We start from the raw sequence: 224,893 nt of genomic DNA on the forward strand, positions 1-224,893 counted from the left end.
TGCTTGCTCGGCCTGCCGCAGTCGCGGCTGGCGGTCAGCGACGTCCTCGACCTGCTCGAAGTTCCGGCGCTGCGCGCGCGCTTCGGGCTCGCCGCGGATGACGTGGCGGTGCTCCACCGCTGGATCCGCGGGGCCAACATCCGCTGGGCGCTGCACGGCGAACAGCGCACCCAGCTGGCGCTGCCCGACGCCGGCGAGGCGGCGCCGAACAGCTGGCTGTTCGGCCTGCGCCGGATGCTGCTGGGGTACGCGGCGGGGATTGAGGCGGCGCCGTGGCAGGACATCGAGCCCTATGGCGAGATCGGCGGCCTCGATGCCGCGCTGCTCGGCCCCCTCGCCATGCTCCTCGCCCGCCTCGACGACGCCTGGCGCATGCTGCGCACGCCGGCCACGCCGCGCGCCTGGGGCGAGCGCCTGCGCGCCCTGCTCGCGCACTTCTTCGCGCCGGCGACGGCGGCCGACGCCTACACCCTGTCGCGCCTCGAGGCCGCGCTCCAGCGCTGGCTCGACGCCTGCGACGAGGCGGCGCTGGACGAGCCCCTGCCGCTGGCGGTGGTGGCCGGACACTGGCTCGACAGTGTCGACGACGGCGGCCTCGGCCAGCGGTTTTTCGCCGGCGCGGTGACCTTCGCCACGCTGATGCCGATGCGCGCGATCCCGTTCCGCCACATCTGTCTGCTGGGGATGAACGACGGTGATTATCCGCGCACCCGCGAGCCGCTCGACTTCGACCTGATGGGGCGCGACTATCGCCCCGGCGACCGCTCGCGGCGCGAGGACGACCGCTACCTGTTCCTCGAGGCGCTGTTGTCGGCGCGCGAACGCCTGTACGTGTCGTGGGTGGGGCGCAGCATCAACGACAACACCGAGCGCCCGCCTTCGGTGCTGGTCGGCCAGCTGCGCGACCACCTCGGCGCCGGCTGGCGCCTGGCGGGCGATAAGGTGTCCAGCGCGGCGGAGGCGGCGCGGGCGCTGCTTGCGGCGCTCACCGTCGGGCACCCGCTCCAGCCTTTCAGCATGCGCTACTTCGCCCCCGATCCGGCCCCGTCGGCGCTGTTTACCTATGCCCACGAATGGCGTCGCGGCGCGCCTCCGGCGTCCGCCGCCGGGGCCGCCGCGCTGCCGCCGATGCCGCGCGAAGAGCCGCTCAGCGTGGGCGAGCTGGCCGATTTCCTGCACGATCCGGTGAAGGCCTTCTTCCGCCGCCGCCTCGGGGTCGCGTTCGAGCACGAGGATCCGGCGAGCACGGATGTCGAGCCGTTCGTTCTCGACGGCCTGCAGAAGTGGCAGCTGCAGGACGAACTGATCACCGCCCAGGCCGATGCCCTGGACCGGGGCGAGGCCCCGGCAGCAGCGCGCGAAGCCTGCCTGGGGGCGATCCGCCGTCGCGGCGAGCTGGCCGCGGGGGCCTTCGGCGAGCGCCTCGCGACCGAGTTGGCCGAGCCGATGGAGGCCTTGTTCGACGCCTACGCCCAGGCCCTCGCACGCTGGCCGCGGAAGGTGGAGGGCGAATTCGAGCTGCGCTTCGAGGCGGTATGCGACGGCGTCCGCCTCGAACTCGCCGACTGGCTCGGCGGCCTGCGCTGCAGCGACGGTGACGGGGGCGGCGAGGCCAAGATCGCAGAGGGAGCGGGCGCGGGAGGAGCCGCCGCGGGCGCCGTCCCGGGCGCCTCATCCGCCGTCATCGTGCTCGAACGCAGCGACCTGGTGAAGGAGCGCCACTACCGCGGCGAAAAACTGATCCGCCACTGGGTCCGGCACCTGGCCTGGCAGTGCGCCCGGGGCGCGGTGACCACGGTGGTGGTGAGCAAGAAAGGGGTGGTCGTGCTCGCGCCGCTCGAGGCCGCCGCTGCCGCCGAGCGCCTGCGCGACCTGCTCGCCGCCTGGCAGGCCGGAATGGGCCGCCCCCTGCCGCTGCCTCCCCGGACCGCATTCGCCTGGCTGCGCGCGCGGCCCGGCTCCGCGCACGGCGGGGAGGTGGAGCGGGGGGACGGGGAGCGGGAGGAAGGGAGCGTAGCCGGCAAGGCGCTGGCGGCGGCGCGGACGGTCTACGAAGGCGGCTACGGCAATGACGGCGAACTGGGTGCCAGTCCCTATCTGCGCCGCGCCTTTCCCGACTTCGATGCCCTCGTCGGCGGCGGCGAGTTCCAGGCGCTGGCCGAGCACCTGCTGCGCCCGCTGCAGGACGCCATCCACCAGCGGGCGGAGGGGGCGGAGGGGGAACGGCGAGGGCGGAGGAACGGTGGGGCAGGGGATGCAGGAAGCGGGAGGAGCCGGAAGTGAACGTCGAACAGGTGAAGGCATTCGGGGGCGCGGCGCAAGGGGGCGAGCTGCCGGGTGGCAGTGGCGGGCGGGTGGGTGTCGGCCCCGCGGGTGCGGGAGGTGGCCGATGAGCGCGCCGCACTCCATGACGCCGGCGGCCGGTGGCGGCGCTCCCCTCGATCCACTGCGCTTCCCGCTCCACGGCCAGCGCCTGATCGAGGCCAGCGCCGGCACCGGCAAAACCTTCACCATCGCCGCGCTGTACGTCCGCCTGGTGCTGGGCCACGGCGGCGCGGATGCGTTCGCGCGTGCCCTCGCGCCGCCCGAGATCCTCGTCGTCACGTTCACCGAAGCGGCGACCAAGGAGCTGCGCGAGCGCATCCGCGCCCGCCTCGCCGAAGCCGCCGCAGCCTTCCTCCCCGCGCCGCAGGGGGAGGGGGCGCAGGGGGAGGGGCCGACGGCGGTGGATGATGACTTCCTCGCCCGCCTGCGCGCCGACCATGCTCCCGAGCACTGGCCGGCCTGCGCGCGCAAGCTGCAGCTCGCCGCGGAGTGGATGGACGAGGCCGCGGTATCGACGATCCACGGCTGGTGCAAGCGCATGCTGCGCGAGCACGCGTTCGCCAGCGGCAGCCTGTTCACCCAGACCCTGGAGGCGGACCAGGGCGAACTGCTGGCCGAAGCCGTGCGCGATTACTGGCGCACCTTCATCGTCCCCCTCGATGCCGCGCAGGCCGCCGAAGTCGCGCACTGGTGGAGCGGGCCGCAGGCCCTGCAGCAGGCCCTCGAGCGCCTCGTCGGGCACGCCGCGGCGCTCGAAGCGTCGGCTCCGCGCAGCGCGCCCGCGGCGCTGCTCGGCCAGGCGGCGGCCGAACGGGAGCGCCGCCTGGCTGCGCTGAAAGCGCCCTGGCCGGGCTGGGCGGACGAACTGCAGGCCCTGCTCGAGCGGGCGGTGGCCGGCGCCTGCGTCAATGGACAGAAGCTCCGGGCGCAGTATTACCTGCCCTGGCTCGACAAGCTGCGCGCCTGGGCGGGCGACCCGGGGGCGGTCCACCTCGAGCTGGGCACGGGGTGGACGCGGCTGACGCCGGCCGGACTGGCCGATGCCTGGAAGGCGGACAAGGGCGCGCCGCCGTCGCACCCTGCGCTGGAGGCGGTCGCCGCGCTGCCGGCGGCGCTGGCGGCCTTGCCCGACGCCTTTGGCGACCTGCTGCGCCATGCCGCGTGCTGGGTCGCCGCGCGCTTCGCCGCCGAGCAGCAGCGCCGTGCGCAAATGGGCTTCGACGATCTGCTGACGCGGCTCGATCGTGCGCTGCAGGGCGACAACGGTGCGGGCCTCGCCGAGCGCATCCGCAGCACGTTCCCGGTGGCGCTGATCGACGAGTTCCAGGACACCGACCCGGTGCAGTTCCGCATCTTCGACGCGGTGTACGGGGTGACCCGGGCGGGCGCGGACCCGCACTCCAGAGCCGGGATGCCGTCCGCGCTGGTATTGATCGGCGACCCCAAGCAGGCGATTTACGCTTTCCGCGGCGCCGACATCTTCACCTACCTCGCCGCCCGGCGTGCCTGCGCCGGCCGCCGGTACACGCTCGGCCGCAACTTCCGCTCGACGGCGCCGATGGTGGCGGCGGTCAACCGCTGCTTCGGTTTCGCCGAGGCGCGCTCCGCCGGGGCTGGTGCCTTCCTGTTCCGTCCCCCGGGCGCAAGCCCGGACGACAACCCGCTGCCCTTCATTCCCGCCGCAGCGCAGGGGCGGAAGGAGACGCTGGAGATCGACGGCCGGCCGGTCGCGGCGCTCACCGCATGGTGGCTGGCGGCGCGGGAGGACGGCAAGAGCCTGCCCAAGGGTGCCTACCGCGAACAGATGGCCGCCGCCTGTGCCAGCGCGATGGTGCGCCTGTTGAACCGCGGCCGCGCGGGAGCGGCGGGTTTCGTCGCCGGGACCGGGTTCGCTGCGCTGCGCCCGCGCGACCTCGCCGTGCTGGTCCATACCCGGGACGAGGCCGATGCGATCCGCGCCGCGCTTGCCGTGCGCGGCGTGCGCAGCGTGTACCTGTCCGATCGCGACTCGGTGTTCGACAGCGCCCGCGCCGAGGAACTGCAGCACTGGCTCGCGGCGTGCGCCGAGCCCGACGACGCGCGCCTGCTGCGCGCTGCGCTGGCGACCGCGACCCTGGGGCTGGACTGGGCCGCGCTCGATGGCCTGGACCGCGACGAGCGCGCGTGGGAGGCCCGCGTGCTGCAGTTTCGCGGCTATCGCGAGCTGTGGCGCCGCCAGGGAGTGTTGCCGATGCTGCGCCGGCTGCTGCACGACTTCGACGTCCCCGCGCGCCTGCTCGGCGCCGCCGCGGTGAACGGCGGCGAGCGGGCGCTGACCGACCTCCTGCACCTCGCCGAACTGCTCCAGCAGGCTTCTGCCGTGCTCGACGGCGAGCATGCCCTGATCCGCCATCTGGCCCGCCAGCGCCAGCCCGGCGCGCGCACCGGGAGCGGCGACGAGGGGCGCCAGATCCGCCTCGAAAGCGACGCCGACCTGGTCCAGGTTGTCACCGTGCATAAGTCGAAAGGCCTCGAATATCCCCTCGTCTTTCTGCCGTTCGCCTGCTCCTGGCGCCGGGTCGGGGCCGCCGACCGCCCGCTCACCGTGCATGACGCCGGCGGCCGGGCGCAGCTGCTGCTGTGCGCCGACGAGGACACGCTCGCCCGCGCCGACCGCGAGCGCCTGGGCGAGGATCTGCGCAAGCTCTACGTCGCCCTCACCCGCGCCCGCCATGCGACCTGGGTTGGGCTGGCGCCGCTCGACGAGCTCGAGCACAGCGCCTTCGGCTACCTCCTCGCGGGGGGCGCGCCGATCGCTCCCGCCGCCCTCGAAGCCCACTTGCGGGCGCTCAAGGGCGAGGCCGACTGCATCGCGGTGGCGCCGGCCCCCGAGCCCACCGCCGAGCGCTACGCGGCGCCCGGCGCCGATGCCGTGCCCGGCCCGGCGCGCCGGCCGCGGCGCAGCGTGCGCGAGCACTGGTGGATCGCGAGCTATTCGGCGCTGAAAACCGGCGGGCACGGCGACGGCCTCCCGCCCGCCGTTGCGGATACAGTCGCCGATGCGATCGCCGATGCGGTTGCCGAGGCCGAGGCGCGCGGGGTGCGTCCGCCCGCGGCGCCGGACAGCGCCGCCGAAGCCACTTTCCACGAAACCCTGCACGCCACGCCGCTCCTCGCCGCGCCGCCGCACAGCGTGCCGGCGCAGGGCGCCGGCCTGCACGCCTTCCCGCGCGGCGCCGAGGCCGGTACCTTTCTCCACGAGCTGCTCGAATGGGCCGCCGAGCGCGGTTTCGCGTCCCTGGCGGCTGACCCCGGTGGGCTGCGTGACACGGTCGCGCGCCGCTGCCGGATGCGCGGCTGGGAGGCCTGGATCGGGCCATTGACGGCGTGGCTGGAGCACTTCCTCGCCGCCGAACTGGCGCTGCCGGCCGCGCCCGGGCGGGCGGCGACCCGCTTGCGCCTGGCCGGCCTCGGCGCCGTGGTGGCGGAGATGGAGTTCTGGCTTACCGTCGATACGCTCGATACCCGCGTCCTCGACCGCCTCGTGTGCGCCCACACGCTGGACGCCGCGGCCCGCCCGGCACTGCTCCCCGACACCCTCGGCGGCATGCTCAAGGGCTTCATCGACCTGCTGTTCGAGCACGAGGGGCGCTTCTACGTCGCCGACTACAAGTCGAACTGGCTGGGGGCCGATGACGGCGCCTACACCGCCGCGGCGATGCGGGCGGCGGTCCTCGCCCAGCGCTACGAGCTCCAATACACCCTCTATCTGCTGGCGCTGCACCGCCTGCTGCAGGCGCGGCTGCCCGGATACGACTACGACCGCCACGTCGGCGGCGCGCTCTACCTGTTCCTGCGCGGCAGCCGTGCGCCCGGCGCCGGCGTGCACTTCGAGCGCCCGCCGAAGGCCTTGATCGAGACCCTCGACCGGCTCTTCGCCGGCACCGGCGCGGTGGGCGGAGGGGGGGCGGTGGCTGCCCGGCTTGCGGAGGGGAGCGAATGATTCCCGCCCTGCCGACGCCTTTCCCGGCGCTCCTTCCGCTCCCCGGCGCTCCGGCGCCGGCGGATTCCGCCCGCCAGGCGGCCGGCGACCCTGCCGGCGACGCCCGCGGCCGGATGCAGGCACTGATCGCGCGCTGGGCGCAGCGCGGCTGGCTGCGCCCGCTCGACGCCGCCTTTGCCGGCTTCCTGTGGCGCGAAGTGCCCGATGCCGATCCGCTGCTGGTGCTCGCCGCGGCGCTGGCCAGCCACCAGCTCGGCCGCGGCCATGTCTGCCTCGATCTCGCCGCCACCCTCGCCGATCCCGCGCTCGCCCTCTCCCTGCCGCCTGAAGCGGCGGACGGCGAGGACGAGGGGGCGGACGACCTGCCCGCGCGTGTGCTTGCCGGGCTCGAGCTGGCGCGCTGGCAGCGCGCGCTCGACGATCCGCGCCTGGTCGGTTGCGGCGCCGGGGCGACGCCGCTGGTGGTGCGCGGCACGCGGCTGTACCTGCGGCGCTACTGGCAGTACGAGCAGGCGGTGGGCGCGGCCCTCGACGCGCGCCTCGCCCGCTCTGCGGCGCTCGCCGCTACGCTGCCGTGCGCGGCGTTGCGTGCGGCGCTCGATGCGCTCTTTCCCGCTGCCGCCGGGCCTGTGCCCATGCCCGCGCCCGACTGGCAGAAACTCGCCTGTGCGCTCGCCGCGCGCAGTGCGTTCGCGATCGTCACCGGCGGTCCCGGCACCGGCAAGACCACCACCGTGGTGAAGCTGCTCGCCCTGCTCCAGGCGCTGGCCCTGTCCGCCCCCGCCTCCGGCGGCGCGCCGGCCCGGGCACTGCGCATCCGCCTCGCCGCGCCCACCGGCAAGGCCGCCGCCCGTCTCAACGAAGCCATTGCCGGCGCCGTTGCCCGCCTTGCGCTGGACGGCCTGGCGCAGGGCGAGGCGGTGCGCGCGGCGATTCCGACCACCGTCGGTACCCTCCATCGCCTGCTCGGCAGCCGCCCGGACAGCCGCCGTTTTCGCCATGGCGCCCGCAATCCGCTGGCGCTCGATGTGCTGGTGATCGACGAGGCGTCGATGATCGACCTCGAGATGATGACCGCGGTGCTCGCGGCCTTGCCCCCGCGCAGCCGCCTGATCCTGCTCGGCGACAAGGACCAGCTCGCCTCGGTGGAAGCCGGCGCCGTGCTCGGCGAGCTGTGCGCGCAGGCGCACCGGGGGCGCTACACCCCGGCCACGGCCGCGTGGCTGCGGGCGGTGAGCGGGCAGGACGTAGCCGCGGCGCTGGTCGATCCCACCGGCAGTGCGCTCGACCAGGCGGTGGCCATGCTCCGCCACAGCTTCCGCTTCGCCGCCGGCAGCGGCATCGGCCGGCTCGCCGCGGCGGTCAATGCCGGCGCCGCGGAAGAGGTCGTGCAGGTGCTGGCGGCATCTGCCGGAACGCAGGAGGCACTGCAATGGATCGCCCTCGACGGCGAGGACGACGCCGTGCTCCGGCGCCTCGTGATCGAGGGCGGCACGGCCGACCGGGGGCCGTCCGCAGGGGCGGCGCCGGGCGATCGGGGCGGCGCTCGACGCCGTGGCTACCGCCACTACCTGGAGGAGATGCGCCGCCGGCGGCCGCCGCACACGGCAGGCGCCGCCGCGATCGACGCCTGGGCGCGCGCGGTGCTGCAGGCGCACGGCGAATTCCAGCTCCTGTGCGCACTGCGCCGCGGCCCCTGGGGGGTGGAAGGGCTCAATGCGCGCGTTGCCCGGATGCTGCACGCGGCCGGGCTGATTCCCGCGGTCGACGGCTGGTATGCCGGGCGGCCGGTGCTGGTCACCCGCAACGACTATGCGCTGGGGCTGATGAACGGTGACATCGGGATCACCCTGGCGGTACCCGAGCCGGCCGCGGAGGGCGGGATGGAGGGCGGGATGGAGGGGGCGGTGCGCTTGCGCGTCGCCTTCGCCGCGGGCGACGGCAGCGGCGGTATCCGCTGGGTGCTGCCGAGCCGCCTGCAGGCGGTGGAGACGGTCTATGCGCTGACGGTGCATAAATCGCAGGGCTCGGAGTTCACCCACACCGCCCTGGTGCTGCCGGAGCGCCTCGCGCCGATCCTGACCCGCGAGCTGCTGTACACCGGCATCACCCGCGCCCGCGGCTTCCTGACCCTGGCCACGGCGGGCGGGGACGCGCTCGTCGCCCAGGCCGTGCACCGCCGGGTGGTGCGCGCGAGCGGGCTGCGCGGGGAGGGTGCGATGCGGTGAGCGGAGTCGGGAGGAAATTCCACGGGTGTGTTGCATTTATCCATCGGAGTACGGGATACTGTATACAAAGAAGGCGAGCGCTGCGCCAGCAGCGCCGAACGACACACCAGAGGAGATCCGTACATGGCCAGCAGCTTCGCCAATCCCTTGCTCGCCGCACCGACGCGGCCCTTGCCCCGCACGGTGGCGATCATCGGCGCCGGCACGATCGGGCCGGACATCGGCTACTACCTGAAGAGCGCGCTGCCCGGGCTCAAGCTCTATCTCGTCGATATTTCGCGGGAAGCGGTCGATCGTGCGATCGAGCGCTTCCGGGCGTATGCGGCGAAGGCGCTGGCGAAGGGCAAGATGACCGAATCGCAGGCTGCCGCAGTGACCGAGAACCTGATCGGCACCCTCGATTACCGCGACCTCGCCGACGCCGACTGGGTGCTTGAGGCGGCGACCGAGAACATCGAGCTGAAGAAGCGGATCTTCGCCGAAGTCGAAGCGATCGTGCGCCCCGATGCGCTGATCACTTCCAACACCAGCTCGCTCCCGGCGGCGCAGATCTTCGCCGCGCTGCGCCATCCGGAGCGCGCCATGGTGACCCATTTCTTCGCCCCGGCGTGGCGCAATCCGGTGGTCGAGGTGGTGCGCTGGGAGAAGACCGCGCCGGAAGTGGTCGAGCACCTGCGCCAGGTGTTCTGCCTGACCGGCAAGGTGCCGCTGGTGACTGCCGACGTCGCCTGCTTCATGCTCGACCGGGTGTTCGACAACTGGTGCAACGAGGCTGCGCTGCTCCTCGACGATGCCACCGCGGCCGAGATCGACAGCGTCGCCGGCGAGTTCGTCCATGCCGGGCCGTTCTTCGTGCTGAACCTGGCCAACGGCAACCCGATCATCACCGAGACCAACACCCTGCAGGCCGAGATGGAAGGCCGGCACTACCGCCCGGCGCCGATCTTCCGCGCCGTCGAGCGCTGGCTGACGGTGGCGCCGGGGCGGCCGGTGGAGGTCGCGCCCGCGCTGGCGGCGGCGATCCGCGCGCGCCTGCTCGGCATCCTGTTCTCGCAGACCGTCGATATTCTCGACCGCGGCATCGGCGAAGCGGCCGATCTCGACTTCGGCTGCCGCCAGGCGCTCGCCTTCCGCGCCGGGCCGCTCGACCTGATGAAGGCGCTCGGCGGTGGCGAGGCCGGCGCGCTGCTGCAGCGCTTCTGCATCGAACGCCCGGGGATGCCGGGGGCGCGGCGCCCGCTGGACGACTACCAGGACTTCCTGCGCCACATCCTCGTCGACGAGCTCGACGGCGTGAAGGTGATCACCTTGCGCCGGCCGGAGGCGATGAACGCGCTCCACGACGAGATGACCGACGAGATCCTCGCGGTGATCCGGCGCTACGAGCACGACCCCGCGGTGGCCGGCTTCGTCATCGTCGGCTACGGCAACCGCGCCTTCTGCGCCGGCGCCGACATCGGCCGCTTCCCGCGCCTGCTCGGCGACGCCGAGGGCGCGGCGCAGTACGCACGCGATTGCTCGCGCCTGCTCGTTCACCTCGACCGGATGAAGAAGCCGGTGGTCGCCGCCCTCAACGGCATGGTGCTCGGCGGCGGCTTCGAGCTCGCCACCCGCTGCCACGGCATCGTCGCCCAGCGCCAGGCCTGGATGCAGATGCCCGAAGTCACCCTGGGCATCGTCCACGGCATCGGCGCGATGGTCGTGCCCTACCGGCGCTGGCCGCAGGCGGCGGCCGAATTCCACGCCATGCTGCGCCGCGCCGAACGCCTGCAGGCGACGCGCGCGCTCGAGCTGGGGGTGGTCGATGCGCTCGCCGACGACTACCGCAGCCTGGTACTGGCCGCGGTCGAACGGGTGAAGGCGCTCCAGGGCCAGGTCGCGGGCATTCCCGCTGGTGCCGTCGAGCTCGGCGCGCTCGCCCCGATCGAACCGAAGGCGGCCAGCGGCCAGCCGCTGAGCGCGGAAGTGATCGCGATCATGGAACAGGCGATCCGCGCCGCGGCCGCGGCACCGACGCTGGAGGCCGCACTCGAAGTCGGCTACCGCGCGTTCGGCGACAGCGCATGCACCGCAGCGGCACGCGAGGGCATTTCCGCCTTCCAGGAAAAGCGCAAGCCGGACTTCACCCAGACCCCCTGAGTCCCAGCCCCCCTGAATCCCCGCTCCCTCCGCCGGAGGGGGCGTTGCACCGCCTTTCCGCTCATGGCCCGGCTTTCGCTCCGGCTGGCGCTGCCCGCTGGCGGGCAGCGTGTGCGGTCCCTGCACAACGATTCGATGAGGAGATGTCGATGGCCCTGCCCGGCGAGCTCAAGCTGCCCCACCTGTTCAAGCCCGGCCGCATCGGCCGTTACGCGACCAAGAACATGGTCAAGTACGGCGCCTGCTGCGTATCCAACTACAACACCCGCGACGGCTTCATCACGCCGCGCGAGCTGGCGCGCACGCGGGTGATCGCCGGCACCGGGGCGGGCATCATCACCAACCAGGGCGCCTACCCCGACCCGCTCGGCGAAGGCAAGGCCTACTTCCGCCAGGTGGCGCTGTTCGACGACAAGTTCCTGCCCCAGTTCGAGACCATCGCGCAGTACATCCACGACAACGGCGCGGTCGCGATCCAGCAGATCCTGCACGCCGGGCGCTACGGCGGCATCGACCTCGGCTACTGCATCCAGCCCTCGGTGGTGCCGCAGACCCTGCCGCACTTCCGCCCGCCGCGCGAACTCACCAAGGAGCAGATCCGCGCCATCGTCGTGCAGCACGCCGAGGCGGCGAAGCGCGCGATCCGCGCCGGCTTCGACGGCACCGAAGTGACGAGCTTCATGGGCTACCTGCTGGCCAACTTCAACTCGCGCTTCACCAACCAGCGCAGCGACGAATACGGCGGCTCGATCGAGAACCGCGGCCGCTTCATGCGTGAGCTGATCGACGCGATCAAGCAGGCCACCCCCGAGCACCCCCTGGTGGTGCGCCTCAACGGCGCCGAGCTGATGGACAAGTGGGGCGGCAACAGCGAGGACGAATGTTTCGAGCTGATGCAGCAGGCGGTCGATTGCGGCGTCGACATGATCTCGGTGACGGTGGGCTGGCAGGAAGCGCCCGAGTCCTCGATCGGCCGCGACGTCGCTCCCGGGCACTGGAACTACCTCGCGGCGAAGGCGAAGAAGCTCTTCCCGAACACCCTGATCACCTTCGGCAACCGCCTGCCCGACCCGGTGATGGCCAACCAGTGCATCGCCGAGGGCGTGTTCGACTACTGGGAAGTGTGCCGGCCGATGCTGGCCGACCCCGAGCTGCTGCACAAGGCCGCCGAAGACCGGCTCGACGAGGTGCGCCGCTGCATCGGCTCGCTCAACTGCCTGTCGCGCCTGTTCCGCGACCTGCCCTACACCTGCGCGATGAACCCCGCGCTCGGCCACGAAGTCGAGCCCGAGTACCACGTCACCCCGGCGGCGGTGAAGAAGAAGATCATGATCATCGGCGCCGGCCCGGCGGGCATGGAAGCGGCGATCACCGCCAAGCGCCGCGGCCACGACGTCACCGTGTTCGAAAAAGGCGAGCGCATCGGCGGCAGCCTCGTCGGCTATGCGTCGAACGACCTCGCCCGCCCCGACGACCTGCTCTCGGTGGTGCGCTACTACGAAACGATGGCGAGGAAGATGGAAATCGACGTCCGCTTCAACACCGAGGCCAACGCCAAGTTCATGCGCAGCATCCTGCACCAGTTCGACGTCTGCATCGTCGCCGCCGGATCGCGCACCGACTTCAAGGCCTACCGCCACCTCGACGGCCGCGAGCGCCTCGTCGATGCGCTCGACGTCGCCGCCGGCAAGATCGTGCCGGGCCGGCGCGTGGTGGTGGTGGGGGCGGGCAAGATCGGGCTCACGCTGGCCGAATCGCTGTGCAAGCAGGGCCACGAGGTGGTGATCGTCGAAGAGGAAAAACGCATCGCCGGCGACGTCATGCCGTCGTTCAAGTGGCGCCATTCGGCGTGGATCGAGGAACTCGAGATCCGCACCCTGACCTCTTCCCAGCTCGCCCGCGTGAGCGCGGAGGGGGCGACGATCCGCAACGCCCAGGGCGAGGAGATCTTCGTCGCCGCCGACAGCGTGATCGTATCCGGGCCGCGCCAGGCCAACCACGACCTGTTCCACGAGTTCCAGTGGATGATCGACGAGCTGCACGGTGCCGGCGACGCGGTGATCGCCCGCGGGCTCGATGCGGCGATCCACGAGGGCTACCGCCTCGGCGTGCGGATCTAGATACTGCAGGGGGGCGTGCGCGCTGCGCACGTTCCGTACACAGACACCACAACCACGAGGAGTGCATATGCAGGTACTGCAACCGCCGGGATGGAAACGTCCCAAGGGCTATTCGAACGGAATCATCGCCAGCGGGCGCACGGTGTTCGTCGCCGGCCAGGTCGGCTGGGACGAGCAGGAAGTGTTCCGCACCGATGACCTGGTCGGCCAGATCCGCCAGGCGCTGACCAACATCGTCGCCATCCTTGCCGCCGGCGGCGCCCGCCCCGAGCACATCGTGCGGATGAACTGGTTCCTCGCCGACGCCGCGGAATACAACACCCGCCTGGCCGAGATCGGCGAAGTGTACCGCGAGCTGATCGGGCGCCACTTCCCGGTGATGATGGCGCTGCAGGTGGCCGGCTTCGTCGAGCACGGGGCGAAGGTCGAGATCGAAGTCACCGCGATGCTGCCCGAGTAAGGGCGGAGCGTGCGGCAAGGCGCCGCCGGCTTCGTCCGGCGGCGCGGGGAGGACAGGCGATGGATGTTGAGCTCGAAGCGGCGCCCGCCGCCACCAGCGGCGGGTTCGGGGCGCTGGCGCGCTGGCAGGCGATGCTGGACCGCCATGCCGAACTGTTCACCGACATGCTGCCCGGCTCGGCGGTCGGTTTCGTGGCGCGCGCCGGTTCCGGGATCCAGCCCGGCAAGCACGTCGCCGGTGTGGTCGAGCACTGCCGCGGCCTCGACATGATGAAGTGGTGCGCCAGCGGCCGCGGCATGGTCGCAAGCACGCTGCGCTTTCCGGGCTTCGAGGCGGCCGCGGTCGATCTGCTGTTCGTCGCCGACGAGGCCGCGCTCGCCGCGCTCGAAGCCAGCCTCGACGGCGATGCGCTGTCGACGATCAAGCGCCGGATCCGCCAGGGCGGCATCCTGTTCTTCGTCCTGCGCACGAAGTACGAGCTGCAGGACGCGGGCTACGAGGACTTTCTCGACACCCTCGGTCTGGCCTTTCTGGGCGCCTGCCGATGATCTTCCACAATCCCGCCGGCGCCCCCGAGCTGGCCTGCGACCAGTGCGGCTGCCGCTGGTTCGACCGCATCAGCGGTGCATGCTACGAGTGCGGCACGAGCGTGCCGGCCGCGGCGGTGGCCGAGTTCGAGCGTGCGCTCGAAGCGTTTGCGGCGACCCGGGCGGCCGTTCGGCAACACACGGCGCACGACTGATCCGGCGGCGCCGCTCCGGATTCATCACCCAGCACTCGGAGGAGACTCATCATGCATATCGTCTGCATCGGCGGCGGGCCGGCGGGCCTGTACTTCGCGATCCTGATGAAGAAGCTCAACCCGGCGCACCGGGTCCGCGTCATCGAGCGCAACAAGCCTTACGACACCTTCGGCTGGGGCGTGGTGTTCTCCGATGCGACCATGGACAACATGCGCGCATGGGACGGCGAGACCGCCGACGCGATCCAGCTCGCGTTCAACCACTGGGGCGACGTCGAGCTGCGCTTCAAGGACAAGGTGATCCGCAGCGGCGGCCACGGCTTCGTCGGCATCGGCCGCAAGCAGATGCTCAACATCCTGCAGGTGCGCTGCGAGGCGCTCGGCGTCGAGCTCGAGTTCGAGCGCGAAGTCGACACCGACGCCGAATTCCCCGATGCCGACCTGATCATCGCCGCCGACGGGATCAATTCGCGGATTCGCAGCAAGTACGCCGCAATCTTCCAGCCCGACATCGTCACCCGTCCGAACCGCTACATCTGGCTGGGCACGAACAAGCTGTTCGATGCGTTCACCTTCCTGTTCGAAAGGACCGAGCACGGCTGGTTCCAGGCCCACGTCTACAAGTTCGACGGGCAGACCACGACCTTCATCGTCGAATGTCCCGAAGCGGTGTGGAAGGCCCACGGCCTCGATGGCGCCGGCCAGGCGGAGTCGATCGCGTTCTGCGAGCGCCTGTTCGCGAAGCACCTCGACGGCCACCGCCTGATGAGCAACGCCCGCCACCTGCGCGGCTCGGCGTGGCTCAATTTCCAGCGCGTCAAGTGCGAGCGCTGGTACCACTTCAACGGTTCGAGCCATGTCGTCCTGATGGGCGATGCGGTGCATACGGCGCATTTCGCGATCGGCTCCGGCACCAAGCTCGCGCTCGAGGATGCGATCGAGCTCACCCGCCGCTTCCGCGACCACGGCGATGCGCCGGAGGGGATCGCGCAGGTCCTGGCGCAGTACCAGGATGCCCGCCGGATCGACGTCCTGCGCCTGCAGAACGCGGCCTGGAACGCGATGGAGTGGTTCGAAGTCTGCGGCGCGCGCTACTGCGAGCGCTTCGAGCCGGAGCAGCTGATGTACTCGATGCTGACCCGCTCGCAGCGGATTTCACACGAAAACCTGCGCCTGCGCGATGCCGCCTGGCTGGAAGGCTACGAGCGCTGGTTCACTGCCCGCAGCGAAGGGGCGGCGGGGCCGGAGGGCAAGGCGCCGCCGCCGATGTTCACCCCGTTCCGCCTGCGCACGCTGGCGCTGGCGAATCGCGTCGTGGTGTCGCCGATGGCGATGTATTCGGCTGAGGACGGCACCGTGGGCGACTTCCACCTGGTGCATTTCGGCGCGCGCGCGCTCGGCGGCGCGGGCCTGCTCTATACCGAGATGACCTGCGTGGCGCCCGACGCGCGCATCACCCCGGGCTGCGCCGGCCTGTACAAGGCGGAACATGTCGCGGCGTGGAAGCGCATCGTCGATTTCGTCCACGCCCAGTCGCCGGCGAAGATCGGCATCCAGCTCGGCCATGCCGGGCGCAAGGGGGCGACGAAGCGCGCCTGGGAGGGCATCGACGAGCCGCTCGAGGACGGCGGCTGGGCGCTGCTCTCGGCGTCGCCGCTGCCCTATCTGGCGCACTCGCAGACGCCGCGGGCGATGACCCGGGAGGACATGGAGCGGGTCGGCGCGGACTTCGTCCGCGCCGCGCGGATGGCCGATGCGGCCGGCTTCGACATCCTCGAACTGCACTGTGCGCACGGCTACCTGCTGTCGAGCTTCCTCTCCCCACTGACCAACCGGCGCGACGACGACTATGGCGGCAGCGTGGAAAACCGCGCGCGCTACCCGCTCGAAGTGTTCGCCGCGATCCGCGCGGTGTGGCCCGCCGGCAAGCCGATGGCGGTGCGCCTGTCGTGCCACGACTGGGCGCCCGGCGGCAACACCGCCGACGAGGCGGTCGCCATTGCGCGCTTGTTCAAGGCCGCCGGGGCGGATCTCATCGACTGCTCGTCGGGCCAGGTGGTGCCCGATGCGTCGCCCGTCTACGGCCGCATGTACCAGACGCCGTTCGCCGACCGCATCCGCAACGAGCTCGAGATGCCGACGATGGCGGTCGGTGCGATCTACGACGCCGACCATGTCAACAGCATCGTCGCCGCCGGCCGCGCCGACCTGTGCGCGATCGCGCGCCCGCACCTCGCCGACCCGGCGTGGACCCTGCACGCGGCGGCGCAGATCGGCCATGCCGGCATCGCCTGGCCGAAGCCCTACCAGTCCGCGCGCAGCCAGTACGAAACCAACCTGCGGCGCGAGCGCCCGCCGGGCTGAGGCTCAGTGGCGCGGGAAGGCCAGCCCCAGGTCTTCGACGAACTCGTCGAGCCCGGCGGCTTCGAGCGCATCCCGGGTTTTCAGGACGTAGGCGTGGAGCTCGCCGCGGCGCACGAGCCGCGGCAGCAGGGCGAGGCCTTCGCCGCGCAGGGCGTGCAGCACCGCTTCGTCGGCGACCAGCAGCACGGCCATCTCGGCGGGCGCCTCCCCGTCCCAGTCCGCTACGCTCGCCTGCGGCCCCGTGGCCGGGAAGCACCAGCTGAGGAGGCGGCCGCGGCGGGCCTTGAACGCCGCGCGGGTGAGCACGCCGATGCTCGCCTGTGCCGGCGGCCATGCCGCGGCGGCGAGCATGCGGGTCCAGCAGGCCGGATCGTACAGTTCGGGAGGAGTGCTCATGGCAGAGGGCTTTCCGGGCGTGGCGGGGCTCAGGTGTATTACTCTTCCATCCTTCCGGTCGCGGCATCTTTTCGATGGCGTTGACAGTATTTTGTATACGGTATCATGGATACCCGAACAGGGAGGTCGTCCGCGCATGCGCTCCAGCATTCCCGATTTATCCGCGTTGCGGGCAGGGTCGCGTACCGTGCTCGCGCGCTTGCTGACCCAGGTCGAAAACGCCGACGAGGCGCTCGTCCCGCTGCTCGAGCAGCTGGCGCCCTGGCTCGGCCGGGCCCAGGTGCTCGGCATCACCGGGGCGCCCGGGGCGGGCAAATCCACCCTGATCAATGCGCTGCTGGCCGAACTGCGCCGGCGCGGGCAGCGGATGGCGGTGCTCGCGATCGATCCCTCGAGCCCGGTCAGCGGCGGTGCGCTGCTCGGCGACCGGGTGCGGATGGGCGAGCATGGCGAGGACGAGCAGGTGTTCATCCGCTCGCTCGCCTCCAGGGGAGCGCTCGGTGGGCTGGCGCGTGCCGCCGAGCGGATGGTCGATGTCCTCGATGCGGCCGGTTTCGACGTGGTCATCGTCGAGACCGTGGGGGTGGGCCAGTCCGAAGTCGATATCCGCCACCTGGCCGACTGCCGGGTGGTGGTCTGTGCCCCCAGCCTCGGTGACGAGGTGCAGGCGGCCAAGGCCGGCATCCTCGAGATCGCCGACATCCTCGTGGTGAACAAGGCCGATCTGCCCCAGGCCGCGCGCACCGTGCACGACCTGCAGGCGAGCGGCGTGCTGCGCAGCGTCGATGGGTGGACGGTGGAACTCGTGCCGACGGTGGCGAGCGCGGGGCAGGGTGTGGCGGCGCTGGCCGACCTGGTCGAGCGCCACGCCCGCAGCGCCGGAGTCGGGCGGCGGCGGGCCGCCCCGGCGGCGACCGCGGATGCCGACGGCGGCGGATCGCGGCCCGCCCCGCCGGCCAGCGACGAAGCCTTGTTCGCCCAGATCGCGGACTGGCGCGCGCAGGGCCGGGGCGTGGCGCTGGCGACGGTGGTGCGCACCTGGGGGTCGTCGCCGCGCCCGGAAGGCAGCCATCTGGCCGCCGACGAGCGCTGCGAGTTCATCGGTTCGGTGTCGGGCGGCTGCATCGAGGCCGCCGTCATCGACGAAGCGCAGCGCGTGATCGCCAGCGGCGAGCCGCGCCTGCTCGAATTCGGCGTCAGCGACGAGCAGGCGTGGGAAGTCGGCCTGGCCTGCGGCGGGCGGATTCAGGTTTATGTGGAGCGGATCGGATGAAGACGAAGCTGTTCGAAGCGCTGCTGGTCGAGCGCCGGGCCCAGCGCCCGGTCGCCGTGGTGACGCGGATCGCCGATGGTGCGCAGGCCCTGGTCGGCAGCATGGGGGTGGTCGGTGAGCTGGCGCTCGCCGGCCCCCTGCTCGATGAGGTCGGGCAGCTGCTGCGCGCGGGGCGCAGCGCCATGCTGCGCCACGGCGAGGACGACGTGTTCGTGCGCAGCCACGTGTCGCAGCCACGGCTGGTGATCGTCGGTGCGGTGCACATCGCCCAGGCGCTGGCGCCGATGGCCGCGACCGCCGGCTTCGAGGTCGTGGTGGTGGATCCGCGGCGGGCGTTCGCCACCGAAAAGCGCGTGCCCGGGGTGCGCATGGTTCACGACTGGCCGGACGAGGCGCTGCGCGCCCTCGGCCTCGATGCCCGGACCGCGGTCGTGACCCTGTCGCACGACGCCAAGCTCGACGATCCGGCGCTGATCGCCGCGCTCGCCAGCGACGCCTTCTACCTCGGCGCGCTGGGCAGCACCCGCACCCACGCCAAGCGCGTCGAGCGCCTCACCGCGGCCGGCCTCGGCGACCGCCTGGGACGCATCCACGCCCCGATCGGTCTCGATCTGGGCGGGCGGGCGCCGGCGGAGATCGCCGTCTCCATCCTCGCCCAGATCCTGCTGTGCCGCTATCGCGGCGAGGCTGCGAGCGATCCGACCCGGCCACCGCGGCAGGCGGCGCAGAAGGCATCGGCGCCATGATCTTCGACGAATTCCCCCTCGCCGAGGCCGAGGGCGTGCTGCTCGCCCACTCGCTGAGAACGCCGGCAACGCGTTTCAAGAAGGGGCGCCGGCTCGATGCCGCGGATCTCGCCGTCCTTGCCGCCGCGGGCGTGGCGAAGGTCAGCGGTGCCCGCCTCGACGCGGACGAGGTCGATGAGGTCCGCGCCGCGGCCGAGATCGCCGCCCTGTTCGCCGCCGCCGATCCCTTGCTCGAGGCCCGCTCGACGCCGACCGGACGCTGCAACCTGCATGCTTCGGGGCGCGGCCTGGTGGTGGTCGAGCCGGCCCTCGTGGACCGCCTCAACAGCGTCGACGAAGGCATCACCGTGGCCACCTTGCCGCAGCACACGGCGGTGCGCCCCGGGCAGGTGGTGGCGACGGTCAAGATCATTCCCTTCGGCGTGCAGCGCGCGTCGATCGAGGCCTGCCGGCAGATCGCCGCCGCGGCGGGCCCGCTGGGTGCGGCTGCAGCGAGTCCGCTGAGCGCGGCAGCAGCGATTCCGCTGAAGCTCGCGCCCTTCCGCTCCTGCCGGGCGGCGCTGATCATGAGCGCGCACCCGGGCATGAGCGACAACATCCTGGAGACCACGCTTGCCGCCACCCGCCACCGGCTCGCGGTGATCGGCGCCCGGCTGGCGCTGGTGCTGCGCTGCGCGCACGAACACGGCGCGATCGAGGCGATGCTGCGCCAGGCGCGTGCCGCGGGATGCGACCTGGTGCTGGTGTCGGGGGCGACGATCGCCAAGGACCGGCGCGACATCGCGCCCGCGGCGCTGGTCGCGGCCGGCGGCACGGTCGAGCATTTCGGCATGCCGACCGAGCCGGGCAACATGCTCGTGCTCGGTCGCATCGAAGACGTGCCGGTGATCCTGCTCCCGGGCTGCGGGCGCTCCCGGCGCCTGAACGGCCTCGACTGGGTGTTGCAGCGCCTGCTCGCCGGGCTGCCGGTGGGGCGCGAGCAGATCGTGCGGATGGGGGTCGGCGGCTTGATCCGTAATCCGATCCTGGCCGCCGGGGCGCCGCTGGATGAAACCGATGCCGCTGCGGCCGGTGACGAGCACGACGCCGATGAGCCGGCGGGCGCTCCGGCGGCGGAGCGTTCCGCCGCGGAAGGCCCCCGGGTGGCGGCGCTGGTGCTCGCCGCCGGGCGGTCGACGCGGATGGGGGCGGAGAACAAGCTGCTGCTGGCGGTCGATGGTGTGCCGATGGCGCTGCGCGCGGTGATGGCGGCGCGCGCTTCGCGGGCCACTTCGGTCACCGTGGTGCTCGGCCACGAGGCCGGGGCGGTCGAAGCGGCGCTTGCCGGCAGTGGCGCCGGGTTCGCCCGCAACCCCGATCCCGCGCAGGGCATGTCGAGCTCGCTACGGGTCGGCATCACGGCCCTCGCCGACGACATCGACGCCGTGGTCGTGCTCCTCGGCGACATGCCGCGGATCAGCGCCGCGCACGTCGATCGCCTGATCGAGGCGTTCGATCCGGCGCAGCCGGCCATCATCGTTCCCGAACACCAGGGCCGGCGCGGCAACCCGGTGCTGTGGCCGCGCGCCTTCTTCGCCGAGATGTGCGCGCTGGCGGGCGACCAGGGCGCGCGCGGGCTGATCGAACGCTACCCGGAGCGGGTCGTCCGCATCGACGTCGACGACGAGGCGATCTTCATCGACGTCGACCGTCCGGCCGACCTGGCGGCGGTGCAGGGCGTCTAGCCTCCGGAGGGCGGGCGCGCCGCCGTCGCGTCGGCGCGCGCTGCCGCCCGCGGCAGGCTGGGGCGCAGCAACAGCGGCCCGAAACGGCACAAGGGCACGAGGATGGCGGCCCCCCACAGCACTGCGGCGAGGGTGAGCGGGCGCAGACCGAGGCCGGCCACCTCGACCGCCTGGCGCAGCAGCGCGGCCGCCAGCATCAGCAGCGCGGCGGCCCGCAGGCTGGCGGGCAGGGCCAGCGGACGGCCGGTGTGGCGCAGCCCGACGCGGGTCATCAGGCTCAGCATCATCATCCCCAGCGCGCCGACGGTAAATGCATGGATCCAGGTGTTGGCGGGGACGAGCCCGCCGAGATCGGCCGCCGCCTTCAGCGCGAAGGCGAGGATCAGCCACAGGAAGCCGAACTGCATCAGCAGCACCAGCGGCTCGTCGATCACCCGCCAGCCTTGCCAGCGCGCCGTGCGCCAGGCGTGGACGAGGGCGCAGAAGAGCGCCAGTCCGCCGCTGAGCGCGCGCGGGGCACCGCCGAGGTCGGCGATCGCGAGGGCGACGACGGCAGCGGTGGCGACCGTTTCCAGCCCGCGCCGGAAGCTTGCCTGGGTGCCGCGGCCGCGGGCGCGCAGCGCGTTGCCGGTGAACACCTGGGTCAGGACCCCGCCCTTGAGGACGAAGAGCACGATGATCGCGTAGAGCGCGGCGTGCAGCGCGCTCGCCGCGCGCGCGGGGTCGGCGCCGGAGTGGGCGGCGTAGAAGGCGATGTTGGCCGCGCCCAGCGCTGCGAGGATGGGCAGCAGGAGCAGGTACAGAGGCTTCGCCGCGCGCAGCAGCTGGGGGGCGAGGAAGGCGATCAGCACCGGCAGCAGCAGGTTGTCGATGACCGCCGGGAGGTGTGCCGGGAGGTGCGGGGCAAGGTGGAAGGCGGCGCGCCCGGCGAGCCAGAGGACGACCAGTACGGCCAGCCGGCGGCCGTGGATCTCGGGCGTTCCGGCCCAGCCCGGCAGGGCGGTGAGGGCGATGCCGACGATCACCGCCATCGCGAAGCCGAAGATCATCTCGTGGCCGTGCCACAGCCCGGCCGGCAGCGCGGTGGGCGGCCACAGGCCGTGCAGGGTGGCGAGCCACGCGGCGATCAGCAGCGGGCCGTAGGCGAGGGCGAGGAGGAAGAAGGGGCGGAAGGGGCTCGCCCACAGGGCGGCGGCGAAAAAGGGAGTCTGGTGTCGTGGCATCGTCGAGGGGCACGGTCGATCGAGGCAGGGCGGCAGGCGCTGCCGGGGGCGGGCGGCGTCGGGCGGACCGGCGCGGGCGTCAATGTACCGTGAATCGGAGCGATGTGCGGCGAGTCGAGTGACGTGCGGAGCGGCGTGCGGGGGAGGGCCTGCTGCGCTCGTGGCCCGCAATCGGGCAAGCGGGAGGGGCGGTCGCCGGATGTGGCGACCGGATGCGCGGATCGGGCATCCGGTCGCGGTGGCTTAGTCGCGCACGAGGACGAAGCGCTTGTCGCGCACCGTCATCAGCACCTGGCCGCGGTCGTCGAAGCCGGAGTGGTCGGCCGCGTTCATGTCGATCACCCCTTGCGAGGCGCGCAGCCCCGAGGTGCGTTCGAGGGCGTCGCGCAGCGCGCTGCGGAACTCCCGGGTGCCCGGCTGCGCGCGTTCGAGCGCCTGCGGCAGGGCGTTCGCCAGCAGCAGGCCCGCATCATAGACGCCGGCGCCGAAGATCGGCGGGCGCTGCTGATGCATCTTCTCGTAGCGGCTGACGTACTCGTGGGCGAGCGCGCGCGTCGGCACATCGTCGGCGATCTCGTCGATGACGAGCAGCATCGGGCCGACGATCAGCGCGCCTTCGACCGCCTTGCCGCCGATCTGGATGAAGGCGCCCGAAGCCGAGCCGTGGGTGTGGTAGATGTCGCCCTTGAAGCCGGCCTCGACCAACTGAAGGTGGGGCAGCGCCGCCGCGGCGGCGATCCCGGCCACGAGCACGACTTCGGGGCGGGCGGCCACGAGCTTGGCAACCTGGCCGGTGACGCTGGTGTCCTGGCGGCCGTAGCGCTCGTTGGCGACGATGCGGATGCCGGCCGCCTGCGCCTGTTCGGCGAAGGTCTGGTACCAGTTCTCGCCGTAGGGGTCGTTGAGGCCGATGAAGCCCACCGTGCCGACCTTGCGCGCCTGCATCGCGCTGATCAGCTGGCGTGCGATCACACCGTCGTTGGGGTGGGTCTTGAACACCCAGCGCTTCTTGTCGTCCATCGGCAGCACCACTGCGGCGGTGCCCACCGGGGCCAGCATCGGCGTTTCCGCTTCGGCCATGAACGACAGCACGCCCATCGCATTGGGCGAACCGGAAGGCCCGATCAGGGCGTCGATGCGTTTCTCGCTGATCAGCTGCTGGGCGGCCTTGACGCTGGCGGTCGGGTCGCTGCCGTCGTCGAGGAAGATGTATTCGATGCGGGTGTCGCCGACCTTGTCGGGGAGCAGCGGGATGGTGTTGCGCTGTGGAATGCCGACGAAGGCGGTCGGGCCGGTCGCAGAACCGACCACGCCGATCTTCACCTGCGCCTGCACCGGGATTGCGGCGAACAGCGCCGCCCCCGCGAGCGCGAGCAGAAACTTGCCTGTTTTCATCGTTGTGCTCCTCCTTTGGTCGGAATGCTGATGGTGCTGCTGTGGTGCTCGGTGGCCGCGCCGGCTCAGGCGATCACGCCCTGGGCGCGCAAGGTTTCGAACGCCGCCTGATCCACCCCGGCCTCGCGCAGCACGCGCAGCGTGTCCTGGCCGTAGCGCGGCGGCAGCCCCAGCGCGGTGTGCGCCTCGGGCAGGTCCACCGCCATCGGCTGCATGTGGATCGTCCGCCCGTCGGGCATCGCGGTGGTGGTCAGGCGGCGGTGCACCGCTTCCATGTCGCGTACCGCCGGGATGTCGTGGATCGGGGCGTGGGGGATGGTGGCGGTGCGGAAGTCGGCGGTCAGTTCGGTGGTGGGGTAGCGCTGGGTCACCGCCGCGAGGTCGCGGTGGATGGCCTCACGCTCGCGGTGGCGGCCTTCGTTGGTGGCGCGCGTCGGGTTGGCGATCGAGGCGAAGCGGGATAGTTCGGTGAGCCGCTTCCACTGCACGTCGCTGCCGATCGCGACGTAGATGAAGCCGTCGGCGGTGGGATAGACGTTGGTCGGAATGAACTTGCGGTGCTCGTTGCCGCAGCGGGTGATTTCCCCCGGGTCGCAGTCGAAGTCGAGCAGGGGCAGGGTGGTGATCAGCCAGGACGTCGCGGCCTGCAGCATCGACACGTCGATGCGCCGGCCCTGTCCGCTCTCGGCACGCTCGAGCAGCGCCAGCAGGACGTTGGCGTAGACCTCGTCGCCCGCCTTGAGGTCGATCAGCGGCACGCCGGCCAGCGTCGGCGGCCCGGCGGCGTCACCGGTCAGTTCCATGTAGCCGGCCATCGCCTGCAGCACCGGGTCGTAGCCGGGGGCGTCCGGGTAGTCCGGCCCCAGCGCCGAGATCCCGGCCCAGATCAGATCGGGCTTGGCCGCGCGCAGGGTGTCGTAGTCGATGCCCAGCTGGGCGTAGCGCCGCGGCACGGTGTTGCAGCAGAACACGTCCACGTCGAGGGCCTGGATGATCCGGCGCAGCAGGGCCTGGCCCTGCGGGTCCTTGAGGTTGAGGGCGATCGCTTCCTTGCCGACGTTGGGTGCGAAGAAATAGCTGCGGCGGTCGTCGTCGAGCACCCTGGCGCCGATGTAGCGGTTCGGGTCGCCCGGCAGGCCGTCGCCGGCCGGGGTCGATTCGATGCGGATCACCCGCCAGCCGAGCTGGGCGAAGCGCAGCGTGGCGTAGGGCATCGACAGCGCCTGCTCCATGGAGAGGATGGTGCGTTTCTTCATTCCGGCTTCCACGGTTTCCAGTACGGTTTCTCGGTGCGGCCGTGGAGCGCGGCATACACCGCCTCGGGCGTGAACGGCAGGGCGAAGAGGCGGGTGCCGGTGGCGTTGTAGATCGCGTTGGCGGCGGCCGCGGCGATGCAGATCGAGGGCGCCTCGCCGACCCCCTTCGCACCCTGCGGGCCTTCGCCGTCCATCGACTCGATGAAGGAAATGTCCATCTCGGGAATTTCCGGCGCGGTCACCAGCTTGTAGTCGCGGAAGTTCGGGTTGCGCATGACGCCGTTTTCGATCATCAGGTTCTCGGTGAGCGCGTAGCCCTGGCCCATCACCACGCCGCCCTCGATCTGGCCCTCGATGCCGAGCCGGTTCAGCACCCGGCCGACGTCGTGCGCGCCGGTGACCTTGGTCATCCTGACGATGCCGGTGTCGGTGTCGACCTCGACCTCGACGACCTGGGTCGCCCACGCGTAGGCGGCGGAGACATCGCCCTTGTAGCCCTTGTCCTGGTGCACGCTGGGGGGCTCGTAGTAGTGGGTGGTCATGATCAGCTCGGCGCGCTCGGAAAAGTGCAGGCCGCGGATGAAGCGGGCGAGCTCGACCACGGCCTCGCCGCTGTCGCTGCGCACGATGTGGCCGCCGTAGAGGTCGAGCTCCTCGGCCGCGCAGCCGAACTTCTGCGCCGCGGCGGCGAGGATCTTGGCCTTCGCCTTGCGGGCGGCGCCGATCGCCGAGTTGCCGGCGATGAAGGTGGTGCGGCTGGCGTGGACGCCGACGTCCCAGGGCGTGATTGCGGTGTCGTTGTTGACCACGGTGACCGCGGCGATGGGCAGGCCGAGTTCCTCGCAGACGAGCTGGGAGAGCACCGTTTCCGAGCCCTGGCCGATCTCGGAGGCGCCGGTGATGAGGGTGACGTTGGCGAAATCGTCGAGCTTGAGGATGGTGCCGCAGCCGTCCGAGGGGTAGATCTTGGCGCCGCCGCCGACGTGCAGCATCGAGGCGATGCCGATGCCGCGCTTGAGCGGGCCGGGGGCGTCGCGCGCGGCGAGGTTGTCGCGGTGCTTGTGCAGGTAGTCGCTGCGCGCGGCGGCGGTGGTGAGGCAGTCCTTGAAGCCGCAGCTCTTGAACACCATGCCCTGGCCGCTGACCTCGCCCGCCTCCTGGGCGTTCTGCAGCCGGAATGCGAGCGGGTCCATGCCGATCGCCTCGGCGAGCATGTCCATGTGCTGCTCGATGGCGAAGGTCGCCTGCAGGTTGCCGTAGCCGCGGAACGACCCGGCGTAGGGGTTGTTGGTGTACACCGCGGTGGTGTGGTAGTCGCAGTGCGGTACCCGGTACAGCGAGGAGAAGGTCTGCATCATGACGAACGGCGTGGTCGCCCCCCACGAGGTGTAGGCGCCGTTGTCGTGCAGGGTGTGGACCTGGCGGAAGGTCAGGGTGCCGTCCTTTTTGCAGCCCGAGCGCAGGGTGAGCAGCACCGGCTGGCGGGTGGGCGAGGCGAGAAACTCTTCCTCGCGGCTGAACACCAGCTTCACCGGGCGCCCGGCGGCGCGGGCGAGGAACACGCAGATGACTTCGAACGGATAGACGTCGAGCTTGGAGCCGAAGCCGCCGCCGATCGGCGGCTGGATGATGCGGATGCGCGCCGGGTCCATGTTGAGGTACTCGGCGAACTCGCGCTTGTGCAGGAAGGGCACCTGCGTGTTGGAGTACATCAGCAGGTTACCCGAGGCGTCGAACTCGGCGATGATCCCCGACACCCCCAGGCAGCAGTGGGTGACGTAGTGCAGGCTGAAGGTGTCCTCGAGGATCACGTCCGATTCGGCCTCGCCCTCGGCGATGTCGCCGTGGCCGTAGTCGAAGCGCATCGCGACGTTGCCCGCGCGCCCGGGCTCGAGGACGCTGCCGTCGGCGGCGAGCCGCGGCGGGTGGATCTGCACTGCGCCGGGGGCGACCGCGGCGGCGGGGTCGGCGATCACCGGCAGGTCTTCGTATTCGACCCGGATCAGGCGCAGCGCCTGCTCGGCGATCTCCTCGCTGTCGGCGGCGACCGCGGCGATCTCGTCGCGCTGGCTGCGCACCCGGTCGCCCTTCAGCGGCAGATGGTCGCGGGCGACGCCGATCGGGCGCTGGTCGGGAACGTCGGCGGCGGTGATCACCGCGTGCACCCCGGGCAGGGCGCGCGCCGCGGAGGTGTCGATGCTCAGGATGCGGGCATGGACGCGGGCCGAGCGCAGGATCCTGGCGTAGAGCTGGCCGGGCAGGTTGAGGTCGTGGAGGTAGCGCGTCTTGCCGCTCGCCTTCTCGGGCGCGTCCTTCTTCTGGATGCGCTTGCCGATCAGGGTGTCGCGCTCGATCTGCTGCGGATGTGCTGCGATGTTCATCGTTCGCCCCTCCTCAGTGGCCGCCACAGCACGACGTGGTCGTGGCTGAGATCGCGTCGACGATCTTGCGGTAGCCGGTGCAGCGGCACAGGTTGCCCTCGATGCCGCGCTTGATCGTGGCCTCGTCGGCGTCCGGGTGGGCGTCGAGGACGTGGCTGGCCTGCATCACCATCCCCGGCGTGCAGAAGCCGCACTGCACCGCACCGTGCTCGACGAAGGCGGCGCGCAAGGCCTCGCTGCGCTGCTCGCCGGCGAGCCCTTCGATGGTCACCAGCTCGCGCCCGTCGCAGTCGGCGGCGAACATCAGGCAGGCGTTCATCGTCGTGCCGTCGACCCGGATCGTGCACGCGCCGCACTCGCCTTCGCCGCAGCCGTACTTGGTGCCGGTGAGGCCGAGGACGTTGCGCAGCATCTCCAGCGCGCTCATGTCGACCGGCACGGTGACCCGCCGCCGGACGCCGTTCAGGGTGAATTCGATGTCATGCTTGAGCGACATGGTCGAGCATCCTCTTGGTCATGTTGTGGATCAGTTCCTTGCGGTACCAGGCGCTGGCGCGGACGTCGTCGATCGGGTCGACTTCGTCGCGCGCCACGGCGGCGGCGCCCTCGATCGTCGCCGGGGTCAGGGGGCGGCCTTCGAGCACGGCCTCGGTGCGGCGGGCGCGGACCGGAGTGGGGGCGACCGCGCCGAAGGCGACGCGCACGTCGCCGAGGGCGCCATCGACGAGGGTGCCGGCGATCGCGATCGAGATCGTCGAGATGTCGAGCGCGGGGCGGGTGCCGAACTTGAAGAAGTGCGCTACCCGGCCCGGCGCGGGGAGCGGGATGCGCACCCCGGCGAGCAGTTCGTGGGGCTCGCGCCGGGTCCGGCCGGGGCCGGTGAAGTAGTTGGCGATCGGCAGCCGGCGGCGGGCGATGTGGCCGTTGGGCTTGGCTGCGAGCTCGACTTCGGCGTCGAGGGCGAGCAGCGGCACGAGGGTGTCGCCGGCCGGCGAAGCGTTGCTGATGTTGCCGCCGATCGTGGCCGTGTTGCGGATCTGGTCGCTGGCGAAGCGGTTGCAGGCCTCGGCCAGCGCCGGCAGGCGGGTGCGCACCAGCTCGCTGGCGAGCAGCTCGGTGATGGTGGTGAGCGCGCCGATGCGGAGCGCGCCGTCCTCGAGGGTGATGCCCTGCAGTTCGGGAATGCGGCGGATGTTGAGCAGGGTGGGCTGGATGCGGATGCGTCCGGCCCGGCTCTGCGGCATCAGGTCGGTGCCGCCGGCGAGGATGGTGACGCCGTCGTGCCGGTGGAGGCAGTCGAGCGCCTCTTCCAGACAGGTCGGCGCAAGATAGCGTTCGATGGTGTTCATGCGGTTTCCTCAGAAGCGGATCGGTTCCTGGTAGCGGCCGAAGACCTTCACCAGCTCGCGGGTGATCTCGCCGACGCTGGCATAGGCCTTGACCGCGTCGACGATCGCCGGCATCACGTTGGCGCCGTCGCGGGCATCGGCGCCGACGCGGGCGAGCGCGCGCGCCACCGCGTCGGCGTCGCGCTCGGCGCGGACCTGGGCCAGGCTGGCGATCTGGGCGCGGGCGTCGTCTTCGTTGTAGGGGTGGAATTCGACCGGGTGCTCGTCCTCGTGCTCGTTGCGGTAGCAGTTGACGCCGACCTTGGGGAAGGCGCCCGACTCGATGTTCTGCTGCATCCGGTAGGCCTGGGCGGAGACCTTGGCCTGGATCGCCCCTTCCGAGATCAGCTTGACGATGCCGCCTTCGGCATCGGTCTCGGCGATGATTTCCTCCATCTTCGCGCGCATCTGGTTGGTCATCGTCTCGACGTACCAGGAGCCGCCGAGCGGGTCGACGGTCTCGGTCAGCCCCATCTCCTCGATCAGGATCTGCATGGTGCGCAGCGAGATCCGTGCCGAATACTCGGTAGGAATGGTGTAGGCCTCGTCGTAGGAGCACAGCGCCATCGTCTGGGTGCCCGACAGGGCGCTGATCAGGGCGTAGTAGGCGCCGCGCACGATGTTCAGCTCGGGCTGCTCGAAGGTCAGCCCGCCGCCGCCGCCGGCGGCGATCATGCGCAGCCACATCGAGCCCGGGCTCTCCGCCTTGTATTCCTCCTTCATGATCTTGGCCCACAGGCTGCGCCCGGCGCGGAACTTCGCCACCTGCTCGAAGAGGTTGCCGAAGATGTTGAAGTTGTAGGACAGGCGGCCGGCGAACTCGTCGACGTGGAGGCCGCGCCGGATCGCCTCGTCGGCGTAGGCGCGGGCGATGCAGAACGCGTAGGCCATCTCCTGCGCCGGGGTCGCCCCCGATTCGCGGATGTGATAGCCGCAGACCGACACCGGGCTGTACTTGGGGGCGTGGCGGGCACAGTACTCGATGGTGTCGCCGACCAGCCGGATCGAGGGCTCGACCGGGAAGATCCAGGTGCCGCGGCCGATGAATTCCTTGAGGATGTCGTTCTGCGCGGTGCCGCGCAGTTTGGTGACGTCATAGCCGCGCTTTTCCGCCATCGCCAGGTACATCGCGATCGCGATCGCCGCGGCGCCGTTGATCGTCATCGACACGGTGATCTTGTCGAGGTCGATGCCGTCGAAGGCGAGCTCGAAGTCGCGCAAGGTGTCGATCGACATGCCGACGCGGCCGATCTCGCCTTCGGCGAGCGGATCGTCCGAGTCGAGGCCGATCTGGGTGGGCAGGTCGAAGGCGACGTTGAGCCCGGTCTGGCCGTTGGCGATCAGGTACTTGAAGCGCTGGTTGGTGTCGCGCGGATTGCCGAAGCCGGCGTACTGGCGCATCGTCCATGGCTGCTTGCGGTACATCAGGCGGTGGATGCCGCGGGTGAAGGGGTATTCGCCGGGGGCGCCGATCATCGCCTCGCCGCCGCTGGCGTCGACGTCGGCCCGGGTGTACAGCGGCTTCACTTCGAGGCCGGACTCGTTGATCACGGCTTTCGGTTCGACTGGGGCGCGGTCGTTCATGGGGCGTTCTCCCGGATGTAGGACACCACCGCCTCGAGCCGCGAACCGGTGGGAAAGATGCCCGCGAAGCCCAGTTCGCGCAGGGCGCCGTGGTCCTGGGCGGGCAGGTTGCCGCCGATCATCCACAGCTTGTCGGTGAGGCCGCCGGCTTCGAGCAGGGGCTTGAGCTTGCGGCAGAAGGGCAGGTGCGAGCCGGCCATGCTCGAGAGCGCGACGACGTCGACGTCCTCGTCGAGGGCGATGCGGGCGACCGCCTCCGGGGTCTGGCGCAGGCCGGTGTAGATGACCTCGAAGCCGGCGTCCATCATCGCGCGGGCGACGATCTTGGCGCCCTGGTCGTGGCCGTCGAGGCCGGGCTTGGCGAGCAGGACGCGGATCCGGCGTGCCGGCATCGCCGGGGTCGGTGAGCTCATGCGCTGACCTCCTTTGCAATGATGAGCTTGAGAATTTCGCTGGTGCCGCCACCGATCAGGGTGAAGCGGATGTCGCGCAGGTAACGCTGCACCGGGTACTCCATCGCGTAGCCGTAGGAGGCGAACACGCGCGCGGCCTGGTCGCACACGGTGGCCGCGGTCTCGGTGGCGAACAGCTTCGCCATCGCCGCCTCCTTGTGGTGGGGGCGGCCGGCGCCGTGCAGCCAGGCGGCATAGTGGACGAGGTGGGTGGCGGCCTCGAGGCTGGTCGCCATCTCGGCGAGCTTGAGCTGGATCGCCTGGAAGCGGTCGATCGGCTTGCCGAACTGGACGCGCTCGCCGGCGTAGCGCACCGCCTCGGCGAGTGCGGCGCGCGCGCCGCCGAGCGCCATCGCGCCGGTGAGGATGCGGATCTCGGCGAGAGTCTTCCTGAGGTGGGCTTCGCCGTCGCCTTCCTCCTTCGACAGGCGGTGGCTGTCGGGCACGAAGCAGTCGTCGAAGGCGAGCTCGGAAGTCGGCAGCGCCCACACGCCCATCTTGTGGATCGCGCGCCCGATGACGAGGCCGGGGAAGTCCTTCTCGACGAGGAAGATCGTCAGCTTTTTCTCCTCGCCGGCGCGCGCGAACACGGTGAAGAAATCGGCCACCGGGGCAGCGGTGATCCAGGTCTTGCGCCCGTTGAGGACGTAGCCGCCGTCGACCTTGCGGGCCTGGGTGGCGATGCCCGCGAGGTCGGAGCCGGCGCCCGGTTCGGTCATGCAGATCGCGCCGATCTTGTCGCCGGCGAGGGCGGGCTTGAACAGGCGCTCGATGATGTCGGGGCTGCCGAGTATGTGGAGGAACTTCGTGCCCATCAGCGACTGCATCGCCGCCGCCCCGGCGAGCGACATCGAGCCGCGCGCGATCTCGGCGAGGGCGAGGCAGTACTCGGTGAGGCCGAGTCCGCTGCCGCCGGCCTCCTCCGGGTAGCGCATGCCGACAAAGCCGAGCGCGGCCAGTTCGCGCATCAGCGCGCGGGGATAGGCGCGGGCCTCGTCGAGGGCGGCGGCCTGGGGGGCGATGCGCGTGTCGCAAAAGCGCGCGAAGGTGTCGCGGATGGCCTGCTGTTCTTCGTTCAGATCGAAGTCCATGGTCAGGCCGCCTGCTCCGGTTCATAGCCGTACAGGGTGCGCGCCGCCGCGGCCGAGATCACGCCGTTGCGGACCTCCTCGGCGAGCGCCTTGCGGCTGCGTCGCTTCGGGTCGCCGTAGCCGCCGCCGCCGCTGGCGACCTGGTGGTAGATCGTGCCCTTGGGCACGCCGGTGATCAGGTCCTTGTTCTTCGGCACCACGACGGTGCCATCGGGGTAGTGCAGGCGGATGAAGTTGAGCCCGCCCTCACCGCCGCCGAAGAGGCCGAACGCGGGCTCGAAATCGCCGTCGCCGAAGGTCACCAGCTGGGTGTCGTCGGAGCCGATCTCGAAGATCGTCTCCACCCCGAGCCCGCCGCGCCACTGGCCGGCGCCGGCCGAGTCGGTCAGCAGTTCGTGGCGGATCAGGCGGTGCGGGGTCTGCTGCTCGAACATCTCGTAGTCCTGGTCGAGCACCCCGCCGGAGGCGTCGATCATGCCGATGTGGTCGTAGCCGTCGGTGCCGCGCATCGCCCCCGAGCCGCCCTTCAGGCCCATGAAGCCGATGTCGACGTAGGCCTCGTTGTTCTTCGGGTCGATGCCGGTGGTGAGCGAGCACAGCAGGTTGTTCCAGCCCGCGGTGACGCGGTCGGGCATCACCGGCGCGAGTGCGCGCTGGATGGCGTCGGCGTTGGGCGGGCAGAGGTGGTTGCCGAAGGTGGTGGCTTTCGGATAGGAGGCGTTGAGCAGGGTGCCTTCGGGGATCACGATCTCGATCGGCTGGACCATGCCCTCGTTGTGCGGGATGTCGGGATTGACCATCTGCAGCAAGGTGAGGATGGTGGCCGAGGCGCTGGAGGTGAAGGTGCCGTTGACGAAGCCGTTGGTCTGCGGGTCGGTGCGCGAATAGTCGAAGCGGATCGAGCGGTCGGCGACCTCGATGTCGACGCGGATGGTGAACTTGCTGCCTTCATGGCGGCCGTCGTAGTAGACGTAGCCCTCTCCCGAATAGCGGCCGTTGGGAATCTTGGCGATCTCCGCTTCCATCATCCGCCGGGTGGCATCGAACAGCGCGCTCTTGTGCGCTTCGTAGCTCGCCACCCCGTACTTGCCGAGCAGCTCGAGCAGGCGGCGCTCGCCGACCGTGCACGCGCCCATCTCGGCCTTCATGTCGTGCTGCACGATGTCGAGGCGGATGTTGGCGAAGATCAGGTTCCACACGTCCTTGCGCAGCTTGCCCTTCTCCACCACCTTGACCGGCGGGATGCGCAGCGCCTCCTGCCACACTTCGACCGCGTTCGGGTTGTAGCCGCCGCGCACGTTGCCGCCGATGTCGGCCTGGTGGCCCTTGACCGCGGTCCACGCGACCAGCCGGCCTTCGAAGAAGATCGGCTTGAACACCGCGACGTCGTTGTTCTGGTTGCCCAGGCTGAAGACGTCGTTGTGGAAGATGACGTCGCCCGGGTGGAGGTCGTCGCCGAAGTAGTCCTTGATGTACTTGCACACCGGCGCCAGCGAGAACGCGAGGATGGGCAGGTTCTCGGTCTGCTCGAGCATGTTGCCGTCGCCGTCGTAGAGGCCGGTGACGTAGTCCTTGGCCTCGCACAGGATCGGCGAGCGGGTGGTCTGCTCCATCGAGATGCTCATCTCGTCGGTGATCGACTTGAAGGTCCGCGCATAGACCGAGAGCAGGATCGGATCGATTGCGGCGCGCTGTTCGGGGGTGCTCATGCCACGGCCTCCTTCTGTTCGCGGATGCAGGACTGGACGAGATCTTCGCGGCCTTTGCGGTAGAGCGAGAAGGAGCCGAGCGCGTCGATGACGCAGTCGTAGGCGGCGCTGACGAAGATCGCCGTCGTCTCCTGCTCGATCATCGCCGGGCCGGTGATGCGGTTGCCGAAACGCAGGCGGTGGCCGTCGTAGACCGGCACAGTGTCGAAGCCGCGGCTCTCCGGGATGTACACCGGGCGTTCGCCCTTGCGCGCGTGGCCGGCGTCTTCGCCGCCCCAGGCCTTCTCGTGCGCCTGCGGCTTGTCGGTGAGGCCGATCGCCTGCACGCGCACGTTGATGATTTCCACCGGAGTGTGCTCCTGGGCGAGCTCGTAGCCGTAGAGCCGGTTGTGCTCGGCGTGGAAGGCGGCGGCGATGGCGGCGAGGTCGTGGCGCTCGAGGTGCTCGCGCGCGACCGCGAACGAGACTTCGTGGTACTGCTTGACGTAGCGGCAGTCGAACTTGATCTCGAAGCGGCGGCGCGCCGGCGGGATGCGTTCGGCGTCGAGCTGGGCGGCGCCCTCGGCGGCCATGTCGTCGATCGCGGCGTCGAGGCGGGCCCAGTCGACGGCGTCGAGGCGGGAGACGAAGGTGCGCACGAAGTCGTGCTTGAGCTCGCTCATCAGCATGCCGAAGGCGCACAGCACGGATGACTCGCGCGGCACGATCTGGAGCGGGATCTCGAGCTCGTCGCAGATCAGGCAGGAGTGGATCGGGCCGGCGCCGCCGGCGGGAATGAGCGGGAACTCGCGCGGATCGAAGCCGCGCTTGATGGTGACCTCGCGCACCCCCTGCGCCATGCTGTTGCACGCCACCCGGTACATGCCGGCGGCGGCGTCCTCGATGGACAGTCCGAGCGGGCGGGCGATGTGCTCCTCGATCGCGCGGCGCGCGGCGTCGAGGTCGAGCTTCATCTTGCCGCCGGCGAAGAACTCGGGGTCGAGGTAGCCGAGCACGACGTTGGCGTCGGTGGTCGCGGGCAGGGTGCCGCCGCGGCCGTAGCAGGCCGGCCCCGGATCGGCGCCGGCGCTTTGCGGCCCCATGCGCAGCAGGCCGCCTTCGTCGATCCAGCCGATCGAGCCGCCGCCGGCGCCGATGGTGTGGATGTCGAGCATCGGCAGCGCGATCTTGTAGCGGGCGATCTCGCCGTCGTTCTTGAGCATCGGCGTGCCGACCGCGATCGAGGTCTCGAAGCTGGTCCCGCCCATGTCGGTGACGATGCACTTGTCCTGGCCATGGGGGCGCACGTAGAACAGCCCGGCGCCGGGGCCGCCGGCCGGCCCGGAGAGCAGGGTGAGGGCGGCGCGCTCGCGGGCGAGCTGGGGCGAGATCACGCCGCCGTTGGACTGCATGATCAGCAGCAGGCCGCCGAAGCCGATGCCTTTCAGGCGGCCGACGAGCTGGTCGAGGTAGTGGTTGAGCTTGGGGCCGACGTAGGCGTTGAGCGCGGTGGTGCTCAGGCGCTCGTAGAAGCGGATCGAAGGCAGCAGATCGGTCGACACCGACAGGTGGGCGCCGGGCAGGGCACGGCGCACGCGCTCGGCGGCGGCACGTTCGTGGGCCGGATTGGCGAACGAGTTCATGAAGCAGATCGCCACCGCGTCGACCTTCTCGTCGCCCAGCAGCGCGATCGCCGCGTCCAGTTCGGCCTCGTCGAGGGGGGCGATTTCGTTGCCGTCGCGGTCGAGGCGGCCGCCGATGCCCTGGCGCAGGTAGCGCGGCACCAGCGGTTTGACGTTGGTGTAGCGGTTGTTGTACTGCTCCTCGCGGATGCCGCGGCGCATCTCGAGGGCGTCGCGCACGCCGGCGGTGGTCAGCAGGCCGCATTTCGCCCCGGTGCCGGTGAGGGTGGCGTTGGTCGTCACCGTGGTGCCGTGCACGATGGTGTCGATGCGCGCGGCCAGCGCCTCCAGCGTCAGTGGCGGGTCCATGCTCGCGGCGATTTCGGCGAGGCCGTTCACGACGGCGATCGACGGATCCGCAGGTGTCGACAAGGTCTTGAATATCGCCGGCTCGGCCGTGCCGTGGATCACGACAAAGTCCGTGAACGTGCCGCCGACGTCGATCCCGATCTTCAGCGTCATTGGATGTGCTCCAGGTGGGACGGCCGTGCGACCAGCCGGCGCACGTCGTCTTTGCGGATCTTGCCCAGGGCGGTGCGCGGCAGCTGGTCGGTAAACACCACCTCCTTGGGAAGCTTGTAGCGGGCGATGCGTCCTTCGAGAATCTGCAGGACCTGCGCCGCGTTCAGTTCGTGGCCTTCGGCGACGACCACGACGGCGACGACGATCTCGCCCCAGCGCGGATGGGGGCGGCCAACGACGGTGACTTCGGCGATCTGCGGGGCTTCGGCGAGCACCGCTTCGATTTCGGCGGGATAGATGTTCTCGCCGCCGGAAATGATCAGGTCCTTCTTGCGGCCGTCGATGTAGAGATAGCCTTCGTCGTCCTGGTGGCCCATGTCGCCGCTGCGGAACCAGCCGTCGACAAAGGCGGCGGCGGTGCCGTGCGGGTCGTTCCAGTAGCCGCTCATCACGTTCGGGCCCTGGACCAGGATCTCGCCGGTCACGCCCGCGGGGACGTCGTGCCCGGCGCCGTCGATGAGGCGGATGCGGGTGTAGCGCGCGGCGCGGCCGGTGGAGGCAGGCTTGCGGGCGACGTCCTCGGGGCGCAGGCAGGCGGCGATCGGACAGGTTTCGGTGGCGCCGTAGATCGACACCAGCGGGATGCCGCGCTCGAGCAGGGCGTGGACCAGGCGCTCGGGGACGATCGTCGAGCCGGTGGAGATCATGCGCAGGCTGGAGAGGTCGGCGTCGGCCCAGCGCGGATGGGCGAGCATCATCTCGATCTGGGTGGGGACGAGCACGGTGAGGGTGATGCGCTCGCGCTCGATCGCATCGAACGTGGCATCGGCGTCGAACTTGGGCTGCAGCACCACGGTGGCGCCGACCGACAGCGCCGGGGTGGTCTGGTTGTTGAGGCCGCCGACGTGGAACAGGGGCAGGTTGACGAGGACGCGGTCGCTGGCGGTCAGACCGTGCAGGTCGATGCTGTTGGCCGCGTTCCAGATCAGGGCGTCCTGGCTCAGCAGCACGCCGCGGGGCTTGCCCGTCGACCCCGAGGTGTAGCAGATCAGCAGCGGCGTCGCGGTGTCATCGCCGGCCGGGGGCGTGGTGCGGCCTTCGGCGCGGGCGAGGAAGGCTTCGAGCCCGATCCAGCCCGCGGGCAGCGGGCCCAGCGCCACCAGGGTGGCGTCGGGGAGCGTTCGCCGGAGGTCGTCGATCGCGTCGGCGAACGGACTTTCCGCGATCAGCACCGCCGGTGGGCAGTCCTCGAGCAGGCGGCGGTGCTCGGCGCCGGCCAGGCGCCAGTTCATCGGCATGAACAGGGCGCCCAGGCGGGCGCAGGCGAACAGCGCGACGAGCGTCTCCGGACGGTTGTGACCGAGATAGGCGACGCACTTGCCGTGCCCGCTGCCGGTGGCGTCGAGCGCCGCGGCGAAGCGCTCGATCCGTGCGGCGAACTGTGCATAGTTCAGGTCCTGCCCGCCGAAGCGGAGCGCGACCTTGCCGGGCGTCGCTGCGGCGTGACGCGCAATCCACTGCCAGAGCCCCATGCTCCTCCTCCTTTGTCGTCAGCTGCGTCCGGCGTCTGTCGCGCCGTGTACGCTTCAAGCGGTTGTCGATCTTCGGGGCGTTCCCCCGCGGTGGGCGTTGCACACGCCTCTTCCGGCCAGCGGTCGCGGGGTGAGGGACTGCAGTTCAGGCGTGGGCATCTCCCACTTCGAGGACGACGGCCATCGCCGTGTCGCCGGCGGCGCAGCCGGAAAACAGGCCGAAACCGCCGCCGCGCAGCGCGAGTTCCTCGATCAGCTCGATGATCGCGCGCGTCCCCATCGGCGCCTGCGGATGGCCCCAGACCAGGGAACAGCCGTAGTTGTTCATGCGCATCAGGTCGGCGCCGGTTTCACGGGCGAACACCAGGTCGTTGACCGCGAACGGGTTGTGGGTCTTCACCGCGTCGATGTCGGCGATCCCACGGCCGGCCTGGGCGAGGGCGTTGCGGGCCGCCGGGATGGTCGCCTCGGGCATGTAGGCGAGCTCCGCCCGGGCGAGGCCGAAGCCGTGCAGGCGCACCGCGATCGCCGGGTCGCGGGACAGCTCGCGTGCGCGCTCGGGGGTCGTGACGAGGATCGCGGCGTTGCCGTCGGCCGGGTGGGTCTGGCCGCCGTAGGTGATCGTTCCGCCGGCCGCGACCGGTTTCAGCCGGGCCAGGCTTTCGGCGCTCGAGCGCACCACCCCTTCGTCGCCGTCGAGGGTGGCGACGGTCTTGCGGAAATCGGCGCTCGGTACGTCGAACGGCAGGCTCATGAAGCGCTTCAGGAAGGCCGCGTCGTTTTCCAGCGCCTGCGCGTACTGTTGTTCGCGGCGAAGCACGATTTCGTGCTGCTGCGCGGTCGTCACGCCGTGCCGGGCGGCGACGTTTTCGGCGGTCTGCAGCATCGAATGGCCGCCGAGGGGGTCGCAGCCGAAGTTGTCCATGACCCAGTTTTCGGCGCTGCCGGTGCCGCCGGGCGCGCGCGGGTTCGGGTAGTACAGGTGGGGGCCGTTGGAGGTGCGGTCGCAGTTGATCGCGAGCGCGACGCTGGCCAGGCCGGCGTCGACTTCCTGGACCGCGGCGAGCAGGGTGCGCACCCCGGTGGCGCAGGCCTGCATCATCGTCGGCCCGCCCGCGCGGGGTGCGCCGATCAGCCCGGTGAGCCAGGGCAGGCCGTAGAAGGCGTGCTTTTGCGGCACCGAGAAACCGAGCACGCCGTAGTCCAGGATCGCCGGGTCGATGTTCCGGCGGCCGAGCTCGTGGCGCGCCACGTGGGCGGCAAACTCGATGCTGTGCAGGTTGGAAAAGCTGCCTTGCCAGCGCGCGAAGGGGGTGCTCCAGTAGGCGCCGTAGGGAATTTCTGCGCTGTACTTCATGGGGAAACTCCGGGATCCGTTCTGGTGGTGAGCACGGCGGGCCAGCTGTCGTCCAGGCCTACGGCGTGGATGAATGCGACCCGGGCCTGGCCGAGGTGTTCGAGCATCGCCGCTGCGGCGAGCTCGCCGTCCCCGGTCCCCAGCGCGGCAGCGAGCCGCCCCAGGCCATGCAGCACGATCTTGCGGGTGGCGTAGTCGTCGAGCGTCAGGCGGCGGATCCGCTGCATGTGATCCGCATACTGCTCGATGATGTGGACGAGGCGGGGGTTGGGCACCAGCGCCAGCCAGGCGGCGCGGAAGCGGATGTTGGCGCCGCGGAAGGCATCGGCGTCGCCCTGTTCGTGGGCGCGCGTCGCGGCCTGCAACGCCTCGTCGAGCGGGCGGCGCACTTCGGCCGAAGTGGTGAAGCGGGCGACGTGGCGGATCGCCGCAGGCTCGACCAGGGAACGGATCTCATAGATGTCGTTGACGTCGTCCAGGGTCAGCTCGGGGACGATGAAGCTGCGCCCGTCGGAAGCGAGCAGGCCTTCGCTCGACAGGCGGCGCAACGCTTCGCGTACCGGCGTGCGGGACACGCCGAGCTGCTCGGCGAGCTGCACTTCCTGCAGGGGCTGGCCGCCGGCGATCAAGCCGTCGCGGATGGAGGCGCGCAGCTTGTGATAGACCTGCTCGCCGAGGGCGAGCGGCCGTTCTATGGGCTTGAGAGGGGAGAGCGTCGAAGCCATCGGGGAAGCCTTGTGGAGCCGGATCAGGTGAGCGGAAATCGTTGATGAATACTGTATACAGTATTTTTTGCGATGTAAACCGTTCGATCGGCACTCCGCAGTGCGCTGGGCGGGCCGTGCACGGCCGCCGGACCTGCGCTGTGCAGGACAGGACGCAGCGCTGGTCTCAGCGCCGGCGGAGCCTGGCGTTCATGTGCCTGCGCCGGGCGGGGGGGCGGGTTCTTCTTTCCAGCGCTTCATCAACGGGTGTTCGATGTCGAACAGATCGAGCGCCTTGCCTACGCTGTGATCGACGATGTCGCCGAGGCTTTGCGGCTTGCTGTAGAACGCAGGCACCGGGGGCAGGATCACGGCCCCGTAGCGGGCCGCCCGGGCCATCATTTCGAGGTGTCCGAGGTGCAGGGGCGTCTCCCGCACCATCAGCACCAGGGGGCGGCGCTCTTTGAGGCAGACATCGGCGGCGCGTGTCAGGAGGTTGTCGTTGTAGGAATGGACGATGCCCGACAGGGTCTTGATCGAGCACGGCGCAACCAGCATTCCCGCGGTGCGGAACGAGCCGCTGGCGATCGAGGCGCCGATGTCGCCGTGGGGGTGGAGCACATCGGCCAGGGCCTCGACCTGCGCCACCGTCCACTCGGTCTCCTCGACGACGGTCCGCTTCGCCGAAGGGGAGAAGATCAGATGGGTTTCGATGTCCGCCATCGCCTTCAAGGCCTGCAGCGCCCGGATGCCGTAGATGACGCCCGACGCGCCGGAAATGCCGATGATGATCCGCTTCATGTGTGTTCTCCGGCCATGGCCCATTCTAATATGGGCAATGCGCGTTGCGCGGTGGTGGGCGGGGCATTCCCGGGTTGACTGGTCATCGTCGCGGCGTATGCTTTCCAGGCTGTTGATGCGGCCTGCGGGGCGGCCCAATCCTGCGTTCCGGCCTCGCGCCGCGTCGTGCCCCGCACGTTGTCGAGCCACCAACGACCAGGAGACGATCGATGTGGAAAGCGCTGCACATTGATCCCGCCAAGTGCACCGGCTGTCTGCAATGCGAGATGGCCTGTTCCTACGAGCACACCGGGGTCATCAATCCCAGCAAGTCGCGCATCAAGGTGTTCAACTTCGAGCACGAAGGCCGCAAGGTGCCGTACACCTGCACCCAATGCACCGAGGCCTGGTGCCTGAATTCCTGTCCGGTCGATGCGATCCGGATCGACCTCGCGACCGGTGCGAAGATGGTGTTCGAGGACAGCTGCGTCGGCTGCAAGGTGTGCACGATCGCCTGTCCGTTCGGCACGATCAACTACAACCAGGACACCGGCAAGGTGCAGAAGTGCGACCTGTGCGAAGGCGATCCGGCCTGTGCGAAAGCCTGTCCGACCGCGGCGATCACCTATGTGGACGCCGACTGGACCGGTATCGAGCGCATGCGCGCCTGGGCCGCGAAGGCCAACACGCCGGCTTCGGCCGCTTCCTGAAGGAGGACGCGTCATGGGATGGAATCGCAAGATCCTGCGGGTGAACCTCACCGCCGGCAGCTGTACCGAAGAGCCGCTGAACATGCAGTGGGTGCAGGACTACCTCGGCTCGCGCGGCCTGGCCACCAAGTACCTGGTGTCCGAGATCGACCCTTGCGTCGATCCGCTGTCGCCCGCCAACAAGATGATCATGGCCACCGGCCCGCTGACCGGCACCATGGCCTCCACCGGCGGGCGCTACACCGTCGTCACCAAGGGGCCCCTGACCGGGGCGATCGCCTGTTCGAACTCGGGCGGTTTCTTCGGTGCCGAAATGAAGTTCGCCGGTTGGGACATGGTGATCTTTGAGGGCCGCTCGCCGAAGCCGGTCTGGCTCTACATCGAGAATGACCGGGCCGAGCTGCGCGATGCCGCCGGCCTGTGGGGCAAGAGCTGCTGGGAAACCGAAGAGCAGATCCGGCACGTGCTGCAGGACCCGCTGGTGCGTGTGTCCTCGATTGGCGTCGCCGGCGAGAACCAGGTGCTGTTCGCCTGCATCGTCAATGACCTGCACCGCGCTGCCGGACGCTCGGGGGTGGGCGCGGTGATGGGCTCGAAGAACCTGAAGGCGGTGGCGATCCGCGGCACCAAGGGGGTGGCGGGCATCCGGGACTTCGGCGCCTTCCTGCAGGCCACCACGGCGGCAAAGAAGGTCCTCGCCGACAACGCGGTCACCGGCCAGGGCCTGCCCAGGTACGGCACCCAGGTGCTGATGAACGTGATCAACGAGATCGGTGCGTTGCCCACGCGCAACCACCGTGACGTGCAGTTCGAGGACGCCTCGAAGATCTCCGCCGAGGCGATGCACGAGAAGCGCGAGTCCGACGGCAAGACCCACCTCGTCACCAACGCCGCCTGCTTCGGCTGCACGATCGCCTGCGGCCGCATCTCCGAGATCGACAAGGGCCACTTCACGGTCAAGAACAGCCCGAAGTACTGGGGGGCGTCGGGCGGCCTCGAGTACGAGGCGGCGTGGGCGCTCGGTGCGGCCAACGGCGTTGGCGACCTCGAGGCGCTGCAGTACGCCAACCTGATCTGCAACGAGCAGGGCATGGACCCGATCTCCTTCGGCGCCACCGTCGGCGCGGCGATGGAGCTCTACGAGATGGGCGTGCTCGACGACGCCCGGATCGGCCTGCCGGCCCCCTTCGGTTCCGCCGAAGCGTTGGCGAAGCTGGTTGAGATGACCGCGCTCGGCGAGGGCTTCGGCAAGGAGCTGGGGCTGGGCAGCAAGCGCCTGTGCGAGAAGTACGGCCACCCCGAGCTGTCGATGAGCGTGAAGGGGCAGGAATTCCCCGCCTACGACGCGCGCGGCATCCAGGGCATGGGCCTCGCCTACGCCACCTCGAACCGCGGCGCCTGCCACCTGCGCGGTTATACCGTGGCCTCCGAAGTGATGGGCATTCCGCTCAAGACCGACCCCCACGTCACCGAAGGCAAGGCCGAGCTGGTGAAGGCCTTCCAGGATGCGACCGCGGTGTTCGACTCGGCCGGCATCTGCGTGTTCACCAGCTTCGCGTGGACCCTGGCCGACGTGCAGCCGCAGATCGCGGCGGCGTGCGAGGGCGACTGGAGCATGGACAAGCTCAACGCGGTCGGCGAGCGCATCTGGAACCTGGAGCGCCAGTTCAACAACGCCGCCGGTCTCACCGCCAAGGATGACACCCTGCCGCCGCGCCTGACCCGGGAGCCGGCCAGGACCGGGCCGGCGAAGGGGATGGTGAACCAGCTCGACAAGATGCTGCCACAGTACTACCAGGTGCGCGGGTGGACGCCGGACGGCGTGCCCACCGCGCAGACCCTGCAGCGCCTCGGCCTGTAGGCCGGCGATCAGCGGCGTGCGGCTCGCCCCCGTCCGTGCGGACGGGCGTGCGCGCCTTTCGAGGATTCGCGCATGAAACACCTGATTCTGGGCAACGGCCCCGCCGGGGTGGTCGCCGCCGAGACCCTGCGCCGCGCCGCGCCGCAAGACGACATCGTGCTCGTCGGCAAGGAGGACGCGCCGCCGTACTCGCGCATGGCGATTCCCTACCTGCTCGAAGGCAACATCGACGAGTCGGGTACCTGGCTGCGCAAGGACGCCGGTCATTTCGAGCGCCTGCGCATCGGCGAGCTGCGCGGCCGTGCGGTGGCGCTCGACACCGACAAGCGCCGCGTGCTGTTCGACGACGGCCGCATCGAGCCCTACGACCGTCTCCTGATCGCCACCGGCTCGTACCCGCTGCGCCCGCCGGTCCCCGGCGTGGACCTGGCCGAGGTGCACACCTGCTGGACGCTCGCCGATGCGCGTGCGATCGCCGCGCTGGCCCGGCCCGGCGCACGTGTGCTGCAACTGGGCGCCGGCTTTATCGGCTGCATCATCATGGAGGCGCTCGCCAGGCGCGGCGTCGAGCTCACCGTGGTTGAAATGGGCGACCGCATGGTGCCGCGGATGATGACGCCCACGGCCGGGGCCATGATCAAGCGCTGGGTCGAGGACAAGGGCATCCGCGTCGTCACCTCCGCCGGCGTGCAGCGCATCGAGCGCGGCGGGGAGGCGGGCAGCGAGGCGCCGCTGGTGGTGACGCTGTCGACCGGCGAGCACCTCGACTGTGACCTCGTCATCGTCGCCGCCGGCGTGGCGCCCAACATCGGCTTTCTCGACGGCACGGCGGTGCAGGTCGCCAAGGGCGTGCTGGTGGACGCGCGCATGCAGACGAGCGTGCCCGGGATCTTCGCCGCCGGCGACGTCGCCGAGGCGCCCGACCTCTTCACCGGCGCCTATCTGGTGGCGGCGATCCAGCCCAACGCCGCCGACCAGGCGCGCATCGCGGCGCTCAACATGGCGCGTGGCGAGGCCGGCGAGACGCGCCTGAGCGGGGTGCTGGCGATCAACGTGCTCGACACCCTGGGCCTGATCTCCTCGTCCTTCGGCCAGTGGTGGGGGGAGAAGCCGGAAGAGGGCGGCGCGGGTGTCGAGCTGGTCGATGAGGCGCGCTACCGTTATCTGAGCCTCCAGTTCAAGGACGACGTGCTGATCGGCGCGACCTCGATCGGGCTCACCGAGCACGTCGGCGCGCTGCGCGGCCTGATCCACGGCAAGGTCCGGCTCGGTGCGTGGAAGGAGAGGCTGCTGGGCGCACCGCTGGCATTCGTCGACGCCTACGTGGCCTGCAGCCAGCAGCCGATGGCGCTGGCGCGCTGAACATGGGGACGGGCATGAAAGGTGCCAGCGCGGGCGGAACGCGGTGCGCGCGGACCGTCCGCGGCCGGCCGGTGAGCGGGAGGGCGGGATGACGATCCGGGTCGCATTGAAACTGTTCGCCTCGCTCGCCGACTACCTGCCTGCCGGCCACCGCGGCAACCGCCTCGAACTCGACGTCGATCAGGGCACCACCGTGGCGGACATGCTGCAGCGCTATCGCGTGCCCGAGCGCAGCGCCCACCTGGTGCTCGTCAATGGGCTCTACGTGGCCCCTGCCGCGCGCGCCGCGCGGCGCCTGGAGGACGGCGACGAGCTGGCCGCCTGGCCGCCGATCGCGGGTGGCTGAGGCGGTGGTCTTTCCCGCCGGCCTGGTGCCGGAATCCTTCGAGCGCCTGGTGAGCGCCACCGCCGCCGGCTTCGAGCGCGACCTGCGCATGGCCTGGCCGGCGCTCGAGGGCGGTGCGGCGCAGGGCCGCTTCCGCCTGCGGGAGGGAGAACTGGTGCTGGAGATCGAGGTGGAGGCGGCGGGCGTGCGCCGACTGGGGCAGCTTGAGCTGCCCCAACTGCACGTTCGCTATCACTTTGCTGCTCCGGGTGCCGAACCGGCGCGGCGTGCCCTGCTGGCCCGTCTCGATGGTGCGATGCGCAAAGGCGGTGGCTAGCCCGCTTTGACAGAGTAGATTTCCGTGGATGGTGTAATTGTTGCGTAACGCGCGCTGCATAGGATGGACGGAATTTCACTGCATGAAATTCCGCCCTTATGCGCATCCTCGAGCCCGTCGTACAAGTCGTTGGCCGGCTGTCCTTTCGTAGCAAGCTCCGTATCACCGCGCTGATTTTCGGCCTGCCCCTGCTGGTAGCCGCCGGCGTTCTCGTGTTTGCCCTCAATGCCCGCGTCACGGCGCTCGAGGCGGAGCGCTCCGCATTGGCCATGCAGGTTCCGGTGCACCAGGTTTTTGCCCGGCTTTATCAATTGCTGGCGACGCACCAGGCGATTCAGAACGACCAGGATGGATCTCCCGCGCTGCAGGAGCAGATCGCCACGCGCCAGGCCAGTGCGCGCGAGGCACTTGGAAACCTGCAGCGGGCGTTTGCGGCGCAGGGCTTTGCCGAGCCGCTGTCCGCAACCGGCTTCGGGCCGGTTTCCTGGGCGACGATGGCCAGGAGCATCGATGCGTTCGATGCGGACGGGCTGTCCGCCACCATTGCCGGGATGCGCGCCGGGCTCGAGCAGCTGAACGATGAGGCCGGTTTGCTGATCGATGGTGATGCGGCAAGCAGCCGCTTGCTGGGCGTGCTCACCGCTTACTACGGTTCGCTCGTCCATGCGACCGGCGTTACCGCGGAAACAGGGGCGCTGACGCTGAGCAAGAAAAGTCTGCGCGGCAGTCGTCGCAGCGAGCTGACGATGCAGCGCGGCAACTTCAATGTGCTGGTGCAGTGGAGCATGGAGGCCTTGCAGAAGGTCGGACAGGAGCATCCCGCGCAGGCGGCGATCCTCGAAAAGGCCGGTAGCCGCCTGAATACCGCGTACCTGGCAGTCCAGGAAGCGCTGACGACGAAAATGCTCGATACGACCGATTTCGGCATGGAACCGGCCACCTTCCTGGCGCTGACCGAGGCGGCCTTCGATGAAACCCTGGGCATCGGCAGCGAGATCGTCACCGCGACCGACCGTCTGCTCGCCGATCGCCTCGCCGCCAGGCAGCTGCAGCGCAATGGCGTCATTCTCGCCATGCTCGCCATCTTCACGCTGGTCGTGGCGGGCTTTGTCGCCGCCTACATCTCGATCATGCGGGCGGTGAACGGCCTGTCCGATGCGGTCAACACCATGGCGGCCGGCGATCTCGGCGCGCGTGTCGAGGTCACGACGCGGGACGAGCTCGGCAATGTCGGCGAGCAGTTCAATGCCATGGCCAAGAGTCTCGCCGAGCGCAGCGTGCAGCTGCGCGAGAAGACCAGCGATATCCACACCATGCTGCAGAACATGCCGCAGGGCATCTTGACCGTGGTCGATGGCGGCCTGATTCACTCTGAATATTCGGTCTATCTCGAAACGATTTTCGAGACCGACGAGGTGGCGGGGCAAGCGGCGATGAGCTTCCTGTTCGGTCACGATGGCATCGGCTCCGACGCGTTGTCGCAGATCGAAGCAACGCTGGCGGCCTGCATCGGCGAAGAGCGGATGAACTTCGAGTTCAACGCTCACCTGCTCGTCGGCGAAATCACGCGGACGCTGCCGAACGGGGGGGTAAAAACGCTTGAACTGGGCTGGTCGCCTATCTGCGACGAGCAGGATGTAGTCGAGAAAGTCATGGTCTGCGTGCGTGACGTGACCGAATTGCGCCAGCTTGAAGCGGAGGCCGAGCAGCAGAAGCGCGAGCTCGAAATGATTGGCCAGATTCTCGGGGTCCAGCAGGAGAAGTTCACCGCGTTCGTCGATAGCGCGCGGAATTTCGTCGGTGAAAACGAAGCCCTGCTGCTTTCGGCCGATGACTCCCATCCGGAACTGGTGACGCAGCTCTTCCGCAACATGCATACGATCAAGGGTAACGCCCGCACCTACGGCCTGTTGCACCTGGCCAACATCGTCCATGAGGCCGAGCAGGCCTACGACGAGTTGCGCAGGAATCCGGCCACGAGCTTCGACAAGGAGGGGTTGCTCGAGCAGTTGCAGGCGGTGATGGACAGTATCGAGCAGTACGCGTCGTTGAACGACGTCAAGCTCGGTCGTCGCGGGCCGGCACGCCAGGACAGTGAAGAGAAATGCCTGGTGGTGCCACGTGTCCAGATCGAGCGGCTCGGCGCCGGCCTGGAAGGGCTCGATCTGCCATCGCTCCCGCAGCAAACGCTGGTGGCCATCCTGCAGGGAATCCGTCACGACTTGCGCCTGATCGGCACCGAACCGATGCGCGAGGTGCTCGCCGGGGTCTTCGCCTCGCTGCCGTCGCTGGCGGCGGAACTCGGCAAGGAAGCGCCGACGCTGGTCTTGAACGACCACGGAATTCACATCCGCAATCAGGTCTGCGATCTGCTGCGCAACGTGTTCATGCACCTGTACCGGAATTCGCTCGATCACGGCATCGAGCCGATGGCCGAGCGCCTGGCCAATGGCAAGTCGGCCGCGGGCCGGATCGTGCTCGACATGGCGCTTGCCGGTGGTCGTCTGTCGATGCGCCTGCGCGATGACGGCAAGGGGCTGGCGCTCGCCCATATTCGCCGGAAGGGGCTGGAAAAAGGGCTGATTCCGGAGGGCGCATCGGCTTCCGACGAGGACATCGCCAGGCTCGTTTTTGCCCCCGGTTTCTCCACCGCCAGTGCCGTGACCGAGGTGTCGGGGCGCGGCGTCGGGATGGATGCGGTGCGCGATTTCGTCAAGCGCGAAGGAGGCGAGATCGAGTTGTGCTTTACCGACGGCAAGGTCGGTGCCGGCTTCCGCGCCTTCGAGACGCTCGTCACGCTGCCGGGAACATTGGCGGTGCAGGTGAGCGCTGCCCGCATCCCGGTGCAGGCCAGGCTTTCGCCTGGCAGCGAATCGACGCCGGCCCCTTGCGGAATCATGGGGACGCTGCTCAATCTCGAAGGCAAACTTTCGGCGACCTGATCGATGATGTCTATCAAATTTCTGCTGGTGGCCGGAGTGCTGTCGATGGCTGTCTGGCTGGCCGTATATTTCCGCGCGGGGCGTGTTTCGCACCGGGCCCTGGCGACAATCAAGGCTGCGCATCGGGAAGAGTTGCATCTGTTGCGCTCCGACCATCACCTGGCGGTGGGCGAAAAGGCGGTGCTGGAAGGCTCGCTGGCCCGGCTCGCCGCTGAAAACGCCGGCCTGGAGGCGGAGCGCGAGGCCCTGGCGCAGCGCCTGGAAAGCCTCGAGCAGGAACTTCGCCAGATACGGGGCGTGGCCAGTGGTGGAGAGGACGCGTCGCGGCGGGAGAGCCGCAGCTTGAAAGCCGATTTGTCGGAGCAGGTCGAACAGCTGGCCGGTGAGGCGGCGCAGCTGCGGAAGCTGGCCGTGACCTTCGAGCACTGGCACGATCAGATGAACTCGCTGATGGCGCAGAACCGGGAGATGCACCGGCAGAACGACGAATTTTCGTCGATCGTCAGGCAGGTGGTCATCCTCTCCCTGAATGCGGCGATCGAAGCGGCGCGGGCGGGCGAATCCGGGCGCGGCTTCGCCGTCGTCGCCAACGAAGTGCGGGCGCTGGCGATACGCTCCGAGGCGCTTTCGAAGGACTACAGCCTGAGCCTGTACAAGAATGATCTGACGACGACGGCGACCTTTCAGGAAATCCAGGCCGACGGCAAGATGATCATGTCCGCGATCAGCAGCCTGGATGCACTGATCGGCCGGCTGCAGAAGCGCCTCGGGGAGATCGCATGATCAGCGAGCAGGCCCGGCAGGGGGTCGATCTGCTATTTACCCGGGCGGTGTGCGCCAATCTCGTCATGAATCCGTCCGATACGATCGATATTGCGACGCTGCCGCCCTCGCATCGATTCGATCCGCCGGAAAGCCGGATCGTCGTGTTCACCATCGCTTCCTACCTTTTTCGCCTGCTGACGATCTTTCATGTCGATGCCGGCAAGGCGAACGTGGATTACTTCGCGCGGGGCGGTTCGGGCCGCCCGTTTTTCGAGGTCTTCGGTGAAATCGGCAACATGTGCTGCGGCGCGATGAATCGCGAGCTTGGCCGGTTTTTCCCTCACATGGGCATGTCCACCCCTTCCGTCCTCGACCGGAAATGCCTGCCGTTCATTGGGACACTCGACCCAGCCTACCTGGCGCACTATCGGATCGAAATCAACCGCACCGCCTCACTGCACGCCACGTTGTGCCTGTGCGCGTATGGCGATATCGATTTCCGCGTCGATCCGGCGCTCGCCGAGGAAGAGAGCGGGGCGCTCGAATTGTTCTGAGCAAACTTATCAAGGACATCCATATGGCGAAAATTCTGGTGGTGGACGATTCGAGCACCGTGCGCGAGGACGTGGCGGGTTTCCTCAAAGGCAACGGGCTCGACGTGGCGACGGCGGTCGATGGCAAGGACGGGCTGGCCAGGATGAAGTCCGACCCCGGCATCCGGCTGGTCCTGAGCGACGTCAACATGCCGAACATGGACGGGCTGACAATGGTCGAAAAGATCCGCGGCGAGCTGGGCAACACGTCGGTCAACGTCATCATGCTGACGACCGAAAGCAGCCCGGGGATGAAGGAGCGCGGCAAGGCGGCCGGGATCAAGGGCTGGATCGTCAAACCGTTCAACGGTGCGGCGGTGCTCGAAACCTTGAAGAAGCTGGTGGCTTGAGGCCACCCCGATAGGCACTGGCGCCGTATCCGGCGGTGCCGGCGCCCCTCGGGGGGCACCGATGCGGCGCGTCCTGCCCGGCCCGCGGGCGGTGCCGGGAGGCGTGCCCTGCCGCGCCCTTCTCGGGTATGCTCGCGGCAATGTCGGCGTTCACCTCCACGTTTTCCGACGCGCTGTCGCTGCTGTCCGGCTTCGATGCCGCAGTGGCGGAGATCGTCTTGCTGTCGCTGCAGGTCAGCGGCGGCGCGGTCGCGCTCGGCACCCTGATCGGACTGCCGCTGGGCGCGTGCATCGCGGTCGGGCGCTTTCCCGGCAAGAACCTGCTGTCGGTGCTGGTCAATGCGCTGATGGGGCTGCCTTCGGTGGTGGTGGGGGTGGTCGTGTATCTGCTGCTGTCGCGCTCCGGGCCCTTCGGCAGCGCCGGCCTGCTGTACACGCCGGCGGCGATGGTCGTCGCCCAGACCCTGCTGGTGGTGCCGCTGATGGCGGCGATCACCCGCCAGGTGGTCGAGGACAGCTGGCTGCGCTATGCCGAGGAACTGGAGGTACTGGGCTTTTCATGGTGGGACAGCGTCACCACCTTGCTTCACGACTGCCGCCATTCCCTGGTGGTGGCCCTGCTCGCCGGCCTGGGGCGGGCGATGAGCGAGGTCGGGGCGGTGATGATCGTGGGCGGCAACATCGACCGCTCCACCCGGGTCATGACCACGGCGATCGCCCTCGAAACCAGCAAGGGCGACCTGCCGCTGGCGATCGCGCTTGGCATCGTGCTGATCGTGATCATCCTTCTGCTCAACGTCTTCGCCTCGGCGCTGCGCCACTGGGCGATGCGCCGTTTCGGCTAGCGGAGCGGCGATGCCGACCACGGTGGACGACATCCTCCCGTTGCGCATCCGTGATCTGCGCTATGCGCCCAGTGGCCGTGAGGTCCTGGCCGGCGTCGATCTGGAACTCGGCGCGGAAGGCATCACCCTGGTGCTGGGGCCGAACGGCGCCGGCAAGTCGGTGCTGCTGCGCACGATCTGCGGCCTGATCCGGCCCGGTGGTGGGCACATCGAGTGGGGTGGCACAGGACAAGGCGGGGGGGGGCTGCCCGGCCACCGGGTGAAGATGGTCTTCCAGCACCCGATGGTGCTGCGTGCCAGCGTGCTCGATAACGTCGCCCTCGGCCTGAAGCCGCTCGGGGTGGCGCGGGGCGAACGCCGGCGGCGGGCGCAGGCGGTGCTGGCGCGGGTGGGGCTGGCGCACCGCGCCGAAGACAGCGCGCGCCAGCTCTCCGGCGGCGAGCAGCAGCGCCTGGCGCTGGCGCGCGCGTGGCTGACCCGGCCCCGGCTGCTGCTGCTCGACGAACCCACCGCCAGCCTCGACCCCTCGGCCAGCGCCGAGGTCGAGCGCATCATCCGCGAGATCCGTACCGATGGCACGCGTATCCTGATGGTCACCCACAACCTCGGCCAGGCCACCCGCCTCGGCGACGACATCGTCTTCATGGCGGCCGGCCGGGTGTGCGAGCAGACGCCGGTGCAGCGCTTTTTCGCCCGCCCGCAGTCGGAGGCGGCACGGCTTTTCATCCAGGGAGAGTTGCCATGGAAGCTGGCGTTCTGATCCGGTCGGGGTGGGGGAAGGCGTGGCGCCGGGTGGCGCTGCTGGTGCTGCTGCTCCCGGCGTTGGCGGTGGCCGACCACAGCCTGCGGGTCGGGGTCTATCAGAACAGCCCGAAAGTGGGCCTGAGCGCCGGCGGCAAGGCCGAGGGCATTTTCGTCGATGTGCTCGAGGCGATCGCCCGTGCCGAGGGCTGGCGCATCGAATACGTCCCCGGTTCGTGGAACGAAGGGCTGGAGCGGCTGGCCGCGGGCGAGATCGACCTGATGCCCGACGTCGCCCGCAGTGCCGAGCGCGAACGGCTGTTCGACTTTCACCGCGAACCGGTGCTGTCGAGCTGGAGCCAGGTCTATGCGCGGCCGGACAGCGGCATCCGCACGCCGCTCGATCTCGACCGTCGGCGCGTCGCCGTGCTCGAAGGCTCGGTCCAGGAGGCCGGCTTTCGCCAGATGATGTCCGGTTTCAGCATCGAGGTCGAACTGACCCCCGCTGCCGATTTTTTCGCTGCCTTCACCGCCGTGGCCGAAGGCCGTGCCGACGCGGTGGTAAGCAATCGTTACTTCGGCCTGCGCCATGCCCCGGGGTTCGGGCTGGAGGATACGGCGGTCATGTTCAGCCCGGTGCAGCTGTATTTCGCCCTGCACAAGGGGGGCGATCCAGCCCTGCTCGCGGCCATCGACCGCCATCTGGCGGTCCTCAAGAAGGATCATGATTCGGCCTTTTTCCGCTCGCTGCGGCGCTGGTCGGTGGACGCGCCCCGTTCGGCGCTGCCGCCCTGGCTGCCCGGGGCGGCGGCACTTGCCGCCGGGCTGCTGCTCGCGGCGGCGGCATGGGTGTTGCTGCTGCGCCGCCAGGTGGCGCTGAAGACCGCGGAAATCGTCCGCCGCAGCGACGAAGCGAATGCGTTGGCAAGGCGCCACACCCAGGAACTCGAGCAGCGCGTCGCCGCGCGCACCGACGAGCTGGCCCGGGCCAACGGCGAACTGCTGGCGGCGAAGCAGGCGGCGGAGTCGGCGGACCGGCTGAAGTCGGCCTTCCTCGCCACCATGAGCCACGAGTTGCGCACGCCGCTCAATTCCATTCTCGGGTTTACCGGCATCCTGCTGCAGGGCCTGGCCGGGACGCTGAACCCGGAGCAGGCGAAACAGCTCGGCATGGTGCGCGACAGCGCCCGCCACCTGCTTGCACTGATCAACGACGTGCTCGACATCTCGCGCATCGAGGCCGGTGAGCTGCGCATGGCCTACGATGCGTTCGACCCGGCCGTGGCGGTAGACAAGGTGATCGGCATCGTTCGCCCGCTGGCGGACAAGAAGGCGCTGGCGCTCGAAGTGGAGGTGGCGGCCGGAATCGGGCCGATGATGGGCGACGCACGCCGGGTCGAGCAGATCCTGCTGAACCTGCTGAGCAATGCGGTCAAGTTCACCGAAACGGGCACGGTGCGCCTGCAGGTCGACTCCCTTGGCGGTGCCGCCCTGGCCGATGGCGGCACGGGGCCGCCGATGCTGCGGATGGCCGTCAGCGACACCGGGATCGGCCTCCGCCCCGAAGACATGGTGTTACTGTTTCAGCCCTTCCGCCAGGTTGATACGGCGCTATCGCGCAAGCATGATGGAACCGGCCTCGGCCTGGCGATCTGCCGCCGCCTGGCGGAAATGATGGGGGGCGACATCACGGTGAGCAGCCGCTGGCGACAGGGCAGCACGTTCACCGTCACCCTGCCGCTACGGCCGGGCGCTCCGGAAGAGGAGGCATCCGCATGAATCGACGCATCCTGCTGATCGAAGACAACGAACAGAACCGCTACCTGGCTGGTTTCCTACTTCAGGCACGGGGCTGGGAAGTCCTCCATGCCGAAGACGGCCCCGCCGGTCTGATCATGGCTGCGGAGTCCGATCCGGCACTGATCCTGCTCGACATCCAGCTGCCGGGGATGGACGGCTATGCGGTGGCGCACCGCCTGCGCGCCAATCCGGCGCTGGCCGGCGTGCCGGTGGTGGCGGTGACCTCCTACGCGATGCCGGGTGACCGCGAGCAATGTCTGGCGGCGGGCTGCGACGGCTACCTCGAAAAGCCGATCGATCCGGAAAGCTTCGTGTTCGAGGTGGAGCGCTTCCTGGGGGCAGGTGCATGAAACACATCCTGGTCGTCGATGACAGGGAAGAAAACCGCTACGTGCTGCGGGCGCTGATGCAGGGCTACGGCTTCAGCGTCGGTGAGGCCGGGAACGGCGCGGACGCGCTGGTGCAGGCCCGCGCCCGGAAGCCGGATCTGGTGCTCAGCGACTTGCTGATGCCGGTGATGGACGGCTACGCCCTGCTGCGCGAATGGAAGGCTGACCCGGTGCTGCGTGCCGTGCCCTTCATCGTGTACACCGCGACCTACACCGGACCGCAGGACGAGAAGCTGGCGCACGAGATGGGGGCCGACGGCTTCATCGTCAAGCCGGCCGAGCCCGAGGCGCTGATGCGGGAGGTGCAGTCGGTGCTGGCGGTGATCGGCAGGCAGCCGGCGCGCCAGTCGCAGACCGCGGAAACGGTGATGCTGAAGGACTACAACGCGGTGCTCGTCGCCAAGCTCGAGCAGCGCACCGCCGAGCTCGAGTCCCATGTCGCCGAGCTCGACCGCGCCCGCCACCAGATCCTGCGCCTGAACCGGCTCTATCGGGCGCTCAGCGAAACCAACCAGGCGATCATCCACACCGCCGACCCCGCTACGCTGTACGAGACGCTGTGCCGGATCGCCGTCGACCGCGGCGGGCTGGCGATGGCCTGGATCGGCCTCCTCGATGGCGACAGCGGGGCGCTGACGCCGGTGGGCCGCTACGGCGCGCTCCCGCCCTGGGTGGAGCGCCTGGCGCCGCTGTCCGGGCGCGGCGAGTTGCGCATTCCGGCGGAAATCGCGGTGGGCGAAGGGCGCGCCTACCTGTGCAACGACCTGCTCGCCGATCCCGCCCTGGCCGCCATCCACGGCGAATTGAGGGCGAAAGGATTGGCCGCGGCAGCGGCCTTCCCGCTCGTGGTCGATGGGAGGGTGCTCGGCTGCATGGCGCTGTTTTCGGAAGAAAAGGGGTTTTTCGACCTGGAGCTGACCGAGCTCGTGCGGGAAATGGCCGATGATGTCGCCTTCGCGGTCGATCACTTCGGGCGCGAGGCGCGGCGACGGCGGGCCGAGGAGGTCTCGCGCCTGATGGGACGCGCGGTGGAGGCTTCGGTCAACGGCATCGCGCTCACCGACCCGCTGCAGCCGGGCAACCCGCTGGTCTATGTCAACCCGGCGTTCGAGCGCATCACTGGCTATGCCGCGGGCGAAGTGGTGGGACGCGATCCGTGCTTCCTGATCGGGGCCGACCACGATCAGCTCGGGGTGGGCGAGCTCGAGGCCGCGATCGCGGGGGGCACAGAGGGGTCCGCGGTGCTGCGTGCGCACCGCAAGGATGGCAGCCTGTTCTGGAGCGAACTGAGCGTCGCGCCGGTGCGTGATGCCGATGGCCGGCTGACCCATTTCGTCTGCGTCATCAACGACGTCACCGAGCGCAAGACCTATGAAGAAGCCCTCGAGCGCCAGTACAACGAGGACGCGCTGACCGGGCTCGCCAGCCGCAACCTGCTGCGCGACCGCAGCGGGCAGGCGATCGCGTTTTCGCGCCAGGGCCGGCGCATGCTGGCGCTGATGATGATCGACCTCGATCACTTCAAGCGGATCAACGACAGCCTGGGGCACGAGGCCGGTGATGTCTTGCTGCGGACGGTGGCGCAGCGCATCGCCGCGGTGCTGCGCGAGCGCGATACGGTAGCCCGGCTGGGGGGCGACGAGTTCGTCGTGCTGCTCGTCGGTCTGCTGGGCGCCGGCGACATTTCGCTGATCGCCGACAAGATCCTGCGCGTCTTCGATGCGCCGGTGGTGGTGGGCGAGCGCGAGATCGAGGTCACTGCGAGCCTTGGGGTCAGCGTCTATCCGCAGGACGGCGAGGACTACGACACCTTGCTACGCAATGCCGAGACGGCGATGTACCGCGCCAAGCAGGCGGGGCGGAACGCCTTTCGCTTCTATACCGCGGACATGAACGCGGAAGCGCTGAAAAAGCTCGAGCTCGAAGCGCAACTGCGGCGGGCGCTGGCCCGCGGTGATCTGCTGCTGCACTACCAGCCGATCTGCGAAGCGGCCAGCGGGCGTGTGACCGGCGTCGAGGCGCTGCTGCGCTGCCGCGACGATGGCGGGCGGCTGATGCCGCCGGGCGAGTTCATCCCGCTTGCCGAGGAGACCGGGCTGATCATGGTGCTCGGCGAATGGGCGCTGCTCACCGCCTGCCGCCAGGCGCGCTGCTGGCAGCAGGCCGGGTGGACGCTGCGCGTGGCGGTGAATCTGTCTACGCGCCAGTTCCGTGATGCGCAGCTGGCCGAACGGGTGCGCGAATGCCTCACCGGCAGCGGCCTGCCGGCGGCGCTGCTGAAGCTCGAGATTACCGAGAGCGCGGTGATGGAGGACGCCGAGCGTGCGGCGCAGACCCTGGGCGAGCTGAAGGCGCTGGGGGTGGCGATCTCGGTCGATGACTTCGGTACCGGTTATTCCTCGCTCGCCTATTTGCGGCGCTTCCCGATCGATCAGCTCAAGATCGACCGTTCCTTCGTCAGCGAGGTGATCCGCCATCCGGACAGCGCCTCCATTGTGCGCGGGATCATCGACCTTGCCCACAGCCTGCGCCTGCAGACGGTGGCCGAAGGCGTCGAAACCGAGGAGGAGCAGGCGTTCCTGCGCGAGGCCGGGTGCGACCTGGTGCAGGGCTACCTCCACGCCCGGCCGATGGAAGCCGAAGCGCTCGAGCGCTGGCTCGCCACCCGCGAGGCGGGCGGTGAGGGCGGCGCCGGCAGCCGGCGCGGCACCCTGTAGGGCTTCGCGCGGGGCCCTGAGGTGTATCGGTTGGCGCCGGCCGCCGCGCCTCTATCCGCTCGGCCGGCCGCCTATGCTTTCCAGTGCCCGGACTTGCCCCCCAGTTTTTCCAGCAACTGGATGCCGTCCATGCGCATGCCGCGGTCCACCGCCTTGCACATGTCGTAGATCCAGTCACAAACCCCAGTAATGGCGAGGGTTCTAGCTGATGATCCGTTGTTCTGTCCATCGTGAGTTGGACACAAATTGGACAGGCGTTGGACAAGATCCGAACGCCTGCACCGATCTTGAACCCCTCAAGATCGCATTCCATTGTCCGGGTCCGTAGTCCAGATGCAACTATATGACTCGCTCATACGATAGCCAAAAGCTATACATGTGCCAGATAAGATAGTCGTACAGTATCGTTAGCTGCGTAACAATAGCGTACAGCTATGATGCGGTAGCTTATTGCGCTGCGGGAGACTATGGGTAACGCCACCACGCTTGAACGTGCCGGCCAGGTTTTCAAACTTTCGGTTTCTGGCAATGGGGGGTCAAACGGATTTGACCAACACCATCACACTTGCAAGCCAGCCCCGTAAAGCCCTCACGCCTTGCGAGTTGCCGACCCACTCCCGCGAAGGGCGGGCAAGTTGGTTCGGAGGCAGGTCGGGATATTTCCGCAGCAGGTCGGCGCGAAGCTTGTCCGCCTCCAGCCGCTTGCGCACCTTGAACCGGCGCCGGTTCTCACTCCAGGTCCGGCAAGGCTTCGGCATCGCGTGCGTCCTCGTTCGTGCGGTGAAGCGCCATCAAGGTTGTGGTCAGCGCCTGCGAAGCGCGGATCGCCACCCCTTGCAGCTGGCGCGCCCGGTCCGTGTTGCGGGTTTCGGCCGCCTTGATGGTGTAGGCCGATACCACGCCTTCGAGCACGGCAATTTGATCGGCCAGCGCCTCCCGGATCGCCGCAGCGCTTCCGGCATCGCCGCCGGCAAGTTCTCGGTTGCGCCGGGCAAGGTGATCGAACGCTTGCCGGCCACAGACCAGCGGATCGCCGCCGGCCAGGACCGCAAGGGCGCGCGCTTTCGCTTGGCGGTGATCGATGGCGGGCGCCGCCTCAAGGTGTCCGCCAGGGTTGAGCAAGGCGCTCATGGCTGCGCCTCCCCGTCACCACCTAACCGGTAGGCTTCGAAGGCTTCGTCGCTCAGCCCCGCCGCCGCTTGTCGGTCAGCGGCCAGGATCAGCCGTTCAAGAGTTTCGCGCCGGGTCATCCCCCGGTGCGCGGCCAGGCGGCTCAGGGCAAGGTGCGCGCCGCTTGCAAGCCAGGTGTTCAGCCGGTGCGCGCCTTCGCCCTCGGCTTTCTGGCGCGCGCGGTAGTCGCGCTGGCGTTCGGCGTTCGTTTTCGGTGCCATCGGTCGGAGTCCGTTACAAGGTAACAGGGCGATTGTAGCACGGGTTACGGCGTAACGGTTTCTGGTTTCCCCCGATGGCGGTGGAAGTCGAAGGCACGGCGGTTTTCATGTATCAGTGCAAGGGTTTCAGCTACGGTAGCGCCGTGATACTGGTCAACAAGTATGTCGTTCGAGATATTTCGGATGGATGTAAGATGAGTATTTTAATGAAAATGTTCTATGTACTGGTCAAGGGCTGGTCATTTAAAGTGATCAGTCTCGGGGCATGGGTACGTTATGTATTTCTTGAGGATGGTCGGCCGCGGCTTCCGCTCAATCTCTTCATAAGCCACTGTCCAGATGAACGTACGGTCACCGGTGTACCCGCCGAATTTATTCTTAGCGTTAACCTGCCCAATAAACCTGTACCCCATACGACCATCACTCAAGGGCCCGTTGTCAAACGTCACACAAGTGAACACGGCGCTTCCCGGGTCGAGTAGCTGGTCAGCCACCCCCTTTCGGATTTCAAGCCAGAGCTTCTTCTCCTGCGGTGTCGGGATGGAGCTATTGAACAAGTCGGGGCGCGCTACGTATGTAGCCGCTGCGGCTACGAGTGATATGGCGGCCAGTGAGAGAGGGATGAGGATTTTCTTTTTCATGGGGGGCATTTTGTTGCCAGATTGGCGGAGTGGGTTTAAGTGTGGGTTAATCAAGCTTGCCTATGCAAGCATCTTCCAAGGTGACGGATTGTAGTTGGGGTTACGCCGTAATGCAGATATGAGCCGTTGGATCATGGCCGGGCAATATGAGCGGAAGCCTTCGTTCACCCGGTATCGTTCGAAGGGGCGCAACTCACGGGACGGCCCAAAGGACATGGCATCTTGCGACCGACCCTGCGCAAGGTACCCCTGAACATGCCGATGTTCAGGAGCATGTTCAGCCAAGTTCAGGGGCATGTTCAGGGTGGGCAAACAGGCTGAAACCCGCGCCGTTACAGGGTTTTTAATATTCCAAGTGCATAATCCTGAACATCTGAACTTAGATGCGGGGGGGAGGGGCAAAAAAAAGCATATACAAGTGCGGTGCCGTAGTGCCGTACAGCCGATATTCGTTTTCTTCAGCCATACCCCGCAAACAAGTTCAGATGTTCAGGGGTTTGGCTGAAACCCTTGCCAGCACTGGGTTTCAGCCCCTGAACATATGCCTGAACATCGTTTTTGGATGTTCAGATGTTCAGGGGGCATGTTCAGGGTATGGCACCTTGCGGGTGCCACCCTTGCGGCCGGTCAGCGATGGGCCGGGACCACGGCCCATGTCGTGCCCTTGTATGAGGTGCCGACCTTGAGCAGCTTCAAGCCCTCGACCACGCGCCCAGCGTTACTGCGCAGCCAGCAGCCGAGCGCGTACCCGTCAATGTCCTCGCCCCTGCCGGCGAGCTCACCGAGCAGATGGCGCAGCGGATCGCTTGTCCCGCGCACGGTCGTCCAAATATCCTTGACCGTCACCGGCTCCAGGCCGAACTTGCCGTGCCACGCATGCAGCAATAGGCCCAGGACGATGCGCTCGTCGTCGTCCTCGACCGCCGCCGCCACCCTGCCGACCGGATCAGGCAGCCCGGCGCCGACCACGACCGAGAGCACGGCCGATGACCACGGCCCGAACGAGGCGAACGGCCCGACCTCAGCGCGCACGCCTTGCAGAGCGCAGAGCGCAACCCCGACCCATCGGCCGCGCTCGCGCCGGACACGCTCGACGGGATCGTCCTTGAAGACGCGCCGGACCGTGCCGCCCGGTGAAACCAGTTCGCAGACCAGCGAGCGCCGGATCATGTCACCTTGCGGGGCCACGTTATTGCCGTTCCCTACGACCAGAACCCGGGCCGATGCGTTTTGCATGGTCGAACTGCCGAGCACGCGACCGCTCACCTTGCCTTCGGAAATCGCAGTACAGAGCACTTCGTCATCCAGGCCGCTGCCCGTCTTCAAGTTGTCGAGGAACAACACTTGCCGACCGTCGAGCAATGCCGCGTGCAGCGTCTTCATGCGCTCTTCCCGCCTCGAAGGCCAGGGGATCGGCTCCACCTCCGGGCAAGCGAATAGAGAAACCAGTTCGCACAGATAGCCCTTGCCCGTTCCCGCCTCGTTAGCAGTAACGATGAAGGCGGGAGCCGCCTTGTAGTTCGGCCTCGACACTGCGGTGAGGATCGCGCACAACGCCACCGCCCGGTCAGCTTCGGAGTTGAACGAAAACTCCGTAAGCAGCGACCGAAGTTCGGTCATCGCTTCGGCGGGCGTACCCTCGAATGCTGGGAAGGCTACAGGAAGGAAGCTTCCTTCGTACCCTTCAGGGATGCCGATAGATCCGTCAGGCAACAACGTCGGCTGGGTCGCCACTCCAACAAGCTCGGGAACTCCGGGCCACTCGCCGAACGTCAATACCGCGTTCAGGATCTGAACATCCGGCCTCGTGTTGCCTTCGCCCGTCCTCCACCGCGCAACGCTGGAGAGCAGATAACCCAGCTTCGGCAGATCCACGGGCCAGATCCTGCCGCCTCGAAGCTCGACCAACTTGCCGCACCGCTGTTGAAGCGTCGGGATATGCGCTAGGTAACCGGTAACTGAGCGGCGTCCTTCTCGCGGCGTAGCGATCGTTGAATAATTCTCGCCATGTTCAACGACGACGGGATTGGCAGTGATGGCATCGACGGTGAGGAGCAAATGGCGGCGACGCGGCCACGAGGAATGGCGGGCGGTGTTCGATCGCTTTGCGGCAAGCGGTCTGAGCATCCGGCAGTTCTGCGACAGCGAGGGCTTGAGCAAGTCGAGTTTCGAGCGCTGGCGCGGCCTGCTGGCCGGTGAGGCGTCGAGCGTCGCCGATCGCGGCGATGCGTGCGCTCGTGCGGGCTTTGTCGATGCGGGCCTGGTCGACGTTGGCGGCGGTGCAGGCCGGCTCGAGCTCAAGCTCGATCTGGGTGGCGGTGTCGTGCTGCATCTGGTGCGCGGCTGATGTTCTTCCCCGAAGGGGCGGTGCGGGTGCATGTCTATGGCCGCCCGGTTGACATGCGCAAGTCCTTCGATGGGCTGTACGCGCTCACCCGCCACGCACTTGGGTGCGATCCGCTGTCGGGCGAGCTGTTCGTGTTCATCAACCGGCGCGGCACGCAGATGAAGGTGCTGTACTGGGATCGCAGCGGCTTTTGCGTGTGGGCCAAGCGCCTCGAGCAGGGACGGTTCGTGTCCGACTGGTCGCGGGTGCTCACTCGCCAGATGGACTGGACCGGGCTGAAGCTGTTGCTCGAAGGCATCGAGCCGGCGCGCTTCAAGCGCCGTTTCAAGCTCCCGGAAGTGGCCGCCAAGCCCGCATGAATGCTGGGTTTTACGGTAAAATTCCGGCCATGACGACGCCCGTTTCGCTGACCGTTCCGACGCCCGCCGAGGCCGCCCGCTGGGCGCCCGAGCAAATCGTCGCACTGGCCCAGGCGAACGCGGCCGCCGCCCGCCAACTCGATGCCCTGCAGCTCGAGTTCCAGGCGATGAAGCATCAGATCGAGTGGTTCCGGCGCCAGCTCTTCGGGGCGAAGAGCGAGAAGCGCATCGTCGATGCGAGCCCGCATCAGATGAACCTGGGCGAGTTGCCGGTGCCCGAATCCTCGCCGCCGCCCCCTGCCAAGGACATCGCCGCCCACACCCGCCGGGCCCGCACCACCGATTACGCGGCGGGCGACGCATCGGCGCTGTTCTTCGACGAAGCCCGCGTGCCGGTCGAGACCATCGCCGTGGCGAACCCGGAAATCGACGGGCTCACCGCCGACCAGTTCGAGGTGATCGGCGAGAAGGTCAGTCACCGCCTGGCACAGCGCCCGGGCAGCTACGTGATCCTCAAGTATGTGCGTCCGGTGATCAAGCGCCTCGACACCCAGGCGATTTCCTGCCCGGCGGCACCCGAGGGGGTGATTCGCGGCAGCCGCGCCGATGTGAGCTTCGTCGCCGGGCTCATCACCGACAAGTTCTGCTACCACCAGCCGCTGTACCGCCAGCACCAGCGGCTCGGGGACAACGGCATCAAGGTTTCGCGCCCGTGGCTCACGCAGCTCACTCACGGGGCGCTGTCGCTGCTCGAACCCATCTTTACGGCCCAACTCGACTCGATCCGCGCGAGCCGCATCAAGGCGATGGACGAGACCCCGATCAAGGCCGGCCGGGCCGGCCCGGGCAAGATGAAGGGCGGCTACTTCTGGCCGGTCTATGGCGAGCGTGACGAAATCTGCTTCGCCTATCACGAGGGGCGCAGTGGCAAGCACATTGCGCAGACCCTGGGCACCGACCCGCCGCCCGAGGGGGCGGTGCTGCTTACCGATGGCTATGCGGCCTACGAACGCTACGCGGAAAAATGCGGGCTCACGCACGCGCAATGCTGGGCGCACTCGAGGAGGAAGTTCTTCGATGCGCAGGCGCTCGAGCCCGAGCGTGCGGGCCAGGCGCTGGAGATGATCGGAAAACTGTACGCGGTGGAGAAGCACATCCGCGAGGCCAGGCTCGTCGGTGAGGCACGCCGCGCGCATCGGCTCGCGCAGGCCAAGCCCGTGCTCCAGCAGTTCTTCGCCTGGGTCGACGCCCAGTTCGAATCCCAGGGCCTGTTGCCCAGCTCACCGCTCACCACCGCCATGGCGTACGTGCGCGAGCGCCGGGCCGCCCTCGAGGTGTACCTCTCCGATCCCGAGGTGCCGATCGACACCAACCATCTGGAGCGGGCGCTACGCGTGGTGCCGATGGGCCGTCGCAACTGGCTCTTCTGCTGGACCGAGGTCGGGGCAAAGTACGTGGGCATCGCGCAGAGTCTGATCGCCACCTGCCGCCTGCACGACATCGACCCCTATACGTACCTGGTCGATGTGCTCCAGCGCATCGGCCAGCATCCGGCCGCCAACGTGGCGCAGCTCACCCCAAGGCTGTGGAAGCAACACTTCGCGGCCAATCCGCTGCGATCCGATCTCTTCGAAATCTCGAAGTAGGCAAGGACGCCGGGCAGTTACCGCTTACTGCGCTAGAGCGCGCATCGCGGAATCCACGCTGCCGCTGAAATCACCGGCCGACACGGAAATCACAAGCCCGGTTCCGGGATCATACAGATCAGCCTTCAGTGCCCTGACGCCCACGCCCGCAGCACGGGCGCAGCGTTTCAGGAGCGCCTCCGCCTCAGTTTTGCTCAGCGACTCATCGCGCTGGATCTGGCGCGCGATCGTTACCACGTCGCGCGGTCCTTCCACAGCGTCGAGCAGTTCCACGTAGTCCGGCGCCTCGTCGTCAGGATCGGCCTCCAGCCCTTGAAGATCCGGCTTGACGCCAGCCGGCAGGATCGAGCACAGGCCGCCGACCGAAAACGTGTAGTCCGGGTTCGACTCGCAGTAGTGGAACTTCTGAACAAGCTCGCGCTCGCGCTTCTTCGGCGAGTTGTACCGCTGGCCGTCGCTTTCGTGGCGCTCGATCAGGCCGCGCGCCTCATGAATCAGGCGGTCATCCGACCAGCCCAGGATATGCGCGAGCAGGGCCAGTTGGATGGCGATCTGGTTCCATCCGGCATCGGGCAGGAACTCGCCTTGCAACAATGCCTGCACCGATGGCGGGGCCGCACCCTCGAACCGCCTGCGGATCTCGGCTTCGGCCGCCGAAAACGTTTTCGGCCGCTTCGCATCGACCTCCACCTTGTCCCGCGCGGCTCTGAACATCGCCGCCAGCTTCGGAGCGAGCACAGGGGTACGGAGTTCGGGCCACGCTCGGGGGGCGCTGCACAGATCCTCGAACCGTTCGGGCGTCATCGACCGCGCTTCGGCCACGGTCAGCGGCACCTTGAACAAGCCGTTCGAGCGCTGGACGTGGGGCACTCGCCACATGCGACCACGACCCGAGCTATAGACCCGCATGTCCAGCGTATCGACGTACAGACCCAGGGCCATCGCCTTATAGATTTTCGGCAACTCGATATGGTCGCAGCCGCCGAACACAGCCGCAGGCACCTCGACATGGAACCCACGGCCACCCGTTGCGAAGATGCGCACGGATTCCAGATCCACATCAGCCGCTTCCAACTTGTCGAGGAACTCTCGGACCTTGTGACACACCTCGTCAAGGTCGCCGTCGAAGTCCGCATAGAAGGGTCCGCTATATAGATCCCCGGTTTTTCCAAGGATCGTGCGGAAAGCCGGGGGCGCTTCGCCTTCCAGAAGTTCGGCCAGTTCTTCACGGCTTACGGACTGCCACGTCGATTCCCCGGCCGCCCACTCATAGGTTTCGGCCGTCAGTTCTAGGTGCGGATCAATTCTCATGATGGGCACCTTCCAACGCATACACACCTTGCCGGTGAAGCACGCCTTCGGCGTCAGCGACGTAGCGCCAGACCGTTTTGATGGCGTAGCCCATGCGTCGAAGTTCGGCCACGCGGCCGGCGGGGTGCATGATTCCAAGGCGCTCGCGCGCCTCCGAAGTGGCGATCGGTCCTTCGCAGGCCATGGCGGTCATGATGCGTTGACGCTGCAACGCCTTCGATTCGGCGGGCCTCATTTCGAACCCCGCTCGGCGAGTTCGAGGATCGCTTGCGCCAGCCCGGCCAGGTGATCGGCCGCAAGCGCCGCGGAGACATCAACCCCTTGCCGCTCCGCGCGCAGCAACCAATGCTCAGTCAGATCCACGAGCAGCCAAAGTTCGCGCGTCGGTTCGACCATGAACCGCTTGTGGTCGGTCAGCTTCGCCACGGCATCGAAGACGGCAGGCTCGGCTTGAACCCCGATCGAGCCTAGAGCCGCAAGGGCCAGGCGCCCGCTATCGGAGAGCGCACGCATCGGCACAGGCTGCACACCTTCAGGCGCCGCGTCGGGGTGAAGCACTGCGCCGCTCTCGTCGCGCGGCAGCTGCAACCTGCGCAGGGTCTCATCGAGGTGGCCCAGGTCGAGCAGGACTCCGTGATAATTCGGGTGCCCCTTGCCGTGCCGCAGGATGTTCAGGACCCGTTCGCTGTCGTCGTCCAAGATGCAGGCCAGCGCGCCCAGCCAGTCGGCAAGCTGTGCGTCGCTCGTTGCGGGTTTCCAGGGGTTTACTTTTGTTTTCATGACGGCAGTTCCTTCTTTGGGAGGGTTCGCCGTTGATCGTAAAGCCGTCATGAAAACCGATCATCCGATCACCCGATGGATCGTCGGGCCGATGATTTTGTCATAGGTAACGCCGCCTCAGATCCGCCTTGAGATAGCCGCGCCACCCCCTCAATCGTGCGCCTTGCACGCGCCTCCAGGCCAGCGCGCAGGACGGTTTCGAGCGCGGCCACCTTGTCGGCACGGGCGCCGGTTTTCTTATCCGCAAATGTGATCGCCTCGTCGTGGCTGTTCTTCAGGTGCGCGGCCCATTCGTCCCGTGCTCGGTGCATGGGCAGAAGCGATGGATCGACCTTGACCGGGCCGTCTGCGGTTTGAAGTTCTTCGGCCCCCTCGAAGTCGTCACCAACGGTTGCCGCGAGCAGCAGGGCATCGACAAGCATTTGCGCGCTGCATTCCGTGAGCGCGACCGTCTGCTTGTCGTCGCGCCATCCGAGGTCGGCGGCGTAGGGGCCGCCGCTCAGGGCCTCGAAGCCGCCCCGCAGGGTCTGCACCAGGTTCAGGCGCTTCTCCCACGCCGCGTCCTGCGTCGCGTACCGTGGAGCCGTGCCATAGCGCTTGCGTGCTGGCGTCGGCTCGGTCACAGGGTCCGCTTGATCGCCCGGAGGCGCAGCCGCCGCGCCAGACCTCACGGCATCGGCCAACACTTGCGCGTTCGCGCGGTGTCGCGCTTCGGCCTCGATGGCTTCGGCCATCCGGCGAAACGGTGCTGGATCAACAAGGATGGCGCCTTCAGGCGCCGCACCGCCTGAATGCCGAGCCGCACTTGCCTGTGCAGCATCAAGCATCGCTTGCCGGTCGGGTTGTGCCGCCAGGATCTCGCGCGCCACCGCTTGACGGTCGGTAGCTCCCGCTTTTTTTGTGGTGTCGGAATCGGTGCCGGCCTGCGCAGGCCGCAAAGGAAGATTTGCCATGATGCCCTCGTCATCGGCGCCCCCACGGAAGGTGTGGTGTGCCGGGCAGGGCGGGGGCGCACCCTTTTCGCTCCGTCGAGCTAGCCCGGCACGTTGAGCATAAGCGTTCTTTATAGCTCAGCGCAAGAACAAGTTACGCAGTAACAGCCATCAAGCGGCCATGCGTGCCACCGGCCGCACCCCGGTAGCTTCACCCGAGCGCGCCAGCCCGGCCACGAGCACGAACACGTCAGCAGCCGATGCCGCGTCCTCGTGCTCAGTCTGCAATCCGGCCTGATCGAGCACGTCCTCGCGGATCTGGTTGCGCCAGGCCGCGAGCACGCACAGCGCCAGCCGGCCGACCGCTTGCAACACCTCGTCAGCGTCCAGTCCGGCCAGACTTACCCCATGACAAGCGAAACGCGAGTCCAGCCCGGTGATGCGCTCGAACTCGTCATCGTCCAAGGACTCGCCGCGCCCCTCATCGATTACCCACGCCTGCATCGCAGCCAGCGGGTTCGCCTGCGATCCGGCCAGCCAGGAACCGGCCACGGCAGGCCGCCAGGCTTCCAGGCGCGCGGCTGTTTCGTCGTCGAACGTGCGGCCGTTCGCGTTCAGGTCCAGGGCGGAAACGAGGGCGTCAAAGTTTTTCATTTTGCATAATCTCCAGAAAAGAGCCGGGCCGGTGCCCGGCTGAAAGAAAACGGGGTTCAGGCGACAGCAGCGGCCAGACGGTCGGCCAGCCTTTCGGCGTTCGGGTGGTAATACCGCTTGAGCATTTGAAGGGACTTGTGCCCGGTCACGGCTGACAGTTCGGCCAAGTTGGGCAGCTTCTCAGACAATCGCGTTGTGGCGGTATGTCGCAGGTCGTGGAGTCGCAGCTCGTCGATTCCTGCCCGCTTGCACGCAAGCTTGAACCGCAAATGCAGGGCTGGCGCAGAGATCGGAAACACGCTTCCGTCAATTGATCGCGGCAGATGGCGCAAGGTGTCGATTGCACGTGGCGACAGCGGCACAAGGCGCCGTGTGCCGTTCTTGGTGTCGGGTAGTAGGGCCGTGCGCTTGTCGAGACTGACATGCTCCCACCGCAGCGCAAGCAGTTCGCCGCGCCGCATGGCGGTTTCCAGTGCAAGGATGATGATCGGTTGCAGCCAGGGACTACGGCGTCCGACAGGGGCCGATGCGGTCAACAGCCGCGCTTCCTCGTCATCGGATAGCACGCGCTCGCGCCCTTGAGGCTGCCGCGGCTTGCGGATCGACTGGACGGCGTTTTCAACCGGAAAGCCCCACTCCCGGCGTGCGTGGTTCAGAACCGACGAGAGCAGCGCCAGATCCCGCAGCACGGTTGCCGCCGATACAGCCCGCAAGCGTTCGTCGCGGAACTTCGCCACTGCGGCAGCACTGAGGTTCGCTAGTGCGTATTTCCCCAGCTTGTTGGCGCGAAGGGCGTTTAGCCGGATGGCTTCGTCCTTAGCCCCCTTCTTGCCGGGGCTTACCTCTTCGGCATATCTCGCCAGGATGTCGGCCAGGCTTGTCCGCTCGACTGATGCACGGTTCTGATGCGTGCCGCGGTCCATCGCCACTTCGATGGACCGCGCCCATGTTTCCGCTTCCGCCTTCGTTGCGAAGGACTTGGTTTCTGGCGGGAAACCGTGCCGTGTTACACGGCACTGCCACCGATCCCCACGCCGCCGAATTGATGCCATCGTAGCCCCCAGTTGGACATACGATGGACAGAACCAACACTTGGGCCTATCAGAGCCGTGAAGGGGTTCTAGCCCCTTCGTGGGCAAAGTCTAGAAGCGAGAACCCGACCCTGTTTAAACTCAATGGGTTAGGCCTATGCTTTCCAGTGCCCGGACTTGCCCCCCAGTTTTTCCAGCAACTGGATGCCGTCCATGCGCATGCCGCGGTCCACCGCCTTGCACATGTCGTAGATCGTGAGCAGGCCGACGTTGACCGCGGTGAGCGCTTCCATTTCCACCCCGGTGCGGCCGACGGTCTCGGCAGTGACGGTGCAGCGCACGGCGGATTCGGCTTCGTCGAGGGCGAACTCGACCGCGACCCGGGTGAGCGGGATCGGATGGCATAGCGGGATCAGTTCGCTGGTGCGCTTGGAGGCCTGGATCGCGGCGATGCGGGCGATGCCGATGACGTCGCCTTTCTTCGCCGTGCCGGACTCGATCATCGCGAAGGTGTCGGGGCGCATCAGGATGCGGCCGCTGGCGACGGCGACGCGGCGGGTCTCGGCCTTGGCGCCGACGTCGACCATGTGGGCCTGGCCGTCGGCATCGAAATGGGTCAGCGGGTTCGGAGTGCTTGCGGTCATGTTGGGCTGGGGTGAAGAGCGTGGGCGTGGGTTGCATCCGGTGCCGGTGCGGCGGCCGGCTACAGATGGATACAGGCGCATGGGAACGTGCGCAGGCGGGCGGGTATCATAGCACTCCATGATGCGCCGACCTCTTGCCCTGCTGCTCAGCCTCGTGCTGGCCTTCCCCGTCCACGCCCTCGATCTGCCCGATCTTGGCGACGTTGCTGCCTCCGAGCTGTCGCCCGCTGCCGAGCGCAGCATCGGCGAGCAGATCATCCGCGAGATCCGGCGGGACGCGGCCTATCTGGACGATCCCGAGATCGAGGAGTATGTCGGTCGGCTCGGCCACCGCCTGGCGGCGGCCAGCGGCAGTCCGGCGCAGGGTGTCGACTTCTTCGTCGTGCGTGACGCCACGCTCAACGCCTTCGCCCTGCCCGGGGGTTACATCGGCATCCATACCGGCCTGCTGCTGGCGGCGCAGAGCGAATCGGAGCTGGCCTCGGTGCTTGGCCACGAGATCGCCCACGTCACCCAGCGCCACATCGCCCAGATCGTCGGCAAGCAGAGCCAGTCGGCGATGCTGATGGTGGCTTCGCTGCTGGTGGCGGTGCTCGCCGCGCGCAGCAACTCCCAGGTCAGCGAGGCGGCGATCGCCGCCGGCCAGGCCGGGGCGATCCAGTCCCAGCTCGGCTACACCCGCGCCTTCGAGCGCGAAGCCGACCGCGTCGGTCTGGAAACGCTGGAGGCCGCCGGTTTCGACGTGCGTGGCATGCCGGGCTTTTTCGAGCGCCTGCAGCGGGCGATCCGGGTGTACGAGAACAACGCGCCGGCCTATCTGCGTACCCACCCGCTCACCACCGAGCGCATCGCCGACATGGAGAACCGCGTCGCCTCGATGCGTTACCGGCAGGTGCCCGACTCGCCCGGCTTCGCCTACGCGCGCGCCAAGCTGCGCGCCGGCAACGGCTCCGCCACGGATGCGGTGCGCGAACTCGAAGACCAGGTCGCGCGCCATGCGCAGGACCCCGCGCTCACCTACGGACTGGCGCGCGCGCTGTTGCGCGCGGGGCGGGCGGAAGAGGCGGCGCAGCGCCTGGAGGCGGCGCGCACCCTCGCTGAGCCCTCGCCCTGGCTGGAAACGCTCGCGGGCGAAATCCGCCTCGCGCGTGGGGAGGGCGCCGCCGCGATCCGCGGGTTGGAGGCCGCGCGCGAGCGCTTTCCCGATAGCCGCAGCCTGATCTATGCGCTCGCCGAAGCGCGTATCGTGGGGGGCGAGCCGGCGCAGGCCGAGCGCGAACTGCGTCAAACGGTGGCCCGCCGCAGCGACGATGCGCGGCTGTGGCGCTTGCTGTCGCGTGCCAATGCGGCGCTGGGTCAGCGCACCGCGCAGCATCGGGCGCAGGCCGAGCTGTATCTGCTGCAAGGCAGCCTGCCGGCGGCGATCGAGCAGCTCGAGATCGCCCGCCGCGCCGGCGACGGCGATTTTTACGCGCAGTCGGCGGTCGATGCGCGCCTGCGCGAACTGCAGCAGCGCCTGCGCGAGGAGCGCCGCGAGCGCCTGCACTGAGCCGGCGCGCGGCTTTCGGTCGCGGTCGGCATCCATTAGAATTCCGCCCTCGAAGACTGTGCCGAGCAAGGACCAAGGATGAATTTCGACAAGGATGTGGACGCCCGCGGCCTGAACTGTCCGTTGCCGATCCTGCGTGCAAAGAAGGCGCTGGCCGAGCTCAAGGCCGGGCAGATCCTGCGCGTGGTGGCGACCGATCCCGGTTCGGTGAAGGATTTCCAGGCCTTTGCCCGGCAGACCGGCAACGAGCTGGTCGGGCAGGGCGAGACCGAGGACGCTGCGTTCGAGTTCTTCCTCAAGCGCAAGTAAGGCGCAAATAAGGCACCACCGTCCGGGAGGGGGCGCTTTGCCGAGGGCGCCGCGGCCCGGGTCCGGCTCGGACGCTCCCGGCGCCGACCGGCCGGAACTCTGGCCGGCCTGTTTCTTCCCTTCCGCTTTCAGCCGCCGAGCTTCGCCAGCTGGGGGCGTAGCTTGTCCAGCGTCGCCCTGAAGCCGGCCAGGCGCTCGCGCTCCTGCGCCACCACCGCCGCCGGGGCGCGGTCGACGAAGCTGGCGTTGGCGAGCTTGGCTTCGGCTTTGGCGGCCTCGCCCTCGAGGCGGGCGATTTCCTTCCCCAGGCGCTCGCGCTCGGCGGCGACGTCGATCTCCACCTTCAGCATCAGGCGGGTCTCGCCGGCCACCGCGACCGGGGCGATTTCTTCGCTGCCGATCTCGTCGACGATGTGCACTTCGGCGAGCTTGGCCAGGCCGGCGAGGTAGGGCGCATAGGCTTTCAGCGTGTCGGCGTCGCCGGCGGCGAGCAGCGGCAGGCGCTGGGCGGGAGAGATGTTCATCTCGCCGCGCAGGTTGCGGCAGGCGTAGATCATCGCCTTCAGTTCGGCCACTTTCGCTTCGGCGGCTTCGTCGATGCGCTTCAGGTCGGCCTGCGGGTAGCGCGCCAGCATGATGCTGGCGCCGTCCTTGCGCGCGGCGAGCGGCGCCACGGTCTGCCACAGCTCCTCGGTGATGAAGGGAATCAGCGGGTGGGCCAGGCGCAGCACGGCCTCGAGCACGCGCAGCAGGGTGCGGCGGGTGGCGCGCTGCTGCGCCGGGGTGCCGCCCTGGATTTGCACCTTGGCCAGTTCCAGATACCAGTCGCAGTACTCGTCCCAGACGAACTCGTAGACGGCGCGGGCGACGAGGTCGAAGCGGTAGGCGGCGAACTGGGTGGCGACCTCCATCTCGGTGCGCTGCAGGCGGGAAGCGATCCAGCGATCAGCGAAGGAAAAGTCGAGCGTCTCCGCCGAGCACGCCGCCGGCGCGTCCGCGCCCAGGCCGCAGTCCTGGCCTTCGCAGTTCATCAGCACGAAGCGGGTGGCGTTCCACAGCTTGTTGCAGAAGTTGCGGTAGCCCTCGCAGCGCGCGAGGTCGAACTTGATGTCGCGCCCCGGGCTGGCGAGGCTGGCGAAGGTGAAACGCAGGGCGTCGGTGCCGAAGGCGGGGATGCCCTCGGGGAATTCCTTGCGCGTCTTCTTCTCGATGCTCTGCGCCTGCTTGGGGTTCATCAGGCCGAAGGTGCGTTTCTTGACCAGCTCGTCGAGTGCGATGCCGTCGATGAGGTCGATCGGGTCGAGCACGTTGCCTTTCGACTTGCTCATCTTCTGCCCTTCGGCATCGCGGATCAGGCCGTGCACGTACACATGCTTGAACGGGATCCTGCCGGTGATGTGTTTGGTCATCATCACCATCCGCGCGACCCAGAAGAAGATGATGTCGAAGCCGGTGACGAGCACGGTGGAAGGCAGGTAGAGGTCGAGTGCGTCGTTGCTCTTGCCCGGCCACTCGGCGGTCCAGTCCAGCGTCGAGAACGGCCATAGCGCGGAGGAGTACCAGGTGTCGAGGACGTCTTCTTCCTGGCGCAGGCGGCCTTCCTCGTAGCGGGCGTGCAGCAGCGACAGGCGCTCGGCGAGTTCGGGATAATCGACAGCGGTCTGGCCCTGGCTCTGGCGCGCGGCGACTTCGGCCTGTAGCGTGCCGATCTCGGCTTCGAGCCCGGCCTTCCAGGCACGGATCGCCTCTTCCTCGCAGCTGGCGACGTAGATCTTGCCTTCCTCGTCGTACCACGCCGGGATGCGGTGGCCCCACCACAGCTGGCGCGAGATGCACCAGTCCTGGATGTTGTTGAGCCACTGGTTGTAGGTGTTGACCCAGTTCTCGGGGTAGAAGCGGATCTCGCCCGAAGCGACCACCTCGAGCGCCTTCTGGGTGATCGACTTGCCGTCTGAGTTCGGCCCCTGAGCCGGCCTGGACATGGCGACGAACCACTGGTCGGTGAGCATCGGTTCGATGACGACGTTGGTGCGGTCGCCGCGCGGCACCTGCAGCTTGTGGGCCTTGATCCCGACCATCAGGCCGAGCGCCTCGAGCTCGGCGACCACCTTGTCGCGCGCCGGCACGCGGTCCAGGCCGGCGATGGTCGCGGGCATCGCCACGCCTTCGAGCGCCCGGCCGTCGGTGGTGTAGCGCTCGGCCACGGGCGGCACGCGGCCGTCGAGGGTCAGCACCACGATCATGTCGAGGCGGTGGCGCTGGCCCACCGCGTAGTCGTTGAAGTCGTGCGCCGGGGTGACCTTGACGCAGCCGGTGCCGAACTCGCGGTCGACGTAGTCGTCGGCGATGATCGGGATGTGGCGGCCGGTGAGCGGCAGCTCGACGGTGTTGCCGATCAGGTGGGCGTAGCGTTCGTCTTCGGGATGCACCATCACCGCGACGTCGCCGAGCAGGGTCTCGGGGCGGGTGGTGGCTACCGTCAGGCCGCGCAGCTCGCCGATCGGGCCGTCGGAGAAGGGGTAGAGGATGTGGTAGAGCTTGCCGTCCTCTTCCTCGGACACCACTTCGAGGTCGGACACCGCGGTGCCGAGCTTCGGGTCCCAGTTCACCAGGCGCTTGCCGCGGTAGATGAGGCCTTCGTTGTAGAGGCGGACGAAGGTCTCGGTGACCGTCTTCGACAGGCCCTCGTCCATCGTGAAGCGCTCGCGCTTCCAGTCCGGGCTGGTGCCCAGGCGGCGCATCTGGCGGGTGATGGTGCCGCCGGAGTATTCCTTCCACTCCCACACCTTTTCCAGAAACTTCTCCCGCCCGAGGTCGTGGCGGCTGATGCCCTGGGCGTCGAGCTGGCGTTCGACGACGATCTGGGTGGCGATGCCGGCGTGGTCGGTGCCCGGCTGCCACAGCGTGTTGTGGCCGCGCATGCGGTGGTAGCGGGTGAGCGCGTCCATGATCGTCTGGTTGAAGCCGTGCCCCATGTGCAGCGTGCCGGTGACGTTGGGCGGCGGCAGCAGGATGCAGAAGGCGTCGGGGTTCGACGTGTCGAGGCCGGCGTCGAAGTACGCGCGGGATTCCCATTCCGGGTACCAGCGACGTTCGATGTCCGCCGGTTCGAAGCTCTTGGCCAGTTCCATGGTGTTTTTAGCGTCTGCGCGTGAAGGCAAAGCGCGGATTATAGCGGATGGCCGCGCCGTGCCCGGCGCGGCGTGCCCGGCACTGCGCCGCCGCTGGAAACGTGGCTGCGATGAGCTGCAGTCGTTGGCCGGGGACGGCCGGAGAGGGAAGGGCGCGGTCGCCTTCAGCCGGTGTCGCCGCCGGCCCGGCGTGCGAGCCGGGCAGACAGCGCGGGCAGCAGGGTGGTGCGCATCCGGGCGTGGGTTTCGGCACGGATGCGGGCGGCGAGGGTGTCCAGCTCGGCGGCGACGATCTGCGGCAGTTCGCGCTCGAGCCAGGCGTCGACGCTGCGGGCGAGCTCGTCGGCGAGCGCGGCGGCGGCGTCGGGTACGGGCGCGCCGCTTGCCGTGTCGGGCGGCGGCGGCGGTGCACCGGGGCGCCGGGGGATGCCGAGGCGATCGAGTTCGGCCGCTTCGAGCGCGTCGGTCAGGAGCGGGAGATCGTCCCCCGCGAGGGACAGGGACAGGGACGGAGGCTGGAGGGCACCGAGCAGCAGGGGGTCATCGCCCGCATCGGCGTCGTGGGGTCGCAAAGGCAGTCCGTTCGTCATAAGGCGGTCCGTGATGCGGCGTCGAAGGCCTTCAGTTCGAGTCCGCGGCGGCGGTACTCGGTCCACCGCGCACGCGCCGGCAGGGCATGCGCTTCGCCCTGGCCGACGATTTCGACCACGGTGCGGAAGCGCTCGTGGCCGGGTGGAAGATCGTCGGCGAGATTGAACAGCAGGTCGGCGTGCGGCCAGCCCGCGTCCTCGCCCGCCGCCGCCAGCACTACCGGCGTTTCGCCCGCGAGCGCGGAGGCGAGGGCGACATGGGGGACGAAGGCGAGCGGTTCGGACGTCCACAGCGCCTGATCGAAACGGCGCAGCTCTTCGGCGTCGACCAGGCGCACCGCGACCTTGCGCCCGCTGGCGTAGGCACGTCCGACCAGCTCGAGCGCGAGGACGAGGCGGTCGGGGGCGTTGTGATAGAAACGGACGCGCGGCGGCATGACGGCCCGAGCGGCGCTCAGACGGCCTTCGCCCGGCTGCGGCCGATCAGGAACTCGGCCAGCAGCGGTACCGGTCGCCCGGTGGCGCCCTTGGCCTCGCCCGACACCCAGGCGGTACCGGCAATGTCCAGGTGCGCCCACTTGTAGGCCTTGGTGAAGCGCGACAGGAAGCAGGCGGCGGTGATGGTGCCGGCGTAGCGCCCGCCGATGTTGCCCATGTCGGCGAAGTTGCTCTTGAGCAGCTCCTGGTATTCGTCCCACAGCGGCAGCTGCCAGGCGCGGTCGCCGGATTCGGTGCCGCGGCGCAGCAACTCGGCGGCGAGTTCGTCGTCGTTGGCGAGCAGGCCGCTGGGGATCTTGCCCAGGGCGACGACGCAGGCGCCGGTCAGGGTGGCGATGTCGATCACGCAGTCGGGCTTGAAGCGCTCGGCGTAGGTCAGTGCGTCGCACAGGATCAGGCGGCCCTCGGCGTCGGTGTTGAGCACCTCGATGGTCTGCCCCGACATCGCGGTGACCACGTCGCCGGGCTTGGTGGCGCCGCCGCCGGGCATGTTCTCGGTGGCCGGCACGAGGCCGACGAGGTTGATCGGCAGCCCCATCTGTGCCACTGCCTTGAAGGTGCCGAGCACGCTCGCCGCGCCGCACATGTCGAACTTCATCTCGTCCATCTCGGCGGCGGGCTTGAGCGAGATGCCGCCGGTGTCGAAGGTGATGCCCTTGCCGACCAGCACAATCGGCTTCGCCTTCGCCCTGGCGCCCTTGTATTCCATGACGATGAACTTGGGTGGCTGGTGCGAGCCGTGCGCCACCGACAGCAGCGCGCCCATGCCGAGCTTTTCCATGTCGGCGCGCTCGAGCACTTCGACGCCGAACTTGTACTGCTTGCCGAGCGCCGCGGCGGTGTCGGCGAGGTGGGTGGGGGTGCAGAGGTTGCCGGGCAGGTTGCCCAGATCCTTCGCCAGCGCCATGCCGGCGGCTACCGCATGCCCTTGCTGTACGGCACGGTCGAGTTCGGCGCTGACCTTGTCGCCAACGAGCAGGCACAGCTTCTTCGCGCCGCGCGCCTTCCCGCCTTTCTTGTCCTTGTCCGACTTCAGCGCGTCGAAGCGGTAGGCGCCGTCGGCGAGGATGCGGGCGGCCTGCTGCAGCCGCCAGGGGAGGGCGCGGCCGTCGAGCTCGACGTCGGCCAGGGCGACGACGGCATCCCGGCCCGGGCTGCCGGCGAGGGCCTTGGCGGCGGCGGCGAGGGCGTCGCGGTAGGCTTTGTCGGTGAACTCTTCGGCCTTCCCCAGGCCGACCAGCAGCACGCGTTCGGCGTGGATGCCGGGCAACTCGTGCAGGAGCAGGGTGGCGCCGGCCTTGCCTTCGAGGTCGCCGTGCTTGAGCAGGCGGGTGATGCGGCCTTCGCTGGCGGCGTCGACGATCGCGCTCGGCGCCGGCAGGCGGCCGTCGGCAAAGGCGCCCAGCACCAGGGTGGCGGCCTTGAGCTTCGCCGGGTCGGCGGTCTTTATGGTAAATTCCATCAGCTTTTTCCTTGCATCAAGCCATCGTCCGAAGTGCCGAAGATTATGGCCCGTTCGCGACGAGGGCGTCAAAAACCCTTCCCTCCGACTTCTTCTCCAGGCTTTTCGATTCGCGCGATGATCTTCCGGCGCGCCCTGCAACGGGAATTCGCCCAGACGGCTGCTGCGGTGTTCGTGGCGCTGTTCGCGATCCTGATCTCCTCGGTGCTGATCCGCCTCCTCGGCCAGGCGGCGGGGGGGCGCGTGCCGGCCGATGCGGTGCTCGCGCTGATCGGTTTCGGTGCGCTCGCGCAGCTGCCCACGGTGCTGACGCTGACCCTGTTCATCGCGATCCTGATGTCGCTGTCGCGCAGCTACCGGGACTCGGAAATGGTGGTGTGGTTCGCCTCCGGCGTGCCGCTGACGGCGTGGATCGCGCCGGTGCTGCTGTTTACCCTGCCGTTGGTGGTCGTGGTCGGCGCCGGTTCGTTGTTCCTGGCGCCGTGGTCGCAGCAAAAGAGCGCCGAGTACCGTGAGCTGCTCGACAGTCGCGACGACACCCAGCGGGTGGCGCCTGGGGTGTTCCGCGAGTCGGCGGGGGCGCAGCGCGTGTTCTTCGTCGAACTCGGTGCCGGCGAAGACGGGCGGGTGGGCAACGTCTTCGTCAGCGAGGACACCGCCGATGGCCAGCTCGTGGTCATCGCCTCGGCCGCAGGCTACCTGCGCAGCGACGACGAAGGGCGGCGTTTCGTGGTGCTGGAAAAGGGGCGCCGTTACGACGGCCGTGCGGGCACGCCGCAGTACCGGGTGATGGAGTTCGAGCGCTACGAAGTCCAGATCGAGCAGAAGGCGGCGGCCAGCCCGCCTTCGCGTGCCCGCGCCCAGCCGACTGCGGTGCTGATGGCGCAGGCGGACGCGCGCAGCCTGGGCGAATTGCTCGGGCGTGTCGGCGCACCGATCACGGCGCTGCTGCTGGGGCTGATGGCGATTCCGCTGTCGTTCGTCAATCCGCGTGCGGGACGGGCGAGCAACCTGCTGGTGGCGGTGCTGGTGTATCTGCTCTACAGCAATGCGATTTCGGTCTTCCAGTCCTGGGTGTCACAGGGCAAGGTGGGTTTCGTCGCCGGCCTGCTGCTGCCGCACCTGGCGGTGCTCGGGGCGCTCGCGCTGATGTTCCACAAGCGGCTGGCGGTGTCGCCATTCTGGCGGAGGCGGGTATGAGCGCGGTGCTGCTGCGTTACCTCGCGCGCGAGATCCTGGCGGCGACGGCGTTGGTGCTGTTCGCTGTCCTGGGACTGTTCGCGTTCTTCGATTTCATCAACGAGATCGAGGATGTGGGCAAGGGCGGGTACTCCCTCTACCAGGCATTCGTGTATGTGCTGCTGACGCTGCCGGCGCGAGTCTATGAGCTGCTGCCGGTGGCGGTGCTGGTCGGTACGCTGTACGCCCTGGCGACGCTGGCGCGACATTCCGAAATCACCGTGATGCGGGCCGCGGGCATGTCCACGCTCGCGCTGGCGCGCTCGCTCGGGTTGATCGGGCTGGTCCTCGTCGCCGCGACCTTCGTCGTCGGGGAATACATCGCGCCGCCTGCCGAGAGTGCCGCGCAGGAATGGAAGCTGACCGCGACCAAGGCCACGGTCTCGCAGCAGCTGCGCTCCGGGTTGTGGGTCAAGGACGGCCGGCTGGTGATCAACGTGCGCACCCTGATGCCCGACCGCACGATGCGCACGGCCCGCGTGTACGCCTTCAGCGACGATTATCAGCTGCTCTCGATCAGCGAGGCCGAGCGCGGCGTCCATGACGGCGGGAGCGAGTGGAAGCTGCTCGACGTGGTGCGCACGAATTTCCGCGGAACGCATACCGAAGTCGAGCATCTGGCCGAGATCGGCTGGCGCTCGGAGCTGACGCCGGAGGTGCTGGGGGTGCTGATGGTGTCGCCCGAGCACATGCCTTTCGCCAAGTTGTGGACCTACATCCGCCACCTGCGCGACAACAACCAGAACGCCGACCGCTTCGAGATCGCGCTGTGGAAAAAGCTGATCTATCCGTTCGCGGTGCTGGTGATGATCGCGCTCGCCCTGCCGTTCGGCTTCACCCACGACCGCATGGGCGGTGCGAGTGCGCGTATCTTCATGGGCGTGATGCTGGGGGTGGGGTTTCACCTGCTCAACGGCCTGTTTTCCAACCTCGGCATGATCAACGCCTGGCCCCCGGTCCTCGCGGCACTGACGCCGAGTCTGATCTTCCTTGCCGCCGCCGCCGCCTTGCTGCGCTACGTTGAGCGGCGCTGAAGGCGGGCGTATCCCGGCGAAATGAACGGGGCGAAAAAAACAGGGCAAAAAAAACGGGCCCGCAGGCCCGTTTCAGCGTCAAGCGGGGCGCCGGAACGGCGCTCAGCCCTGCTGCTGTTGCTGCGCAGCGGCCTTCTTGGCGGCGGCGGCCTTGTAGTCGAGCTTTTCCTTGATGCGTGCGGACTTGCCCGAGCGCTGGCGCAGGTAGTACAGCTTGGCGCGACGGACATCACCGCGGCGCTTGACTTCGATCCCGGCCACCAGCGGCGAGTAGGTCTGGAAAGTCCGTTCCACGCCTTCGCCCGAAGAGATCTTGCGGACGATGAAGGACGAGTTGAGGCCGCGGTTGCGCTTGGCGATGACCACGCCTTCGTAGGCCTGCAGACGTTCGCGGTTGCCTTCCTTCACCTTGACCTGGACGATCACCGTGTCGCCCGGGGCGAACGCGGGGAGGGTCTTGCCCTGGGTGAGGCGGGCGATTTCTTCCTGTTCGAGTTGCTGAATCAGGTTCATTGCGAATGCTCCATCAATGTTGTCGGCCTTTGTCGTTCGCATCGGCCTGGCCGCAGAGCAGGTCGCCACCTGGTGCGTGCCGTTTGTAATCGGGCGTTCGGGCGCTACCGCCGCCTTCGGCCCCGGCTTGCTCCTGCCTGAATTCCTCAAGCAGTTTCAATTCGGTCTTGCTCAGCTGCCGCGCCGCCAGCAGGTCCGGCCGGCGCAGCCAGGTGCGGCCGAGGGACTGCTTCAGCCGCCAGCGGCGGATCGCCGCGTGGTTGCCCGACAGCAGCACTTCGGGCACCCGTTCATTGTCGTACAACTCCGGCCGCGTGTAGTGCGGACAATCGAGCAGGCCGTCGGCGAAGGAGTCTTCCTGCGCCGAGTCGGCGGTGTTCAGCGCCCCGGGCAGCTGGCGCACGATCGCGTCGAGCAGCACCATCGCCGGTAGTTCGCCGCCCGACAGGACGAAGTCGCCGAGCGACACTTCCTCATCCACTGCGCGCTCGATCAGGCGCTGGTCGATACCCTCGTAGCGCCCGCACAGCAGCACCAGGGCGGGCTCCGCGGCCAGCTCCAGCACCGCCGCCTGGTCCAGTCGGCGGCCCTGCGGCGACAGGTAGATGACCTTGCCGCAGCGCCCGGTCGCTGCGTGCTGCGCGCTGCGCGCGGCCGCAATCGACTGCATCAGCGGCTCGGCCAGCATCACCATCCCCGGCCCGCCGCCGTACGGGCGGTCATCCACCGTGCGGTGCGGATCGTGAGTGAAGTCGCGCGGGTTGTGGAACTCCAGTTCGTAGAGCCCGCGTTCCTTCGCCCGCCGGGTGATGCCGCTGCCGGTGAGGGCGGCGAACATTTCCGGGAACAGGGTGATCACGTCGTAACGACGCGCTCCTCCGGCAACCGGGTGCTTGCTTCCTCCGTCTTCGTCCTGGCAGGCCGCCTGCGGCTTCACCGGTGGCTTACCAGTCCTTTTCCCAGCTCACCCGGATACGCCGGGCGGCGAGGTCTACGTCCAGAACATAGGCGGCGACGAAGGGAATCAGCCGTTCGATGGCGTCCTTGTCCGCGCCGTCCTGAACCTGCAATACGTCGTGGGCACCGGTCGACAGCAGCCCGCTGACCGTGCCAAGCGCTTCGCCCGCTTCGTTTTCGACCGCTAGGCCGACGAGATCGCCCCAGTAGTATTCGTTTTCGGCGGGTTGGGGCAGGGCCTCCCGCGGCGCAGCGATGTAGGCGCCGTCGAGGCCTTCGGCTGCGTTGCGATCGGCAATTTCTGCAAAGCTGGCAACCAGCCCCTTGCCATGGATGCGGCAGGCTTTGAGGGTGAACCGCTTCCACTGCTCTTCCGGGGCGTGGTCGTCGGCGCACAGCCACCAGTGCGGCATCGTGCGCCACGCCAGCGGGTCGTCGCCGAAAGGATGGATCTTCACCCAGCCCTGAACACCAAAAGGGGCGACGATGCGCCCCAGTACGATCATGCGCTGTTCCGCCGAAGCAGGCAGGCGCCGATCAGGCAGCAGCCTTGGCGGCTTGCTTGACCAGGCGGGCGACGGTCGGCGACAGCTGAGCGCCGTTCTGTTCCCAGTAGGCGAGGCGCTCGGTGTTGACTACCAGGCTTTTTTCGGCACCGGAGGCGATCGGGTTGTAATAGCCGACGCGCTCGATGAAGCGGCCGTCGCGGCGATTGCGGGAATCGGCGGCAACGATGTTGAAGAACGGGCGCTTCTTGGCGCCACCACGGGCAAGGCGAATGACGACCATGTGATTTTCCTGATCGGTGAGTGCGAAAAACGGCGGATTATAAGGGAAGGCCCCGGTTAGGGCAAGGCGAGTTTGTGCCGGCGGGGGCGTGGTGAGGTGCAGGAGCGGTCTTCGCCCCCATGGTCCGGGAGGGCGAACGCTATAATCGGAACCCGACCGATTGCGCTTTTCCCCGGGAACTCCGTCCATGCAGGAAATCCTCGTCCTTTACTACAGCCGCCGCGGCTCGGTGCGGGCGCTGGCCGAGCAGATCGCCGCCGGCATCCACGAAGTACCGGGGGCGGCGGCGCGCGTGCGCACGGTGCCGAAGGTCTCGGCCGTGTGCGAGGCGACGGAGGACGACATCCCTGCCGATGGGCCGCCCTACGTCGAACTGCGGGACCTGGAAGAGTGCATCGGCCTGGCACTCGGAAGTCCGACCCGGTTCGGCAACATGGCGGCGCCGCTGAAGTACTTTGTCGATGGTCTGGCCGGGGCCTGGGTCAATGGCGTGCTCGAAGGCAAGCCGGCGTGCGTGTTCACCTCCAGCGGCAGCATGCACGGCGGCCAGGAAAGCACTTTGCTGAGCATGATGCTGCCCTTGTTGCACCACGGCATGCTGTTGCTCGGCATCCCGTACAGCGAAAATGCGCTCGATGCGACGCGCAGCGGAGGCACGCCTTACGGTGCGACCCATGTCGCCGGCCGCGATGGTCAGCCCGTGCTCAGCGCCGAGGAACTGCTGCTTGCGCGGGCGCAGGGCCGGCGCCTGGCAGACGCGGCGCTGCGTCTGGCGAGGCGGCGATGAGCCCACGGCTGCTGGCCGCAGTCTCGAGCGCAAGCCTGCTCGCACTGATCGCGCTATGCGTGCTGTGGGAGGGCTGGCTGGCGCCGCTGCGCCCGGGGGGGTCGTGGCTGATCCTGAAGGCGCTGCCCCTGCTGGCGGCGGTGTTCGGCATCCTCCGCGGCCGGCGCTACACCTCGCAATGGACGTCGATGCTGGCCCTGCTGTATCTCACCGAAGGGGTGTTGCGGGTCGGCGACCCGGGGCTGACGGGCGCGCTCGCCGCCTTCGAGGTCGTGCTCGCGACCATGCTGTTCGCGAGCACGACCTTGCATGCACGCAACACCGCGCCGTCCCGCCTGAAGCGGGACTGAGTGCGTGGCGCATCCTGCGGCTGGCGCCGGGTCTCTCGGGACTCATGCCCGGAGGCGCCTGCGATGAGGCGGTGATCGTTGTGATACGGCCGCCTTGCGTTGCGCCCGGATCTGCCGCAGCCGGCGCGGCTCAGACCTGAGGGTTGAGCCGTTCCATGCCGGTGTGTAGCTTGTTGAGCGCGTTCAGGTAGGCCTTGGCCGAGGCGACGATGATGTCGGTGTCGGCGCCCTGGCCGTCCATCACGCGGCTGTTGCGCGACAGGCGCACGGTGACTTCGCCTTGGGCGTCGGTACCGGTGGTGATCGCATTGACCGAGTAGAGCAGCAGTTCGCTGCCGCTGGCGGCGACCGCCTCGATGGCCTTGAACGCGGCATCGACCGGGCCCGAGCCTTCGGCCTGGGTGCGGTGCTCGACGCCGTCGATCGCCAGGGTGATCTCGGCACGCGGCTTCTCGCCGGTTTCGGAATGGAAGCGGCTCGACACCAGCCGGTAGCGCTCGGTTTCGGGCGTGACTTCCTCGTCGCTGATCAGGGCGTGGAGGTCCTCGTCGAAGATCTCGAGCTTCTTGTCGGCGAGTTCCTTGAAGCGGGCGAAGGCATGGTTGAGGTGCTCTTCGCTGCCGATGTCGATGCCCAGTTCCTGCAGCCGCGCGCGGAACGCGTTGCGCCCGGAGTGTTTGCCGAGGACGAGCTTGTTGGCGCCCCAGCCGACGTCCTCGGCGCGCATGATCTCGTAGGTCTCGCGGTGCTTGAGCACGCCGTCCTGGTGGATGCCGGACTCGTGGGCGAAGGCGTTGGCGCCGACGATGGCCTTGTTCGGCTGTACCGGGTAGCCGGTGATCTGCGACACCAGCTTGGAGGCCGGCACGATCTGGGTGGTGTCGATGCGGGTCTCGACCGGGAAGACGTCGGCGCGGGTGCGCACCGCCATCACGATTTCCTCGAGCGAGGCGTTGCCCGCGCGCTCGCCGAGGCCGTTGATTGTGCACTCGACCTGGCGCGCGCCGGCGCGCACCGCGGCGAGCGAGTTGGCCACGGCGAGGCCGAGATCGTTGTGGCAGTGCACCGACCACACCACCTGGTCGGCATTGGAAACGCGCTCGATCAGGGTGCGGATGGTCGCCGCATACTGCTCGGGGACGTTGTAGCCGACGGTGTCGGGAACGTTGATCGTCTTCGCCCCGGCCCGGATCACCGCCTCGAAGATGCGTACGAGGAAATCGATTTCGGAGCGGCCGGCGTCCTCGGCCGAGAACTCGACGTCGTCGGTGTATTCGCGCGCCCAGCCGATCGCCTTCACCGCCTGCTCGACGACCTGGTCGGGCGTCATGCGCAGCTTCTTTTCCATGTGGATCGGGCTGGTGGCGATGAAGGTGTGGATGCGGCCGCGGACGGCGGGGCGGATCGCCTCGCCCGAGCGCCGGATGTCGTTCTCGTTGGCGCGCGCGAGCGAGCACACGGTGGAGTCCTTGACCGCCTCGGCGATGGTGCGCACGGCTTCGAAGTCGCCGTTGGAAGCGGCGGCGAAGCCGGCCTCGATGACGTCGACGCGCATGCGCTCGAGCTGGCGGGCGATGCGCAGCTTCTCTTCGCGCGTCATCGATGCGCCCGGGCTTTGTTCGCCGTCGCGCAGGGTGGTGTCGAAAATGATCAGCGGGTCTTTCATGGCTTGCTCCCGGGGTCGGATGCTGCGCCCGCGTCGGGTTCGGCGGACGCTTCGTTGTTCTGGGGGGGAAGCGGGCTGTCGGTGAAGGCCGCGGCTTCTTGGCGGTGGAGGCGGCGCTTGCGCCAGCGCAGCGCCCACAGCACGTAGCCCGAACCGGCGTAGATCAGGAACAGCCCGAACAGCACGCCCGGCGGGTAGCTGGAGACCAGCGCGAACGCCAGCACCAGGGCAATCAGCACGATGAAGGGCACGCTCCTGCGCAGATTGATGTCCTTGCCGCTCCAGAACAGCACGTTGCTGACCATCGAGATGCCGGCGAAGATCGTCAGCGCGCAGGCGTACCAACGCAGCTCGTCGCCACTGAAGCCGTTGTCCAGGCCGACCCAGACCATGCCGGCGATCAGCGCGGCGGCGGCCGGGCTGGGCAGGCCCTGGAAGTAGCGCCGGTCGACGATGTCGATGTTGGTGTTGAAGCGTGCCAGGCGCAGCGCGGCGCCGGCGCAGTAGATGAAGGCGGCGATCCAGCCGAGCTTGCCCAGGCCCTGCAGCGCCCACTCGTACATCACCAGCGCGGGCGCGGCACCGAACGACACCATGTCGGAGAGCGAGTCGTATTCGGCGCCGAATTCGCTCTGGGTGTGGGTGAGGCGGGCGATGCGCCCGTCGAGGCCGTCGAGCACCATGGCGATGAAGATCGCCACCGCGGCGGCCTCGAAGCGGTTGTTCATCGCCTGAACGATGGCGTAGAACCCGGCGAAGAGCGCAGCCGTGGTGAATAGGTTGGGCAGGATGTAGATGCCGCGGCGGCGCTTGTCGAGCATCGGCAGCGGGTGACGGTCGGGGTGGGTCACGTTCGGTGTCGCTTCCTTGGATTCCGGAAGATCAATTTTAGCCCCGATCGCCCGGGCATTCGTGCATTGCTGCGGGTGAACGGGGCGCGCCCAGCAAAAAGGCCGGTGCCGCAGTGGGCGGCACCGGCCTGTCGCGCGGGGTGAGGCGGGCGGAAGATCAGTTCTTCGACTTGTCCACCAGGGCCTTGGCCTTGATCCACGGCATCATCTCGCGCAGCTGGCCGCCGACCTGTTCGATCGGGTGCTCGGCGTTGAGGCGACGGCGTGCGGTCATGCTCGGGTAGTTGGTCTTGCCTTCCTGGATGAACATCTTGGCGTACTCGCCGCTCTGGATGCGCTTCAGGGCGTTGCGCATCGCTTCGCGCGACTGGGCGTTGATGACTTCCGGCCCGGTCACGTACTCGCCGTACTCGGCATTGTTCGAGATCGAGTAGTTCATGTTGGCGATGCCGCCTTCGTACATCAGGTCGACGATCAGCTTGAGCTCGTGCAGGCACTCGAAGTAGGCCATTTCGGGCGCGTAGCCGGCTTCGGTGAGGGTCTCGAAGCCCATCTTCACGAGTTCCACGGCGCCGCCGCAGAGCACGGCCTGCTCGCCGAAGAGGTCGGTCTCGGTCTCTTCCTTGAAGTTGGTCTCGATGACGCCGCCCTTGGTGCCGCCGTTGGCTGCGGCGTAGGAGAGCGCGATGTCCTTGGCCTTGCCCGACTTGTCCTGGTAGACCGCGATCAGGCTGGGTACGCCGCCCCCGCGCAGGTACTCGGAGCGCACGGTGTGACCGGGGCCCTTGGGCGCGACCATGATGACGTCGAGGTCGTCGCGCGGCACGACCTGGTTGTAATGGACGTTGAAGCCGTGGGCGAAGGCCAGCACCGCGCCCTTCTTGATGTTGGGTTCGACTTCGTCCTTGTACACCTGCGGGATGTTCTCGTCCGGCAGCAGGATCATGACGACGTCGGCGGTCTTCACCGCCTTGGCGATTTCCTCGACCTTCAGGCCGGCATTCTTGGCCTTGTCCCAGGACGCACCGCCCTTGCGCAGGGCGACGGTGACCTTGACGCCGGAGTCGGACAGGTTCTGGGCGTGGGCGTGGCCCTGCGAGCCGTAGCCGACGATGGTGACCTTCTTGCCCTTGATCAGGGAGAGGTCGGCGTCCTTGTCGTAGTAAACCTTCATGTCTTTCCTTTTTGCTTTGCGGTTCGGGGTGGGGAGCAGCGGTTTCAGACCTTGAGCACGCGGTCGCCGCGGCCGATGCCGCAGACGCCGGAGCGCACGGTTTCGAGGATCAGGGCCGGGTCGATGGCGCCGAGGAAAGCATCGAGCTTGCCCTGGTTACCGGTCAGCTCGACGACGTAGGAGGCATCGGTAACGTCGACGATGCGGGCGCGGAAGATGTCGGCGGTGCGCTTCACTTCTTCGCGGTCCTTGCCGGTGGCGCGGATCTTGACCAGCATCAGTTCGCGTTCGATGTGGGCGGCTTCGGAGATGTCGACGACCTTGACGATCTCGACGAGCTTGTTCAGCTGCTTGGTGATCTGCTCGATGATGTCGTCCGAGCCGCTGGTGACGATGGTCATCCGCGACATCGAGAAGTCTTCGGTCGGGGCCACGGTGAGCGACTCGATGTTGTAGCCGCGCGCGGAGAACAGCCCGGAGACGCGCGACAGCGCGCCGGATTCGTTTTCGATCAGGAGGGAAATGACGTGACGCATGATGGTATTCGGTCCCGGATGCGGAGAAGGGGCGCTCAGAGGTCTTCGGCGGAGAGGATCATTTCGGTCAGACCCTTGCCGCCCTGCACCATCGGATAGACGTTCTCGGTGGCGTCGATCTGGAAATCGAGGAACACGAGCTCGTTCTTGTGCGTGGTGAAGGCCTCGCGCAGCGCGCCCTCGACATCGGCCGGGCGCTCGATGCGCAAGCCGACGTGGCCGTAGGCCGCGGCGAGCTTGGCGAAGTCGGGCAGGGAATCCATGTAGGACTCGGAGTAGCGGCCGCCGTGGAACAGCTGCTGCCACTGGCGCACCATGCCGAGGTAGCGGTTGTTGAGGTTGCAGATCTTGATCGGCAGGCGGAACTGCTTGCAGGTGGACAGTTCCTGGATGTTCATCTGGATCGAGGCCTCGCCGGTCACGCACGCCACCGGCATGTGCGGGTTGGCGAGCTGGGCGCCCATCGCGTAGGGCATGCCCACCCCCATCGTGCCCAGGCCGCCCGAGTTGAGCCAGCGCCGGGGTTTGTCGAAGCCGTAGTACTGCGCCGCCCACATCTGGTGCTGGCCGACGTCGGAGGTGACGATCGCCTCGCCACCGGTGACTTCCCACAGCTTCTGGATCACGAACTGGGGCTTGATGATCTCGTCCGAGTTCTTGAACGCCATGCACTTGCGGCTGCGCCACTCCTCGACCTGCTTCCACCACGCGGCGAGCGCGTCGGGATTGGGGCGAGCCTCGCCGGCTTCGAGCTGGCGGATCATCTCGTCGAGCACGTCCCCGACGTCGCCGACGATCGGCACGTCCACCCGGACGCGCTTGGAGATCGACGACGGGTCGATGTCGACGTGGATGATCTTGCGCGGCTCTTCGGCGAAGTGCTCGGGGCTGCCGATGACGCGATCGTCGAAGCGGGCGCCGACCGCGAGCAGTACGTCGGAGTAGTGCATCGCCATGTTGGCTTCGAACGTGCCGTGCATGCCGGGCATGCCGAGGTACTGGCGGTCGCTGAAGGGATAGCCGCCAAGGCCCATCAGGGTGTTGGTGATCGGGTAGCCGAGCAGGCGGGTGAGCCGGGTGAGCTGTTCCGCGGCGTTCGACAGCACCACCCCGCCGCCGCTGTAGATCATCGGCCGTTTGGCTTCGAGCAGGAGCTGCACCGCTTTCTTGATCTGGCCGGAATGGCCCTTCAGCACCGGATTGTACGAGCGCATCGAGATCTCCTGCGGATACTCGAACTCGCACTTCTGCATCGACACGTCCTTGGGGATGTCGACCAGCACCGGGCCGGGACGGCCGGTTTTCGCCAGGTAGAAGGCCTTCTTCATCGTCACGGCGATGTCGCGCACGTCCTTGACGAGGAAGTTGTGCTTCACGCACGGGCGGGTGATGCCGACGGTGTCGACTTCCTGGAACGCGTCCTGGCCGATCGCGGCAGTGGGCACCTGGCCGGAGATGATCACCATCGGGATCGAATCGCAGTAGGCGGTGGCGATGCCGGTGACGGCGTTGGTCGCGCCCGGGCCGGAGGTCACCAGCGCGACGCCGACCTTTTCGGTGCTGCGCGCGAAGCCGTCGGCGGCGTGCACCGCAGCCTGCTCATGGCGCACCAGCACGTGACGCACCTGATCCTGCTGGAACAGCGCATCGTAAATGAACAGGACCGAGCCGCCGGGGTATCCGAAGACGTATTCGACCTTTTCTTCCTGCAGGCACCTGATTAGAATTTCGGCTCCGGACAGCACCATCGCAAACTCGCTCGACTATAGGGGTTTGAATAAACGCAGAACGTTACCGGCCGCTTGCGGTTTGGTCAAGGCTGCATCCTTCCCGTCCCGGTCCCAACCTTCCACCGCGGCGTCCTTCCGGCGCACGCTTTTGCGGATGATTCGATGACGCACGACACAGGCAGGGATCCGGCAGCACCCCGGCACCGCCCCGCACCCGGCACGCGCGCCCTGGTCGAACTCGCCGGCCTGCGCCGCCGTCTCGCCTCGATGCTCTACGAATCGATGCTGATGCTCGGCGTGCTCGCCCTCGTTTTTCTCGTTCCCTACCTGATTCTCGGCATCGGCTTCGGCATCGCGCCACCGGGCGGGCTCGCCTGGCTGCACATCTTCGTCGTGCTCGGAATGTATTTCGTGTGGTACTGGCACCGCCACGGGCAGACGCTGGCGATGCAGACCTGGCGGCTGAAGATCGTCGGTGCCGAAGACGGGCGCGTTGCCGGGGTGGGGCGGAGCTGGGCACGTTACGCCCTTGCCTGGCCGTCGGTGCTGCTCGGCGGGGTCGGCCTGCTGTGGGCGCTCGTCGATCGCGATCGCCAGTTCCTGCACGACCGTCTGGCCGGAACCCGGGTCGTGCTGCTGCCTCCGCAGCGGCCGTCCTGAGCGCAGCGACCGGCGCGGAGGTGATTGCAGGGCAGCGATGTTAGCATCGCATTCATCATCATCCCGACGAAGGGGCGGACGCATCGCCTGCACCGCGACCGCACTTCGGCCAAGGCCATGACCACCTGCATCGATGCCGCTGCGGCGGACGAGGACCATCAGCGCATTTCCCATCACGCGCTGTCGATCGACGACAGTCTGATCCGGCTCGAGGCGCGCCGCCATGAGGGCCTGAGCGCGGCCCAGGTACAGGCGCGCCTGGTCGAGCACGGGCGCAACGCCCTGCCGCCGCCACCCCGGCGCGGGGCGCTGCTGCGCTTCCTGCTGCAGTTCCACAACGTGCTGATCCACGTCCTGCTGGTCGCCGGCGCGATCACGCTGCTGCTCGGCCACCTGATCGATGCCTTCGTCATTTTCGGCGTCATCGTCATCAATGCGTTCATCGGCTTCATTCAGGAGGGCAAGGCCGAACGTGCGCTCGATGCCATCCGTGACATGCTGTCGCTGCGCGCCCAGGTGCTGCGCGATGGCCACCGCCAGGAGATCGACGCCGAGGCGCTGGTGCCGGGCGACATCGTGTTCCTCGCTTCCGGCGACAAGGTGCCGGCGGATCTGCGCCTGATCGAGGTTCGCAGCCTGCGTATCGAGGAGGCGGTGCTCACCGGCGAATCGCTCGCGGTGGAGAAGGCGACGGCCGCGGTCGGCGCCGGGGTCGCGCTTGGCGATCGCCGTTCGATGGCGTACTCGGGGACGCTGGTGGCCTATGGCCAGGGCGTCGGCGTGGTCGTGGCCACCGGCACGCGAACCGAAATCGGCCGCATCAGCGCAATGCTCGGTGCGGTCCAGACCCTGAGCACACCGCTGTTGCGCCAGATGGAAGGCTTCAGCCGGGTGCTGACCTGGATCATCCTCGGCGTCGCCGCGGCGGCCTTCGCCTTCGGCATCGTGTTGCGCGGCTACGGCGCGGCGGAAATGTTCCTCGCCGCGGTCGGCCTCGCGGTGGCAGCGATCCCCGAGGGGCTGCCGGCGATCATGACGATCACGCTGGCGATCGGCGTGCAGCGCATGGCGCGGCGGCAAGCGATCATCCGCCGCCTGCCCGCGGTCGAGGCGCTCGGCTCGGTCACCGTGATCTGCTCCGACAAGACCGGCACGCTGACCCGTAACGAAATGACCGTGCAGCGGGTGCTCACGGTCGATGGCCGGATCGACGTCTCGGGGGCGGGCTATGCGCCGCATGGCGGCTTCGAGCGCGGCGGCCACGACCTCGAACCGGCCGAGGCGCCCCTGCTCACCGACATCGGCCGCGTTGCGTTGTTGTGCAACGATGCCGGACTGCGCCTGGACGAGGGGGAGTGGCGCGTGGTCGGCGACCCCACCGAAGGCGCATTGCTGACGCTCGCGCTGAAGGCCGGCCTCGACCCGAAGCTGTGCCGGGAAGAATCGCCCCGCGACGACGTCATCCCCTTCGAATCCGCGCACCGCTTCATGGCGACGCTGCACCACGACCATGGCGGCCGAGCCCAGGTATTGGTCAAGGGGGCGCCGGAGCGCGTGCTGTCGCTGTGCGTCAACGCCCGCGCGCTCGACGGCGAGGCGCAGCCGCTCGACGCCGATGCCTGGGGACAGGCGATGGCCGAGGCGGCCGGAGAGGGCATGCGCCTGCTCGCGCTGGCCGTGCGCGCCTCCAGCGGGCGGCTCGCGGCGCTGAGCTTTGACGACATCGAGGACGGCGGCTTCACCTTGCTCGCGGTGCTCGGCATCACCGATCCACCCCGCGCGGAGGCCGTGCAGGCGGTAGCGAACTGCCTCGCGGCCGGCATCCGGGTGAAGATGATTACCGGCGACCATGCCGCAACGGCGCAAGCGATCGGCGAGCAACTCGGCCTCGGGCGGGACATCCAGGCGATCACCGGGGCCGAGATCGAGGCCATGGACGACGTCCGCCTCACCGAGGTCGTGTGCGACACCGAAATCTTCGCCCGCGCCAGCCCCGAGCACAAGCTGCGCCTGGTCGAGGCGCTGCAGGCGCGCGGCGAGGTGGTGGCGATGACCGGCGACGGCGTCAACGACGCGCCGGCGTTGAAGCGCGCCGACGTCGGCGTGGCGATGGGGCGCAAGGGAACCGAGGCGGCCAAGGAAGCGGCCGAGATGGTGCTCGCCGACGACAATTTCGCCTCGGTCGCGGCCGCGGTCGAGGAGGGCCGCATCGTCTACGACAACCTGAAGAAGACGGTGGCCTACATCCTGCCGACCAACATCGGTCAGGCCGGCATCGTCTTCTTTGCCGTGCTGTTCGGCGTGACGATGCCGATCACGCCGCCGCAGATCCTCTGGGTCAACATGATCACCGCGGTGACGCTGGCGCTGGCGCTGGCGTTCGAGGACGGCGAGCGCGACCTCATGCGCCGCCCGCCGCGGGACCCGCGCGAGCCCCTGCTGACCCGCTTCCTGCTCTGGCGCATCGTTTTTGTCGGTCTGCTGCTGGTCGCCGGCGGGATGGGTGCGTTCCTGTGGGAACAGGCGCACGGCGCGAGCGTCGCAGCGGCGCGCACCGCGGCGGTGAATGCGGTCCTCGCCGGTGAGGTGTTCTACCTGTTCAACATGCGCAGCTTCACCGCCCCGGTGCTGAACCGGGACGGTTTCTGCGGCAACCGCTACGTGCTCGGTGCGATCGCCCTGCTGGTGCTGTGTCAGATCCTGTTCACCCATCTGCCGGCGATGCAGCGCCTGTTCGGCACCGAGGCGCTGGAGCTGGGTGCGTGGCTGCGCATCCTCGCCTTCGGCGTGGCGGTGCTGCTTGCCGTCGAGGCCGAGAAGGCCTTGCTGCGCGTTCGCGCCCGGTCTGCGGGCAGGGGCGATCATTGATGGAACAGCTGCTCAGCCACGGGCCGTATGCCGAATTCGCGCTGCTGTTGCTGATCTCGGCGGTGGCCGGGGCGATCGCGGTGCGCCTGCGCCAGCCGGTACTGATCGCCTACATCGTCGTCGGCATCCTGGTCGGACCGGCGGGGTTCGGCCTGGTGAGGGCGCATGAGCAGATCGCGCTGCTGGCCGAGATCGGCGTCACCGTGCTGCTGTTCGTGGTCGGCCTCAAGCTCGACCTGCACCATATCCGCCATATCGGCCCGGTGGCGCTGGCGACCGGACTGGGCCAGCTCGGCTTCACCATCGTCTTCGGCTTCGTCCTGATCGTGGCGATGGGCAAGGAGCTGATGGAGGCGCTCTACGTCGCCGTGGCGCTGACCTTCTCGAGCACGATCATCGTCGTCAAGCTGCTGTCGGACAAGCGCGAACTCGACGCCCTGCACGGGCGCATCGCGGTCGGCTTCCTGATCGTGCAGGATGTCGCCGTGGTGCTGGCGATGATGGCGATGAGCACGCTGCGCGGCGCCGGTGAGGCCGCGATCGTCGAAGTCGCCGCCTCGCTGGCCCTGCGCCTGGGCGCGGCGGCGGCGCTGATGTACGTGCTGATGCGTTCGGTGTTGCCCCGGCTGGTGGAAGCGATGGCGCGTTCGCAGGAACTGCTGCTGATCTTCGCCGTGGCCTGGGGAACCGGGCTCGCCGCACTGGGGGAATGGGCCGGGTTCAGCAAGGAGGCCGGCGCCTTCCTCGCCGGGTTCTCGCTGGCGTCCACGAGCTATCGCGAAGCGATGAATGCGCGCCTCACCGGGATCCGCGACTTCATGCTGCTGTTCTTCTTCATCGATCTTGGCGCGAAGCTCGATTTTTCCACCCTGGGCGGCGAGCTGTGGCCGGCGGTGGTGCTGTCCTTGTTCGTGCTGATCGGCAACCCCTTGATCGTGATGGCGATCATGGGCTACATGGGCTACCGCAAACGCACCGGCTTTCTCGCTGGGCTGACCGTGGCCCAGATCAGCGAGTTCTCGATCGTGTTCGTCGCGATGGGAATCAGCCTCGGCCACGTCGGTGTCGAGGCGCTCGGCCTGACCACCCTGGTGGGGCTGGTGACGATCATGATGTCCACCTACATGATCCTGCTCTCGCATCCGCTCTACGAGCGGCTTGCCCCGTGGCTGGGGGTTTTCGAGCGCAAACGCCCGTTCCGCGAGCTCGCGGTCGAGCGCCCGGGCCGTCCTGCCGGCCAGCCCGACATCATCGTGTTCGGCCTCGGGCGCTACGGTGCGCGCCTGATGCAGCAGCTGCGCGGCGCAGGGATCGAAGTCCTCGGCGTCGATTTCGACCCCGAAACCGTCCGCAGCCTGCGCAAGCGGCGCCTGCCGGTGCGCTTCGGCGACGGCGAGGATCCGGGTTTCCTCGAGACCCTGCCGCTGCGCCATGCGCGCTGGGCGGTCACCACCTTCCCGCAATGGGACTCGAACCGCGCCTTCCTCCACGCCCTCAAGGAAGCGGGGTTCGGCGGGCGGGTGGCCGGGGTGGTGCGGGACGACATCCACGGCGAGGCGCTCGGCGCCGCGGGCGTCGAGCGCGTGTTGAACCCCTTCAACGACGCCGCGGACTATGCCGCGCGCAGCTTTGCCGCCGAGATCGCGTTCGCCAAGGTGCATGGCGAAGGCCCGGCGCCCGATCCCGACCAGGAGACAGAACGATGAACCCGTTGCGGACTTTGCTCGCCGCCACCGACCTTTCCGCCCTCGCCCGCCATGCGGTGATGCGCGCCGCGCTGATCGCTGCCGAATCGGGGGGGCAGCTGTCGCTGCAGCATGTGGTCAGCGTCGGCGCGCTTGATGCGCTGCGCCATCTGCTCGATGCCGGGACGGCCGGGATGCAGCAGCAACTGCTCGAGGAGGTGCGTGGAGAAGTGCAGGCGCTTGCCGCCGAAGTGGCCGCGCACCATGGCGTCGCCGCGGCGGTTCGGGTCGATGTGGGGGCGGTGCTGGCGGAAATCGCCAGCCATGCCGATGCGATCGATGCCGATCTGCTCGTGCTTGGCGCCCGTGGCGCCGGCTTCATGCGCGAACTGCTGATCGGCTCCACCACCGAACGTGCGCTGCGCAAGATCAGCCGGCCGCTGCTGGTGGTCAAGCAGATGGCGCACGAGTCCTATCGGAGGATGCTGGTGCCGGTGGACTTTTCGGCGCGCTCGCTCGATGCGCTGAGGGTGGCGCAGCGCGTCGCGCCCGCGGCCGAGATCGTGCTGCTGCACGCCTTCGAGGTGCCTTTCGAAGGCAAGCTGCGCTTTGCCGGTGTCGACGAGCAAGCCCTGTCCGCGCTGCGGGTCAATGCCCGGCGCGAGGCGGGCGCACAGATGAACGAGCTGGTCGAGCAGGCCGCGCTCGACCCCGCCCGGGTGCGCCGGATCGTGCTCCACGGCGAAGCCAGCACCCAGATTCTGGAACAGGAGCAGGCGCAGGATTGCGACCTGATCGTGATCGGCAAGCGCGGCCAGGGCGTGTTCGAGGAAATGCTGCTGGGCAGCGTCACCCGGCATGTCCTCGCCCGCTCCGCGGCCGACGTTCTGGTGGCCGACCGCCGGGCGGGCTGAGCGCTCCTGCCCGCCCGCCGCGGGACGGCTGGCGCGCCGCTGCGGCTGCGGTGCTGCCGGCGCCGGCTGGGTCGGACTGGGCGGCAGCGGCCGTGCGGCGTACACTTCCGTTTTGACCGCGCCTGCGCGCGGCCGACGGAGAGAAGATGAAAACCGAACATGCCCCAACGATCCGGCGCGCCGACTATCGGCCGCTGCCCTGGACGGTCGAGACCGTCGACCTGCATTTCAGCCTCGACGCCGAGGCGACCGTCGTCACCAACCGCATGTCGTGCGTGCGCAATCCGGACGTCGAAGACGGCCCGATCCGGCTGTGGGGTGAGGCGCTCGAGCGCCTGGCGCTGACCGTCGACGGCCAGCCTCCGGCGAGCTTGCGCGAGGACGGCTCGCTGCTCGAGATCGGCGCCAGCGGCGAGCGTGTCGTCGTCGAAGTGCGCACCCGCATCGACCCGCGTGCCAACACCACGCTGTCCGGACTTTACCTGTCGAACGGCGGCTTCTTCACCCAGTGCGAGGCGGAAGGTTTTCGTCGCATCACCTGTTTTCCCGACCGCCCCGACGTGATGGCGCGGTTCACCGTGACGCTCGAAGCCGATCGCGCCGCCTGCCCGGTACTGCTGTCCAACGGCAACCTGGTCGAAGAGGGGGCGCTGCCCGGTGATCGCCATTACGCGAAGTGGGTGGATCCCTTTCCCAAGCCGTCCTATCTCTTCGCCCTGGTCGCGGCGAGGCTGGTCGCACTCGAGCGCCGGGTGACGACGAAGTCGGGGCGCGAGGTGCTGCTCCAGGTGTGGGTGGAAGAAGGCAATCTCGACCGCTGCGGGCATGCGATGGATTCCCTGGTGCACGCGCTGCGCTGGGACGAGGAGACCTTCGGCCTCGAGCTCGACCTCGACCGCTTCATGATCGTCGCCGTCGCCGACTTCAACATGGGGGCGATGGAGAACAAGGGGCTGAACATCTTCAACACCAAGTTCGTGCTCGCCAAGCCGGACACCGCCACCGACCTCGATTACGAAAACATCGAGAGCGTGGTCGCGCACGAATACTTCCACAACTGGACCGGCAACCGCGTCACCTGCCGCGACTGGTTCCAGCTCACGCTGAAGGAAGGGCTCACCGTCTTTCGCGACCAGCAGTTCTCCGCCGACATGCTGGCGAGGGCAGCCAGCGCGGGCGCCGGCCCCGAAGGCGCGGCCTCCGCGCGTGCGGTCAAGCGCATCGACGACGTGCGCGTGCTGCGCGCGGCGCAGTTCCCCGAGGACGCGGGGCCGATGGCGCACCCGATCCGCCCCGACTGCTACCAGGAGATCAACAATTTCTACACCGCCACGGTGTACGAGAAGGGCGCCGAAGTCATCCGCATGCTCCATACCCTGCTCGGGCAGGAAGGCTTCCGCAACGGCATGGATCTGTACTTCAGCTACCACGACGGCCAGGCGGTGACCTGCGACGACTTCGTCGAAGCGATGTCGGAAGCCAACAACGGCGTCGATCTCGACCCCTTCATGCGTTGGTACGCTCAGGCCGGGACGCCGCGGGTGAAGGCCAGTGGGGTCTGGGATGGTGCAACCGGCAGCTACACTCTGAGCCTCGCGCAGCACACCCCGCCGACGCCGGGCCAGGCGCTCAAGCTGCCGCTGGTGATCCCGGTCGCGCTCGGCCTGATCGGGCCGGATGGCCGTGACCGGGCACTGCGGCTGGAGGGCGAGAGCCAGGCCGGAGCGACGACGCGCGTGCTGCGCCTGACCGAAGCGGAGCAGACGTTCCGCTTCGTCGGCCTCGATGCCGAGCCGGTGCCTTCGCTGCTGCGCGGCTTTTCCGCGCCGGTGATCCTCGAACTGGACGAGGACGATGCCCGGCTTGCGTTCCGCATGGCCCACGACGCCGACCCCTGCAACCGCTGGGACGCCGCCCAGCGCTACGCCGAGCGCGTGGTGCTGGCGCTGGCCGCAGGCTCCGCCGGGGAGGTGGCGCCGGCCTTCGTCGAGGCGTTCCGCCGCCTGCTCGAAGACGCCCGTCTCGATCCTGCTTTCCGCGCCCAGGCCCTCGCCCTGCCGGGCGAAGCCTATCTGCTCGAACGCATGGCGGCGGCCGACCCCGCGGCGCTGCGCGGCGCGCTGATGAAGGTGATGCGCACCCTCGGCGGCGTCCTGGCCGCGTCCTGGCTGGGCGTGCTCGAGGCGACCGAGCCGGCGCCGGTTTACCGCTACCACCCGGGCGACGCCGGCGCTCGCGCGCTCGCCAATCTCGCCCTGCGCTACCTCGCCGCCGCCGGTGACGAGCGCGGGCTGGCATGCGCGCAGGCCCGCTTCGAGGCCGCCACCAACATGGCCGAGCGTTTCGGCGCCCTTGCCGCGCTGGTCCAGAGCGCGAGCCCGGCGCGCGAGGTGGCGCTGGCCGCGTTCCATGCGCGTTACCGTGACGATGCCCTGGTGCTGGACAAGTGGTTCGCGCTGCAGGCCGGTGCCTGGCGCTGGGATGCAGCGGTGGCGCCGACCCTGGCGCGGGTGCGCGGCCTGCTGGACGACCCCGCGTTTAGCCTGGCGAACCCGAACAAGGTGTATGCCCTGCTCGGTACCTTCTTCCGCGCCAACCCCGGCGAGTTCCATGCCGCCGACGGTAGTGGCCATGCCTTCTGGGCCGAGCAGGTGATGGCGCTGGACGCGAAGAATCCCCAGGTCGCCGCACGCATGGCCCGCACCCTGGAAAACTGGCGCCATCTCACTGCGGCGCTGCAGGCGAGCATCCGCCCGCAGCTCGAACGGGTGCTGGCGAGTGAGGGGTGCTCGCCGGACGTCGCGGAGGTCGTCGGCAAGGCCCTCGAACAGGTGGGCTGAGCGCGGCGCGCGCCTGCTGGGCGATCCGCTGCGTGAACACAAAAACGCCGGGAAAACCCGGCGTTTTCATCGGTGTGCGGCCCGCTCGGGCCGCTTCGGAACCTGCCCGCTCACTCCGCGGCGAGATCGCCGGCGATGTAGCTTTCCAGGTGCTTGATCGTCTTCTCCTGCTGGCTGACGATGGATTTCACCATGTCACCGATGGTGACGATGCCGAGCACCTTGTTGTTTTCCACCACCGGGATGTGGCGGAAGCGCTTTTCCGTCATTGTTTCCATGACTTCGTCCACGGTGTGTGCCCGCGTCACGGTAAACGGGGCAGGGGTCATCAGGTCGCCGACCTTGACGTTGCGCGACATCAGCCCCTTGAGCACCACTTTGCGGGCATAGTCGCGCTCGGTAAAGATGCCGACCAGACGGTCGCCGTCGGTCACGAGGACGCAGCCGATATCGAACTGGGCCATCACCGACAGTGCATCGAACACCGAATCGGTCGGGCGCACGGCGTGGAAGGCATGGCCTTTCTGGTCGAGAATTTGTTTTACGCTGGTCGTCATCGTCTTGATCCCCCACGGTTGTTGACGCTCGGGCTGCATATCGCGGCCGGTTTTTGTTACAGATTGGCTTCAAGCCTTTCGGGACGCAAGCGGGGAACAACCCTTATTCCGTCGTGCGGCCCCTATTTTTTCCCGCCTCGTCGACCTGCTGGAGGGCTCAGATTTCGAGGTTGTCGATCAGCCGGGTACGCCCCAGCCTGGCCGCGGCCAGCACCACCAGCGCGTCGTCTTCGTCGGCCGGCGGCTGCAGGTCGGCGCGGCGGCGCACGGCGACGTAGTCGGGCTGCCAGCCGGCCCCCTCCAGTTGCGCCATCGCCTCGGCTTCGAGCTTCGCCAAGTCGCGCTCGCCGCTGGCCACGGCGCTGCGGATGTGGCACAGCAGGCGGTACAGCAGGGGAGCGCGGACGCGCTCTTCCGCGCTCAGGTAGCCGTTGCGCGAGGACAGCGCGAGGCCGTCTCCGGCGCGCACCGTCTCGCCTGCTAGGACTTCCACCGGGAGCGCGAGTTCGCGCACCATGTTGCGCAGCACCATCAGCTGCTGGTAGTCCTTCTTGCCGAACAGCGCGAGCTCGGGCTGGACGATGTTGAGCAGCTTCAGCACCACGGTGGCGACGCCGCGGAAATGGCCGGGGCGGCACTCGCCTTCGAGGACGGAGACGTGGGTCGGTGCCGGATCGACGTGATAGGACTGCGGCTGCGGGTACATCACGGCCTCGTCGGGGGCGAACAGGTGCGCGACACCGGCAGCGGCGAGTCTTTCGCAATCGGCGGCGAAGGTGCGCGGATAGTGCTCGAAGTCTTCGCCCTGGCCGAACTGCAGGCGGTTCACGAAGATGCTCGCGACCACGCTGTCGGCATGGCCGGCGGCCTGGCGCATCAGCGCGATGTGGCCGTCGTGGAGATTGCCCATGGTGGGGACGAAGGCCGTCCTGCCGGCGCCGGCGCGCGCGCTGCGCAGGCTTTCGATGGTGCGGTGGATCTGCATGCGGGATCGCTTCCGGGGCTGTGGTAGGGGCTCAGTAGCAGTGCTCGGCGGCGGGGAAGCTGCCGTCCTTCACCGCGGCGACGTAACGCGCGACGGCATCTTCGATGCTGGCGGCGCCGTCCATGAAGTTGCGCACGAAGCGTGCGGTCTTGCCCGGGAAAATGCCGAGCATGTCGTGCAGGACCAGGACCTGGCCGTCGCAGCCGGGGCCGGCGCCGATGCCGATCGTGGCCATCGTGCGCAGGCTGGCGGTGATTCCGGCAGCGAGTGCGGCGGGCACCATTTCCATCACCATCAGCGCGGCGCCGGCCTGTTCCAGCGCCAGGGCGTCGGCTTTCAGCCGCGCCGCGCCTTCGTCGCTGCGGCCCTGCACCCGGTAGCCGCCGAGTTGATGCACCGACTGCGGGGTGAGGCCGATGTGGGCGCACACCGGGACCCCGCGCTCGACCAGGAAATGCACGGTGTCGGCGATGAATTCGCCGCCTTCAAGCTTCACCATCTGCGCCCCCGCCGCCATCAGGCGTGCGGCATTGCGCATCGCCTGCTCGCGGCTTTCGTGGTAGCTGCCGAACGGCATGTCGGTGAGGACGAAGGCGCGGCTTTCGGCGCGGGCCACGCATTCGGTATGGTAGGCCATCTGTTCGAGGGTCACCGGCAGGGTCGATTTCTGACCCTGGAGCACGTTGCCCAGCGAATCGCCAACCAGCGCGACGTCCACGCTGCTGCGGCCGAGCACCGCGGCGAAGCTCGCGTCATAACAGGTGAGCATCGCGATCTTCTCGCCCGCGGCGCGCATCCTGCTCAGTTCGAACAGGGTTACGGGCTTCTGGTCCTGGAGGTAACTCATACATCGCTCCTGATGGGAGGACGGAGTTTTCACCAAACGGATGCGATGCACAAGTGCATTGCCATCCTCGGTCAGCTGCGGAAAATGAAATAGACCGCGCCGAGCATGCACAGGCCGGCCCACAGATAGTCGAGCTTGAGCGGTTGTTTCATGTAGATCACGACGAAGGGAACGAACACCAGCAGGGTGATCACTTCCTGCAGGATCTTCAGCTGCGCCAGGCTCAGCGCGGTGGCGCCGATGCGGTTGGCCGGGACCTGGAGCAGGTATTCGAACAGGGCGATGCCCCAGCTCACGATCGCCGCGACGTACCAGGCCTTGCCCTGCATCGTCCTGAGGTGGCCGTACCAGGCGAAGGTCATGAACACGTTGGATGCGGCAAGCAGCAATGCAGTCTGCAGCCAGACCGGGCTGGCGCTGGTGGCGGTGGTGGCGGACTGGAGCCAGGCGGGCATGGTGGCGGGAGGCGCGGAGTGGCGGATCTTATCCGAGGCGGGTGATGGCCTGGTCGCCGACGGCGGCGAGCAGCCCGGCGAGGCTGCCGTGGCCGGGAATGACGGTCTCCGGCGCGATCTCGGCGAGTGGCAGCAAGGCGAAGGCGCGCAGGTGCATGCGCGGGTGCGGCACCTGCAGCGCCGGCGTATCGATGACCGCATCGCCGTAGAGCAGCAGGTCGAGGTCGATCGTGCGCGGCGCCATCGGATAGTCGCGGCTGCGGCCGCTGTCGTGCTCGATGCCGTGCAGGGCCTCGAGCAGGGCGTGGGCGTCGAGTGCGGTGTCGAGCGCGATGACGGCGTTGATGTAGTCGGGCTGGCCGTCCACCCCGACCGGTGCGCTGCGGTAGAGCGCCGAGTGCGCTGCGACCGCGCTCACGGGCAGGGCGCCGAGGCGCTGCAGGGAGAGGGCGAACGCTGCCGCCGGGTCGCCGAGGTTGGCGCCGAAGGCGATGTAGGCGCGCACGCGCGCCACCGCGCTCATGCGCTGTCCGCGGAAGCGACGGCCTCGCCGTCGGCCGGTTTGCGCCGCCGCCGCCGGCGCTTTTTCGCCGCCGGCGCCGCTTCGGCCGGGGCCTCGCGGAGCAGCGCGTCGCGCTCGTCGTGACCGGCATGGGCGAAGCGGTCCCACCAGTCGACGAGCTCCATCGATATCTCGCCCGCCTGTGCGCGCAGGCGCAGGAAGTCCCAGCCGGCGCGGTAGCGCGGCTGCTCGATGAGGCGATAAGGGGTCTTCCCCGAGCGCTTGTCGAAGCGCGGCTGCAGCGCCCAGATGTCCTTGATGTCGCCGACGATGCGGCGGGTGATCGCGAGCTTGCCGGCCTGGGCGTCGAGGACCTCGTCCATCGCTTCGAACAGCGCCGGCTGGGCGTGCTCGCCGGCGGCCTTCTTCCTTTCCCACGCCGACAGCACTTCGTGCCACAGCAGGGTGGCGAACAGGAAACCGGGCGACACCGACTTGTCCTGGCGCACGCGCTCGTCGGTGTTTTCCAGCGACAGCCAGACGAAGCGCTCGCCCAGCGGCTGGCCGAGGATGACGTCGAGCAGCGGCAGCAGGCCGTGGTGCAGGCCTTCTTCGCGCAGCTGCTGCAGGCACTTCACCGCGTAGCCCGAGAACAGCAGCTTGAGCATCTCGTCGAACAGGCGCGCGGCCGGCACGTTTTCCAGCAGGGCGGCCATGTCGCGGATCGGATGGCGCGCGGCGGGATCGATGCTGAGGCCCAGCTTTGCCGCCAGGCGCACCGCGCGCAGCATGCGTACCGGGTCTTCGCGGTAGCGCGTGCGCGGGTCGCCGATCATGCGCAGGGTTTTCTGCTGGATGTCGGCCACGCCGTGGTGATAATCGACGATGGTTTCGGCGCCCGGGTCGTAGTACAGCGCATTGACGGTGAAGTCGCGCCGGGTGGCGTCTTCTTCCTGGTTGCCGTACACGTTGTCGCGCAGCACGCGGCCGTGCGCGTCGGTTTCCGTCGATTCGGCGTCCTGGTTGGCGCGGAACGTGGAGACCTCGATGGTTTCCGGCCCGCTCATCACGTGCACGATCTTGAAGCGGCGGCCGATGATGCGTGAGCGGCGGAACAGCGCGCGCACTTCTTCCGGCGTGGCGCTGGTGGCGACGTCGTAGTCCTTCGGCGGATGGCCGATCAGCAGGTCGCGCACGGCGCCGCCGACGACGAAGGCCTTGAAGCCGGCTTCCTGCAGCACCGTGCAGGTCTTGCGCGCAGCCGGCGACAGCTGCTCGCGGCGGATGCCGTGGCGTTCGACGGGGATGAGGGCGGGTTCGCGGTGTGCGGATTGCGTCGGGCGCTTGAAGACCTTGCGCAGCAGCTTGCGGATCATCGGGAAAGGCGTAGTCCTTGCATAAGCGCGCAATCATAACCGATCGCATTGCCGGTTCGGCGAACGTGTGTGCGACGCTGTGGTCCGCGAGGGCGGACAGATGTGCCGCGCCGGGGGCGGAGCCGGGCGCGGGGCGCTCTCAGCGCAGCGAGATCACCGGCCAGCCTTGCGCTTGGGCGTGAGTGCGCAGGGTGTCGTCGGGGTCGACCGCCACCGGGTTGGATACCCGCTGCATCAGCGGCAGATCGTTGTGCGAGTCGCTGTAGAACCAGCTCCGGTCGAAGCTCCCCAGGTGCAGACCGAGCGATTCGAGCCAGGCATCGACGCGTTCGATCTTGCCTGCCTTGAAGGCGGGCAGGCCGCGCGGCTTGCCGGTGAACGCGCCGCCTTCCTGCGCCGGGATGGTGGCGACCAGGTGGGGGATGCCGAACTCGCGCACGATCGGGCCGGTGACGAAGGCGTTGGTCGCCGTCACCACCGCGATCAGCGCGTCGCTGTCCAGGTGCTCCTGGACCAGCGCGCGCGCCTTGGCGGTGATCATCGGCCGTACCGACCGCTCCATGAACTCGCGGTGCCAGGCGTCGAGCTCGGCGCGCGGATGGCGGGCGAGCGGGGCGAGCTGGAAGTCGAGGAACTCGAAGATGTCGAGGGTGCCGGCCTTGTATTGCTCGTAGAAGAGGATGTTCTTCGCCTCCTGCACTTCGCGGTCGAGCACGCCCTTGCCGATCAGGAATTGTGCCCAGGCGAAGTCGGAGTCGCCGGCGAGCAGGGTGTTGTCGAGGTCGAAAAGAACGAGATTCACGCTTGGGCTCCGTCGGGAGAAATGGAAACAGGAGGGCCGGGGGCCAGAAGTCTAACCCCGGAAGGCCGCAAGCAGCGCCCGGGGAGAGGGAGGGGCGTCGGGGACGTTCAGATTTCCAGGCCCTGTCGGATCATCTCGCGCAACAGCGGCAGCGTGATCGGACGTTTGCGTTCGAGCGAGGCGGCGTCGAGCGCGTCGAGCACCCGGCGCAGGCTGGCGAGGTCGCGGCGGCCGTGGCGCAGCAGGAAATCGACCACCTCGTCGGCCAGGCGCAGGCCGCGGCGCTCGGCGAGGGTGGTAAGGATGGTGGCGCGGGCGTCGTCGTCGAGAGGCTGCACCTCGAAGACCAGGCTCTGCCCGATGCGGGTGCGCAGATCCTCGCGCAGCACCAGCCCGAGCGGCGCCGACGGCCCGGACAGGAGCAGCGACTGGCGGTTGCCGCGGGCGCGATTGAAGGCGTTGAACAGGGCGATCTGGGCGTCGGCGGACAGCTGCTCGACATCGTCTACCGCGAGCAGGGCGCCGTCCGTTTCCGGGAGGCTATCGTCCACGTCGGTGGCGGCGAACAGGTGGGTGGGACGGCCGGCCGCGCGCGCCATGCCCAGGGTGGCGCGCAACAGGTGGCTGCGGCCGCTGCCCGGGCCGCCCCACAGGTAGATGTGGCGCGCCGGGAGCTGGGCTGCAGTGGCGGGCGAGGCCTGCAGCGACAGCGCCGCCACCAGCTCGGCGTTGGCGCCGGCGACGAAGTTTTCCAGTGTCGGCGGCGTATCGGGGCGGATGTCGAGGACGAGCTGCTTCATCGCGAGGAGGCGTCCTTCGTTGCGCCCGGCGCTTCGCTCCCCAGGTAAACCGGGCTGGCGAACCAGGCGTGGCGCACTTCGCGCAAGCCCACGAGCAGTGCCGCGCTCACCGGCAGCGCCACCAGCACGCCGACGAAGCCGAACAGCTGGCCGAAGGCCATCAGCGCGAAGATGACTGCCAGCGGATGCAGGCCGATCCGTTCGCCGACCAGGTAGGGCGTGAGGAGGAAGCTCTCCAGTAGCTGACCGAGGCCGTACACCGCGGCGACGCCGATCAGCGGCGGCCAGCCTTCGCCTTGCAGCAGCGCGGCCATGATCGCCAGCAGCAGGCCGCCGCCGAAGCCGACATAGGGAATGAACACCAGCAGGCCGGTGAGTACCCCCACCGGCAAGGCGAACTTCAGCCCGGCGAGCCACAGCCCGAGGCTGTAGAACAGGGCCAGCAACAGCATCACCGACAGCTGGCCGCGGAGGAATTCGGACATCACCGAGTCGATGTCGCCGAGGATGCGCACCGTGCGTGCGAGCCAGGGGCGGGGGACGATGCGCTCCAGTTCGGCGAGGATGCGCGGCCATTCCTGCAGCAGGTAGAACATCACCAGCGGGATCAGGAACAGGTTGACGACGAAGCCGACCAGCGCCATCCCGCCCGTCTTGAGATGGCCGATCAGCACCGGCAGGATGTCCTGGGCGCTGCTCCAGTTGTCGGCGAGCAGCTGGCGGAACTGGGCGGCGTCGAGCTGCAGCTCGATTCCCAGCCGCGCCTGCAGCAGTGGCGACACCTGGGCGTTGAACATTTCGATCAGGTCGGGCAGGCGGTTCACCAGCAGCACGCCCTCGCGATACACCATCGGCAGCAGGATCAGCGCCAGCGTCACCAGCGCGAGACCGGCCGCGATGATCACCAGCAGCACGGCGAACGCACGCGGCACGCGCCGGGCCACCATCCAGTTCACCGCCGGGTCGCAGATGTAGGCGAACACCGCGGCGATCACGAACGGGGCGAGGATCGGCCCCAGGGCCCAGAACAGTCCGATCAGCGCGAGGCCCGCCGCGGTCCAGGCCAGGGTTTGCAGACGATCGGCGCGGGGATGGCTCATTTCTAGTAAAATCGCGGACTTGGTGCGGGGCATCCTACCCGCAAAACCCGTAAATGTAGCCACTTGGCGTCGCGGTCTCAAGTTCGATCCGCCGCCGGGCGGCGCCAGCCCAGCATCCTGCAAGCCCAAAGGAACGATCTTGAGCGCACACCATCCCGCCCCTCCCGCCGAGCCCCAGGCCTCCCTTTCCTACCGCGACGCCGGCGTGGACATCGATGCCGGCGACGCCCTGGTCGATCGCATCAAGCCGCTCGCCAAGCGCACCCTGCGTCCCGAAGTGCTCGGCGGCATCGGCGGCTTCGGCGCGTTGTTCGAGCTGTCCAAGAAGTACAAGGAACCGGTGCTGGTGTCCGGCACCGACGGCGTCGGCACCAAGCTCAAGCTCGCCTTCCAGTTGAACAAGCATGACACCGTCGGCCAGGACCTGGTGGCGATGAGCGTCAACGACATCCTCGTGCAGGGTGCCGAGCCGCTGTTCTTTCTCGACTACTTCGCCTGCGGCAAGCTCGACGTCGACACCGCCGCCGACGTCGTCAAGGGCATCGCCCACGGCTGCGAGCTGGCCGGCTGCGCGCTGATCGGTGGCGAGACCGCGGAGATGCCCGGCATGTACCCGGCGGGCGAATACGATCTCGCCGGCTTCGCCGTCGGCGCGGTGGAGAAGGCCGACATCATCGACGGCAGCCGCATCGTGCCGGGTGACGTGGTGCTGGGGCTGGCCTCCAGCGGCGCGCACTCGAACGGCTACTCGCTGATCCGCAAGATCGCCGAGCGCGCCAAGGTCGATTTCGACGCCCCGTTCCATGGCCGCGCCTTCCGCGACGTGGTGATGGCGCCGACCCGGATCTACGTCAAGCCGCTGCTGGCACTGATGCAGGCGATGCCGGGCACGATCAAGGGCATGGCCCACATCACCGGCGGCGGCATCACCGAAAACGTGCCGCGCATCCTGCGCGACGAACTCGTCGCCCGCATCGACGGCGGCGCATGGACGCTGCCGCCGCTGTTCCAGTGGCTGCAGATGGCGGGCAACGTCGACGGCGACGAGATGCTGCGTGTGTTCAACTGCGGCATCGGCATGGTGGTGGTGGTCTCGGCCGAAGATGTCGATACCGCGGCCGAAAAACTCACTGCAGCGGGCGAGACGGTGTACCGCATCGGCCGCATCGACAGCCGCCGGGAAGGCGAGGCGCAGACCATCGTCGAGTGACGGATGGTGCGCCCGCTGGCGCTTGACCGCCGGTCGCAGCGGCAATGATTTTCCGTCTGGCCGCCGATCTCGTTCTGCTGCTGCACCTGGCGTTCATCGTCTTCGTGCTCACCGGCGGGCTGCTTGCCCTGCGCTGGCGGTGGGCGCCGTTGCTGCATCTTCCCGCGGCCGCCTGGGGGGTGTTCATCGAGCTCAGTGGGCGGATCTGCCCGCTCACTCCACTGGAAAACCTGCTGCGCGCCCAGGCGGGCCAGGCCGGTTATGCAGGGGGCTTCATCGAGCACTACCTGCTGAGGCTGATCTATCCAGATGACATGACTCAGGGCGTCCAGGCCGTACTCGCCGGGGTCGTGTTGGGTGTCAATGCCGGCGTGTATGCGTGGGTGTGGCGGCGGCGGAGCAGATGAAACCGGCGAGTTTCCGGCTGTTTGTATTGCCCCTGCATGGCCGTGGATGACTTGCGGCGGGGTTTGCATGTGCGGGCGCGTTCGCCCGTGTCGAGGACACGAGAAAAAGCCCGGCACCAGTGAAGGTGGCCGGGCTTTTTTGCTGGTGGGCCCCTGGGAGTCGAACCCAGCACCAACGGATTATGAGTCCCAGAAAATGCGATCTACTGGCCCATAGACACAGATAGAAAAATAGGCTTAGAAGGCAGAAATAACAAGGGTTTCAGCCAGTTTTAAGGCGGACGTGATCGGGTTGCGGAATAGACAAAAATGGACGAATATCAGCTTTATTCGTTCCCCAGTCGTTCCCCGAGGATCCAGTCATGCCCCGCCAGCGTCTCACCCTCCCGCGCATCGCTGCCTTCAAGCCTGAGAAGGAGAGCTTCCTTTGGGACGAGGACATGCCGCGCCTCGCGGTGCGTGCGCGTCCGTCGGGCTCGAGGGCGTTCGTCTTCAAAGGGACGCTGCACTACAAGGACATCCGCGTCACCATCGGTAGCACTGACACCTGGACCATCGAGGCTGCGCGCGACGAGGCCCGGCGCTATCAGCGGTGGATCGACGAGGGGAAAGACCCTCGTGATGAGCTCAAGGCCGCGGTGGACGCACGAACCGCTGAGGAGGCTAGCCGCGTAGCTGCCGTCGAGGAAGCTGCGCGCGAGGCGGAGCAGAGGAGTAGGCCCGCCATCGAAGCATGGGGCCACTACCTCGAAGCGCGCCGCGCGAAGTGGAGCGCCTCGCACCTGCGCGACCACGAGCGCTTGGCCCAGCCCGGCGGCGACCCGATCACCCGCGGCAAGAAGACCACCGAGGACGGCACCACCCAGCCGGGACTGTTGCGCCCGTTGCTGATGCGCCCGCTGGTTGAGATCGACGCGGCGCTTGTGCAGTCTTGGCTCAAGGATCAGACCGCCAAGCGCCCGACGCAGGCCGCGCTCGCGTTCCGCCTGCTGCGTGCCTTCCTTAACTGGGCCGCCGAGGATGAGCGTTACCAGGCCATCGCCAGCCCGCAGGCCCACGCCACCAAGAAGGTGCGCGAGGAGCTCCCCAAGCGCACGGCGAAGGACGACTGTCTGCAGCGCGAGCAGCTTCGGCCTTGGTTCGAGAAGGTGCGCGCGATCAAGAACCCCGTCATCGCCGCATATCTGCAGGGTGCGCTCTTGACTGGCGCCCGTCGCGAGGAGCTCGCCGCGCTGCGCTGGGAGGATGTCGACTTTCAATGGAACACGCTGCGCATCCGCGACAAGGTCGAAGGCGAGCGGGTCATTCCGCTGACGCCCTACGTCGCCCAGCTGCTGCGCGACCTCAAGCGCAGGAACGACACCCCGCCGGCCGAGTGGCGGATCTTGCACGGCAAGCGCATCAAGAACGACCTCGAGGGGTGGGCGCCGGGTCCGTGGGTGTTCGCCAGTCCGCGCGCCGAGGTGGGGTATCTGCAAGAGCCACGCATCCAGCACCAGGCCGCATGCCGGGAGGCGGGTATCGATGGGCTGACGATCCACGGTCTGCGCCGATCGTTTGGTAGCCTGGCCGAGTGGGTGGAGGTGCCCACAGGAGTGGTGGCGCAGATCATGGGCCACAAGCCGAGCGCGACCGCGGAGAAGCACTATCGCCGGCGCCCGCTCGACCTGCTGCGCAAGTGGCACACGGCCATCGAAGTGTGGATCCTGGAGGAGGCGGGTATTGAGGTTGGCGGTGCGGTTGAAGCGCCGGCCCTCGTGGCTGTCGGTGTAGGAAAGTGAGCCGAACTCACTTTGCATTCAATAGGTTGCGTGGTCTATGTCAAACGTTATAGACTGAGGTCACTGGGGGCCATCGACAGCGCCCAGCCGTCGGGCCGGGACACATGCGAAGGACGCGCAGTTCCGACTACCGGCTCGAGTAAGCACGTAGGTTTGCGGCGGCCGTCCTGGCGCCTACGTCACGACTTTCCTGTCAGCCTCTGCGCACCGTTCGCCGCGCAGGTAGCAGGTAGAGCGTAGAGCGTGCACGCCCGGCTCATCATCGGTAGCCGCGGCACCGGCGGACTCCTCTTGGAGTCCCTACCATGTCCCAAGCAGTTCAATCCGCCCCGACCGAGAAGCGTCGCGAGGGCACCGCGTTGCCGCATCGTTGCTACACGACCGGGCAGCTTGCCGATATTCGTAACGTCCTGCCGGCGTCGATTCGCACCTCCGTTTGGCGGCGCGGCCACTTCATGAACATCGTCCCGATCAAGACCGGATCCGGGAAAAGCGCGCGGCTGCTCTGGCCAGCGGCGCAGGTCGATGCACTCCTTCCGCCGGAGCTCGCGGGCGAGGTGGCCGCATGAGCCCGCACCTCAACCCGGCCCCCACAAAAGAAAACGCCCGGACGGTTGGGGGACCGATCCGGGCAGCACAGGTGAGAGCCACTCACTACGATGGAAGTTTAGCACGTTCGCAGCAGAACGGCGCACGTTGGCTGCCCAATCCAGTAAGTTGCGCGGGGCAGCTGCTGCTCGAGCTGATCGAGCGTGCCGCCGCCGCCGACGATCGGGGCGTGACGCCGCGCGATTTCTACCGATCGGCTTGGTCGCAACGCGAGGCCGCGTATGTCCACCGGCTGCGCCGCGGCGGCTGGACCATCGAGACCGAGCTGCGCGAGGCATCGAACCGCTTCGAGAAGGTCAAGCACGCCGCCTATTTTCTGGTGCTCGACGTGGACCCCGATGGGGTCGAGTTGCAGCAGTGGATCGCGATGGCGCGCGAGGTTCGGTCATGAAGCGCCCAACGTTGAACTTCCCGAAGGGCGCTGGCCTGGGACGCGATTCCGACCCGATGAAGCGCTTTCTCGACCTTGATGTCGCAATGGCGACGGCAAGTCGTCCGCAGCGTCGCGAGATCCTCCGCATGCTCAAGCTCGATGTGAAGGCGGGGAAGCCTGGCGCGGCTGAGGCGCTGGCTGATGCGCAGCAGATGGCCGAGCTGCGGCGTCTTGTTGCCCAGTTCAGACGCGAGGTGCTGTCATGAACGCGATGACGAGCCCCGAGCGGCTGGTGCCCGAGGGCGGCACGATGGCGTTGTGTCCGATCTGCGACCATCCGGAGCCCTGCGGCTGCGCGGTCGAGCAAGCCCCAAGGAACCCACTCCCCACCATCGTGCCTCGCCGCGGCCTGCAGCGCCCGCGGTCCTCTGCACCGTGGGCTACGATCAACTACTCGCAGTTCTACTGCAAGAGCGAGAAGGCGGCCGCGTTGGTCCGCAAGCGTGTCACGCTCGACGAAAACGGTGACCTCAAGAGCCTGGATGTCATAGGTTACCCTGGCGGAACCGCCGTGCACCGCCGCAAGACGCTCGCCGATTTCGGGCGGGAGATTGAACGCGCTGCGCCGCCGAGTCCATTGCATGCGTTCTACGTCGCAGGCGTGTCGCCCGAGTGCGAGATCGGCAAGGCGCTGCCGATGGGTGGTGGGGGTGCCCGCTCCAGGGAAGGCAGCGGCCGGACCAAGGAAGGCTATCCGTTCCCGGATCAGGATGCGCTGCTGACGGTCGACTCGGATTCGCTGGCATCTTGGCCGATCCTCGAAACGATCGAAGACGTCGTCGACGTGCTCGCCCAGTTGGGACTTGATGTCGACTGCGTCGCCGCTACGAGCGGTTCGTCAGGCCTGAAGTGGCCAAAAGGTGAGCGCGGGCTGCGAGGCCTGCACACCTTCTACTCCATCGACAAGGGCGCCGAGATCCCGCGCGTGCTTGAGACCTTGCACGTCCGCGCCTGGCTGGCCGGGTACGGGCGCATCCTCGTCTGCAAAAACGGGGTGCTACTCCCCCGCTCGATCGTCGATCCCACGCTGAAGACTCAGAACCAACCGATCTTCGAGTTCGGCGCGATCCTGCTCGACAACCGCATCGCGCAGACGCGGGAGGTGCGAGGGTTTCGCAGTCTGTCGGGTGTGCTCCAGGTCAAGGCTGACAGCATCGCGCCACTGACTGACGAAGAGCGGGCCGAATACGCCCGCCGCGTCGATGAGGAAAAGGCCAAGCTGAAACCCGAGGCTGATGCGGTCGCTGCGGCATGGGCGGAGGAGATGACCAAGCACCTGCCAGAGGCTGAACGCCCGGCGGAAAGAGAGCGGAGACTCGCGCAACGCGAGAAGCAGCACCGCGACCTGCGCCCCCACTCCATCGTGCACCTCAACGACAACAGCGAAGTGACTGTTGCGGAGATTCTCGCCGACCGGGACAAGTGGCACGGGAAGGCTATACGCGACCCGGACGAACCCGAATATGGCACCAGCAAGGCGACGATCGTCACGAAGGGGCAGAAGGACGGGCGGGCGAAGATTCTGTCCAGGGCCCACGGCATCGACGTTACCTATTACCTCGAGGCGCGGCCGGGCGGGCTCGACCTGGACCTCTTCGATGCCGATCTGTTCGACGACGAAGGCAACGCGTGCAAACTTGAGCCTTTTCCGAGTCCGACTGAGTCTGAGCGCCCATGCTACATCACGCTCGACGACTGGACCGAAACGCCGGGGTTGCCACCGAGTGAATTTTTGCCCGAAGGAGCTCCACCGCAGAAGCGGCGGCCGGGGCTTTGGCTGTTCCGTAACCACCGCACACGCGACGCCATCGTACCGGTCGATGACTGGATCTGTGACCCGCTGCACATCGACGCCCAGACCTACGACGGCGCTGGCAACAATTTCGGCCGCCTTCTGCGCTTCAGGACGACCGCCGGGAAGTGGCGCACCTGGGCGCTGCCGATGGAGTTGGTGGGTGGTGATCCTGCTGCGCTCATGAGCGCGCTTCTTGGCATGGGCCTGGGTACGGATGGCACGCGGAACGGGAAACAGCGGATCGTCGAATATCTGACGAGCGCTAGACCGACTCGGCACGTTCGATGCGTTCCGCAAACCGGCTGGACGGGTGACACGTTCGTGCTACCTGACCGGAACATCGGGCCAAAGGCGGATGACACGGTTCTCCAGTCCGAGTACATCCACGGCCTGACCGAGATGCATGGCACTGCCGGGAGTTTCGACGGCTGGCGTGAGGGTATTTCGTTGGCGGCAGTGGGCAACCCGCTGTTGGTGCTCGCGCTGTCGGTGGCCTTCGCGGGTCCGCTGCTTTCGCGCACGTACAGTGATAGCGGCGGCATCCATTTCATGGGTGAATCAAGCACTGGAAAAACGACGATCCTGCAGGCTGCTTGTTCCGTCTGGGGCGGGAAGCAGTTCAAGCGCACATGGCTTGCCACGGCGAACGGGTTGGAAGGCGTCGCTGCGATGTCGAACGACTGCTTGCTCGCGCTCGATGAGATTTCGCAGTGTGAGCCACACCATATCGGCGCCGTGATCTACATGATCGGCAACGAGACCGGCAAGCAGCGTGCGAACAAGAGCGGTGCAGCTCGCACGCCCACGCGCCACAAGATCGCTGTTATCTCGACCGGAGAGCGCACGATCACGGATGCAATGCTTGAGGGCGGGAAGCGTTCCAAGGCGGGGCAGGGCGTCCGGCTGATCGACGTTCTGGTGGGCGCCCGTTTTGGATGCTTCGATGAGCTTCACGGCCACGGCTCGAGTAAGGAACTCGTCGACGCCATCGCGGTGACAGCTTCGCAGCACTACGGGCATGCCGGCCGCAGGTTCCTCGAGTCACTCGTGAGCGAAGAGCGAGACCTCGTGGAGCGGCTCGCCGAGATTCGAGCACTACCGGAGTTCAACCCAGACAACGCCGATGGTCAGTGTTCGCGTGTTGCGTCGCGCTTTGCGCTGTTCGCCCTCGCTGGCGAACTCGCGACCGAGTACGGAGTTACGGGTTGGGCGACGGGCACCGCCACACAGGCGGCCGTCCAAGCGTTCAAGGCTTGGCACGCGCCCCGCGGCAAGGGTAGTGCAGAAAAGCAGCAAGCATTCCGCGCGATCCTGGCGTTTCTCGAGCGACACGGTGACGCTCGATTCTCTGACGTCACCAAAACCGAAGGACGGGGGCCTGTGGTACGCGACCGTGCCGGCTGGTTCCGGAATGTCGAAGTCGGCGGCGCGCAAGAACTCGAGCGTGAGCACCTTTTCAACGGGGAGGGTATTCGCGAGGCGCTCGCGGGCCTGGACTTCAACAGCTCTATCCGCGCATTGAGCGACGCCGGCGTGCTGCCGCCTGCCGACAAGGACGGGAAGCACACCAAGGTGGTGAAGATCGGGGGAGAGCCCAAGCGTGTGTATCCGGTGCTGCAGCGCAAGCTCGAGGCCGCACTCGAAGGTATGAGGGATGGTGCTGAGGTGCGGGAGTACGACCCTTTTGCCGATGGCTGATGTGCGGTGCTTCTCCCACCCCGGGCCGGCCGCGTGCCCGGCTTTTGTTGCTCTCGCCCGCCGGTTACCCCGGAGTTCTGCAGGGGTAACCGGCGGGGTAACCGGAGAACCCCAGCAACGGCGCGGGTTCCAGGGTCGAGTTACCCCGCTTACCCCGGTTACCCCGGTTACCCGAGAAAACGAGAATGTTGGAGAGAAAAGCACGAAAGGGCAGGACGAAAAAATAGTGAGGCTTTTTGCTCGATGGTCGGGGGGGCTCTCGTGAATCTTATTTTTAAGAGGTAACTAAGGTAACCAGGTAACCAGATAGAAGAAACTCAGCAACGGCGAGGGTTTCAGCCTCACAGCGGCGGTTACCCCAAGGTTACCCCGCGCTCAGGTTGGGGTAACCACACACGCCATCGAGAACCCACCGCGGCGAAATTCCTTTTCACCGAATTTCACGCCACCCGCGACCACGCTCGAGCGCACCATGCGCAAACCCTGGAGCGCGCTCCCCTTTATCGGGCAGCACCACGCCACACAGCACGCCCCTGAGCACGATCACCAGGCGCTGCAGCACCCTAGACATACCCCAGCGATTCCCCACACAACCCCGTGCCGATCCCGTGGCGCCCGGCCGCATCGGCGACACGCTGCAGCAGGTTGGTAATTCAAGTAACCATCGGCGTGTGGTTGCCGAGAGTCCGGCTGCCAAAGCGCAGGACTTCAATACATGTCCGTCATCAAAGGTTTTTCATTACCATTGCTCTGCCATATCACGGGGGAACGGAATGGAACTGCTTTTCATCATCGCGCTTGCCGCTGCGATTGCGCTCTGGCTCCTGAAGGGACGCGCAGAAGCGCGAGCCCGCGCCCTCGATAAACAGGCCGGCGAGTTGAAGTGGGCGCTGGCCAAAGCTGAAGAGGAGCATGATCGAACGAAGCGGGAGAGCGAACTCCGGAGCCAAGACAACGCCAGGTTGCAGCGGCGCGTTGAGGAACTGGACGCGCGCAATGCTTCGCTCGAGTCCGACGTGGCACTGCTCTCGCAGTTCCGGCCGATTGCAGATGCGCAAGCCGAGGCACAGAGAATTTTGGGCGAAGCGCGTGAGCAGGTGCGAGCGTCAAGTCAGGTAGCAAAGGAAAAGCAGGAACAGGCCGAGATTCGCCTCGTCGCTGCAGCGAACGAAGCCGCGCGGATCATCGAGGCTGCGAAGAAGCGCGCGGAGGAGATTGCCGGCGAGGCCTACGGCATCAAGAATCGTGCGGATGAACTCGCCGATGCGGCCACGGCCATGCAGAACATCATCAAGGGCTACGGAGACCAATACATCGTTCCCACCTACAGCTTGCTTGACGAGTTGGCCGAGGAGTTCGGGCACACGGAGGCGGGCGCAGCGCTGAAGCAAGCACGGGACACGACTCGTGCCTTGCTCAAGGCTGGGCAGGCCGCGACATGCAACTACGTCGAGGACTACCGCCGCTCGATCGCCATCAACTTCGTGATCGACGCCTTCAACGGAAAGGTCGACTCCATCCTCGCGCGTGGCAAGAGCGACAACTACGGGAAACTGGCTCAGGAAGTCCGGGACGCGTACGCGTTGGTCAATCACAACGGTCGCGCGTTTCGTGATGCAAAGGTCACTCCGGAGTATCTCGAATCGAGACTGGCAGAGCTGAAGTGGGCGTCCGTCGCCCGAGCGCTGAAGGAGCAAGAGCGCGAGGAGCAGCGCCAGATCCGCGAGCAGATGCGCGAGGAAGAGAAGGCCCGGCGAGAGTATGAGCGTGCGATGAAGGAGGCGGCGCGCGAGGAAGAAATGATCCGCAAGGCGATGGAGAAGGTGCAGCAGCAGGTTGCAACGGCCAACGAGGCACAGCGGGCAGCGTACGAAGCCAAACTAGCTGAACTGCACGAGAAGCTCGTCGCAGCAGAGGAAAAGAATCAGCGCGCTCTGTCGATGGCCCAGCAGACGCGGACAGGACACGTGTACATCATCTCGAACATCGGATCGTTCGGCGAAGAGGTATTCAAGATCGGGATGACGAGACGCCTGGAACCCAAAGACCGAATTCGTGAGCTTGGTGACGCCAGCGTTCCCTTCGAGTTCGATATTCACGCCATGCTCTACAGCGAAGATGCACCCGGCCTTGAGCGCAAGCTGCATCGCCATTTCCTGCGCCAGCAGATGAATAAGGTGAATCCCCGCAAGGAGTTCTTCCGGGTGAGTCTTTCGGACATTCGCCGCGAGGTCGAGACTATGGGGCTCTCAGCGCACTGGACAATGACTGCCGACGCCCACGACTACCGCGAGACTCTCCGCATCGAGCAAGAGATGCGCGAGAACCCCGACGTTGCGCGTGAATGGACCAGTCACCAGATGGAGTACGAACCGGAGATGGAGGCGGACGCGGACGAAGTTGCGGTTGCCTGATACGGCACCCCAGCGCACGGCTATGGCACGTACGCAGGCGCGCGCTCCACGGCGTAGGTCTTCCGGACCACACCCAGCGCACGCGAGCCGACGACGCACGCCTGCACCCATGTTCGGCGGCCGTCCGGCAACCGTCGGATGTGACCCCGGCGCAGGTGTTCGCGTGGTCCGTCCCGCTCGCCTCTCGGCGCACCGATCGCGTGCGCCACGTCGCCGAGTCTCGTTCTCCTGTTAGGTCGAGCGGCGCAGCATCGCCTTCAACGACTCGTACATAGGCAACTCCGCCTCGTCTGCAGATGATGAGCTTGTCGCCGTTGGCGGCAGCATTCGGCGACTCATGGAGTCGATACTGCGCTCCAAAGATTCGGCCCAGTCCTTCGATGACAGCGGCGGCAGACCGCGTGAGGCCCGTTCAGCGTTGGTTTCCAGAAGGAGGGTCAGGCAGACCTTGCGGGGAGAAGACTGGGGCATTCTCGGGCTCGTGGTTATTGGCGATGGAGATACCGTCGAGGTCTTACTGTCGGCGATCAAGATCGATGTCATGAATAGTCTTGGGCGTCGGTGAGCGACTGCGCGTTGAGCTGGGCTCGCCGCTCCCGCCAGTCCGGCATGTGGGTGTCGAGCGCTTCGATGAAGCGCTCGCCGTGCGATGCATCCACCAGATGCAGCAGTTCGTGCAGCACCATGCACTCGATGCACCCGGACGGCACCTTCACCAGCGCAAGGTTAAACTGAAGCCGCAGCGCACGCGGGTTGCAGCTGCCCGATTTCCTCTTCAGCCAGCAGATGCGCCACGGCGGCGCGTCGAGCCCGATTGCTACTCCATTCGGATACCATGGCTAGTGCCAAAGAGGTTGGAGAAAGCTGATGCTACCGGATCGTAATCGATCGACGCTTGAAAGGGCTCTTAAAGAGTTCGACCAGAATCTTCGACATCAAGCCGCGTGGAAAAACTGGGATCAGAAGAAGAGCCAGCTCTACGCGATCGACCATGGCGGGCAACTCTACCCGCCGAAGCAGATTGTCTCGCTTGCGACTGGTGTTTCCGTTCGCTTGTTCTCTGGGGGACGACCGACGAACGGCTACCTGGAGAGTCGGGGGTTCTCGATCATCACGCTAGATCACGGTGAGTTTCCGGCGCCGGCTGAGCTGCCGTCGTTTGAGGTCGGGCGTTCGTACAAGCGCAGCACGGAGATAACTGGACGTTTTGGCGGAAGTGCGCAGAGTGGTATTGCTCCGTCGAGCCAGGCTCCTGCTGTGTTCCTGTTTACCGGCGACTCCGGTGAGCAGTTTGGCTACTCAGATCGTATCGATGATGCCTCCGGTGTTCTTTTCTACACGGGGGAAGGGCAGCAAGGGGACATGGAGATGACCCGCGGAAACGCTGCAATCGCCAATCACGCTTCAGACGGAAGGGCGCTTCACGTTTTTCGGACGCAGGGAAAAGGCAAGGCCTGTGTCTACCTCGGTGAGTACTGCTACGGTTCTCATGTCATAGAGCGAGGTCTGGATCGAAACGGCAATGAGAGGAATATCCTCGTTTTCAGGCTGCTTCCTGTCGCGACGACCTCGGATGTCGAAGCAGCCGGGCTCCTGGCTGGGCCCGAAGCCGATGGCGAAGACATTCCGCTACCTGAGGAATCCCTCGAGGATCTGCGTAGGAGGGCCGTCGAGGCAACTTCTGCTCGGCCGCAGGGGCGCGACCCGAAACTGGCCCTCCGCGCAATCTATGACCGCAGCGTCCTCGTCAAGAATTACGTGTTGAGGCGCTCGGCCGGCTTCTGTGAGTTGTGCGATCAGGAGGCGCCTTTCCTGCGAAAGAGCGCGGGTACTCCGTACCTCGAACCCCATCACATAAATCGTCTTTCTGATGGCGGTCTTGATCATCCACGGTATGTTGCCGCCTTGTGTCCAAACTGCCATCGCCGGATCCACTTTGGAGTTGATGGCTCTAAACTGAACAACAGCTTACGCCACCGGGTCGCAGCGCTTGAGGCAGGTATGGAGCCGTAACCGCGCACCGGTGGTGCGTGCCTAACGTCCTGCTTCAGCAGTATCTTCTCGGCCTGCCCCCCCCTGAACTAATACGTAGGGAGCTTTGCCGGGCCACATCTGGCTGGGGGCTCCAAGTTGGCGCTGGGGGTTAGCAATGGCGGTTGATCCACAGCATCGTCATCACCCGCCCTAACCACCGCCCGGCGGCATCGTTCGGGTCGGCTGCGTAACAGTTGGTCCCGCTCGATGAGAGGCCAGGCATTCCGCCAGGATGAACGTAGTCGCGCACGATCACGTCGGGGAGTGCATAGAGCTCGCCGAGGAGCAGGTCACGCAGAGTGTAGTCAGCGCCGACGCTTGCAATGGCCTCGTCGAAACCGTCATCGGTCGCATCCTGGTTGCAGGACTGTAGCTCGCGCAATAGTGCATCGAGCTCGGCACCTGCACCCGTAGTCTTCCCCCACTCCAAGTACGCGCGCTTGAGTACGGCCCACGCGAGTGACATCCCACTCTCCCACACCCCATCGATTACGCCCCGAACATCCGCGTCGTCGCTGCAGGTTGCTGCGACCAAGTGCTTGCTACAGTAGTCCTCGCGGCAGATTGGGCAAGCCGATGACTCGAGCTCCTGATCGTTGAAGTCGTCGAGTCTGGCCTCGTCACCGATGCGTTCTTCCTCCTCTTCGCCTCGCGCATGGACATCGCGCTTCTTTTCGCTCATGCCACCTGCTCCCACGGCAGTTCAACGTCCGTGCGCCCGAAGTGCCCATAGCTCGCCGTCTGCGCATAGATCGGCCGTTCGAGCCCCAGCGACTCGATGATTCCCCTCGGCGTGAGCCGGAAGCGCTCGCGCACCACCGCCTCGAGTTCCTCGTCCGGCCGCGTGCCCGTGCCGTAGGTATCGACCATCACCGACACCGGTTCCACGACGCCGATCGCGTAGGCGAGCTGCACCAGGCAGCGCCGCGCCAACCCTCCAGCCACCAGACTCTTGGCGATGTGCCGCGCCATGTAGGCCGCCGAGCGGTCGACCTTGCTCGGGTCCTTGCCCGAGAAGGCGCCACCGCCGTGCGGGCAGGCGCCGCCGTAGGTATCGACGATGATCTTGCGGCCGGTGAGCCCGGTGTCGCCCTTGGGGCCTCCGACGGTGAAGCGGCCGGTGGGGTTGATCAGGGCCTCGAAGCCCGGGCTGCGCAGCTCTGCCGGCACGACCGGGTCGATGATGTGGCGCAGCACCTCGGCGCGCAGCGTGTCGGTGTCGATGGACTCGGCGTGCTGGGTGGAGAGCACCACCTTCTCGACCGCGACCGGCCGGCCGCTCTCGTAGCGCACCGTGACCTGGCTCTTGGCGTCGGGCCGCAGCCAGGGCAGGTCGCCTGACTTGCGCAGCGCAGCCTGCCGGCGCACGAGCCGGTGGGCGAGGCTGATTGCCAGCGGCATCAGTTCGGGCGTCTCGTCGCAGGCATAGCCGAACATCAGCCCCTGGTCGCCGGCGCCGAGCTCGCCGTCGGCCCGGTCTACGCCCTGGCCGATCTCGCTCGACTGGTGGTTGAAGGCGATGCGGATCTCGCAGCGGCGCGGGTCGATGCCGGTGGCGGCGTCGGTGTAGCCGATGTCGGCGAGCGTCTTGCGCACGATGCGCTCGGCTGCCGCCTCGATGTCGCGGAAGATGGCCTCGTCGCGTGTCTTGAACTCGCCGGCGACCACGACGTACTGATCGGCAAGGAGGGTCTCGCAGGCGACGCGGGCGCTGGGGTCGCGAGCGAGAAAGGCGTCGAGGATGCGGTCGGAGATCTGGTCGGCGACCTTGTCGGGGTGGCCTTCGGAGACGGATTCGGAGGTGAGGAGATAGTTCTGGTTCGTCATGGCGTGCTCGATGCGGGGATGGTGCGGCACCGGGGACTGGCGCCGCACCGGTAGGTCAGGTGGTGGTCTGGGCGGTCTTGCGGGCGTCGGCAGCCGGGGCGCGCAGCGTGAGCAGCCAGGCGTCGAGCTTTTCGCGGGCGCGCTCGGCGTCCTCGTCGAGCACCTCGGGCGGGATCGGTTTGAGCCAGTCGTCGGGGTGTTCGACGCGCGAGTTGTTCGTTACCCGCTCTGGGGACACGCGCCCGCCGCGTTCGACCATCCAGAGACCCGGGCCCACTGGCGCGATGAGCCAGCACCACTTGCCGTAGCTCTCACTGAACTCGACGGACCCGAGGATCCTGACGAATCGGCCGATGTTGGACGCGCACTCCGGGGCGTCGTAAAGGACGACCGCGATGTCGCCCGCTTTGCAGCGCAAAGTCATGGTGTTGCTCCTTTTTTAGCGGCTTTGCCGATGTGGCGGGGGCCGCAAGCTGGATCAAATCCCCCCTGGCCCTGACTGCGCCGAGCCGGCACGGGCCAATGCCGGCAGGTGTCCGATCACACGACCGGCTTGCGGTCGTAGCGCACGATGTCTTCGCCGTCATAGACGAAGCGGATCGTCCAGCCGCGCTCGGCAGCGATGCGGTTGGCCTCCTCGACCCCGGTATGCAACTCGGCGGCGTAGTAGCTGCTGCCGGGGCAGTCGCCCTCGATCACGACGATTCCGAGCGCCTCCATCAGCTCCGGGTCTTCGCGCAGGAATCGGTCGTAGGCCGCACCCTGGGCGTCGCCAGTCTTGTAGTAGTGCTCCCACTCCTGGCAGGGGTTGGGCGCTTCGGAGAGCCAGTCGTCGATGATCCAGCGGATGTTGGTGCGATCTGTCCCGCTGGCCTGCTGGCACCACTCGAGCCACTCGTCCTCGACCCGCTCATCGAGCGTTTCCTCATCGAGCTCGGGCTCCTCCTCGAGCAGGTACTCGCGGTAGAGGTCCTTGACCGGCTCGGACAGGCACCAGTTGTTTTCGATCATCGAGATATCGACGTCGCTGGCGTCGCCGAAGCCATAGGCCTCATAGCGCGTGGTCGGCTCCTCGAAGTTGGCGTACCAGAGCGTGCGAAATTCGCCGACCTCGAACAGATCCCAGGTCTTCGCGGCTTCGGTCCAGGCCGTGTCGACCTCGGAATCGGACGCGGTGGCCAGATCCAGGGGCAGGGCGATCGAGGCGCCGAACGAGGCCAGCGCCTTGAGGAAAGTGCGGCGATCCATGGCGGTCTCCTTTCTCAAGCTGCAGCGGTGCCGACCGAGGTGCGGATGAGCGCTTCAGCGGCAGCCAGGATGGCCGTGAGTTCGTCGTCCGCCGGCGTTGCCGCAGCGCCGTCACGGCGCCACTGCCACTGCTGGCCGGACTGCTCGACGTGGTAGCCGTACTTGGAGAGGTAGAGCCGGATCAGTCGCTGAACGGCCTTGATTGCTTTGTCGCGGGACATGTTCGCCTCCAGAACAGAAGCGCCCTCTTTAGCGGTATGCGTTTAACGTCCCCCGCAAGTGGGGCTAAATCAGGGACGGGATGCCGTTGCGGCATGGGTGAAAGACTACCGGGCGGACCGAGCCGAAGGGAGAAATTCCCCGCAAACTACGCTCGGCAGCGCCCGGGTGGGTGGCGATGCGCTAGCGCGAGAGGACGATGTCCGACTCGTGCCGGGCCGCCTCGGCGTTGGCCTTGGCGAGCGCTGCCTGCCACTCGCGGAAGAAGCGTTCGCCGAGCAGGTGACGGGCGAGCACCGCGCGGAGGTAATCGGAGAGCGGTTGCTTTGCGGCGTCGGCCAGGTCCTGCAACTCGAGCTTGAGCCGCGCAGGCAGGAAGAGCTTGAGATCCTCCGTGGCCTTGCCCAGGTGGCGGGCGTTGATCTCTCGGGGTGTCGGCCCTTCTTCGGTGGTGCTGCGGCGGACGGATCGCATGATCTCGGCTTTCTCCAGTTCCTTGAGCCGCGCGCTCATTCGACGCTTCAGATGTGCGAGTTCCACCCGACCGAACACGTGCTCGAAGAGAATCCAGCGCAGCACGTCGGGGCGGCTCGCGTCGTGCTGGTCGCAGAGCACATCGATGGCAGCGACCAGCTTCTCGGGAAGCCAAAGCTTGATCGACACCGCATTGGTGCTGAAGTCCTCCGCCTCGAGTGCGCTGGGGCTGATCTCGCTGACGTCGCCCAGGAAACGGGAGCCACGGGTTGCATAAGGCCACATGATGATTTTCTCCTCGTGTGACCGGGCTCAACGCCAGCCGAGCCAACTTGGGCGGATCGGCAGGGGCTCGCTCGAAGCTTGGCGCAGAGGCGTGCTTGTCTGCGCATGCGGGAAGGGATTAGGGACGAACTTGCCGAGCGCCTCGCGCTGGCTGGGGGTCAGGCGCCGGTCGCCCGTGGGTTGCGTGCTGATCATGGTGATGCTCCTCGCCCCCTGTTGAGCCGGCGTGACCGGCCTCGCGGGGGCGAAGAGGCGGTGACGCTTTAGCCGGTATTTGTCATCCGCCCCGGCAAGTTGTCGTTAATGCCGGCGGTTGGGCGCTGGGCGCCCGTGAGGTGCTGCAGAAAACAAAAGACCCGATGGCCATGCAGGCTCAGCGGGTCTCGTGTAGCCGCTTTAGCTGCATTTATTACGCGCCCGCAAGCTGAGAACTCAAATCGGCGCAAGGTTCCATTACAGCTGAGGCGTGCCGGAGGTGTCAAGCGGCACGGCTCGTCTCCCGGGCGTGGTGCAAAAGGGCTCTCAGGGCGCCTTTGCGCTCAAATGCTAGAGTGATAACTTTCCCTGAAGTCATAGAACCCGGAGACCGTATGGCTCGAGAACCGAACGACTACGCGCTGCGCCGCATCCACGCGGATCGCATCGTGAAACGGCAGATCGACGAGCTGGTCGGGCTCGCCAAGGGGGCGCTGCTGGACGGGAAGGTGGAGCAGCACGAGGCCGACGGGATCCTCGCGTGGTTGCACGGGAACGTGGAATGTCTCGATAGCTGGCCTGCAAGCGTGCTCTACGACCGCCTGAGCGCAATGCTCGCTGATGGTGTGCTCGATCCGGACGAGGCGGGAGAGCTGCTCGGGCTGCTGATGCAGATCGCAGCGCCCGCCGGCGTGGGGGCAGCGCCGGCGCCCAGCACCTTGCCGCTGACCGCGCCAGCGCCGGAGATCCTCTACCCAGGCCGCAGCTTCTGTTTCACCGGTGTCTTCGAGTTCGGGTCACGGGCGGACTGCCATGAGGTAGTGCTCTCGCGTGGTGGCGAGCCGGCCAAGGGCGTCACCAAGAGGCTGAACTATCTGGTGATCGGCTCAGTGGGCTCCGACTTCTGGCGACATTCGAGCTTCGGCACGAAGATCGTGAAGGCGGCGCAGTACTGTGAAGACGGCGTCGGAATCGCGATTGTGTCCGAGGCACATTGGGTCGCGCGCCTGGGGTGAGGACGCAGCGGCCGGCGGGCGTGTTCGCCTGAGGATCCATCGGCGTGTTATCCCCGGCGGTCGTGGGAAAGGCTGTGGATAACCCGTGGAGCGAGGCGGTAAGTGGATGAGCGGAAAGGGTGAGGGCGATCGTGCTCGAAAAGAAAGCGGTGCCGTCGATGCTGCACCCTCTTATCCTCACCTTCGACCAGCGCGGCACGCCGCGACTTCTGCCTTTAGCTCGGCGATCTCGCTCATCAGCCGCATGATCGTCGCTTCCTGACGTTCAACGATCTGCGCCAGTGCGTTCGTCTCGGTTGTGCCCGCCGGTCGCGCACCAGACGCGCCTCCACTGCCTGCAAACCGCTGGGGCTGCGTGGTCGGCGAAGGCGCCAGGCGCTGCGCCGGAGCGGCATTCATGGCCGGCGGCGGTGGGGAGTAGCCGGCACGGTGGCAGTGATAATCGCCGGTCTTCCTGTTCATGTGGCAACCCTTCGCGTCGAGTCCACCACCGTGGCCGTACCCAAGCCCGGGCATGGCGACGGACAGCAGCAGTAGCACCTTGAGTGATCCCCTCATCTTCTGCCCCTCCTGGCTGTCGGGCTGGTGACCTGCGCGGCTATGGATGCTCGAAAGTGCCCAACGTGTGACGCGTCACCAGAGCTGCCGATTGCATAAGATGATAGATTACAGGCGCCTAACATAACGTCCTATTCATGGCGCTTCGATTCCGCAAATCCGTCAAGCTCGCACCCGGCATCCGAATGAACTTCTCGGGCGGCGGTGTGAGCTGGTCCCTCGGTCCGCGTGGTGCCTCAATCGGCATCGGGAAGCGCGGGACCTACCTGAACGCAGGCATTCCCGGCACGGGCCTGTCGTTCCGAGAACGGCTCGGCCCTGGCGCTACAGGCGGTAGGCGGGCCCCGACGGCGACGTCGAGCTCGGGCAAGGTCTCGATGAGTGTCACCGTTGGCGTTGAAGACGACGGCACTATGATTTTCAAGGACGAGGCCGGGAGCCCACTCTCAAGCGAGCTCGTCGCGGTCGCGAAACGCCAGCAGGGCGATTCCCTTCGCAGCTTGATGCAGTCGAAGTGCGACGAGATCAATGGGCAGATCGACGCACTGCGCACGCTCCATCACTTCGCCCCTCGGCCGACCGATCACCCGGTGTATCAGCCGTCTCCGTTCGACGGTCCCCGCCCATCGCAGCCGCAGCGAAAGACGCCGGGCTTCCTGAAGACGCTCTTCGGCGGCGCCGACTCGGTCGAGAAGGAGAATGTCCGCGCGGAGGAAGCGTACCGAGCGGCGCTGCAGGAATGGGAGCATGCGAAGGAAGGGCACGAGAACGCTGAGCGGCGGAAGTCGATCCTGATGAGCCAGGCCGCAGCCGGGAAGGTCACGTTCATGGAGATCTTCCTCGAGCAGGCCTTGCAGGACATCGTGTGGCCGCGCGAGACGCTCGTGTCGTTCGAGATTCAGGACGGTGGCGCGCGCCTGGTGTTCGACGTCGATCTTCCGGAGATCGAGGACATGCCGACGAAGGTAGCTGCCGTGCCGCAGCGTGGTTACAAGCTCTCGGTGAAGGAACTGAGCCAGACGAAGGTTCAGCAGCTCTACGCCAACCACGTGCACTCGATCACTTTCCGGCTGATCGCCGAGGCCTTCGCGCTGCTGCCCACTCTCTCCGAGCTGATCCTTTCCGGCTTCACGCAGCGGGCGGACCCGGGTACCGGTCACGAGGCCGACCAGTACCTGCTATCCGTCCGTGTGCGCCGGGAGGAGTGGGCGCAGATCAACTTCGACGCGCTTGAATCCGTCGATGTCGTTGAGGCGCTGGGCCGTTTCGAGCTACGACGGTCGATGACGAAAACCGGGGTTTTCAAGGTGGTTGAGCCGATCTGAAGGGCTATTCCGCAGGCCCTCTCGAAACCCCTGCTGGCGTCCTGTATCGTGGTTCGCCCTAGCGGTCACTGTGAGCAGAGCAAACATGGAAAGGGCGGCCATGATGCCGCCCTCATATCGTAGATTTAATCTGTAAGGCTTAAGGGAAGAGTCTGGTTGTGTTCATGACATTTACGACACGCCCAGCGTGATTCATCGTTGGGACTGACTCGGGCGCCCGGCCGCTACTGCCGAACACGTTCACAGGCGGTATGTCGTATTCCCGCCGGCGAATCAAACCAGCAGCGATAAGCTGTTCGAACTGCTGTAGAGAGCCCCTCGGCTCGGCAAACCTTTCTCGGTCTTTGCGAATCATCTCAGCAACTTGTTCGGTCAGATTCATGACAGGCTCCTCATCCATTTACGCCCCTGCAGTCAACGAAAAGACGCCAGTTTTGCCTCTGAACGTAGTCGACGATCAGATCGTGGTAACTATTGACTAGCGTCCTTAGTTCCCGGTCGTCCGTAAAATCCTCGATATCCAACCTTAGCTGGCGCCTCAAGGTTTCGATACCGATCATTCGTCCGTGCGAGTGCCACTTGCCATTATCGCCAAGCTGGCGAGCAATTTCTTCTGCACGATTCTGCTTTTCTTCGAGAGTGACTTCCTGCCCCTTGCGGCTCGAGCACGATCGATGATGCGTCCAAGTTTTGAACTTGTAGGCTACCAACCATTGCTTCAGCAGTGAGACTGAGAGGTCGCGCGCTTGTTCGTAGCGACGCAAGACTGCAAGGTCGTGGCTCTGCGCAATCGCGAATTCAACCCCCGTAAGTTGATTCTTACTAGACTTGTCGACGAATTCTGCGAACTTGTCGAGATACCCTAACGCGGGAACCCAGGTCCCATCTTTGGACTGTACTTGAGGATCAATGGGGCCAAGCGCGGACGAGTAGTCCATGAAAATCTTCTCTCCAGACATGCAGAAGATGGTCCCTGCTGACATGGCGAGGTTCGGAACCAGGAAATACACTTCCTGATACCAGCGGCGAATCATCTCAACCATCCGCTCAACGGCTTCAACTTGGCCGCCAGGCGTGTTCAAGACGATCAGCAGTCTCTCCTTTCGCCCGATCTCTCCGAGTCGTTCAAGGTTTCCCCGAAACCAAGGGAGCCATTCTGTTGCGATCTCGCCGTAGTAAGCCAGAACGTCTGCGTCGAAATGCTCTTCAAGGCGCTGTCTGCTGAGTCGCAAAGACTGGCCCACGGCGTCATCGAGAAGGCCCATAACTGTTTAGGCGGGTTGAAGTGAGTGGAATTCTGCCACATCGGACTCCACAGCAGGGCACTACACGACGACGTCCCTCACAAACTTGTAGCCCGACGCTATGGGGGGCGTCAAGGTACTACCGGTCCGAGGGGCGAGAGCGTCAACCCCGCCGCCCACGCCAGTCCCACGGTGCTATGGGGTTTCGATCCGCCCACAGCCCGCGTTCGCTGCTGCGCGCCTCGTCCTGCAGGCGATACAGCGTCTTGTCCGTGGCGTAGCGGTCATACACCCACGCCATGCCGCGGCGCACCTGGGCGGCGTTCGCATCCACGCCTGCGCAGGACACGCGGCCCACGATGCGCTTGTAGCGGTCGACGTCGATCACTCGCACCTCGGCGCGCTTCTCGTGGCACAGCTCGCCGAGGGACTGCCGTGATCGAGCTCCGAAGGCTTGGCGCTTCTCGGGAGCATCGATTTCCGCCAGCCGGACCTTCACCTGTTGGAAGTCCTCGTTAAGCACGGTGAGTGTGTCGCCGTCGGCGATGGCCACCACGAGGCCGACGATGAGCGCTGCGGCTCCTGCCACTACTTGGCCTCGCCTTGGGCGGCCTTGGCCTTGTTCTTCGGGTTCCCGAACGCGCGCAGCTCGTCGAAGATCGCCGCGGCCTTGGCATCGGTACCGAAGGCGATGTTCAGCAGCACCTGGACGGGGTCGGGGATCTCGCGGCCGGACTCGTAACGGCTGCCGCCGCTCTGAGTGGTCTGGAAGGGGGCCCAGAACTCGGACTGGTTGAGGTGCAGCTTTCGACGCAGTTCGCGGACCTCGGCGCCGGTGTAGATTTTGAGCTTCATGGTGGGCATTCGATGTTCCAAAGGCATATTCTAGCGCGGCCAGTTCCAGTGCTTCAGCCCGTCGTCGCCGACTACCTGATCGAGGGGCGTGACCTCCCACTCCTGCAGCACGGCGCCGCCGCGGTACTCCTCGAACCCACGAATGAGCATGCCGCCGACGCCTGGTTGAACGGCGACCACGCGCGCGTCGTGGAGCACGTATCCCGGGCCGGTGTTCGCCAGTGGCTGATGCAGCTCGAACTTGCGGCCCGTCGACTGCAGGTCGCCGACAGCCTGGTGCTCGGGCCGTCCGGTCTCGTGGTCGGGAATGCGGCGACCGCCTTGGCGTAGGCGGCGGATGCGAACGAACATGTGTGGCACGTCGGATGCTGTACGAAAATACAGTTTAGCCGGGCTTGTTCGAGCGGTGTAGGGTGTCGCTACAACGTACTGACCGGAGACTGTGATGTGCGGTCGCTATGCCCTGTATGGCCCTCAATCTCGCCTGCGAGAACAGTTTGGCGTCGAGCCTGCGAACCTCGAGGAACGCTACAACATCGCACCGTCGCAGGACGCGCCGATCGTGCGCTGCGGTGCCGACGGAGAGCGCGAGCTGATCTCCGCACGCTGGGGCTTGCTACCGTCCTGGGTGAAGGAGCCTGGAAAGCTCGCCCAGCCCATCAACGCGAAGGTCGAGACCGCGGGCGAGAAGCCGATGTTCAGGCACGCGTTCAAGCGGTCGCGCGTGCTCGTACCGGCGTCGGGGTTCTACGAGTGGGTGCCAGTCGCTGGGTACAAGCAGCCGTTCTTCATCCGGCCCGTCGGCGGTGAGGAACTGTTCGGCTTCGGCGGTCTCCTCGAGCACTGGGATGGCCCGGAGGGGCAGATCCTCACGTTCGCGATTCTGACAACTGCGGCGAACGATCTGATGCGGCCGATCCACGATCGGATGCCGGTCATCATTCGTCCCGAGGACTACGCTGCCTGGCTGGATCACGGTGTCATGGATGGGCTCTTGGTGCGTGAACTCGCCGGCGAGTATCCATCCGACGAGATGGAGGCCTATCCGGTTGGGCGAGCGGTGGGGAATCCGCGGGCGCAGGGCGAGCGGTTGGTTGCGCCCCTCTAGTTTGCTTGAGGAGGTTCGAGACGCAGACCGCCAGAGAATACTCGGGGCGGTGGAGGGGGATTCGTGAGGTGGTTAAGCGAGGGGCAGGGCCGGTGCGGGAATTCGTCGCCGAGTGGCCAGGCAGAGGCTGAATAGCGAAACGCCCAACAGTGCGATGGTGTTGGGTTCGGGCACGGTCCCGAGGGTCACATCTTCTGCGCGGACCCCAGCGCCGAGGAAGGCATTCAGGAAAAGCGGCTTCTGAAAACCGAGGTGAACAGCGGAGTCGTAGCTCCGCCCTTCGAATGGCGAGGTGTCTGTCGGGATCGCGGCACTGTCGAGCATGGTGCCGGTTGGATCGATTACCGCCAGCGAGAAGGTGCCGAACGCATACTCACCGACGGTGGGCGCATCGATCTGAGACTCAGCGGTCGTGGCGACAATGAACCGATCGCCAAGGAAAACACCGTCGGCGATCCAGTCGTTCAGGATGGTGATGTAGAACCCTGTGGCTCTGGCGGTGTAGTCGCCGACGGTCAGGGTAAGCGTGGCCCCGGCCTCTGGATAGATTGCCCGCATCCCCGGGGCGTCGCTTGGCGCACTCAGCGCGGTCGGATCGAAGGTGAAGGTACCCCGGATCGTGTCTCCGACGGCGGCAATTCCGGCGAGGGGCGGAGTTACGTCTGAAACCGTGCTGGAGAACGAGAAGGTGATCGGGAGCGCGTGGGCCGCGGCCGACAGCAAGAAAAGCGCCGCGCCCAGTGTGATGGATCTCCGACAGCTCATCGCCATTCCCCGATCTCTGCCACCGTGCCCAAGCACCTCGCCGGATGTGGGGCAGGATGTAGGGTAGAAAGAAAAAGTGCGCCGGAAGGCGCGTCTGTACTGGGTATTTGGCGGAGAGGGGGGAAATCGAACTCGTGCTGTCTCAGTTGGTTTCAATGGCGAGGGTTGAGTCCAATATTTTCAAGGGTTGTACGCCGCTTGATCGAGGGCAGAGCACCAACGAAGAGCCGGACCAGGTGTCCGGCTTTCTTATGTGCGCAGCGCAGGGTTTGCAGCGAAGTACGCATCGAGTCGCACTGCCACATCACGATCACACCAAGGTTCCGCCAAGGTCGAAACGGTAAGGTTTCGGTAAGGATGGCCCCGCCAGCGCGAACCATAACGATAAAGGTGATTTGCGCTCACTTTCACAGCAGAACGAGGCACGAAGAGCGAAAAAAGACGCCCACCTGATCGAGAAAACGTCGTAGACTTGTCGCCGGACACACGCGTCCAGCGAAAACGAAGCCCCGCCACCGAAAGGTCGCGGGGCTTCGTCGTTCACCCCCTCAGTCCCGGAGCCACCCATGAACAGAAAAACGATTGCGACCGCCACAGCACCGACCGACAGCGCCCCTGCCTGGCCGCTGATCATGCTCTCGCCCAATGATGACGCCGCGTACAACAGCGAGATGGCCGCGCTGCTCGAGGAGCGGATCCTCGGCCACCTCTGGAGTCACGGCGAGGCGAGCACGCTGCACGGCTTCTCTCGTGCCGCGCTGCAGGAGTTGGCGAACGAGGTGGCGAGCTTCGCCACCGGCCAGAACGGCTTCGACCTGACCGGCCCGTCGGCTGGCATCCTCGATGCACTCGAAGCGCGCACCGCCACCGCACCCGCCCCGTCGCGCCCGACACCGAGCTGACGCTCCAGCACTACTGCCTCGACCTGCTCGAGCGCTCCCTGCTGCGCGCCCGCCGCCGCCTCGACCCGGTCGAGATCGGTTCCATCACGAACGCCATCCGCGCCCACAAGCTGCGCGTGGTGAAGCTCCGGCAGCAGATGGTTGAATTCGAGGGCGCACCGCCGCACCTGAACCCGACCATCGCCCAGCGCACCACGGCCGCCACCTCGAAGGCCTGCTGCGCATCGTCGTGGAAGACCCGACCGAGGCGACCATCCGCCATGCTGCGCACCGGCTGACCGCGAGCTACGAGAACGCACTCCTCAGTGGCGTCGATGCCGCCGAGGAGTGGGCGCCGCTTGCTGAATTTGAAACCCACGAAGCCATCAGGAGGGCAAGACGTTGAAGTCGATCAATCAGGTACTGGCCACCCCTTACTTCTCGCTGTGGGCTGCCGCGCTGCAGCTCTTGTTCGAGGATGCGCTCGAGTACGCCCGCCGAAGCGACGACCGCGCCGGCGAACGCTCGGCCGCCTATCTCGACCTGCTGCGCGCGGGGCCGATGACCCGGCGCCTGTGCCGCCCGGTCGGGCTGGATCCGCGCGACGTGTTGGCCATCTTCCGCCGCCGCCTGCGCGAGGAGGTGCCCCAGCTCGCGGAGGCCGCATAAATGGGCGGGCGCACCATCGGTATCGTGCTCACCCGCGAGGTGTGCGAGATAGACCCCGTGGAGCGCTACCCCGACCAGTGGCGCCGGCACATGCGGGCGTGGAAGGCCGAGGACCACCTTGGCTATCCATCGCGCTCGGTCGCCTTCCGATCGGGTGGCAGCCGCGGAGAAGTCGCCTTCGAGGATATGTGTGAGGGGGTCGACAACCTGGCCGGCTACGCGATGGAGGCGATTGTCGATGACCTCGAGCCGATGGAGCGTGCGGCTTTGAGCTCGTACTACCTTGGCACGCGGTTTCCCGGGCGCGACCTTCACCCGTTCCTCGTCCGGGCGAAGCAGAAGATCCGCCGCAAACTGCCATCGCGCGGTCTGGTGTGACTTGAACCCCGCCGAGGTTCGCGTACCCTGATCTGGTGTGTGGTCCTGGACGTCCACACCTGCCCCCCCTGGCTCCGGGGCGCCCCGAAAAGCCCCACGCCGTTTCCAGAAAAGCCGGCGTGGGGCTTTTCCCTTTGGCAGGCGGACAGGCGGGGGTGCCCTTGACGATCGGGGGGTGTGTTTTTATTCGTTCCCCAGTCGTTCCCCGTTCCCCAGAAAGCAAAACGCCAACCCCGAAGGATTGGCGTAAGTGCTTGATGTAACTGGTGGGCCCCCTGGGAGTCGAACCCAGCACCAACGGATTATGAGTCCGCTGCTCTAACCAGGCATGAGCTAGAGGCCCGTAATTGCATTTCCTGGAACAGCCCGGGAGTGGGCCATCTCAGGAATTTTTCCGACCCATGCGCCTCGGGTAGTGGCGTGGACGTCGTTGAAACATGGCAGTCCGGCTTTTACTCGTCGCCTCGAGCACAGGGATTGCGAGTCCCCAGCGCTAAACGCCGCTGCGCGCCCGGCGGACGATGCGACCGGGCGCGGATGCGGCGTGTTTACGCGTCGCTGTCGAGGAAGCTGCGCAATTTTTCCGAGCGGCTCGGGTGGCGCAGCTTGCGCAGGGCCTTGGCTTCGATCTGACGGATGCGCTCGCGGGTAACGTCGAACTGCTTGCCGACTTCTTCCAGGGTGTGGTCGGTGTTCATCTCGATGCCGAAGCGCATGCGCAGCACTTTTGCCTCGCGTGCGGTGAGCGAGTCGAGCACTTCGCCGGTGGCGTCGCGCAGGCTGGAGTACATTGCCGCCTCGGCCGGAGCCAGGGTGGCGGTGTCCTCGATGAAGTCACCCAGGTGGGAGTCGTCGTCGTCGCCGATCGGCGTCTCCATGGAGATCGGTTCCTTGGAGATCTTCATGATCTTGCGGATCTTCTCCTCGGGCATCTCCATTTTCTCGGCCAGGGTCGCGGGGTCGGGCTCGAGGCCGGTTTCCTGCAGGATCTGGCGGCTGATGCGGTTCATCTTGTTGATCGTCTCGATCATGTGCACCGGGATGCGGATGGTGCGCGCCTGGTCGGCGATCGAGCGCGTGATCGCCTGGCGGATCCACCACGTGGCATAGGTCGAGAACTTGTAGCCGCGGCGGTATTCGAATTTATCCACCGCCTTCATCAGGCCGATGTTGCCTTCCTGGATCAGGTCGAGGAACTGCAGGCCGCGGTTGGTGTACTTCTTCGCGATCGAGATCACCAGGCGCAGGTTGGCTTCGGTCATTTCGCGCTTGGCGCGGCGCATCTTGGCTTCGCCGGTGGACATCTGGCGGTTGATGTCCTTGAGTTCCTTGAGCGGGATGCCGATGCGGTCCTGCAGGTCGATGAGCTTTTGCTGCTCTTCGAGCACCGCGGGGTGAATGCGCATCAGGCCTTCGGCGTAGTTCTTGCCGGCGGCGATCTCGTCCTTGAGCCAGTCGAGCTTGGTTTCCTGCCCGGGGAAAATCTTGATGAAGTGCTGGCGCGGCATGCCGGCGCGGTCGACGCACAGCTGCAGGATCTGGCGCTCGTGCGCGCGCACCTGCTCCACCATGTGGCGTACCGAGTCGCACAGACGCTCGATGGCTTTGGCGGTGAAGCGGATGTTCAGCAACTCGTCGGAAATCTGTTGCTGCAGGGCGAGGTAGACGATGTCCTGGGAGCCTTTCTTCTCCAGCGCTGCCATCTTTTCGACGTAGAGCGCGCGGATCACTTCGAAGCGGGCCAGGGCGTCGTTCTTGAGCTGCAGCAGGGATGCGGCATTGGCGCTCTCGGCGCTGCTCTCGTCATCGTCGTCGCTGTCGTCGTCGCTGTCGCTGCTGTCGTCGTCGGTGCCGATGGCGGCGCTGCCGGCGTCGTCGTCGCTGTCATCCTCGGCGGCTTCCTCGCCGTTGGCGTTGGGGTCGATGAGGCCGTCGATGAGCTCGTCGATCTTCGCCTCGTCGCGGGCGATGCGGTCGACGATCTGGAGCATTTCGGCAATCGTCGTCGGGCATGCGGAGATGGCCTGCACCATGTGCTTGAGGCCGTCCTCGATGCGCTTGGCGATCTCGATCTCGCCTTCGCGGGTGAGCAGTTCGACCGTGCCCATCTCGCGCATGTACATGCGTACCGGGTCGGTGGTGCGACCGAATTCGGAGTCGACCGAGGACAGCGCCTGTTCGGCTTCCTCTTCGGCGACGTCTTCGTCGACGTTGGCCGCGACGCTGTCGGACATCAGCAGGTCTTCGGCCGCAGGGGCCTCGTCGTAGACCTGGATGCCCATGTTGTTGAAGGTGGCGATGATGCCTTCGATTTGTTCCGCGTCGGCAACATCGTCGGGCAGGTGGTCGCTGATCTCGGCATAGGTCAGGTAGCCGCGCTCCTTGCCGAGCGTGATCAGGGTTTTCAGACGGGTGCGTCGCACCTCGGCGTCGAGTGGCGCGACGACGGGGTTTTCGACGACCTGGGCGACCTTGTCCTTCGCTTTGGATGAGCGGCTCTTGCTGGCGCCGTCCTTGCGCGGATCCTTGGCTTTTTCGCGTGCCATGGCACTCCTCAGGTGAGGGTGTAAGAAAATGGAGAAACCCGAAATTGTACTATAGATCGGGGGTGTTTCCGCCGCTCGACAGCTTCCGTTTCTCGAGCAGGAGTTCTGCAAGGCGGTGCCGTGCGGCACTGTCGAGACCGGTTTCGCGGTCTTTTTGCAGCAGTGCATCGATCTCGGCTGTCAGACTGTCGGCACTGAGCTTGCGTAAGGTGTCTTCAAAAATGAGCTCGATCACCCCTTCGTCGAATTCGGTCTCGACGAGTTCCGCGGCGACTTTCGACAGCGTGTCGTAGTGCGGGGTGTCGCGGAAATGTTCGATGAGTGCGCCCAGGCCGCCGGCGGGAAGCGGTTCGCCGAGGCTGAGCATGTCGATGATGGCGATCAGGGCGCAGCCTTCGGCGCCGTGATCGGGGATCAGGTCCACCGGCAGGCGGGCGGCCCAGGTGGGGTGCTGGAGGATCAGGCGCAGCAGGGTGCCGATGGTGGAGGGGGGCTTGCGCCGGCCGAATGAGCGAAGCCGGTTCGGCGCCGTTCGGCGTGGCGCACTGGCGGAACTGCGCGGGGAAGGGGCGTCGGGTGGCGGCGGGGCGGGAGGTGTTTCATCCCGGTTGCGCCGGTGCGCGGTGCGCGTGGCGATAGCGCCGAACGCCTCTTCCACTTCTGTCTGGGTGAGGCCGCTTTTTTCCGCGACCGATTTCACCACCTGCAGGCGCAGTAGCGGCGCCGCGATGCGGGTGACGAGGGGGGCAGCCTCGTGCACGAAGGCGGCGCGCCCTTCGGCGCTCTCCAGCGGGTGGCGTCCTGCCAGTTCCTGGATCAGGAAGCTCGCCAGCGGGGTGGCGGCAGTGGCTGCCTGGCGGAAGGCGTCGGCGCCGTGGGCGCGCACGAAGGAGTCGGGGTCGTGCTCGGCGGGCAGGAACAGGAACGCCAGCGTGGCATCGTCGCGCAGGGATTCGAGCGCGTTCTCCAGTGCCCGCCAGGCGGCGCGGCGCCCGGCGGTGTCGCCGTCGAAGCAGAATACGATGCGGTCGACGTGTCGCAGCAGGGTGTGGATGTGCTGCGCCGTGGTGGCGGTGCCGAGGGTGGCGACGGCGTTTTCGATGCCGTACTGGGCGAGGGCGACGACATCCATGTAGCCTTCCACCACCACCGCAAAGCCGCTGTCGCGAATCGCTTTTTGTGCCAGGAAGAAACCGTAGAGTTCGCGCCCTTTTTCGAACAGCGGGGTCTCGGGCGAGTTCAGGTATTTTGGCTCGCCGCCGTCGATCACGCGCCCGCCGAAGGCGATGATGCGGCCGCGGCGATCGTGGATCGGAAAGATGATGCGGTTGCGGAAGCGGTCGTAGCGCCGGCCCTGGTCGTTGTCGATGACCAGTCCGGCCTCGGCGAGGGTTTTTGCCGGGTAGTCGGGAAAAACGCGCTGCAGCGCCTGCCACTCGTCAGGCGCATGGCCGAGGCCGAAGCGTGCGGCGATCTCGCCTGACAGGCCGCGGCGCTTCAGGTAGGCGATGGCAGGGGGGGCGTGCTTGAGCTGCTCGCGGTAAAAGCGCGCGGCGCTGGCCATGGCCGCGTACAGGCGCTCGCTGCCGTCGTCCTGTGGCCTGGCGCCGCGGCCGTCGTCCGGGACCTGCAGGCCGGCCTGGCCGGCGAGCTCCTTAACCGCGTCGATGAAGCCGAGGCCGCTGTATTCCATCAGGAAGCCGATCGCGCTGCCGTGTACGCCGCAGCCGAAGCAGTGATAGAACTGCTTCGAGGGGCTGACCGAGAACGAGGCGGATTTCTCGCCGTGAAAGGGGCAGCAGGCGAAGTAGTTCGCGCCGCTCTTTTTCAGCGGCAGATGGCGTTCGATGACATCGACGATGTCGATGCGCGACAGCAGTTCCTGAACGAAGGACTGGGGGATCATTGAGCGCGCAGCCGGGGCCGCGGATGGAGGGGGCTAGGGCGGGAGGCGACGGCCATGCCGGAGGCGAACACAGAAAAGCATCACGCCGGGCGAGGGTCTGAAAACCTTCGGCCGGCGTGCAAGGCAGCCCGCAGTGCGGGTGCGAGGAGAATCAGTACAGCTTCGGCGGGAGCATCTGGCTGCGCAGGCGCTTGTGGTTGCGCTTGACGGCAGCGGCCAGCTTGCGCTTGCGTTCGGCAGTGGGCTTTTCATAGAACTCGCGCGAGCGCAGCTCGGTCAGCACACCGGTCTTCTCGATGGTGCGCTTGAAGCGGCGGATCGCAACCTCGAACGGCTCGTTTTCCTTGACGCGGATACCGGGCATTGCGGACTTCCTTGGGTGTCTGGTGGGCAGAAAGACCGCAAATATAAACGAGACCGGGTGATATGGCAAGAGCCGCGGCGACCGCAGCGGGCTGGCCTGCGGTTAGAATGCGGCACCGAATCAAGCAGGTTCACCCCATGAAAGTTCTCGGCATCGAAACCTCCTGCGACGAAACCGGGGTGGCGATTTATGACACCGGAGCAGGGCTGCTCGCGCACAAGCTGCATTCGCAGATCGACCTCCATGCGGTGTATGGCGGCGTGGTGCCGGAGCTTGCTTCGCGGGACCACATCCGCCACCTGCCGGTGCTGGTCAAGCAGACGCTGGCTGAAGCCGGGATGGATGTCGACCAGATCGACGCTGTCGCCTATACCGCGGGGCCGGGGCTGGCGGGGGCGCTGCTGGTCGGTGCGAGCGTGGCCGAGTCCTTCGCGCTGGCGCGCGGCATTCCGGTGTTGCCGGTCCACCACCTCGAAGGTCACCTGCTGTCGCCGCTGCTCGCTGCCGATCCGCCTGCCTTTCCCTTCGTCGCCCTGCTGGTCTCGGGGGGGCATACCCAGCTGATGCGAGTGCGCGGGGTGGGGGACTACGCGCTGCTGGGCGAGTCGGTCGACGATGCCGCCGGCGAGGCGTTCGACAAGACGGCCAAGCTGCTCGGTCTCGGCTACCCCGGCGGGCCGCAGCTGGCGAAGCTGGCCGAGCAGGGGCGGCCGGGGCGGTTCCGCCTGCCGCGGCCGATGCTGCATTCGGGCGATCTCGATTTCAGCTTCAGCGGGCTGAAGACGGCCGTGCTCAACGTGGTGTCGGCGCCGGACTGGCAGTCTGGGCAGGCTGCAGACCTGGCGGCCGAATTCCAGCAGGCGGTGGTTGAGGTGCTGTGCGCGAAGGCGCTCGCCGCGCTGAAAAAGGTGGGGCTGAAAACGCTGGTGGTGGCCGGTGGCGTGGGTGCCAACCGTTGTTTGCGCGAGACTCTGGATGCGGCGCTGGCACGGCGCGGCGGGCGGGTGCATTACCCCGAGCCGGCCTTGTGCACCGATAACGGGGCGATGATCGCGTTCGCTGGCGCGCTGCGTTTTGCCGCGGGCGAGCGCGGGGCGCAGATCGCGACGGTGAGCATTCGCCCCCGCTGGCCGCTCGCCGAGTTGCGCCCGCCGCGGCCTCCGGCCGCCTGAAGGGACGTGCGGCACGCGGCACGCGCCCCGCTGCCGGGGGGAATGGGCCCCGTCCTGGTTGGGCCTGCCCCGCTCGCGGGCCGGGTCCTAGCCTTTGCCGCCGCCGATCTTGCCTTCGGTGCCCGCGCGCAGGCGGACGATGTTCGCCTTGTGCCGCCAGATCAGCACGGCCGCCATCGCCGCCAGGGCCGCTACCGCCGGTTGCGGGCCGAGAAAGAGCAGGCCGGCGAGGGGCGCCGCCACCGCCGCCGAGAGCGCCGCCACCGACGAGTAGCGTGAGGTGTAGGCGATCATCAGCCAGATCACCGCACAGAAGATCGCAATCCGGCCATCCACCCCGGCCAGCACGCCCAGCGCCGTGGCGACGCCCTTGCCGCCGTTGAAGCGCAGGAACACGGTGAAGACGTGGCCGAGAAATGCGGCAAGACCGGCGAGGGCCGCCTGGCCGATGTCGAATCCGAGCTCTCCGGCCGCCCATACGGCCAGCCAGCCTTTCAGGCTGTCGCCCAGCAGTGTCAATGCTGCCGCGGCCTTGTTGCCGCTGCGCAGCACATTGGTCGCGCCCGGGTTACCGGAGCCGTAGCGGCGCGGGTCCTGCAGGCCGAACAGCTTGCTGGTGACGATGGCAAAGGGGATCGAGCCGAGCAGGTATGCGGCAAGGAGAAGAAGTAGCAGCGACATCATGGCTCCAGCGCCCGGCAGTTCGGGGCGGGTCGAAAGATTGTGAGGTGCGCGTGCGGCGCGCGTGCAGGGTCAGGGCTGCCCGGTGCGTGAAGCATTGTGGTGGAGCCGGGCAGGCACGTTAGAATCGCAGCGATTCTAAACGGGAAGCAGCATGGATTTCATCTTCATCGAGGAATTGCGCGTCAAGGCCTGGGTCGGCATTTACGAACGCGAAAAGACCGGGCCGCAGACCGTCGAGCTCAATCTGACCTTCGGCGTCCCCGATTCGGCGGCGGAGCATGACGACATCGGCGACACCATCGATTATGCAGAGGTCGCGGCGCGCATCCGGCGCGAGCTCGGCGAGCGCCATTTCAATCTCATCGAGAGTCTCGGTGAATATGTCGTTCGAATGTTATTCGAAGAATTCGGCGCTCCCTGGGTCAAGCTCAAGGTGGCCAAGATCGGGGTAATGAAGGATGTGCGCCGGGTCGGGGTGTATATCCAGCGCAGCCGGGCGGGCGTGGTCGTGCCGCCGACGGCATGAAAAGCCGCGCTCCGGAGTCAGTCCGGAGCGCGGCCAACGGCAGGTGTCGCGCTGTGGTTTTCTGCCCGCTGGCGCGCGCCTCAGGCGGCGAGTTCTTCCAGCGACTTGCCTTGGGCGATCCAGTCCAGCGCCCATTGCGGTTTGCGCCCGCGGCCGCTCCAGCCCTGATCCGGGTTGGCCGGGTTGCGATATTTGACCACGCTTGCCGGTTTCGTCTTCTTTCCGGGGGCGCGACGGGCGCGTTTGGCGGCAGGTTTGGCTTCGGCAACCGGTGCCGTGGCTTCGAGCAGATCGTCCAGCGTCAGCCCTTCGTCAGCCGCCATTTTCTGCATGCGCTTGAGCAGGGTGCGGCGGGTAGTGTCGCTGCGGCGGCGGATTTCATTTTCGATTCGGGCCTGCAGGCGACGCAGTTCGGGCAAGGTGTAACTGGATAGATCCATGATTTCTCCGTTGAGGCAATTGATGAAACCGATTATGCCGGTATCAGGGATGCATCCCGGCATTCGATTTGTCGTGATTTTGCCATTGCTTCAATGGAATTGAAAATGCATTTTCGCTGAAAAGGACACATGTTGCCCCGATTCTGTGTCTGAAAAGCGGAATTCAACGATTCGCCTTCCGTTCAATTGGCCGCTTGAATTAGTTTTGGCTGCAGGGCGCGCAACAGGTCGTGAGGGTGGATGCCGACCAGAAAGCCGCGGCGCCCGCCGTTGATGTAGATCAGCGGCAGATCGAGAATGGTGCGCTCCATATATAGAGGCATCTGCTTGCGGGTGCCGAAGGGCGAGGTGCCGCCGACCAGATAGCCGGTGTGGCGATTGGCCGTTTCCGGCTTGCACGGCTCGACGTGCTTGCATGGAATCTGGCGGGCGAGTTCCTTGGTCGATACCTTGCAGTCGCCGTGCATCAGCACGATCAGCGGCTGTGCCTTTTCGTCCTCCATGACCAGCGTCTTGATCACGGCATGCTCGCTGACATTGAGTTCGCGCGACGAAACGGCGGTTCCGCCGTGTTCTTCGTAATCGTACAAATGACTGGAAAAGGCGATCCCCCGCTGGCGCAAAAAACGCGTGGCCGGCGTTTCGGGAGGATGGGTTTCGCGTTTGCTCATGGTTCCTGCCAGGACGATGAAATTCCACTGGCGCCCGTATCCGGGCAAATGCCCCGGGGCCGGTATGGGTAATCAGCCGCGTGGATGATGTGCGGCATGCAGTTGCTTGAGGCGCTCGCGCGCAACATGGGTATAGACCTGCGTGGTCGAAATGTCCGCGTGCCCCAGCAGTAATTGCACTACGCGCAAATCGGCGCCGTGGTTCAATAAATGAGTAGCGAAGGCATGGCGCAGCGTATGGGGGGAAATGCATTCGCGCGCGATGCCTGCGCTCATGGCGTAGTGTTTGATGATGCGCCAGAACATCTGCCTTGTCATGCCGCGCCCCAGGCGGGTGACGAACACTTCGTCGCAGCTGCGCCCCGCCAGCAGGACAGGGCGGGCCTGGGCGGTATAGCGCAACAGCCAGTCGGCGGCGATTTCTCCGAGCGGAACCAGGCGTTCCTTGCTGCCCTTGCCCATCACCCGCAGCACGCCTTCGTTGAGCCCGACCGCGAACACCTTCAGCCCGACCAGTTCGGAAACGCGCAGGCCCGTGGCGTAGAGCACTTCCACCATGCAGCGGTCGCGCAGGCCTTGCGGCGTATCGATATCGGGCGCGCCCAGCAGGGCTTCGACCTGGATTTCGCTGAGGGTTTTGGGGAAGCGTTCGGCGGCCATCGGCGAATCCAGCAGCAGGGTCGGATCGTCGCCGATCTCGCCGTTCCCCAGCAGCATGCGGTAATAGCGCCGCCAGGCCGCGAGCAGGCGGCGCTGGCTGGCCGGTCTGGCGCTGCGGCTGAATTCGGCCAGATAGCCGGCCAGCGCGCCGGCATCGGCCGTGGGCAGGAGCCGGCCGCGCTCTTCCAGCCAGGCGGCGAAGCGGGCCAGGTCGCTGCGGTAACCGGCCAGGGTGTTCGGTGCCAGGCCGTGCTCGAGCCACAGCGTGTCGGCGAAGCGGTCGAGCTCGCTGCGGTGCGCTGGCTGCAGTCCCGATTCGCGCGATGGCGGGCGGTCACCGGCGGTCGCCGGGCGGCGTTTCGGTGCCGCCGGCTTTCCCGGCGTGCGTCGGCTACCGGGGTGCTGGATCGGCGCAGGGCCGGAGGTGCTCACTGCGCGCTTTCGTGCCTCAGCAACCAGCGCTTGACCTGCAGCAACCAGCCGTCGCGGGCGTTGGCGAAGCCGCCGGGGCCGCTCGCTGCGGTGACGCGGTGACAGGGAACGATCAGCGGAAAGGGGTTCGCCCCGCAGGCCTGGCCAACCGCCCGTGCGGCGCTGCCGAGGCGGGTGGCGAGTTCGCCGTAGGTGGCGGTGCGGCCGGGCGGGATCGCGCTGATCTGTGCCCAGACCCGCTGCTGGAACGGGGTGCCGCAGCGGGCCAGGGGAACTGGGAAGGGAAGGTCCGGGGCCTCGATCCAGACTCGCAGCCCGTGCGCCGCCGCACCCGCGGTATCGTTGCGCGGCGCCAGCAGTGGCGTGCCAGGCGGCAGGAACACCAGCTCGTTTACCGTCCCCTGCCCGGCACGAATGCCGAAGGGGCCGAACGGCAGGGCGATCACGGCATCGAAACCGTCATCGCAAGGAGGGTGGGTGTTCGTCATCGGAGCAGCCGTGGAACGCGCTCAGCGGCGGATTTCGCCGTTGCCGAACACGATCCACTTCTGGCTGGTCAAGCCTTCCAGCCCGACCGGACCGCGGGCGTGGATCTTGTCGGTGGAAATGCCGATCTCGGCGCCCAGGCCGTATTCGAAGCCGTCGGCGAAGCGGGTCGAGGCATTGACCATCACCGAGGACGAATCGACTTCGCGCAGGAAGCGCATCGCGTGGGTGTAGTTCTCGGTGACGATCGCCTCGGTGTGGCCGGAGCTGTAGGCATTGACGTGCGCGATCGCTTCGTCGATGTCGGCGACGACCTTCACCGCGATGATCGGGGCAAGGTATTCCTCGCGCCAGTCGGCCTCGGTGGCAGCGACCAGCCTGCCGGCCTCCACTCCGGCTTCGCGCAACAGCGCGAGCGATTCGGCGCAGCCGCGCATCTCCACCCCCTTGGCGGCGAGCATATGACCGATCGCGGGAAGGTAGAGGTCGGCGACGTCGCGCGCCACCAGCAGCGATTCGGCGGTGTTGCAGGTGCCGTAGCGCTGGGTCTTGGCGTTGTCGACGATCGGCACGACCTTGGCGGGGTCGGCCTCATCGTCGATATAGACGTGGCAGTTGCCATCCAGGTGCTTGATCACCGGCACCCGGGCGTCCTTGGAGATGCGTTCGATCAGGCCCTTGCCGCCGCGCGGGACGATGACGTCCACGAACTCGGGCATCGTGATCAGTTCGCCGACCGCGGCGCGGTCGGTGGTCTCGACCACCTGCACCGCGTGCTCGGGCAGGCCGGCGGCAACCAGTCCGGCACGCACGCAGGCGGCAATCGCGCGGTTGGCTTGGATCGCCTCCTTGCCGCCGCGCAGGATCGCGGCGTTGCCCGACTTCAGGCACAGCGCCGCGGCGTCGGCGGTGACGTTGGGGCGGGCTTCGTAGATGATCCCGATCACGCCCAGCGGCACCCGCATCTTGCCCACCTGGATGCCGGAGGGGCGGCGCTTGACGTCGGTGATCTCGCCCACCGGGTCGGGTAGGGCGGCGATCTGTTCGAGCCCCGCGGCCATCGCCTCGATGCCTTTTTCGTTCAGGGTCAGGCGGTCGATGAGCGCCGCTTCGAGGCCGCTGGCACGGGCCTCGTCGAGGTCCCGGGCGTTGGCCGCGAGGAGCTCGCTGCGGCGGGCGCGGATTTCGCCCGCCATGGCGAGGAGGGCCGCGTTCTTGTCCCCGGTGGTCGCAGCGGCGAGCCGGCGCGAGGCGGCGCGGGCCTGGCGGCCCAGGGTGTGCATGTAGTCGTGGATGTCCATCTCGGTGTCTTTCGGCTTCAAGGTGCGCAGGGCAAGCGTCAATTAGAACATCGAACGCCGGTTTCGTGCAGTCGCCGGTGCGCGGTCAGCGGCGTCGGGCCAGCCGCAGGCTGAGCTGGAGGAATTCGTCCCAGATATCGCCGGGGGCAAGGCCCTTGATGACGCGGTCGATGCGCGCGGCGTGCATCAGCGCGGCGCGCAGGCCGCCCTGGGTGAGGCGCGCCAGGGCGCGGCCGACGGCCTGCTGGCGGCGCGGTTCGAAGATCCGCTCGGCCTTGAACAGCGCCGGCAGCGGCTGGCCGGCGTCCTGGCCGGCGCGTAGCGCGGCGAGGGTGCGGGCTTCGTTGGCCAGCGCCCACAGCACCAGCGGGGGGGCCGCACCTTCCCCGCGCAGGCCCTCGAGCAGGCGGGCGCAGCGCACCGGATCCCCTTCGACCACGGCCTGGCGCAGCTTGTCGATGTCGTAGCGGGCGACGTTGAGCACCGCGTCCTGCACCTGTTCCAGGCTCAGCGCGCCTTCCGGGTGGAGTAGGCCGAGCTTGAGGATCTCCTGGTGGGCGGCGAGCAGATTGCCTTCGACGTGTTCGGCGATGAAGGCCAGCGCCTCCGGAGTGGCGGATTGCTTCTGCAGGGCGAGGCGCTGGCCGATCCATTGAGGCAGGCGCTCGCGCTCGGGGGCGTTGAGCTCGATGCAGGTCGCAGCTTCGGATACGGCCTTGAACCAGCCCGTCTTGCGCGTCTGCCAGTCGATTTCGGGCAGGCTCAGCAGGGTCAGGGTCTGCGCCGGCAGGGCGGCGACGTAGCGCTGCAGGGCTTCGCCGCCGTCGCGCCCCGGCTTGCCGGTGGGAATGCGCAGGTCGATCAGCTTGGCGTCGCCGAACAGCGACAGATTGCCCGCGGCCAGCGCCAGCGCATCCCATTTGAAGCCCTGGCCGACGACCAGGGTCTCGCGTTCCGCGTAACCCTGCCGCCGCGCCGCGGCACGGATCGCATCGGCCGCCTCGAGCACGAGCAGCGGCTCGTTGCCATGCACCATCCACAGCGCCGCCAGCGGCCGTTCGAGCTGGGCAGCGAGCTGGTCGGGACGCAGATTCACGTGAAGATCCGGGCGACGGGATTCAGCCGGGGCGGCTCGTGGTGGCGAGCCGGCGCATCAACTGCTGCACCAGGTCGTTCTGCATGTCACGGTAGAGGAGTTCCTCTTCCTGTTCCTTGCCCAGCACCTGGCTGTCGTCGAACGTGTATTCGCGCCTGGCCGACAGGGTGGTGGGCGGGATCAGGGCCTGCCCGGCCTTGTCCAGCACCTGGAAGCGCAGGGTCTGGGTGAGCTGGTACTCGCGCACCTTGCCGGCCCCGGTGAGGCTGAGGATCTCGCGACCGCGATTGTTGGTGAGGATCCGCAGGCGGGCCTCGGCGTCCTGCTCGTCCTCGGCCACCACGGTCGTTCCGGTGGTGGCGATCATTCGCCGCAGCCGGGCGCCGAGCTCGGTCTGTGCCGGGGTGTTGATATGCACGGAGGCGAAGCCCAGCTGCTGCGGCCCGCGCAGGTGAAAGCCACAACCAGCCAGGGTCAGCGCGGCCAGTCCGCTGCCGGCCAGCAGGAGGCGGCGGCGGGCAGCATCAGCGGGGCCGCTCGGCGCCGGGTGGGCGGGGGGCGGGCAGGCAAGGGGCGGGCGGACAGACATGGGGCGTTCCTCAGGCGACGATGTTGACCAGGCGTCCCGGCACCACCACGACCTTCTTTGCCGGCTTGCCGTCCATGAACTTCTGCGCCGCTTCGCAGGCGAGCGCGATCTCCTCGATGTCCGCCTTCGTCGCGTCGGCGGTGACCTTGATGCTGCCGCGCAGCTTGCCGTTGACCTGCACCATCAGCTCGACTTCGTCCTGCTTGAGTGCGGCTTCGCAGACCTCCGGCCAGCTGGCGGCGAGGATGTCGGTGCCGAAGCCGCAGTCCTGCCACAGTGCGTGGCAGATGTGTGGCGCGATCGGCGACAGCAGCCGGAGCAGGATCGAGAAGCCTTCCTCGGCCACTTCGGCGTGCGCCGCCGGTACCGTGCCGGCGAGGTCCTTGTGCGCCTTTTCGAGCGCGTTGAGGATCTTCATCGCCGCCGACACCACGGTGTTGAACTGATGCTTGCCGAAGTCGTAGCTCGCCTGCTTGAGATGGGTGTGCACCTCGCGGCGCAGCTCGGCCGCCGCCGCGGGCAGCATGCCGGCGGCAAGTGCGCGTTCGGCGGGGAGGGCGGCGCGGGTGGCGGTGGCGAAGGCATGGCCGTAGTTCCACACCCGGCGCAGGAAGCGCGAGGCGCCCTCGACGCCCGAATCCGACCATTCCAGCTGCTGGTCGGGCGGTGCGGCGAACATCATGAACAGGCGCGCGGTGTCGGCGCCGTACTGGTCCACCAGCGACTGCGGGTCGACGCCGTTGTTCTTCGACTTCGACATCTTCTCGGTACCGCCGATGACCACCGGCAGGCCGTCGGCGGCCAGCTTCGCGGCGACGATGCGGCCGCGCTCGTCGCGCTCGACCACCACGTCGGCGGGGTTGATCCACTGTTTCTTGCCGCCGTCCAGTTCGCGGTAGTAGGTCTCGGCCACCACCATGCCCTGGGTGAGCAGCGCGGTGAAGGGCTCGGAGACCTTGGTCAGGCCGCAGTCGCGCATCGCGCGGGTGAAGAAGCGCGAGTACAGCAGGTGCAGGATGGCATGCTCGATGCCGCCGATGTACTGGTCGACCGGCGCCCAGTAGTTCACCCGCTCATCGAGCATCGCGCCGGCGTTGTCGGCACAGGCGTAGCGCAGGAAGTACCACGAGGACTCGACGAAGGTGTCCATCGTGTCGGTCTCGCGCTTCGCCGGCTGGCCGCACTTCGGGCAGCTGCATTCAAAGAACTCGGGCATCTTCGCCAGCGGCGAGCCGCGGCCGGTGACGGCGACGTTCTCGGGCAGCACCACCGGCAGTTGCGCGTCGGGCACCGGGACGTCGCCGCAGGTGTCGCAGTGGATCATCGGGATCGGGCAGCCCCAGTAACGCTGGCGCGAGATGCCCCAGTCGCGCAGGCGGTACTGCACGCGCTTGGCGCCCAGGCCCCTGGCGGCGAGGTCGGCGGCGATCGCATCGACCGCGGCCTGGAAGTCCAGCCCGTCGTACTTGCCCGAATTCACCAGGTGGCCGTATTCGGCGTAGGCGTCCTGCCAGGGCGCGGCGGTGTCGGCGTAGGCCTCCGAGGCGACGACCATGCGGATCGGCAGTTCGTACTTGGTGGCGAAGGCGAAATCGCGCTCGTCGTGCGCTGGCACCGCCATCACCGCGCCTTCGCCGTAGCCCATCAGCACGTAGTTGGCGACCCACACTTCGAGCAGCTCGCCCGACAGCGGATGGACGACCTTCAGCCCGGTCGGCATGCCTTTCTTTTCCATCGTCGCCAGGTCGGCCTCGGCGACGCCGCCGTGCTTGCACTCGTCGACGAAAGCCGCCAGCGCCGGGTTGCCCGCCGCGGCCTGGGTGGCGAGCGGGTGCTCGGCGGCGACGGCGACGTAGGTGGCGCCCATCAGGGTGTCGGCGCGGGTGGTGAACACTTTCAGCACGCCGTCGTGGCCGATGCTGGCCGGATCGAACGGGAAGTGGATCTCGACCCCCTCGGAGCGCCCGATCCAGTTCTTCTGCATCAGCTTGACCTGCTCCGGCCAGTCGGGCAGATCGTCCAGTGCGGTGAGCAGCTCGTCAGCGTAGGCGGTGATCCTCATGTAGTACATGGGGATTTCGCGCTTTTCGATGAGCGCGCCCGAGCGCCAGCCGCGGCCGTCGATGACCTGCTCGTTGGCGAGCACGGTCTCATCGACCGGGTCCCAGTTGACCGTGCCGAGTTTCTTGTAGATCAGGCCCTTCTCGAACAGGCGGGTGAACAGCCACTGCTCCCAGCGGTAGTACTCGGGCGTGCAGGTGGCGAGCTCGCGCGACCAGTCGAGGGCGAAGCCGAGGCGCTTCAACTGCGCCTTCATGTAGTCGATGTTGGCGTAGGTCCACTGCGCCGGGGGCACGTTGTTCTGGATCGCGGCGTTCTCCGCCGGCATGCCGAAGGCGTCCCAGCCCATCGGCTGCAGCACGTTGAAGCCCTTCATGCGGTGGAAGCGCGCGAGCACGTCGCCGATGGTGTAGTTGCGCACGTGCCCCATGTGCAGCTTGCCCGAGGGGTAGGGGAACATCGACAGGCAGTAGTACTTGGGCCTGCTCGCGTCTTCGGTCACGCGGAAGGCGTCGGTGGAGTCCCAGTGCTGCTGGGCGGCCGTCTCGACGGCGGCGGGCTGGTATTTGTCCTGCATGGGCGTGCTGGCTGACCGGATGGCGTTGAAAACACGCCAGTATACCGTGAAGGCGGGTCCCCGCGGGGGGCTCCGCCGCAGGGACGCCCTCCCTCAGGCCGTCTTCTGCGGCGTGCGCAGCCGGCGCTGCCAGGACTCCTGAAAGGCGACGAACAGGTCTTCCATGGCCAGCAAGGGCAGGCGCCACATGCGGGACTGGCTGCGGACGAAAGGCACGACCTGCGGTGTGCACAAGGTGCTGCGCTCGTTTTCGAGCAGGCGGGCAAAATGGTCCATTGCCGCGCCCCAGTATTCGGCGTTACCGACCCAGCCGGTCTCTTCGGTGGCCTCGCGCACGGCCTTGCGCCAGAGGGTCTCGGCACGTTCGATCGAAACGCCCGCCTTATGGGCGTACCACGGTAGAAGTTTGGGAGTCTTCATGGTCTGTTCTCCTGGGCGCGGGGTGTCGCGCCGTGGTCCGAGCCGACCTTGTGGGCCGGGGTTTGAAATTTGGTGCTGCACTGCGGAATAAATATTACTTGTTGCATCATGCTGATTAAGAGGTGTGTTTGTCTGTTTTTCAGATGTTAGTCCGAATCAAATCACAAAAGATTCCGCAGTGCACAAAAAATTGATCGCGTGTTGATATTTTGCAAATGAACGCGCCAAACAGGCTTTGGCCGTCCGGATGGTCCACTGCCGCCGGTCTTCGAACGGACGCCGGTCCGTGACGACCGGATTACAATGCACGGCCAACGAGGAATCCCGATGTCCGACCTGCTCGCCAATCTCAACACCGAACAACTCCAGGCCGTGACCCTGCCGCCCCAGCATGCGCTGATCCTTGCCGGCGCCGGCTCGGGCAAGACCCGCGTGCTCACCACCCGCATCGCCTGGCTGGTCCAGTCCGGCCAGGCCGATCCGGCCGGCATCCTGGCGGTGACCTTCACCAACAAGGCCGCCAAGGAGATGCTCGCTCGCCTGTCGACGATGCTGCCGGTGAGCCCCCGCGGCATGTGGATCGGCACCTTCCACGGCCTCGCCAACCGCCTGCTGCGCGCCCACCACCGCGACGCCGGTCTGCCGCAGCTGTTCCAGATCCTCGATTCGGCCGACCAGCTCGCCGCGATCAAGCGCCTACTGAAGACGCTCAACGTCGATGACGAAAAGTTCCCTCCGCGCGAGCTGCAGCACTTCATCAACGGCCAGAAGGAGGCGGGCAACCGCCCCCATGCGGTCGAAGCCTGGGACGACTACACCCGCCAGCGTGTCCAGCTCTACCAGGAGTATGAAGCGCAGTGCCAGCGCGAGTCTGTTGTGGATTTTGCGGAGTTGCTGCTGCGCAGCTACGAGCTGCTCGAGCGCAACGAGCCGCTGCGCTGCCACTACCAGCGCCGCTTCCGCCACATCCTGGTCGACGAGTTCCAGGACACCAACCGCCTGCAGTACCGCTGGCTGAAGCTCTTCGCCGACGAGGGGCGCGAGGGCGGCGGAGCGCTGTTCTGCGTCGGCGACGACGACCAGAGCATCTACCGCTTCCGCGGCGCCGAGGTCGGCAACATGCGCGACTTCGAGCGCGAGTTCCGCGTCGCCAACGTGATCCGCCTGGAGCAGAACTACCGCTCGCACAGCAACATCCTCGACGCCGCCAACGCGATCATCCGCCACAACAGCAACCGCCTCGGCAAGAACCTGTGGACCGACCAGGGCGCGGGCGAGCCGATCCGCATCTTCGAGGCCTACTCCGACGGCGACGAGGCGCGCTGGATCGTCGACGAGATCCAGCAGCTGGTGCGCGACGGCGCGCTGAGAAGCGAGATTGCGCTGCTCTACCGCTCAAACGCGCAGTCGCGCGTGCTCGAGCACCAGCTGTTCTCGGCCGGCATTGCCTATCGCGTGTATGGCGGGCTGCGCTTCTTCGAGCGCCAGGAGATCAAACACGCGCTCGCCTACCTGCGCCTGATCGCCAACGCGGACGACGACACCGCCTTTGCCCGCGTGGTGAACTTCCCCACCCGCGGTATCGGTGCGCGCTCGCTCGAAGTGCTGCAGGACGCCGCGCGCACCTACAACACCAGCCTCTACGCGACCGTGCCGCACCTCACCGGCAAGCCGGGCACGTCGCTGGCGCAGTTCGTCCGCCTGGTCGAGGACCTGCGCCGCGACACCGCCGGCCTGCCCCTGCCCGAGCTGGTCGACCACGTGCTCGACGCCAGCGGGCTGCGCGCCCATTACAAGGCCGAGAAGGAAGGCCGCGAGCGGCTCGAGAACCTCGACGAGCTGATCAACGCCGCCGCCAACTTCCTCGCCGAAGCCCAGGCTCAGCGTGCGCCCGACGAGGCGCTGCCAACGCATGCGCTGCTCGCCGATTTTCTCGCCCACGCTTCGCTCGAGGCCGGCGAGCACCAGGCCGACCAGGGCGCCGACGCGGTGCAGCTGATGACGGTGCATTCGGCCAAGGGCCTGGAGTTCAACGCGGTGTTCCTGTCCGGGCTGGAGGAGGGCCTGTTCCCGCACGAGAACAGCACCCTCGAGAGCGACGGCCTGGAGGAGGAGCGCCGGCTGATGTACGTCGCGGTGACGCGGGCGCGCGAGCGGCTCTACCTGTCCTTCGCCCAGAGCCGCATGCTGCACGGGCAGACGCGCTACAACCTGCGCTCGCGCTTTCTCGAGGAGGTGCCGGCCGGGCTGACCAAGTGGCTCACCCCGCCCAAGCCGCGTAGCGCCGCCGGCGGCGAGTTCGGCGCGATGCGGGGCGGTGCGGGCGGCGGTTATTTGAAGCCGTTATTCGCCGCGCAGACGCCGCGCGCGCCGCGACCGAGCTTCGCCCAGTTGCCCAACGGGCTGCGCATCGGTCAGGCGGTGAGCCATGCGAAATTCGGCCAAGGCGTCATCGTCGCCGCCGAGGGCAGCGGGAACGACGCGAAAGTGCAGATCAACTTCGGCCCGGCCGGGGTGAAGTGGCTGCTGCTGTCGGTGGCCAAGCTCGAGGCGGCCTGATCAGGCTCCGTAGGTGCGCGCCAGCGCATCGTGCAGGGCGACGAATTCCTGCGTCAGCTTGTGCCTGGGGTCGAGATGGATCATCGGCATCGCTTGCGCGTGCGATTCCTTGATCCTCACCGAGGCCGACAGATAGGGCTGGAGTACCGGCAGGCCTTCGTCGACGAGCTCCTGCACCACTTTCTGCGGCAGGCTGGCGCGCGGCTGGAACTGATTGACGACGATCCCTTCCACCGCCAGATCGCGGTTGTGGTCGCCGCGGATCTCGGCGACGTTCTCCAGCAGCGCATACAGGGCGCGGCGCGAGAACTCGTCGCAGTCGAACGGGATCAGGCAGGCGTCGGCTGCGATCAGCGCCGAGCGGGTGAAAAAGTTGAGCGCCGGCGGGGTGTCGATCCAGATGCAGTCGTAGTCGTCGGCGAGCTCGTCGAGCGCGTCGCGCAGCTTGTAGATCTTGTAGCGCGACTCCAGCTTGCCCTGCAGCTCCTCGAGTTGCGGGTGCGAGGGCATCAGGTGCAGGCCGGCGAAGGGCGTGGCGACGACGAACTCGGCAGTGGCGCGCGGGCTGAGCTTGAAGTTCAGCGTCTGGTCGAAGAAGCCGGCCAGCGTCGCCTCCAGCGCGTCGCCCGCGGCACCGAGCAGGTACTGGGTGGAATTGCCCTGCGGGTCGAGATCGACCACCAGGGTGCGCCTGCCCTGGCGCGCGCTGATCGCGGCGAGGTTGCAGGTGATGGTGGACTTGCCCACCCCGCCTTTCTGATTGAATACCACGCGTCGCATTTTCCGCTCCCTTCGTCCGGTCCCGCATTCTGCCAAAAAGCAGCCAATGCGGGGTCTTGGCGGGCGAGGAAAGTGCGACCGGCCGATCACCGGTGCTGGCAGGCGGGGCTCGATCCGGGGCCGGCGCGGGAGCCAGGGGGGTGACTCGGGCCGTGCCAAAGGCCGCTCGCCTGCGCTAAACTCGGCGGCGTCGGCCGGGGGCGTTGCGGCGCCACGGCCGTACCCGAAAAACAAGCTTCCGACCGGGAGTCACCCCAAACGACACATCCTGCGCGCGGCGATTTTGCCCTGCGCGCGGCCGACGGGCGGGTGCCCGTCCTACCTCATAAAACATACCTTACGTTCCGAGAGGGAAAATACATGGACCAGGATTTCATCGCTGCCGCGCTGGATTACCACCGCGCGCCGACACGCGGCAAGATTTCGGTCGTCCCGACCAAGAGCCTGATCAACCAGCGCGACCTCGCGCTCGCTTATTCGCCCGGTGTCGCCGCGGCCTGCGATGCGATCGTCGCCGATCCGGCCGAAGCCTTCGAACTCACCAGCCGCGGCAACCTCGTCGCCGTCGTCACCAACGGCACCGCGGTGCTCGGCCTGGGCAACATCGGCCCGCTCGCGGCCAAGCCGGTGATGGAAGGCAAGGGCTGCCTGTTCAAGAAGTTCGCCAACATCGACGTCTTCGACATCGAGCTGGCGGAGAACGACCCGGACAAGTTGATCGAGATCATCGCTTCGCTCGAGCCCACGCTGGGCGGCATCAACCTCGAGGACATCAAGGCGCCGGAGTGCTTCTACATCGAGAAGAAGCTGCGCGAGCGCATGAAGATTCCGGTCTTCCACGACGACCAGCACGGCACCGCGATCATTTCCGCCGCCGGCCTGATCAACGGCCTGAAGGTGGTCGGCAAGGACATCGGCCAGGTCAAGCTGGTGTGCTCGGGCGCCGGCGCGGCGGCGATCGCCTGCCTCGACCTGATGGTGAGCGTCGGCCTCAAGCGCGAGAACATCACCGTGTGCGACTCGAAGGGAGTGATCTACGAAGGTCGCGAGGCCAACATGGAGCCGACCAAGGCGCGCTATGCGCAGCGAACCGCGGCACGCACCCTGGGCGACGTCATCGACGGCGCCGATGTCTTCCTCGGCCTGTCCACCGCGGGCGTGCTCAAGCCCGAGATGGTGGCAAAGATGGCGCCGCGGCCGCTGATCTTCGCCCTCGCCAACCCGAACCCCGAGATCCTGCCTGCCGACGCCAGGGCGGTGCGCCCGGACTGCGTGATCGCCACCGGCCGTTCGGACTTCCCGAACCAGGTCAACAACGTGCTGTGCTTCCCCTTCATCTTCCGCGGCGCACTCGACGTCGGCGCGACCACGATCAACGAGGAGATGAAGCTCGCCTGCGTGAAGGCGATCGCCGAGCTGGCCGAGGCCGAGGCGAGCGACATCGTCGCCAGCGCCTACGGCGGCCAGGAGCTGGGCTTCGGCCCCGAGTACATCATCCCCAAGCCGTTCGACCCGCGCCTGATCGTCAAGATCGCGCCGGCGGTGGCGAAGGCGGCGATGGAGTCCGGTGTGGCGACCAAGCCGATCGAGGATTTCGATGCCTATGTCTCGAGCCTGAACGCTTTCGTGTACCAGTCGGGCATGTTGATGAAGCCGGTGTTTTCGGCGGCCAAGCGCGTTGCCGCCGAGCACAAGCGCGTGATCTACGCCGAAGGCGAGGATCCGCGCGTGCTCCACGCGGTGCGTGTGGTCCTCGACGAAGGCCTGGCGCGCCCGATCCTGATCGGGCGTCCGGACGTGATCGAGATGCGGATCAAGAAGATCGGCCTCAACCTCGCCGCCGGGCGTGATTTTGAAGTCGTCAATCCCGAGTTCGATCCCCGCTACCGCGATCTGTGGAACGAGTACTACCGGCTGATGAGCCGCGACGGCGTGACGCCCGACATCGCCAAGGCCAAGATGCGCCGCGACACCACGCTGATCGGCGCGATGCTGCTGCGCAACGGCGACGCCGATGCGCTGGTGTGCGGCACCTACGGCACCTACGACTACCACCTCAAGCAGGTCGAGGACGTCATCGGCCTGGCGCCGGGGGCGAAGCGGTTCGCGGCGATGAACCTGCTGCTGCTTACCAAGCGCATGCTGGCGGTCACCGACACCTACGTGAACGAGAACCCGAGCGCGGAAGAAGTCGCCGACATCGCCCGCATGGCGGCCGAAGAGCTGCGCCGCTTCGGCATCGAACCGAGCGTGGCCCTGCTGTCGCATTCCAACTTCGGCAGCTCCAATTCGGCCTCGGCGCGCAAGATGCGCGAAGCCTGCGCGATCCTGCGTGCGGCTGCGCCCGAGCTCAACTGCGACGGCGAGATGCACGGCGACGCTGCGCTGTCGCAGGAAATCCGCGACAAGCTCCATCCGGACTCGACCCTCGTCGGCGAAGCCAACCTGCTGGTGATGCCCAACCTCGACGCCGCCAACATCTCCTTCAACCTGATGAAGATGGCCAACGGCGACGGCGTCACGGTGGGGCCGATCCTGCTCGGCGCCGCGCAGCCGGTGCATATCCTGACCCCGTCGGCGACCGTGCGCCGGCTGATCAACATCACCGCGCTGGCGGTGGTCGATGCGCAGGCGTCGCGCAGCGCCGGTGCTCGTTGAGGGCGCGCTTCGATCCAGGCATGACCGGAACGGGGCCGTCGGCGACCCCGTTCCAGCCAACGGAGACCGATATGAACCACGCAATCCGCTTTCATCGCACCGGCGGTCCCGAAGTCCTGCAATGGGAGGCGGCCGCACTGCCCGCGCCCGCCGCGGGCGAGGTCCGGCTACGCCACCACGCGGTGGGACTGAACTACATCGACACCTATCACCGCAGCGGCCTCTATCCACTGGCGCTGCCTTCCGGGCTGGGCCTGGAGGCGGCCGGCGTGGTCGAGGCGGTGGGCGAGGGCGTCGATGAATTCGCCCCCGGGGACCGCGTCGCCTACACCAGCGGGCCGCTCGGCGCGTATGCCGAGGCGCGCAACATACCCGCCGCGCATCTGGTCCGCCTGCCGGCCGGGATTTCTTTCGAGCAGGGCGCGGCAATGATGCTGCAAGGGGTGACGGCGCAATATCTGCTGCGCAGCACCTACCCGGTGCAGGCCGGCGACGTCGTGCTGATCCATGCCGCCGCCGGCGGCGTCGGCTCGATCATGGTGCAGTGGGCGAAGCTGCTCGGCGCCACCGTGATCGGCACGGTGGGCACCGACGACAAGGCGGTGCAGGCGCGCGCGCTCGGCTGCGACCACGTCATCGTCTACACGCGCGAGCGCTTTCCGGCGCGGGTGCGTGAAATCACCGGCGGGGAAGGGGTGGCGGTGGTGTACGACTCGGTGGGGCGGGACACGTTCATCGATTCGATAGCCTGCCTGCGCCGCCGCGGCATGATGGTGAGTTTCGGCAATGCCACCGGTGCGGTCGCGCCCTTCGACTGCGCGCTGCTGGCGAAGGCGGGGTCGGTGTATGTGACCCGCCCAGGCCTGTTCGACTACATCGCCAGCCGTGCCGAGCTGCTCGGGCGGGCCGGCGAGCTGTTCGACGTGGTGGGCTCGGGCAAGGTGAAGATCGCGATCAACCAGCGCTACGCGCTGAAGGATGCGGCCCAGGCCCACCGCGACCTCGAAGCGCGCCGCACCACCGGCTCGACCGTCCTGCTGCCCTGAGCGGGGTGCACATCGGGCGTAGGGGGCGGTGCAGGCTCGGGTAAAATCCGTGCCATGAATTCCGCCGCCCCCGCCGCTGCCCAGGCCGAACCGGGCTTCGTCCCGAGCGCTCCGCGCTTCGTCCATCTCCGCCTTCATTCCGAGTACTCGATCAGCGACGGCATCGTCCAGCTCGACCCGGCCATCGCCACCGCGGCGGCCGACGGCATGCCGGCGCTCGGTATCTCCGACCTCGCCAACCTGTTCGGCATGGTCAAGTTCTACAAGGGCGCGCGCGCCAGGGGCATCAAGCCGATCATCGGCGTCGACGCCTGGATCCAGAACGAGACCGAGCGCGACAAGCCTTTCCGCGCGCTGCTGATCTGCCGTGACCGGATCGGCTACGGCCAGCTGTGCGAACTGCTGACGCGCGCCTATCTCGACAACAAGTACCGTGGCCGCGCCGAGATGCGCCGCGAATGGTTCGACGACGGTGCCGCAAGCGGGCTGCTGTGCCTGTCCGGTGCGCTGGAAGGCGACGTCGGCGCGGCACTGGCCGCCGGCAATGGAGAGCTCGCCGCCCAGCTTGCCGCCGACTGGGCGCGGCGCTTTCCGGACGCCTTCTACATCGAGATCCAGCGCGCCGGCCATCCCGGCACCGAGAGCTACATCCGCCACGCGGTGGACATCGCCGGCCGCCTCGGCCTGCCGGTGGTGGCAACCCACCCGGTGCAGTTCCTCACCGGTGAGGACTTCAAGGCCCACGAGGCGCGGGTGTGCATCGCGCAAGGCTATGTGCTTGCCGACAAGCGCCGGCCGCGCGAGTTCACCGAGGAGCAGTACCTCAAGAGCCAGGCGGAGATGTGCGAACTCTTTGCCGATCTCCCCGAGGCGCTCGAGAACGCGGTCGAGATCGCGCGCCGCTGCTCGCTGACGGTGCAGCTGGGGAAGAACTTCCTGCCGCTGTTCCCGACTCCCGAAGGCATGACGCTGGACGACTTCCTGGTCGAGGAAGCCAAGGCCGGCCTCGAGCGGCGCCTCGCCCAGCTCTACCCGCAGCCCGAGGAGCGCGAGAAGCAGCGCCCGCGCTACGAGCAGCGCCTGAAGTTCGAGACCGACACCATCATCCAGATGGGCTTTCCCGGCTACTTCCTGATCGTGGCCGACTTCATCCGCTGGGGCAAGAAGAACGGCGTGCCGGTGGGGCCGGGTCGTGGCTCGGGCGCGGGCTCGCTCGTCGCCTACTCGCTTGACATCACCGACCTCGACCCGCTCGAATACGCGCTGCTGTTCGAGCGCTTCCTCAACCCGGAGCGGGTGTCGATGCCCGACTTCGACATCGACTTCTGTCAGGACAACCGCTACCGCGTCATCGAATACGTGCGCGAACGCTACGGCAAGGACGCGGTGAGCCAGATCGCCACTTTCGGCACGATGGCCTCGAAGGCGGTGGTGCGCGACGTCGGCCGCGTGCTCGACCTGCCCTACGGCCTGTGCGACCGCCTCTCCAAGCTGGTCCCGATCGAGGGCGCCAAACCCGTCTCGCTCGCCAAGGCCTACGAGCTGGAGCCGCAGATCGGCGAGATGATGGCCGACGGCAACGACGGCGAGTCGGTGCAGCAGCTGTGGAGCCTCGCCCAGCCGCTGGAGGGCCTCTCGCGCAACGTCGGCATGCACGCCGGCGGGGTGCTGATCGCGCCCGGCAAGCTCACCGACTTCTGCCCGCTCTACATCGCCGACGGCGAGGACGCCACCCCGGTGTCGCAGTTCGACAAGGACGACGTCGAAGCCGTCGGCCTGGTCAAGTTCGACTTCCTGGGGCTACGCAACCTCACCATCATCGAGCTCGCCCTCGAGTACGTCGAACGCATGACCGGCAGCCGCCCCGACCTGATGAGCCTGGGCTTCGAGGACCCCGCCGCCTATCAGATCCTCAAGGACGCCAACACCACGGCGATCTTCCAGGTCGAATCGGACGGGATGAAGAAGCTCCTGAAGAAGCTCGCCCCCGACCGCTTCGAGGACATCATCGCGGTGCTCGCGCTGTACCGCCCCGGCCCGCTCGGCTCGGGCATGGTGGACGACTTCATCCTGCGCAAGAAGGGCCAGCAGGAGATCGACTACTTCCACCCCGACCTCAAGGCCTGCCTGGAGCCGACCTACGGCGTCATCGTGTACCAGGAACAGGTGATGCAGATCTCCCAGATCATCGGCGGCTACACCCTGGGCGGCGCCGACATGCTGCGCCGCGCGATGGGCAAGAAGAAGCCCGAGGAGATGGCCAAGCACCGCGAGACCATCGCCGCCGGGGCGAAGCAGAAGGGCTACGACCCGGCGCTCGCCGAGCAGCTCTTCGACCTGATGACCAAGTTCGCCGAGTACGGCTTCAACAAGTCGCACACCGCGGCCTACGCGGTGGTGACCTACCACACCGCCTGGCTCAAGGCCCACCACTGCGCCGCCTTCATGGCGGCGACGATGTCCTCCGACCTCGACAACACCGATACGGTGAAGATCTTCTACGAGGACACCGTCGCCAACAAGATCACCGTGCTGCCGCCGGACGTGAACGCCTCCGACTACCGCTTCGTGCCGGTGGATCGGAAGACGATCCGCTACGGCCTGGGCGCGGTGAAAGGCTGCGGCGAGCCGGCGGTGCGCACCATCCTTGCCGCGCGCGCGAAGGGCGGCGCCTTCCGCGACCTGTTCGAGTTCTGCGAGCGCGTCGACCGCCGCCTGGTGAACCGCCGCGTGATCGAGGCGCTGATCCGCGCCGGGGCGATGGACGCGCTCGCCGGCCACCAGGGGCTGGACCGCGCGCAGCTGATGGCGACCGTCGCGCTGGCGATGGAGGCGGCCGAGCAGGCCGCGGCCAACGCGTTGCAGGGCGGGCTGTTCGACCTCATCCCCGAGGCCGCCGGTGCCGCGCCCGAGTTCGCCAGGATCCGCCCGTGGACCGAGCGCGAGCGGCTGAAGGAGGAGAAGCTCGCGATCGGGTTCTTCCTCTCCGGCCACCCGTTCGATGCGTTCAAGGCCGAAGTACGGCGCTTCGTGCGCCGCACCCTGGCCCAGATCGAGCCCTCGCGCGATATCACGATGCTCGCCGGGGTGGTGATGGAGGCGCGCACCAAGATGGGCAACCGCGGCAAGATGGCGTTCGTGCAGCTCGACGATGGCACCCAGCCGCGCGAGGTCGCGGTGTATTCCGAAGTGCTGGATGCGAACCGCGGCAAGATCGTCACCGACGAGGTGCTGGTGGTCGAGGGCAAGGTCAGCAACGACGAATTCTCCGGTGGCCTGCGCATCGTCGCCGAGCGCCTGCTGACGCTGGGTGAGGCGCGCGGCCGCTTCGCCCGCGGGCTGCAGCTGCGCCTCGACGGCGAGGCCGGCAGCGCCGCCGCCGTGGTCGGCCAGCTGCAAGGCCTGCTCGAACCGTTCCGTACCGAGGGCTGCCCGGTCCGCCTCGGTTACCGCAATTCCGCTGCCGAAGCCGAGCTGTTGTTCGGCGAGCGCTGGCGGGTGCGGCTCGACGACGCGCTGCTCGATGCGCTGCGCGAGTGCCTGGCGCCCGAGGCGGTCGAGGTGATTTATCCCTGAACGGCGAGGTCCGGGCGGCTATTAACCCGCTAGGCACATACCGTTCGGGTTGGGCCTGTCGACGCCCGGCCGACGCCCTTCGACACCCTCAGGGCGAACGGTGGCGCCTATTCCATTACCGGGTTAATCGCCAGGTCCGGCTCAGCGCCGGGCGCTGCAGTGGTTGGCGATGGCGACGAACTGTGCCACCGACAGTTTTTCGCCGCGCAGCCCGGGGTCGAGCCCGAGGGCATCGAAGTCGGCCTCGCCGACGAATTCGCGCAGCGTGTTCTTCAGCGTTTTGCGGCGCTGGCCGAAGGCTGCGGTGACGATGCGCCCGAGCAGGGCCTCGTCCTGTGCGCCGAGCTCTTCGGGCGGCAGCGGCGCCATGCGCACGATGCTCGACATCACCTTCGGCGCCGGGCGGAAAGCGCCGGGCGGTACGTCGAACAGCCGCCCCATGCGGAAGCGGTACTGCAGCATCACCGACAGGCGCCCGTACTCCTCGGTGCCGGGCGCGGCCACCATGCGCATCACCACTTCCTTCTGCAGCATGAAGGTCATGTCCTTGACATGCTCGGCGAAGCCGGCGAGGTGGAACAGGATCGGCGTCGAGATGTTGTACGGCAGGTTGCCGACGACGCGCAGCGGTTTTTCCTCCTCGCCGCCCAGGCTGGCGAAGTCGAACTTCAGCGCATCGCCTTCGTGGATCGTCAACTGTGTCGGGGGGTAGGTTTCGCGCAGGCGCGCGATCAGGTCGCGGTCGATCTCGACCACGTGGAGGTGGCCGAGGCGTTCGATCAGCGGCGCCGTCATCGCCCCCAGGCCGGGGCCGATCTCGACCATCCGCTCACCCGCCTGCGGGCGGATGCCGTCGATGATGCGGCGGATGGTGTTGGGGTCGGAGAGGAAGTTCTGGCCGAAGCGCTTGCGCGCACGGTGGCCGTCGGTGTCGAAGTCGTGCATCGGTGTCCTTGTGCGGCGCTCAGGCCGCGCGCGCGGCGGCCATCGTGATCGCCAGGTCCACTGCGGCGAACAGGCTTCCGGGGTCGGCACGGCCGCTGCCGGCCAGATCGAGCGCGGTGCCGTGGTCGACCGAGGTGCGCACGATCGGCAGGCCGAGGGTGACGTTGACCCCGCCGCCGAAGCTGGCGTGCTTGAGCACCGGCAGGCCCTGGTCGTGGTACATCGCCAGCACCGCGTCGCCCTGGGCCAGGGTGTGCGGCACGAACAGGGTGTCGGCCGGCAGCGGGCCGACGAGCTGCATGCCCTCGGCGCGCAGCTTCTCGAGCACCGGGAGGATGACGTCGATCTCCTCGCGCCCCATGTGGCCGCCTTCGCCGGCGTGCGGGTTGAGCCCGGCGACGAGGATGCGCGGTGCCGGCAGGCCGAAGTGGCGCATGAGGTCGGCGTGGAGGATGCGCAGCGTGTCCTCGACCGCCGCCGGGGTGATCGCCGCCGCCACCGCGGCGAGCGGCAGGTGGGTGGTGACCAGCGCCACGCGCAGCCCGCCGCCGACCAGCATCATGACGACGCGCGGGGTGCCGGTCCTGGCGGCGAGGTATTCGGTGTGGCCGGAGAAGGGCATCGCCGCGGCCGCGCCCAGCCCTTCGCAGATCACGCCCTTGTGCACCGGCGCGGTGACCATTGCGGCGAATTCGCCGGCGAGGCAGCCGGCGATCGCGCGCTCGAGCAGGCCGAGCACGTAGGCGCCGTTGGCCGGGTCGAGGCGGCCGGGGCGGGAGGGGGCGGCCAGCGGCTGGTGCAGGACTTCGAGGGTGCCGGGTTCGGGCATCGCGTCTGCCTGCCACGGGCGGACGGGCGCCGGACTGCCGATGGCCGCGGCGCGGTCGCGGATCAGGGCGAGGTCGCCGAGCACCACCACGCGCGCCGGCCAGCGCCGCTCGGCGAGACGGACGCACAGCTCGGGGCCGATGCCCGCTGGTTCGCCGCTAGTGACGGCGATCAGCGGCGCTGCGGCAGCGCGTGCGCTCATTCCCGCTCGAGGCGGTAGTCAACGTAGGTGCTGTCGCGCAGCTGGCGCACCCAGTCCTCGTAGGCCTCTTCCGCCTTGCGCTCGCGCAGTGCCATGCGCGCGGCGTTGCGCTTGCGCTCGTCGGTGACGTCCTGCATCCGCCGTTCGACGACCTGGATCAGGTGCCAGCCGAACGGCGACTTCACCGGCAGGCTGACCTCGCCCGGCTGCAGGGCGTTCATCGCGCGCTCGAATTCGGGCACGGTGTCGCCGGGGTTGACCCAGCCCAGGTCGCCGCCCTTGGCCGCGGAGAGGTCCGCCGAATTCGCCTTCGCCAGCTCGCCGAAGTCGGCGCCGTTGAGTGCACGCTCGCGCAGGCCGAGCAGGCGGGCTTCGGCGTCGCTGTCGGAGAGCACTTCGGAGTTGCGGATCAGGATGTGGCGGGCACGGGTCTGCTCGAGCTGCTGCATGGCCTCCATGCCGCCGCCGCGGCGGTCGACCAGGCGCACGATGTGCAGGCCGGCAGCGCTGCGCAGGACCGGCGAGGTGCTGCCGGGCTGCATGTTGCGGACGGCGTCGGCGAACAGCGCCGGCAGGCGGTCGAGCCGGCGCCAGCCCAGGGCGCCACCCGAAAGGCCGTCCGGCGCATCGGAGACTTCGGCGGCGACGCGGGCGAAATCCTCGCCCGAGCGCAGCCGTGCCATGGTCCGTTCGGCGCGCCGGCGCACCGCCTCGACCTGCTCCGGCGTGGCCCCTTCGGGCGTGCGCAGCAGAATGTGGGCGACGGCGAACTCCTCGCCGCTGAAGGCGTCGGGGGTGTTGGCGATGAAGTTGTCGATCTCGGCATCGGTGACCACGATGCGGTTGTCGACCTCGCGCTCGCGCAGGCGGGAGAGCAGGATCTCGGTGCGGATCTCTTCGCGGAAGCGCTCCCAGGCCACGCCGTCCTGCGCCAGGGTCGCACGCAGCTGGTCGAGGGAGAGCTTGTTGCTCGAGGCGATGCGCTCGATGGCGCGTTCGAGCGCGGCGTCATCGATCCGCAGCGCGCTTTCCTCGGCGCGCTGGATCTGCGCACGCTCGACGATCAGGCGCTCGAGCAGCTGGCGTTCGAGCACCTCCATCGGCGGCAGCTCCACGCCCTGGCGGCGCAGCTGGCGCTCGGCCTGGGCGACGCGGTCGCGCAGCTGCAAGGCGGTGATGACCTCGTTATTGACCACGGCGATGATGCGGTCCACCTCCACCGCGCGGGGCGCAGCGTGGGCGGACAGGCTGAGCGCTGCAGCGCTGAGGCCGATGGCGAGGGCGAGACGGGTACGGGAGAAAGGACGTGTCATGTTCATTGGCTGTGGAGTCGCGTGCCGGAGCTCATTCCGAGCCGAAGATGCGGCCGGACGAGGAGTCGTTGATCTTGCCATAGCCGGGCACGCTGCGCGTGATCAGGCCGACCGGATTGGAGCCGATGCTGGCGAGGTCGTTGAGTTCGAGTTGGACGAAAATGGCCTTGGTGACGTCGTTTTCGTCGATCGCGAAGCGGTGCATTGCGACCCGGAACGCCCAGCAGCCGCCGTCGTATTCCAGTCCGCCGATGGCCTCGGTGAGGCGGTTTTCCTTGAGCGAGTGGGTGAGACGGCTGACACCGTACCAGCCGCGCCCGATCGGCCATTGTCCGGAAACATCGACATCCTCGAGTCCGACGATGTTTTCGGCGATGCGCAGGTTCGGTGCGTAGCGGTAGCTGAGGTTCAGTGCCCTGGCAAAGCCGGGCTGGTAGCGCAGGCTGGCGTTGAAGCGCTCGGTTTCGCGGGTGTCGGTGTTGTATTGCACGTAGGAGTCGAGCGACAGCGTCCTCGACAGCCGTCCGCCGAGTCCGCCGAGCAGCTCGGCGCCCTTGCCGGCGGTGCGCAGTTCGTCCCGGTTGAACAGGTAAACCTCCTGGTCGGAGAAGTAGTAGCGCTGGCCGATCAGTGCGCGCAGGCGCTCGATACCGGTTCCGGCTTCGATGAAGCGGGTGGTCAGGGTGGCGGTCAGGTCGTTGGCGTCGCCGATGCGGTCGCTGCCCGAGAAGCGGTTCTCGGCAAACAGCTGGGCGAAGCCGATGTCGAGGCGGCTGGTGTCGAACAGCGGGATGTCGTCCTGTTTGCGCGAGGGAATGCGCAGGTAGTACAGCCGCGGCTCGAGCGTCTGCAGGTAGTCGCCGTTGAAGAGGCGGGCTTCGCGTTCGAAGAACAGGCCGGAGTCGAGCGACAGGATCGGCACCGTGCGTGAAATCGAGTCGCGTGCCGTGGCGTTGAGCGGTGAGCGCTCGACGTCGTAGTGGGTGTGGTGCACGCCGGCTTTCGGGGTGAGGAACCAGGCCGCGCCTTCCAGCGGCAGCGAGAGCTGGGGGTAGGCAATGGCGCGGGCGGCTTCGTCCTTGTCGGTGTCCGCGTCAGGGTGTTCGAAGCGGACGTACTCGGTCTTGAGTGCCGCCGACAGTCCGCCCGCCAGGTCCGGGCGCGTCGCCGACAGCAGCAGCTGCGGCAGGCGGCGGTAGGGCGAGACGTTGCGCGAGTCCGGGTTGGGGTTGAGCGTCTGGTAGCTCTGCGCCAGCGCCGAGGCGTTCCACCAGCCGCCGGTGTAGATCAGGCGCCCTTCGCGCAGCAGGTTGACGCGCGAGGCCACGCCGATGCGCGAGGACAGGTCCTCGAAATAGCTGTCGTCCGAGACCGCGTTGAGGTCGAGCGAGCCGTACAGATTGGGGGCGAGCCGGTGCTGGTGCTGGACCGAACCGAGACGGCGCTCTTCTCCGGTGATCTTGTCGTTCGCCATCCACTCGATGCGGCTGGTGCCGCGGTAGTCCTCGCCGAGGTAGCGGAATTCGCCGCCCAGCTGCAGCCCGCGTCGGCTCATGAAGCGCGGCGCGAGGGTGGCGTCGTAGTTGGGGGCGATGTTCCAGTAATAAGGGACGGTGAGGTCGAGGCCGGTCTTGTTCGAAGTGCCGAAGGTCGGCGGCAGCAGGCCGGACTGGCGCTGGGCGGTGAGCGGGAACTCGGCCCACGGCATCCAGAAGATCGGCACGTCCTTGAACACGATCGAGCTGCCGCGGGCGGTGCCCACTTCGCGGTCGTAGTCGAGTTCGAGCTCGCGGGCCTTGATGTACCAGTCGGGGTCGGTGGCGCTGCAGGTCGTCCAGGTGGCGTTTTCGAGGCGGAACTGGTTCTCGCCTTCGAGCCTGAGCACGTCGGCTTCGCCGCTCCCCGATACCGAGCGCAGGGCGTCGCCCGCGACCCGCGGATCGCGTTCGCGCGACAGGGTGTAGCGCGGCGATTCGAACTGCCCGGTGTGCGCGCCGACGATCAGGGTGGCGCGAGGGCCGGCGATGGTGTCCTCGCCCTGGCGGAGAAGGACGTTGCCTTCGGCGACGGCCTCGTCGGTGGGCTCGCGGTAGGTCACCTTGTCGGCGGTCAGCACGATGTCGTCGCGCTGCAGCTCGGCATCCCCGTCGGCGACCAGCTCGATGCTGCGCGAACCGTGGATGCGCAGCGCGCTGATCGCGGTCGTGCCCGGCGGCAGGGCGGCGGCGGGTGCCTGGCGGGGCGGGGCGGGCGGGGCCGCGCGCGGCGCGCGCTCGCGGGCCGGGGACGAAGGCGCAGTGCCCGCCTGCGGCGCGGTTTTTGCCGGCGGCTGGGCGGGCGCGGGCACGCGGCCGCGCAGCAGCTCGGGCGCCACTTCGAGCGGCGGCAGGCCGGCGGCGAAGCCGGTGCCGCAGAGGCACAGCAGCAACAGCGGAATCAGACGTATGCGCGTATTCGGAGCCATCGAAGCCCAAACCTTTCCCGTCGTTCGCAATGTGCGGCTGCCCACCCGAACCATCGTGTTGATAAACTCGCGGATTGTACACGAACACCCGCGGAGAACCCGTTTGCACCGCCTCGAACAGCTCAAGTCCTGGCTCGCCGCCACCTTGCCCGGCCAGCCCTGCGAACTCGCCCCGGCCTCGGCCGACGCCAGCTTCCGCCGTTACTTCCGCGTCCGCTTCGCCGACGGCAGCCCTTCGCGCATCGTCATGGACGCGCCGCCGGACAAGGAGGACGTCCGCCCCTGGCTGCAGGTCGGCGAGCATTTCCGCGCCGCCGGCGCCCATGTCCCCGAAGTGCTGGCGCAGGACCTGGCGCAGGGTTTTCTGCTGCTGTCCGATCTCGGCTCGACCACCTACCTCGCCGCGCTGCAGACGGAAGACGCCGGGGCGCACGGCCTGCAGCGTGCCGCCCACCTCTACGCCGATGCGCTCGGCGCGCTCGCCGCGATCCAGTGCGCCAGCCGTCCCGGCGTGCTGCCCGAGTACGACCGCGGCCTGCTGCTGCGCGAGATGCAGCTGTTTCCCGAATGGTACGTCGCCTGCCACAAGGGCGTGGCGCTGACCGATGCCGAAACGGCGATGCTCGATGCCGCCTTCGAGCGCATCCTCGCCGTCAACCTGGCCGAACCGCAGGTCTTCGTCCATCGCGACTTCCACTCGCGCAACCTGATGCTGCTCGAGCCCGGTGAGGGGCGCGGGGCCAATCCGGGCGTGATCGATTTCCAGGACGCGGTGTACGGCCCGATCAGCTACGACCTGGTGTCGCTGTTCAAGGACGCCTACATCCGCTGGGACGAGGCGTTCGTTCTCGACCTGCTGATCCGCTACTGGGAGGCGGCGAAGAAGCTCGGCCTGCCGGTGCGTGCGGAATTCGCCGACTTCCACCGCGACTTCGAGTGGATGGGCGTGCAGCGCCACCTCAAGGTGCTCGGCATCTTCGCCCGCCTGTACCACCGTGACGGCAAGGACGGCTACCTCGCCGACATGCCGCTGGTGATGGACTACCTGCGCCGCGCGTGCAAGCGCTGGCGCGACCTCGGCCCGCTGCTCAAGCTGCTCGACCGGCTCGAGCCCGAGGACGTGCAGGTCGGCTACACCTTCTGAACCGAGGCCGCCATGCCGGCCCCGGCCCGATCCCCCCGTCGCCTGCGTCCCGCCCCATGACCAAAGCCATGATCCTCGCCGCCGGCCGCGGCGAACGGATGCGCCCGCTCACCGACCATACGCCCAAGCCGCTGCTCGAAGCCGGCGGCAAGCCGCTGATCGTGTGGCATATCGAGCGCCTGCGCGAAGCCGGCTTCACCGAACTCGTAATCAACCACGCCCACCTCGGCCATCGCCTGGAGACGGCGCTCGGCGACGGCAGCGCCTTCGGCGTGCGCATCGCCTGGTCGCCCGAACGCTCCGCGCTGGAAACCGCCGGCGGCATCCGCCACGCCCTGACGCTGCTTGGCGATGCGCCTTTCGTGGTGGTCAACGGCGACGTCTTCTGCGACGCCGACTTCGCTGCCCTGCGCGCCGCCGCCGCAACCCTGCACGCAAAGGGTTCGCTCGCCCACCTGCTGCTGGTCGACAACCCCGCGCACCACCCCGCGGGCGACTTCCACCTTGCCGTCGACGGCCGCCTCTGCGCCGCCGGCATGCCCCGCCTCACCTTCTCCGGGCTGGGCGCCTATCATCCCGCGCTGTTCGCCGAGCTGGCTGACGACGTGCCGGCGAAGCTCGCTCCCCTGCTGCGTGAGGCGATGAACACCGGAAAGGTCCTCGGCCAGCACCACCGCGGGTGCTGGGTCGACGTCGGCACGCCCGAGCGCCTGGCCGAGCTCGACCGCGAACTCGCGCAAAAGGGCTGAACACCGGATCTGCGCCGTGGGGCGAAGCCGAAGAGGCTACGCCGCTGTCCCTGCGACAGTCCCTGCCGTGCCTGCGCTGCGCCTCCAGTGCCATAATTCCGCGCATGAACACACCGAACGCCACTTTCGATCCCGCCCCCTTCCGCGCCCGCCGCGCCCGTCTGTTCGAGCGCATGCAGGCCGCTGGCGGCGGTGTCGCCATTCTCGCCACCGCACCGGAGCGGGTGCGCAACCGCGACACCCACTACCCCTACCGCCACGACAGCTACTTCTACTACCTCACCGGCTTTCGCGAGCCCGAAGCCGTCGTCGTGCTGGTCGCGGGGGCGGCGCCGAAGCAGATCCTGTTCTGCCGCGAGAAGAACGAAGAGCGCGAGATCTGGGACGGCTACCGCCACGGCCCCGAAGCGGCGCGCGAGATTTTCGGCTTCGACGAGGCGTGGACCATCGGCGATCTGGAAAAGCGCCTGCCCGACACCCTCGCCGACCAGCCCCTGCTGTGGACCGGCCTGGGCTACGACAACGACTGGGACGTGCGCGTGCTGGGCGCGCTCAACGCGGTGCGCGACAAGGCTCGCAGCGGGCTCACCCCGCCGCACTCGGTGCGCGACCTGCGCGCCGAGCTCGACGAGATGCGCCTCGTCAAGGACGCCAGCGAACTGGCGACGATGCGCCGCGCCGCGCAGATTTCCGCCGCGGCCCATTGCCGGGCGATGCGCGCCACCGCTCCGGGGCGCTTCGAGTACGAGATCGAGGCCGAGCTGCTGCATGCCTTTCGCCAGGCCGGCAGCCCCTACCCGGCCTATCCGTCGATCGTCGCCAGCGGCGCCAATGCCTGCGTGCTGCACTACGTCGGCAACGAGAGCCGGATGCAAGACGGCGAGCTGCTGCTGATCGATGCCGGCTGCGAACTCGACGGCTACGCTTCGGACATCACCCGCAGCTTCCCGGTCAACGGCCGCTTCAGCGGGCCGCAGCGCGCCCTCTACGAGCTGGTGCTCGCCGCCCAGGCCGCGGCGCAGGGCGCGACCCGCCCCGGCGCGCCCTGGAACGAGCCGCACGACGCCGCGGTCGCCGTGCTTGCCCAGGGCCTGCTCGACCTCGGCCTGCTGCGGGGGAGCCTCGATGGCGTGCTCGAAAACGGCGACTACCGCCGCTTCTACATGCACCGCACCGGCCACTGGCTGGGCATGGACGTCCATGACGCCGGCGAATACAAGGTCGGCGGGGAGTGGCGCCCGCTCGCCGAAGGCATGGTGCTGACGATCGAGCCGGGGTGCTACGTCCGTCCCGCCGACGATGTCCCCGAGGCGTTCTGGAACATCGGCATCCGCATCGAGGACGACGCCGTGGTCACCGCCGGCGGCTGCGAGCTGATCACCGCCGATGCGCCCAAGACGGTGGCCGACATCGAGGCCCTGATGCGGCACGCGCGCCATGGCTGAGCGCGCAGACGAGCGGATTCACGACCTCCTGATCGTCGGCGCCGGCCCGGTCGGGCTGGCGCTGGCGCTGGCGCTGAAGGACGCCGGCCTCGACGTCGTCCTCGTCGATGCGCGCACGCGCGCGGCCGTTGCGGCGGACCCGCGCGACCTCGCGCTGGCCCACGGCAGCCGGCTGATGCTGGAGCGGCTGGGGGTGTGGGAGGCGATCCCGAAGACCGCGATCGAGCACATCCACATCTCGCAGCAGGGCGGACTCGGCCGCACCCTGATCGACGCCGAGGAGCACGGCTTGCCGGCGCTGGGCTATGTCGCCTCCGCGGGCGCGCTCGCCGCCGCGCTGCGCGCCGCGGTCGATGCTGCAGGCATCACGGTGATGGACGAAACCGAAGTCACCGGCCTCATCCCGGCGGCCGATGCGGTCACTGCCCGTCTTGGCGGCGCGGGGCGGCTGGCGGCCACGCTGCGCGCCCGGCTCGCCGCCTGCGCCGAAGGCGGGCTGGGCGCGGACGATCCCGACGTGGTTGAACAGGATTACCACCAGGATGCGCTGATCGCCGTGGCCGACGCCGCCGGCGGTCATCGCCACACCGCGTTCGAGCGCTTCACCGGCGAAGGCCCGCTCGCCCTGCTGCCGCGGGGCGAGGGCTATGCGCTGGTGCACGTGGTCCGCCCCGATCGCGCCGCTGCACTGCTCGCCCTCGATGACGCCGGCTACCTCGCGCGCCTGCAGGCCCACCTCGGTCACCGCGTCCGCCTCACCGGCATCGGCGCGCGTCATCGCTACCCGTTGCGGCTGCGCTATCGCCGGATGGTGGCCGGCGAACGCACGGTGTGGCTCGGCAATGCCGCCCAGACCTTGCATCCGGTCGCCGGGCAGGGCTTCAACCTGGCGCTGCGCGACGTGTGGACGCTGGCCGAACTGCTGCAGCGCCGCAAGGCGGAGGCGGCGGCAGGCAGTGCGCGCGAGGGCGCGGGGGGGCAGGCCGCCGCGTTCGATCCCGGGTGCGCGGCGCTGCTCGCGGCCTACGCGCGCGGGCGCGACCTCGACCGCTTCGGCACGATGCGCTTCACCGATGGCCTGGTGCGCGTGTTCAGCAACGACTTCGCGCCCCTGCGCCATGCGCGCGGCGCGGCGCTGTTCGCCCTCGACCTGCTGCCGCCGCTGCGCGGCTTCATCGCCCGCCGCATGATGTTCGGCGCCCGCGCCTGGCCCTGAGGCCGGCAACGGGCGCCGAAGCGTGCGACCGACCGCGGGGCGCGGCGACCGGGTGGGCTACTTCTTCTGCAGCGGGCAGGTGCTCATCCCGAACAGGCCATACGCCGGGCACCAGCCCATCAGCCCGGTGGCGAGCGGCAGCACGCCGATCCAGGCCCATACCGGGCCGCCGAACAGTGCCCAGGCGATCAGCGCGATGCCGATCACGATGCGAACGATCTTGTCGATACCGCCGACGTTGGTTTTCATGTGCTTCTCCTGGAAAACGGGGGTGGAAAACGGCTGGAACACGTTTCCATTGAAGCACGCGACCGCGCCCCGGTCTGTGACCACGGTTACATAGCCGGGGGCGCGGGCGGGGCGCTCAGACGGCGCTTCTGGCCGGCGCTCCGCTCGCCACCCGGCGCAGTCCGGCGGGGTCGAGGATCTCCACCTGTTCGCGTCCGAGTCGCACCAGCCCCTGGTCGGCGAAGCCCTTCAGCAGCCGGCTGACGATCTCGCGCACGCTGCCGAGCTCGTCGGCGAGCTGCTGGTGGGTCAGGTGCAAGGTCCGCCCCTTGCCCAGCAGCTGTGCCGCCAGACGCTGGTCGAGGCGGCGGAAGGCGACTTCCTCGATCAGCTGCATCAGTTCGGCGATGCGCTCGGCGAAGAGATGGAAGACGAATTCGCGGAACGGGCGCTCGCCGAGCAGATCCTCGAACACCGCCTGCGGCAGCAGCATCAGCACGGTGTCACTCTCGGTGACGCCGCGGGCCCGGTAGTCCTCGCGGCCGAGCAGGCAGGAGGTCGATAGGATGCAGGTCTCGCCCGCGCCGACCCGGTACAGCGGCAGCTCGCGGCCGTTGGGGGCGGATTTGACGACCCGGATCGAGCCGTCGACGACGAACGGGAAACCCGCGCAGGCCTGGTGCTCGTCGAACAGGCAGGTGCCGCCGGGAACGCGCATCCAGCGTGCGGCTTCGAGCAGGCACCGGCGCCCGGAGGGTGACAGGGCGGCGAGCACCGGGTAGCCCTCGTCGAGCCGGGCGAGGGGCGGGGCGTGCGTCGTGTCTCGGGTCGGTCGTGGGTCACTCATCGCAGGCGCATTCCGGGGAAAGAAAAGGGGGGCGGAAGGAGGTTCAGGCCAGTTCGAGGACCACCGGCGCATGATCCGAGGGGCGTTCGAGCCGGCGCGGCGCCTTGTCCACGGTGCAGCTGCGGCAGGCCGGACGCAGCGCCGGCGACACCAGCAGATGGTCGATGCGCAGGCCGAAGTTGCGGCGGAAAGCGAGCATCCGGTAGTCCCACCACGAGAAGCTGCGCTCGGGCTGCTCGAACAGGCGGAAGGCGTCGATCAGGCCGAGATCGAGCAGGGCGCGGAAGGCGGCACGCTCGGGGGCGGAGACGTGGATCTCGTCCTTCCAGTCGGGGTGGGCGTCGCGGTCCTCGGGGGCGATGTTGAAGTCGCCGGCGAGCACCAGGCGCGCGTGCGTCTGCAACTCCCCGCGCAGCCACCCGGTCAGCGCGGCGAGCCAGCGCAGCTTGTAGTCGAACTTGTCCGAGCCGACCGCCTGGCCGTTGGGAAAGTAGCCGCACACGACGCGCACGCCGTCGATGGTGGCGGCGATCAGGCGCTGCTGCTCGTCCTCGAAGCCGGGAATGTTGCGTACCACCGTGGCTTCATCGATCGGTCGCGGGCTGAGGATGGCGACGCCGTTGTAGGTTTTCTGGCCGGCGAAGGCGGCGTGGTAGCCGACGGCTTCCAGTTCGGCGAGCGGAAACGCCTTGTCCTCGAGTTTCAGCTCCTGCAGGCACAGCGCATCGGGTTTGTGCGCGGCCAGCCAGTCGAGCACCTGGGGGAGGCGCACTTTCAGGGAGTTGATGTTCCAGGTGGCGATTTTCATGGATCGTCCGAATGTCCGATGGGGTCGATGAGCCGGGCCGGCCCGCAGTCGGTCATTGTGCCACTGCGCCCTGCGGCGGGGTGGGCTGCGGGGAATGTACTTGGCGCGCGGGCGTTGTCGGGTAGCCCGGAGGGGGCATCCGGAATTAAGCTATATCAATCTGTGATCTTAATTCCCAAGTAAAATACTCAACTAAACAACAGTTCGAGAACAACCAAGGAGGAGGCCCCCTTATGTTTTCCGCAAAGCTTACGCAGTTCCTGTTTCGACCCCGCTCCGGAGCCGGGCGCACCCAGCGCGACAATGCCTGGCTGGAGGCGCGCGTGGCGCAGCTCGAAGCCGAGGGCGCCGCGCTGCGCGATGAAGTCGCAGCGCTGCGCGAGGAGCGCGGCGCGCTGGGTGGGGTGTTTTCCAGCCTGTCCAGCTTTGGCGCTTCGCTGGGCGGGGTACGCGAATCCTTTCTCGGCCTGGCGAGTACGCTGAACGAGGAAAAATCCTCCGCCCTCGAAGCCGCTGCCCAGTCGCAAAGCAACCGTGTCGCCTTCGAGCAGATGGCGGGCAACCTGCGCAGCCTGTTCGGCCGCATGAGCGAGGCTTCGCGCAACGTCGATGTGCTGATGCAGCGCACCGGCGAGATCGGCGGCATCGTGCGCCTGATCAAGGAGATCGCCGACCAGACCAACCTGCTGGCGATCAATGCCGCGGTCGAGGCTGCGCGGGCCGGCGAGGCCGGGCGCGGCTTCGCGGTGGTGGCCGACGAAGTGCGCAAGCTGGCCGAGCGCACGGCGAAGGCGACCACCGAGATTTCCGCCCTGGTCGGCAGCATCCAGGAAGAAACCGATAGCGCCAAGGCGGTGATGGAAGCCGGGGCGGAGGATGCCGGCCGTTATTCGGCAGAGAGCGAACTCGCCGTGGGCAGCATGTCGCGCTTGTTCGAGTTGTCGCAGCGCATGGAGCAGGCGGTGGCTTCGTCGGCGCTGCTGTCCAATGTCGAGCTGGCGAACATCGAGGAGCTGATCCTCAAGCTCGAAGTCTACAAGGTGTTCCTCGGGGTCTCGAACCTTCGGCCGGACGATCTGCCCGACGAAAAGCACTGCCGCCTCGGGCAGTGGTATTACGACGGCGAGGGGCGGGAGCATTTTGCCGGGCTGCCCGGGTATGCCGCGCTGGAAAAACCGCATCGTGCAGTGCACACCCATGCCCGCCAGGCGGTGACCTTCTATTACGAAGGCCGCCTCGATGCCGCGCTCGATCAACTGCAGGCGATGGAACGGGCCAATCTCGCGGTGATGGGTGGCATGAGCCGGATCCTGGGCAAGGCAAACGGGCAATGAAGGCCGCCAGCGGCAGCGCGATTGCCCGCGAAATGCGGATCGACGCCGATGAGATCGCCGAACGCAAGGCCTTTCTGCGCCTGGGCGAGGATGACGCCGCGTCCTTGCGGGCGGTGCACGCGGCGATCGGAGCGCAGGGCCGCCATGGCTTTTCCGATGCGTTCTACGCCGCGCTGCGCAGCCGTCCGGCACTGGCGGCGCTGCTGCGCGACGATGCCACCGTGGCGCGGCTGAAGGCGGCGCACGAGCGCTACTTCCGCGAACTGACCGCAGGCGAATATGGCACCGACTACGTCGAGCGCCGGCTCGAAGTGGGTGTCACCCATGCGCGCATCGGCCTCGAGCCGAAGTGGTATGTCGGCGCTTTCCGCGAATACCTGTCGGGCATGGTCGACACCTTGTGGACGCACAGCGGCGGGCGCCGCGAACAGTTCATTCCGGCCTTCGACGCCCTGCTCAAGGTCGCCCTGTTCGACCTCGGGCTGACCCTGGACACCTACATCCACGCCGACAAGCGGCGCATCGCGCTGCGCGACCGGGCGATCGAATCGAGCGTCAATGGCGTGTTCATCGCCGACGCCGGCCAGCCGTGCTACCCGCTGATCTACGTGAACCCGGCGTTCGAGCGGGTGCTCGGCAGCACGGCGGGGACGATCGTCGGCAGGCCCTGCATCTGCCGCGACGAGGTCGCCGACGGCTACGCCGAGATCCGCCGCGCGATCGCCCACGGCACCGAAGGCAACACCGTGCTCCGCTTGCGCCGCGCCGACGGCGAGCGGCGCTGGATCGAGCTCTTTCTGGCGCCGGTGCGCAGCGAGGCCGGGGCGGTCACCCACTTCGTCGGCGTGCTCAACGACGTTACCGACCGCAAGGACGCCGAGGCGCGGCTGAGCCACCTCGCCAACCACGACCCGCTCACCGGGCTGCCCAACCGCAATCTGCTCCACGACCGCCTTGCCCATGCGATCACGCGGCGCGGAGAAGGCCTGAATGCGGTGCTGTTCCTCGACCTCGACCGGTTCAAACTGATCAACGACAGTTACGGCCACGATGTCGGCGACGAGTTGCTGCGCGCGGTGGCAACGCGGCTGCAGCACTGCCTGCGCGCCGAGGATACGGTGGCGCGGCTGGGGGGCGACGAGTTCGTGGTATTGCTCGAGGATCTGCCCTCGGTCGACGCGGCCGCGGCGATCGCGGGCAAGATCGCCTCCCATCTGTCCGTGCCGGTGACCGTCGGCGAGCGCGAGCTGCCGCTGGCGGCAAGTGTGGGCATCGCCCTCCATCCGCGCGACGGGGCCGATCCGCAGACCCTGCTGAAGCATGCCGATACCGCGATGTACCGTGCCAAGGAGGCGGGACGGGGCGGCTTCTGTTTTTTCGCTGCCGACATGAATGCCCAGGCGCTGCAGCGCCTGACGCTGGAAAACGACTTGCGCCGGGCGCTCGAAAACGGCGAGCTCGAGGTCTTCTATCAGGCTCAGGTGGCGCTCGCTGACGGCCGCCTCACCGGGGCCGAGGCGCTGGTGCGCTGGCGCCACCCGGAGAAGGGGCTGGTATCGCCGGCGGCCTTCATTCCGGTGGCGGAGGAAACCGGCCTCATCGTCAGCCTCGGCGAGCAGGTGCTGCGCGCCGCCTGCCGTCAGCTCGCCACCTGGCAGCGCCAGGGCCTGCCGCGCCTGACGGTGGCGGTGAATCTGTCACCGCGCCAGTTCCGCCAGCCCGATCTGGTGGACCGGGTGGCCGCGATCCTCGCCGAAACCGGCGCCGATCCGGACTGGCTGGAGCTGGAGATCACCGAGAGCGCGGCAATGCAGCACGCCGAGGAAACCATCGGGGCGCTGCGCCGGCTGCGCGAGATGGGCGTCTCGCTGGCGATCGACGACTTCGGCACCGGCTATTCCTCGCTGTCCTACCTGAAGCGCTTCCCGATCGACAAGCTCAAGATCGACCGCTCCTTTGTCCAGGGCGTGCCCGGCAACGGCGACGACGCCGCGATCGTGCAGGCGATCATCGCGATGGCCCGCAGCCTCGGCCTGGCGCTGCTCGCCGAAGGAGTGGAAAGCGAGGCCCAGCGCGACTTCCTCCAGGCGCAAGGGTGTGCGGTCGCGCAGGGCTGGCTGTTCGGCCAGGCCGTGCCCGCGGCCGCCTTCGAGCGCGACCACCTTGCCAGGCACGGCGCCTGAGCGCGCCCGGCGTGCAGCGGGTCAGGCCGGCGTCACCATGCCGTTGTGGCGCAGCAGGGCGTCGACGCGCGGTTCGCGGCCGCGGAAGGCCGTGAACGATTCCAGCGCCGGGCGGCTGCCGCCGACCGCCAGGATCTCGCGCCAGAAGCGCGCGCCGGTCTCCGCGTCGAGCAGGCTGCCCTTGCCCGCGCCGGCCTCCTCGAAAGCCTCGAAAGCGTCCGCCGACAGCACTTCGGCCCACTTGTAGCTGTAGTAGCCCGCGGCGTAGCCGCCGGCGAAGATGTGCGAGAAGCTGTGCGGGAAGCGGTGCCAGGCGGGCGGAATCAGCACCGCCACCTCGCGCCGCACCTCGTCGAGCAGCGCCATCACGCGCTCGATCGGCACCGGGCCGGCGCCTGCCTCCGCTCCCGCATCCACCTCGCTGTGCAGGCGCAGATCGAACATCGAGAACTCGAGCTGGCGCACGGTCTGCATGCCGCTCTGGAAGTTCTTCGCCGCGATCATCTTGTCGTAGAGCGCGCGCGGCAGTGGTTCGCCGCTGTCGACATGGGCGGTCATCCCCTGCAGCACGTCCCATTCCCAGCAGAAGTTCTCCATGAACTGGCTGGGCAGCTCGACCGCGTCCCACTCGACGCCGTGGATGCCGGACACCGCGAGCTCGTCCACCTGGGTGAGCAGGTGGTGCAGGCCGTGGCCGCACTCGTGGAACAGGGTGAGGACGTCGTCGTGGGTGAAGGTGGCGGGCTTGCCATTGACCGGACCGGGGAAGTTGCACACCAGGTAGGCGAGCGGCGTGTCGCTGCCCCAGACGTCGCGGTGGCGGCTGCGCGCCGAGTCCATCCATGCGCCGCCGCGCTTGGTGCTGCGGGCGTGGAGGTCGAGATAGAAGTGGCCCACCAGCTCTGCGTCCTTCTCGATGCGGAAGAAGCGCACGTCCGGGTCCCACTTCGGCGCCTCGTCGGGGAGGATGTCGACGCGATACAGCGCGCGGATCACGCCGAACAGGCCGTCGAGCACCTTGGGCTCGGGGAAGTACTGCTTCACTTCCTGGTCGGAATAGGCGTAGCGCTGCTCGCGCAGTTTCTCGGAAGCGTAGGCAAGGTCCCAGGGTTCGAGCGTGTCGAGGCCGAGCTCGGCCCTGGCGAAGGCCTTCAGTTCCTCCAGATCCTGCTCGGCGAAAGGCTTGGCGCGGGCGGCGAGCTCGTGCAGGAAGGCGAGCACCTGCGCGGGGCTGTCGGCCATCTTCGGCACCAGCGACACCTCGGCGAAATTCCTGTAGCCGAGCATGCGCGCTTCTTCGTCGCGCAGGGCGAGGATGCGGCCGATCAGCGGGCCGTTGTCGAGCTCGGGCGCGCCCAGTTCGGAGGCGCGGGTGGCGTAGGCGCGGTACATGCGCGCGCGCAGGGCGCGGTCGTCGGCGTACTGCATCACCGGCAGGTAGGCGGGCATCTGCAGGGTGAACTTCCAGCCTTCCCTGCCGTCGGCTTCGGCCGCGGCGCGAGCGGCTTCGCGGGCGTCCTCCGGGATCCCCGCAAGCCCGGCCTCGTCGGTGATCCACTCGGCGTGGGCGTTGGTGGCGTCGAGCAGGTTCTCGGAGAACTTGGCCGCCAGTTGCGATTGCTCTTCCTGGATCGCCTGGAAGCGCGGTTTCTGCGCGTCGGGCAGTTCCGCGCCGGAGAGGCGGAAGTCGCGCAGCGCGTGCTCGAGGATGCGCTGGCGCACCGGCGACAGGGTGGCAAACTCGGGACCGTCGTGCAACGCCTTGTACTTCCGGAACAGCGCCAGGTTCTGCCCGACCTCGGCATAGAAGCGCGAAACCTCGGGCAGCATCGCGTTGTAGGCCTCGCGCCATTCGGGCACGTCGAGCACGCTGTGGAGGTGGCCGACCACGCCCCAGGCGCGCGACAGGCGCTCGCCGGCCTCGTCCATCGGGCCGACGAAACCGTCCCAGCTCGGCGGCGCCGGGTCGGCGGTGAGGCGTTCGATCAGCGTGCGGTTCTCGTCGATCAGGCTGCGGACCGCGGGTTCGACATGGGCCGGGCGGATGTCGCCGAAGCGCGGCAGGGCGCTGAAGTCGAGCAGGGGGTTGGCGGGGTCGGGGGTGGCGGAAGAGGGCAGGTGGGGCGTGGCGCTGTCGTGCATCGATGAACCTTGGTGAGAATCCGTTCCGGGTCGTGGGGAAGGCATTGTGCCGTAAAAAAGCCGGCGGACGCCGTTCTCGGCGCCCGTCGGCCGCTCGCAAGGAGAGGGGGCGGGGCGGGTTCGGGGCCGCGAGGCGTGACCGCTGCGTTCAGCGCATCAGCTCGCGGTAGGCATGCCAGCTGGCGTGCCCGAGCAGCGGCAGCAGGATCACCATGCCGACCATCATGGTGGCGAAGCCGACCGCGACCAGGCCAACGATGATCGCCGCCCACAGCGCCATTGCCGCCGGGTTCACCGCGACCGCGCGCAGGCTGGCCATCGCCGCGGTGACGATATCGACCTTGCGGTCGATCAGCATCGGCACCGCCGTCACCGACAGCGCGAACACCACCGTGGCGATGATCGCACCGACCACGAGGTAGGCGGCGACGAAGGACAGGTGCTCGCCGGACAGGAATACGCTGCGGAAGAAGTTCGACAGGTCGGCGACGTTGCCGTCGTAGAACAGGGCGAACAGCACCGCCGAGATGCGCTCCCAGCCGATCAGCGCGATCGCGAGGAAGGCGCCGAAGTAGGCCAGGCCGTCGGCGTGGCCGCGCAGGCCGCGCAGCGAGCCGAGAAACGAGACCGGGTGCCCCTGCTCGTGCTGGCGGGAAATTTCGTACAGCCCGGCAGCGGCGACCGGCCCGATCAGGAAGAAGCCGGAAATCGCCGTGGTGAACAGGTAAGGCAGTCCTGCCGCGTAGGACAGGATCAAGTAGCCGAGCGCAGCCAGGATCACCCCGTAGGACAGGCTCGCGCCCAGGTTCTCGCGCATGTCTTCCCATCCCGCGCGGAGCCACAGCAGCGGCCGGTCGATGCCGACTTCGCGCACGTGGGGCAGGTGAAAGTGCTGTTCCAGGGTCTCAAAAGGCTTGTCCATGGCTCGCTCCGCTTGATCAGCATCGGTCGGGGGGCGGCCCGGCTGCGGATTGGGAGGCTGCCGGGCCGATTCTTAGAGTAGACCGGCCGGAGCGAGTTCGCGAATACGATTTGTTCCGGGTCCAAACCATGCGTTGCGTATGGCACCGTCCGGACGCGTCCGGCCCTGCGGTGGCGGTTCAGGGGCCCGGCTTCCAGATGTTGCGGCACCCCGTCTCGCGCAGGAACAGGCTGGCGAGGGTGCCGAGCAGGGCGGCGGCGGCGAGCAGGCCGATGCCGTGGCGGAAGGTGCCGACCGCATACACGCGCACGCCTTCGACCAGGGTGCCGTCCCAGCCCGCGTCCATGATCAGGCCGACCGCCGGTTGCAGCAGCGCACCGGCGAGAAAGCCGCCCATGTTGGTGACGCTGGTGCTCATCCCCGAGAGCTGGGGCGGGTTCACTTCCTTGGCGCAGGCCCAGGTCAGGGCGAAGCTGGCGGTGGCCACGCCCATCACGGCGAACAGCGCGTAGGACAGCGCGATCGGCATCGACACCGCCGACAGCCACACCAGCCACAGCAGGCTGTACAGGGCGGAGGAGGCGATCAGCACCGGCTTGCGCCGGCCGAGGCGGTCCGACAGGGTGCCGATCGCCAGGCAGCCGACGGCGAAACCGGCGAAATAAAGCGACACGTGGCTCGCCGCCTCGACCCGGGACAGGCCGTGCACCTGCACCAGGTAAGGGGTGGCCCACAGCCCGGCGAAGGCGAAGAAGCTGCCGGCGATGCCGAAGTTCACCCCCACCGCAGGCCAGGTGGCGCGGTTCTTCAGCACCCCCATCAGGCTGCCGAGCACGGCGGTGCGGTCGAAGCGGGGGGCGGGGGTGCCCGGCGCGCGCGCTTCGCGGACGAAGAACCAGCAGGCGACGCCCAGCAGCACCGACAGGACGGCGGCGCCGAAGAACACCCCGCGCCACGAGGCGACCTGTGCGATGGCGGCGAGCGGCGTGCCGGCGAGCACCGAGCCGAGGTTGCCGAGCAGCATCGACAGTCCGACAAGGGTGGCGAAGCGGCGCTCGTCGAACCACACCGCGATCAGCTTGAGCATCGCGATGAACACCACCGACACGCCGAGCCCGACCAGGGTGCGCCCGACCAGCGCGGTGTCCAGGTTCGGGGCGAAGCCGAACAGCGCGCTGCCGGCCCCGGCCACCAGCCCGCCCAGCAGCAGGATGCGGCGCGGCCCCAGGGTGTCGACGAGGATGCCGGTCGGCACCTGCATGATCGTATACACGTAGAAATAGGTCGCCGCGAGCACGCCGAGCGACGCCGCGCTGGTGTGAAAGGCCGCGGCCAGGTCCTGGGCGATGCCGGCGGGGGCGAAGCGATGGAAGAAGGACAGCATGTAGGCGGCGATGACCACGGCCAACGCCAGGTTGCGGCTGGAAGCGGATGTCTGCATGGGGGGCTCCGGAGGAAAAAGGGCGCCTCGTGGGCGCCCCTTTGTCGTGATCGTGGCGGAAATGGCCGCGGATTCAGTCCAGCGTGCGTCCGGTCAGGCGCTCGTAGGCTTCGCGGTACTTGGCCGCAGTACGCTCGATGACCTCGGCGGGCAGGCGCGGCCCCGGCGCGGTCTTGTTCCAGTCCAGCGTTTCCAGGTAGTCGCGCACGAACTGCTTGTCGAAGGACGGCGGGCTGATCCCTTCGTGGTAGCTGTCGGCGGGCCAGAAGCGCGACGAGTCGGGCGTCAGCGCTTCGTCGATCAGGTGCAGCGTGCCGGCGGCGTCGATGCCGAACTCGAACTTGGTGTCGGCGATCAGGATGCCGCGCCCGGCGGCGTAGCCGGCCGCTTCCGAATACAGCGCGATCGCCGCCGCGCGCGCCTCGTCGGCGAGCCCGGCGCCGCTCTTGCCGGTGCCGGCGAGCGCGTCCTTCAACATCGCCTCGCAGCGCGCCTGGGCCTGGGCGAAGGAGATGTTCTCGTCGTGCTCGCCGATGTCCGCCTTCGACGAGGGGGTGAAGATCGGCGCCGGCAGCTTCGCCGCCTGGGCGAGGCCCGCGGGCAGGGCGATGCCGCAGATCGCCCCGGTGGCCTGGTAGTCCTTCCAGCCCGAGCCGATCACGTAGCCGCGCACCACCGCCTCGATCGGCAGCGGCTTCAGGCGCTTGACCACCAGCGCCCGGCCGCGCACCTGGTCGCGCTCGTCGGGCGCGACCACGGTCTCGGGGTCGATGCCGGTGAGCTGGTTGGGGAGGATGTGGCCGAGCTTGTCGAACCAGAAGTTCGCCAGCGCCACCAGCACCCGGCCCTTGTCCGGAATCGGGTCGGGCAGGATCACGTCGAACGCCGACAGGCGGTCGCTGGTCACGATCAGCAGGGTGTCGGCGTCGATCGCGTAGATGTCGCGCACCTTGCCGCGGCCGAGCAGCGGCAGGCTCTTGATGGAAGTTTCGAAAAGGGGCGTCGCCACGGTGGGGCCTCGGGTTGCTGGCAAAAGCGGGATTATAGGGGAGTCCGGAATATTGACGAGTGTCAGGGAGTGCCCTCCACAATCTCAGCACACTGCGGGTTCGGCGCGATGTTGACCGCGCATGGGGTCGGGGCAGTACACCAGGATGAATCGACGATGAAGCTGATCAACGCATTGCAAGACGAACACGTGCTGATCGATCAGGTGCTGGGATCGTTTCGCACGTACGTCGGAGGACTCATTGACGGGACCGCGGAGCCGGAGGACGGCAGACGCTTCGCCGCGTTTTTCACCGAGTTTGCCGGCCATTTCCACCACGATCGCGAGGAGCGCGTGTTCTTCGATGCGCTCGTCAAGGATGCGGAGCTACCGGGCGACCGCGGACCGGTATACGCCGTCTTGCACGAGCACGCCGAGATGGCGGGGTGGCTGGGCGAGATGGTGCCGCTTCTCGAACAGGGGCCGCTGTCCGAGGACGATGCTGTCCGGCTGCGGGGGCTGGCAACCCGCTACTCGCACGCGCTCTGGCGTCATATCGACGCGGAGAATTCCGTTCTCTACCCGGAGGGGGTCGAGCGCCTTCTCCGGAGCGGCATTCGCGAGTTGCCGGATCGGCCGATGAGCGAGGCAGAGGCGGCCGCGCGTGAAGACGGTGCGGCCCTGCTCGTCCGTTACCCGCCGGTCGAGGACGCTGCGCTCACGCGCGGTGACGGTTGTTTCATGTGCCGAGCCTACGGTGACACCTGCGACGGGCTGGAGGCCGAGTGGTGGACCGAGCTCGAGTGGGAGGAGTTTTTCATCCGGTGACGCACACAACTTCGAAGCGCTGGCCGTCGAAGGTGAGCCAGGTGGCGCGGCCATGCCAGTCCGACAGCACCCAGCGCACGCAGCGCCGGCCGTCGATGTCGTGCTCGTGGCGCGCCGGACGATGGGTGTGGCCGTGCACCAGGGTCGGGTAGCGGTGCGCGCGCAGCAGCGTGGCTACGGCCTCGGCGTTCACGTCCATGATCTCCATGGCCTTGTCGCGCTTGGCGGCTTCGCTCTTTTGCCTCAGGTCGGCGATGAAGGCCTTGCGTGCGGCGAGCGGCTGGGCGAGAAAGTCCGCCTGCCAGGCAGGGTCGCGTACCTGGCGGCGGTAGGCCTGGTAGGCGCGGTCGTCGGTGCACAGCGCGTCGCCGTGGCTCAGCAGCACGAGCGGGGCGTCCTCCCCGCGGCCGAAGCGCACGCGGCACGGATCGGCGAGCAATTGCAGGCCAGCGGCGCGGGCGAAACCTTCGCCGGCGAGCAGGTCGCGGTTGCCGGCGATGAAGAAAACGCCGACGCCGTGCCCGGCAAGGGTGTGCAGTGCGCTGCACACGCGCTGGTTAAAGGGGGCGTCGAGATCGTCGTCCCCGGCCCAGTACTCGAACAGATCGCCGAGGATGAACAGGCTGCCGGCGCCGCGGGCGGGGCCGGCGAGGAAATCGAGGAAGGCTGCAACCGTGTCCGGCTCTTCCTCCTTCAGATGGAGGTCGGAAACGAACAATGCCGGAAGCGCCGCGCGGACGGCTTCCGGCATCGGGACCGGCTGCCGGTTCCCGCCGGCAGCGGGAACGGCAGGGCGATCAGGCAACTTCGGCGCGCTCGATGATGACGTCTTCCTTGGGGACGTCCTGGTGGAAGCCGCTGGAGCCGGTCTTGACCTTGCGGATGCTGTCGATCACATCGAGACCGTCGCTGACCCGGCCGAACACGCAATACCCCCAGCCCTGCGGGTCGGGCGAGCGGTGGTTGAGGAAGGCGTTGTCGGCAACGTTGATGAAGAACTGTGCGGTCGCCGAGTGCGGATCCTGGGTGCGCGCCATGGCGATGGTGCCGCGATCGTTCTTGAGGCCGTTGTCGGCTTCGTTCTTGATCTGCTCCTTGGTCGGCTTCTGGTTCATGCCTGGCTCGAAGCCGCCACCCTGGATCATGAAGCCGTCGATGACGCGGTGGAAGATGGTGTTGTCGTAGTGGCCGGCTTCCACGTAGGCGAGGAAGTTGGCAACCGTCACCGGCGCCTTGTCGGCGTCGAGTTCGAGGGTGATGACGCCGTGGTTGGTGTGCAGCTTGACTGCCATGTTGGTGCTCCTGGAAAAATTCGGATGACGGGGCCGGGGCGGGTTACCTGGCCGTCTTGCTGGCCGGCGCTGCTGCGCCCTCGAGCACGTGGGCGCGCTCGATGAGCACCGCCTCGAGCGGCACGTTCTGATGGAAGCCGCGGTTGGCGGTCGGCACCTTGGCGATCTTCTCCACCACGTCCATGCCCTTCACTACCTTGCCGAATACGGCGTAGCCCCAGCCGTCGCGCGACGGGTAGTCGAGGAAGGTGTTGGGCACGAGGTTGATGAAGAACTGCGCGCTCGCCGAGTGAGGGTCGGCGGTGCGGGCCATCGCCAGCGTGCCGGGTTCGTTCTTCAGACCGTTCTTCGCCTCGTTCTGGATCGGTGCGCGCGTGCCCTTCTGCTTCATGTCGGCGTCGAAGCCGCCGCCCTGGATCATGAATCCGTCGATCACGCGATGGAAGACGGTGCCGTCGTAGTGGCCGTCCTTGACGTACTGGACAAAGTTTTCCGCCGACTTCGGCGCCTTGTCGGCGAACAGCTCGACCACGATCTCGCCCTGGCTGGTCTTGAGTTCGACCATCGGATTGGCGGCGAGCGCGCTCAGCGCGGTCGTGGCCAGTGCGGCAAAGGCGATCAGGTGCTTTCTCATGGAATCTCCGGTGCGCGGGCATAAGGCCCGGGGCTGGATGGGAGGACGGTGCAACGCCCACGGCCCTGTCGGCCGCAGGCGGGCGGACGAAATGGCGGGTTTGCCGGCCGTGGTATATTTGCGCCCTGCCGTCGCGGCGCCTTGGGGCGCTGGACGACGCAAGATTCTAGCAACAAGCCCCACCCCTCACAATCGCGCCGCCGGCGTGGTTTTCCCTCTCGTTTCTCCGTCATTCCGATGCTCACGATCTACAACACCCTGTCGCGCAACAAGGAAGCCTTCACCCCGATCGAACCCGGCAAGGTCCGCATGTACGTGTGCGGCATGACGGTGTACGACTACTGTCATCTCGGCCATGCGCGCGTGATGGTGGTGTTCGACATGGTGGCGCGCTGGCTGCGGGCGAGCGGAATGGAGGTGACTTATGTCCGCAACATCACCGACATCGACGACAAGATCATCCGCCGGGCGCAGGACAACGGCGAGTCGATCCGGGTCCTGACCGATCGCTTCATCGGCGCGATGCACGAGGATGCCGATGCGCTCGGCGTGCTGCGCCCGGATTTCGAGCCGCGCGCCACCGACTATGTCGCCCAGATGCAGAGCCTGATCGGCCGTCTCGAGCAGAAGGGCCTGGCCTACGTCGCCGCCAATCGTGACGTGTGCTACGCGGTGCGCAAGTTCGGCGGCTACGGCCGGCTTTCGGGCAAGTCGCTCGACGAGCTGCGTGCCGGCGAGCGCGTCGATGTGGCGGGCGACAAGAACGACCCGCTCGATTTCGTGCTGTGGAAGCATGCCAAGGCGACGGAACCGGACGAGGTCAAATGGGCTTCGCCCTGGGGCGCCGGCCGCCCCGGCTGGCACATCGAGTGCTCGGCGATGAGTTCCGAACTGCTCGGCGAGCACTTCGACATCCACGGCGGCGGCATGGACCTGCAGTTTCCCCATCACGAGAACGAGATCGCCCAGTCCGAGGGCGCGCACGGCCATGCCTTCGTCAATTACTGGATGCACAACGGCTTCGTGCGCGTCGACGACGAGAAGATGTCGAAGTCGCTCGGCAACTTCTTCACCATCCGCGAAGTGCTGCAGAAGTACGACCCCGAAGTGGTGCGCTTCTTCATTCTGCGCGCCCACTACCGCAGCGCGCTGAACTACTCGGATGCCCACCTCGAGGACGCGCGCAACGCCCTGACCCGGCTGTATACCGCACTCAAGAACGTGCCGGCGGACACCGAGGCGGCGGTCGATTGGCGTGAGCCGGCGGCACAGCGCTTCCGCGCCGCGATGGACGACGACTTCAATACCGCCGAAGCGGTGGCGGTGCTGTTCGAACTCGCCAACGAGGTCAACCGCAGCGCCTCGCCGGCGCTCGCGGCGCAGCTGAAGGCGCTCGCTGCCGTGCTCGGCCTGCTCGGGCGCGAACCGCAGGCCTTCCTGCAGGCCGGTGTGCCCGATGCCGGTGGCCTCGACCCCGAGGCCATCGAGGGGAGGGTGGCCGAGCGTGCCGCGGCGAAAAAGGCCAGGAACTACGCCGAGGCCGACCGCATCCGCGCCGAGCTGCTCGAATCCGGCGTGATCCTCGAGGACGGCGCCGGCGGCACGACCTGGCGGCGAGCCTGAGCGCGGCTCCGGTTGTGCCGGAGCCACCGATGACAACCGACGGAGTGCCGCCGCATGAATGCTGCTGCGAACTGCCCTGAAACGGGATTCACCCTGCGCGGCAGGGTGCGCGGGGACTGGATCGACTACAACGGCCACATGAATGTGGCCTACTACGTGCTGGCGTTCGACCAGGCGACCGACGCCTTTCTCGATGTGCTCGGCCTCGACGCCGACTACCGTGCGCGCTGCCGCCACACGACCTTCGTCCTCGAAATGCACGTCAATTACGTCCGCGAGATCGGCCGCGACCAGCCCTACGTGATCGGCACGCGCGTGCTCGATGCAGACCACAAGCGCGTCCACCTCTTCCACGAGATGCGCCACGAGACTGAGGGCTGGCTTGCCGCGACCAACGAACTGATGGTCATGCACATCGACATGGAGGCCCGGCGCGGCGCCGATTTTCCGCCCGAGGTCCAGGCTCGGGTGGATGCCTGGCTGGCGGCCCAGGGCGCACTGCCGCGGCCGGACCAGGCTGGAAGCATGATCGGTATCCGGAGGTAGCGCGCAGGGCGGCGTGGTGCCGCGGCGCTGCGGCTTCCCCGCCTCGGTCGACCCCGCCCCGCCCAATGCAGCGGCCCCGCTTCCGCAACATGCCGGAAGCGGGGCCGCTGTCTGCCGGGGTGCCGGCTGCGGGAATGGCTCCGGCGTGCGCTCAGGTGGCGAAGAAGTCCTTCACCTTGTCCATCCACGACTTCGCCTTCGGATTGTGGCGGTCGGCGTTGCCGCTGGAGATTTCCTCGAATTCGCGCAGCAGTTCCTTCTGACGCTCGGTCAGGTTGACCGGCGTTTCCACCACGACGTGGCACATCAGGTCACCGTGGACATGGCTGCGCACGTTCTTGATGCCTTTGCCGCGCAGGCGGAAGACCTTGCCGCTCTGGGTTTCGGCGGGGATCTTGAGGCGCGCCATGCCTTCCAGGGTCGGGATCTCGATCTCGCCGCCAAGCGCCGCGGTGGAGATACTGATCGGCATCTCGCAGTGCAGGTCGTCGTGGTCGCGCTCGAACATCGCGTGCTTGCGGATGTGGATCTCGACGTAGAGGTCGCCCGGCGGGCCGCCATTGACCCCGGGCTCGCCGTGGCCGGCGTGGCGCAGGCGCATGCCTTCGTCGATGCCGGCGGGAATCTTCACTTCCAGGGTCTTGTGCTTCTTCACCCGGCCGGCGCCGCCGCAGTCGCGGCAGGGGTCGGGGATGATCTTGCCGCTGCCGTGGCACTTCGGGCAGGTCTGCTGGATCGAGAAGAAGCCTTGCTGCACACGCACCTGGCCGTGGCCGTTGCAGGTCGGGCAGGGCTTGGGCTGGGTGCCCGGCTTGGCGCCGCTGCCGTGGCAGGTGGCGCATTCCTCGACGGTGGGAATGCGGATCGTCTTTTCCGCGCCACGCGCAGCCTCCTCGAGGGTGATCTCGAGGTTGTAACGCAGGTCGGCACCGCGATAGACATTGGAGCGGCTGCCGCCGCGCCCCGCCCCGAAGAGATCGCCGAAGATGTCGCCGAACGCATCGGAAAAACCGTCGAAGCCTTGCGCGCCGGGGCCTGCGCCCATCGAGGGGTCGACCCCGGCGTGGCCGTAACGGTCGTAGGCCGCCTTCTTCTGCGGGTCGGAGAGCATCTCGTAGGCCTCTTTGGCCTCCTTGAATTTCTCCTCGGCACCCTTGTTGTCCGGGTTGCGGTCCGGGTGGTGCTTCATGGCCAGCTTGCGGTAGGCCTTCTTGATTTCGTCGTCGCTCGCATCGCGGTTGACGCCGAGGACTTCGTAGTAATCCCTTTTGGACATGGTGCTTCGCTCAGTCGGGTATCAAGCAAAGGCCGAGCCGGCACCGGAGCAGGGCTCCGGCGGGGCTCGGCCGCGAAGAGTTCGCCAGAACGACGATTACTTCTTGTCCTTCACTTCGGTGAATTCGGCATCCACCACGTCGGCGTCGGCCGTCTTGCTGGCGCCGCTTTCGGCCTGGGCGCCGCCTTCGGGCTGGGACTGGGCGTACATCTGCTCGCCGAGCTTTTGCGCCGCCGTCGCCAGGGCCTGGCTCTTGGCTTCGATCGTGTCCTTGTCCGAACTCTTGATCGCTTCTTCGGCGTCCTTGATCGCGGCCTCGATCTTGGACTTCTCGTCCTCGGACAGCTTGTCGCCGTACTCGCCGAGCGCCTTGCGGGTCGAGTGGATCAGGGCGTCGCACTGGTTGCGGGCGTCGACCAGCTCGTGCGCCTTCTTGTCTTCCTCGGCGTGGGCCTCGGCGTCGCGCACCATGCGCTCGACTTCCTCGTCCGAGAGGCCGGAGTTGGCCTGGATCTTGATCTTGTTTTCCTTGCCGGTGGCCTTGTCCTTGGCCGACACGTGCAGGATGCCGTTGGCGTCGATGTCGAAGGTGACCTCGATCTGCGGCATGCCGCGCGGCGCCGGCGGGATGTCGGAGAGGTTGAACTGACCCAGGCTCTTGTTGCCCGAGGCCATTTCGCGCTCGCCCTGCAGCACGTGGATGGTGACCGCGTTCTGGTTGTCGTCGGCGGTGGAGAAGACCTGCGAGGCCTTGGTCGGGATGGTGGTGTTCTTCTGGATCAGCTTGGTCATCACGCCGCCCAGGGTTTCGATGCCGAGCGACAGCGGGGTGACGTCGAGCAGCAGCACGTCCTTGACTTCACCTTGCAGCACGCCGCCCTGGATCGAGGCGCCGACGGCGACGGCTTCGTCCGGGTTCACGTCCTTGCGCGGCTCCTTGCCGAAGAACGCCTTTACCTTGTCCTGCACCATCGGCATGCGGGTCTGGCCGCCGACGAGGATGACGTCGTCGATCTCGGAGACCTTGATGCCGGCATCCTTGAGGGCGACGCGGCAGGGCTCGATCGAGCGCTCGACGAGGTCTTCCACCAGCGATTCGAACTTGGCGCGGGTCAGCTTCAGGCTCAGGTGCTTCGGGCCCGAGGCGTCGGCGGTGATGTAGGGCAGGTTGATGTCGGTCTGCTGGCCGGAAGACAGCTCGATCTTGGCCTTTTCGGCCGCTTCCTTCAGGCGCTGCAAGGCCAGCACGTCGTTCTTGAGATCGACGCCCTGTTCCTTTTTGAACTCGGTGACGATGTAGTCGATGATGCGCTGGTCGAAGTCCTCGCCGCCGAGGAAGGTGTCGCCGTTGGTGGCGAGCACTTCGAACTGGTGCTCGCCGTCGAGGTCGGCGATCTCGATGATCGAGATGTCGAAGGTGCCCCCGCCGAGGTCGTACACCGCGATCTTGGAGTCGCCCGGCTTCTTGTCCATGCCGAAGGCGAGCGCGGCCGCGGTGGGCTCGTTGATGATGCGCTTGACTTCCAGGCCGGCGATGCGGCCGGCATCCTTGGTGGCCTGGCGCTGGCTGTCGTTGAAGTAGGCCGGCACGGTGATGACCGCCTCGGTGACTTCCTCGCCGAGGTAGTCTTCGGCGGTCTTCTTCATCTTGCGCAGGACTTCGGCGGAGACCTGCTGCGGGGCGATCTTCTTGCCGCGCACTTCGACCCAGGCGTCGCCGTTGTCGGCCTTGCAGATGGTGAAGGGCATCAGGTCGATGTCCTTCTGCACTTCCTTTTCCTGGAAGCGGCGGCCGATCAGGCGCTTGATCGCGAACAGGGTGTTCTTGGCGTTGGTGACGGCCTGGCGCTTGGCCGGCGCGCCGCACAGGATCTCGCCGTCTTCGGAGTAGGCGACCACCGACGGGGTGGTGCGTGCGCCTTCGGAGTTCTCGATGACTTTCGGCTTGCCGCCTTCCATCACGGAAACGCAGCTGTTGGTGGTGCCGAGGTCGATGCCGATGATCTTGCCCATGTGTGGTTTTCCTTTACGAAGCTGAATTCGGAGGCGCGCTTGGCGTGCGCCGGTCTGAAGCGAATATGGGGGGGTGCCAGGGCACTTTCAAGCGAACCGTCCGGACTTTGTTGCGGGCGCCATGCCTGCCCGGAGCGCCGGAACGGAGTGCTTACTGCCCCTTGGCCTTGGCGACCATGACCAGGGCGGGGCGAATGACGCGCTCGTTGAGCAGGTAGCCTTTCTGCAGCACGGTGACGACGGTATTGGGCTCGGCGTCGGCCTCGATCGCGCTGATGGCCTGGTGCTTGTTGGGGTCGAATTTCTGGCCGAGCGGGTTTTCCTCGGCCAGGTGCGCGCCCTCGAAGGCCGACGCCAGCTGCTTGAGGGTCAGCTCGACGCCTTCGTACAGCTTTTCGGCCGATTGTTTTTCCACCGCAAGCGCGGCTTCCAGGCTGTCCTTCACCGGCAGCATCGCGGCGGCGAACTTCTCGGCGGCGAATTTGGATGCCTTGGCGATGTCTTCCTGGGCGCGGCGGCGCACATTTTCGGTCTCGGCCTTCGCGCGCAGCCAGGCGTCGTGATACTCGGCGGCCTTGAGTTCGGCCTGGCGCAAGGCTTCCTCCAGGCTGGGCATGCGGTCGACGCTGCGTTGCGGAGTGGTGTCGGCGGCAGCGGCGCAGGCTTCGGGGCTGGTATCGGCAGACAGTTGCTCGGGGGGCGGGGCTGCCTCGTTGTGTGCGGCGTTCTGGCTGGCCTGATTCGGGTCCTGCATGTCGGTTTAACTCCCTGTTGATCCGAAACAGTCGCCTACCTTGGGGCGGCCCCGGGTAATTCAAGAGGGGGGTCGCCGGCGAGTGTCGCATGGTAGCATTGCGTGTTTTGGTTTTCGCGGCTAGCCCGCCCCCAAGAATGACTCAGTTCGCCAAGGAAACCCTGCCGATCAGCCTCGAGGAGGAGATGCGCCATTCCTACCTCGACTACGCCATGAGCGTGATCGTGGGGCGGGCGCTGCCCGATGCGCGCGATGGCCTCAAGCCGGTGCATCGGCGCGTACTGTTCGCAATGCACGAGCTCTCCAACGACTGGAATCGCGCCTACAAGAAGTCGGCGCGTATCGTCGGCGACGTCATCGGCAAATACCACCCGCACGGCGATACCGCGGTGTACGACACCATCGTGCGCATGGCGCAGAATTTCTCGCTGCGCTACATGCTGGTCGATGGCCAGGGCAACTTCGGTTCGGTCGATGGCGACAATGCCGCGGCGATGCGTTACACCGAGATCCGCATGGCGCGCATCGGCCACGAGCTGCTCGCCGACATCGACAAGGAAACGGTCGATTTCGGCCCGAACTACGACGGCTCCGAAAAAGAGCCGCTGGTGATGCCGGCGAAGATTCCCAATCTGCTGATCAACGGCTCCAGCGGCATCGCGGTCGGCATGGCGACCAACATCCCGCCGCACAACCTGGGCGAGATCGTCGATGCCTGCCTGAAGCTGCTCGAGGATCCCGCGACCGACATCGAGGCCCTGATCGACATCGTCAAGGCCCCGGACTTTCCCACCGCCGGCCTGATCTACGGCCTGCATGGCGTGCACGAGGGCTACCGCAGCGGCCGCGGCCGCGTGATCATGCGCGCGCGCACCCACTTCGAGCCGATCGGCAAGACCGACCGCCAGGCGATCGTCGTCGACGAGCTGCCCTACCAGGTGAACAAGCGCACCCTGCAGGAGCGCATGGCCGAGCTGGTCAACGAGAAGAAGATCGAGGGCATCAGCGAGATCCGCGACGAGTCGGACAAGTCGGGGATGCGCCTGGTGGTCGAACTGAAGCGCGGCGAGATGCCCGAGGTCGTGCTCAACAAGCTGTTCAAGCACACCCAGCTGCAGGACAGCTTCGGCATGAACATGGTGGCGCTGGTCGATGGCAAGCCGCGCCTGCTGAACCTCAAGCAGATGCTGGAGTGCTTCCTCGCCCATCGCCGCGAGGTCGTCACCCGGCGCACCATCTTCGAACTGAAGAAGGCGCGCGACCGTGGCCACATCCTCGAGGGCCTGGCGGTAGCGCTGTCGAACGTCGACGAGATCATCGCCCTGATCAAGGCCGCGCCGACGCCCGCCGACGCCCGCCGCGGCCTGATGGAGCGCGCCTGGCGGTCGGCGCTGGTCGAGGAGATGCTGGCGCGTGCAACGGCCGACAGCTACCGGCCCGAAGGGCTGGGCGCCGAGTTCGGCCTCGTCCCGGTCGCTGGGGCGCAGGGCTACCGCCTGTCCGAAGTGCAGGCCCAGCGCATCCTCGAGATGCAGTTGCAGCGCCTGACCAACATGGAGCAGGACAAGATCGTCGGCGAGTACCGCGAGGTGATGGACGTCATTACCGACCTCCTCGATATCCTCGCCCGCCCCGAGCGCATCACCGCGATCATCGTCGACGAGCTCGGCGCGGTGCGCAACCAGTTCGGCGACCCGCGCCGCTCCGAGCTGGTGCTGAACACCGCCGAGATCAACATCGAGGATCTGATCACCCCTGAGGACATGGTCGTGACCCTGTCCCACACCGGCTACTTCAAGCGCCAGCCGCTCGCCGACTACCGCGCCCAGCGCCGTGGCGGGCGCGGCAAGCAGGCGACCTCGATGAAGGACGAGGACTTCATCGACCACCTCTTCGTCGCCAACACCCACGACACCGTGCTGTGCTTCTCCAGCCGCGGGCGTTGCTACTGGCTCAAGGTCTATGAAGTCCCGGAAGGCACGCGCAACTCGCGCGGCAAGCCGATCGTCAATCTCTTCCCGCTGATCGAAGGCGAAAAGATCACTGCCGTGCTGCCGGTCCAGGCCTTCGACGACAACCATTTCGTATTCATGGCGACCTCCGGGGGAACGGTCAAGAAGACCGCGCTCACCGCCTTCTCCAATCCGCGCAAGGCCGGCATCATCGCGGTGAATCTGGACGATGGCGATCACCTGATCGGGGTCGCCATCACCGACGGCGACTGCGACGTGATGCTGTTCTCCGACGCCGGCAAGGCGGTGCGCTTCGCCGAGACCGACGTCCGGCCGATGGGCCGCGACGCGCGCGGGGTGCGCGGGATGATGCTCGAAGACGGCCAGGCGGTGATCGCGATGCTGGTGGCCAAGGGCGAGGCGCAGTCGGTGCTGACCGCGACCGAGAACGGCTACGGCAAGCGCACTCCGGTGGCCGAATACACCCGCCACGGCCGCGGCACCAAGGGGATGATCGCGATCCAGACGTCCGACCGCAACGGCAAGCTGGTGGGGGCGGTGCTGGTCGATCCGGGCGACGAGGTGATGCTGATCTCGACCGGTGCGGTGCTGATCCGAACCCGGGTCGAAAGCATCCGCGAAATGGGGCGCTCGACCCAGGGTGTGACCCTGATCAACCTCGACGAGGGCACCTTCCTCGCCAGCATCGAGAAGGTTGCGGAGTCCGAGTCGGACGAGAGCATGGGCACCAACGGCGAATCCGCCGAGGATGCGGAAGGCCGTGACGCCGGCGTGCAGGCCGACGCCAATGGGGGCGAGGCCCCGGCCGCCGGCGAGGAAGGAGACGCTTGATGAGTCGCGTGTGGAATTTCAGCGCCGGTCCCGCGGTGCTGCCCGAAGAGGTGCTGCGCCAGGCCGCCGCCGAGATGCTCGACTGGCACGGTTCGGGCATGGGCGTGATGGAAATGAGCCATCGCGGCAAGGAATTCACCGCGATCGCCGCTCAGGCCGAGGCCGACCTGCGCGAACTGCTCGCGGTGCCGGCCGACTACCGCATCCTGTTCATGCAGGGCGGGGCGATCGCCGAGAACGCGATCATCCCGATGAACCTGATCGGCGACAAGCGCATCGCCGACTACGTCGTCACCGGCTCGTGGTCGCAGAAATCGCAGAAGGAGGCGCGCAAGTACGCCGAGGTGAACATCGCCGCCACGTCGGAAGCAAGTGGCTTCACCACCGTGCCGCCGATGACGGACTGGAAGCTGTCAGCCGAGCCGGCCTACGTGTTCACCTGCACCAACGAGACCATCGGCGGTGTCGAATACCCCTTCGCGCCCGATCTGGCGCAGATCGGCCGCGGCGAGGTGCCGGTGGTGGCCGACATGTCCTCGCACCTCCTGTCGCGCGCCATCGACGTGTCGAAGTACGGCCTGATCTTCGGCGGCGCGCAGAAGAACATCGGCCCCGCGGGCCTGACCATCGTCATCGTCCGCGAGGACCTGCTCGGGCGCGCGATGGCGCACTGCCCGAGCGCCTTCGACTACCAGACGGTGGCCGACAACGGCTCGATGTACAACACTCCGCCGACCTACGCGATCTACGTCGCCGGGCTGGTGTTCCAGTGGTTGAAGCGCCAGGGCGGGGTGGCCGCGATCGAGGCGCAGAACATCGCCAAGGCGAAGCTGCTGTACGACTTCCTCGATGGCAGCGGTTTCTACGAGAATCGCGTCGACCCGGCCTGCCGTTCGCGCATGAACGTGCCTTTCTTCCTCAAGGACGGGGCGCTCGACGAGGCCTTCCTCGCCGAGTCGAAGGCGGCCGGGCTGGTGCAGCTGAAGGGCCACAAGTCGGTCGGCGGCATGCGCGCCTCGATCTACAACGCGATGCCGCCCGCCGGGGTGCAGGCGCTGGTGGATTTCATGCGCGATTTCGCCGCAAGGAAAGCCTGAGCGGGCGGGGCGGACGGATGGGCGCGCCGAGCCGGGAAGGGCTGATTTTGAAGAGGGCCAGGGGCCGAGCATGAGTGACGAACTGTTGAAACTGCGTAACGAGATCGATCACCTCGACGAGGAAATCCTTGCCCGTCTGGCCACCCGCGCGCGCTGTGCGCAGCGGGTGGGCGAGATCAAGCGGGGCAACATGTTCTACCGTCCCGATCGCGAAGCCCAGGTGCTGCGCCGTCTCGCCGATCTCAACCCGGGGCCCCTGCCGGGCGACGCGGTGAAGACCATCTTCCGCGAAATCATGTCGGCCTGCCTCGCCCTCGAGCATCCGCTGCGCGTCGCCTACCTCGGGCCGGCGGGGACCTTCTCGGAGAGCGCCAGCCGCAAGCATTTCGGCTCCGCTCCCAACTTCATGGCGATGGCGACGATCGACGACGTGTTCCGCGCGGTCGAAGCGGGCAACGCCGACTACGGCGTGGTGCCGGTGGAAAACTCCACCGAAGGTGCGGTCGGCGGCACCCTCGACCTGCTGCTCACCAACCCGCTCCAGGTCTGCGGCGAAGTGCGGCTGCGCATCCACCAGCAACTGATGTCGCGCGCCGAGGGCATCGGCGCGGCGCGGCGCATCTACTCCCACGCGCAGTCGCTGGCGCAGTGCCACGAATGGCTCAACCGCAACCTGCCGCACCTGCCGCGGATTCCGGTGGCGAGCAATGCCGAGGCCGCGCGCATGGCCTCCGAGGACCCGGAATCCTGCGCGATCGCCGGCGAGGCCGCAGCGCACCTGTACGGGCTGAACGTCCTCGCCCCCAACATCGAGGACGATCCGAACAACACCACCCGCTTCCTGATCATCGCCGAGCACGATGCCGGCCCTTCGGGGCAGGACCGCACCTCGCTGGTGTTCTCCACGCCGAACCGTCCGGGGGCGATCCACGGCCTGCTCGAACCGCTCGCCCGCCACGGCGTGGATATGACCAAGCTGCAGTCGCGGCCGGCACGTTCGGGGCTGTGGGAATACGTGTTCTATGCCGACATCAACGGCCACCGCGCAGACCCGGCGGTGGCCGCGGCCCTCGAGGAACTGAACGAGCGGGCCGCGTTCGTCAAGATCATCGGCTCCTACCCGGTGGCGGCGATCTGAGCGCCTCCAGGAAACGGCTTGGCCGTTTCCGCCCCCGAGGGGGCAAGCAAACTTGGGGCGGCCCTGCATTTTCTTGAGCGCACGCGCCGGATCGCCTTCCATTCAGACTCAACCCAACGTGTTTTCGGCCATCCCGGCAGCGGCCGGAGGCGCCGTGCAAAGACAAGGAGAAGACAGCATGAGCATTGCCAGCCTGGCGCCCGATTACATCCGCTCGATCATGCCCTACCAGCCCGGCAAGCCGATTTCCGAGCTCGCCCGCGAAATGGGCATCGAGGAGGCGAACATCGTCAAGCTCGCCTCCAACGAGAACCCGCTCGGGATGAGCGCGCAGGCGCGCGATGCCGTGCATGCTGCGGTCGCCGAGCTGGGGCGCTACCCGGACGGCGGCGCCTTTGCGCTGAAGGTCGCGCTGTGCCGCCGTTTCGGCGTGAAGCCGGAGCAGCTGGTGGTCGGCAACGGCTCGAACGACATCCTCGAACTGGTGACGCTCGCCTTCCTCGCCCCGGGCTTGTCCGCGGTCTATTCGCGGCATGCGTTCGCCGTCTATCCACTGGCGACCAACGCCCGCGGCGCACACGGTATCGAAGTGGCGGCACAGAACTTCGGCCATGACCTCGATGCGATGGCGGCGGCGATCACCCCGCAGACGCGGGTGGTGTTCATCGCCAACCCGAACAACCCCACCGGCACCTTCGTCTCCGGCGCGGCACTCGAGGCCTTCCTCGGTCAGGTGCCGCGCCACGTACTGGTCGTGCTCGACGAAGCCTATACGGAATACCTGGCGCCCGAGCAGCGCTACGACTCGATCGCCTGGCTCGACCGTTTTCCCAACCTGCTGGTGTCGCGTACCTTCTCCAAGGCCTATGGTCTGGCGGGGCTGCGGGTGGGGTATGCGGTCGCTCATCCCGATGTTGCCGATCTGATGAACCGCGTGCGCCAGCCTTTCAACGTGTCCAGCATCGCCCTGGCCGCAGCCGAGGCCGCACTCGGCGACGAGGAGTTCATCGCGCGCAGCGCCGAACTCAACCGCCGTGGCATGGTGCAGCTCACCGAGGCGCTCGCGGCGATGGGGCTGGAGTGGATCCCGTCGGCGGGCAATTTCGTCACCTTCAAGGTCGGCGATGCGATCGGCGTCAACCAGTCGCTGCTCCGCCAGGGCGTCATCGTGCGCCCGATCGCGGCCTACGGCATGCCGCACTGGCTGCGGGTGTCGATCGGCCTGCCCGAAGAGAACGCCCGCTTCATCGAGGCGCTGCGCCAGGCGCTGGCCTGAACGGGAGGCAGGCATGGCCTTGATCGGCAAGCTCGTCGTCTGCGGCGTCGGTCTCATCGGCGCGTCGTTCGCGCTCGCGCTGCGCCGCGCCGGCGCGGTGGGCCAGGTCGTGGGCCTCGGCCGCAGCCGTGCATCGCTCGAGCGCGCGCGCGCGCTCGGGGTGATCGACGTGATTGGCCGCGAATGGGCGGATGCCCTCGACGGCGCCGAGCTGGTGCTGATTGCCGCGCCGGTGGGGCAGATGGACGCGATCATGGTGGCGATGGCGCCCCACCTGCAGCCGGGGACGATCGTGACCGATGCGGGCAGCACCAAGCGCGATGTGATCGCGGCCATCCACCGCCATCTGGGCCATCATCTCGCCGATGTGGTGCCGGCACACCCGATCGCCGGAGCCGAAAAAAGCGGCGTGGAGGCGGCATTCGCCGAGCTCTACGTCGATCGCAAGGTCGTGCTGACCCCTTTGGCCGAAAGCCGGCCGGAGGCGGTGGCGAAAGTGCGGGCGGCGTGGGAGGCTTGCGGTGCGGGGGTGGTCGAGATGAGCCCGCAGGACCACGACCGCGTCTTCGCCGCGGTCAGCCATCTGCCGCACCTGCTCGCCTTCGGCCTGGTCGACGATCTCGCCCGCCGTTCCAACGCCCCCCTGCTGTTCTCACACGCGGCGAGCGGTTTCCGCGATTTCACCCGCATCGCCGGCAGCCATCCGGAGATGTGGCGCGACATCTGCATGGCGAACCGGGCGGCCCTGCTCGACGAGCTCGACGCCTACCGCACCGAGCTCGCGCAGCTGCGCGGCCTGCTCGTCGCGGGTGACGGTCCCGGCCTGGAGGCGGTGTTCGAGCGCGCACGGCGCGCGCGCAATGCCTGGGCCGACGGCTTGCCGGTGCAGACCGCGGAATAGCGCCGGGGCCGCGCGGCGATCTCGCGCGCGGGGAAACGAATGATTGGGGCGGGCGGCGCGATGCCGCCGGCCCCGTTTTTGAGAGGCGACGATGGAATTTCTCGACCTGCCCCCGATGCTGGGCGCTGCCGGCAGGATTCGCCTGCCGGGCTCGAAGAGCATCTCCAACCGCGTGCTCCTGCTGGCGGCGCTGGCCGAAGGCGAGACCGAGATCCGCGACCTGCTGCTCTCGGACGATGTGGAGCGCATGCTCGAGGCGCTGCGCGCGCTGGGGGTGGCGTGGAAGCGTGACGGCGACAGCCTGGACTATCGCGTGCGCGGCGTTGGCGGGCCCTTCCCGGTGAAGGCCGCCGAGCTGTTCCTCGGCAACGCGGGCACCGCCTTCCGCCCCCTGACCGCGGCGCTCGCGCTGTCCGGTGGCGAGTACCGCCTGTCCGGGGTGGCGCGCATGCACGAGCGCCCGATCGGCGATCTGGTCGATGCGCTGCGCCAGCTCGGCGCCGACATCACGTGCACGGCCAGCGAGGGGTATCCGCCGCTGCACCTGAGGCCGGCGACGATCTGCCCCGGCGGCGTGGTCAAGGTGCGGGGCGACGTCTCCAGCCAGTTCCTTACCGCGCTGCTGATGGCGCTGCCGCTGACCGGAGTGGAAACCACCCTCGAAGTGGTCGGCGAACTGATCTCCAAGCCCTATGTCCGGATCACGCTCGAGCTGATGGCGCGTTTCGGCGTCGAGGTCGAGCAGCACGGCTGGACCCGCTTCGTGGTGCCTGGCGGGGCGTGCTACCGCAGCCCCGGCACGGTGTTCGTCGAGGGCGACGCCTCCTCTGCCTCCTACTTCCTCGCCGCCGGTGCCATCGGTGGCGGTCCGCTGCGGGTCGAAGGGGTGGGGCGCAGCAGCATTCAGGGCGACGTGCGCTTTGCCGAGGCGCTCGGGCAGCTCGGCGCGAAGATCACCATGGGCGACAACTGGATCGAGGCCGCGGCGCCCGACGGCGGGGTGCTGAAGGCGTTCGATCTCGATCTCAACCACATCCCCGACGCGGCGATGACGCTGGCGGTGCTGGCGCTGTTTGCCGATGGTCCTTGCCGGCTGCGCAACATCGCGAGCTGGCGGGTGAAGGAGACCGACCGCATCGCGGCGATGGCCACGGAGTTGCGCAAGCTTGGCGCCGAAGTCGAGGAGGGGGCGGATTACCTGACCGTATCCCGTCCGGCGCGCCTGCGCCCGGCGGCGATCGACACCTACGACGATCACCGCATCGCGATGTGCTTCTCGCTGGTCAGCCTTGGCGCCTGTCGGGTGCGGATCAACGATCCGAGGTGCGTGAACAAGACGTTCCCGGGTTACTTCGATGCGTTCGCACAGGTTGCGAGGCCGGTGCCGGTGCTGGCGATCGACGGCCCGTCGGCGTCCGGCAAGGGCACGGTCGCGGCGCGCGTCGCCGCGGCGCTGGGCTGGCATTACCTCGACAGCGGCTCGCTGTACCGGCTGGTCGCGCTGGCGGCGATGCGCGCCGGCGTTCCGCTGGACGACGAGCGTGGCGTTGCAGCGCTGGCCGCGGCGCTGCCGGCGTCTTTCGAAGACGGCCGGGTGCTGCTTTCCGGGGAGGACGTCACCGACGGCATCCGTTCCGAGGCGTGCTCGGTGGGGGCGTCGAAAGTGGCGGTGCTGGCTGCGGTGCGGGCGGCGCTGTTCGATCGCCAGCGCGACTACCGCGCAGCCCCCGGCCTGGTGGCGGAAGGGCGGGACATGGGCTCGGTGGTCTTTCCCGATGCCGGGATCAAGGTGTTTCTCACCGCCTCGGCCGAGGCGCGGGCCGAGCGCCGCTATAAGCAGTTGATCGAAAAGGGATCGGCTGCTAACATGGAAAGTCTTCTGAAGGATCTTCAGGAACGGGATGCGCGTGATGCCGCCCGTCCGGTTGCGCCCTTGCTGAAGTTGCCGGACGCGGTGCTGCTCGATACCACCGAACGGAATGTCGAGCAGGCGGTCGCCTTTGTACTCGATCTCGTGCGGGCGGGCGGCGAAGCGGCTGGTTGACGCAATCGCGCGGGAGCGTGGGCTCCGGCGCGTTTTTCTTGAACCAACCTTATTGGCCGCCCCACGGCGGTGCCGGATCCCTAGCCCTATGTCCAACGCCACCCCCTCCTTCGAAGAAAGCTTTGCCGCCCTCTTCGAGGAAAGTCTTGCCCTCCAGGAAATGCGCACCGGTGAAGTCATCACCGCCGAAGTCGTGCGCATCGACCAGAACTTCGTCGTCGTCAACGCCGGCCTGAAGTCCGAAAGCTATGTGCCGATCGAAGAGTTCCGCAACGATCGCGGTGAGCTCGAAGTCAATGTCGGCGACTTCATTCACGTCGCCATCGACGCGCTCGAAGACGGCTACGGCGAAACCCGCCTGTCGCGCGACAAGGCCAAGCGCATCGCTGCCTGGAACGACCTCGAGAAGGCGCTCAACGAAGGCTCCCTGGTCAAGGGCGTGATCACCGGCCGGGTCAAGGGTGGCCTGACCGTCATGACCAACAGCATCCGCGCCTTCCTGCCGGGTTCGCTGGTCGACATGCGTCCGGTCAAGGACACCACGCCGTACGAAGGCAAGGAATACGAGTTCAAGGTCATCAAGCTCGACCGCAAGCGCAACAACGTTGTCGTGTCGCGCCGCGCCGTGCTCGAAGAGTCGATGGGTGAAGAGCGCGAGAAGCTGCTCTCCAACCTCAAGGAAGGCACCGTCATCAAGGGCATCGTCAAGAACATCACCGACTACGGCGCGTTCGTCGACCTCGGCGGCATCGATGGCCTGCTGCACATCACCGACCTCGCCTGGCGCCGCGTGCGTCACCCGTCGGAAGTGCTCAACGTCGGTGACGAGATCGAAGCCAAGGTGCTCAAGTTCGACCAGGAAAAGAACCGCGTCTCGCTCGGCCTCAAGCAGCTCGGCGAAGATCCGTGGGTGGGCATCTCGCGCCGCTACCCGCAAGGCACCCGCCTGTTCGGCAAGGTCACCAACATCACCGACTACGGCGCCTTCGTCGAGGTCGAACAGGGCATCGAGGGCCTGGTGCACGTGTCCGAGATGGACTGGACCAACAAGAACATCCATCCGACCAAGGTCGTGCAGCTGGGCGACGAAGTCGAAGTGATGATTCTCGAGATCGACGAAGACCGTCGCCGCATCTCGCTGGGCATGAAGCAGTGCATGTCCAACCCGTGGGACGATTTCGCGATCAACCACAAGAAGGGCGACAAGGTCCGTGGCCAGATCAAGTCGATCACCGACTTCGGCGTGTTCATCGGCCTGGAAGGCGGAATCGACGGCCTGGTGCACCTGTCCGATCTGTCCTGGAGCGAGTCCGGCGAAGACGCCGTGCGCCGCTTCAAGAAGGGCGACGAGGTCGAGGCCGTGGTGCTGGCGATCGATGTCGAGCGCGAGCGCATCTCGCTGGGCATCAAGCAGCTCGAAGGCGACCCGTACACCAACTTCATCGCCACCCACGAGAAGAACAGCCTCGTGCGCGGTACGGTGAAGTCGGTCGAGGCCCGCGGCGCGGTGATCGCGCTGGGCGATGACGTCGAAGGCTACCTGCGTGCTTCCGAAGCCGCCCCGCACCGTATCGATGATCTCAGCACGATGCTCAAGGAAGGCGACGAAGTCGAGGCGCTGGTGATCAATGTCGATCGCAAGACCCGCTCGATCAGCCTGTCGATCCGCGCCAAGGACCAGGCCGAGCAGTCGGAAGCCATGAGCAAGCTTGCTTCCGAGAGCTCGGCTGCCACCGGCACGACCAATCTCGGTGCCCTGCTCAAGGCCAAGCTGAACGAGCAGAAGCAGTAATCCGGACGATCATGACCAAATCGGAGCTGATCGCCCAGCTTGCGGAGCGGTTTCCGCAACTGGTCGCAAAGGATGCCGATTACGCGGTCAAGATGATTCTCGATGCGATGGTCGACGCCCTGGCGCGCGGCGATCGCATCGAGATCCGCGGGTTCGGAAGTTTCGCGTTGAACCATCGGCCGCCTCGTGTAGGACGCAATCCGAAATCCGGCGACAAGGTCCTGGTGCCGGAAAAATACGTTCCGCATTTCAAGGCGGGCAAGGAGTTGCGCGAGCGGGTCGATCCCGGCGAAAGCTGAGCACGCGGCAATCGGTTTTACAGGCAATAATGGAAGGCGGCTGCGGCCGCCTTCTTTTTTGCTCACTGCTCGGGGATAATGCCGGCCATGCGCGCAATCATCTGGTTCATCCGCCTGTTGCTGTTCTTCCTGCTGTTCGGGTTTGCGATCAAGAACGACCATCTTGCGACCCTGAATTTCTATTTTGGCGGGCAGTGGCAACTGCCGCTGGTGTTCGTCATCCTGCTCAGCTTTGCCGCTGGCGCCCTGCTCGGGGTCACCGCCACGCTGGCGTCGCTGATCCGCCAGCGCCGCGAGATCTCGCGGCTGCGCCGTCAGCTCGAGCGTGCCGAGCGCGACCGAAGCGATGCGTCCGCCCCCGCAGCGGCCGGCGACACCCGACTGCCGACGCCCTGAACACCATGGAAATCGAATTCTGGTGGCTGCTTGCGCTGCCGCTGTTCTTCGCCCTGGGCTGGCTTGCGGCACGCATCGACATCCGCCAGGTCGTGCAGGAGTCGCGCTCGCTGCCCCGGTCCTATCTGACCGGACTCAACTTCCTGCTCAACGAGCAGCCCGACAAGGCCATTGATGCCTTCGTCGAGGCGGTGCGCATCGATCCCCAGACGGTCGAGCTCCACTTCGCGCTCGGGAGCCTGTTCCGCCGTCGTGGCGAAACCGATCGTGCGATCCGCATGCACCAACTCCTGGTCGACCGCGAGGATCTCTCCGAAGAGCAGCGCCTGCAGGCGCTTGGCGAACTGGGACAGGATTTCCTCAAAGCGGGCCTGCTCGACCGTGCCGAGGCGGTTTTCGTCAGACTGCGCGGTACGCGGGCAAATGAAGTCGCGCTCGGCTACCTGCTCGAAATCTATCAGCAGGAAAAAGACTGGGCGAAGGCGATCGAGGTGGCGCAGGCCCTGCCTGCACACGAAAGCGTGATGTGGCGCACCGAGGTGGCGAACTTTCACTGCGAGCTTGCTGCCGGCGCGCTGGCGAACTCCCGTCATGATGAAGCGCAAGCCCACCTGGACCACGCCTTCGAGGTGAACCGGCGCAGCGTGCGCGCGAGCCTGCTCCTTGGCGACCTGCTCGCAGCCCGCGGCCGCGACGAGGAAGCGCTCGAAGCCTGGAAGCGGATCGAGAGCCAGGATCCGGTCTATCTCGCACTGGTGGCCGAGCGCGTGATGGACGCCTATGGCCGGGTGGGGCGGGTGGAAGAGGGGCACCAGTTGCTGCGCGCGTGGCTGTCCGCGCACGCCTCGCTGGATCTGCTCGACGAGCTCTTCCACTGGGAGATGGAAAAGGCCGGACCTCGCGCGGCGTATGCGCTGGTGCGCGAGGAACTGCGCCGCAATCCGACCCTGCTCGGGCTGGACAAGCTGCTCGAGGCCGCCGTGCTGGCCGCGCCGGCCGAGCAACGCGGCGACATCGAGCTGGTCAAACAGCTGATTCACGGCCATACCCGCCGGGTGGCGCGCTACCGTTGCGATGCCTGCGGCTTCAAGGCGCGCCAGTTCCACTGGCGCTGCCCGGCCTGCGGTGGCTGGGAAACCTATCCTCCACGGCGGACCGAAGAGTTCGACCTGACTCCGTAGGTGCGGCCCACCGCGACCCCGGCTGCGGCAGCACAACCCAACGCGAAGATGAGATACATGGAATTCAGGACGCTTGAAGATTATGTCGGACACACTCCGCTGGTGAGGCTCAAGCGCATCGCTGGCGGCCACAACAACGTCATTCTGGCCAAGCTCGAAGGCAATAACCCGGCCGGCTCGGTGAAGGATCGCCCGGCTCTGTCGATGGTCATGCACGCCGAACTGCGCGGCGACATCAAGCCCGGCGATACCCTGATCGAGGCCACCAGCGGCAACACCGGCATCGCCCTGGCGATGGCGGCGGCGATGCGCGGTTACCGCATGGTCCTGGTAATGCCGGAGAACCAGAGCGTCGAGCGCCGCCAGACGATGCGCGCCTTCGGCGCCGAACTCGTGCTTACCCCTACCTCCGGGGGCATGGAGATGGCACGCGACATCGCCGAGCGCATGCGCGACGAAGGCAAGGGGATCATCCTCGACCAGTTCGCCAACCCGGACAACCCGCTCGCCCACTATGAGGGGACCGGCCCAGAAATCTGGGAGCAGACCGGCGGCCGCGTGACCCATTTCGTCAGCTCGATGGGCACGACCGGCACCATCATGGGGGTATCGCGCTTCCTCAAGGAAAAGAACCCGGAAATCTGCATCGTCGGCTGCGAACCCGAACAGGGATCGCAGATTCCGGGTATCCGCAAGTGGCCCGAGTCCTATCTGCCGAAGATCTTCGAGCGTCCCCGGGTGGATCGCCTGGAGCCGGTCAGCCAGGCCGAGGCCGAGGAAATGACGCGCCGGCTGGCGCGCGAGGAAGGCATCTTTGCCGGGATTTCCTCGGGCGGCGCGATGCATGTCGCGCTGCGCATCGCCGCCCAGGTCGAGAATGCGGTGATCGTGTCCATCGTGTGCGACCGCGGTGACCGTTATCTTTCGACGGGCGTCTTCCCCGGCTGAACCGTCGCGTGCCCGCGCGCGCGCAGCGGCACTGACCGGGGGCGTGCGCGCAGCCTGGCTGGCGCTTGCGTTGCTGTGGGCGCTTCCGGCATCGGCAGCCGAACGCCTGTTTCTGCGCCTGGCAGAAGTGCACAACCCCGCTTTTTCCATGCATGTCCTCGAGCTGCGCTTCGATGCCGCCCGGGAAAGCGCGGAATTGCATATCGAGCGCGTCAAGCTGGGGTCGCGGCACTGGCGTGACGTGGTGCTGCGCTGCGCGCGGGCGCGGTTCTCCCTCGATGAGCTGAGCTGCGACCGGGCGCAATTGTGGCTCGCCGGGCGACGGTTGCCGGTCGATGCCGGATTCGCGCTGGCGCCGCATCGCGCCGCGGCACGCCTGACTCTGCGCTCCGCACGCGGTGCGCGCATCGACGCCACCTTCACCCCGGAAGAAGGATGGGTTGCGGACTTCGACCATCTCGAGCTCGGCGAGCTGGCGGAGTGGCTCCAGGGGTGGCGGCCGGGCATGGCGAAAGCCTGGCACGAGCGGGCGCCGGAGGGGACGCTTTCCGGTCGCGTCGAGTGGTTGCCGCGGCGCGGTGGCGGGAACGAGTTGCGCTTGAGCGCCCGCCTCGAGGATGGCCAGTTCGCGACGAGCGATGGTCTGCAAGCGGCGGAGGCTCTCGGCCTCGAGATCCGCCTCGATGCCCGGGAGGAGGCGGGGGCGTGGGACTGGCAGGCGCGCCTGGGCTGGCGCCACGGGGCGGCTTACCTGCATCCGCTTTACTTCGAGGCGGGGCCGGTGATCGAGGCCGCCGGGCGTCTGCGCGGCAGCCGGTTGAGCGTGCGTGAAGGGCGCGCCGAGCTCGAAGGCATTGCGGCAGTGGCACTCTCGGCCGAGATCGACCTTGCCGAAGCGAGCCTGGTCGAGGCCGTGGTTGCCGTTTCCGGCGCCGATCTGGCCGTGCTCGGGCCGCGCTGGGTGGCTCCCCTGATTGCCCCCGCGAATGCCGACCGGATGGGTTTTTCCGGTCATGTGAGCGGCGGCTTGCGGGTCAAGGAAGGGCGCCTGGTGGAAGGTGATGCGGTTTTCACTGCCGCCGGGTTGAGCTTGCCCGGTGCCGATGGTGGCGGCGGCCTGGCCGTGGGACCGGTCGACGGCCGTCTGCCCTGGCGGGCCGATGGCGAGACGCGCGCCGTGCTGCGGATCGGCGGCGGTCGCTGGGGAAAGCTCGAACTCGGCGCCTTCGACCTGGAGGCGCGGGTCGATGGCAATGGGGTCGGTTTCGAACGCAGCATGATTCCCTTGCTCGATGGCGCGCTCGTCCTCGATGACCTGGCGCTGCACCGCGAGGCGGATGGCTGGCATGGTCGCGGCAGCCTGGTGGTCGAGCCGATCTCCATGCCGGCCCTCACCGCCGCACTCGGTCTGCCGTCGATGTCGGGGGTGTTGTCGGCCTCGCTCCCCGGTCTGCGGGTGGCGCCGGGAGAGATCGCATTCGACGGCGCGCTGGTGGTTTCGGTGTTCGACGGCTATCTGCAGGCGACCGGCTTGCGCCTGCTCGAGCCGTTCGGGGTGGCTTCGCATCTGAGTGCCGACATCGAGGGCCGCCACCTCGATCTCGCCCAACTGACCGAGACTTTCAGCTTCGGCAGCATCACCGGCTTTGTCGATGTCGATGTGCGCGGGCTGGAACTGACTCACTGGCGGCCGACGGCATTCGATGCGCGCATCGCCAGCAGCCCCGGGCGTTACCCGCGCCGGGTGAGCCAGCGTGCGGTACAGAATATCAGTGCCCTGGGCGGGGGCGGGGCGGTGGCAGCGATCCAGCGCGGCTTGCTGGGATTTTTCGACACCTTCGGCTACCGTGAGCTTGGGCTGCGCTGCCGGATGCTGTCCAGTGTATGCCTTATGGATGGAATCGAGGGGGGCGGGCGTGCCGATGGAAGCTTCGTGATCATGCGCGGGGGTGGCGTCCCGGCACTGAATATCATCGGCTACAATCGACGCGTCGATTGGGACGAGCTCGTGGACCGCCTGCAGCGCGTGGTCGCGGACAATGTCGCGCCCGAACTGCGCTGAGTGCGACATCGAACAGGAGAGCGAGATGGGATGGTTGCCGAATGGAGCGCTGGTCGTAGCGTTGGGGCTGGCGGGCTGTGTGACGATCAATATCTATTTTCCCGCGGCGGCGGCGGAAAAGGCGGCAGACCGCATCATCGATGAGGTCTGGCAGCTGCGCGAGAACGGGGTGGGCGCGTCCGGCAAGGAAGGAGAAGCGAAATGAAGCGGTTTTTTGCGTGCCCGCGATGGATCGCGGTGCTGGCTTTCGGCCTCCTGCTGGCAGGGGCGGTGCAGGCCCAGGGGAACCTCGAAATCGACACTCCGGCGGTTGCGGCCTTGCGCCAGTCGATGCAGCAACGGCATGTGCAACTGGCGCCGCTCTACGCTTCAGGGGCGGTCGGGCTTGCTGCGGACGGGACAGTGACGCTGCGCGATGCGTCTGCCGTCGCCCTGGCGCAGCGCGCCCAGGCCAATAGCCTGATTGCCGCGGAGAATGCCGACCGCGCCGCGCTGTACCGTGAGATCGCCCGGGCCAATGGGCGGCCAGACTGGGAGGCCGAGGTGCGTCGCACCTTCGCCCAGCGCTGGATTGAGCGCGCCCGGCCGGGGTGGTGGGTGCAGCAGGGCGGCAACTGGGTACGCAAGTGATGCCGGTTCTTGTCTTCGATATCGAAACCATTCCCGATGTGGCCGGAATCCGCGCGCTGGAGGATCTGCCGGCCAGCCTGTCGGATTACGAGGTTGCGGAATGGGCGTTCCAGCAGCGCCGCGCCAGCCATGGCAACGACTTCCTGCCTCATCATCTGCAGCGGGTGGTGACGATTTCCTGCGCCCTGCGCGATGCGCAGCAGTTTCGTGTGTTCTCGCTGTCCGAGCCGGCGACGGGTGAAGGCGAGATCATCCAGCGCTTCTTCGATGGCATCGAGCGCTACTCGCCGCAGATCGTCTCGTGGAACGGCGGCGGCTTTGATCTGCCCGTGCTTCACTACCGCGGCATGGTGCACGGAGTGTCGGCCGCGCGTTACTGGGATCAGGGCGATGGTGATTATCATGATTCGCGCGATTTCAAGTGGAACAACTACATCGGCCGCTATCACAGCCGTCATCTCGACCTGATGGACCTGCTGGCGATGTACCAGCCGCGTGCGAACGCGCCGCTGGACGACTTGGCCAAGCTCATGGGCTATCCCGGCAAACTCGGCATGGACGGCGCGGCGGTGTGGCAGGCGTGGCTCGATGGCAAGGCCGCGGAGATTCGCGATTATTGCGAAACCGACGTAGTGAACACCTACCTGGTGTACCTGCGCTTCGAGCGCATGCGCGGCCATCTCGATGCGAAAGCCTGGGCCGACGAGGTGCAGGTCGTCCGCGATGCGCTCGCCCGGCTCGATGCGCCGCACTGGACGCAGTTTCTCGAAGCCTGGCCGGCAGGCTGACTCGAGGCTCGCGCACGTGTCGCGGAGCGGGCGGGCGCACTTGCAGGGTAACGGACGACGATCAGGAGGGTATTGAACATGGGCATCATCGGAACCATTCTCATTGGTCTTATCATCGGTCTTATTGCTCGCCTGCTGCATCCGGGGAGGGATGGGCTCGGCTTAATCATGACTGCGCTGCTGGGCATCGGGGGGTCGATGCTGGCGACGTTCGGCGGGCAGTTTCTGGGAATCTACCGGGTCGGACAGCCTGCCGGCTTCATCGGCGCCGTCGTCGGCGCGGTGCTGATCCTGTTCGTGGTGTCACGGTTGAGAAAGTGAGTTTCCTGTCCTGCAGTACAAAAAATCTTTGACAGGATTTTTGCAGTGCCTATAATGCGGGGCTTCAGCAGGCGCGTAGCTCAGTTGGTTAGAGCACCACCTTGACATGGTGGGGGTCGTTGGTTCGAATCCAATCGCGCCTACCAGATTTATGGGGTTGATCATCATGTTCCGAACTACTTTTCAGGCCGGAAACTGAACAGGTCGGCTCCGCTTGTCTGCTAGAGAAAAAAGCGCGCCAAGACCGCGCTTTTTTTTCGTCCACATTTTTCGATTCGCGTCGCGCCCCGCAAGAAGGGGGTGAGTCCAGTCCGAGGCCTATGTCATGCCCAATATCACGCTTCCCGACGGTTCCATTCGCAGCTTCGATCACCCGGTGACGGTGGCCGAAGTCGCGGCTTCGATCGGTGCCGGGCTCGCCAAGGCGGCGCTCGCCGGCCGCGTCGGCGACCGCCTGGTCGATCTTTCGCACCGCCTCGATGCCGATGCCGAACTGGCGATTGTCACCGACAAGACTCCGGAAGGCCTGGACATCATCCGCCACTCGACTGCGCACCTGCTGGCGCATGCGGTGAAGGAGCTGTTCCCGGATGCGCAGGTGACGATCGGACCGGTGATCGAGAACGGGTTCTACTACGATTTTTCGTACAAGCGTCCGTTTACGCCGGAGGATCTGGCGGCGATCGAGGTGCGCATGGGCGAGATCGCGAAGCGTGAAATTGCGGTGCAGCGCGAAGTCTGGCCGCGCGACAAGGCGGTCGCGTTCTTCAAGGAAATCGGTGAGCACTACAAGGCCGAGATCATCGCCTCGATTCCGGCGCAGGAGGATGTGTCGCTGTACCGGCAGGGCGATTTCATCGACCTTTGCCGCGGCCCGCATGTGCCGTCAACCGGAAAGCTGAAAATCTTCAAGCTCACCAAGCTTGCCGGAGCCTATTGGCGCGGCGACTCGAAGAATGAAATGCTGCAGCGCGTGTACGGCACCGCGTGGGCGAAGAAGGACGAACTCGACGCTTATCTGCACATGATCGAGGAGGCCGAAAAGCGCGACCACCGCCGGCTCGGTCGTCAGCTCGACCTCTTCCATCTGCAGGATGAGGCGCCGGGCATGGTGTTCTGGCACGCCAAGGGGTGGACGCTGTGGCAGCAGGTCGAGCAGTACCTGCGCCGCACGATCGGCGAGCATGGCTACCAGGAAGTGAAGACGCCGCAGATCGTCGACCGCTCGCTGTGGGAAAAATCCGGTCACTGGGGGATGTATTCGGATCTGATGTTCACCACGAAGTCGGAAAAGCACGACTATGCGGTGAAGCCGATGAACTGCCCGTGCCATATCCAGATTTTCAACCAGGGGCTGAAGAGCTACCGCGACCTGCCGCTGCGCATGGCCGAGTTCGGCTCGTGCCATCGCAACGAGCCTTCCGGTTCGCTGCACGGCATCATGCGCGTGCGCAACTTCGTGCAGGATGATGCACACATTTTCTGTGCCGAAGGCCAGGTGCAGGCCGAATCCGCCGAGTTCATCCGCCTGCTGCAGCAGGTCTATGCCGACTTCGGCTTCATCGACGTGCTGGTCAAGCTGTCGACCCGCCCGGACAAGCGGGTCGGTACCGACGAGCAGTGGGATGCGGCCGAGGCGGCGCTGGCTGCGGCGCTCGATGCGCAGGGCCTGGACTATGACCTGCAGCCGGGCGAGGGGGCGTTCTACGGGCCGAAGATCGAATTTTCGCTGAAAGATAGCCTGGGGCGGGTGTGGCAGTGCGGCACGCTGCAGCTCGACTTCAACTTGCCGGTGCGTCTGGGGGCGGAATACGTCGATGAGGACAACACCAGGAAAGTGCCGGTGATGCTGCACCGCGCCATCCTGGGTTCGCTCGAGCGCTTCATCGGGATCCTGATCGAGAACCACGCGGGGGCGATGCCGATGTGGCTTGCGCCGGTGCAGGCCGTGGTGATGAACATCTCCGAAGGCCAGGCTGAGTATGCCAGCGAGGCGGCAGCAAGGCTCAGGAAAGCGGGCTTCCGGGTCGAGGTTGATTTGCGCAACGAGAAGATTAACTATAAAATCCGCGAACATAGCGTGCAGAAGCTGCCTTACCAGGTCGTTATCGGCGAGAAGGAAAAGGCCGCAGGTTTGGTGGCTGTGCGTGCGCGGGGGGGCCAGGATCTTGGCCAAATGTCCCTCGATTCGCTGATCGAACGCTGGCGTCGCGAAGTCGAAGCGAAAGCCGGTTCGGTCTGATTTTGGTTTTCGTGGAGAGTTGAACCATCGCTCAAGATAAGAAGCAGCGCGTTAATGGGGAGATCAACGCGCTCGAACTCCGGCTGGTTGGCGAAGAAGGCGAACAGCTGGGGATCGTGTCCCTGAACGCAGCCCTCAGCATGGCCGAAGAGGCCGGGCTGGATCTTGTCGAGATTGCACCGATGGCCAAGCCGCCGGTCTGCAAGATCATGGATTACGGCAAGTTCAAGTATCAGGAACAGAAGAAGGCCCACGAAACCCGGCTCAAGCAGAAACAGGTCCAGGTGAAGGAAGTCAAGCTTCGCCCCGGCACCGACGAGAACGATTACCAGATCAAGTTGCGCAATCTCAAGCGCTTCCTGGATGAAGGCGACAAGTGCAAGGTGACCTTGCGCTTCCGCGGCCGGGAAATGGCGCACCAGGAGTTCGGCTTGCGCCAGCTCGAGCGCATCAAGGCCGACCTGGATGAACTGGGCCAGGTCGAGCAGATGCCGAAGATGGAAGGGCGCCAGATGATCATGATCATCGCGCCGAAAAAGAACCGCTGACCGGTTCAATGATTTTGTCCCTGCGGGGGCAAGGCCGTGGGGCAGGAGTCCTGCCCGGCGGAAAACAAGTGCTGTCGGGTGTCAAAACGCATCGGGGTTTTTCGATGCTACCTGGCGGCATCCAAAAACATGGAGTCCGAGCAATGCCCAAGATGAAGACCAAGAGCGGAGCCGCGAAGCGGTTCAAGGTCCGCTCGAGCGGGGGGATCAAGCGGTCCCAGGCGTTCAAGCGCCACATCCTTACCAAGAAGACCACCAAGGCCAAGCGTCAGCTGCGCGGCATGACCGAAGTTCATGCCGCGGATGAAAAGCTGATCCGCGCCATGCTTCCGTACGCTTGATAGGAGACCGCAATGCCTCGCGTTAAACGTGGTGTAACCGCCCGCGCCCGTCACAAGAAAGTCCTCGTCCAGGCCAAGGGTTATCGCGGCCGTCGCAAGAACGTCTACCGCATCGCCAAGCAGGCGGTGATGAAGGCGGGCCAGTATGCCTATCGCGACCGTCGTCAACGCAAGCGTCAGTTTCGCGTTCTGTGGATCGCGCGGATCAATGCCGCCGCGCGCGAGCTGGGCCTGACTTACAGCACCTTCATGAACGGCCTGAAAAAGGCTGCGATCGAAATTGACCGCAAGGTCCTGGCCGATCTGGCCGTGTTCGACAAGCCGGCGTTTGCCGCGATTGTCGAACAGGCCCGGGCCAAACTCGCTGCGTAATCCGGCGCAGTCCGAAAAAAGGAGGCCTGGCCTCCTTTTTTTTTCTGAATTCTGCACGACGCATCACCGCATTCCGCCAGGGCAGGGACATGGAACAGCTCGATCAACTGGTACAACAGGCCGCGGCCGATTTCGCCGCCGCCACCGACAGCACGCAGCTCGAACAGGCCAAGGCGCGCTACCTGGGCAAGGCCGGCTCGCTCACCGAACGCCTGAAATCGCTCGGCAGGCTTGAACCCGAGGCCCGCCGGGAGGCGGGAGGCGCGATTAATGCGGCCAAAGCCGCGATCGAGGCCGAACTCGAGGCTCGCCGCGAGGCGCTGCGCGAAGCCGCGCTGCTCGCCCAGCTCGCTTCCGAAGCGTTGGACGTGACGCTGCCCGGGCGCGGCTCGACGCAGGGGGGGCTGCATCCGGTCAGCCGCACCCTGGAGCGGGTCGAGCAGCTGTTCGCTTCGATCGGCTTTGTCGTCGCCGACGGTCCCGAGATCGAGACCGATTGGCACAATTTCACTGCGCTCAATACGCCGGAAAACCACCCTGCGCGCTCGATGCACGACACCTTCTATCTCGAAGGCCATGAGGACGTGTTGTTGCGCACCCACACCAGCCCGGTCCAGGTCCGCGCGATGCAGGCCCATGTCGAGCGCCACAAGCATCTCGAGGCGATGCCCGACATCCGTGTGATCGCGCCCGGGCGCGTATTCCGCGTCGACTCCGATGCCACCCATTCGCCGATGTTCCATCAGGTCGAAGGCCTGTGGGTTGGCGAAAAAGTCAGCTTCGCCGACCTCAAGGGGGTCGTCGCCGACTTCCTGCGCCGCTTCTTCGAAACCGACGACTTGCAGGTGCGCTTCCGCCCGTCCTTTTTCCCCTTCACCGAGCCGTCGGCGGAAATCGACGTCGCATTCATGAGCGGGGCGCTCGAAGGGCGCTGGCTGGAAATTGCCGGCTGCGGCGTGGTCCATCCCAATGTGCTGCGTTCCGGCGGGATCGATCCCGAGCGCTACACCGGCTTCGCCTTCGGCATGGGGCCGGACAGGCTGACCATGCTGCGCTATGGGGTCAATGATCTGCGCTTGTTCTTCGAGGGCGACCTGCGCTTCCTGAGTCAGTTCCGCTGACCCGGTCCGGTCGAACCCTTTCCGCCCAATCCACGCAATCCGGGTTATCGAATCATGCAATTCTCAGAACAGTGGCTGCGGACCTTCGTCGATCCGCAACTGGACAGTGCCGAACTCGGCCACCTGCTGACCATGGCCGGCCTCGAGGTGGAGGAGGCGGTTCCGGTCGCGCCGGCCTTCAGCGGCGTGGTGGTGGCGCACATCGTCGAGGCCGAGAAGCACCCCAATGCCGACAAGCTCAAGTTGTGCAAGGTCGATGCGGGCACCGGAGAACTGCTGCAAATTGTCTGCGGTGCTCCGAATGCCGCTGCCGGCATGAAAGTGCCCTGCGCCAGGGTCGGGGCAGTGCTGCCGGGCGGCTTCGCGATCAAGGCGGCGAAGCTGCGCGGAGTCGAATCCTTCGGCATGCTGTGCTCGGCGCGTGAGCTGGGCCTGTCGGAAGACCACGCGGGCCTCCACGTCCTGCCCGAGGACGCGGCGGTGGGTACCGATATCCGCGACTACCTTGGCCTTGACGATACCCTGTTTACCATCAAGCTCACCCCCAACCGGGCGGACTGCCTGAGCCTGGTGGGTGTCGCGCGCGAGGTCGCAGCGATCACCGGGGCACCCCTGAATCTCGCGGCGACCGATGCCGTCGCGCCCACGGTGGATGACCGCCGTGCCATCGTGCTCGATGCTCCGGCAGCCTGCCCACGCTATTGTGGGCGCATCCTGAAGGGGGTCGACGCCCGGGCGCAAACGCCCGAATGGATGGTGCGCCGTCTGGCCCGCAGTGGCATCCGCGCGATCAGTGCGTTGGTCGATGTCACCAACTACGTCATGCTCGAGCTCGGCCAGCCGCTCCACGCCTTCGACAATGCGAAACTGCATGGCGCGATCCATGTCCGGCTACCGCAGGCCGGGGAGCAGGTCTTGTTGCTCAACGAGCAGAGTGTGACCCCCGCGCCCGACACCCTGCTCATCGCCGACGAGACTCGCCCCCTGGCGCTTGCCGGCATCATGGGCGGCGAGCACAGCGGGATCACGCTGGAAACCCAGGATGTCTTTCTCGAGAGCGCTTTCTTCGCTCCCGATGCAATTGCCGGTCGCGCCCGAAGTCATGGTTTCAGCTCCGACGCTTCGCACCGTTACGAACGCGGGGTCGATTTCGAACTGGCGCGCAGCGCGATCGAGCGCGCAACCGGGCTGATTCTCGACATCTGCGGCGGAGCGGCGGGTCCAGTCGAAGAGGCGCTTGTCCGCACGGCGCTGCCGGTGCGTGCGCCGGTACGCCTGCGTCCCGCGCGCGCGCGCCGGGTGCTCGGTATCACGCTGTCCGATGAGGCTGTCTGCAGGCTGCTGGAGCGCGTGCATCTGCAGCTTGCACGGGAGGGCGAGGACTTCATGGTGACGCCGCCGTCGTGGCGGTTCGATATCGGGATCGAGGAGGATCTGATCGAGGAGCTGGCCCGCCTGCATGGTTACGACAATATTCCGGCGGTTGCCCCTCAGGGCAGCCTGATGATGCTGCCGAGCTCGGAGCGCTCCCGTCCGGTGTGGGCGCTGCGCCACCTGATGGCCGCCCGCGGCTACCAGGAAGTGGTGAATTTCGCCTTTGTCGAGGAAGCCTGGGAGCGGGATTTCTGCGCCAACGAGGACCCGATCCGCCTCGCCAACCCGATCGCCAGCCAGCTTTCGGTGATGCGCTCGAGCCTGATTCCCGGGCTCGCGGGCAATCTGGCGACCAACCGCAAGCGCCAGAGCGACCGGGTGCGCGTCTTCGAAGTGGCCCGCGTGTTCGAGCGCAAGGCGGATGGCGAGCCGGTTCGCGGCTTCCATCAGGTCATGAATCTTGCCGCGCTGGCTGCCGGTCCGGTGGTTCCGGAACAATGGGGCGAGCGTGCCCGGAACGTGGACTTCTACGACGTCAAGGGCGATCTGGAAGCGCTGTTCGCACCGCACCGGCTCGAATTCGAGCGCCTGTCGCATCCAGCCCTGCATCCCGGGCGTGCGGCCACGGTGCGCATGGATGGGCATAGCATCGGCATCGTTGGCGAACTCCATCCGGTCTGGGTTCAGCGCTATGACCTCGGCAGCGCGCCGGTGGTGTTCGAGGTTGCACTCGATGCCGCGCTCGCCGCGCGCGTGCCGGCCTACGCGGAGGTTTCCCGCATGCCTGCGGTGACGCGTGACCTGGCGCTGGTCGTGGGTGTTGAAGTCACCGCTGCCCGGGTTGTGGAAGTATTGAAGAGCGCTGCGCCGGCAATCGTGGACGAGATCGCGCTGTTCGATGTCTACCATGGCAAGGGCATCGACCCGGACAAGAAGAGCCTTGCCTTCAGGGTGTTGATGCAAGATACTCGGCGGACACTTGAAGAGGCCGAAGTCGAGGCCGCCGTTTCTGCGCTGGTCAGGCAGGCCGAGTCCCAGCTCGGTGCCCGCTTGCGTGGCGCGGGAGACTGAGATGACGCTGACCAAGGCCGAGCTGGCCGACTTGCTGTTCGAGCAGGTCGGTCTCAACAAGCGTGAAGCGAAGGACATGGTCGAAGGTTTTTTCGAGGAAATCCGGACTGCGCTCGAACACGGTGACAGCGTCAAGCTGTCGGGGTTCGGCAACTTTCAGTTGCGCGACAAGCCGCAGCGCCCGGGGCGCAATCCGAAGACCGGCGAAGAAATCCCGATCACCGCACGGCGTGTGGTCACCTTCCATGCCAGTCAGAAACTGAAGGCCGCGGTGGAGCAGCTCAGTGATGCAAGCAGGCAATCCTGAAACCGGCGCCGAACCCTTGCCGCCGATTCCGGCGAAGCGCTATTTCACGATCGGCGAAGTCAGCGAGCTGTGCTGCGTCAAGCCGCACGTGCTGCGCTACTGGGAGCAGGAGTTTACCCAGCTCAAACCGGTGAAGCGGCGCGGCAACCGGCGCTACTACCAGCACCACGAGGTCCTGCTGATCCGCCGGATCCGGCAACTGCTCTACCAGGAAGGTTTCACCATCTCCGGGGCGCGTAACCGGCTGGGCGAGTCGGCCCTCGTTGATCGGGAAAATGAAGCTCAGGTCGAGCGGTTCAGGGGGCTGGTGCATGAACTGCGCGCCGAGCTTGTGGAACTGCTCGGCGAATTGCGGGCCTGACCAGGGTTGCTTCGAAAAACCTGGTAAATCCTGAAACTGCTGCTATAATGGCCGCTTGTGTCGGGGCGTAGCGCAGCCTGGTAGCGCACTTGCATGGGGTGCAAGGGGTCGCGAGTTCGAATCCCGCCGCCCCGACCAATCAAACAAACCGGCCATGGCCGGTTTTTTGTTGATGCGCCCGTAGCAAGAGCTCCTGTGCCGGCGGGCACAGCACGCTGTGCTAACATCACAGCCTCCCGACCGCGGTCAGCGGCATCCCGCAGGAATCCAGATGCGTATCCTGGTCAGCAACGACGATGGCTATTTTGCCCCGGGGATCGCGGCCCTTGCCGAGGCGTTGAGTTCGCTGGGCGAGGTAACCGTGGTGGCGCCCGAGCGCGACCGCAGCGGTGCGAGCAATTCACTCACCCTTGATCGGCCGCTGTCGCTCAAAAGAACCTCCAACGGTTTTTATCACGTCAACGGCACGCCGACCGACTGCGTCCATCTCGCCGTCACCGGCATGCTCGAGCACTTGCCCGACATGGTCGTGTCGGGCGTGAATCACGGTGCCAACATGGGCGACGACACGGTGTATTCCGGCACCGTCGCTGCGGCGACCGAAGGCTTCCTGCTCGGCGTGCCCTCGATCGCGGTGTCGCTGGTCAGCAAGTCGGCGGCCGACTTCAGCGCTGCCGCCCGGGTCGCGCGGGATCTGGCCGAGCGCTTCATGCATCGGCCGTTTCCGCAGCCGGTGTTGCTCAACGTCAATGTGCCCGATGTCGCCTACGAGCGCTTGCAGGGGATTCGCGTCACGCGCCTGGGCAAGCGGCACAAGGCCGAGCCGGTGGTGCGCGGCGTCAATCCGCGTGGCGACACGGTCTATTGGGTCGGTGCTGCCGGCGCTGCGGCGGATGCGGGCGAGGGGACGGATTTCCACGCGGTCGCCAACGGCTGCGTGTCGGTGACGCCGCTGCAGATCGACCTGACCCATACCGGGCTCATCGCGCCGGTTTTCGACTGGCTGAAAAAGTGATCACGCGAGTCGTCGATGCGGGTCAGGCGGCGCGGGCGCGGGCGCGCATGATCGAGCGCCTGCGCGTCCAGGGAATCCGCGACGTACGCGTGCTCGCCGCGATGCAGGCGGTGCCACGTCATGCCTTCGTCGATGAAGGCCTGGCCTTCAGTGCTTACGACGACACCCCCTTGCCGATCGGCTATCAGCAAACGATCTCCCAGCCTTTCATCGTGGCGCGGATGATCGAGCTGCTGTGCGCAGGGCGGGAATTGGGCCGAACGCTCGAGGTGGGGGCCGGCTGTGGCTATCAGGCCGCAGTGCTTTCGCGGCTGGCTGTCGACGTCTACGCCGTCGAGCGCCTGCGCCCGCTGCTCGATCGCGCGCGTGCGAATCTGCGCCCCTTGCGTCTGCACAACGTCAGGTTGAAACTCGCGGATGGCAGTCTCGGCCTCGCCGAGGCCGCGCCGTTCGACAGCATCATCGTTGCTGCGGCAGCGCTCGGATTGCCCGCTGCACTCAAGGAACAACTTGCGCCGGGCGGTCGTCTGATCGTTCCGGTGGGAGGGGCCGATCAGCGCTTGCTGCTGGTCGAGCGCCAGGGAAATGTTTTCCGGGAAAGCTGGTTCGAAGCAGTGCGCTTCGTGCCGCTCCTCGGTGGTACAGAATGAGATACGGTATTCGGATGCACAAACAGTCGCCTCACATCGCCCTTTTGCTTGTCGCCGGCCTCATGGCGGGGTGCGCTTCCAAAGTGACGGCTCCGGTGCGCGATGTCGCCGGCAGCATCCCGGGAGCGACGGTTGCGAGCTCACCATCGCAGCCAAGTGGTGTTCATACGGTCCGTCCCGGCGAGACCTTGCTCGGCATCGCACGCCAGTACGGCGTGACCCTGCCGGAACTGGTGGCATGGAACGGTCTGACCGACCCCAACCAGATCCAGGTGGGGGAAACACTTCGCGTGGCGCCGCCCGGCGCGGCGACGGGCAGCATTGCCGAGCCGGCACCGAGCGGTGCAGTGGCCGTGCCGGTGCCGCTCAACGGCGCGGATTCGGGCTCGGTGCCGCTCAAGCAGGAACCGATCGGAGGCCGTGCGCCGATCGCCGTGCCCGCAGCGCCTGCCGAGCCTGCCGCTGCAGGTGGGGCACCGACTTCGGCAGGCGGGCAATGGCATTGGCCGGCAGCCGGTGCAGTGATCGCCGGTTTCAGCGAAGCATCCAACAAGGGGCTCGATATCGGCGGCCGGGTCGGCGATCCGGTCCATGCGGCGGCCGCCGGCAAGGTTGTTTATGCAGGCAGTGGTCTGCGCGGCTACGGCAAACTGATCGTCATCAAGCACGACCAGGAGTACAACTCCGTGTATGCTCACAACGACAGGCTTCTGGTCAAGGAAGACGAGCAGGTCGCGCAGGGGCAGAAGATTGCCGAACTTGGAAGCACCGAATCAGACCGCCCGAAGCTCCACTTCGAGATCCGCAAACAGGGCAAGGCGATCGATCCGATGCGCTACCTGCCCGCACGCTGAGTGAGGTGAGCATGGAGGAACCGGCGAATCTTGACGAACTGGAAAGTCATGAACCGGATCTTCCGCCCGAGGTGGAGGTATTTTCCGGCCATCCGGTCCAGGCAGTCGAGAACGAGTTTTTCAGCGATGTCACCCAGCTCTATCTGAACGAGATCGGCGCTAACCCGCTGCTCAGCGCCGAAGAGGAGCTGCGCCTCGCCCGCCTGGTTCGGGAAGGGGATTTCCGCTCCCGGCAGACGATGATCGAGCGCAACCTGCGTCTCGTGGTCAACATCGCCAAGCATTACCTCAACCGCGGCATTCCGCTGCTCGACCTCGTCGAAGAAGGCAATCTCGGGCTGATGCATGCGCTCGAAAAATTCGACCCCGAGCGTGGGTTCCGCTTCTCCACCTATGCCACATGGTGGATCCGGCAGAATATCGAGCGCGCGATCATGAACCAGTCGCGCACGATCCGCCTGCCGGTGCACGTGGTCAAGGAGCTCAACCAGGTGTTGCGCGCCCAGCGCAGCATCGAGGCGGTTTCGAATGGCGAATCGACGCTCGAGGACATCGCCGGCCGCCTGGGCAAGCCGGTCGATGACGTCAGGGCGATCCTCGCCCTTAGCGAGCACACCGCGTCACTCGATGCACCGCTGGATATCGACCCTTCGCTGTCGATCGGGGAGTCGCTCGCCGACGACCATCAGCCCGCTCCCGAAGTCCAGCTCCACAACGTCGAGATCGGGGATCTGGTCCGAACCTGGATCAGGATGCTCAACGACAAGCAGCGCTTGGTCGTGCGCCACCGTTACGGCATCGATGAGTGCGATCTGCTCACGCTGGAAGAACTGGCGACCCGTCTCGATCTGACCCGCGAACGGGTGCGCCAGATCCAGCTCGAGGCCCTGGGCCAGCTGCGCCGCATACTCAAGCGCAACGGTATCTCCCGCGACGCCCTGCTGTAAGCACGGTCCCTTCATGGGGCGGGCCTTGCGCTCTGCCGGCACGGCCTCCCGCGTGCCCGCTGCCGCTCCGGCGCTGCCGGGGCGAGCGTGCTCAGACCGGTGGTGGGGGGGCGTCCGGGGGGTAGACACGGAGATAAAGCTCCCTGCTCGCATAGGCCATCACGGGCAGCGTGATCAGCAGCAGGGGCAGCAGCAGCGCACTGATGATGATCACCACCGCGAGCAGCACGGCCCAGCTCATCACCACGCCGAAACGGCCGAATACCGCACGCACGCTCGCCACCACAGCCGGGACGAGGTGCGCACGCCGGTCGTAGAGCAGCGGAATCGAGAACGCCGATACGGCGAACAGGATGAAGGCGAGCACCGCGCCCATGATCGCGCTGTAGAAGACGTAGCCGGCGACGGTTTCTTCGAAGCGCAGCAGGCGGACGAAGCCGACGGGCTCGCGCCCGACCATGAAGCCGTACAGGATCCCGGCATCGGTTATCCAGATCAGGAAGATCAGCACGCATACAAAGGACATCACCCAGCCGCCGCGCGGCATGCGCCGGAAACCGCGGACAATGTCGCCGGGGGTGGCTTTTTCACTGTGGCGCAGGCGGTCCGACAGGGCGAAGAAACCGGCGAGCAAGGCCGGCCCGACGAGCATGAAGCCGCCCGCGAGCGACAGGCTGACGGGGGCGATTCCGGCCGTCTCGAGGATGACGAACATCAGCAAGCCGAGCGCGGTGAATACGGCGGCGAAGCCTGCGCTGAGCAGGGGCTGGGCGCGGAACTGCACCGCTCCGGCGGTGATGGCGGCAAGAAGGTCGTGCCGCCGGACCGCGGCTGGGCGCAGTGTGGTGGGGTCGGTGGCGGGCTGCGGTCCGCCGTGAGGGGAGATGTCCGGCATGGTCGGCTACTCGATCGGGCGCGGCGCCCTGGCTCCGCGCGCCGCCTGCGGATGGCGACCGGTACGGCTGGCGTTATGGCCGTTTCGCCGATGGCTGGCATGTCACGACCTTCCGGTCGACGCCAGTTTAACCGCCGAAGGCCCGCTCAGGGCCGGTTCTGTGCGGAACGCATTTCGGCGACCAGCCGGTGCAGGCGCAGGGCTTCGGCCAGCTCGAACACGGACATCGCGTAAAAGCTGCTGCGGTTGTAACGGGTGATGACGTAGAAGTTGCGATAGCCCAGCCAGTATTCGGTGGCTGCGCCCGGCGTTTCCAGATCGACCAAGGTTGCGGTCGCCGCGGCCGCCCGGCCGTCCATGGTGGCGATGCCCGCACGCGCAAGGATGTCCGGTGCCAGGGCGGGCTCGATTCCGGCCGCGAGCAGGGGCGCGGTGTCGGCACCGGGCGCGAGCTGCGCCCGTTCGGCGACCAGGGCGCCGGCCTGCCAGCCGTGGGCATGGAGGTAATTCGCCACGCTGCCGATGGCGTCGCTGGCATCGCGGTCGAAATCAACCCGGCCATCGTCGTCGAAATCCACCGCGTAGGCGCGCACGCTGCTGGGCAGGAACTGCGGATAGCCGAGTGCTCCGGCGAACGAGCCGCTGTAGCTTGCCGGGTCGCGTCCCTGCTCGCGTGCAAGCAGGAACAGCGCTTCGAGCTCGCGGCGGAACAGCTCGGCTCGCGGTGGATAGTCGAACGCCAGGGTGGCGAGGGCGGACAGGGTCTCGAAGGTGCCGGTGTGCCGGCCATACATCGTCTCCACGCCGATGATGGCGACGATGATTTCCGCCGGCACGCCGTACTGGTCGGCCGCGCGCCGGAGCGTCACCGCATGCGCTTCCCAGAACGCCAGCCCGCCGTCGATGCGCGTGCGATCGAGAAAGCGCGCCCGGTAGTCCTGCCAGGATCGCGCCCCCTTGTGCGCGGGCGGGGTGATCAGCCGGATCACGCTGGGATCGTGGCGGGCACGGGCCAGCGCGCGGCCGAGTGCGGCAGGGTCGAAATCGTGGCGGGCCGCGAGTTCGGCAATGAACGCACGCGCGTCTTCGCGTTCGGCATAGGAGGCCGTGGCCAGTGCCGGCAGGGTAAGGGTGAGCACGGCGCTGGCCAGGTGGGCGAGGCAGCGGTTCGAGAAGAAGGCGGAAAAGCTCATGGTTGTCCGGTCGAATCGATACGATGGCGTGGCAGCTGCGGGTGCAGGCGCCGGCGCGCGGGGCCGTGCAGGCGGGTATGCCGAAGCGCGCAGACCCTCGCCGGAATGTCCCGGCCAGCCTCTTCGCGCAGGCGATCCGCATGGTGCCGGGGCATTGCGGGGCACACTGTGAAATTGATCGGGAAGCGGTGATAATAGACGACAAAGCCTGCTGACCAATGGTTCCGCATCATGCGACGGGTGAAAAACCGCGCGGCTTCCATGCAGACGGCCACCGCTTCGAATCTTGGTGATGAGAGAGGGAGGAACATGACGACTACGGCATTCATCACGCATCGCGAGTGCTGGCTCCATGACATGGGGGCGATGCACCCTGAATGCCCGGAGCGTCTGGCCGCGATCAACGACAGGCTGATCGCGTCCGGGCTCGACATGTATGTCTCCTTCTATGACGCACCGGTAGCCGAGCGGGTGCAGCTGGCGCGCGTCCATGCAGGCGAATACCTCGAAGAGCTGTTCGCCAGTGTGCCCGAGCACGGCATCCGCCACCTCGACCCCGATACCGCGATGAGCCCGGGTACGATGAAAGCCGCCTTGCGTTCGGCGGGGGCGGGGGTGCTGGCGACCGACCTGGTGATGAAGGGGGAAATCGAAAATGCCTTTTGCGCGGTCCGTCCCCCGGTCACCACGCCGAGCGGGCCAAGGCGATGGGGTTTTGCTTCATGAACAACGTCGCCATCGCCGCCGCCCATGCGCTCGAAGCGCATGGCCTGGAGCGTGTGGCGATCGTCGATTTCGATGTTCATCATGGCAACGGCACCGAAGATATCTTCCGCGACGACCCCCGGGTGATGATGGCGGGCGTCTTCCAGCACCCGTTCTATCCTTACAGCGGCACCGACAATCCGCCGCCGCACATGCGCAACGTCCCCTTGCCGGCCGGCACCCGGGGCGAAGCCTTTCGCCAGGTTTTCAGCGACATCCTGGTGCCCGCGCTGCACAGCCACAATCCGCAGATGATCTTCATCTCGGCCGGTTTCGACGGCCACTACGAAGACGACATGGGTTCGCTCGGACTGCTCGAAGCCGACTACGTATGGGCTACCGAGCAGGTCAAGATTGTCGCGGAAAGCTGTGGCCACAAACGGATCGTGTCCATTCTGGAAGGCGGCTACGCGCTGTCCGCGCTGGCGCGCTCGGTGGTGGCCCATATCAAGTCCCTCGCCGACCTGTGAGTACCCGCCGGGTCACCGCCGGGCGGTGCCTTCCCCGTTCCGTTTTCCTTCCTGCCGCTGAAACAGCCCTTCAGGCGCGGACGCGCGGCGATTTCGCTGGCCACGCTGGCCGAGTTTCGGCGATCGGTTAGAATCGCTTTTTTATCGCACTGCCCTCACGCCATGATTACCGGATCACTTGTCGCCATCGTCACTCCCATGCAGGACGACGGGAGCCTGGATTTTCCCCGTCTGCGCAGTCTCATCGACTGGCATATCGCCGAAGGCACCGACGGCATCGTGGTCGTCGGCACCACCGGTGAATCGCCCACGGTCGATGTCGACGAGCACTGCGAACTCATCCGCAGCACCGTCGACCACGTCGGTGGGCGTGTCCCGGTGATCGCCGGCACCGGGGCCAACTCCACCGCCGAGGCGGTGGAACTGGCCCGTTTCGCCCGCCAGGCGGGTGCGAGTGCCCATCTGTCGGTGGTGCCGTACTACAACAAGCCGTCACAGGAAGGGCTGTACCGCCATTTCCGCACCATTGCCGAAGCGGTCGAACTGCCGCTGATCCTGTACAACGTGCCCGGACGCACGGTCGCCGATCTCGCCAACGACACCGCGCTGCGCCTGGCTGAAATTCCCAATATCGTCGGCATCAAGGACGCCACCGGCAGCCTCGATCGCGCCTGCGACCTGATCGAGCGTGCCCCTGCCGGCTTCGCCCTCTACAGCGGCGACGACATGAGCTCCGCCGCGTTCCTGATGCTCGGCGGCCATGGCGTGATCTCGGTCACCGCCAACGTGGCACCGCGCGCGATGCACGCGCTGTGCGCCGCTGCCGCGGCCGGCGACATGCACGCGCTGCGGCAGACCAACGCCGCCCTCACCGGCCTGCACCGCGACCTGTTCTGCGAAGCCAACCCGATCCCGGTGAAGTGGGCGGTTGCCCGCATGGGGCTGGTCGGCGACGGCATCCGCCTGCCGCTCACTCCGCTGTCGGAAGCCCATCATGCGCGCGTACTCGAGGCGATGCGCAAGGCCGGCATCCAGGTCTGACCCGAACCTCTTTGTCCAGGAAATCCATGAACCGCTCCACGCGCACTTCCTTTTCCCTGCTGGCCATGACGCTCGCGCTCGGCGGCTGCTCGGGGTCGCTGCTCGAGTCCAAGCGCATCGACTACAAGAGCGCTCGCCAGATCGAACGCCCGCTCGAGATTCCGCCCGACCTGACCGCCCCCCGGCGCGATGACCGCTTTGCCGTCCCCGATGTGGCGCCGCGCGGCGTCGCCACCTACTCGGCCTACGCGGCCGATCGCGCAGGTCAGCCCGCGGCGGCGAGTGCAACGGCCGAAGTCCTCACCCCGTCGTCGACGATGCACATCGAGCGCGCAGGCAGCCAGCGCTGGCTGGTGATCAGCGGCACGGCCGAGGAGCTGTGGCCGCAGATCAAGGACTTCTGGCTCGAGATGGGCTTCATCCTGAACCTGGAAAGCCCGGAAATCGGGGTGATGGAAACCGACTGGGCCGAAGACCGCGCCAAGATTCCGCAGGATTTCCTGCGCTCGTCGCTCGGCCGCGTGATCGACGGCCTGTATTCGACGCCGGAGCGCGACAAGTTCCGCACCCGTCTCGAGCAGGGCAAGGATGCGGGTACGGTCGAGGTCTACGTCAGCCACCGCGGCATGATCGAAATCTATCCGACCGAGGCCAAGGACACCACGATCTGGCAGCCGCGCCCGGCCGACCCCGAACTCGAAGCCGAAATGCTGCGCCGCCTGATGGTGCGGCTGGGGGCGGAGGAGGCGCGCGCCGAAGCAGCGCTGGCTGCGCCGCAGGTGGCGGAGCGCGCGCGGATCAGCTCCGGCGGAGACGGCCAGGCCGTGCTACTGGTGGACGAGTCTTTCGATCGCGCCTGGCGTCGCGTCGGCCTCGCCCTCGACCGCACCGGCTTCACCGTCGAGGACCGCGATCGCGCAAAAGGGCTGTACTTCGTCCGCTACGTGGACCCGGAGGCGGACAACCAAAGTCAGGACAAGGGTTTCCTGGCGCGGCTGGCGTTCTGGCGCAGCGAGGACAAGCCGGCCACCGGTGGCAGCGAATACCGCCTGCGTGTGGAAAGCCATGGCGAGGCTTCCCGCGTCAGCGTGCTCAGCCGCGAAGGTGGCGTCGATGCCTCGCCGACGGCGCGGCGCATGCTCGGTCTGCTGCACGAGCAGCTGCGCTGAGCAGAGATGAAAAAGCCGGCGTGAAGCCGGCTTTTTTGTCGCAGACGGGAAACGAGCCCCTTACTTCTCCAGCGACTCCTTCGCCGAATCGACCGCCGCCTTGGCGGCTTCGGTGGCGTCCTGCTTGAGCTCCTGGGCTGCGGCTCCCGCCTCGGCGGCGGCGGCCTCGGCTTTCTCGCCAAGCTGGGTGGCGGCTTCGCCGGCCGCCGTGGCCGCTGCGGCAGCGGCATCCCCGGCGGCCTGCGCGCTTTCCTTGGCGGCGTCCACGGCCTGAGCCGCCGACTCCTTCATCTGCTCCTGAGCGGAGACGGGCTCCTGAACCGCAGCGGGTTCGTCCTTCTTGCCGCAGGCCGAAACGGCGACGGCGACAAGTGCAGCTACGAGAAGGGGGTGCTTCATGATGTGTCTTCCTATCGGGTGCATGAGTGTGGTTGCGCGATCGCGATGTCTGCCCGCCAGCCCGGAACTTGAGCTCACCGGTGAGCGAGAAGACGCTCGAATCTTAGCAGCTGAACCATGACAATGCCCGGATTTGTTGCGATGCAAAAAGATAATGTATTTGTAAAGCTTATTTAAAAACAATGAATTGAATAAATTTAACCAAGGCTGTTATTGTTTCTAATTGTGCGCTGTGCGGGAACGCCGCCCTGCCGTGGTGGCATCGGCGGGTGCGCTGAACCGGCGTCCTCCGCCAGCGCGACCGCTGCGGGCCGGACGGGGCAGGGTAGAATCGCACACCGCGTTTTCATCGACCCGACCATGCCTGTCGCAAGTATCGAATCCCTGGACCACGAAGGCCGTGGTGTCGCCCATGTCGACGGCAAGGCGGTGTTCGTCGATGGCGCGTTACCGGGCGAGGAGGTGGAATACACCGTGCTGCGCGAACGCCCCAGCTACGCCCAGGCCACGGTCGAACGCATTTTCCGCCCCAGCGCCCAGCGCGTGGCGCCGCGCTGCCGGCATTACCGAACCTGCGGCGGCTGCTCGATGCAGCACCTGGATGCCGTCGCCCAGGCCGCAGCCAAGCAACGCATCCTCGAAGACGCGCTGTGGCATATCGGCAAGCTGCGCCCGGCGATTCTCTACCCTGCGATCCACGGCCCGGCCTGGGGGTATCGCGATCGTGCGCGGCTCGGGGTGCGCCTGGTGCCGAGCAAGGGCGGGCTGCGCGTCGGCTTCCACGAGCGGCGATCGAGCTACATCGTCGACATGCGCGAATGCCCGGTGCTGCCGCCGCGGATCTCGGCCCTGTTGCCCCGTCTGCGCGAGCTCATCGCCGGATTGTCGATTCCCGATCGCCTGCCCCAGGTCGAAATCGCCGTCGGCGACGCCGTCACCGTGTTCGTGTTCCGCAACCTGCTGCCTTTCAGCCGCGCGGATGAAACCCGTCTCGCCGCCTTTGCCGAAGCCGAAGGTATCCAGGTGTGGCAGCAGCCCGGCGGCCCGGATTCGGCCATTCCGCTGCATCCGGCGGATGGGCCGGGACTGACCTATACGCTGCCCGAGTTCGATGTGAAGATGGATTTCCGTCCGACCGACTTCACCCAGGTCAACGTGCACATCAACCGCGTGCTGATCCGGCGCTCGATGCAACTGCTCGACCCGCAGCCGGGGGAGCGCATCGCCGACCTGTTCTGCGGTCTGGGCAACTTCAGCCTGCCGATTGCGCGCCGTGGCGCCCGCCTGGTTGGCGTCGAAGGCAGCGACGCGCTGGTCGCGCGCGCGCTCGACAACGCCCGCCGCAATGGCCTCGGGCAGCTCACCGAATTCCATGCGGCCAATCTGTTCGAGGCCACCGAGGACAGCCTCGCCGCCCTCGGTCCGCTCGACAAGCTGTTGATCGATCCGCCGCGCGAGGGCGCGATCGCCGTGGTCAAGGCCCTCGGCCCGCAGCAACGCCCGGTGCGCATCGTCTATGTGTCGTGCAATCCGGCCACGCTGGCCCGTGACGCCGCCGTGCTGGTGAGGGAAAAGGGGTATGCGCTGCGCGGCGCCGGCATCGCCAACATGTTCCCGCAGACATCGCACGTCGAGTCGATCGCACTGTTCGAGCATTCCGGCCGGAGCTGAGCGCCGGAAGCCGCGACCGGGCGGTGCAGGAACGGCGTGTGGGGCGGGTTGTTGCGCGCCGGTCGATTCTCTATCGCGTCGAGTGCGATGGTCCGACGGTGGCGGCAACTTTGTGCCGGCGCGTTCCCGCTTGGATGAGGCCTTGGCAATGCTATACTGCGCGGCCTCCGGAGGCGTGGCTGCGCTGCCAGGCTGCAATAGCCTCGAGCGCTTCGCGGGAAGAGTGGCAGAGCGGTTGAATGCACCGGTCTTGAAAACCGGCGATGGTGAGAGCCATCCGTGGGTTCGAATCCCACCTCTTCCGCCAGCTTGTCGATCATCGGGCTTGGCCGCGATGATTACCGCGGGATCCAGCCGCGCTTCGCTCCGATGCTTCTTCCTGCGGCCTCTGCATGACTCGTCTGCTGCTTCTGAACAAACCTTACGGTGTGCTGTGCCAGTTTACCGCCGAGCCCGGGCGGGCGAGCTTGAAGGATCATGTGCCGCTGCCCGGCGTCTATGCTGCCGGCCGCCTCGACGCCGATAGCGAAGGCCTGCTGCTGCTGACCGACGATGGCGCCTTGCAGCATCGTATTGCCGACCCCCGCCACAAGCTCCCCAAGACGTATCTCGTCCAGGTCGAGGGCGAACCCGACCCGGCGGCGCTGGCGCGCCTGCGCGCCGGGCTCGATCTCGGCGATTTCCGTTCCCGTCCCTGCGAAGCGCGCCGGGTGGCGGAGCCGGACTGGCTGTGGCCGCGCGATCCGCCGGTGCGCTTTCGCAAGACCGTGCCCACCACCTGGCTGGAGATCGTGCTGCGCGAAGGCAGGAACCGCCAGGTGCGGCGGATGACGGCGGCAGTCGGCTATCCGACCTTGCGCCTGCTTCGGGTCGCGGTCGGGCCGTTCCGGCTCGATGGCCTGGCGCCGGGGCAGTGGCGCGAGGCCGATCCGGCGCTGCTGCCGCCAATACCCGCGGCGGCGCCCGTCCGGAGCGGGGGGCGCGGCGCGGGCGGGCGGATTCAGGCGCCGCCCCGGCCGAGTTCGCTGCGGCGCACGAAGCGCAGCGGCTGAGCCTTGGGCGGCCGGGCTGGCAGGCCGCTGTCGCGCAACACACGATCGAACTCGCGTCCTTCCTCGTCGGCCAGGGCCGCTTCGCGCGCGCCGCGGACGAGGGCCAGGCGCTCGTCTGCGGCCATGCCGGCGGGCAGGTGGTCGAGGATGTGGAGCAGGTTTTCCTTGCCACGTTCGTTGGTCGAGCCATAGCCCTTGATCAGGCGGGCGCACAGGGTCAGTTCGTTGGCCAGCGCCCAGTCCTCGACCGCGGCGTGTTCGATCGCTCCGATCCAGCGCTCGATCATCGCCTGTTCGTGGGCGAAGCGGGCGCCATGGCGGCGCAGGCCGCGCAGCGCCGCCAGCGTGCGCAGGGCAAGGAAGCCGCGCAGGCTGGTGGCGTCGAGCTTGAGGGCGAACTCCAGCGCGGGCTTGCCCGCCGCCCGCCGGCGGGCCTCGAAACGCTTCAGCCTGCGCTCCAGCGCCGGCGGCAGCAAGCCGGCGATTTCGGCGATGCCGGGCTTGAGGAAATCGACGATGCGCAGCAGGTCGTCGGGCCGGGCGCCGGTTTCACGGCGCACGCGCTCGAAGCGGCGGGCACTGCACTTGAGCTCGGCGACGCGCACAACGTCGTCGAACGCCATCCACAGTGCCAGGTAGCGGGCGAATTCGCGGGTGAGGGCGAAGCCGTGGCGGGCCTCCGGGTCGGCACGGCATTCGGCGGCGTGAATGCGGCGGACGCGCTCGAGGTAGAGGCGGCCGTAGGCCTTGTCCTGGAAGTGTTCGACGCGTGCCAGCCCCGGGACGAGCATGTCCTGTACCGGGTCCGGAAAGCCGGCGATCGCGGCGGGGGCTGCTGCCGGGGGAGCGGTGCCCGGCGCCGGTGCGGATCCGCTGTCGGGCGCGCCCGCGGCGCCGCTCGTCCGCTCGGGCGCGCTCGCCTGCCAGGCGAGGGCGAAACCGCGCAGGCTGGCGTCGACGCCCTTGCCCGAGGCGCGGATCACCTCTTCCCAGTCCGTGCGGGCGAACGGCAGCAGGCCGGTGCCGCCGATTGCGCCGAACATCGTCGCGCTCGGCACGGTGCCGGCGCTGCGGGCGGTGGCGGCGATGTCGAACACGACGCAGTCGCGGCTGAAGCGGCGGATGAAATCGATCAGCTGAGTGCTGTCGAGGCGGCCATCGCCCAGGCTGATGCGCTCGGTGGTGGTCAGGCTGCGCGAGGACGAGGCCACCACCAGGGTGCGCTCGGCGCTGATCATGCCCGAATGGACGTGGCGGGCGGCCTCGAGCAGTTCGGAGGCGATGAAGAGGTCGATCCGCCCCGGGGTCGGGGCGAGCCCGAGCACCGGATGCGGGGCGCCGGCGGGGAGAGGCTCGGGGTGGATTTCGACGTAGTAGGTGGTGGCGCCGGTGCGCTGGGCGACGCCGGGAATCGACGTGCTCTGTGCCGGGTAGCCGCAGCGGTTAGCCAGTTCCACCAGCCACTCGGCGAGCACGCCGCCACCTTCGCCGCCGAGGGCGGCGATGAGGATGGTGAACGGGCGGCGGACGCTCGGGGCGACGGAGGCGGAGGCGAAGGTGGTGGCGGTGGTCATGGCGTCATTCTCCGGCGGGTTGCAGCATGCGGATCACGGCCTGGCGCAGGCGATGGAGGAGGCGTTCGGCCGGCCCCGGGTTCTGCACCACTTCGCCGCGGTAAAAGGAAGGGCACAGGGTGGCGGCGTGGGCGTTCTCGCCGCACAGGCCGCAGCCGACGCAGCCGTCGATCACCGTCGCCACCGGATCGGGCTTGAGCGGGTCGGGGCTGTCCTTGAGGGTGAGGGTCGGACAGCCCGACAGCCGGATGCAGGAATGGTCGCCCGAGCACACGTCCTCGTCGACGCCGTACTTGACCCGCTCGACGCGCTCGCCGCGCTTGAGCCGACCGGCGACCCAGGGCTTGCTGCGGCGCTGGCGCTCGAGCTGGCATTCGCCTTCGGCGATGATGACCTTGAGGCCGGCGAACGGCGTGGTGAACGCTTCTTCCAGGGTCTTGCGCATCGCATCGACGCGATAGCTGTCGACCGTGCGCAGCCAGCGCACGCCGATGCCGCGCAGGGTCTTCTCGATGGTGACGTTGCGATCGACCAGGCTTTGCTGCTTGTTCGGTGCGGCGGCCTTGACCTCTTCGTCGGGGGAGGAAATGATTTCCTGGGTGCCGGTGGCCGAGGTGTAGCCGTTCTTGAGGATCACCAGCACCGCGTCGTCGCCGTTGTACAGCGCCGACTCCACCCCGGTGAGCAGGCCGTTGTGCCAGAAGCCGCCGTCGCCCATGATCGCCAGGGTGCGTCCTTCGATCATCGGCGACACGCCGGCGCGGCTCGCCAGGCTCATGCCGAAGCCGAGGATGGTGTGGCCGAGGCTGAACGGCTCGAAGGTGGCGAAGGAATGGCAGCCGATGTCGGCGGCGATATGCACCTTGCCGACGCGCTGCTGGGCGAGCTTCACCGCGGCGAACACCGGGCGCTCCGGGCAGCCGGTGCAAAAGCCCGGCGGGCGCGCCGGCAGGGGGCGTCCGAGCCCGGTTTCGAGGGCGGCGGCAACTGCGCCGCGGCGCGCGTCCAGTTCGGCCAGCCAGTGCAGGCCGGCGCCGAGCTCGAGGTCGGGGGCGCGCCGGGTGAGGAACGGGGCGAGGCCGCGGGCGATCGCTTCCACCGAATATTCGCCCGCCATCGGCAGCACGTCCTTGCCGTG

General features: G+C 67.4%; 204 protein-coding genes, 4 tRNA genes and 3 pseudogenes (2 of these 211 only partly in view). 107 read left to right on the forward strand and 104 right to left on the reverse strand.

Going from position 1 to position 224,893, the window contains the following annotated elements; genetic code table 11:
* The 9 genes from recC to Tchl_RS09460 all read left to right on the forward strand — a co-directional run.
* Positions 1–2,283 carry the 3' portion of an exodeoxyribonuclease V subunit gamma gene (gene recC, locus Tchl_RS09420; RefSeq protein ID WP_075148171.1) on the forward strand. The gene continues 1,446 nt to the left of window position 1, outside the view, so only the last 2,283 of its 3,729 coding nucleotides appear in the window; its start codon lies beyond the left edge, outside the window; it ends in the stop codon at positions 2,281–2,283.
* Between the two features lie 106 nt (positions 2,284–2,389).
* Positions 2,390–6,307: an exodeoxyribonuclease V subunit beta gene (recB, locus tag Tchl_RS09425; RefSeq protein WP_232311556.1), complete on the forward strand. Its 3,918-nt coding sequence runs from the start codon at positions 2,390–2,392 to the stop codon at positions 6,305–6,307.
* Entirely contained in the window at positions 6,304–8,535 is a 2,232-nt protein-coding gene (gene recD / locus Tchl_RS09430; RefSeq protein ID WP_083945206.1) for an exodeoxyribonuclease V subunit alpha, read from the forward strand. Before recB ends, recD begins: the two co-directional genes overlap by 4 nt.
* A 123-nt stretch (positions 8,536–8,658) precedes the next feature.
* Positions 8,659–10,674, forward strand: a complete 2,016-nt coding sequence (locus tag Tchl_RS09435; protein WP_075148172.1) for a 3-hydroxyacyl-CoA dehydrogenase/enoyl-CoA hydratase family protein — start codon at positions 8,659–8,661, stop codon at positions 10,672–10,674.
* Positions 10,675–10,823: 149 nt separating this feature from the next.
* Positions 10,824–12,794, forward strand: a complete 1,971-nt coding sequence (locus Tchl_RS09440) for an oxidoreductase (RefSeq protein WP_075149674.1) — start codon at positions 10,824–10,826, stop codon at positions 12,792–12,794.
* A 67-nt stretch (positions 12,795–12,861) separates the two neighbouring features.
* On the forward strand, positions 12,862–13,254 hold the full coding sequence (locus Tchl_RS09445; RefSeq protein WP_075148173.1) for a RidA family protein: 393 nt from the start codon (positions 12,862–12,864) through the stop codon (positions 13,252–13,254).
* Positions 13,255–13,313: 59 nt separating this feature from the next.
* Entirely contained in the window at positions 13,314–13,802 is a 489-nt protein-coding gene (locus Tchl_RS09450; RefSeq protein WP_075148174.1) for a hypothetical protein, read from the forward strand.
* Positions 13,799–13,996, forward strand: a complete 198-nt coding sequence (locus Tchl_RS09455) for a cysteine protease (protein WP_075148175.1) — start codon at positions 13,799–13,801, stop codon at positions 13,994–13,996. The genes Tchl_RS09450 and Tchl_RS09455 overlap by 4 nt, the downstream gene beginning before the upstream one ends.
* A 51-nt stretch (positions 13,997–14,047) precedes the next feature.
* The gene (locus tag Tchl_RS09460; protein WP_075148176.1) at positions 14,048–16,360 is read left to right on the forward strand and encodes a bifunctional salicylyl-CoA 5-hydroxylase/oxidoreductase; all 2,313 of its coding nucleotides are present in this window, start codon (positions 14,048–14,050) and stop codon (positions 16,358–16,360) included.
* 3 nt (positions 16,361–16,363) lie between these two features.
* Here Tchl_RS09460 and Tchl_RS09465 read toward each other — a convergent pair whose 3' ends face one another.
* Entirely contained in the window at positions 16,364–16,756 is a 393-nt protein-coding gene (locus Tchl_RS09465) for a hypothetical protein (protein ID WP_075148177.1), read from the reverse strand.
* 136 nt (positions 16,757–16,892) lie between these two features.
* Between Tchl_RS09465 and meaB the strand changes: the two genes are divergently transcribed.
* The 3 genes from meaB to Tchl_RS09480 are packed head-to-tail and all read left to right on the forward strand — an operon-like array spanning position 16,893 to position 20,499.
* Positions 16,893–18,029: a methylmalonyl Co-A mutase-associated GTPase MeaB gene (gene meaB / locus Tchl_RS17965; protein ID WP_103893862.1), complete on the forward strand. Its 1,137-nt coding sequence runs from the start codon at positions 16,893–16,895 to the stop codon at positions 18,027–18,029.
* Positions 18,026–18,775, forward strand: a complete 750-nt coding sequence (locus Tchl_RS09475) for an XdhC family protein (RefSeq protein WP_075148179.1) — start codon at positions 18,026–18,028, stop codon at positions 18,773–18,775. The genes meaB and Tchl_RS09475 overlap by 4 nt, the downstream gene beginning before the upstream one ends.
* Complete coding sequence (locus tag Tchl_RS09480; protein WP_075148180.1) at positions 18,772–20,499, forward strand: NTP transferase domain-containing protein; 1,728 nt, start codon at positions 18,772–18,774, stop codon at positions 20,497–20,499. Before Tchl_RS09475 ends, Tchl_RS09480 begins: the two co-directional genes overlap by 4 nt.
* Here the strand turns inward: Tchl_RS09480 and Tchl_RS09485 are convergent.
* The 16 genes and pseudogenes from Tchl_RS09485 to Tchl_RS09555 all read right to left on the reverse strand — a co-directional run bounded on the left by Tchl_RS09485 (position 20,496) and on the right by Tchl_RS09555 (position 39,495).
* Positions 20,496–21,722, reverse strand: a complete 1,227-nt coding sequence (locus Tchl_RS09485) for an NnrS family protein (RefSeq protein WP_075148181.1) — start codon at positions 21,720–21,722, stop codon at positions 20,496–20,498. The two genes, Tchl_RS09480 and Tchl_RS09485, sit on opposite strands and share 4 nt — an antisense overlap.
* Positions 21,723–21,965: 243 nt before the next feature.
* A complete protein-coding gene (locus tag Tchl_RS09490; protein WP_075148182.1) occupies positions 21,966–23,117 on the reverse strand; it encodes an ABC transporter substrate-binding protein in 1,152 nt (383 codons plus the stop codon).
* 65 nt (positions 23,118–23,182) lie between these two features.
* Complete coding sequence (locus Tchl_RS09495; RefSeq protein ID WP_075148183.1) at positions 23,183–24,373, reverse strand: CaiB/BaiF CoA transferase family protein; 1,191 nt, start codon at positions 24,371–24,373, stop codon at positions 23,183–23,185.
* A complete protein-coding gene (locus Tchl_RS09500; RefSeq protein ID WP_075148184.1) occupies positions 24,370–26,754 on the reverse strand; it encodes a xanthine dehydrogenase family protein molybdopterin-binding subunit in 2,385 nt (794 codons plus the stop codon). Before Tchl_RS09500 ends, Tchl_RS09495 begins: the two co-directional genes overlap by 4 nt.
* Before the next feature lie 13 nt (positions 26,755–26,767).
* Positions 26,768–27,250 carry a (2Fe-2S)-binding protein gene (locus Tchl_RS09505; protein WP_075148185.1) on the reverse strand — a complete coding sequence of 161 codons (483 nt, stop codon included), beginning with the start codon at positions 27,248–27,250 and terminating at the stop codon, positions 26,768–26,770.
* Positions 27,234–28,103 (reverse strand): FAD binding domain-containing protein, encoded by an 870-nt coding sequence (locus Tchl_RS09510; RefSeq protein WP_075148186.1) that lies wholly within the window; start codon positions 28,101–28,103, stop codon positions 27,234–27,236. Before Tchl_RS09510 ends, Tchl_RS09505 begins: the two co-directional genes overlap by 17 nt.
* Before the next feature lie 9 nt (positions 28,104–28,112).
* The gene (locus Tchl_RS09515) at positions 28,113–29,726 is read right to left on the reverse strand and encodes an acyl-CoA mutase large subunit family protein (RefSeq protein WP_075148187.1); all 1,614 of its coding nucleotides are present in this window, start codon (positions 29,724–29,726) and stop codon (positions 28,113–28,115) included.
* Entirely contained in the window at positions 29,723–30,139 is a 417-nt protein-coding gene (locus Tchl_RS09520; protein WP_083945208.1) for a cobalamin B12-binding domain-containing protein, read from the reverse strand. Before Tchl_RS09520 ends, Tchl_RS09515 begins: the two co-directional genes overlap by 4 nt.
* Positions 30,136–31,269, reverse strand: coding sequence for a benzylmalonyl-CoA dehydrogenase (gene iaaF, locus Tchl_RS09525; protein ID WP_075148188.1), 1,134 nt, complete (start codon positions 31,267–31,269; stop codon positions 30,136–30,138). The genes Tchl_RS09520 and iaaF overlap by 4 nt, the downstream gene beginning before the upstream one ends.
* A gap of 2 nt (positions 31,270–31,271) precedes the next feature.
* Positions 31,272–32,978 carry a hydantoinase B/oxoprolinase family protein gene (locus Tchl_RS09530; protein ID WP_075148189.1) on the reverse strand — a complete coding sequence of 569 codons (1,707 nt, stop codon included), beginning with the start codon at positions 32,976–32,978 and terminating at the stop codon, positions 31,272–31,274.
* Positions 32,975–35,101 (reverse strand): hydantoinase/oxoprolinase family protein, encoded by a 2,127-nt coding sequence (locus tag Tchl_RS09535; protein ID WP_075148190.1) that lies wholly within the window; start codon positions 35,099–35,101, stop codon positions 32,975–32,977. Before Tchl_RS09535 ends, Tchl_RS09530 begins: the two co-directional genes overlap by 4 nt.
* Positions 35,098–36,633, reverse strand: a complete 1,536-nt coding sequence (locus tag Tchl_RS09540) for an acyl-CoA synthetase (protein WP_075148191.1) — start codon at positions 36,631–36,633, stop codon at positions 35,098–35,100. Before Tchl_RS09540 ends, Tchl_RS09535 begins: the two co-directional genes overlap by 4 nt.
* A gap of 145 nt (positions 36,634–36,778) precedes the next feature.
* A complete protein-coding gene (locus Tchl_RS18385) occupies positions 36,779–37,153 on the reverse strand; it encodes a hypothetical protein (RefSeq protein ID WP_408646134.1) in 375 nt (124 codons plus the stop codon).
* Between the two features lie 102 nt (positions 37,154–37,255).
* A pseudogene (locus Tchl_RS18390) lies at positions 37,256–37,990 on the reverse strand (thiolase family protein); the annotation flags it as partial.
* Entirely contained in the window at positions 37,987–38,715 is a 729-nt protein-coding gene (locus Tchl_RS09550) for a GntR family transcriptional regulator (RefSeq protein ID WP_075148193.1), read from the reverse strand. The gene Tchl_RS09550 and the pseudogene Tchl_RS18390, both read right to left, overlap by 4 nt.
* Before the next feature lie 189 nt (positions 38,716–38,904).
* A complete protein-coding gene (locus tag Tchl_RS09555; RefSeq protein ID WP_075148194.1) occupies positions 38,905–39,495 on the reverse strand; it encodes a UbiX family flavin prenyltransferase in 591 nt (196 codons plus the stop codon).
* A 209-nt stretch (positions 39,496–39,704) separates the two neighbouring features.
* Here Tchl_RS09555 and Tchl_RS09560 point away from each other — a divergent pair, with 209 nt between their 5' ends.
* From Tchl_RS09560 to Tchl_RS09625, 14 genes are all read left to right on the forward strand, one after another.
* On the forward strand, positions 39,705–40,184 hold the full coding sequence (locus Tchl_RS09560) for a 4Fe-4S dicluster domain-containing protein (RefSeq protein ID WP_075148195.1): 480 nt from the start codon (positions 39,705–39,707) through the stop codon (positions 40,182–40,184).
* 13 nt (positions 40,185–40,197) lie between these two features.
* The gene (locus Tchl_RS09565) at positions 40,198–42,045 is read left to right on the forward strand and encodes an aldehyde ferredoxin oxidoreductase family protein (RefSeq protein WP_075148196.1); all 1,848 of its coding nucleotides are present in this window, start codon (positions 40,198–40,200) and stop codon (positions 42,043–42,045) included.
* Positions 42,046–42,117: 72 nt separating this feature from the next.
* Positions 42,118–43,407: an NAD(P)/FAD-dependent oxidoreductase gene (locus Tchl_RS09570; protein ID WP_075148197.1), complete on the forward strand. Its 1,290-nt coding sequence runs from the start codon at positions 42,118–42,120 to the stop codon at positions 43,405–43,407.
* A gap of 88 nt (positions 43,408–43,495) precedes the next feature.
* Positions 43,496–43,753 carry a MoaD/ThiS family protein gene (locus tag Tchl_RS09575; RefSeq protein WP_075148198.1) on the forward strand — a complete coding sequence of 86 codons (258 nt, stop codon included), beginning with the start codon at positions 43,496–43,498 and terminating at the stop codon, positions 43,751–43,753.
* Complete coding sequence (locus Tchl_RS09580) at positions 43,746–44,069, forward strand: hypothetical protein (protein WP_327360101.1); 324 nt, start codon at positions 43,746–43,748, stop codon at positions 44,067–44,069. Before Tchl_RS09575 ends, Tchl_RS09580 begins: the two co-directional genes overlap by 8 nt.
* A gap of 98 nt (positions 44,070–44,167) precedes the next feature.
* Positions 44,168–47,011, forward strand: coding sequence for a HAMP domain-containing protein (locus Tchl_RS09585; RefSeq protein ID WP_075148199.1), 2,844 nt, complete (start codon positions 44,168–44,170; stop codon positions 47,009–47,011).
* 45 nt (positions 47,012–47,056) lie between these two features.
* Complete coding sequence (locus tag Tchl_RS09590) at positions 47,057–47,794, forward strand: methyl-accepting chemotaxis protein (protein ID WP_075149677.1); 738 nt, start codon at positions 47,057–47,059, stop codon at positions 47,792–47,794.
* On the forward strand, positions 47,791–48,330 hold the full coding sequence (locus Tchl_RS09595) for a hypothetical protein (RefSeq protein WP_075148200.1): 540 nt from the start codon (positions 47,791–47,793) through the stop codon (positions 48,328–48,330). The genes Tchl_RS09590 and Tchl_RS09595 overlap by 4 nt, the downstream gene beginning before the upstream one ends.
* A 23-nt stretch (positions 48,331–48,353) precedes the next feature.
* Positions 48,354–48,719 (forward strand): response regulator, encoded by a 366-nt coding sequence (locus Tchl_RS09600; protein WP_075148201.1) that lies wholly within the window; start codon positions 48,354–48,356, stop codon positions 48,717–48,719.
* A gap of 140 nt (positions 48,720–48,859) precedes the next feature.
* Positions 48,860–49,564 (forward strand): ABC transporter permease, encoded by a 705-nt coding sequence (locus tag Tchl_RS09605; RefSeq protein ID WP_075149678.1) that lies wholly within the window; start codon positions 48,860–48,862, stop codon positions 49,562–49,564.
* A 10-nt stretch (positions 49,565–49,574) separates the two neighbouring features.
* A complete protein-coding gene (locus tag Tchl_RS09610; RefSeq protein WP_075148202.1) occupies positions 49,575–50,324 on the forward strand; it encodes an ABC transporter ATP-binding protein in 750 nt (249 codons plus the stop codon).
* On the forward strand, positions 50,306–52,084 hold the full coding sequence (locus Tchl_RS09615; protein ID WP_075148203.1) for a sensor histidine kinase: 1,779 nt from the start codon (positions 50,306–50,308) through the stop codon (positions 52,082–52,084). The genes Tchl_RS09610 and Tchl_RS09615 overlap by 19 nt, the downstream gene beginning before the upstream one ends.
* Positions 52,081–52,455 carry a response regulator gene (locus Tchl_RS09620; RefSeq protein ID WP_075148204.1) on the forward strand — a complete coding sequence of 125 codons (375 nt, stop codon included), beginning with the start codon at positions 52,081–52,083 and terminating at the stop codon, positions 52,453–52,455. The genes Tchl_RS09615 and Tchl_RS09620 overlap by 4 nt, the downstream gene beginning before the upstream one ends.
* Positions 52,452–55,211, forward strand: coding sequence for a two-component system response regulator (locus Tchl_RS09625; protein WP_075148205.1), 2,760 nt, complete (start codon positions 52,452–52,454; stop codon positions 55,209–55,211). Before Tchl_RS09620 ends, Tchl_RS09625 begins: the two co-directional genes overlap by 4 nt.
* Positions 55,212–55,282: 71 nt before the next feature.
* Here the strand turns inward: Tchl_RS09625 and Tchl_RS09630 are convergent.
* The 5 genes and pseudogenes from Tchl_RS09630 to Tchl_RS09650 form a co-directional block, all read right to left on the reverse strand.
* Positions 55,283–55,381 (reverse strand): annotated as a pseudogene (locus tag Tchl_RS09630) (cyclic pyranopterin monophosphate synthase MoaC); the annotation flags it as partial.
* Positions 55,382–55,940: 559 nt separating this feature from the next.
* Positions 55,941–56,342, reverse strand: a complete 402-nt coding sequence (locus tag Tchl_RS09635) for a hypothetical protein (RefSeq protein ID WP_075148206.1) — start codon at positions 56,340–56,342, stop codon at positions 55,941–55,943.
* The gene (locus tag Tchl_RS09640) at positions 56,339–56,602 is read right to left on the reverse strand and encodes a hypothetical protein (RefSeq protein ID WP_075148207.1); all 264 of its coding nucleotides are present in this window, start codon (positions 56,600–56,602) and stop codon (positions 56,339–56,341) included. The genes Tchl_RS09635 and Tchl_RS09640 overlap by 4 nt, the downstream gene beginning before the upstream one ends.
* A 239-nt stretch (positions 56,603–56,841) precedes the next feature.
* Complete coding sequence (locus Tchl_RS09645; protein WP_146060779.1) at positions 56,842–57,243, reverse strand: hypothetical protein; 402 nt, start codon at positions 57,241–57,243, stop codon at positions 56,842–56,844.
* 627 nt (positions 57,244–57,870) lie between these two features.
* On the reverse strand, positions 57,871–59,118 hold the full coding sequence (locus tag Tchl_RS09650; RefSeq protein WP_075148209.1) for a hypothetical protein: 1,248 nt from the start codon (positions 59,116–59,118) through the stop codon (positions 57,871–57,873).
* 160 nt (positions 59,119–59,278) lie between these two features.
* On the opposite strand from Tchl_RS09650, the gene tnpA reads away from it, so the two are divergent.
* Genes tnpA through tnpC form a run of 3 tightly spaced genes read left to right on the forward strand, consistent with a single transcriptional unit; the run spans position 59,279 to position 61,595 of the window.
* Complete coding sequence (gene tnpA, locus Tchl_RS09655; RefSeq protein WP_075146703.1) at positions 59,279–59,590, forward strand: IS66 family insertion sequence element accessory protein TnpA; 312 nt, start codon at positions 59,279–59,281, stop codon at positions 59,588–59,590.
* The gene (gene tnpB, locus Tchl_RS09660; RefSeq protein ID WP_083945075.1) at positions 59,590–59,949 is read left to right on the forward strand and encodes an IS66 family insertion sequence element accessory protein TnpB; all 360 of its coding nucleotides are present in this window, start codon (positions 59,590–59,592) and stop codon (positions 59,947–59,949) included. Before tnpA ends, tnpB begins: the two co-directional genes overlap by 1 nt.
* 29 nt (positions 59,950–59,978) lie before the next feature.
* Positions 59,979–61,595: an IS66 family transposase gene (gene tnpC, locus Tchl_RS09665; RefSeq protein WP_075146702.1), complete on the forward strand. Its 1,617-nt coding sequence runs from the start codon at positions 59,979–59,981 to the stop codon at positions 61,593–61,595.
* A 24-nt stretch (positions 61,596–61,619) separates the two neighbouring features.
* Here tnpC and Tchl_RS09670 read toward each other — a convergent pair whose 3' ends face one another.
* The 7 genes from Tchl_RS09670 to moaC form a co-directional block, all read right to left on the reverse strand.
* Positions 61,620–62,906: a hypothetical protein gene (locus Tchl_RS09670; RefSeq protein ID WP_103893754.1), complete on the reverse strand. Its 1,287-nt coding sequence runs from the start codon at positions 62,904–62,906 to the stop codon at positions 61,620–61,622.
* A complete protein-coding gene (locus Tchl_RS09680; protein WP_075148212.1) occupies positions 62,896–63,141 on the reverse strand; it encodes a helix-turn-helix domain-containing protein in 246 nt (81 codons plus the stop codon). Before Tchl_RS09680 ends, Tchl_RS09670 begins: the two co-directional genes overlap by 11 nt.
* Positions 63,138–63,686, reverse strand: a complete 549-nt coding sequence (locus Tchl_RS09685; protein ID WP_075148213.1) for a hypothetical protein — start codon at positions 63,684–63,686, stop codon at positions 63,138–63,140. The genes Tchl_RS09680 and Tchl_RS09685 overlap by 4 nt, the downstream gene beginning before the upstream one ends.
* Before the next feature lie 68 nt (positions 63,687–63,754).
* The gene (locus Tchl_RS09690) at positions 63,755–64,639 is read right to left on the reverse strand and encodes a hypothetical protein (protein ID WP_146060731.1); all 885 of its coding nucleotides are present in this window, start codon (positions 64,637–64,639) and stop codon (positions 63,755–63,757) included.
* Positions 64,640–64,789: 150 nt separating this feature from the next.
* Positions 64,790–65,272 carry a hypothetical protein gene (locus Tchl_RS09695; protein WP_075148215.1) on the reverse strand — a complete coding sequence of 161 codons (483 nt, stop codon included), beginning with the start codon at positions 65,270–65,272 and terminating at the stop codon, positions 64,790–64,792.
* Between the two features lie 56 nt (positions 65,273–65,328).
* A complete protein-coding gene (locus Tchl_RS09700) occupies positions 65,329–66,195 on the reverse strand; it encodes a tyrosine-type recombinase/integrase (RefSeq protein ID WP_232311557.1) in 867 nt (288 codons plus the stop codon).
* Between the two features lie 263 nt (positions 66,196–66,458).
* Positions 66,459–66,947 (reverse strand): cyclic pyranopterin monophosphate synthase MoaC, encoded by a 489-nt coding sequence (moaC, locus tag Tchl_RS09705; protein WP_075148217.1) that lies wholly within the window; start codon positions 66,945–66,947, stop codon positions 66,459–66,461.
* A 118-nt stretch (positions 66,948–67,065) separates the two neighbouring features.
* Here moaC and Tchl_RS09710 point away from each other — a divergent pair, with 118 nt between their 5' ends.
* Both Tchl_RS09710 and Tchl_RS09715 read left to right on the forward strand, forming a co-directional pair.
* Positions 67,066–68,496 carry a M48 family metalloprotease gene (locus Tchl_RS09710; RefSeq protein ID WP_075148218.1) on the forward strand — a complete coding sequence of 477 codons (1,431 nt, stop codon included), beginning with the start codon at positions 67,066–67,068 and terminating at the stop codon, positions 68,494–68,496.
* 78 nt (positions 68,497–68,574) lie between these two features.
* The gene (locus Tchl_RS09715; RefSeq protein WP_075148219.1) at positions 68,575–68,805 is read left to right on the forward strand and encodes a sulfurtransferase TusA family protein; all 231 of its coding nucleotides are present in this window, start codon (positions 68,575–68,577) and stop codon (positions 68,803–68,805) included.
* A 128-nt stretch (positions 68,806–68,933) separates the two neighbouring features.
* On the opposite strand, the gene Tchl_RS09720 is transcribed toward Tchl_RS09715, so the two are convergent.
* The 4 genes from Tchl_RS09720 to Tchl_RS09735 form a co-directional block, all read right to left on the reverse strand.
* On the reverse strand, positions 68,934–71,936 hold the full coding sequence (locus Tchl_RS09720; RefSeq protein WP_075148220.1) for a valine--tRNA ligase: 3,003 nt from the start codon (positions 71,934–71,936) through the stop codon (positions 68,934–68,936).
* 164 nt (positions 71,937–72,100) lie between these two features.
* Positions 72,101–72,526: a hypothetical protein gene (locus Tchl_RS09725; protein ID WP_075148221.1), complete on the reverse strand. Its 426-nt coding sequence runs from the start codon at positions 72,524–72,526 to the stop codon at positions 72,101–72,103.
* Positions 72,523–72,963 carry a DNA polymerase III subunit chi gene (locus Tchl_RS09730; RefSeq protein WP_075148222.1) on the reverse strand — a complete coding sequence of 147 codons (441 nt, stop codon included), beginning with the start codon at positions 72,961–72,963 and terminating at the stop codon, positions 72,523–72,525. Before Tchl_RS09730 ends, Tchl_RS09725 begins: the two co-directional genes overlap by 4 nt.
* 17 nt (positions 72,964–72,980) lie before the next feature.
* Complete coding sequence (locus Tchl_RS09735; RefSeq protein ID WP_075148223.1) at positions 72,981–74,486, reverse strand: leucyl aminopeptidase; 1,506 nt, start codon at positions 74,484–74,486, stop codon at positions 72,981–72,983.
* Positions 74,487–74,603: 117 nt separating this feature from the next.
* On the opposite strand from Tchl_RS09735, the gene lptF reads away from it, so the two are divergent.
* The gene (gene lptF, locus Tchl_RS09740) at positions 74,604–75,686 is read left to right on the forward strand and encodes an LPS export ABC transporter permease LptF (protein WP_075148224.1); all 1,083 of its coding nucleotides are present in this window, start codon (positions 74,604–74,606) and stop codon (positions 75,684–75,686) included.
* The gene (gene lptG, locus Tchl_RS09745) at positions 75,683–76,759 is read left to right on the forward strand and encodes an LPS export ABC transporter permease LptG (RefSeq protein ID WP_075148225.1); all 1,077 of its coding nucleotides are present in this window, start codon (positions 75,683–75,685) and stop codon (positions 76,757–76,759) included. The genes lptF and lptG overlap by 4 nt, the downstream gene beginning before the upstream one ends.
* A 102-nt stretch (positions 76,760–76,861) precedes the next feature.
* On the opposite strand, the gene rplS is transcribed toward lptG, so the two are convergent.
* The 4 genes from rplS to rpsP form a co-directional block, all read right to left on the reverse strand.
* Positions 76,862–77,272, reverse strand: a complete 411-nt coding sequence (rplS, locus tag Tchl_RS09750) for a 50S ribosomal protein L19 (protein WP_075148226.1) — start codon at positions 77,270–77,272, stop codon at positions 76,862–76,864.
* Positions 77,273–77,285: 13 nt separating this feature from the next.
* Entirely contained in the window at positions 77,286–78,131 is an 846-nt protein-coding gene (gene trmD / locus Tchl_RS09755) for a tRNA (guanosine(37)-N1)-methyltransferase TrmD (protein ID WP_268810512.1), read from the reverse strand.
* 85 nt (positions 78,132–78,216) lie between these two features.
* Positions 78,217–78,735, reverse strand: coding sequence for a ribosome maturation factor RimM (rimM, locus tag Tchl_RS09760; RefSeq protein WP_075148227.1), 519 nt, complete (start codon positions 78,733–78,735; stop codon positions 78,217–78,219).
* A 31-nt stretch (positions 78,736–78,766) separates the two neighbouring features.
* Entirely contained in the window at positions 78,767–79,018 is a 252-nt protein-coding gene (gene rpsP, locus Tchl_RS09765) for a 30S ribosomal protein S16 (protein WP_075148228.1), read from the reverse strand.
* Positions 79,019–79,205: 187 nt separating this feature from the next.
* Between rpsP and wrbA the strand changes: the two genes are divergently transcribed.
* Both wrbA and Tchl_RS09775 read left to right on the forward strand, forming a co-directional pair.
* Positions 79,206–79,805 carry an NAD(P)H:quinone oxidoreductase gene (wrbA, locus tag Tchl_RS09770; RefSeq protein WP_075148229.1) on the forward strand — a complete coding sequence of 200 codons (600 nt, stop codon included), beginning with the start codon at positions 79,206–79,208 and terminating at the stop codon, positions 79,803–79,805.
* Positions 79,802–80,155, forward strand: coding sequence for a DUF2069 domain-containing protein (locus tag Tchl_RS09775; protein WP_075148230.1), 354 nt, complete (start codon positions 79,802–79,804; stop codon positions 80,153–80,155). Before wrbA ends, Tchl_RS09775 begins: the two co-directional genes overlap by 4 nt.
* A gap of 130 nt (positions 80,156–80,285) precedes the next feature.
* Here Tchl_RS09775 and Tchl_RS09780 read toward each other — a convergent pair whose 3' ends face one another.
* The 5 genes from Tchl_RS09780 to Tchl_RS09800 form a co-directional block, all read right to left on the reverse strand.
* Entirely contained in the window at positions 80,286–81,821 is a 1,536-nt protein-coding gene (locus Tchl_RS09780; RefSeq protein WP_075148231.1) for a 2-isopropylmalate synthase, read from the reverse strand.
* Positions 81,818–82,642 (reverse strand): CDP-diacylglycerol--serine O-phosphatidyltransferase, encoded by an 825-nt coding sequence (pssA, locus tag Tchl_RS09785; RefSeq protein WP_075149679.1) that lies wholly within the window; start codon positions 82,640–82,642, stop codon positions 81,818–81,820. The genes Tchl_RS09780 and pssA overlap by 4 nt, the downstream gene beginning before the upstream one ends.
* A 187-nt stretch (positions 82,643–82,829) precedes the next feature.
* Entirely contained in the window at positions 82,830–83,846 is a 1,017-nt protein-coding gene (gene ilvC / locus Tchl_RS09790; protein ID WP_075148232.1) for a ketol-acid reductoisomerase, read from the reverse strand.
* 44 nt (positions 83,847–83,890) lie between these two features.
* Complete coding sequence (gene ilvN / locus Tchl_RS09795; RefSeq protein WP_075148233.1) at positions 83,891–84,382, reverse strand: acetolactate synthase small subunit; 492 nt, start codon at positions 84,380–84,382, stop codon at positions 83,891–83,893.
* 35 nt (positions 84,383–84,417) lie between these two features.
* A complete protein-coding gene (locus Tchl_RS09800; RefSeq protein ID WP_075148234.1) occupies positions 84,418–86,130 on the reverse strand; it encodes an acetolactate synthase 3 catalytic subunit in 1,713 nt (570 codons plus the stop codon).
* A 144-nt stretch (positions 86,131–86,274) separates the two neighbouring features.
* Between Tchl_RS09800 and Tchl_RS09805 the strand changes: the two genes are divergently transcribed.
* The 5 genes from Tchl_RS09805 to pepN all read left to right on the forward strand — a co-directional run bounded on the left by Tchl_RS09805 (position 86,275) and on the right by pepN (position 95,079).
* The gene (locus tag Tchl_RS09805) at positions 86,275–86,772 is read left to right on the forward strand and encodes an RDD family protein (protein WP_075148235.1); all 498 of its coding nucleotides are present in this window, start codon (positions 86,275–86,277) and stop codon (positions 86,770–86,772) included.
* A 117-nt stretch (positions 86,773–86,889) separates the two neighbouring features.
* Complete coding sequence (locus Tchl_RS09810) at positions 86,890–89,640, forward strand: HAD-IC family P-type ATPase (RefSeq protein ID WP_075149680.1); 2,751 nt, start codon at positions 86,890–86,892, stop codon at positions 89,638–89,640.
* Positions 89,640–91,346: a cation:proton antiporter gene (locus tag Tchl_RS09815; RefSeq protein ID WP_075148236.1), complete on the forward strand. Its 1,707-nt coding sequence runs from the start codon at positions 89,640–89,642 to the stop codon at positions 91,344–91,346. Before Tchl_RS09810 ends, Tchl_RS09815 begins: the two co-directional genes overlap by 1 nt.
* The gene (locus Tchl_RS09820; RefSeq protein ID WP_075148237.1) at positions 91,343–92,239 is read left to right on the forward strand and encodes a universal stress protein; all 897 of its coding nucleotides are present in this window, start codon (positions 91,343–91,345) and stop codon (positions 92,237–92,239) included. Before Tchl_RS09815 ends, Tchl_RS09820 begins: the two co-directional genes overlap by 4 nt.
* A 146-nt stretch (positions 92,240–92,385) precedes the next feature.
* The gene (pepN, locus tag Tchl_RS09825) at positions 92,386–95,079 is read left to right on the forward strand and encodes an aminopeptidase N (protein WP_075148238.1); all 2,694 of its coding nucleotides are present in this window, start codon (positions 92,386–92,388) and stop codon (positions 95,077–95,079) included.
* Positions 95,080–95,189: 110 nt separating this feature from the next.
* Here the strand turns inward: pepN and Tchl_RS09830 are convergent, their stop codons facing one another.
* The 9 genes from Tchl_RS09830 to Tchl_RS09870 form a co-directional block, all read right to left on the reverse strand.
* On the reverse strand, positions 95,190–95,636 hold the full coding sequence (locus Tchl_RS09830) for a CBS domain-containing protein (protein ID WP_075148239.1): 447 nt from the start codon (positions 95,634–95,636) through the stop codon (positions 95,190–95,192).
* Positions 95,637–95,793: 157 nt separating this feature from the next.
* Positions 95,794–96,621 (reverse strand): pantoate--beta-alanine ligase, encoded by an 828-nt coding sequence (gene panC, locus Tchl_RS09835; protein WP_075148240.1) that lies wholly within the window; start codon positions 96,619–96,621, stop codon positions 95,794–95,796.
* A 31-nt stretch (positions 96,622–96,652) separates the two neighbouring features.
* Positions 96,653–97,468, reverse strand: coding sequence for a 3-methyl-2-oxobutanoate hydroxymethyltransferase (gene panB, locus Tchl_RS09840; protein ID WP_075148241.1), 816 nt, complete (start codon positions 97,466–97,468; stop codon positions 96,653–96,655).
* A gap of 71 nt (positions 97,469–97,539) precedes the next feature.
* Positions 97,540–97,923 carry a DMT family protein gene (locus Tchl_RS09845; protein WP_075148242.1) on the reverse strand — a complete coding sequence of 128 codons (384 nt, stop codon included), beginning with the start codon at positions 97,921–97,923 and terminating at the stop codon, positions 97,540–97,542.
* Positions 97,924–97,951: 28 nt separating this feature from the next.
* Positions 97,952–98,446: a 2-amino-4-hydroxy-6-hydroxymethyldihydropteridine diphosphokinase gene (gene folK / locus Tchl_RS09850; protein WP_075148243.1), complete on the reverse strand. Its 495-nt coding sequence runs from the start codon at positions 98,444–98,446 to the stop codon at positions 97,952–97,954.
* Positions 98,443–99,801: a polynucleotide adenylyltransferase PcnB gene (gene pcnB, locus Tchl_RS09855; protein WP_075148244.1), complete on the reverse strand. Its 1,359-nt coding sequence runs from the start codon at positions 99,799–99,801 to the stop codon at positions 98,443–98,445. Before pcnB ends, folK begins: the two co-directional genes overlap by 4 nt.
* Before the next feature lie 139 nt (positions 99,802–99,940).
* Entirely contained in the window at positions 99,941–100,603 is a 663-nt protein-coding gene (locus Tchl_RS09860) for a histidinol-phosphatase (RefSeq protein ID WP_075148245.1), read from the reverse strand.
* Between the two features lie 107 nt (positions 100,604–100,710).
* A complete protein-coding gene (gene hda / locus Tchl_RS09865; RefSeq protein WP_075148246.1) occupies positions 100,711–101,403 on the reverse strand; it encodes a DnaA regulatory inactivator Hda in 693 nt (230 codons plus the stop codon).
* Complete coding sequence (locus Tchl_RS09870) at positions 101,400–102,503, reverse strand: AI-2E family transporter (protein WP_075148247.1); 1,104 nt, start codon at positions 102,501–102,503, stop codon at positions 101,400–101,402. Before Tchl_RS09870 ends, hda begins: the two co-directional genes overlap by 4 nt.
* Before the next feature lie 139 nt (positions 102,504–102,642).
* On the opposite strand from Tchl_RS09870, the gene purM reads away from it, so the two are divergent.
* The 8 genes from purM (at position 102,643) to Tchl_RS09910 (ending at position 112,850) form a co-directional block, all read left to right on the forward strand.
* Positions 102,643–103,713, forward strand: a complete 1,071-nt coding sequence (gene purM, locus Tchl_RS09875; RefSeq protein ID WP_075148248.1) for a phosphoribosylformylglycinamidine cyclo-ligase — start codon at positions 102,643–102,645, stop codon at positions 103,711–103,713.
* A 44-nt stretch (positions 103,714–103,757) separates the two neighbouring features.
* Complete coding sequence (locus tag Tchl_RS09880; RefSeq protein ID WP_075148249.1) at positions 103,758–104,120, forward strand: DUF2784 domain-containing protein; 363 nt, start codon at positions 103,758–103,760, stop codon at positions 104,118–104,120.
* 362 nt (positions 104,121–104,482) lie between these two features.
* On the forward strand, positions 104,483–105,901 hold the full coding sequence (locus Tchl_RS09885; protein ID WP_075148250.1) for a tyrosine-type recombinase/integrase: 1,419 nt from the start codon (positions 104,483–104,485) through the stop codon (positions 105,899–105,901).
* 305 nt (positions 105,902–106,206) lie between these two features.
* Positions 106,207–106,470, forward strand: a complete 264-nt coding sequence (locus Tchl_RS18155; RefSeq protein ID WP_075148251.1) for a hypothetical protein — start codon at positions 106,207–106,209, stop codon at positions 106,468–106,470.
* A 71-nt stretch (positions 106,471–106,541) separates the two neighbouring features.
* Positions 106,542–106,901, forward strand: coding sequence for a winged helix domain-containing protein (locus tag Tchl_RS17750; RefSeq protein WP_146060730.1), 360 nt, complete (start codon positions 106,542–106,544; stop codon positions 106,899–106,901).
* On the forward strand, positions 106,898–107,149 hold the full coding sequence (locus tag Tchl_RS09900) for a hypothetical protein (RefSeq protein WP_075148253.1): 252 nt from the start codon (positions 106,898–106,900) through the stop codon (positions 107,147–107,149). The genes Tchl_RS17750 and Tchl_RS09900 overlap by 4 nt, the downstream gene beginning before the upstream one ends.
* Complete coding sequence (locus tag Tchl_RS09905; protein ID WP_103893753.1) at positions 107,146–110,436, forward strand: DUF927 domain-containing protein; 3,291 nt, start codon at positions 107,146–107,148, stop codon at positions 110,434–110,436. The genes Tchl_RS09900 and Tchl_RS09905 overlap by 4 nt, the downstream gene beginning before the upstream one ends.
* A 773-nt stretch (positions 110,437–111,209) precedes the next feature.
* The gene (locus tag Tchl_RS09910) at positions 111,210–112,850 is read left to right on the forward strand and encodes a DUF4041 domain-containing protein (protein WP_075148254.1); all 1,641 of its coding nucleotides are present in this window, start codon (positions 111,210–111,212) and stop codon (positions 112,848–112,850) included.
* Positions 112,851–113,081: 231 nt separating this feature from the next.
* On the opposite strand, the gene Tchl_RS09915 is transcribed toward Tchl_RS09910, so the two are convergent.
* Both Tchl_RS09915 and Tchl_RS09920 read right to left on the reverse strand, forming a co-directional pair.
* On the reverse strand, positions 113,082–113,321 hold the full coding sequence (locus Tchl_RS09915) for a spore germination YkwD domain-containing protein (RefSeq protein ID WP_075148255.1): 240 nt from the start codon (positions 113,319–113,321) through the stop codon (positions 113,082–113,084).
* A gap of 68 nt (positions 113,322–113,389) precedes the next feature.
* On the reverse strand, positions 113,390–113,665 hold the full coding sequence (locus Tchl_RS09920) for a M48 metallopeptidase family protein (protein WP_083945211.1): 276 nt from the start codon (positions 113,663–113,665) through the stop codon (positions 113,390–113,392).
* 52 nt (positions 113,666–113,717) lie between these two features.
* Between Tchl_RS09920 and Tchl_RS09925 the strand changes: the two genes are divergently transcribed.
* A complete protein-coding gene (locus Tchl_RS09925) occupies positions 113,718–114,863 on the forward strand; it encodes an HNH endonuclease (protein WP_083945212.1) in 1,146 nt (381 codons plus the stop codon).
* Positions 114,864–114,993: 130 nt separating this feature from the next.
* Here Tchl_RS09925 and Tchl_RS09930 read toward each other — a convergent pair whose 3' ends face one another.
* The 7 genes from Tchl_RS09930 to Tchl_RS17970 all read right to left on the reverse strand — a co-directional run bounded on the left by Tchl_RS09930 (position 114,994) and on the right by Tchl_RS17970 (position 119,132).
* The gene (locus tag Tchl_RS09930; protein ID WP_075148257.1) at positions 114,994–115,566 is read right to left on the reverse strand and encodes a hypothetical protein; all 573 of its coding nucleotides are present in this window, start codon (positions 115,564–115,566) and stop codon (positions 114,994–114,996) included.
* A complete protein-coding gene (metK, locus tag Tchl_RS09935) occupies positions 115,563–116,711 on the reverse strand; it encodes a methionine adenosyltransferase (protein WP_075148258.1) in 1,149 nt (382 codons plus the stop codon). Before metK ends, Tchl_RS09930 begins: the two co-directional genes overlap by 4 nt.
* A gap of 55 nt (positions 116,712–116,766) precedes the next feature.
* Positions 116,767–117,135 (reverse strand): hypothetical protein, encoded by a 369-nt coding sequence (locus Tchl_RS09940; RefSeq protein ID WP_075148259.1) that lies wholly within the window; start codon positions 117,133–117,135, stop codon positions 116,767–116,769.
* 116 nt (positions 117,136–117,251) lie between these two features.
* Positions 117,252–117,959 (reverse strand): hypothetical protein, encoded by a 708-nt coding sequence (locus Tchl_RS09945; protein WP_075148260.1) that lies wholly within the window; start codon positions 117,957–117,959, stop codon positions 117,252–117,254.
* 14 nt (positions 117,960–117,973) lie between these two features.
* Complete coding sequence (locus Tchl_RS09950; RefSeq protein WP_075148261.1) at positions 117,974–118,180, reverse strand: hypothetical protein; 207 nt, start codon at positions 118,178–118,180, stop codon at positions 117,974–117,976.
* 181 nt (positions 118,181–118,361) lie between these two features.
* Positions 118,362–118,937 (reverse strand): hypothetical protein, encoded by a 576-nt coding sequence (locus Tchl_RS09955; protein ID WP_075148262.1) that lies wholly within the window; start codon positions 118,935–118,937, stop codon positions 118,362–118,364.
* A gap of 27 nt (positions 118,938–118,964) precedes the next feature.
* Complete coding sequence (locus tag Tchl_RS17970; protein WP_198158938.1) at positions 118,965–119,132, reverse strand: hypothetical protein; 168 nt, start codon at positions 119,130–119,132, stop codon at positions 118,965–118,967.
* A gap of 395 nt (positions 119,133–119,527) precedes the next feature.
* Here Tchl_RS17970 and Tchl_RS09960 point away from each other — a divergent pair, with 395 nt between their 5' ends.
* Positions 119,528–120,148: a BRCT domain-containing protein gene (locus Tchl_RS09960; RefSeq protein WP_075148263.1), complete on the forward strand. Its 621-nt coding sequence runs from the start codon at positions 119,528–119,530 to the stop codon at positions 120,146–120,148.
* A 177-nt stretch (positions 120,149–120,325) separates the two neighbouring features.
* Here Tchl_RS09960 and Tchl_RS17975 read toward each other — a convergent pair whose 3' ends face one another.
* Positions 120,326–120,706, reverse strand: coding sequence for a YHYH domain-containing protein (locus tag Tchl_RS17975; RefSeq protein WP_075148264.1), 381 nt, complete (start codon positions 120,704–120,706; stop codon positions 120,326–120,328).
* A gap of 137 nt (positions 120,707–120,843) precedes the next feature.
* On the opposite strand from Tchl_RS17975, the gene Tchl_RS09970 reads away from it, so the two are divergent.
* A complete protein-coding gene (locus tag Tchl_RS09970) occupies positions 120,844–122,031 on the forward strand; it encodes a DUF4236 domain-containing protein (RefSeq protein WP_075148265.1) in 1,188 nt (395 codons plus the stop codon).
* Positions 122,032–122,170: 139 nt separating this feature from the next.
* Here Tchl_RS09970 and Tchl_RS17760 read toward each other — a convergent pair whose 3' ends face one another.
* From Tchl_RS17760 to Tchl_RS09990, 5 genes are all read right to left on the reverse strand, one after another.
* Positions 122,171–122,413 carry a hypothetical protein gene (locus Tchl_RS17760; protein ID WP_146060729.1) on the reverse strand — a complete coding sequence of 81 codons (243 nt, stop codon included), beginning with the start codon at positions 122,411–122,413 and terminating at the stop codon, positions 122,171–122,173.
* 10 nt (positions 122,414–122,423) lie between these two features.
* Positions 122,424–123,296 (reverse strand): SDH family Clp fold serine proteinase, encoded by an 873-nt coding sequence (locus tag Tchl_RS09975; RefSeq protein ID WP_075148266.1) that lies wholly within the window; start codon positions 123,294–123,296, stop codon positions 122,424–122,426.
* A 142-nt stretch (positions 123,297–123,438) separates the two neighbouring features.
* The gene (locus Tchl_RS09980; protein WP_075148267.1) at positions 123,439–123,864 is read right to left on the reverse strand and encodes a thermonuclease family protein; all 426 of its coding nucleotides are present in this window, start codon (positions 123,862–123,864) and stop codon (positions 123,439–123,441) included.
* A complete protein-coding gene (locus tag Tchl_RS09985) occupies positions 123,864–124,130 on the reverse strand; it encodes a helix-turn-helix domain-containing protein (RefSeq protein ID WP_083945213.1) in 267 nt (88 codons plus the stop codon). The genes Tchl_RS09980 and Tchl_RS09985 overlap by 1 nt, the downstream gene beginning before the upstream one ends.
* 30 nt (positions 124,131–124,160) lie before the next feature.
* Positions 124,161–124,481: a hypothetical protein gene (locus tag Tchl_RS09990; protein WP_075148269.1), complete on the reverse strand. Its 321-nt coding sequence runs from the start codon at positions 124,479–124,481 to the stop codon at positions 124,161–124,163.
* Between the two features lie 94 nt (positions 124,482–124,575).
* Between Tchl_RS09990 and Tchl_RS09995 the strand changes: the two genes are divergently transcribed.
* The gene (locus Tchl_RS09995; protein ID WP_075148270.1) at positions 124,576–125,238 is read left to right on the forward strand and encodes an SOS response-associated peptidase; all 663 of its coding nucleotides are present in this window, start codon (positions 124,576–124,578) and stop codon (positions 125,236–125,238) included.
* Positions 125,239–125,310: 72 nt separating this feature from the next.
* Here Tchl_RS09995 and Tchl_RS10000 read toward each other — a convergent pair whose 3' ends face one another.
* Positions 125,311–126,009 carry a PEP-CTERM sorting domain-containing protein gene (locus Tchl_RS10000; protein WP_075148271.1) on the reverse strand — a complete coding sequence of 233 codons (699 nt, stop codon included), beginning with the start codon at positions 126,007–126,009 and terminating at the stop codon, positions 125,311–125,313.
* A gap of 560 nt (positions 126,010–126,569) precedes the next feature.
* Here Tchl_RS10000 and Tchl_RS10005 point away from each other — a divergent pair.
* The 4 genes from Tchl_RS10005 to Tchl_RS10020 all read left to right on the forward strand — a co-directional run bounded on the left by Tchl_RS10005 (position 126,570) and on the right by Tchl_RS10020 (position 127,931).
* Entirely contained in the window at positions 126,570–126,905 is a 336-nt protein-coding gene (locus Tchl_RS10005) for a hypothetical protein (protein WP_075148272.1), read from the forward strand.
* Between the two features lie 229 nt (positions 126,906–127,134).
* The gene (locus Tchl_RS17765) at positions 127,135–127,290 is read left to right on the forward strand and encodes a hypothetical protein (RefSeq protein WP_157110115.1); all 156 of its coding nucleotides are present in this window, start codon (positions 127,135–127,137) and stop codon (positions 127,288–127,290) included.
* Positions 127,287–127,553, forward strand: a complete 267-nt coding sequence (locus tag Tchl_RS10015) for a hypothetical protein (protein ID WP_075148274.1) — start codon at positions 127,287–127,289, stop codon at positions 127,551–127,553. Before Tchl_RS17765 ends, Tchl_RS10015 begins: the two co-directional genes overlap by 4 nt.
* On the forward strand, positions 127,554–127,931 hold the full coding sequence (locus tag Tchl_RS10020; RefSeq protein ID WP_075148275.1) for a hypothetical protein: 378 nt from the start codon (positions 127,554–127,556) through the stop codon (positions 127,929–127,931). It abuts the gene before it with no gap.
* Between the two features lie 264 nt (positions 127,932–128,195).
* Here Tchl_RS10020 and Tchl_RS10025 read toward each other — a convergent pair.
* The 4 genes from Tchl_RS10025 to rpsU all read right to left on the reverse strand — a co-directional run bounded on the left by Tchl_RS10025 (position 128,196) and on the right by rpsU (position 132,747).
* A tRNA-Ile gene (locus Tchl_RS10025) sits at positions 128,196–128,274 on the reverse strand.
* 205 nt (positions 128,275–128,479) lie between these two features.
* Positions 128,480–130,477 (reverse strand): RNA polymerase sigma factor RpoD, encoded by a 1,998-nt coding sequence (gene rpoD, locus Tchl_RS10030; protein ID WP_075148276.1) that lies wholly within the window; start codon positions 130,475–130,477, stop codon positions 128,480–128,482.
* 49 nt (positions 130,478–130,526) lie between these two features.
* The gene (dnaG, locus tag Tchl_RS10035; protein ID WP_075148277.1) at positions 130,527–132,383 is read right to left on the reverse strand and encodes a DNA primase; all 1,857 of its coding nucleotides are present in this window, start codon (positions 132,381–132,383) and stop codon (positions 130,527–130,529) included.
* Positions 132,384–132,534: 151 nt separating this feature from the next.
* Positions 132,535–132,747: a 30S ribosomal protein S21 gene (gene rpsU, locus Tchl_RS10040; protein WP_004260978.1), complete on the reverse strand. Its 213-nt coding sequence runs from the start codon at positions 132,745–132,747 to the stop codon at positions 132,535–132,537.
* 137 nt (positions 132,748–132,884) lie between these two features.
* Between rpsU and tsaD the strand changes: the two genes are divergently transcribed.
* On the forward strand, positions 132,885–133,919 hold the full coding sequence (tsaD, locus tag Tchl_RS10045) for a tRNA (adenosine(37)-N6)-threonylcarbamoyltransferase complex transferase subunit TsaD (RefSeq protein ID WP_075148278.1): 1,035 nt from the start codon (positions 132,885–132,887) through the stop codon (positions 133,917–133,919).
* Between the two features lie 87 nt (positions 133,920–134,006).
* On the opposite strand, the gene plsY is transcribed toward tsaD, so the two are convergent.
* A complete protein-coding gene (gene plsY / locus Tchl_RS10050) occupies positions 134,007–134,600 on the reverse strand; it encodes a glycerol-3-phosphate 1-O-acyltransferase PlsY (RefSeq protein WP_198159029.1) in 594 nt (197 codons plus the stop codon).
* 154 nt (positions 134,601–134,754) lie between these two features.
* Here plsY and Tchl_RS10055 point away from each other — a divergent pair, with 154 nt between their 5' ends.
* Positions 134,755–135,129, forward strand: a complete 375-nt coding sequence (locus Tchl_RS10055) for a dihydroneopterin aldolase (protein WP_075148280.1) — start codon at positions 134,755–134,757, stop codon at positions 135,127–135,129.
* Positions 135,130–135,209: 80 nt separating this feature from the next.
* Here Tchl_RS10055 and Tchl_RS10060 read toward each other — a convergent pair whose 3' ends face one another.
* The 9 genes from Tchl_RS10060 to Tchl_RS10100 form a co-directional block, all read right to left on the reverse strand.
* Positions 135,210–135,569: an H-NS histone family protein gene (locus tag Tchl_RS10060; RefSeq protein WP_075148281.1), complete on the reverse strand. Its 360-nt coding sequence runs from the start codon at positions 135,567–135,569 to the stop codon at positions 135,210–135,212.
* Positions 135,570–135,751: 182 nt separating this feature from the next.
* The gene (ybaK, locus tag Tchl_RS10065) at positions 135,752–136,240 is read right to left on the reverse strand and encodes a Cys-tRNA(Pro) deacylase (protein ID WP_075148282.1); all 489 of its coding nucleotides are present in this window, start codon (positions 136,238–136,240) and stop codon (positions 135,752–135,754) included.
* Between the two features lie 72 nt (positions 136,241–136,312).
* Entirely contained in the window at positions 136,313–137,209 is an 897-nt protein-coding gene (gene xerD / locus Tchl_RS10070) for a site-specific tyrosine recombinase XerD (protein WP_075149682.1), read from the reverse strand.
* A 119-nt stretch (positions 137,210–137,328) separates the two neighbouring features.
* Positions 137,329–137,820 carry a methylated-DNA--[protein]-cysteine S-methyltransferase gene (locus tag Tchl_RS10075; RefSeq protein WP_075148283.1) on the reverse strand — a complete coding sequence of 164 codons (492 nt, stop codon included), beginning with the start codon at positions 137,818–137,820 and terminating at the stop codon, positions 137,329–137,331.
* A gap of 21 nt (positions 137,821–137,841) precedes the next feature.
* Positions 137,842–139,119, reverse strand: a complete 1,278-nt coding sequence (locus tag Tchl_RS10080; protein WP_075149683.1) for a glutamate-5-semialdehyde dehydrogenase — start codon at positions 139,117–139,119, stop codon at positions 137,842–137,844.
* Positions 139,120–139,204: 85 nt separating this feature from the next.
* The gene (gene holA, locus Tchl_RS10085) at positions 139,205–140,215 is read right to left on the reverse strand and encodes a DNA polymerase III subunit delta (protein ID WP_075148284.1); all 1,011 of its coding nucleotides are present in this window, start codon (positions 140,213–140,215) and stop codon (positions 139,205–139,207) included.
* A 22-nt stretch (positions 140,216–140,237) separates the two neighbouring features.
* Positions 140,238–140,804: an LPS-assembly lipoprotein LptE gene (locus tag Tchl_RS10090; protein WP_075148285.1), complete on the reverse strand. Its 567-nt coding sequence runs from the start codon at positions 140,802–140,804 to the stop codon at positions 140,238–140,240.
* Between the two features lie 10 nt (positions 140,805–140,814).
* Positions 140,815–143,442 (reverse strand): leucine--tRNA ligase, encoded by a 2,628-nt coding sequence (leuS, locus tag Tchl_RS10095; RefSeq protein WP_075148286.1) that lies wholly within the window; start codon positions 143,440–143,442, stop codon positions 140,815–140,817.
* Positions 143,443–143,535: 93 nt separating this feature from the next.
* Positions 143,536–143,862 (reverse strand): hypothetical protein, encoded by a 327-nt coding sequence (locus tag Tchl_RS10100; RefSeq protein WP_075148287.1) that lies wholly within the window; start codon positions 143,860–143,862, stop codon positions 143,536–143,538.
* 327 nt (positions 143,863–144,189) lie between these two features.
* Here Tchl_RS10100 and Tchl_RS10105 point away from each other — a divergent pair, with 327 nt between their 5' ends.
* The gene (locus Tchl_RS10105; RefSeq protein WP_075148288.1) at positions 144,190–146,421 is read left to right on the forward strand and encodes a UvrD-helicase domain-containing protein; all 2,232 of its coding nucleotides are present in this window, start codon (positions 144,190–144,192) and stop codon (positions 146,419–146,421) included.
* On the opposite strand, the gene Tchl_RS10110 is transcribed toward Tchl_RS10105, so the two are convergent.
* Positions 146,422–147,201, reverse strand: a complete 780-nt coding sequence (locus tag Tchl_RS10110) for a ParA family protein (RefSeq protein ID WP_075148289.1) — start codon at positions 147,199–147,201, stop codon at positions 146,422–146,424.
* A 360-nt stretch (positions 147,202–147,561) separates the two neighbouring features.
* On the opposite strand from Tchl_RS10110, the gene Tchl_RS10115 reads away from it, so the two are divergent.
* From Tchl_RS10115 to dnaE, 3 genes are all read left to right on the forward strand, one after another.
* On the forward strand, positions 147,562–149,859 hold the full coding sequence (locus Tchl_RS10115; protein WP_075148290.1) for an NADP-dependent malic enzyme: 2,298 nt from the start codon (positions 147,562–147,564) through the stop codon (positions 149,857–149,859).
* Between the two features lie 71 nt (positions 149,860–149,930).
* Positions 149,931–150,905 (forward strand): quinone oxidoreductase family protein, encoded by a 975-nt coding sequence (locus tag Tchl_RS10120; protein WP_075148291.1) that lies wholly within the window; start codon positions 149,931–149,933, stop codon positions 150,903–150,905.
* 54 nt (positions 150,906–150,959) lie between these two features.
* Positions 150,960–154,481 (forward strand): DNA polymerase III subunit alpha, encoded by a 3,522-nt coding sequence (dnaE, locus tag Tchl_RS10125; RefSeq protein ID WP_075148292.1) that lies wholly within the window; start codon positions 150,960–150,962, stop codon positions 154,479–154,481.
* Between the two features lie 141 nt (positions 154,482–154,622).
* Here the strand turns inward: dnaE and rsmA are convergent, their stop codons facing one another.
* The 4 genes from rsmA to Tchl_RS10145 are packed head-to-tail and all read right to left on the reverse strand — an operon-like array spanning position 154,623 to position 160,233.
* Positions 154,623–155,426 carry a 16S rRNA (adenine(1518)-N(6)/adenine(1519)-N(6))-dimethyltransferase RsmA gene (gene rsmA, locus Tchl_RS10130; protein WP_075148293.1) on the reverse strand — a complete coding sequence of 268 codons (804 nt, stop codon included), beginning with the start codon at positions 155,424–155,426 and terminating at the stop codon, positions 154,623–154,625.
* Between the two features lie 19 nt (positions 155,427–155,445).
* The gene (gene pdxA, locus Tchl_RS10135; RefSeq protein ID WP_075148294.1) at positions 155,446–156,456 is read right to left on the reverse strand and encodes a 4-hydroxythreonine-4-phosphate dehydrogenase PdxA; all 1,011 of its coding nucleotides are present in this window, start codon (positions 156,454–156,456) and stop codon (positions 155,446–155,448) included.
* Complete coding sequence (locus Tchl_RS10140; protein ID WP_075149684.1) at positions 156,453–157,769, reverse strand: peptidylprolyl isomerase; 1,317 nt, start codon at positions 157,767–157,769, stop codon at positions 156,453–156,455. Before Tchl_RS10140 ends, pdxA begins: the two co-directional genes overlap by 4 nt.
* A gap of 31 nt (positions 157,770–157,800) precedes the next feature.
* Complete coding sequence (locus Tchl_RS10145; RefSeq protein WP_075148295.1) at positions 157,801–160,233, reverse strand: LPS-assembly protein LptD; 2,433 nt, start codon at positions 160,231–160,233, stop codon at positions 157,801–157,803.
* Between the two features lie 103 nt (positions 160,234–160,336).
* Here Tchl_RS10145 and Tchl_RS10150 point away from each other — a divergent pair, with 103 nt between their 5' ends.
* The 4 genes from Tchl_RS10150 to Tchl_RS10165 all read left to right on the forward strand — a co-directional run bounded on the left by Tchl_RS10150 (position 160,337) and on the right by Tchl_RS10165 (position 164,787).
* On the forward strand, positions 160,337–161,377 hold the full coding sequence (locus tag Tchl_RS10150; RefSeq protein ID WP_075148296.1) for an aminoglycoside phosphotransferase family protein: 1,041 nt from the start codon (positions 160,337–160,339) through the stop codon (positions 161,375–161,377).
* 68 nt (positions 161,378–161,445) lie between these two features.
* Positions 161,446–162,126: an N-acetylmuramate alpha-1-phosphate uridylyltransferase MurU gene (gene murU / locus Tchl_RS10155; protein ID WP_075149685.1), complete on the forward strand. Its 681-nt coding sequence runs from the start codon at positions 161,446–161,448 to the stop codon at positions 162,124–162,126.
* A gap of 104 nt (positions 162,127–162,230) precedes the next feature.
* Positions 162,231–163,571, forward strand: coding sequence for an aminopeptidase P N-terminal domain-containing protein (locus Tchl_RS10160; RefSeq protein WP_075148297.1), 1,341 nt, complete (start codon positions 162,231–162,233; stop codon positions 163,569–163,571).
* Positions 163,564–164,787, forward strand: a complete 1,224-nt coding sequence (locus Tchl_RS10165; protein ID WP_075148298.1) for an FAD-dependent monooxygenase — start codon at positions 163,564–163,566, stop codon at positions 164,785–164,787. Before Tchl_RS10160 ends, Tchl_RS10165 begins: the two co-directional genes overlap by 8 nt.
* A 57-nt stretch (positions 164,788–164,844) precedes the next feature.
* Here Tchl_RS10165 and Tchl_RS10170 read toward each other — a convergent pair whose 3' ends face one another.
* The 3 genes from Tchl_RS10170 to xth form a co-directional block, all read right to left on the reverse strand.
* On the reverse strand, positions 164,845–165,036 hold the full coding sequence (locus Tchl_RS10170) for a YgaP family membrane protein (RefSeq protein WP_075148299.1): 192 nt from the start codon (positions 165,034–165,036) through the stop codon (positions 164,845–164,847).
* Between the two features lie 115 nt (positions 165,037–165,151).
* Entirely contained in the window at positions 165,152–165,862 is a 711-nt protein-coding gene (locus Tchl_RS10175) for a Crp/Fnr family transcriptional regulator (protein WP_075148300.1), read from the reverse strand.
* Between the two features lie 43 nt (positions 165,863–165,905).
* A complete protein-coding gene (xth, locus tag Tchl_RS10180; RefSeq protein ID WP_075148301.1) occupies positions 165,906–166,670 on the reverse strand; it encodes an exodeoxyribonuclease III in 765 nt (254 codons plus the stop codon).
* A gap of 233 nt (positions 166,671–166,903) precedes the next feature.
* Between xth and Tchl_RS10185 the strand changes: the two genes are divergently transcribed.
* Together Tchl_RS10185 and Tchl_RS10190 are read left to right on the forward strand one after the other, a co-directional pair.
* The gene (locus Tchl_RS10185; protein ID WP_075148302.1) at positions 166,904–168,004 is read left to right on the forward strand and encodes a methyl-accepting chemotaxis protein; all 1,101 of its coding nucleotides are present in this window, start codon (positions 166,904–166,906) and stop codon (positions 168,002–168,004) included.
* A complete protein-coding gene (locus Tchl_RS10190) occupies positions 168,001–170,187 on the forward strand; it encodes a putative bifunctional diguanylate cyclase/phosphodiesterase (RefSeq protein WP_075148303.1) in 2,187 nt (728 codons plus the stop codon). Before Tchl_RS10185 ends, Tchl_RS10190 begins: the two co-directional genes overlap by 4 nt.
* A 21-nt stretch (positions 170,188–170,208) precedes the next feature.
* On the opposite strand, the gene Tchl_RS10195 is transcribed toward Tchl_RS10190, so the two are convergent.
* From Tchl_RS10195 to Tchl_RS10210, 4 genes are all read right to left on the reverse strand, one after another.
* Positions 170,209–172,329, reverse strand: a complete 2,121-nt coding sequence (locus Tchl_RS10195) for a M3 family metallopeptidase (RefSeq protein WP_075148304.1) — start codon at positions 172,327–172,329, stop codon at positions 170,209–170,211.
* Between the two features lie 148 nt (positions 172,330–172,477).
* Entirely contained in the window at positions 172,478–173,251 is a 774-nt protein-coding gene (locus tag Tchl_RS10200) for a DUF2189 domain-containing protein (protein ID WP_075148305.1), read from the reverse strand.
* 178 nt (positions 173,252–173,429) lie between these two features.
* Positions 173,430–174,692: an MFS transporter gene (locus Tchl_RS10205; protein WP_075148306.1), complete on the reverse strand. Its 1,263-nt coding sequence runs from the start codon at positions 174,690–174,692 to the stop codon at positions 173,430–173,432.
* 73 nt (positions 174,693–174,765) lie between these two features.
* Positions 174,766–175,701, reverse strand: coding sequence for a phosphoribosylaminoimidazolesuccinocarboxamide synthase (locus tag Tchl_RS10210; RefSeq protein ID WP_075148307.1), 936 nt, complete (start codon positions 175,699–175,701; stop codon positions 174,766–174,768).
* A 156-nt stretch (positions 175,702–175,857) separates the two neighbouring features.
* On the opposite strand from Tchl_RS10210, the gene Tchl_RS10215 reads away from it, so the two are divergent.
* Positions 175,858–176,508 (forward strand): hemerythrin domain-containing protein, encoded by a 651-nt coding sequence (locus tag Tchl_RS10215; protein ID WP_075148308.1) that lies wholly within the window; start codon positions 175,858–175,860, stop codon positions 176,506–176,508.
* Here the strand turns inward: Tchl_RS10215 and Tchl_RS10220 are convergent.
* From Tchl_RS10220 to Tchl_RS10230, 3 genes are read right to left on the reverse strand one after another with little or no spacing between them, the layout of a single operon-like run.
* On the reverse strand, positions 176,498–177,259 hold the full coding sequence (locus tag Tchl_RS10220; protein ID WP_075148309.1) for a UDP-2,3-diacylglucosamine diphosphatase: 762 nt from the start codon (positions 177,257–177,259) through the stop codon (positions 176,498–176,500). The genes Tchl_RS10215 and Tchl_RS10220 overlap by 11 nt on opposite strands.
* Before the next feature lie 46 nt (positions 177,260–177,305).
* Complete coding sequence (locus Tchl_RS10225) at positions 177,306–177,800, reverse strand: peptidylprolyl isomerase (protein ID WP_075148310.1); 495 nt, start codon at positions 177,798–177,800, stop codon at positions 177,306–177,308.
* A gap of 43 nt (positions 177,801–177,843) precedes the next feature.
* Positions 177,844–178,434: a peptidylprolyl isomerase gene (locus Tchl_RS10230; RefSeq protein WP_075148311.1), complete on the reverse strand. Its 591-nt coding sequence runs from the start codon at positions 178,432–178,434 to the stop codon at positions 177,844–177,846.
* Between the two features lie 237 nt (positions 178,435–178,671).
* Between Tchl_RS10230 and cysS the strand changes: the two genes are divergently transcribed.
* Positions 178,672–180,057, forward strand: coding sequence for a cysteine--tRNA ligase (gene cysS / locus Tchl_RS10235; protein ID WP_075148312.1), 1,386 nt, complete (start codon positions 178,672–178,674; stop codon positions 180,055–180,057).
* Between the two features lie 54 nt (positions 180,058–180,111).
* Positions 180,112–180,603, forward strand: coding sequence for a thioesterase family protein (locus Tchl_RS10240; protein WP_075148313.1), 492 nt, complete (start codon positions 180,112–180,114; stop codon positions 180,601–180,603).
* A 151-nt stretch (positions 180,604–180,754) separates the two neighbouring features.
* On the opposite strand, the gene dnaJ is transcribed toward Tchl_RS10240, so the two are convergent.
* From dnaJ to grpE, 3 genes are all read right to left on the reverse strand, one after another.
* Positions 180,755–181,879 carry a molecular chaperone DnaJ gene (gene dnaJ / locus Tchl_RS10245; protein WP_075148314.1) on the reverse strand — a complete coding sequence of 375 codons (1,125 nt, stop codon included), beginning with the start codon at positions 181,877–181,879 and terminating at the stop codon, positions 180,755–180,757.
* Positions 181,880–181,975: 96 nt separating this feature from the next.
* Complete coding sequence (gene dnaK, locus Tchl_RS10250; RefSeq protein WP_075148315.1) at positions 181,976–183,892, reverse strand: molecular chaperone DnaK; 1,917 nt, start codon at positions 183,890–183,892, stop codon at positions 181,976–181,978.
* A 151-nt stretch (positions 183,893–184,043) separates the two neighbouring features.
* Positions 184,044–184,646 (reverse strand): nucleotide exchange factor GrpE, encoded by a 603-nt coding sequence (gene grpE / locus Tchl_RS10255; RefSeq protein ID WP_075148316.1) that lies wholly within the window; start codon positions 184,644–184,646, stop codon positions 184,044–184,046.
* A gap of 137 nt (positions 184,647–184,783) precedes the next feature.
* On the opposite strand from grpE, the gene gyrA reads away from it, so the two are divergent.
* The 30 genes from gyrA to rpoS all read left to right on the forward strand — a co-directional run bounded on the left by gyrA (position 184,784) and on the right by rpoS (position 213,526).
* A complete protein-coding gene (gene gyrA / locus Tchl_RS10260) occupies positions 184,784–187,450 on the forward strand; it encodes a DNA gyrase subunit A (RefSeq protein WP_075148317.1) in 2,667 nt (888 codons plus the stop codon).
* Positions 187,450–188,547 (forward strand): 3-phosphoserine/phosphohydroxythreonine transaminase, encoded by a 1,098-nt coding sequence (serC, locus tag Tchl_RS10265; RefSeq protein ID WP_075148318.1) that lies wholly within the window; start codon positions 187,450–187,452, stop codon positions 188,545–188,547. Before gyrA ends, serC begins: the two co-directional genes overlap by 1 nt.
* 70 nt (positions 188,548–188,617) lie before the next feature.
* The gene (gene pheA, locus Tchl_RS10270) at positions 188,618–189,685 is read left to right on the forward strand and encodes a prephenate dehydratase (RefSeq protein WP_075148319.1); all 1,068 of its coding nucleotides are present in this window, start codon (positions 188,618–188,620) and stop codon (positions 189,683–189,685) included.
* A gap of 178 nt (positions 189,686–189,863) precedes the next feature.
* The gene (gene hisC, locus Tchl_RS10275; RefSeq protein WP_075148320.1) at positions 189,864–190,961 is read left to right on the forward strand and encodes a histidinol-phosphate transaminase; all 1,098 of its coding nucleotides are present in this window, start codon (positions 189,864–189,866) and stop codon (positions 190,959–190,961) included.
* Positions 190,962–190,974: 13 nt separating this feature from the next.
* The gene (locus Tchl_RS10280; RefSeq protein ID WP_075148321.1) at positions 190,975–191,862 is read left to right on the forward strand and encodes a prephenate dehydrogenase; all 888 of its coding nucleotides are present in this window, start codon (positions 190,975–190,977) and stop codon (positions 191,860–191,862) included.
* A gap of 91 nt (positions 191,863–191,953) precedes the next feature.
* Positions 191,954–193,906 carry a bifunctional 3-phosphoshikimate 1-carboxyvinyltransferase/cytidylate kinase gene (locus Tchl_RS10285; protein WP_075148322.1) on the forward strand — a complete coding sequence of 651 codons (1,953 nt, stop codon included), beginning with the start codon at positions 191,954–191,956 and terminating at the stop codon, positions 193,904–193,906.
* Between the two features lie 88 nt (positions 193,907–193,994).
* The gene (gene rpsA, locus Tchl_RS10290) at positions 193,995–195,698 is read left to right on the forward strand and encodes a 30S ribosomal protein S1 (RefSeq protein ID WP_075148323.1); all 1,704 of its coding nucleotides are present in this window, start codon (positions 193,995–193,997) and stop codon (positions 195,696–195,698) included.
* A gap of 11 nt (positions 195,699–195,709) precedes the next feature.
* Complete coding sequence (locus tag Tchl_RS10295) at positions 195,710–195,997, forward strand: integration host factor subunit beta (RefSeq protein WP_075148324.1); 288 nt, start codon at positions 195,710–195,712, stop codon at positions 195,995–195,997.
* 87 nt (positions 195,998–196,084) lie between these two features.
* A complete protein-coding gene (locus Tchl_RS10300; RefSeq protein ID WP_075149686.1) occupies positions 196,085–196,393 on the forward strand; it encodes a LapA family protein in 309 nt (102 codons plus the stop codon).
* Between the two features lie 5 nt (positions 196,394–196,398).
* Complete coding sequence (gene lapB, locus Tchl_RS10305) at positions 196,399–197,574, forward strand: lipopolysaccharide assembly protein LapB (protein WP_075148325.1); 1,176 nt, start codon at positions 196,399–196,401, stop codon at positions 197,572–197,574.
* Between the two features lie 57 nt (positions 197,575–197,631).
* Complete coding sequence (cysM, locus tag Tchl_RS10310) at positions 197,632–198,522, forward strand: cysteine synthase CysM (protein WP_075148326.1); 891 nt, start codon at positions 197,632–197,634, stop codon at positions 198,520–198,522.
* Between the two features lie 43 nt (positions 198,523–198,565).
* Positions 198,566–200,584, forward strand: coding sequence for a hypothetical protein (locus Tchl_RS10315; RefSeq protein WP_075148327.1), 2,019 nt, complete (start codon positions 198,566–198,568; stop codon positions 200,582–200,584).
* A gap of 25 nt (positions 200,585–200,609) precedes the next feature.
* On the forward strand, positions 200,610–200,789 hold the full coding sequence (locus Tchl_RS10320; protein ID WP_075148328.1) for a hypothetical protein: 180 nt from the start codon (positions 200,610–200,612) through the stop codon (positions 200,787–200,789).
* Positions 200,786–201,214 carry a YdbL family protein gene (locus tag Tchl_RS10325; protein ID WP_075148329.1) on the forward strand — a complete coding sequence of 143 codons (429 nt, stop codon included), beginning with the start codon at positions 200,786–200,788 and terminating at the stop codon, positions 201,212–201,214. Before Tchl_RS10320 ends, Tchl_RS10325 begins: the two co-directional genes overlap by 4 nt.
* Positions 201,214–202,002 carry a 3'-5' exonuclease gene (locus Tchl_RS10330; RefSeq protein ID WP_198158939.1) on the forward strand — a complete coding sequence of 263 codons (789 nt, stop codon included), beginning with the start codon at positions 201,214–201,216 and terminating at the stop codon, positions 202,000–202,002. The genes Tchl_RS10325 and Tchl_RS10330 overlap by 1 nt, the downstream gene beginning before the upstream one ends.
* 78 nt (positions 202,003–202,080) lie before the next feature.
* Positions 202,081–202,323, forward strand: coding sequence for a GlsB/YeaQ/YmgE family stress response membrane protein (locus tag Tchl_RS10335; RefSeq protein WP_075148331.1), 243 nt, complete (start codon positions 202,081–202,083; stop codon positions 202,321–202,323).
* 69 nt (positions 202,324–202,392) lie between these two features.
* Positions 202,393–202,469 (forward strand) — tRNA-Val (locus tag Tchl_RS10340).
* Between the two features lie 179 nt (positions 202,470–202,648).
* Positions 202,649–204,565: a threonine--tRNA ligase gene (gene thrS / locus Tchl_RS10345; protein WP_075148332.1), complete on the forward strand. Its 1,917-nt coding sequence runs from the start codon at positions 202,649–202,651 to the stop codon at positions 204,563–204,565.
* Between the two features lie 26 nt (positions 204,566–204,591).
* A complete protein-coding gene (gene infC / locus Tchl_RS10350) occupies positions 204,592–205,113 on the forward strand; it encodes a translation initiation factor IF-3 (protein ID WP_075148333.1) in 522 nt (173 codons plus the stop codon).
* A gap of 143 nt (positions 205,114–205,256) precedes the next feature.
* Positions 205,257–205,454 (forward strand): 50S ribosomal protein L35, encoded by a 198-nt coding sequence (rpmI, locus tag Tchl_RS10355; RefSeq protein ID WP_075148334.1) that lies wholly within the window; start codon positions 205,257–205,259, stop codon positions 205,452–205,454.
* 12 nt (positions 205,455–205,466) lie between these two features.
* Positions 205,467–205,826 (forward strand): 50S ribosomal protein L20, encoded by a 360-nt coding sequence (gene rplT, locus Tchl_RS10360; RefSeq protein ID WP_075148335.1) that lies wholly within the window; start codon positions 205,467–205,469, stop codon positions 205,824–205,826.
* 89 nt (positions 205,827–205,915) lie between these two features.
* The gene (gene pheS / locus Tchl_RS10365) at positions 205,916–206,947 is read left to right on the forward strand and encodes a phenylalanine--tRNA ligase subunit alpha (RefSeq protein ID WP_075148336.1); all 1,032 of its coding nucleotides are present in this window, start codon (positions 205,916–205,918) and stop codon (positions 206,945–206,947) included.
* 54 nt (positions 206,948–207,001) lie between these two features.
* Complete coding sequence (gene pheT, locus Tchl_RS10370; protein ID WP_075148337.1) at positions 207,002–209,392, forward strand: phenylalanine--tRNA ligase subunit beta; 2,391 nt, start codon at positions 207,002–207,004, stop codon at positions 209,390–209,392.
* 1 nt (position 209,393) lies between these two features.
* Positions 209,394–209,699, forward strand: a complete 306-nt coding sequence (locus Tchl_RS10375; protein ID WP_075148338.1) for an integration host factor subunit alpha — start codon at positions 209,394–209,396, stop codon at positions 209,697–209,699.
* Positions 209,680–210,060, forward strand: coding sequence for a MerR family transcriptional regulator (locus tag Tchl_RS10380; RefSeq protein ID WP_075148339.1), 381 nt, complete (start codon positions 209,680–209,682; stop codon positions 210,058–210,060). Before Tchl_RS10375 ends, Tchl_RS10380 begins: the two co-directional genes overlap by 20 nt.
* 61 nt (positions 210,061–210,121) lie before the next feature.
* Positions 210,122–210,198, forward strand: a tRNA-Pro gene (locus tag Tchl_RS10385).
* A gap of 133 nt (positions 210,199–210,331) precedes the next feature.
* A complete protein-coding gene (gene surE / locus Tchl_RS10390; protein ID WP_075148340.1) occupies positions 210,332–211,075 on the forward strand; it encodes a 5'/3'-nucleotidase SurE in 744 nt (247 codons plus the stop codon).
* Complete coding sequence (locus tag Tchl_RS10395; RefSeq protein WP_075148341.1) at positions 211,072–211,725, forward strand: protein-L-isoaspartate(D-aspartate) O-methyltransferase; 654 nt, start codon at positions 211,072–211,074, stop codon at positions 211,723–211,725. Before surE ends, Tchl_RS10395 begins: the two co-directional genes overlap by 4 nt.
* Before the next feature lie 14 nt (positions 211,726–211,739).
* Complete coding sequence (locus tag Tchl_RS10400; protein ID WP_075148342.1) at positions 211,740–212,579, forward strand: peptidoglycan DD-metalloendopeptidase family protein; 840 nt, start codon at positions 211,740–211,742, stop codon at positions 212,577–212,579.
* Positions 212,580–212,590: 11 nt separating this feature from the next.
* On the forward strand, positions 212,591–213,526 hold the full coding sequence (gene rpoS / locus Tchl_RS10405; protein ID WP_075148343.1) for an RNA polymerase sigma factor RpoS: 936 nt from the start codon (positions 212,591–212,593) through the stop codon (positions 213,524–213,526).
* 91 nt (positions 213,527–213,617) lie between these two features.
* Here rpoS and Tchl_RS10410 read toward each other — a convergent pair whose 3' ends face one another.
* Both Tchl_RS10410 and mltB read right to left on the reverse strand, forming a co-directional pair.
* Positions 213,618–214,421: a DUF2189 domain-containing protein gene (locus Tchl_RS10410; protein ID WP_075148344.1), complete on the reverse strand. Its 804-nt coding sequence runs from the start codon at positions 214,419–214,421 to the stop codon at positions 213,618–213,620.
* A gap of 146 nt (positions 214,422–214,567) precedes the next feature.
* Complete coding sequence (gene mltB, locus Tchl_RS10415) at positions 214,568–215,614, reverse strand: lytic murein transglycosylase B (protein ID WP_075148345.1); 1,047 nt, start codon at positions 215,612–215,614, stop codon at positions 214,568–214,570.
* A gap of 366 nt (positions 215,615–215,980) precedes the next feature.
* On the opposite strand from mltB, the pseudogene Tchl_RS10425 reads away from it, so the two are divergent.
* The 3 genes and pseudogenes from Tchl_RS10425 to bamC all read left to right on the forward strand — a co-directional run bounded on the left by Tchl_RS10425 (position 215,981) and on the right by bamC (position 219,059).
* Positions 215,981–216,849, forward strand: a pseudogene (locus Tchl_RS10425) (histone deacetylase family protein).
* Between the two features lie 162 nt (positions 216,850–217,011).
* On the forward strand, positions 217,012–217,890 hold the full coding sequence (gene dapA / locus Tchl_RS10430) for a 4-hydroxy-tetrahydrodipicolinate synthase (protein ID WP_075148347.1): 879 nt from the start codon (positions 217,012–217,014) through the stop codon (positions 217,888–217,890).
* 26 nt (positions 217,891–217,916) lie between these two features.
* Complete coding sequence (bamC, locus tag Tchl_RS10435) at positions 217,917–219,059, forward strand: outer membrane protein assembly factor BamC (RefSeq protein ID WP_075148348.1); 1,143 nt, start codon at positions 217,917–217,919, stop codon at positions 219,057–219,059.
* A 60-nt stretch (positions 219,060–219,119) separates the two neighbouring features.
* On the opposite strand, the gene Tchl_RS10440 is transcribed toward bamC, so the two are convergent.
* On the reverse strand, positions 219,120–219,458 hold the full coding sequence (locus tag Tchl_RS10440; RefSeq protein WP_075148349.1) for a hypothetical protein: 339 nt from the start codon (positions 219,456–219,458) through the stop codon (positions 219,120–219,122).
* 360 nt (positions 219,459–219,818) lie between these two features.
* On the opposite strand from Tchl_RS10440, the gene rlmD reads away from it, so the two are divergent.
* The 3 genes from rlmD to Tchl_RS10455 all read left to right on the forward strand — a co-directional run bounded on the left by rlmD (position 219,819) and on the right by Tchl_RS10455 (position 222,181).
* Entirely contained in the window at positions 219,819–221,129 is a 1,311-nt protein-coding gene (gene rlmD, locus Tchl_RS10445) for a 23S rRNA (uracil(1939)-C(5))-methyltransferase RlmD (protein ID WP_075148350.1), read from the forward strand.
* 217 nt (positions 221,130–221,346) lie between these two features.
* Positions 221,347–221,436: transfer RNA gene (locus tag Tchl_RS10450), tRNA-Ser, on the forward strand.
* 85 nt (positions 221,437–221,521) lie between these two features.
* Entirely contained in the window at positions 221,522–222,181 is a 660-nt protein-coding gene (locus tag Tchl_RS10455) for a pseudouridine synthase (protein ID WP_075148351.1), read from the forward strand.
* Here the strand turns inward: Tchl_RS10455 and Tchl_RS10460 are convergent.
* Both Tchl_RS10460 and Tchl_RS10465 read right to left on the reverse strand, forming a co-directional pair.
* Positions 222,130–223,755: an indolepyruvate oxidoreductase subunit beta family protein gene (locus Tchl_RS10460; RefSeq protein ID WP_075148352.1), complete on the reverse strand. Its 1,626-nt coding sequence runs from the start codon at positions 223,753–223,755 to the stop codon at positions 222,130–222,132. The two genes, Tchl_RS10455 and Tchl_RS10460, sit on opposite strands and share 52 nt — an antisense overlap.
* A 4-nt stretch (positions 223,756–223,759) precedes the next feature.
* Positions 223,760–224,893: the 3' portion of a thiamine pyrophosphate-dependent enzyme gene (locus tag Tchl_RS10465; RefSeq protein ID WP_075148353.1), read on the reverse strand. 1,038 nt of this gene lie beyond the right edge of the window; only the last 1,134 of its 2,172 coding nucleotides appear in the window; its start codon lies off the right edge, out of view — the gene reads right to left on this strand; the stop codon is at positions 223,760–223,762.

This window comes from Thauera chlorobenzoica, assembly GCF_001922305.1.
In the GTDB taxonomy this organism is placed as follows: Bacteria; Pseudomonadota; Gammaproteobacteria; order Burkholderiales; family Rhodocyclaceae; genus Thauera; species Thauera chlorobenzoica.

What these genes read in the sequence shown, in the direction of transcription:
- recB (WP_232311556.1), top strand. Translation starts at nt 2,390, where the DNA reads ATGAGCGCGCCGCACTCCATGACGCCGGCGGCCGGTGGCGGCGCTCCC.
- recD (WP_083945206.1), top strand. Translation starts at nt 6,304, where the DNA reads ATGATTCCCGCCCTGCCGACGCCTTTCCCGGCGCTCCTTCCGCTCCCC.
- Tchl_RS09435 (WP_075148172.1), top strand. Translation starts at nt 8,659, where the DNA reads ATGGCCAGCAGCTTCGCCAATCCCTTGCTCGCCGCACCGACGCGGCCC.
- Tchl_RS09440 (WP_075149674.1), top strand. Translation starts at nt 10,824, where the DNA reads ATGGCCCTGCCCGGCGAGCTCAAGCTGCCCCACCTGTTCAAGCCCGGC.
- Tchl_RS09445 (WP_075148173.1), top strand. Translation starts at nt 12,862, where the DNA reads ATGCAGGTACTGCAACCGCCGGGATGGAAACGTCCCAAGGGCTATTCG.
- Tchl_RS09450 (WP_075148174.1), top strand. Translation starts at nt 13,314, where the DNA reads ATGGATGTTGAGCTCGAAGCGGCGCCCGCCGCCACCAGCGGCGGGTTC.
- Tchl_RS09455 (WP_075148175.1), top strand. Translation starts at nt 13,799, where the DNA reads ATGATCTTCCACAATCCCGCCGGCGCCCCCGAGCTGGCCTGCGACCAG.
- Tchl_RS09460 (WP_075148176.1), top strand. Translation starts at nt 14,048, where the DNA reads ATGCATATCGTCTGCATCGGCGGCGGGCCGGCGGGCCTGTACTTCGCG.
- Tchl_RS09465 (WP_075148177.1), bottom strand. Translation starts at nt 16,756, where the DNA reads ATGAGCACTCCTCCCGAACTGTACGATCCGGCCTGCTGGACCCGCATG.
- meaB (WP_103893862.1), top strand. Translation starts at nt 16,893, where the DNA reads ATGCGCTCCAGCATTCCCGATTTATCCGCGTTGCGGGCAGGGTCGCGT.
- Tchl_RS09475 (WP_075148179.1), top strand. Translation starts at nt 18,026, where the DNA reads ATGAAGACGAAGCTGTTCGAAGCGCTGCTGGTCGAGCGCCGGGCCCAG.
- Tchl_RS09480 (WP_075148180.1), top strand. Translation starts at nt 18,772, where the DNA reads ATGATCTTCGACGAATTCCCCCTCGCCGAGGCCGAGGGCGTGCTGCTC.
- Tchl_RS09485 (WP_075148181.1), bottom strand. Translation starts at nt 21,722, where the DNA reads ATGCCACGACACCAGACTCCCTTTTTCGCCGCCGCCCTGTGGGCGAGC.
- Tchl_RS09490 (WP_075148182.1), bottom strand. Translation starts at nt 23,117, where the DNA reads ATGAAAACAGGCAAGTTTCTGCTCGCGCTCGCGGGGGCGGCGCTGTTC.
- Tchl_RS09495 (WP_075148183.1), bottom strand. Translation starts at nt 24,373, where the DNA reads ATGAAGAAACGCACCATCCTCTCCATGGAGCAGGCGCTGTCGATGCCC.
- Tchl_RS09500 (WP_075148184.1), bottom strand. Translation starts at nt 26,754, where the DNA reads ATGAACATCGCAGCACATCCGCAGCAGATCGAGCGCGACACCCTGATC.
- Tchl_RS09505 (WP_075148185.1), bottom strand. Translation starts at nt 27,250, where the DNA reads ATGTCGCTCAAGCATGACATCGAATTCACCCTGAACGGCGTCCGGCGG.
- Tchl_RS09510 (WP_075148186.1), bottom strand. Translation starts at nt 28,103, where the DNA reads ATGAACACCATCGAACGCTATCTTGCGCCGACCTGTCTGGAAGAGGCG.
- Tchl_RS09515 (WP_075148187.1), bottom strand. Translation starts at nt 29,726, where the DNA reads ATGAACGACCGCGCCCCAGTCGAACCGAAAGCCGTGATCAACGAGTCC.
- Tchl_RS09520 (WP_083945208.1), bottom strand. Translation starts at nt 30,139, where the DNA reads ATGAGCTCACCGACCCCGGCGATGCCGGCACGCCGGATCCGCGTCCTG.
- iaaF (WP_075148188.1), bottom strand. Translation starts at nt 31,269, where the DNA reads ATGGACTTCGATCTGAACGAAGAACAGCAGGCCATCCGCGACACCTTC.
- Tchl_RS09530 (WP_075148189.1), bottom strand. Translation starts at nt 32,978, where the DNA reads ATGAGCACCCCCGAACAGCGCGCCGCAATCGATCCGATCCTGCTCTCG.
- Tchl_RS09535 (WP_075148190.1), bottom strand. Translation starts at nt 35,101, where the DNA reads ATGACGCTGAAGATCGGGATCGACGTCGGCGGCACGTTCACGGACTTT.
- Tchl_RS09540 (WP_075148191.1), bottom strand. Translation starts at nt 36,633, where the DNA reads ATGGGGCTCTGGCAGTGGATTGCGCGTCACGCCGCAGCGACGCCCGGC.
- Tchl_RS09550 (WP_075148193.1), bottom strand. Translation starts at nt 38,715, where the DNA reads ATGGCTTCGACGCTCTCCCCTCTCAAGCCCATAGAACGGCCGCTCGCC.
- Tchl_RS09555 (WP_075148194.1), bottom strand. Translation starts at nt 39,495, where the DNA reads ATGAAGCGGATCATCATCGGCATTTCCGGCGCGTCGGGCGTCATCTAC.
- Tchl_RS09560 (WP_075148195.1), top strand. Translation starts at nt 39,705, where the DNA reads ATGTGGAAAGCGCTGCACATTGATCCCGCCAAGTGCACCGGCTGTCTG.
- Tchl_RS09565 (WP_075148196.1), top strand. Translation starts at nt 40,198, where the DNA reads ATGGGATGGAATCGCAAGATCCTGCGGGTGAACCTCACCGCCGGCAGC.
- Tchl_RS09570 (WP_075148197.1), top strand. Translation starts at nt 42,118, where the DNA reads ATGAAACACCTGATTCTGGGCAACGGCCCCGCCGGGGTGGTCGCCGCC.
- Tchl_RS09575 (WP_075148198.1), top strand. Translation starts at nt 43,496, where the DNA reads ATGACGATCCGGGTCGCATTGAAACTGTTCGCCTCGCTCGCCGACTAC.
- Tchl_RS09585 (WP_075148199.1), top strand. Translation starts at nt 44,168, where the DNA reads ATGCGCATCCTCGAGCCCGTCGTACAAGTCGTTGGCCGGCTGTCCTTT.
- Tchl_RS09590 (WP_075149677.1), top strand. Translation starts at nt 47,057, where the DNA reads ATGGCTGTCTGGCTGGCCGTATATTTCCGCGCGGGGCGTGTTTCGCAC.
- Tchl_RS09595 (WP_075148200.1), top strand. Translation starts at nt 47,791, where the DNA reads ATGATCAGCGAGCAGGCCCGGCAGGGGGTCGATCTGCTATTTACCCGG.
- Tchl_RS09600 (WP_075148201.1), top strand. Translation starts at nt 48,354, where the DNA reads ATGGCGAAAATTCTGGTGGTGGACGATTCGAGCACCGTGCGCGAGGAC.
- Tchl_RS09605 (WP_075149678.1), top strand. Translation starts at nt 48,860, where the DNA reads ATGTCGGCGTTCACCTCCACGTTTTCCGACGCGCTGTCGCTGCTGTCC.
- Tchl_RS09610 (WP_075148202.1), top strand. Translation starts at nt 49,575, where the DNA reads ATGCCGACCACGGTGGACGACATCCTCCCGTTGCGCATCCGTGATCTG.
- Tchl_RS09615 (WP_075148203.1), top strand. Translation starts at nt 50,306, where the DNA reads ATGGAAGCTGGCGTTCTGATCCGGTCGGGGTGGGGGAAGGCGTGGCGC.
- Tchl_RS09620 (WP_075148204.1), top strand. Translation starts at nt 52,081, where the DNA reads ATGAATCGACGCATCCTGCTGATCGAAGACAACGAACAGAACCGCTAC.
- Tchl_RS09625 (WP_075148205.1), top strand. Translation starts at nt 52,452, where the DNA reads ATGAAACACATCCTGGTCGTCGATGACAGGGAAGAAAACCGCTACGTG.
- Tchl_RS09635 (WP_075148206.1), bottom strand. Translation starts at nt 56,342, where the DNA reads ATGAGCGCCTTGCTCAACCCTGGCGGACACCTTGAGGCGGCGCCCGCC.
- Tchl_RS09640 (WP_075148207.1), bottom strand. Translation starts at nt 56,602, where the DNA reads ATGGCACCGAAAACGAACGCCGAACGCCAGCGCGACTACCGCGCGCGC.
- Tchl_RS09645 (WP_146060779.1), bottom strand. Translation starts at nt 57,243, where the DNA reads ATGAAAAAGAAAATCCTCATCCCTCTCTCACTGGCCGCCATATCACTC.
- tnpA (WP_075146703.1), top strand. Translation starts at nt 59,279, where the DNA reads ATGGCATCGACGGTGAGGAGCAAATGGCGGCGACGCGGCCACGAGGAA.
- tnpB (WP_083945075.1), top strand. Translation starts at nt 59,590, where the DNA reads ATGTTCTTCCCCGAAGGGGCGGTGCGGGTGCATGTCTATGGCCGCCCG.
- tnpC (WP_075146702.1), top strand. Translation starts at nt 59,979, where the DNA reads ATGACGACGCCCGTTTCGCTGACCGTTCCGACGCCCGCCGAGGCCGCC.
- Tchl_RS09670 (WP_103893754.1), bottom strand. Translation starts at nt 62,906, where the DNA reads ATGAGAATTGATCCGCACCTAGAACTGACGGCCGAAACCTATGAGTGG.
- Tchl_RS09680 (WP_075148212.1), bottom strand. Translation starts at nt 63,141, where the DNA reads ATGAGGCCCGCCGAATCGAAGGCGTTGCAGCGTCAACGCATCATGACC.
- Tchl_RS09685 (WP_075148213.1), bottom strand. Translation starts at nt 63,686, where the DNA reads ATGAAAACAAAAGTAAACCCCTGGAAACCCGCAACGAGCGACGCACAG.
- Tchl_RS09690 (WP_146060731.1), bottom strand. Translation starts at nt 64,639, where the DNA reads ATGGCAAATCTTCCTTTGCGGCCTGCGCAGGCCGGCACCGATTCCGAC.
- Tchl_RS09695 (WP_075148215.1), bottom strand. Translation starts at nt 65,272, where the DNA reads ATGAAAAACTTTGACGCCCTCGTTTCCGCCCTGGACCTGAACGCGAAC.
- Tchl_RS09700 (WP_232311557.1), bottom strand. Translation starts at nt 66,195, where the DNA reads ATGGACCGCGGCACGCATCAGAACCGTGCATCAGTCGAGCGGACAAGC.
- moaC (WP_075148217.1), bottom strand. Translation starts at nt 66,947, where the DNA reads ATGACCGCAAGCACTCCGAACCCGCTGACCCATTTCGATGCCGACGGC.
- Tchl_RS09710 (WP_075148218.1), top strand. Translation starts at nt 67,066, where the DNA reads ATGATGCGCCGACCTCTTGCCCTGCTGCTCAGCCTCGTGCTGGCCTTC.
- Tchl_RS09715 (WP_075148219.1), top strand. Translation starts at nt 68,575, where the DNA reads ATGAATTTCGACAAGGATGTGGACGCCCGCGGCCTGAACTGTCCGTTG.
- Tchl_RS09720 (WP_075148220.1), bottom strand. Translation starts at nt 71,936, where the DNA reads ATGGAACTGGCCAAGAGCTTCGAACCGGCGGACATCGAACGTCGCTGG.
- Tchl_RS09725 (WP_075148221.1), bottom strand. Translation starts at nt 72,526, where the DNA reads ATGACGAACGGACTGCCTTTGCGACCCCACGACGCCGATGCGGGCGAT.
- Tchl_RS09730 (WP_075148222.1), bottom strand. Translation starts at nt 72,963, where the DNA reads ATGCCGCCGCGCGTCCGTTTCTATCACAACGCCCCCGACCGCCTCGTC.
- Tchl_RS09735 (WP_075148223.1), bottom strand. Translation starts at nt 74,486, where the DNA reads ATGGAATTTACCATAAAGACCGCCGACCCGGCGAAGCTCAAGGCCGCC.
- lptF (WP_075148224.1), top strand. Translation starts at nt 74,604, where the DNA reads ATGATCTTCCGGCGCGCCCTGCAACGGGAATTCGCCCAGACGGCTGCT.
- lptG (WP_075148225.1), top strand. Translation starts at nt 75,683, where the DNA reads ATGAGCGCGGTGCTGCTGCGTTACCTCGCGCGCGAGATCCTGGCGGCG.
- rplS (WP_075148226.1), bottom strand. Translation starts at nt 77,272, where the DNA reads ATGAACCTGATTCAGCAACTCGAACAGGAAGAAATCGCCCGCCTCACC.
- rimM (WP_075148227.1), bottom strand. Translation starts at nt 78,735, where the DNA reads ATGATCGTACTGGGGCGCATCGTCGCCCCTTTTGGTGTTCAGGGCTGG.
- rpsP (WP_075148228.1), bottom strand. Translation starts at nt 79,018, where the DNA reads ATGGTCGTCATTCGCCTTGCCCGTGGTGGCGCCAAGAAGCGCCCGTTC.
- wrbA (WP_075148229.1), top strand. Translation starts at nt 79,206, where the DNA reads ATGCAGGAAATCCTCGTCCTTTACTACAGCCGCCGCGGCTCGGTGCGG.
- Tchl_RS09775 (WP_075148230.1), top strand. Translation starts at nt 79,802, where the DNA reads ATGAGCCCACGGCTGCTGGCCGCAGTCTCGAGCGCAAGCCTGCTCGCA.
- Tchl_RS09780 (WP_075148231.1), bottom strand. Translation starts at nt 81,821, where the DNA reads ATGAAAGACCCGCTGATCATTTTCGACACCACCCTGCGCGACGGCGAA.
- pssA (WP_075149679.1), bottom strand. Translation starts at nt 82,642, where the DNA reads ATGCTCGACAAGCGCCGCCGCGGCATCTACATCCTGCCCAACCTATTC.
- ilvC (WP_075148232.1), bottom strand. Translation starts at nt 83,846, where the DNA reads ATGAAGGTTTACTACGACAAGGACGCCGACCTCTCCCTGATCAAGGGC.
- ilvN (WP_075148233.1), bottom strand. Translation starts at nt 84,382, where the DNA reads ATGCGTCACGTCATTTCCCTCCTGATCGAAAACGAATCCGGCGCGCTG.
- Tchl_RS09800 (WP_075148234.1), bottom strand. Translation starts at nt 86,130, where the DNA reads ATGGTGCTGTCCGGAGCCGAAATTCTAATCAGGTGCCTGCAGGAAGAA.
- Tchl_RS09805 (WP_075148235.1), top strand. Translation starts at nt 86,275, where the DNA reads ATGACGCACGACACAGGCAGGGATCCGGCAGCACCCCGGCACCGCCCC.
- Tchl_RS09810 (WP_075149680.1), top strand. Translation starts at nt 86,890, where the DNA reads ATGACCACCTGCATCGATGCCGCTGCGGCGGACGAGGACCATCAGCGC.
- Tchl_RS09815 (WP_075148236.1), top strand. Translation starts at nt 89,640, where the DNA reads ATGGAACAGCTGCTCAGCCACGGGCCGTATGCCGAATTCGCGCTGCTG.
- Tchl_RS09820 (WP_075148237.1), top strand. Translation starts at nt 91,343, where the DNA reads ATGAACCCGTTGCGGACTTTGCTCGCCGCCACCGACCTTTCCGCCCTC.
- pepN (WP_075148238.1), top strand. Translation starts at nt 92,386, where the DNA reads ATGAAAACCGAACATGCCCCAACGATCCGGCGCGCCGACTATCGGCCG.
- Tchl_RS09830 (WP_075148239.1), bottom strand. Translation starts at nt 95,636, where the DNA reads ATGACGACCAGCGTAAAACAAATTCTCGACCAGAAAGGCCATGCCTTC.
- panC (WP_075148240.1), bottom strand. Translation starts at nt 96,621, where the DNA reads ATGCAGATCCACCGCACCATCGAAAGCCTGCGCAGCGCGCGCGCCGGC.
- panB (WP_075148241.1), bottom strand. Translation starts at nt 97,468, where the DNA reads ATGAGTTACCTCCAGGACCAGAAGCCCGTAACCCTGTTCGAACTGAGC.
- Tchl_RS09845 (WP_075148242.1), bottom strand. Translation starts at nt 97,923, where the DNA reads ATGCCCGCCTGGCTCCAGTCCGCCACCACCGCCACCAGCGCCAGCCCG.
- folK (WP_075148243.1), bottom strand. Translation starts at nt 98,446, where the DNA reads ATGAGCGCGGTGGCGCGCGTGCGCGCCTACATCGCCTTCGGCGCCAAC.
- pcnB (WP_075148244.1), bottom strand. Translation starts at nt 99,801, where the DNA reads ATGATCCGCAAGCTGCTGCGCAAGGTCTTCAAGCGCCCGACGCAATCC.
- hda (WP_075148246.1), bottom strand. Translation starts at nt 101,403, where the DNA reads ATGAAGCAGCTCGTCCTCGACATCCGCCCCGATACGCCGCCGACACTG.
- Tchl_RS09870 (WP_075148247.1), bottom strand. Translation starts at nt 102,503, where the DNA reads ATGAGCCATCCCCGCGCCGATCGTCTGCAAACCCTGGCCTGGACCGCG.
- Tchl_RS09880 (WP_075148249.1), top strand. Translation starts at nt 103,758, where the DNA reads ATGATTTTCCGTCTGGCCGCCGATCTCGTTCTGCTGCTGCACCTGGCG.
- Tchl_RS09885 (WP_075148250.1), top strand. Translation starts at nt 104,483, where the DNA reads ATGCCCCGCCAGCGTCTCACCCTCCCGCGCATCGCTGCCTTCAAGCCT.
- Tchl_RS18155 (WP_075148251.1), top strand. Translation starts at nt 106,207, where the DNA reads ATGTCCCAAGCAGTTCAATCCGCCCCGACCGAGAAGCGTCGCGAGGGC.
- Tchl_RS09900 (WP_075148253.1), top strand. Translation starts at nt 106,898, where the DNA reads ATGAAGCGCCCAACGTTGAACTTCCCGAAGGGCGCTGGCCTGGGACGC.
- Tchl_RS09905 (WP_103893753.1), top strand. Translation starts at nt 107,146, where the DNA reads ATGAACGCGATGACGAGCCCCGAGCGGCTGGTGCCCGAGGGCGGCACG.
- Tchl_RS09910 (WP_075148254.1), top strand. Translation starts at nt 111,210, where the DNA reads ATGGAACTGCTTTTCATCATCGCGCTTGCCGCTGCGATTGCGCTCTGG.
- Tchl_RS09915 (WP_075148255.1), bottom strand. Translation starts at nt 113,321, where the DNA reads ATGCCCCAGTCTTCTCCCCGCAAGGTCTGCCTGACCCTCCTTCTGGAA.
- Tchl_RS09925 (WP_083945212.1), top strand. Translation starts at nt 113,718, where the DNA reads ATGCTACCGGATCGTAATCGATCGACGCTTGAAAGGGCTCTTAAAGAG.
- Tchl_RS09930 (WP_075148257.1), bottom strand. Translation starts at nt 115,566, where the DNA reads ATGAGCGAAAAGAAGCGCGATGTCCATGCGCGAGGCGAAGAGGAGGAA.
- metK (WP_075148258.1), bottom strand. Translation starts at nt 116,711, where the DNA reads ATGACGAACCAGAACTATCTCCTCACCTCCGAATCCGTCTCCGAAGGC.
- Tchl_RS09940 (WP_075148259.1), bottom strand. Translation starts at nt 117,135, where the DNA reads ATGACTTTGCGCTGCAAAGCGGGCGACATCGCGGTCGTCCTTTACGAC.
- Tchl_RS09945 (WP_075148260.1), bottom strand. Translation starts at nt 117,959, where the DNA reads ATGGATCGCCGCACTTTCCTCAAGGCGCTGGCCTCGTTCGGCGCCTCG.
- Tchl_RS09950 (WP_075148261.1), bottom strand. Translation starts at nt 118,180, where the DNA reads ATGTCCCGCGACAAAGCAATCAAGGCCGTTCAGCGACTGATCCGGCTC.
- Tchl_RS09955 (WP_075148262.1), bottom strand. Translation starts at nt 118,937, where the DNA reads ATGTGGCCTTATGCAACCCGTGGCTCCCGTTTCCTGGGCGACGTCAGC.
- Tchl_RS17970 (WP_198158938.1), bottom strand. Translation starts at nt 119,132, where the DNA reads ATGATCAGCACGCAACCCACGGGCGACCGGCGCCTGACCCCCAGCCAG.
- Tchl_RS09960 (WP_075148263.1), top strand. Translation starts at nt 119,528, where the DNA reads ATGGCTCGAGAACCGAACGACTACGCGCTGCGCCGCATCCACGCGGAT.
- Tchl_RS17975 (WP_075148264.1), bottom strand. Translation starts at nt 120,706, where the DNA reads ATGAGGGGATCACTCAAGGTGCTACTGCTGCTGTCCGTCGCCATGCCC.
- Tchl_RS09970 (WP_075148265.1), top strand. Translation starts at nt 120,844, where the DNA reads ATGGCGCTTCGATTCCGCAAATCCGTCAAGCTCGCACCCGGCATCCGA.
- Tchl_RS17760 (WP_146060729.1), bottom strand. Translation starts at nt 122,413, where the DNA reads ATGAATCTGACCGAACAAGTTGCTGAGATGATTCGCAAAGACCGAGAA.
- Tchl_RS09975 (WP_075148266.1), bottom strand. Translation starts at nt 123,296, where the DNA reads ATGGGCCTTCTCGATGACGCCGTGGGCCAGTCTTTGCGACTCAGCAGA.
- Tchl_RS09985 (WP_083945213.1), bottom strand. Translation starts at nt 124,130, where the DNA reads ATGAAGCTCAAAATCTACACCGGCGCCGAGGTCCGCGAACTGCGTCGA.
- Tchl_RS09990 (WP_075148269.1), bottom strand. Translation starts at nt 124,481, where the DNA reads ATGTTCGTTCGCATCCGCCGCCTACGCCAAGGCGGTCGCCGCATTCCC.
- Tchl_RS09995 (WP_075148270.1), top strand. Translation starts at nt 124,576, where the DNA reads ATGTGCGGTCGCTATGCCCTGTATGGCCCTCAATCTCGCCTGCGAGAA.
- Tchl_RS10000 (WP_075148271.1), bottom strand. Translation starts at nt 126,009, where the DNA reads ATGGCGATGAGCTGTCGGAGATCCATCACACTGGGCGCGGCGCTTTTC.
- Tchl_RS10005 (WP_075148272.1), top strand. Translation starts at nt 126,570, where the DNA reads ATGAACAGAAAAACGATTGCGACCGCCACAGCACCGACCGACAGCGCC.
- Tchl_RS10020 (WP_075148275.1), top strand. Translation starts at nt 127,554, where the DNA reads ATGGGCGGGCGCACCATCGGTATCGTGCTCACCCGCGAGGTGTGCGAG.
- rpoD (WP_075148276.1), bottom strand. Translation starts at nt 130,477, where the DNA reads ATGGCACGCGAAAAAGCCAAGGATCCGCGCAAGGACGGCGCCAGCAAG.
- dnaG (WP_075148277.1), bottom strand. Translation starts at nt 132,383, where the DNA reads ATGATCCCCCAGTCCTTCGTTCAGGAACTGCTGTCGCGCATCGACATC.
- rpsU (WP_004260978.1), bottom strand. Translation starts at nt 132,747, where the DNA reads ATGCCCGGTATCCGCGTCAAGGAAAACGAGCCGTTCGAGGTTGCGATC.
- tsaD (WP_075148278.1), top strand. Translation starts at nt 132,885, where the DNA reads ATGAAAGTTCTCGGCATCGAAACCTCCTGCGACGAAACCGGGGTGGCG.
- plsY (WP_198159029.1), bottom strand. Translation starts at nt 134,600, where the DNA reads ATGTCGCTGCTACTTCTTCTCCTTGCCGCATACCTGCTCGGCTCGATC.
- Tchl_RS10055 (WP_075148280.1), top strand. Translation starts at nt 134,755, where the DNA reads ATGGATTTCATCTTCATCGAGGAATTGCGCGTCAAGGCCTGGGTCGGC.
- Tchl_RS10060 (WP_075148281.1), bottom strand. Translation starts at nt 135,569, where the DNA reads ATGGATCTATCCAGTTACACCTTGCCCGAACTGCGTCGCCTGCAGGCC.
- ybaK (WP_075148282.1), bottom strand. Translation starts at nt 136,240, where the DNA reads ATGAGCAAACGCGAAACCCATCCTCCCGAAACGCCGGCCACGCGTTTT.
- Tchl_RS10075 (WP_075148283.1), bottom strand. Translation starts at nt 137,820, where the DNA reads ATGACGAACACCCACCCTCCTTGCGATGACGGTTTCGATGCCGTGATC.
- Tchl_RS10080 (WP_075149683.1), bottom strand. Translation starts at nt 139,119, where the DNA reads ATGGACATCCACGACTACATGCACACCCTGGGCCGCCAGGCCCGCGCC.
- Tchl_RS10090 (WP_075148285.1), bottom strand. Translation starts at nt 140,804, where the DNA reads ATGTCTGTCCGCCCGCCCCTTGCCTGCCCGCCCCCCGCCCACCCGGCG.
- leuS (WP_075148286.1), bottom strand. Translation starts at nt 143,442, where the DNA reads ATGCAGGACAAATACCAGCCCGCCGCCGTCGAGACGGCCGCCCAGCAG.
- Tchl_RS10100 (WP_075148287.1), bottom strand. Translation starts at nt 143,862, where the DNA reads ATGAAGACTCCCAAACTTCTACCGTGGTACGCCCATAAGGCGGGCGTT.
- Tchl_RS10105 (WP_075148288.1), top strand. Translation starts at nt 144,190, where the DNA reads ATGTCCGACCTGCTCGCCAATCTCAACACCGAACAACTCCAGGCCGTG.
- Tchl_RS10110 (WP_075148289.1), bottom strand. Translation starts at nt 147,201, where the DNA reads ATGCGACGCGTGGTATTCAATCAGAAAGGCGGGGTGGGCAAGTCCACC.
- Tchl_RS10115 (WP_075148290.1), top strand. Translation starts at nt 147,562, where the DNA reads ATGGACCAGGATTTCATCGCTGCCGCGCTGGATTACCACCGCGCGCCG.
- Tchl_RS10120 (WP_075148291.1), top strand. Translation starts at nt 149,931, where the DNA reads ATGAACCACGCAATCCGCTTTCATCGCACCGGCGGTCCCGAAGTCCTG.
- dnaE (WP_075148292.1), top strand. Translation starts at nt 150,960, where the DNA reads ATGAATTCCGCCGCCCCCGCCGCTGCCCAGGCCGAACCGGGCTTCGTC.
- rsmA (WP_075148293.1), bottom strand. Translation starts at nt 155,426, where the DNA reads ATGCACGACTTCGACACCGACGGCCACCGTGCGCGCAAGCGCTTCGGC.
- pdxA (WP_075148294.1), bottom strand. Translation starts at nt 156,456, where the DNA reads ATGAGCGCACGCGCTGCCGCAGCGCCGCTGATCGCCGTCACTAGCGGC.
- Tchl_RS10140 (WP_075149684.1), bottom strand. Translation starts at nt 157,769, where the DNA reads ATGACACGTCCTTTCTCCCGTACCCGTCTCGCCCTCGCCATCGGCCTC.
- Tchl_RS10145 (WP_075148295.1), bottom strand. Translation starts at nt 160,233, where the DNA reads ATGGCTCCGAATACGCGCATACGTCTGATTCCGCTGTTGCTGCTGTGC.
- murU (WP_075149685.1), top strand. Translation starts at nt 161,446, where the DNA reads ATGATCCTCGCCGCCGGCCGCGGCGAACGGATGCGCCCGCTCACCGAC.
- Tchl_RS10160 (WP_075148297.1), top strand. Translation starts at nt 162,231, where the DNA reads ATGAACACACCGAACGCCACTTTCGATCCCGCCCCCTTCCGCGCCCGC.
- Tchl_RS10165 (WP_075148298.1), top strand. Translation starts at nt 163,564, where the DNA reads ATGGCTGAGCGCGCAGACGAGCGGATTCACGACCTCCTGATCGTCGGC.
- Tchl_RS10170 (WP_075148299.1), bottom strand. Translation starts at nt 165,036, where the DNA reads ATGAAAACCAACGTCGGCGGTATCGACAAGATCGTTCGCATCGTGATC.
- Tchl_RS10175 (WP_075148300.1), bottom strand. Translation starts at nt 165,862, where the DNA reads ATGAGTGACCCACGACCGACCCGAGACACGACGCACGCCCCGCCCCTC.
- xth (WP_075148301.1), bottom strand. Translation starts at nt 166,670, where the DNA reads ATGAAAATCGCCACCTGGAACATCAACTCCCTGAAAGTGCGCCTCCCC.
- Tchl_RS10185 (WP_075148302.1), top strand. Translation starts at nt 166,904, where the DNA reads ATGTTTTCCGCAAAGCTTACGCAGTTCCTGTTTCGACCCCGCTCCGGA.
- Tchl_RS10190 (WP_075148303.1), top strand. Translation starts at nt 168,001, where the DNA reads ATGAAGGCCGCCAGCGGCAGCGCGATTGCCCGCGAAATGCGGATCGAC.
- Tchl_RS10195 (WP_075148304.1), bottom strand. Translation starts at nt 172,329, where the DNA reads ATGCACGACAGCGCCACGCCCCACCTGCCCTCTTCCGCCACCCCCGAC.
- Tchl_RS10200 (WP_075148305.1), bottom strand. Translation starts at nt 173,251, where the DNA reads ATGGACAAGCCTTTTGAGACCCTGGAACAGCACTTTCACCTGCCCCAC.
- Tchl_RS10205 (WP_075148306.1), bottom strand. Translation starts at nt 174,692, where the DNA reads ATGCAGACATCCGCTTCCAGCCGCAACCTGGCGTTGGCCGTGGTCATC.
- Tchl_RS10215 (WP_075148308.1), top strand. Translation starts at nt 175,858, where the DNA reads ATGAAGCTGATCAACGCATTGCAAGACGAACACGTGCTGATCGATCAG.
- Tchl_RS10220 (WP_075148309.1), bottom strand. Translation starts at nt 177,259, where the DNA reads ATGCCGGAAGCCGTCCGCGCGGCGCTTCCGGCATTGTTCGTTTCCGAC.
- Tchl_RS10225 (WP_075148310.1), bottom strand. Translation starts at nt 177,800, where the DNA reads ATGGCAGTCAAGCTGCACACCAACCACGGCGTCATCACCCTCGAACTC.
- Tchl_RS10230 (WP_075148311.1), bottom strand. Translation starts at nt 178,434, where the DNA reads ATGAGAAAGCACCTGATCGCCTTTGCCGCACTGGCCACGACCGCGCTG.
- cysS (WP_075148312.1), top strand. Translation starts at nt 178,672, where the DNA reads ATGCTCACGATCTACAACACCCTGTCGCGCAACAAGGAAGCCTTCACC.
- Tchl_RS10240 (WP_075148313.1), top strand. Translation starts at nt 180,112, where the DNA reads ATGAATGCTGCTGCGAACTGCCCTGAAACGGGATTCACCCTGCGCGGC.
- dnaJ (WP_075148314.1), bottom strand. Translation starts at nt 181,879, where the DNA reads ATGTCCAAAAGGGATTACTACGAAGTCCTCGGCGTCAACCGCGATGCG.
- dnaK (WP_075148315.1), bottom strand. Translation starts at nt 183,892, where the DNA reads ATGGGCAAGATCATCGGCATCGACCTCGGCACCACCAACAGCTGCGTT.
- grpE (WP_075148316.1), bottom strand. Translation starts at nt 184,646, where the DNA reads ATGCAGGACCCGAATCAGGCCAGCCAGAACGCCGCACACAACGAGGCA.
- gyrA (WP_075148317.1), top strand. Translation starts at nt 184,784, where the DNA reads ATGACTCAGTTCGCCAAGGAAACCCTGCCGATCAGCCTCGAGGAGGAG.
- serC (WP_075148318.1), top strand. Translation starts at nt 187,450, where the DNA reads ATGAGTCGCGTGTGGAATTTCAGCGCCGGTCCCGCGGTGCTGCCCGAA.
- pheA (WP_075148319.1), top strand. Translation starts at nt 188,618, where the DNA reads ATGAGTGACGAACTGTTGAAACTGCGTAACGAGATCGATCACCTCGAC.
- hisC (WP_075148320.1), top strand. Translation starts at nt 189,864, where the DNA reads ATGAGCATTGCCAGCCTGGCGCCCGATTACATCCGCTCGATCATGCCC.
- Tchl_RS10280 (WP_075148321.1), top strand. Translation starts at nt 190,975, where the DNA reads ATGGCCTTGATCGGCAAGCTCGTCGTCTGCGGCGTCGGTCTCATCGGC.
- Tchl_RS10285 (WP_075148322.1), top strand. Translation starts at nt 191,954, where the DNA reads ATGGAATTTCTCGACCTGCCCCCGATGCTGGGCGCTGCCGGCAGGATT.
- rpsA (WP_075148323.1), top strand. Translation starts at nt 193,995, where the DNA reads ATGTCCAACGCCACCCCCTCCTTCGAAGAAAGCTTTGCCGCCCTCTTC.
- Tchl_RS10295 (WP_075148324.1), top strand. Translation starts at nt 195,710, where the DNA reads ATGACCAAATCGGAGCTGATCGCCCAGCTTGCGGAGCGGTTTCCGCAA.
- Tchl_RS10300 (WP_075149686.1), top strand. Translation starts at nt 196,085, where the DNA reads ATGCGCGCAATCATCTGGTTCATCCGCCTGTTGCTGTTCTTCCTGCTG.
- lapB (WP_075148325.1), top strand. Translation starts at nt 196,399, where the DNA reads ATGGAAATCGAATTCTGGTGGCTGCTTGCGCTGCCGCTGTTCTTCGCC.
- cysM (WP_075148326.1), top strand. Translation starts at nt 197,632, where the DNA reads ATGGAATTCAGGACGCTTGAAGATTATGTCGGACACACTCCGCTGGTG.
- Tchl_RS10320 (WP_075148328.1), top strand. Translation starts at nt 200,610, where the DNA reads ATGGGATGGTTGCCGAATGGAGCGCTGGTCGTAGCGTTGGGGCTGGCG.
- Tchl_RS10325 (WP_075148329.1), top strand. Translation starts at nt 200,786, where the DNA reads ATGAAGCGGTTTTTTGCGTGCCCGCGATGGATCGCGGTGCTGGCTTTC.
- Tchl_RS10330 (WP_198158939.1), top strand. Translation starts at nt 201,214, where the DNA reads ATGCCGGTTCTTGTCTTCGATATCGAAACCATTCCCGATGTGGCCGGA.
- Tchl_RS10335 (WP_075148331.1), top strand. Translation starts at nt 202,081, where the DNA reads ATGGGCATCATCGGAACCATTCTCATTGGTCTTATCATCGGTCTTATT.
- thrS (WP_075148332.1), top strand. Translation starts at nt 202,649, where the DNA reads ATGCCCAATATCACGCTTCCCGACGGTTCCATTCGCAGCTTCGATCAC.
- rpmI (WP_075148334.1), top strand. Translation starts at nt 205,257, where the DNA reads ATGCCCAAGATGAAGACCAAGAGCGGAGCCGCGAAGCGGTTCAAGGTC.
- rplT (WP_075148335.1), top strand. Translation starts at nt 205,467, where the DNA reads ATGCCTCGCGTTAAACGTGGTGTAACCGCCCGCGCCCGTCACAAGAAA.
- pheS (WP_075148336.1), top strand. Translation starts at nt 205,916, where the DNA reads ATGGAACAGCTCGATCAACTGGTACAACAGGCCGCGGCCGATTTCGCC.
- pheT (WP_075148337.1), top strand. Translation starts at nt 207,002, where the DNA reads ATGCAATTCTCAGAACAGTGGCTGCGGACCTTCGTCGATCCGCAACTG.
- Tchl_RS10375 (WP_075148338.1), top strand. Translation starts at nt 209,394, where the DNA reads ATGACGCTGACCAAGGCCGAGCTGGCCGACTTGCTGTTCGAGCAGGTC.
- Tchl_RS10380 (WP_075148339.1), top strand. Translation starts at nt 209,680, where the DNA reads ATGCAAGCAGGCAATCCTGAAACCGGCGCCGAACCCTTGCCGCCGATT.
- surE (WP_075148340.1), top strand. Translation starts at nt 210,332, where the DNA reads ATGCGTATCCTGGTCAGCAACGACGATGGCTATTTTGCCCCGGGGATC.
- Tchl_RS10400 (WP_075148342.1), top strand. Translation starts at nt 211,740, where the DNA reads ATGCACAAACAGTCGCCTCACATCGCCCTTTTGCTTGTCGCCGGCCTC.
- rpoS (WP_075148343.1), top strand. Translation starts at nt 212,591, where the DNA reads ATGGAGGAACCGGCGAATCTTGACGAACTGGAAAGTCATGAACCGGAT.
- Tchl_RS10410 (WP_075148344.1), bottom strand. Translation starts at nt 214,421, where the DNA reads ATGCCGGACATCTCCCCTCACGGCGGACCGCAGCCCGCCACCGACCCC.
- mltB (WP_075148345.1), bottom strand. Translation starts at nt 215,614, where the DNA reads ATGAGCTTTTCCGCCTTCTTCTCGAACCGCTGCCTCGCCCACCTGGCC.
- dapA (WP_075148347.1), top strand. Translation starts at nt 217,012, where the DNA reads ATGATTACCGGATCACTTGTCGCCATCGTCACTCCCATGCAGGACGAC.
- bamC (WP_075148348.1), top strand. Translation starts at nt 217,917, where the DNA reads ATGAACCGCTCCACGCGCACTTCCTTTTCCCTGCTGGCCATGACGCTC.
- Tchl_RS10440 (WP_075148349.1), bottom strand. Translation starts at nt 219,458, where the DNA reads ATGAAGCACCCCCTTCTCGTAGCTGCACTTGTCGCCGTCGCCGTTTCG.
- rlmD (WP_075148350.1), top strand. Translation starts at nt 219,819, where the DNA reads ATGCCTGTCGCAAGTATCGAATCCCTGGACCACGAAGGCCGTGGTGTC.
- Tchl_RS10455 (WP_075148351.1), top strand. Translation starts at nt 221,522, where the DNA reads ATGACTCGTCTGCTGCTTCTGAACAAACCTTACGGTGTGCTGTGCCAG.
- Tchl_RS10460 (WP_075148352.1), bottom strand. Translation starts at nt 223,755, where the DNA reads ATGACCACCGCCACCACCTTCGCCTCCGCCTCCGTCGCCCCGAGCGTC.